Origin of the sequence: Metabacillus sp. B2-18 (genome assembly GCF_021117275.1) — a bacterium.
Lineage (GTDB): Bacteria > Bacillota > Bacilli > Bacillales > Bacillaceae > Metabacillus.
On record NZ_CP088245.1, the window covers coordinates 4,626,029 to 4,856,714 of the forward strand.

General features: G+C 37.4%; 226 protein-coding genes, 2 pseudogenes and 2 riboswitches (2 of these 230 cut by a window edge). Of the genes and pseudogenes, 59 read left to right on the plus strand and 169 right to left on the minus strand.

The window, feature by feature from the left end; all coding sequences use genetic code 11:
- Together istB and istA (LPC09_RS23170) are read right to left on the minus strand one after the other, a co-directional pair.
- Positions 1 to 245: the 5' portion of an IS21-like element helper ATPase IstB gene (gene istB, locus LPC09_RS23165; RefSeq protein ID WP_098799614.1), read on the minus strand. It extends 520 nt beyond the left edge of the window; 245 of the gene's 765 nt are visible here — the first part of the coding sequence; its start codon is at positions 243 to 245; the stop codon falls past the left edge of the window.
- Position 246: 1 nt separating this feature from the next.
- A complete protein-coding gene (istA, locus tag LPC09_RS23170) occupies positions 247 to 1,809 on the minus strand; it encodes an IS21 family transposase (protein WP_098799615.1) in 1,563 nt (520 codons plus the stop codon).
- A gap of 706 nt (positions 1,810 to 2,515) precedes the next feature.
- Here istA (LPC09_RS23170) and LPC09_RS23175 point away from each other — a divergent pair.
- Positions 2,516 to 3,334, plus strand: a complete 819-nt coding sequence (locus LPC09_RS23175) for an SDR family NAD(P)-dependent oxidoreductase (protein WP_231308519.1) — start codon at positions 2,516 to 2,518, stop codon at positions 3,332 to 3,334.
- 185 nt (positions 3,335 to 3,519) lie between these two features.
- On the opposite strand, the gene LPC09_RS23180 is transcribed toward LPC09_RS23175, so the two are convergent.
- From LPC09_RS23180 to LPC09_RS23250, 15 genes are all read right to left on the minus strand, one after another.
- Positions 3,520 to 4,371, minus strand: a complete 852-nt coding sequence (locus LPC09_RS23180) for a methyl-accepting chemotaxis protein (protein ID WP_231308520.1) — start codon at positions 4,369 to 4,371, stop codon at positions 3,520 to 3,522.
- A gap of 131 nt (positions 4,372 to 4,502) precedes the next feature.
- Positions 4,503 to 4,982, minus strand: coding sequence for a hypothetical protein (locus LPC09_RS23185; RefSeq protein ID WP_231308521.1), 480 nt, complete (start codon positions 4,980 to 4,982; stop codon positions 4,503 to 4,505).
- A 68-nt stretch (positions 4,983 to 5,050) separates the two neighbouring features.
- Entirely contained in the window at positions 5,051 to 5,281 is a 231-nt protein-coding gene (locus tag LPC09_RS23190) for a hypothetical protein (RefSeq protein ID WP_231308522.1), read from the minus strand.
- Between the two features lie 798 nt (positions 5,282 to 6,079).
- Positions 6,080 to 6,835 carry a hypothetical protein gene (locus LPC09_RS23195; RefSeq protein WP_231308523.1) on the minus strand — a complete coding sequence of 252 codons (756 nt, stop codon included), beginning with the start codon at positions 6,833 to 6,835 and terminating at the stop codon, positions 6,080 to 6,082.
- Between the two features lie 275 nt (positions 6,836 to 7,110).
- On the minus strand, positions 7,111 to 7,302 hold the full coding sequence (locus tag LPC09_RS23200; protein WP_231308524.1) for a hypothetical protein: 192 nt from the start codon (positions 7,300 to 7,302) through the stop codon (positions 7,111 to 7,113).
- Between the two features lie 53 nt (positions 7,303 to 7,355).
- Positions 7,356 to 8,288 carry a CAP domain-containing protein gene (locus LPC09_RS23205; protein ID WP_231309802.1) on the minus strand — a complete coding sequence of 311 codons (933 nt, stop codon included), beginning with the start codon at positions 8,286 to 8,288 and terminating at the stop codon, positions 7,356 to 7,358.
- 74 nt (positions 8,289 to 8,362) lie between these two features.
- A riboswitch (cyclic di-GMP riboswitch) is annotated at positions 8,363 to 8,448 on the minus strand.
- Positions 8,449 to 8,702: 254 nt separating this feature from the next.
- On the minus strand, positions 8,703 to 9,503 hold the full coding sequence (locus tag LPC09_RS23210) for a tyrosine-protein phosphatase (protein ID WP_231308525.1): 801 nt from the start codon (positions 9,501 to 9,503) through the stop codon (positions 8,703 to 8,705).
- 404 nt (positions 9,504 to 9,907) lie between these two features.
- Positions 9,908 to 10,300, minus strand: a complete 393-nt coding sequence (locus LPC09_RS23215) for a DUF6010 family protein (protein WP_231308526.1) — start codon at positions 10,298 to 10,300, stop codon at positions 9,908 to 9,910.
- Positions 10,301 to 10,444: 144 nt separating this feature from the next.
- Positions 10,445 to 11,251 carry a hypothetical protein gene (locus LPC09_RS23220; protein WP_231308527.1) on the minus strand — a complete coding sequence of 269 codons (807 nt, stop codon included), beginning with the start codon at positions 11,249 to 11,251 and terminating at the stop codon, positions 10,445 to 10,447.
- A complete protein-coding gene (locus LPC09_RS23225; RefSeq protein ID WP_231308528.1) occupies positions 11,244 to 13,730 on the minus strand; it encodes an FtsX-like permease family protein in 2,487 nt (828 codons plus the stop codon). Before LPC09_RS23225 ends, LPC09_RS23220 begins: the two co-directional genes overlap by 8 nt.
- On the minus strand, positions 13,702 to 14,418 hold the full coding sequence (locus tag LPC09_RS23230; protein WP_231308529.1) for an ABC transporter ATP-binding protein: 717 nt from the start codon (positions 14,416 to 14,418) through the stop codon (positions 13,702 to 13,704). Before LPC09_RS23230 ends, LPC09_RS23225 begins: the two co-directional genes overlap by 29 nt.
- Positions 14,419 to 14,420: 2 nt before the next feature.
- The gene (locus tag LPC09_RS23235; protein WP_121663772.1) at positions 14,421 to 14,939 is read right to left on the minus strand and encodes a hypothetical protein; all 519 of its coding nucleotides are present in this window, start codon (positions 14,937 to 14,939) and stop codon (positions 14,421 to 14,423) included.
- 137 nt (positions 14,940 to 15,076) lie between these two features.
- Entirely contained in the window at positions 15,077 to 15,325 is a 249-nt protein-coding gene (locus LPC09_RS23240; protein ID WP_231308530.1) for a hypothetical protein, read from the minus strand.
- Positions 15,326 to 15,642: 317 nt separating this feature from the next.
- Positions 15,643 to 16,902, minus strand: a complete 1,260-nt coding sequence (locus LPC09_RS23245) for a sensor histidine kinase (protein ID WP_231308531.1) — start codon at positions 16,900 to 16,902, stop codon at positions 15,643 to 15,645.
- Positions 16,903 to 16,984: 82 nt separating this feature from the next.
- Positions 16,985 to 17,665, minus strand: a complete 681-nt coding sequence (locus LPC09_RS23250; protein WP_121663775.1) for a response regulator transcription factor — start codon at positions 17,663 to 17,665, stop codon at positions 16,985 to 16,987.
- Positions 17,666 to 17,842: 177 nt separating this feature from the next.
- On the opposite strand from LPC09_RS23250, the gene istA (LPC09_RS23255) reads away from it, so the two are divergent.
- Positions 17,843 to 19,225: an IS21 family transposase gene (gene istA / locus LPC09_RS23255; RefSeq protein ID WP_231308532.1), complete on the plus strand. Its 1,383-nt coding sequence runs from the start codon at positions 17,843 to 17,845 to the stop codon at positions 19,223 to 19,225.
- Positions 19,226 to 19,320: 95 nt separating this feature from the next.
- On the opposite strand, the gene LPC09_RS23260 is transcribed toward istA (LPC09_RS23255), so the two are convergent.
- From LPC09_RS23260 to LPC09_RS23270, 3 genes are all read right to left on the minus strand, one after another.
- Positions 19,321 to 19,728: a hypothetical protein gene (locus LPC09_RS23260; RefSeq protein ID WP_231308533.1), complete on the minus strand. Its 408-nt coding sequence runs from the start codon at positions 19,726 to 19,728 to the stop codon at positions 19,321 to 19,323.
- Positions 19,729 to 20,052: 324 nt separating this feature from the next.
- Complete coding sequence (locus tag LPC09_RS23265; protein ID WP_231308534.1) at positions 20,053 to 22,113, minus strand: Ig-like domain-containing protein; 2,061 nt, start codon at positions 22,111 to 22,113, stop codon at positions 20,053 to 20,055.
- A gap of 247 nt (positions 22,114 to 22,360) precedes the next feature.
- Positions 22,361 to 22,855, minus strand: coding sequence for an arginine repressor (locus LPC09_RS23270; protein ID WP_231308535.1), 495 nt, complete (start codon positions 22,853 to 22,855; stop codon positions 22,361 to 22,363).
- A gap of 318 nt (positions 22,856 to 23,173) precedes the next feature.
- Between LPC09_RS23270 and LPC09_RS23275 the strand changes: the two genes are divergently transcribed.
- The 4 genes from LPC09_RS23275 (at position 23,174) to LPC09_RS23290 (ending at position 28,511) form a co-directional block, all read left to right on the plus strand.
- Positions 23,174 to 25,942, plus strand: a complete 2,769-nt coding sequence (locus LPC09_RS23275) for a bifunctional DNA primase/polymerase (protein ID WP_231308536.1) — start codon at positions 23,174 to 23,176, stop codon at positions 25,940 to 25,942.
- Between the two features lie 50 nt (positions 25,943 to 25,992).
- Entirely contained in the window at positions 25,993 to 26,703 is a 711-nt protein-coding gene (locus tag LPC09_RS23280; RefSeq protein ID WP_231308537.1) for a hypothetical protein, read from the plus strand.
- 137 nt (positions 26,704 to 26,840) lie between these two features.
- On the plus strand, positions 26,841 to 27,704 hold the full coding sequence (locus tag LPC09_RS23285) for a tyrosine-type recombinase/integrase (RefSeq protein WP_231308538.1): 864 nt from the start codon (positions 26,841 to 26,843) through the stop codon (positions 27,702 to 27,704).
- 30 nt (positions 27,705 to 27,734) lie between these two features.
- Complete coding sequence (locus tag LPC09_RS23290; RefSeq protein ID WP_231308539.1) at positions 27,735 to 28,511, plus strand: hypothetical protein; 777 nt, start codon at positions 27,735 to 27,737, stop codon at positions 28,509 to 28,511.
- A 173-nt stretch (positions 28,512 to 28,684) separates the two neighbouring features.
- Here the strand turns inward: LPC09_RS23290 and LPC09_RS23295 are convergent, their stop codons facing one another.
- The 15 genes from LPC09_RS23295 to LPC09_RS23365 all read right to left on the minus strand — a co-directional run bounded on the left by LPC09_RS23295 (position 28,685) and on the right by LPC09_RS23365 (position 44,172).
- Positions 28,685 to 29,122 carry a hypothetical protein gene (locus tag LPC09_RS23295; protein WP_231308540.1) on the minus strand — a complete coding sequence of 146 codons (438 nt, stop codon included), beginning with the start codon at positions 29,120 to 29,122 and terminating at the stop codon, positions 28,685 to 28,687.
- Between the two features lie 195 nt (positions 29,123 to 29,317).
- The gene (locus LPC09_RS23300) at positions 29,318 to 29,620 is read right to left on the minus strand and encodes a DUF960 family protein (protein ID WP_231308541.1); all 303 of its coding nucleotides are present in this window, start codon (positions 29,618 to 29,620) and stop codon (positions 29,318 to 29,320) included.
- The gene (locus LPC09_RS23305; protein ID WP_231308542.1) at positions 29,613 to 29,990 is read right to left on the minus strand and encodes a hypothetical protein; all 378 of its coding nucleotides are present in this window, start codon (positions 29,988 to 29,990) and stop codon (positions 29,613 to 29,615) included. The genes LPC09_RS23300 and LPC09_RS23305 overlap by 8 nt, the downstream gene beginning before the upstream one ends.
- Before the next feature lie 15 nt (positions 29,991 to 30,005).
- Positions 30,006 to 30,884 carry a tyrosine-type recombinase/integrase gene (locus LPC09_RS23310; RefSeq protein ID WP_231308543.1) on the minus strand — a complete coding sequence of 293 codons (879 nt, stop codon included), beginning with the start codon at positions 30,882 to 30,884 and terminating at the stop codon, positions 30,006 to 30,008.
- Positions 30,885 to 31,289: 405 nt separating this feature from the next.
- Entirely contained in the window at positions 31,290 to 31,550 is a 261-nt protein-coding gene (locus LPC09_RS23315; RefSeq protein ID WP_231308544.1) for a hypothetical protein, read from the minus strand.
- A complete protein-coding gene (locus tag LPC09_RS23320) occupies positions 31,547 to 31,870 on the minus strand; it encodes a hypothetical protein (RefSeq protein WP_231308545.1) in 324 nt (107 codons plus the stop codon). Before LPC09_RS23320 ends, LPC09_RS23315 begins: the two co-directional genes overlap by 4 nt.
- A gap of 196 nt (positions 31,871 to 32,066) precedes the next feature.
- A complete protein-coding gene (locus LPC09_RS23325; protein WP_231308546.1) occupies positions 32,067 to 35,513 on the minus strand; it encodes a hypothetical protein in 3,447 nt (1,148 codons plus the stop codon).
- A 433-nt stretch (positions 35,514 to 35,946) separates the two neighbouring features.
- Positions 35,947 to 37,260 (minus strand): UDP-glucose dehydrogenase family protein, encoded by a 1,314-nt coding sequence (locus LPC09_RS23330; RefSeq protein ID WP_231308547.1) that lies wholly within the window; start codon positions 37,258 to 37,260, stop codon positions 35,947 to 35,949.
- Position 37,261: 1 nt separating this feature from the next.
- Positions 37,262 to 38,149 carry a UTP--glucose-1-phosphate uridylyltransferase GalU gene (gene galU / locus LPC09_RS23335; RefSeq protein ID WP_231308548.1) on the minus strand — a complete coding sequence of 296 codons (888 nt, stop codon included), beginning with the start codon at positions 38,147 to 38,149 and terminating at the stop codon, positions 37,262 to 37,264.
- A gap of 13 nt (positions 38,150 to 38,162) precedes the next feature.
- Positions 38,163 to 38,921: a glycosyltransferase family 2 protein gene (locus LPC09_RS23340; protein ID WP_231308549.1), complete on the minus strand. Its 759-nt coding sequence runs from the start codon at positions 38,919 to 38,921 to the stop codon at positions 38,163 to 38,165.
- A 15-nt stretch (positions 38,922 to 38,936) separates the two neighbouring features.
- On the minus strand, positions 38,937 to 40,025 hold the full coding sequence (locus tag LPC09_RS23345; RefSeq protein ID WP_231308550.1) for a glycosyltransferase: 1,089 nt from the start codon (positions 40,023 to 40,025) through the stop codon (positions 38,937 to 38,939).
- A 3-nt stretch (positions 40,026 to 40,028) separates the two neighbouring features.
- Positions 40,029 to 41,165: a glycosyltransferase gene (locus LPC09_RS23350; protein WP_231308551.1), complete on the minus strand. Its 1,137-nt coding sequence runs from the start codon at positions 41,163 to 41,165 to the stop codon at positions 40,029 to 40,031.
- Positions 41,166 to 41,267: 102 nt separating this feature from the next.
- Positions 41,268 to 42,176 carry an NAD-dependent epimerase/dehydratase family protein gene (locus LPC09_RS23355; protein ID WP_231308552.1) on the minus strand — a complete coding sequence of 303 codons (909 nt, stop codon included), beginning with the start codon at positions 42,174 to 42,176 and terminating at the stop codon, positions 41,268 to 41,270.
- A 24-nt stretch (positions 42,177 to 42,200) separates the two neighbouring features.
- The gene (locus LPC09_RS23360; RefSeq protein WP_269217406.1) at positions 42,201 to 42,923 is read right to left on the minus strand and encodes a sugar transferase; all 723 of its coding nucleotides are present in this window, start codon (positions 42,921 to 42,923) and stop codon (positions 42,201 to 42,203) included.
- Between the two features lie 469 nt (positions 42,924 to 43,392).
- Positions 43,393 to 44,172 (minus strand): SGNH/GDSL hydrolase family protein, encoded by a 780-nt coding sequence (locus LPC09_RS23365; RefSeq protein ID WP_098795609.1) that lies wholly within the window; start codon positions 44,170 to 44,172, stop codon positions 43,393 to 43,395.
- A gap of 188 nt (positions 44,173 to 44,360) precedes the next feature.
- Here LPC09_RS23365 and tagU point away from each other — a divergent pair, with 188 nt between their 5' ends.
- Both tagU and LPC09_RS23375 read left to right on the plus strand, forming a co-directional pair.
- Entirely contained in the window at positions 44,361 to 45,308 is a 948-nt protein-coding gene (gene tagU / locus LPC09_RS23370; RefSeq protein WP_098795610.1) for a polyisoprenyl-teichoic acid--peptidoglycan teichoic acid transferase TagU, read from the plus strand.
- Between the two features lie 99 nt (positions 45,309 to 45,407).
- Positions 45,408 to 45,674, plus strand: a complete 267-nt coding sequence (locus tag LPC09_RS23375; protein ID WP_098795611.1) for a hypothetical protein — start codon at positions 45,408 to 45,410, stop codon at positions 45,672 to 45,674.
- Positions 45,675 to 45,701: 27 nt separating this feature from the next.
- On the opposite strand, the gene LPC09_RS23380 is transcribed toward LPC09_RS23375, so the two are convergent.
- Positions 45,702 to 46,163: a hypothetical protein gene (locus tag LPC09_RS23380; protein ID WP_231308554.1), complete on the minus strand. Its 462-nt coding sequence runs from the start codon at positions 46,161 to 46,163 to the stop codon at positions 45,702 to 45,704.
- 137 nt (positions 46,164 to 46,300) lie between these two features.
- On the opposite strand from LPC09_RS23380, the gene LPC09_RS23385 reads away from it, so the two are divergent.
- Together LPC09_RS23385 and LPC09_RS23390 are read left to right on the plus strand one after the other, a co-directional pair.
- Positions 46,301 to 46,486 (plus strand): hypothetical protein, encoded by a 186-nt coding sequence (locus LPC09_RS23385; protein ID WP_231308555.1) that lies wholly within the window; start codon positions 46,301 to 46,303, stop codon positions 46,484 to 46,486.
- Between the two features lie 83 nt (positions 46,487 to 46,569).
- Positions 46,570 to 46,995, plus strand: coding sequence for a hypothetical protein (locus tag LPC09_RS23390; RefSeq protein WP_098795614.1), 426 nt, complete (start codon positions 46,570 to 46,572; stop codon positions 46,993 to 46,995).
- Positions 46,996 to 47,544: 549 nt separating this feature from the next.
- Here the strand turns inward: LPC09_RS23390 and LPC09_RS23395 are convergent.
- Complete coding sequence (locus tag LPC09_RS23395) at positions 47,545 to 48,351, minus strand: histidinol-phosphatase (RefSeq protein WP_231308556.1); 807 nt, start codon at positions 48,349 to 48,351, stop codon at positions 47,545 to 47,547.
- A gap of 123 nt (positions 48,352 to 48,474) precedes the next feature.
- On the opposite strand from LPC09_RS23395, the gene LPC09_RS23400 reads away from it, so the two are divergent.
- Positions 48,475 to 49,023 carry a BAR domain-containing protein gene (locus LPC09_RS23400; RefSeq protein ID WP_231308557.1) on the plus strand — a complete coding sequence of 183 codons (549 nt, stop codon included), beginning with the start codon at positions 48,475 to 48,477 and terminating at the stop codon, positions 49,021 to 49,023.
- Positions 49,024 to 49,096: 73 nt separating this feature from the next.
- Here LPC09_RS23400 and LPC09_RS23405 read toward each other — a convergent pair whose 3' ends face one another.
- The 3 genes from LPC09_RS23405 to LPC09_RS23415 all read right to left on the minus strand — a co-directional run bounded on the left by LPC09_RS23405 (position 49,097) and on the right by LPC09_RS23415 (position 52,114).
- Positions 49,097 to 50,185: a hypothetical protein gene (locus LPC09_RS23405; protein WP_098795617.1), complete on the minus strand. Its 1,089-nt coding sequence runs from the start codon at positions 50,183 to 50,185 to the stop codon at positions 49,097 to 49,099.
- A 162-nt stretch (positions 50,186 to 50,347) separates the two neighbouring features.
- Positions 50,348 to 51,484: a toxic anion resistance protein gene (locus LPC09_RS23410; RefSeq protein ID WP_231308558.1), complete on the minus strand. Its 1,137-nt coding sequence runs from the start codon at positions 51,482 to 51,484 to the stop codon at positions 50,348 to 50,350.
- 15 nt (positions 51,485 to 51,499) lie between these two features.
- Entirely contained in the window at positions 51,500 to 52,114 is a 615-nt protein-coding gene (locus LPC09_RS23415) for a 5-bromo-4-chloroindolyl phosphate hydrolysis family protein (RefSeq protein ID WP_231308559.1), read from the minus strand.
- 239 nt (positions 52,115 to 52,353) lie between these two features.
- On the opposite strand from LPC09_RS23415, the gene LPC09_RS23420 reads away from it, so the two are divergent.
- Positions 52,354 to 54,183, plus strand: a complete 1,830-nt coding sequence (locus LPC09_RS23420) for an SEC-C metal-binding domain-containing protein (protein WP_269217407.1) — start codon at positions 52,354 to 52,356, stop codon at positions 54,181 to 54,183.
- A 391-nt stretch (positions 54,184 to 54,574) separates the two neighbouring features.
- Here the strand turns inward: LPC09_RS23420 and brnQ (LPC09_RS23425) are convergent, their stop codons facing one another.
- Positions 54,575 to 55,879 (minus strand): branched-chain amino acid transport system II carrier protein, encoded by a 1,305-nt coding sequence (gene brnQ, locus LPC09_RS23425; RefSeq protein WP_231308561.1) that lies wholly within the window; start codon positions 55,877 to 55,879, stop codon positions 54,575 to 54,577.
- Between the two features lie 271 nt (positions 55,880 to 56,150).
- Here brnQ (LPC09_RS23425) and brnQ (LPC09_RS23430) point away from each other — a divergent pair, with 271 nt between their 5' ends.
- Positions 56,151 to 57,494 carry a branched-chain amino acid transport system II carrier protein gene (gene brnQ, locus LPC09_RS23430; RefSeq protein ID WP_231308562.1) on the plus strand — a complete coding sequence of 448 codons (1,344 nt, stop codon included), beginning with the start codon at positions 56,151 to 56,153 and terminating at the stop codon, positions 57,492 to 57,494.
- 194 nt (positions 57,495 to 57,688) lie between these two features.
- On the opposite strand, the gene LPC09_RS23435 is transcribed toward brnQ (LPC09_RS23430), so the two are convergent.
- From LPC09_RS23435 to LPC09_RS23445, 3 genes are all read right to left on the minus strand, one after another.
- Positions 57,689 to 58,258, minus strand: a complete 570-nt coding sequence (locus LPC09_RS23435) for a transposase (protein WP_098795622.1) — start codon at positions 58,256 to 58,258, stop codon at positions 57,689 to 57,691.
- A gap of 233 nt (positions 58,259 to 58,491) precedes the next feature.
- On the minus strand, positions 58,492 to 60,714 hold the full coding sequence (locus LPC09_RS23440) for a sensor domain-containing protein (RefSeq protein WP_098795623.1): 2,223 nt from the start codon (positions 60,712 to 60,714) through the stop codon (positions 58,492 to 58,494).
- A gap of 684 nt (positions 60,715 to 61,398) precedes the next feature.
- The gene (locus LPC09_RS23445) at positions 61,399 to 62,205 is read right to left on the minus strand and encodes a helix-turn-helix domain-containing protein (RefSeq protein WP_098795624.1); all 807 of its coding nucleotides are present in this window, start codon (positions 62,203 to 62,205) and stop codon (positions 61,399 to 61,401) included.
- Between the two features lie 169 nt (positions 62,206 to 62,374).
- Between LPC09_RS23445 and LPC09_RS23450 the strand changes: the two genes are divergently transcribed.
- The 3 genes from LPC09_RS23450 to LPC09_RS23460 all read left to right on the plus strand — a co-directional run bounded on the left by LPC09_RS23450 (position 62,375) and on the right by LPC09_RS23460 (position 63,067).
- Positions 62,375 to 62,593: a DUF1659 domain-containing protein gene (locus tag LPC09_RS23450; protein WP_098795625.1), complete on the plus strand. Its 219-nt coding sequence runs from the start codon at positions 62,375 to 62,377 to the stop codon at positions 62,591 to 62,593.
- 34 nt (positions 62,594 to 62,627) lie between these two features.
- Positions 62,628 to 62,846: a DUF2922 domain-containing protein gene (locus LPC09_RS23455; RefSeq protein WP_098795626.1), complete on the plus strand. Its 219-nt coding sequence runs from the start codon at positions 62,628 to 62,630 to the stop codon at positions 62,844 to 62,846.
- Between the two features lie 77 nt (positions 62,847 to 62,923).
- Positions 62,924 to 63,067, plus strand: a complete 144-nt coding sequence (locus tag LPC09_RS23460; RefSeq protein ID WP_098795627.1) for a YvrJ family protein — start codon at positions 62,924 to 62,926, stop codon at positions 63,065 to 63,067.
- A 45-nt stretch (positions 63,068 to 63,112) separates the two neighbouring features.
- On the opposite strand, the gene LPC09_RS23465 is transcribed toward LPC09_RS23460, so the two are convergent.
- The 3 genes from LPC09_RS23465 to LPC09_RS23475 all read right to left on the minus strand — a co-directional run bounded on the left by LPC09_RS23465 (position 63,113) and on the right by LPC09_RS23475 (position 65,185).
- Entirely contained in the window at positions 63,113 to 63,631 is a 519-nt protein-coding gene (locus tag LPC09_RS23465) for a hypothetical protein (protein ID WP_098795628.1), read from the minus strand.
- Positions 63,632 to 63,734: 103 nt separating this feature from the next.
- Positions 63,735 to 64,844, minus strand: coding sequence for a type I restriction enzyme HsdR N-terminal domain-containing protein (locus tag LPC09_RS23470; RefSeq protein ID WP_098795629.1), 1,110 nt, complete (start codon positions 64,842 to 64,844; stop codon positions 63,735 to 63,737).
- Positions 64,841 to 65,185 (minus strand): hypothetical protein, encoded by a 345-nt coding sequence (locus LPC09_RS23475; protein ID WP_098795630.1) that lies wholly within the window; start codon positions 65,183 to 65,185, stop codon positions 64,841 to 64,843. The genes LPC09_RS23470 and LPC09_RS23475 overlap by 4 nt, the downstream gene beginning before the upstream one ends.
- 110 nt (positions 65,186 to 65,295) lie before the next feature.
- Between LPC09_RS23475 and LPC09_RS23480 the strand changes: the two genes are divergently transcribed.
- Positions 65,296 to 65,514: a DUF1659 domain-containing protein gene (locus LPC09_RS23480; RefSeq protein ID WP_098795631.1), complete on the plus strand. Its 219-nt coding sequence runs from the start codon at positions 65,296 to 65,298 to the stop codon at positions 65,512 to 65,514.
- 33 nt (positions 65,515 to 65,547) lie between these two features.
- On the plus strand, positions 65,548 to 65,766 hold the full coding sequence (locus LPC09_RS23485; RefSeq protein ID WP_098795632.1) for a DUF2922 domain-containing protein: 219 nt from the start codon (positions 65,548 to 65,550) through the stop codon (positions 65,764 to 65,766).
- Positions 65,767 to 66,251: 485 nt separating this feature from the next.
- Here the strand turns inward: LPC09_RS23485 and LPC09_RS23490 are convergent, their stop codons facing one another.
- Positions 66,252 to 67,652, minus strand: coding sequence for an IS110 family RNA-guided transposase (locus LPC09_RS23490; protein ID WP_231308479.1), 1,401 nt, complete (start codon positions 67,650 to 67,652; stop codon positions 66,252 to 66,254).
- Between the two features lie 275 nt (positions 67,653 to 67,927).
- On the opposite strand from LPC09_RS23490, the gene LPC09_RS23495 reads away from it, so the two are divergent.
- Positions 67,928 to 68,764 (plus strand): hypothetical protein, encoded by an 837-nt coding sequence (locus LPC09_RS23495; protein ID WP_098795633.1) that lies wholly within the window; start codon positions 67,928 to 67,930, stop codon positions 68,762 to 68,764.
- A 26-nt stretch (positions 68,765 to 68,790) separates the two neighbouring features.
- Entirely contained in the window at positions 68,791 to 69,576 is a 786-nt protein-coding gene (locus LPC09_RS23500) for an SH3 domain-containing protein (protein WP_098795634.1), read from the plus strand.
- Between the two features lie 235 nt (positions 69,577 to 69,811).
- Here LPC09_RS23500 and LPC09_RS23505 read toward each other — a convergent pair whose 3' ends face one another.
- On the minus strand, positions 69,812 to 70,576 hold the full coding sequence (locus LPC09_RS23505) for a tyrosine-protein phosphatase (RefSeq protein ID WP_098795635.1): 765 nt from the start codon (positions 70,574 to 70,576) through the stop codon (positions 69,812 to 69,814).
- 534 nt (positions 70,577 to 71,110) lie between these two features.
- Here LPC09_RS23505 and LPC09_RS23510 point away from each other — a divergent pair.
- Both LPC09_RS23510 and LPC09_RS23515 read left to right on the plus strand, forming a co-directional pair.
- A complete protein-coding gene (locus LPC09_RS23510) occupies positions 71,111 to 71,413 on the plus strand; it encodes a helix-turn-helix domain-containing protein (RefSeq protein ID WP_098797844.1) in 303 nt (100 codons plus the stop codon).
- Positions 71,414 to 71,457: 44 nt separating this feature from the next.
- Positions 71,458 to 72,327 carry an IS3 family transposase gene (locus LPC09_RS23515; protein ID WP_231308486.1) on the plus strand — a complete coding sequence of 290 codons (870 nt, stop codon included), beginning with the start codon at positions 71,458 to 71,460 and terminating at the stop codon, positions 72,325 to 72,327.
- A gap of 238 nt (positions 72,328 to 72,565) precedes the next feature.
- Here the strand turns inward: LPC09_RS23515 and LPC09_RS23520 are convergent, their stop codons facing one another.
- The 6 genes from LPC09_RS23520 to LPC09_RS23545 form a co-directional block, all read right to left on the minus strand.
- On the minus strand, positions 72,566 to 72,796 hold the full coding sequence (locus LPC09_RS23520; protein ID WP_098795636.1) for a hypothetical protein: 231 nt from the start codon (positions 72,794 to 72,796) through the stop codon (positions 72,566 to 72,568).
- Between the two features lie 2 nt (positions 72,797 to 72,798).
- Positions 72,799 to 74,343 (minus strand): sodium:solute symporter family protein, encoded by a 1,545-nt coding sequence (locus LPC09_RS23525; RefSeq protein WP_098795637.1) that lies wholly within the window; start codon positions 74,341 to 74,343, stop codon positions 72,799 to 72,801.
- 360 nt (positions 74,344 to 74,703) lie between these two features.
- Entirely contained in the window at positions 74,704 to 77,076 is a 2,373-nt protein-coding gene (locus tag LPC09_RS23530; RefSeq protein WP_231308563.1) for a M14 family metallopeptidase, read from the minus strand.
- 16 nt (positions 77,077 to 77,092) lie between these two features.
- Positions 77,093 to 77,509 (minus strand): hypothetical protein, encoded by a 417-nt coding sequence (locus LPC09_RS23535; RefSeq protein WP_231308564.1) that lies wholly within the window; start codon positions 77,507 to 77,509, stop codon positions 77,093 to 77,095.
- A 497-nt stretch (positions 77,510 to 78,006) separates the two neighbouring features.
- Positions 78,007 to 79,470, minus strand: a complete 1,464-nt coding sequence (nhaC, locus tag LPC09_RS23540) for a Na+/H+ antiporter NhaC (protein ID WP_098795639.1) — start codon at positions 79,468 to 79,470, stop codon at positions 78,007 to 78,009.
- Between the two features lie 24 nt (positions 79,471 to 79,494).
- A complete protein-coding gene (locus tag LPC09_RS23545; RefSeq protein WP_098795640.1) occupies positions 79,495 to 80,649 on the minus strand; it encodes a trans-sulfuration enzyme family protein in 1,155 nt (384 codons plus the stop codon).
- A 181-nt stretch (positions 80,650 to 80,830) separates the two neighbouring features.
- Here LPC09_RS23545 and LPC09_RS23550 point away from each other — a divergent pair, with 181 nt between their 5' ends.
- Positions 80,831 to 81,514, plus strand: a complete 684-nt coding sequence (locus tag LPC09_RS23550) for a FadR/GntR family transcriptional regulator (protein ID WP_098795641.1) — start codon at positions 80,831 to 80,833, stop codon at positions 81,512 to 81,514.
- 335 nt (positions 81,515 to 81,849) lie between these two features.
- Here the strand turns inward: LPC09_RS23550 and LPC09_RS23555 are convergent.
- From LPC09_RS23555 to LPC09_RS23575, 5 genes are all read right to left on the minus strand, one after another.
- Positions 81,850 to 83,195 (minus strand): IS3 family transposase gene (locus tag LPC09_RS23555; protein ID WP_098799740.1). Its coding sequence is split into 2 segments (ribosomal slippage): positions 81,850 to 82,739 and positions 82,739 to 83,195, totalling 1,347 coding nucleotides; the frame shifts between segments, so codons are not numbered across the junction.
- 717 nt (positions 83,196 to 83,912) lie between these two features.
- Entirely contained in the window at positions 83,913 to 85,358 is a 1,446-nt protein-coding gene (locus tag LPC09_RS23560) for a glycoside hydrolase family 32 protein (RefSeq protein WP_231308565.1), read from the minus strand.
- Positions 85,359 to 85,370: 12 nt separating this feature from the next.
- Positions 85,371 to 86,204: a carbohydrate ABC transporter permease gene (locus tag LPC09_RS23565; protein WP_098795645.1), complete on the minus strand. Its 834-nt coding sequence runs from the start codon at positions 86,202 to 86,204 to the stop codon at positions 85,371 to 85,373.
- On the minus strand, positions 86,201 to 87,139 hold the full coding sequence (locus LPC09_RS23570; protein WP_098795646.1) for a carbohydrate ABC transporter permease: 939 nt from the start codon (positions 87,137 to 87,139) through the stop codon (positions 86,201 to 86,203). The genes LPC09_RS23565 and LPC09_RS23570 overlap by 4 nt, the downstream gene beginning before the upstream one ends.
- 89 nt (positions 87,140 to 87,228) lie before the next feature.
- Positions 87,229 to 88,611, minus strand: a complete 1,383-nt coding sequence (locus tag LPC09_RS23575; protein WP_231308566.1) for an ABC transporter substrate-binding protein — start codon at positions 88,609 to 88,611, stop codon at positions 87,229 to 87,231.
- Positions 88,612 to 88,862: 251 nt separating this feature from the next.
- Between LPC09_RS23575 and LPC09_RS23580 the strand changes: the two genes are divergently transcribed.
- A complete protein-coding gene (locus LPC09_RS23580) occupies positions 88,863 to 89,846 on the plus strand; it encodes a LacI family DNA-binding transcriptional regulator (RefSeq protein ID WP_176550979.1) in 984 nt (327 codons plus the stop codon).
- Between the two features lie 164 nt (positions 89,847 to 90,010).
- Here LPC09_RS23580 and LPC09_RS23585 read toward each other — a convergent pair whose 3' ends face one another.
- A complete protein-coding gene (locus LPC09_RS23585) occupies positions 90,011 to 90,802 on the minus strand; it encodes an MORN repeat-containing protein (protein WP_218012729.1) in 792 nt (263 codons plus the stop codon).
- A 273-nt stretch (positions 90,803 to 91,075) separates the two neighbouring features.
- Here LPC09_RS23585 and LPC09_RS23590 point away from each other — a divergent pair, with 273 nt between their 5' ends.
- From LPC09_RS23590 to LPC09_RS23600, 3 genes are all read left to right on the plus strand, one after another.
- Positions 91,076 to 91,324: a hypothetical protein gene (locus tag LPC09_RS23590; protein WP_098795650.1), complete on the plus strand. Its 249-nt coding sequence runs from the start codon at positions 91,076 to 91,078 to the stop codon at positions 91,322 to 91,324.
- Between the two features lie 5 nt (positions 91,325 to 91,329).
- Positions 91,330 to 91,962: a hypothetical protein gene (locus LPC09_RS23595; protein ID WP_141549647.1), complete on the plus strand. Its 633-nt coding sequence runs from the start codon at positions 91,330 to 91,332 to the stop codon at positions 91,960 to 91,962.
- 219 nt (positions 91,963 to 92,181) lie between these two features.
- Complete coding sequence (locus LPC09_RS23600) at positions 92,182 to 92,712, plus strand: RDD family protein (RefSeq protein WP_098795652.1); 531 nt, start codon at positions 92,182 to 92,184, stop codon at positions 92,710 to 92,712.
- Positions 92,713 to 92,978: 266 nt separating this feature from the next.
- Here the strand turns inward: LPC09_RS23600 and LPC09_RS23605 are convergent, their stop codons facing one another.
- The 11 genes from LPC09_RS23605 to LPC09_RS23655 all read right to left on the minus strand — a co-directional run bounded on the left by LPC09_RS23605 (position 92,979) and on the right by LPC09_RS23655 (position 101,582).
- A complete protein-coding gene (locus LPC09_RS23605; RefSeq protein ID WP_098795653.1) occupies positions 92,979 to 93,230 on the minus strand; it encodes a hypothetical protein in 252 nt (83 codons plus the stop codon).
- The gene (locus tag LPC09_RS23610; RefSeq protein WP_098795654.1) at positions 93,227 to 93,790 is read right to left on the minus strand and encodes a hypothetical protein; all 564 of its coding nucleotides are present in this window, start codon (positions 93,788 to 93,790) and stop codon (positions 93,227 to 93,229) included. Before LPC09_RS23610 ends, LPC09_RS23605 begins: the two co-directional genes overlap by 4 nt.
- Positions 93,791 to 93,823: 33 nt before the next feature.
- On the minus strand, positions 93,824 to 94,246 hold the full coding sequence (locus tag LPC09_RS23615) for a hypothetical protein (protein WP_098795655.1): 423 nt from the start codon (positions 94,244 to 94,246) through the stop codon (positions 93,824 to 93,826).
- 441 nt (positions 94,247 to 94,687) lie between these two features.
- A complete protein-coding gene (locus tag LPC09_RS23620; protein WP_141549649.1) occupies positions 94,688 to 94,798 on the minus strand; it encodes a plasmid pRiA4b ORF-3 family protein in 111 nt (36 codons plus the stop codon).
- Positions 94,799 to 95,022: 224 nt separating this feature from the next.
- Positions 95,023 to 95,232, minus strand: a complete 210-nt coding sequence (locus LPC09_RS23625) for a hypothetical protein (RefSeq protein ID WP_098795658.1) — start codon at positions 95,230 to 95,232, stop codon at positions 95,023 to 95,025.
- 81 nt (positions 95,233 to 95,313) lie between these two features.
- The gene (locus tag LPC09_RS23630; protein WP_231308567.1) at positions 95,314 to 95,472 is read right to left on the minus strand and encodes a hypothetical protein; all 159 of its coding nucleotides are present in this window, start codon (positions 95,470 to 95,472) and stop codon (positions 95,314 to 95,316) included.
- A 1-nt stretch (position 95,473) separates the two neighbouring features.
- Positions 95,474 to 96,475, minus strand: a complete 1,002-nt coding sequence (locus LPC09_RS23635) for a hypothetical protein (protein WP_231308568.1) — start codon at positions 96,473 to 96,475, stop codon at positions 95,474 to 95,476.
- A gap of 676 nt (positions 96,476 to 97,151) precedes the next feature.
- Positions 97,152 to 97,700 carry a competence protein ComK gene (locus LPC09_RS23640; protein WP_231308569.1) on the minus strand — a complete coding sequence of 183 codons (549 nt, stop codon included), beginning with the start codon at positions 97,698 to 97,700 and terminating at the stop codon, positions 97,152 to 97,154.
- 166 nt (positions 97,701 to 97,866) lie between these two features.
- A complete protein-coding gene (locus LPC09_RS23645; RefSeq protein ID WP_231308570.1) occupies positions 97,867 to 98,862 on the minus strand; it encodes a DNA sulfur modification protein DndB in 996 nt (331 codons plus the stop codon).
- On the minus strand, positions 98,852 to 99,958 hold the full coding sequence (locus LPC09_RS23650; RefSeq protein WP_231308571.1) for a DNA sulfur modification protein DndB: 1,107 nt from the start codon (positions 99,956 to 99,958) through the stop codon (positions 98,852 to 98,854). Before LPC09_RS23650 ends, LPC09_RS23645 begins: the two co-directional genes overlap by 11 nt.
- A 502-nt stretch (positions 99,959 to 100,460) precedes the next feature.
- Positions 100,461 to 101,582, minus strand: a complete 1,122-nt coding sequence (locus LPC09_RS23655; protein ID WP_231308572.1) for a plasmid pRiA4b ORF-3 family protein — start codon at positions 101,580 to 101,582, stop codon at positions 100,461 to 100,463.
- 308 nt (positions 101,583 to 101,890) lie between these two features.
- Between LPC09_RS23655 and LPC09_RS23660 the strand changes: the two genes are divergently transcribed.
- Positions 101,891 to 102,631, plus strand: a complete 741-nt coding sequence (locus LPC09_RS23660) for a hypothetical protein (RefSeq protein WP_098795661.1) — start codon at positions 101,891 to 101,893, stop codon at positions 102,629 to 102,631.
- A gap of 268 nt (positions 102,632 to 102,899) precedes the next feature.
- Here LPC09_RS23660 and LPC09_RS23665 read toward each other — a convergent pair whose 3' ends face one another.
- The 9 genes from LPC09_RS23665 to LPC09_RS23705 all read right to left on the minus strand — a co-directional run bounded on the left by LPC09_RS23665 (position 102,900) and on the right by LPC09_RS23705 (position 108,899).
- Entirely contained in the window at positions 102,900 to 103,064 is a 165-nt protein-coding gene (locus LPC09_RS23665) for a hypothetical protein (protein WP_176550980.1), read from the minus strand.
- On the minus strand, positions 103,061 to 103,351 hold the full coding sequence (locus LPC09_RS23670) for a hypothetical protein (protein ID WP_098795662.1): 291 nt from the start codon (positions 103,349 to 103,351) through the stop codon (positions 103,061 to 103,063). Before LPC09_RS23670 ends, LPC09_RS23665 begins: the two co-directional genes overlap by 4 nt.
- A gap of 151 nt (positions 103,352 to 103,502) precedes the next feature.
- Positions 103,503 to 103,757: a magnesium chelatase domain-containing protein gene (locus LPC09_RS23675; protein WP_098795663.1), complete on the minus strand. Its 255-nt coding sequence runs from the start codon at positions 103,755 to 103,757 to the stop codon at positions 103,503 to 103,505.
- Positions 103,758 to 104,193: 436 nt separating this feature from the next.
- On the minus strand, positions 104,194 to 104,526 hold the full coding sequence (locus tag LPC09_RS23680; RefSeq protein WP_098795664.1) for a hypothetical protein: 333 nt from the start codon (positions 104,524 to 104,526) through the stop codon (positions 104,194 to 104,196).
- Positions 104,527 to 105,023: 497 nt separating this feature from the next.
- Entirely contained in the window at positions 105,024 to 105,731 is a 708-nt protein-coding gene (locus LPC09_RS23685; protein ID WP_231308573.1) for an abortive infection system toxin AbiGii family protein, read from the minus strand.
- 303 nt (positions 105,732 to 106,034) lie between these two features.
- A complete protein-coding gene (locus LPC09_RS23690; RefSeq protein WP_098799709.1) occupies positions 106,035 to 107,312 on the minus strand; it encodes an IS110 family RNA-guided transposase in 1,278 nt (425 codons plus the stop codon).
- Positions 107,313 to 107,398: 86 nt separating this feature from the next.
- Positions 107,399 to 108,094 (minus strand): hypothetical protein, encoded by a 696-nt coding sequence (locus LPC09_RS23695; protein WP_231308574.1) that lies wholly within the window; start codon positions 108,092 to 108,094, stop codon positions 107,399 to 107,401.
- Positions 108,095 to 108,109: 15 nt separating this feature from the next.
- Positions 108,110 to 108,286 carry a hypothetical protein gene (locus tag LPC09_RS23700; RefSeq protein ID WP_176550981.1) on the minus strand — a complete coding sequence of 59 codons (177 nt, stop codon included), beginning with the start codon at positions 108,284 to 108,286 and terminating at the stop codon, positions 108,110 to 108,112.
- A gap of 100 nt (positions 108,287 to 108,386) precedes the next feature.
- Positions 108,387 to 108,899 (minus strand): hypothetical protein, encoded by a 513-nt coding sequence (locus tag LPC09_RS23705; RefSeq protein ID WP_098795666.1) that lies wholly within the window; start codon positions 108,897 to 108,899, stop codon positions 108,387 to 108,389.
- A gap of 383 nt (positions 108,900 to 109,282) precedes the next feature.
- Here LPC09_RS23705 and LPC09_RS23710 point away from each other — a divergent pair, with 383 nt between their 5' ends.
- Positions 109,283 to 109,480, plus strand: coding sequence for a hypothetical protein (locus tag LPC09_RS23710; protein WP_231308575.1), 198 nt, complete (start codon positions 109,283 to 109,285; stop codon positions 109,478 to 109,480).
- A 300-nt stretch (positions 109,481 to 109,780) separates the two neighbouring features.
- Here LPC09_RS23710 and LPC09_RS23715 read toward each other — a convergent pair whose 3' ends face one another.
- The 5 genes from LPC09_RS23715 to LPC09_RS23730 form a co-directional block, all read right to left on the minus strand.
- On the minus strand, positions 109,781 to 110,560 hold the full coding sequence (locus LPC09_RS23715) for a transposase (RefSeq protein ID WP_231308576.1): 780 nt from the start codon (positions 110,558 to 110,560) through the stop codon (positions 109,781 to 109,783).
- Between the two features lie 22 nt (positions 110,561 to 110,582).
- A complete protein-coding gene (locus LPC09_RS27510; protein WP_331275816.1) occupies positions 110,583 to 110,759 on the minus strand; it encodes a magnesium chelatase subunit ChlI family protein in 177 nt (58 codons plus the stop codon).
- Positions 110,760 to 110,929: 170 nt separating this feature from the next.
- Positions 110,930 to 111,364, minus strand: a complete 435-nt coding sequence (locus LPC09_RS27515; RefSeq protein WP_331275788.1) for an ATP-binding protein — start codon at positions 111,362 to 111,364, stop codon at positions 110,930 to 110,932.
- 123 nt (positions 111,365 to 111,487) lie between these two features.
- On the minus strand, positions 111,488 to 112,003 hold the full coding sequence (locus LPC09_RS23725) for a hypothetical protein (RefSeq protein ID WP_098795669.1): 516 nt from the start codon (positions 112,001 to 112,003) through the stop codon (positions 111,488 to 111,490).
- 41 nt (positions 112,004 to 112,044) lie between these two features.
- On the minus strand, positions 112,045 to 113,658 hold the full coding sequence (locus LPC09_RS23730; protein ID WP_098795670.1) for a lipase chaperone: 1,614 nt from the start codon (positions 113,656 to 113,658) through the stop codon (positions 112,045 to 112,047).
- Positions 113,659 to 113,838: 180 nt separating this feature from the next.
- Here LPC09_RS23730 and LPC09_RS23735 point away from each other — a divergent pair, with 180 nt between their 5' ends.
- Positions 113,839 to 114,813, plus strand: coding sequence for an Abi family protein (locus LPC09_RS23735; protein ID WP_098795671.1), 975 nt, complete (start codon positions 113,839 to 113,841; stop codon positions 114,811 to 114,813).
- 494 nt (positions 114,814 to 115,307) lie between these two features.
- Here LPC09_RS23735 and LPC09_RS23740 read toward each other — a convergent pair whose 3' ends face one another.
- The 3 genes from LPC09_RS23740 to LPC09_RS23750 form a co-directional block, all read right to left on the minus strand.
- Positions 115,308 to 116,087: a transposase gene (locus LPC09_RS23740; protein WP_098795673.1), complete on the minus strand. Its 780-nt coding sequence runs from the start codon at positions 116,085 to 116,087 to the stop codon at positions 115,308 to 115,310.
- Between the two features lie 43 nt (positions 116,088 to 116,130).
- Positions 116,131 to 116,739 carry an ATP-binding protein gene (locus LPC09_RS23745; RefSeq protein WP_269217408.1) on the minus strand — a complete coding sequence of 203 codons (609 nt, stop codon included), beginning with the start codon at positions 116,737 to 116,739 and terminating at the stop codon, positions 116,131 to 116,133.
- Positions 116,740 to 116,868: 129 nt separating this feature from the next.
- Complete coding sequence (locus LPC09_RS23750) at positions 116,869 to 118,485, minus strand: hypothetical protein (protein ID WP_231308578.1); 1,617 nt, start codon at positions 118,483 to 118,485, stop codon at positions 116,869 to 116,871.
- 154 nt (positions 118,486 to 118,639) lie between these two features.
- Between LPC09_RS23750 and LPC09_RS23755 the strand changes: the two genes are divergently transcribed.
- A complete protein-coding gene (locus LPC09_RS23755) occupies positions 118,640 to 119,293 on the plus strand; it encodes a phospholipase D-like domain-containing protein (RefSeq protein WP_231308579.1) in 654 nt (217 codons plus the stop codon).
- 50 nt (positions 119,294 to 119,343) lie between these two features.
- On the opposite strand, the gene LPC09_RS23760 is transcribed toward LPC09_RS23755, so the two are convergent.
- From LPC09_RS23760 to LPC09_RS23775, 4 genes are all read right to left on the minus strand, one after another.
- Positions 119,344 to 122,406, minus strand: a complete 3,063-nt coding sequence (locus tag LPC09_RS23760) for a recombinase family protein (protein ID WP_231308580.1) — start codon at positions 122,404 to 122,406, stop codon at positions 119,344 to 119,346.
- Between the two features lie 438 nt (positions 122,407 to 122,844).
- Entirely contained in the window at positions 122,845 to 123,102 is a 258-nt protein-coding gene (locus tag LPC09_RS23765) for a hypothetical protein (protein WP_231308581.1), read from the minus strand.
- A gap of 117 nt (positions 123,103 to 123,219) precedes the next feature.
- Complete coding sequence (locus tag LPC09_RS23770) at positions 123,220 to 124,548, minus strand: site-specific integrase (protein WP_231308582.1); 1,329 nt, start codon at positions 124,546 to 124,548, stop codon at positions 123,220 to 123,222.
- Positions 124,549 to 124,653: 105 nt separating this feature from the next.
- Positions 124,654 to 125,229, minus strand: a complete 576-nt coding sequence (locus tag LPC09_RS23775) for a helix-turn-helix domain-containing protein (protein ID WP_231308583.1) — start codon at positions 125,227 to 125,229, stop codon at positions 124,654 to 124,656.
- 161 nt (positions 125,230 to 125,390) lie between these two features.
- Here LPC09_RS23775 and LPC09_RS23780 point away from each other — a divergent pair, with 161 nt between their 5' ends.
- The 7 genes from LPC09_RS23780 to LPC09_RS23810 all read left to right on the plus strand — a co-directional run bounded on the left by LPC09_RS23780 (position 125,391) and on the right by LPC09_RS23810 (position 129,698).
- Positions 125,391 to 125,591 (plus strand): phosphatase, encoded by a 201-nt coding sequence (locus LPC09_RS23780; protein ID WP_231308584.1) that lies wholly within the window; start codon positions 125,391 to 125,393, stop codon positions 125,589 to 125,591.
- Complete coding sequence (locus tag LPC09_RS23785) at positions 125,542 to 125,772, plus strand: hypothetical protein (RefSeq protein WP_231308585.1); 231 nt, start codon at positions 125,542 to 125,544, stop codon at positions 125,770 to 125,772. The genes LPC09_RS23780 and LPC09_RS23785 overlap by 50 nt, the downstream gene beginning before the upstream one ends.
- On the plus strand, positions 125,750 to 125,905 hold the full coding sequence (locus LPC09_RS23790) for a hypothetical protein (protein WP_231308586.1): 156 nt from the start codon (positions 125,750 to 125,752) through the stop codon (positions 125,903 to 125,905). The genes LPC09_RS23785 and LPC09_RS23790 overlap by 23 nt, the downstream gene beginning before the upstream one ends.
- A gap of 21 nt (positions 125,906 to 125,926) precedes the next feature.
- The gene (locus tag LPC09_RS23795; protein WP_231308587.1) at positions 125,927 to 126,292 is read left to right on the plus strand and encodes a hypothetical protein; all 366 of its coding nucleotides are present in this window, start codon (positions 125,927 to 125,929) and stop codon (positions 126,290 to 126,292) included.
- A 59-nt stretch (positions 126,293 to 126,351) separates the two neighbouring features.
- Positions 126,352 to 128,214, plus strand: a complete 1,863-nt coding sequence (locus LPC09_RS23800; protein ID WP_231308588.1) for a DNA primase family protein — start codon at positions 126,352 to 126,354, stop codon at positions 128,212 to 128,214.
- A 324-nt stretch (positions 128,215 to 128,538) separates the two neighbouring features.
- Positions 128,539 to 128,781 (plus strand): hypothetical protein, encoded by a 243-nt coding sequence (locus LPC09_RS23805; RefSeq protein WP_231308589.1) that lies wholly within the window; start codon positions 128,539 to 128,541, stop codon positions 128,779 to 128,781.
- An 11-nt stretch (positions 128,782 to 128,792) separates the two neighbouring features.
- Positions 128,793 to 129,698 carry a phage major capsid protein gene (locus LPC09_RS23810; RefSeq protein WP_231308590.1) on the plus strand — a complete coding sequence of 302 codons (906 nt, stop codon included), beginning with the start codon at positions 128,793 to 128,795 and terminating at the stop codon, positions 129,696 to 129,698.
- A 56-nt stretch (positions 129,699 to 129,754) separates the two neighbouring features.
- On the opposite strand, the gene LPC09_RS23815 is transcribed toward LPC09_RS23810, so the two are convergent.
- The 3 genes from LPC09_RS23815 to LPC09_RS23825 form a co-directional block, all read right to left on the minus strand.
- Positions 129,755 to 130,426: a virulence protein gene (locus LPC09_RS23815; RefSeq protein ID WP_231308591.1), complete on the minus strand. Its 672-nt coding sequence runs from the start codon at positions 130,424 to 130,426 to the stop codon at positions 129,755 to 129,757.
- 148 nt (positions 130,427 to 130,574) lie between these two features.
- Positions 130,575 to 131,591 (minus strand): hypothetical protein, encoded by a 1,017-nt coding sequence (locus tag LPC09_RS23820; protein WP_231308592.1) that lies wholly within the window; start codon positions 131,589 to 131,591, stop codon positions 130,575 to 130,577.
- A gap of 153 nt (positions 131,592 to 131,744) precedes the next feature.
- Positions 131,745 to 132,056, minus strand: coding sequence for a hypothetical protein (locus LPC09_RS23825; protein ID WP_231308593.1), 312 nt, complete (start codon positions 132,054 to 132,056; stop codon positions 131,745 to 131,747).
- A gap of 657 nt (positions 132,057 to 132,713) precedes the next feature.
- Between LPC09_RS23825 and LPC09_RS23830 the strand changes: the two genes are divergently transcribed.
- From LPC09_RS23830 to LPC09_RS23840, 3 genes are read left to right on the plus strand one after another with little or no spacing between them, the layout of a single operon-like run.
- Positions 132,714 to 134,177 (plus strand): Msr family ABC-F type ribosomal protection protein, encoded by a 1,464-nt coding sequence (locus LPC09_RS23830; protein ID WP_231308594.1) that lies wholly within the window; start codon positions 132,714 to 132,716, stop codon positions 134,175 to 134,177.
- Between the two features lie 24 nt (positions 134,178 to 134,201).
- On the plus strand, positions 134,202 to 135,098 hold the full coding sequence (locus tag LPC09_RS23835) for a macrolide 2'-phosphotransferase (protein WP_231308595.1): 897 nt from the start codon (positions 134,202 to 134,204) through the stop codon (positions 135,096 to 135,098).
- 58 nt (positions 135,099 to 135,156) lie between these two features.
- Entirely contained in the window at positions 135,157 to 135,924 is a 768-nt protein-coding gene (locus LPC09_RS23840; RefSeq protein ID WP_231308596.1) for an MATE family efflux transporter, read from the plus strand.
- A gap of 143 nt (positions 135,925 to 136,067) precedes the next feature.
- Here the strand turns inward: LPC09_RS23840 and LPC09_RS23845 are convergent, their stop codons facing one another.
- The 9 genes from LPC09_RS23845 to LPC09_RS23885 form a co-directional block, all read right to left on the minus strand.
- Complete coding sequence (locus tag LPC09_RS23845) at positions 136,068 to 137,081, minus strand: transcriptional regulator (RefSeq protein ID WP_231308597.1); 1,014 nt, start codon at positions 137,079 to 137,081, stop codon at positions 136,068 to 136,070.
- Positions 137,082 to 137,124: 43 nt separating this feature from the next.
- Positions 137,125 to 138,255, minus strand: a complete 1,131-nt coding sequence (gene wecB / locus LPC09_RS23850) for a non-hydrolyzing UDP-N-acetylglucosamine 2-epimerase (RefSeq protein ID WP_231308598.1) — start codon at positions 138,253 to 138,255, stop codon at positions 137,125 to 137,127.
- 24 nt (positions 138,256 to 138,279) lie between these two features.
- Positions 138,280 to 139,554: a glycosyltransferase family 2 protein gene (locus LPC09_RS23855; RefSeq protein ID WP_231308599.1), complete on the minus strand. Its 1,275-nt coding sequence runs from the start codon at positions 139,552 to 139,554 to the stop codon at positions 138,280 to 138,282.
- Positions 139,554 to 141,314 (minus strand): DUF2334 domain-containing protein, encoded by a 1,761-nt coding sequence (locus tag LPC09_RS23860; protein ID WP_231308600.1) that lies wholly within the window; start codon positions 141,312 to 141,314, stop codon positions 139,554 to 139,556. Before LPC09_RS23860 ends, LPC09_RS23855 begins: the two co-directional genes overlap by 1 nt.
- A 441-nt stretch (positions 141,315 to 141,755) precedes the next feature.
- Positions 141,756 to 142,910 carry a glycoside hydrolase family 113 gene (locus LPC09_RS23865; RefSeq protein ID WP_231308601.1) on the minus strand — a complete coding sequence of 385 codons (1,155 nt, stop codon included), beginning with the start codon at positions 142,908 to 142,910 and terminating at the stop codon, positions 141,756 to 141,758.
- Positions 142,911 to 143,140: 230 nt separating this feature from the next.
- Positions 143,141 to 144,559 (minus strand): polysaccharide deacetylase family protein, encoded by a 1,419-nt coding sequence (locus LPC09_RS23870; protein ID WP_098799512.1) that lies wholly within the window; start codon positions 144,557 to 144,559, stop codon positions 143,141 to 143,143.
- Between the two features lie 425 nt (positions 144,560 to 144,984).
- Complete coding sequence (locus tag LPC09_RS23875) at positions 144,985 to 145,338, minus strand: YxeA family protein (RefSeq protein WP_231308602.1); 354 nt, start codon at positions 145,336 to 145,338, stop codon at positions 144,985 to 144,987.
- Between the two features lie 20 nt (positions 145,339 to 145,358).
- A complete protein-coding gene (locus tag LPC09_RS23880; RefSeq protein ID WP_231308603.1) occupies positions 145,359 to 147,194 on the minus strand; it encodes an FtsX-like permease family protein in 1,836 nt (611 codons plus the stop codon).
- Positions 147,181 to 147,948: an ABC transporter ATP-binding protein gene (locus tag LPC09_RS23885; protein WP_231308604.1), complete on the minus strand. Its 768-nt coding sequence runs from the start codon at positions 147,946 to 147,948 to the stop codon at positions 147,181 to 147,183. The genes LPC09_RS23880 and LPC09_RS23885 overlap by 14 nt, the downstream gene beginning before the upstream one ends.
- 167 nt (positions 147,949 to 148,115) lie before the next feature.
- Between LPC09_RS23885 and LPC09_RS23890 the strand changes: the two genes are divergently transcribed.
- Positions 148,116 to 148,826 carry a response regulator transcription factor gene (locus LPC09_RS23890; RefSeq protein ID WP_231308605.1) on the plus strand — a complete coding sequence of 237 codons (711 nt, stop codon included), beginning with the start codon at positions 148,116 to 148,118 and terminating at the stop codon, positions 148,824 to 148,826.
- Between the two features lie 9 nt (positions 148,827 to 148,835).
- On the plus strand, positions 148,836 to 150,215 hold the full coding sequence (locus LPC09_RS23895; protein ID WP_231308606.1) for a sensor histidine kinase: 1,380 nt from the start codon (positions 148,836 to 148,838) through the stop codon (positions 150,213 to 150,215).
- Positions 150,216 to 150,574: 359 nt separating this feature from the next.
- On the opposite strand, the gene LPC09_RS23900 is transcribed toward LPC09_RS23895, so the two are convergent.
- From LPC09_RS23900 to LPC09_RS23920, 6 genes and pseudogenes are all read right to left on the minus strand, one after another.
- On the minus strand, positions 150,575 to 151,039 hold the full coding sequence (locus tag LPC09_RS23900; RefSeq protein ID WP_231308607.1) for a recombinase family protein: 465 nt from the start codon (positions 151,037 to 151,039) through the stop codon (positions 150,575 to 150,577).
- Between the two features lie 121 nt (positions 151,040 to 151,160).
- Positions 151,161 to 151,895 (minus strand): recombinase zinc beta ribbon domain-containing protein, encoded by a 735-nt coding sequence (locus tag LPC09_RS23905; protein WP_331275789.1) that lies wholly within the window; start codon positions 151,893 to 151,895, stop codon positions 151,161 to 151,163.
- Positions 151,896 to 151,985: pseudogene (locus LPC09_RS27700) on the minus strand (recombinase family protein); the annotation flags it as partial.
- Positions 151,986 to 152,274: 289 nt separating this feature from the next.
- Complete coding sequence (locus tag LPC09_RS23910) at positions 152,275 to 152,601, minus strand: hypothetical protein (RefSeq protein ID WP_231308609.1); 327 nt, start codon at positions 152,599 to 152,601, stop codon at positions 152,275 to 152,277.
- Positions 152,598 to 154,469 (minus strand): DEAD/DEAH box helicase, encoded by a 1,872-nt coding sequence (locus LPC09_RS23915; RefSeq protein ID WP_231308610.1) that lies wholly within the window; start codon positions 154,467 to 154,469, stop codon positions 152,598 to 152,600. Before LPC09_RS23915 ends, LPC09_RS23910 begins: the two co-directional genes overlap by 4 nt.
- A gap of 197 nt (positions 154,470 to 154,666) precedes the next feature.
- A complete protein-coding gene (locus tag LPC09_RS23920; RefSeq protein WP_231308611.1) occupies positions 154,667 to 155,434 on the minus strand; it encodes a DUF6710 family protein in 768 nt (255 codons plus the stop codon).
- 135 nt (positions 155,435 to 155,569) lie between these two features.
- Here LPC09_RS23920 and LPC09_RS23925 point away from each other — a divergent pair, with 135 nt between their 5' ends.
- Complete coding sequence (locus LPC09_RS23925; protein WP_231308612.1) at positions 155,570 to 156,160, plus strand: hypothetical protein; 591 nt, start codon at positions 155,570 to 155,572, stop codon at positions 156,158 to 156,160.
- A 125-nt stretch (positions 156,161 to 156,285) separates the two neighbouring features.
- On the opposite strand, the gene LPC09_RS23930 is transcribed toward LPC09_RS23925, so the two are convergent.
- The 8 genes from LPC09_RS23930 to LPC09_RS23965 all read right to left on the minus strand — a co-directional run bounded on the left by LPC09_RS23930 (position 156,286) and on the right by LPC09_RS23965 (position 168,429).
- Positions 156,286 to 159,348 carry a recombinase family protein gene (locus LPC09_RS23930; RefSeq protein ID WP_231308613.1) on the minus strand — a complete coding sequence of 1,021 codons (3,063 nt, stop codon included), beginning with the start codon at positions 159,346 to 159,348 and terminating at the stop codon, positions 156,286 to 156,288.
- Between the two features lie 428 nt (positions 159,349 to 159,776).
- Positions 159,777 to 160,634 (minus strand): DUF2726 domain-containing protein, encoded by an 858-nt coding sequence (locus LPC09_RS23935; protein ID WP_231308614.1) that lies wholly within the window; start codon positions 160,632 to 160,634, stop codon positions 159,777 to 159,779.
- A gap of 13 nt (positions 160,635 to 160,647) precedes the next feature.
- Complete coding sequence (locus LPC09_RS23940; RefSeq protein ID WP_231308615.1) at positions 160,648 to 161,364, minus strand: ParB/RepB/Spo0J family partition protein; 717 nt, start codon at positions 161,362 to 161,364, stop codon at positions 160,648 to 160,650.
- A 26-nt stretch (positions 161,365 to 161,390) separates the two neighbouring features.
- Positions 161,391 to 162,371, minus strand: a complete 981-nt coding sequence (locus LPC09_RS23945; protein ID WP_231308616.1) for a hypothetical protein — start codon at positions 162,369 to 162,371, stop codon at positions 161,391 to 161,393.
- Between the two features lie 148 nt (positions 162,372 to 162,519).
- Complete coding sequence (locus LPC09_RS23950; protein WP_231308617.1) at positions 162,520 to 165,834, minus strand: recombinase family protein; 3,315 nt, start codon at positions 165,832 to 165,834, stop codon at positions 162,520 to 162,522.
- Positions 165,835 to 165,954: 120 nt separating this feature from the next.
- Positions 165,955 to 166,938, minus strand: coding sequence for a recombinase zinc beta ribbon domain-containing protein (locus LPC09_RS23955; RefSeq protein ID WP_231308618.1), 984 nt, complete (start codon positions 166,936 to 166,938; stop codon positions 165,955 to 165,957).
- 65 nt (positions 166,939 to 167,003) lie between these two features.
- Positions 167,004 to 168,095, minus strand: a complete 1,092-nt coding sequence (locus LPC09_RS23960) for a HigA family addiction module antitoxin (RefSeq protein ID WP_231308619.1) — start codon at positions 168,093 to 168,095, stop codon at positions 167,004 to 167,006.
- The gene (locus LPC09_RS23965) at positions 168,085 to 168,429 is read right to left on the minus strand and encodes a type II toxin-antitoxin system RelE/ParE family toxin (protein WP_231308620.1); all 345 of its coding nucleotides are present in this window, start codon (positions 168,427 to 168,429) and stop codon (positions 168,085 to 168,087) included. The genes LPC09_RS23960 and LPC09_RS23965 overlap by 11 nt, the downstream gene beginning before the upstream one ends.
- Before the next feature lie 571 nt (positions 168,430 to 169,000).
- Between LPC09_RS23965 and LPC09_RS23970 the strand changes: the two genes are divergently transcribed.
- Positions 169,001 to 169,447, plus strand: coding sequence for a VanZ family protein (locus LPC09_RS23970; protein ID WP_176550982.1), 447 nt, complete (start codon positions 169,001 to 169,003; stop codon positions 169,445 to 169,447).
- A gap of 423 nt (positions 169,448 to 169,870) precedes the next feature.
- On the opposite strand, the gene LPC09_RS23975 is transcribed toward LPC09_RS23970, so the two are convergent.
- The 3 genes from LPC09_RS23975 to LPC09_RS23985 all read right to left on the minus strand — a co-directional run bounded on the left by LPC09_RS23975 (position 169,871) and on the right by LPC09_RS23985 (position 172,465).
- Positions 169,871 to 170,764 carry an ROK family protein gene (locus LPC09_RS23975; protein WP_098795695.1) on the minus strand — a complete coding sequence of 298 codons (894 nt, stop codon included), beginning with the start codon at positions 170,762 to 170,764 and terminating at the stop codon, positions 169,871 to 169,873.
- 202 nt (positions 170,765 to 170,966) lie between these two features.
- Positions 170,967 to 171,314: a hypothetical protein gene (locus LPC09_RS23980; protein WP_098795696.1), complete on the minus strand. Its 348-nt coding sequence runs from the start codon at positions 171,312 to 171,314 to the stop codon at positions 170,967 to 170,969.
- A 104-nt stretch (positions 171,315 to 171,418) separates the two neighbouring features.
- Positions 171,419 to 172,465 (minus strand): hypothetical protein, encoded by a 1,047-nt coding sequence (locus tag LPC09_RS23985; RefSeq protein WP_098795697.1) that lies wholly within the window; start codon positions 172,463 to 172,465, stop codon positions 171,419 to 171,421.
- A 217-nt stretch (positions 172,466 to 172,682) separates the two neighbouring features.
- On the opposite strand from LPC09_RS23985, the gene LPC09_RS23990 reads away from it, so the two are divergent.
- From LPC09_RS23990 to LPC09_RS24005, 4 genes are all read left to right on the plus strand, one after another.
- Complete coding sequence (locus LPC09_RS23990; RefSeq protein ID WP_098797844.1) at positions 172,683 to 172,985, plus strand: helix-turn-helix domain-containing protein; 303 nt, start codon at positions 172,683 to 172,685, stop codon at positions 172,983 to 172,985.
- A gap of 44 nt (positions 172,986 to 173,029) precedes the next feature.
- Positions 173,030 to 173,899 carry an IS3 family transposase gene (locus LPC09_RS23995; RefSeq protein ID WP_231308486.1) on the plus strand — a complete coding sequence of 290 codons (870 nt, stop codon included), beginning with the start codon at positions 173,030 to 173,032 and terminating at the stop codon, positions 173,897 to 173,899.
- A gap of 286 nt (positions 173,900 to 174,185) precedes the next feature.
- Positions 174,186 to 174,659, plus strand: a complete 474-nt coding sequence (locus LPC09_RS24000; RefSeq protein ID WP_231308621.1) for a hypothetical protein — start codon at positions 174,186 to 174,188, stop codon at positions 174,657 to 174,659.
- Positions 174,656 to 175,165, plus strand: a complete 510-nt coding sequence (locus LPC09_RS24005; RefSeq protein ID WP_231308622.1) for a hypothetical protein — start codon at positions 174,656 to 174,658, stop codon at positions 175,163 to 175,165. The genes LPC09_RS24000 and LPC09_RS24005 overlap by 4 nt, the downstream gene beginning before the upstream one ends.
- Before the next feature lie 175 nt (positions 175,166 to 175,340).
- Here the strand turns inward: LPC09_RS24005 and LPC09_RS24010 are convergent, their stop codons facing one another.
- Positions 175,341 to 175,661, minus strand: coding sequence for a hypothetical protein (locus LPC09_RS24010; RefSeq protein ID WP_231308623.1), 321 nt, complete (start codon positions 175,659 to 175,661; stop codon positions 175,341 to 175,343).
- Positions 175,662 to 176,487: 826 nt separating this feature from the next.
- Between LPC09_RS24010 and LPC09_RS24015 the strand changes: the two genes are divergently transcribed.
- Both LPC09_RS24015 and LPC09_RS24020 read left to right on the plus strand, forming a co-directional pair.
- Positions 176,488 to 178,119 (plus strand): SWIM zinc finger family protein, encoded by a 1,632-nt coding sequence (locus LPC09_RS24015; RefSeq protein ID WP_231308624.1) that lies wholly within the window; start codon positions 176,488 to 176,490, stop codon positions 178,117 to 178,119.
- Positions 178,112 to 180,871 (plus strand): DEAD/DEAH box helicase, encoded by a 2,760-nt coding sequence (locus LPC09_RS24020; RefSeq protein WP_098795701.1) that lies wholly within the window; start codon positions 178,112 to 178,114, stop codon positions 180,869 to 180,871. The genes LPC09_RS24015 and LPC09_RS24020 overlap by 8 nt, the downstream gene beginning before the upstream one ends.
- 203 nt (positions 180,872 to 181,074) lie before the next feature.
- Here the strand turns inward: LPC09_RS24020 and LPC09_RS24025 are convergent, their stop codons facing one another.
- The 3 genes from LPC09_RS24025 to LPC09_RS24035 all read right to left on the minus strand — a co-directional run bounded on the left by LPC09_RS24025 (position 181,075) and on the right by LPC09_RS24035 (position 183,150).
- On the minus strand, positions 181,075 to 181,947 hold the full coding sequence (locus LPC09_RS24025) for a DUF6612 family protein (protein ID WP_331275790.1): 873 nt from the start codon (positions 181,945 to 181,947) through the stop codon (positions 181,075 to 181,077).
- A gap of 264 nt (positions 181,948 to 182,211) precedes the next feature.
- Complete coding sequence (locus tag LPC09_RS24030) at positions 182,212 to 182,559, minus strand: single-stranded DNA-binding protein (protein WP_098798622.1); 348 nt, start codon at positions 182,557 to 182,559, stop codon at positions 182,212 to 182,214.
- 183 nt (positions 182,560 to 182,742) lie between these two features.
- Positions 182,743 to 183,150, minus strand: a complete 408-nt coding sequence (locus LPC09_RS24035; RefSeq protein ID WP_231308626.1) for a hypothetical protein — start codon at positions 183,148 to 183,150, stop codon at positions 182,743 to 182,745.
- 307 nt (positions 183,151 to 183,457) lie between these two features.
- Between LPC09_RS24035 and LPC09_RS24040 the strand changes: the two genes are divergently transcribed.
- On the plus strand, positions 183,458 to 183,844 hold the full coding sequence (locus LPC09_RS24040; RefSeq protein WP_176551162.1) for a helix-turn-helix domain-containing protein: 387 nt from the start codon (positions 183,458 to 183,460) through the stop codon (positions 183,842 to 183,844).
- A gap of 76 nt (positions 183,845 to 183,920) precedes the next feature.
- Complete coding sequence (locus tag LPC09_RS24045) at positions 183,921 to 184,244, plus strand: YwpF-like family protein (protein ID WP_231308627.1); 324 nt, start codon at positions 183,921 to 183,923, stop codon at positions 184,242 to 184,244.
- A gap of 198 nt (positions 184,245 to 184,442) precedes the next feature.
- Here LPC09_RS24045 and cotJC read toward each other — a convergent pair whose 3' ends face one another.
- The 8 genes from cotJC to LPC09_RS24085 all read right to left on the minus strand — a co-directional run bounded on the left by cotJC (position 184,443) and on the right by LPC09_RS24085 (position 189,194).
- Positions 184,443 to 185,012 carry a spore coat protein CotJC gene (cotJC, locus tag LPC09_RS24050; RefSeq protein WP_098798617.1) on the minus strand — a complete coding sequence of 190 codons (570 nt, stop codon included), beginning with the start codon at positions 185,010 to 185,012 and terminating at the stop codon, positions 184,443 to 184,445.
- A 453-nt stretch (positions 185,013 to 185,465) separates the two neighbouring features.
- The gene (locus LPC09_RS24055; RefSeq protein WP_098798616.1) at positions 185,466 to 185,732 is read right to left on the minus strand and encodes a spore coat protein CotJB; all 267 of its coding nucleotides are present in this window, start codon (positions 185,730 to 185,732) and stop codon (positions 185,466 to 185,468) included.
- The gene (locus LPC09_RS24060; protein WP_098798625.1) at positions 185,729 to 185,977 is read right to left on the minus strand and encodes a spore coat associated protein CotJA; all 249 of its coding nucleotides are present in this window, start codon (positions 185,975 to 185,977) and stop codon (positions 185,729 to 185,731) included. The genes LPC09_RS24055 and LPC09_RS24060 overlap by 4 nt, the downstream gene beginning before the upstream one ends.
- Before the next feature lie 167 nt (positions 185,978 to 186,144).
- Positions 186,145 to 186,468 carry a hypothetical protein gene (locus LPC09_RS24065; RefSeq protein ID WP_098798615.1) on the minus strand — a complete coding sequence of 108 codons (324 nt, stop codon included), beginning with the start codon at positions 186,466 to 186,468 and terminating at the stop codon, positions 186,145 to 186,147.
- Between the two features lie 205 nt (positions 186,469 to 186,673).
- Positions 186,674 to 187,114 (minus strand): 3-hydroxyacyl-ACP dehydratase FabZ, encoded by a 441-nt coding sequence (gene fabZ / locus LPC09_RS24070; RefSeq protein WP_098798614.1) that lies wholly within the window; start codon positions 187,112 to 187,114, stop codon positions 186,674 to 186,676.
- Positions 187,115 to 187,207: 93 nt separating this feature from the next.
- Positions 187,208 to 187,492, minus strand: coding sequence for a DNA-directed RNA polymerase subunit beta (locus LPC09_RS24075; RefSeq protein ID WP_176551161.1), 285 nt, complete (start codon positions 187,490 to 187,492; stop codon positions 187,208 to 187,210).
- 12 nt (positions 187,493 to 187,504) lie between these two features.
- Positions 187,505 to 188,344 carry a flagellar hook-basal body protein gene (locus LPC09_RS24080; protein ID WP_098798613.1) on the minus strand — a complete coding sequence of 280 codons (840 nt, stop codon included), beginning with the start codon at positions 188,342 to 188,344 and terminating at the stop codon, positions 187,505 to 187,507.
- Between the two features lie 16 nt (positions 188,345 to 188,360).
- Positions 188,361 to 189,194 (minus strand): flagellar hook-basal body protein, encoded by an 834-nt coding sequence (locus LPC09_RS24085; protein ID WP_098798612.1) that lies wholly within the window; start codon positions 189,192 to 189,194, stop codon positions 188,361 to 188,363.
- A 201-nt stretch (positions 189,195 to 189,395) separates the two neighbouring features.
- Positions 189,396 to 189,485: riboswitch (cyclic di-GMP riboswitch) on the plus strand.
- Between the two features lie 40 nt (positions 189,486 to 189,525).
- Between LPC09_RS24085 and LPC09_RS24090 the strand changes: the two genes are divergently transcribed.
- Positions 189,526 to 190,419 carry an amidase gene (locus tag LPC09_RS24090; protein ID WP_141549715.1) on the plus strand — a complete coding sequence of 298 codons (894 nt, stop codon included), beginning with the start codon at positions 189,526 to 189,528 and terminating at the stop codon, positions 190,417 to 190,419.
- Between the two features lie 205 nt (positions 190,420 to 190,624).
- Here LPC09_RS24090 and LPC09_RS24095 read toward each other — a convergent pair whose 3' ends face one another.
- From LPC09_RS24095 to LPC09_RS24120, 6 genes and pseudogenes are all read right to left on the minus strand, one after another.
- Positions 190,625 to 190,801, minus strand: coding sequence for a hypothetical protein (locus tag LPC09_RS24095; protein WP_176551160.1), 177 nt, complete (start codon positions 190,799 to 190,801; stop codon positions 190,625 to 190,627).
- 550 nt (positions 190,802 to 191,351) lie between these two features.
- Positions 191,352 to 192,353 carry a rod shape-determining protein gene (locus LPC09_RS24100; protein WP_098798610.1) on the minus strand — a complete coding sequence of 334 codons (1,002 nt, stop codon included), beginning with the start codon at positions 192,351 to 192,353 and terminating at the stop codon, positions 191,352 to 191,354.
- Between the two features lie 156 nt (positions 192,354 to 192,509).
- A complete protein-coding gene (gene spoIIID, locus LPC09_RS24105) occupies positions 192,510 to 192,785 on the minus strand; it encodes a sporulation transcriptional regulator SpoIIID (RefSeq protein ID WP_026563140.1) in 276 nt (91 codons plus the stop codon).
- A 780-nt stretch (positions 192,786 to 193,565) separates the two neighbouring features.
- Positions 193,566 to 195,215: pseudogene (locus LPC09_RS24110) on the minus strand (sodium:solute symporter family protein).
- Positions 195,216 to 195,304: 89 nt separating this feature from the next.
- Positions 195,305 to 195,607 (minus strand): DUF4212 domain-containing protein, encoded by a 303-nt coding sequence (locus LPC09_RS24115; RefSeq protein ID WP_098798608.1) that lies wholly within the window; start codon positions 195,605 to 195,607, stop codon positions 195,305 to 195,307.
- Positions 195,608 to 195,621: 14 nt separating this feature from the next.
- Positions 195,622 to 195,804, minus strand: a complete 183-nt coding sequence (locus tag LPC09_RS24120; protein ID WP_098798607.1) for a hypothetical protein — start codon at positions 195,802 to 195,804, stop codon at positions 195,622 to 195,624.
- Positions 195,805 to 195,990: 186 nt separating this feature from the next.
- Between LPC09_RS24120 and LPC09_RS24125 the strand changes: the two genes are divergently transcribed.
- Complete coding sequence (locus tag LPC09_RS24125) at positions 195,991 to 196,410, plus strand: VanZ family protein (RefSeq protein ID WP_098798606.1); 420 nt, start codon at positions 195,991 to 195,993, stop codon at positions 196,408 to 196,410.
- Between the two features lie 111 nt (positions 196,411 to 196,521).
- Here LPC09_RS24125 and LPC09_RS24130 read toward each other — a convergent pair whose 3' ends face one another.
- On the minus strand, positions 196,522 to 197,460 hold the full coding sequence (locus tag LPC09_RS24130; protein ID WP_098798605.1) for a stage II sporulation protein SpoIIQ: 939 nt from the start codon (positions 197,458 to 197,460) through the stop codon (positions 196,522 to 196,524).
- A 147-nt stretch (positions 197,461 to 197,607) separates the two neighbouring features.
- Between LPC09_RS24130 and LPC09_RS24135 the strand changes: the two genes are divergently transcribed.
- Positions 197,608 to 197,976 (plus strand): VanZ family protein, encoded by a 369-nt coding sequence (locus LPC09_RS24135; protein ID WP_098798604.1) that lies wholly within the window; start codon positions 197,608 to 197,610, stop codon positions 197,974 to 197,976.
- Positions 197,977 to 197,997: 21 nt separating this feature from the next.
- Here LPC09_RS24135 and spoIID read toward each other — a convergent pair whose 3' ends face one another.
- From spoIID to LPC09_RS24155, 4 genes are all read right to left on the minus strand, one after another.
- Positions 197,998 to 199,023: a stage II sporulation protein D gene (spoIID, locus tag LPC09_RS24140; RefSeq protein ID WP_098798603.1), complete on the minus strand. Its 1,026-nt coding sequence runs from the start codon at positions 199,021 to 199,023 to the stop codon at positions 197,998 to 198,000.
- A gap of 1,380 nt (positions 199,024 to 200,403) precedes the next feature.
- Positions 200,404 to 201,708 (minus strand): UDP-N-acetylglucosamine 1-carboxyvinyltransferase, encoded by a 1,305-nt coding sequence (murA, locus tag LPC09_RS24145; RefSeq protein ID WP_231308628.1) that lies wholly within the window; start codon positions 201,706 to 201,708, stop codon positions 200,404 to 200,406.
- 32 nt (positions 201,709 to 201,740) lie between these two features.
- Positions 201,741 to 202,469 carry a YwmB family TATA-box binding protein gene (locus LPC09_RS24150; protein ID WP_231308629.1) on the minus strand — a complete coding sequence of 243 codons (729 nt, stop codon included), beginning with the start codon at positions 202,467 to 202,469 and terminating at the stop codon, positions 201,741 to 201,743.
- A 146-nt stretch (positions 202,470 to 202,615) separates the two neighbouring features.
- On the minus strand, positions 202,616 to 202,846 hold the full coding sequence (locus LPC09_RS24155) for a DUF1146 family protein (RefSeq protein WP_098795469.1): 231 nt from the start codon (positions 202,844 to 202,846) through the stop codon (positions 202,616 to 202,618).
- A 447-nt stretch (positions 202,847 to 203,293) separates the two neighbouring features.
- Here LPC09_RS24155 and LPC09_RS24160 point away from each other — a divergent pair, with 447 nt between their 5' ends.
- The gene (locus tag LPC09_RS24160; protein ID WP_098795468.1) at positions 203,294 to 203,791 is read left to right on the plus strand and encodes a hypothetical protein; all 498 of its coding nucleotides are present in this window, start codon (positions 203,294 to 203,296) and stop codon (positions 203,789 to 203,791) included.
- 239 nt (positions 203,792 to 204,030) lie between these two features.
- Here the strand turns inward: LPC09_RS24160 and LPC09_RS24165 are convergent, their stop codons facing one another.
- From LPC09_RS24165 to upp, 12 genes are all read right to left on the minus strand, one after another.
- On the minus strand, positions 204,031 to 204,429 hold the full coding sequence (locus LPC09_RS24165) for a F0F1 ATP synthase subunit epsilon (protein WP_098795467.1): 399 nt from the start codon (positions 204,427 to 204,429) through the stop codon (positions 204,031 to 204,033).
- 25 nt (positions 204,430 to 204,454) lie between these two features.
- Positions 204,455 to 205,873, minus strand: a complete 1,419-nt coding sequence (gene atpD / locus LPC09_RS24170) for a F0F1 ATP synthase subunit beta (RefSeq protein WP_098795466.1) — start codon at positions 205,871 to 205,873, stop codon at positions 204,455 to 204,457.
- A 181-nt stretch (positions 205,874 to 206,054) separates the two neighbouring features.
- The gene (locus LPC09_RS24175; protein WP_231308630.1) at positions 206,055 to 206,912 is read right to left on the minus strand and encodes a F0F1 ATP synthase subunit gamma; all 858 of its coding nucleotides are present in this window, start codon (positions 206,910 to 206,912) and stop codon (positions 206,055 to 206,057) included.
- Positions 206,913 to 206,992: 80 nt separating this feature from the next.
- Positions 206,993 to 208,504 carry a F0F1 ATP synthase subunit alpha gene (gene atpA, locus LPC09_RS24180; RefSeq protein ID WP_098795464.1) on the minus strand — a complete coding sequence of 504 codons (1,512 nt, stop codon included), beginning with the start codon at positions 208,502 to 208,504 and terminating at the stop codon, positions 206,993 to 206,995.
- A gap of 15 nt (positions 208,505 to 208,519) precedes the next feature.
- The gene (locus LPC09_RS24185; RefSeq protein ID WP_098795463.1) at positions 208,520 to 209,065 is read right to left on the minus strand and encodes a F0F1 ATP synthase subunit delta; all 546 of its coding nucleotides are present in this window, start codon (positions 209,063 to 209,065) and stop codon (positions 208,520 to 208,522) included.
- Positions 209,062 to 209,583: a F0F1 ATP synthase subunit B gene (gene atpF / locus LPC09_RS24190; protein WP_098795462.1), complete on the minus strand. Its 522-nt coding sequence runs from the start codon at positions 209,581 to 209,583 to the stop codon at positions 209,062 to 209,064. Before atpF ends, LPC09_RS24185 begins: the two co-directional genes overlap by 4 nt.
- Before the next feature lie 294 nt (positions 209,584 to 209,877).
- A complete protein-coding gene (gene atpE, locus LPC09_RS24195) occupies positions 209,878 to 210,093 on the minus strand; it encodes a F0F1 ATP synthase subunit C (protein WP_098795461.1) in 216 nt (71 codons plus the stop codon).
- Between the two features lie 76 nt (positions 210,094 to 210,169).
- A complete protein-coding gene (gene atpB, locus LPC09_RS24200; protein ID WP_098795460.1) occupies positions 210,170 to 210,904 on the minus strand; it encodes a F0F1 ATP synthase subunit A in 735 nt (244 codons plus the stop codon).
- 21 nt (positions 210,905 to 210,925) lie between these two features.
- Entirely contained in the window at positions 210,926 to 211,294 is a 369-nt protein-coding gene (locus LPC09_RS24205) for an ATP synthase subunit I (RefSeq protein WP_231308631.1), read from the minus strand.
- 7 nt (positions 211,295 to 211,301) lie between these two features.
- Entirely contained in the window at positions 211,302 to 211,523 is a 222-nt protein-coding gene (locus LPC09_RS24210) for an AtpZ/AtpI family protein (protein ID WP_098795458.1), read from the minus strand.
- A 217-nt stretch (positions 211,524 to 211,740) separates the two neighbouring features.
- Positions 211,741 to 213,963: a S8 family serine peptidase gene (locus LPC09_RS24215; protein ID WP_269217409.1), complete on the minus strand. Its 2,223-nt coding sequence runs from the start codon at positions 213,961 to 213,963 to the stop codon at positions 211,741 to 211,743.
- A 100-nt stretch (positions 213,964 to 214,063) separates the two neighbouring features.
- On the minus strand, positions 214,064 to 214,693 hold the full coding sequence (gene upp / locus LPC09_RS24220; protein ID WP_231308632.1) for a uracil phosphoribosyltransferase: 630 nt from the start codon (positions 214,691 to 214,693) through the stop codon (positions 214,064 to 214,066).
- 184 nt (positions 214,694 to 214,877) lie between these two features.
- Here upp and LPC09_RS24225 point away from each other — a divergent pair, with 184 nt between their 5' ends.
- The gene (locus LPC09_RS24225) at positions 214,878 to 217,103 is read left to right on the plus strand and encodes an MASE3 domain-containing protein (protein ID WP_176550967.1); all 2,226 of its coding nucleotides are present in this window, start codon (positions 214,878 to 214,880) and stop codon (positions 217,101 to 217,103) included.
- Between the two features lie 43 nt (positions 217,104 to 217,146).
- On the opposite strand, the gene glyA is transcribed toward LPC09_RS24225, so the two are convergent.
- The 9 genes from glyA to LPC09_RS24270 all read right to left on the minus strand — a co-directional run bounded on the left by glyA (position 217,147) and on the right by LPC09_RS24270 (position 227,758).
- Complete coding sequence (gene glyA, locus LPC09_RS24230; protein ID WP_231308633.1) at positions 217,147 to 218,388, minus strand: serine hydroxymethyltransferase; 1,242 nt, start codon at positions 218,386 to 218,388, stop codon at positions 217,147 to 217,149.
- A 983-nt stretch (positions 218,389 to 219,371) separates the two neighbouring features.
- Positions 219,372 to 220,538, minus strand: coding sequence for an IS256 family transposase (locus tag LPC09_RS24235; RefSeq protein ID WP_098798984.1), 1,167 nt, complete (start codon positions 220,536 to 220,538; stop codon positions 219,372 to 219,374).
- 338 nt (positions 220,539 to 220,876) lie between these two features.
- A complete protein-coding gene (locus LPC09_RS24240) occupies positions 220,877 to 222,055 on the minus strand; it encodes an IS256 family transposase (protein ID WP_231308292.1) in 1,179 nt (392 codons plus the stop codon).
- 814 nt (positions 222,056 to 222,869) lie between these two features.
- Entirely contained in the window at positions 222,870 to 223,442 is a 573-nt protein-coding gene (locus LPC09_RS24245) for a TIGR01440 family protein (RefSeq protein ID WP_231308634.1), read from the minus strand.
- 17 nt (positions 223,443 to 223,459) lie between these two features.
- Positions 223,460 to 223,906: a ribose 5-phosphate isomerase B gene (rpiB, locus tag LPC09_RS24250; RefSeq protein WP_098795452.1), complete on the minus strand. Its 447-nt coding sequence runs from the start codon at positions 223,904 to 223,906 to the stop codon at positions 223,460 to 223,462.
- A 46-nt stretch (positions 223,907 to 223,952) separates the two neighbouring features.
- On the minus strand, positions 223,953 to 225,239 hold the full coding sequence (locus tag LPC09_RS24255) for a methyl-accepting chemotaxis protein (protein WP_231308635.1): 1,287 nt from the start codon (positions 225,237 to 225,239) through the stop codon (positions 223,953 to 223,955).
- 24 nt (positions 225,240 to 225,263) lie between these two features.
- Entirely contained in the window at positions 225,264 to 225,713 is a 450-nt protein-coding gene (locus LPC09_RS24260; RefSeq protein WP_269217410.1) for a low molecular weight protein arginine phosphatase, read from the minus strand.
- 138 nt (positions 225,714 to 225,851) lie between these two features.
- The gene (locus tag LPC09_RS24265; protein WP_231308636.1) at positions 225,852 to 226,727 is read right to left on the minus strand and encodes a TIGR03943 family putative permease subunit; all 876 of its coding nucleotides are present in this window, start codon (positions 226,725 to 226,727) and stop codon (positions 225,852 to 225,854) included.
- 14 nt (positions 226,728 to 226,741) lie between these two features.
- Positions 226,742 to 227,758: a permease gene (locus LPC09_RS24270; protein WP_231308637.1), complete on the minus strand. Its 1,017-nt coding sequence runs from the start codon at positions 227,756 to 227,758 to the stop codon at positions 226,742 to 226,744.
- Between the two features lie 236 nt (positions 227,759 to 227,994).
- Here LPC09_RS24270 and LPC09_RS24275 point away from each other — a divergent pair, with 236 nt between their 5' ends.
- The gene (locus LPC09_RS24275; protein WP_231308638.1) at positions 227,995 to 228,981 is read left to right on the plus strand and encodes a CobW family GTP-binding protein; all 987 of its coding nucleotides are present in this window, start codon (positions 227,995 to 227,997) and stop codon (positions 228,979 to 228,981) included.
- A 26-nt stretch (positions 228,982 to 229,007) separates the two neighbouring features.
- On the opposite strand, the gene LPC09_RS24280 is transcribed toward LPC09_RS24275, so the two are convergent.
- The 3 genes from LPC09_RS24280 to LPC09_RS24290 all read right to left on the minus strand — a co-directional run.
- Positions 229,008 to 229,766 carry an alpha/beta hydrolase gene (locus LPC09_RS24280; protein ID WP_231308639.1) on the minus strand — a complete coding sequence of 253 codons (759 nt, stop codon included), beginning with the start codon at positions 229,764 to 229,766 and terminating at the stop codon, positions 229,008 to 229,010.
- 78 nt (positions 229,767 to 229,844) lie between these two features.
- On the minus strand, positions 229,845 to 230,405 hold the full coding sequence (locus tag LPC09_RS24285; protein WP_231308640.1) for a manganese efflux pump MntP: 561 nt from the start codon (positions 230,403 to 230,405) through the stop codon (positions 229,845 to 229,847).
- 77 nt (positions 230,406 to 230,482) lie between these two features.
- Positions 230,483 to 230,686, minus strand: the 3' portion of a protein-coding gene (locus tag LPC09_RS24290; protein WP_231308641.1) for an L-threonylcarbamoyladenylate synthase. The gene runs 846 nt beyond the window's last position; the window shows 204 of its 1,050 coding nt (coding positions 847-1,050); the start codon falls outside the window, past its right edge; its stop codon occupies positions 230,483 to 230,485.

Below are 230,686 nucleotides of genomic sequence, written 5' to 3' on the forward strand. Positions count from 1 at the left end.
GACTTCTGTTCTTTCAAATTGAATTCCTCGAGTGTTTTACTAAAAGGAAAGGTAGCCCACTTTAAGCGATTATTTAATTGCTTTTCCTCTCTTCGAGCTTGCTCATAGGTTGTTACATCTAATAAAAATTGAGTGAATGATTGGTCCTTTTGCTCAGCTTCTCTGATCAAATGGGGTAGGTGTTTGGCAGTTTCAACGAGTCTTAATGCTTTCATTATGTCTTGTATTTGTTGAAGTTGACTCATCTTATTTTACCTCCATTAACACCGTGTAAGAATCTACTTTTCTTTTGTGTGCATCTGTTTCTAAAACCCATTCAGACAGCTTGTTCAAAGGTTTGATTTCTATTTTGTTTTCTATAACTGTTTCATTTATCTGGCGTTGACGTTTCACATATGCAACGATATCGCTAAAATCTGTTGCACTAAATAGTTTCCTTTTTACGCACTCTGCTAACGCCTTGGTTAGTACTTCGCTATTGCTTTCTTTTGCTTCACGCAAGATAATTTGCAGTTGGTCTTTAATGTAACGAGGATTTTTCTCTCTAACCTTCTCTAAATATTGATAGGCTCGTTCTTTATCTTCAAATTCCTCGGCCACTGTGCTAATATATGCTTCGACTCCTTTTGTACGGTCTCTACTATGTTTTCTATCTTTTACTAATTGGCCTTTGCCATTTGGAATCATATGTTTTGCAATGATTTCGCCAGTATCAGGGATATAAATAATCAGTTCTTTATTCTCCGTTTCCTTGATACATACTTTATCCAATTTGTTGTATGTGCCAAGTGGAAGAGAGTACCGATTTGAACCGAAACGAATTGTATTGTCCTTATGGACACACCTTGCTATACTTGTATCATAGTTATTTTGAATATCTATTTTTTTGGAGACCGGCTTTAAGTGTTGCTTTTCGAGGAGAAACACTTCAAACGGTCTTTTTTTTGTTGTGTTGTGTACCTTAAAGTTCCCAGTTCTGTTTAGCCATTCCCAACCTTGTTCGTTCCAGGAATCAATGTTATGGAATACTCTATGTTTGGCAAAGTTTTGTTTTATGAATCCTACAACATTTTCTATTCTTCCTTTACTTTCTGGGTCAGCTTTGCGACAAACACGAAGGTTCAAACCCCTAGATTCCCTATAATTTTGAAACTCTTTTGTTAAAATTAAATCTCCACCATTTTCACTAACTACAATTAAACTATCTTGATCATACACAATCTCATTGGTCATTCCACCGTACCACTTGAATGCATTCTCATGCGCTCTAATTACATCCTGTGTTGTAAAAGGTCTATCCAACCACTCTTTATATTTTTGTCTAGAGTGGGAGAGGACAAAGGCTATAAAGGTTAGCTTAATCTCCTTATTATCAGCTGTCTGTTGCCTTGTATGTCCGAAGTCTACCTGCATTTGTTCGCCCATCGGGGGATCGGGGATTGCCTCATACATTCGAGGAGACGTTTCTTTTTTTATCTGGTATTCTTCTCTAAGATCCTTTACATAACTTCTAACTGTACTCTCCCCAATATTTATATCTTCATATTTCTCCAGAAGCCAATCATACACTTGTGCAGCTGACATATCCGGATGCATCCTCAACCAAGATAGTATCAGCTCTTTATTGGGATCTAGTATTCTCTTTTTATTCTTAAGAGATTCTACCCAATCAGCCATCTCCGAAGGTGATTTCTTCAAATGTCTGTAAACTGTTGACCTTGAAATCCCTAACTTTTCAGCTATTTTAGTTTGACTAAATCCTTGTTTTAATAATTGTCTTATTTCCATGTACATTTCCCACTTATCCACCTTTTCTGACCCCCACTGTAAGTAATGAAACTATTATTCATTTTACAGGGGAGGAGTAATATTCATTGCTGGTATATTTGGGTAAATAAGTGTTTCATCAAATCAAGCAAAACTTGTATACTTTATTCTAGCAGTCACAGGAATGTCATCTCATTTAGTTTAATAGCCCCTATTGCAAAGGGAGTATGTTATTTTTTCGCAGTTTATTTATTCATAAACACAATCATGAATGCTTTTTCAAAAAGCAATAAGGAAAAGATTGTAATGACACCATTATCATTTATCACAGCTATTTGTTTTTTGATTACTGCGTTGAATGGTTAATTTGAACATTATTTATTCAGTTATTTGGGTTCTTAATTTAAGGAGCGATTATAAGCCAACATTGATTTGCTGGCTTTTTTTGTTGTTCATTCGGGATATTGCACGTATAAATAACATTTAAAACCTATTTCATTTTAAATCGTAAATTTAATGAGAACTAGTAATTATTCACAATGACTGGAATATTCATCCTCACTGACTACTCCTTCTTGTACTTCAATATCAGAGATAGTATCTTATCCTCCGTCTTTTTTTCATAAAATCGCCACATCCTTTTGGAAAATCAATAGGAAACCTTATGTCTAAATACGTATATATAAAGAGAAACACTCTTTAACACTCGGCTCATTAGTAGCTAAATTCATTTTATGGAGGTTTTGTCATGGAAGAAACGAGGAAAGTTGCCATCGTAACAGGTGGGGCATCTGGTATTGGAAAAGCCATTTGCTATGAACTTGTAGCTCAGCAAGTTTTCGTCATCATTTGTGATATTGATGATGAGAAGGGTAGTGCGCTTGAACAAGAAATCAATCAAAACGTCATTCATTCAAGATTTATCCATTTAAATGTAACCGATCACAAAGATGTTGAAGCGATTATAACGGGAACATACGAAGAATTCGGTAGACTAGATTACTTATTTAACAATGCAGGCATCGCCATGTACGGTGAACTATATGATATGTCAATGGAAGAGTGGCAGGATATCGTGAACGTCAATTTATGGGGAGTTATTCACGGAACTCAAGTTGGCTACAAAATCATGAAAGAGCAAGGCTTTGGCCATATCGTTAATACAGCCTCAGCTGCAGGTCTTGGTCCCTCCCCTATCTCAGCTGCCTATTCAACAACTAAACACGCTGTTGTTGGATTAACTACCTCCCTTCATTATGAAGCAGAAGAATTTGGAGTTAAGATAAGCACTTTATGTCCAGCCTTTGTTGACACCCCTATATTCGATTCAGCAAAAGCAATCAATATCGATAAATCAATCATCAGACAGCAAGTTAGCAAACAAAAAATGATGACCCCAGAACAACTAGCGAAAATTACGCTAAAAAGCATTCATAAAAATACCCCGATTATTTGCCCAATGCCGATGAGAAAGACAATGGATATTGTTTTTACGATCTTCCCTAAGTTACACAAACAATTGATGAGAATGGTATGCAAAGTAAGCAGAAATGCCCGAGTCAGCTAAAATGAAGTTTTTTGATTATGAATATCATAATCTCTTAAGTCAGCCAATAGTTAACTCGGAACATGAAATAGCGCTAAAAACAAAATAAAGACATTCGCCATATTCACATGGCGAATGTCTCGGTCGCGAAAAAGGGAGCCCAAATGAATTTCTATTGTTAATTGCATATTTTTCTCTGTCCCGTTTTAAAGTTTCGAAGCATAGATATTTAATTCTTTACTCATTTTTTCGATATCATCGATATATTTTGAGATTTCTTCTGTTGAAATTTCCTGTTCTTTCCCGACAGCTACTACCTTTTCTATAGATGAAGCCATATCCTGCATCGATTTCTGTATATCTTTTATCGTTTCTCGGATCTTCTCAGCAGATGAACTAGTTTCATTTGATAGCTTTCTAATTTCTTTCGCGACTACATCAAATCCTTTTCCCATTTCTCCTGCACGAGCTGCTTCAATTGAGGCGTTTAAGCCTAATAAGTTGCATTGATTTGCTATTTTCTTAATAAACGTGATAACATCATCTGTTTTTTTCATTTCTTCAGATGCTAGTTTAGATTGGTCAAGCAGGTGATGGCTAATAGTTGATAACCCCTCTGCTCCCTTCTCTACTGTTTCAATTCTCTCATTAGTTGAAACAATGGATGATACGATTTGATCCGATATCTTCCTTAATTCTCTTTCATTATGTTCCTGAAGTTGAATTGCAATAGCACCTATGACCTTCCCGCGATGAACTATAGGGTGTGCTAGTCCTGTAAAAGAAAAACCAAAGAACTCAGCGGGTACCTCTTCTTTAATGGATTTATTATTTCTAATACACTCCGCTAGCGGTTCGCGAGGATTAATTTTGGTTCCTTTCCTCGCTCCTAGATCAATTTTGGGACTTGGATAATACGCGAGCCATTCTTCAGTATTGCTTATTCCCATTGCAATATTGGGCAGCATTTTTGAGATAATAGATAATATTTGTATATAAGAATCTAACACACTAGAATTCTCATTAGTGTTGGTTTTGTTCATTATTGATGTTGCCATATGATAGCCCCTCTCTTTTCTTACATATTATTATAAGCGTTTATTACAGTTGATACATTTTTTAATGTGTTTTCCTAAAACACAATTAAAAGGAGAAGTGCCAAATAACACTTCTCCTTACAATATCTTCATCAAGAATGGCGGTATCCTGGAAACACAACTTCACTAGTATTCACTAGCTGCGTAATAGGCTTTTCATTCGTTCCTTTTTGGTACCATTTCACAGCTGCCTTACCCCATTCAATAAATAGCTTATTTTCATATGTCATTAATGGGTCATCTTCAATTTCAAATAGGGGATGCATAATTTCATCTTTATATGACTCTAGCAAAAATGGTGAACACTGTGGTGATATACTTGGAGTCTCTCCATGTCTCACTTCATATGACTTTAAATACTTTGCTGTTGTTCCTTCATCCGAAGAGAAAACTATTACTCTATCATATGCATCAAAAAAACCAGGAGATTGCTTTTGTGTATACTCTCGCAAGGATCCATCACGATATGCCGTTATAAATCGTTCATGCTTCATTGAATGACGGATAAGTAATGTTCTTGTTAAGTTGTATTGACAGCGTAGTAATATATCAGATAAATAGAAATGAATCATACGTTACTCCTTTAGGGACATAGGGTCTGGCCCCTTGGCCCACATTTTTTATCTAAGAAAAGTTAATTCTACAGCTTTTCATTTGTTTTTTTATATTCAACATAACGTTGTAGAGCAAGGAGGTAATGATTTTTAGATTTTGGAAATTCTTTCTCGATAGCTGCTTTTATCATCGGAGTTACCTCATTTTCTCCCTTATATAACCCTCTATTAACAATTCCATTAAAACGGCCGACATAATCATCAGCAGATCCTTCACCGATATGATATTCTTGCATTAGGAATTCTTTGAATTTCATTGTTCATCCCTCCTAGTTTCATAATATTATCCAACAAAACCTTAGCAATATATCTACAAAATTCTACATTCCTTTTTAAAGTCCTTTTCGATGTTAAAATCTTCGCAGAAATATTATTAATTCCTCATTGTGACTCGTTAATGAACATTATTTATTAGACCCCTTGCTTAAGGGAAGTTTATAGTTATGGAGTGTCACTATAACCTTCTTATTCAGTATAAGTACCTTTTAAAATATAAAAAAACTACTGATTTCTCAGTAGCTTTTAAACACTTTAATGATATAACATTCAAGAAAAAACCATATTTCTTAAGGATTCAAGAAAATTGAATAGGTAAAAAGCAACCCTACCTACGACACTTTTCGACATATATCGACAATGTTATTATTACATTGTGTGTTTTACCTTTCGAGATGCAATTTATGCATCTCTTTTTTTATATCCTATATATATTCACTCTCCACATCTTAACTGAACTATATTATATCTATCAATTCCTATTCAATTGAATACCGTTATATGGCCCTACATTAACTGTTCTAAGAATTTGCTTCCTCCTTCATAAAATTCTATAACCGAAAAAATTACTTCGTTATATCCCTTTTCCAAAACAAATAAGTTAATGTGGTGAGCATTATCTTAAGAATTAAATGGTTCACTCACCTCTCCAGTATCCCACCCGAGCCATATGCACTTCCTATATATCTACTTGTACCATCCTCAGATCGCTGAATATAAATAACCTTTATGTGATAGAACTTTCTTTAATGGAGAGATTAATTCCGAACAACAATATCCTAATATGTTTTTGGATTCTCTATAAACTCAATTCCTGCTGATTGATAACGATAAAATGGATTATGACCATCCCAGCCATCTTGCATTTGGGTTGAAGGTAACGATTCGTCTTCTTCCTTAGTCACAGTACAAGTGTAATAATATTTCATCAGCACTTTATAGATTTCTTCATAAGTTAAATTTCCTTGGTATGCTTTATCAACCAGCATTTTCAAATAAAGATTTTTAGGTACTATGTGTTCAAAGATTAATTTTTTCTTTTCCTTTTGCTGCAATACAAGTAATGCTTGCGGAGTAATAAAATCCGTCATGCTGTATTTTCCATTATATAGACCATTCTGCCGATGATAGCTTTCTGTCAAAAAGTACAAATCATCTCCCAAGCCTTTGGAACTTAAATGGTATTGCTTTAATCGCGGATCACTTATTTCGAGCTTTAATTGAAGGATCTCTTCTAAATGTTTACTTAAAAACTCAATAAATTCTAGTCTTGAAAACTCATTTGTTTTAGGAGATGAATATTGATTCTCCTTTGACGGCTCTCCATTAGGCCTTCCTAGCTTATTTATTTTAATAAAACTGTATACTATCCCATTTGTATGTGTATAAATTTCGTTATCATGTATTCCTTTATTGATTATTTTCCAAGGAAAACGCTCTCGACCTAGTTCCACCTTCATAAAATGAGCTGCCTTTTGAATTGAGGGAAACTCAGCAAGTAGTTCATTGTCTTTATATATGGTAACTCTTTTCATTTCTTTCACCTTATTTCTAGTAGAAAATTCTTTGCCACTATTTATTTATCCACCCCATCATAGAATTATGAGGTTAGTATAATAAGGAAATAGCCCTGTATAATTTTAAAAAATCATTAAGTAATCTTTTAATTCTATCTTTTCGTTTTCATTTATTTGAAAAATTTTCCTCAAAAATAGTAAAGTAGCGCCTATATCCTTTTCTCTTCGGAATAGACGCTAGTTTATTAGCACTCAATTAAATTTAATAGAATTTGGGACAAGGAACCAGACCCCTATTCAGAAAACTCCTTCAAAATCTCTTCTTTCATATTCAGCAAAGTTTCAGAGATTTCATTTGGTAAAGCTTCATAGCCACCGGCCTTTTTAATCTCAACCGCTCGTTTCTTTAATCGACCTAGTTTTTCATATGCTGATTGTGCTTTGTCATATTGTCCAGTTGATTGCAGGTCTTGAATAATTCTCATTAATCTAAGCTGTGAAACCTCATAAATAACACGTTCACACTTTCTCTACATTTTTATATATCAAGTATAAACATCTGAGTCCAGTATGTACTATACTTCGCCTTCTCAGCAGTTGCGAAGCCAATTCCAATTTCTTTATGAAGACCAAGGATATTCATTCTATGTCCAGGACTATTCATCCAACCGCTAACTACTGCTTCTGGTGATTGATAGCCGGCAGCGATATTTTCAGCTGCTATTTGATAAGTGATACCAAACTGCTTCATCATTTCAGTGGGGGAACCGTATGTTGGAGATTGATGACTAAAATAGTTGTTTAAACCCATGTCATTGGCTTTTTCTCTGGCAACAGAACTTAATTTAAAGTTTAAGATTAGTGGGTTATCTTTACCACTTATTAACCTTTCGATATTTGTCATTAAAAAAACATCGTATTCAAACTCGTTAATCTTAAACGTATTGCCCTTTTCGATCTTTACGAAATTATTAGTTCTTAATGAGTTTTCAATCATTTCGAGTGAAGAATCAATATAAGATGGTACATCTTCATAATTACCCGCTTCTTTAATTGCTACTGCCCTCTTTTTTAATCGAGTTAACTTATTTAAATCGCTAGTAATATCTGTGTTACCATCAATAACTTGTAATCCGATATTTTTCAACAAACGGTATTGTGATACCTCATAGATCACTCTTTCTTTCGCAATTTTAGCTGGTCGCACATATGTCTCATTAAGCTTGTCTCTATTGGACTTTCCTCTTATCTTACCAACCTCTATTTCAACTATCTTAATATAGGTTGATAATAGATCATAATAACTATCAATGATTCCTATATTTCCATAGTCAATCCTATCGTTGAATACCTGTAAGATTGCCTCTAAATTTTGAGCTTCGAAATCGACTTTTCTAAATTCAGCTGCATATGTTTTGTTTATCCCTATGTTCATAGTTATTAATAAGGTTGTTATTAACAAAACAGCCATTCTTTTCAATTAGATCTCCCCCTTATCCAAAATAAAAAACACTACAGTTATCCCATAGTGTTTCTTCCAACATCAATGGCAACCTGACAATCATAGCATTTTATGCCTTAGACTCATGGCTTTGCGTCCTTACTTTTCAGCAAGTTTGCCTTTTTCAATTTGTGAATATGTTCGATGATATATCATATATTATATCAATATTTTTGATTGTGTTTTATAAAAATTTAAGAATAACCACTTACCTCTCAAGTATCTTCTTGTAGGAGAAGCAAAAAAAATTTCATATTTTTTAAGAATCTACTTTAATTGCTAGCTACATTTGAGTTTATGACATCTACAACTTCCGTGCTAATCATAAACTCTAATGGATTCGCTTTACATATACACTTTGAATCCATCAGTTATTACTTATTTCTACTCCTTACTTTTCAGGACTAGATTCTGCTTCAGTCTATCTAGAATCTCTACTTCTAGTTGGCAAGCTTCCATAAGATAGGTTTCTACGGTTCCAAACCGCTCCTTAATATTGGTATATAATTGCTCGAGCACTTCAGGATGAGCCTTTAATATGAATTCAGTACGCTCTGGGGAGACTTGAAAAAGAGTCATCCATCTCATGACTTTTATAAATATATCTAATCGATGTTTGTAATAATCGTTGGTTAAGAGATATTCTTCCAATACCCTTTGGTAGGGTACCTGAACTAAGGACTGAATGATTGATACAATAATCCCTGTTCTATCCTTTCCAGCTGAACAATTGATGAGCACCGGCCAATTTTTATCATCAGAGATTAAGGTAAGTATTTTTTTTATCTGTGGAGTTTGATAGAATGCAATACTGTGATAATACTCCCTAGTAAAGTTTTTAAAATCTTCTGCTCCTGTCTTTCGAAACAAAAAGCTAAGAAACTTTCGGAAATTAGCATCTTGAGTCTCTATGGGAAGTAGAGGAATGTTCACAGAATTTATCTCCTCAGCAGAAAGTAATAAGGGCTTATTCTTGTTATATTCTTTTTCTGATCGAAGGTCTAAAATTGTTTTAATCTTAAATTTCTTTAATTTTTCCAGATCACGTGGAGTCATGTTAGATAACTTATCTGAGCGATAGAGCACACCTTTTTTTATGGTAGATCCTTGCTCTGTTTTTACCCCTCCGATGTCACGAAAATTATATATTTTTTCAAAGTGTTGTATTAATTGATTGTTTCTCATATTTCTCTCCCACTTATTATTACTATTTTAAATGGTATTTATCGTAGTTATCCAGTGTCAACTAATCCTGCATGCCCTTTTATATCCCAGAAAAAACCGGGTGAACAAGAATAAGATCTGTTTATTCTAATACTAAAAATTAGAGTGCTATTTCTCCTTCATGTTTGCATACATCTTGAATTTGGCTTAAATACTTCAACTGTTAACGGATTACGATTAATGTCTTGAGACTCTCCTATTCCTTCTAAGGCAAATCTAAAATTTCCTTTAATGGTTTCGATTCTTCTTCAAATGTAAATGTGTCTACATTTACATAGGATATCCTTGTTCACTGGTATTTAAGTGCGAGGTTCTTATCCTTCATAACTTCAATCATTAGCTCTAATTCTTTTGATTCTGGCATTTTAATAAAATTGAATAATAAAGATAGCAACGACTAAGTCAAAGACAGCACATAATGGTGGAAACCATTTTACTACTTTAGTTTGAATGATTTTTGGATGATGGAGAAGATCCCATACCCCATGTAATAGGTAGCCAACAGCTATCCATAGAGGTGAGAATATAAGACCTAAGAATGCTAGATTAAAGAATAAACACGATAAGCCAAATTCAATCGAAATCCATTTTACACGTGAGTCTGACAATGCAGCTCCGAGATAAACACAAGCAGTATATGCTAAGAATAATGCAAACAATTGATAAGAAAACGGAGATGAAAAGGAAAAGAATAGTTTACAAACCAATAATGCTAATAGAATACCTACAACAACACTTTTGAACTCTATTTTTTTCATTATTCACCTCGTAAGTTATTTTTTGTTGATTTTATCAAAATAGGTGTTCCTGATGTTATTTACACAACCCCACCGTTACCTCCCAAAAAAATATGCGGGATATTCGTAACTCATTATTGTGCCTCCACCGTTGCCATTGGTGCTCTATGGAACGTCAACGACTAAAGGCACTGTCACGATATTCCCGTTTCTTTGAAATTGGGCCCAAATTTTATAGACTCCAGGTTGTGGGAATGTTGTTTCAAAGAGGGCAACAGGGCCGCTCCCTTGATTTTCTAATGCATGAACATGTAAATATCGTTCACTGTCTTCAGATAAAACAACAACGTGACCAATAGATCCTAGATAGGGTTCAAGGTCAGTTATTGGATCCTTGAGATCACCTTCCGTTAACCTAAATTCTAATGTAAGCTCCTTCCCAGCCTCTAGCCCAGATTTTACAGTTAACGATACATTTATTCCTTCAATAATTTTCTCGAGACGATGATCAACAGATACAGGACTTAGTTGAGCAGCTTCTCCTTCAACTGTTACCCATTCCATTTTACTCATTGAATCACCATCTTTTGGTTTGAAGTCCGCTATCATCCGATACTCGCCGCCAGCTGGGAAATGATTCTCCACCTCAAATACTCCATTCCCCTTATACTCTGGATGAATATGGTTAAAATAGGATAAATCTTTACTAACTACGATCAAATGTAGTAGCTTTTCATGAGTAACCTCAAATTCTTCAATGGGGTTACCGTTGTTAGCAACCGTCATTCTTATTAAATGGTCATCACCAGGAGCTTGACGTTCATCAAGCTCCCACTCCACCTTCACATCATCCGTCATGATTCTTTTACTCTCAACCACGTTCTCTTCATCCCACGATGAATCTGAATTACAGGCTGTCAGTAACAATACAGCCGAAAAACATAGAAATAAGATCAGGCTTTTTTTACTCATATCGCAACGCCTCATTTAATGGAATTTTTGCAGCTCTTCTTGAAGGGGCAAAACTTGAAACCAAGCTTATGAGTATTCCAAACGAGAAAATCAACGTAATGATCAGTGGGGACACGCCAAACTCAAACGTTAGGTTATTATACTCCATAAAGCCAGATGTCATATAGATTAATAGGATACCGAATAGAATACCGATGACAGTTGCTGCTAAGCCTATTCCGAACCCTTCAAGAATAACCATTCGGACGACTTGTTTTCGTGTGACCCCTACTGCACGCATCATTCCGATTTCACGAACACGTTCCATGATATTGATTAGCAATGTATTCGTGATTCCGATCCCTGATATAATAATTGCCAAAATGACTAATGCATTAATAATGCTAAACGAGCTTGTCACCATGGAGCCTATGACGGTTACCCAATCCTCTGGGCCCCACATTTCTTCCACGCGTTCTCCAAATTGCCCATAGATATTTTCTCTTAACTGAAGTGAACTTGTTTCATCATCCTTCAACACTAATGCATTTTTTTCAAATTTCACTCCGAAGCTCTCTTTAAAATGAGCCTCGTTCATAAACGCACCATATCCTCTATTTTTCATTGTATTAACGACAGCAATAACCTTAAATGACTTTGCTCCATCTAGGGTATCTAGCGTGATGCTTTCTCCAATTCTTCCACCCCATACTTCGTAGGAAATTTCATCAAGAATGATTTCATCGTCATGTAAACGTTTAATTAAGTCACCATGTGTTTCATTTTGTCCGGTAAACAGCGGAAAACGATCAATCCAATCTTCTCCAACTCCAAATATAGGGAGCATTCGTTTTTCTCCATCTAGAGTCCAAATGATTGATTGTAAAGAATATGTCGTTGCATCGGCAACACCTTCTGTATTTTTGATTTTTTCTAGATCTCCTTCTTCAATGTGGTGAAACATAATATCAAGATTCCCACCATATGTTGAATGAACCATTTTTTCATAGGTCTGTAATAGTGCTGAATTCAAAGAACTCATTAACACAATCATGGCAATTCCCAGGCAAAGTATGACAGAGGTCATCGAAGAGCGACTAAGATTGCGATGTAAATTCCTCATTGCCATATCTCCTGAAAATCTGAATATAAGACCATAAAACCCTTTCATAACGAGTACAAACAGTCTAAATAAATATGGGAAGATGCATGCAATCCCCACCATTAGTGGCAAAACTAATAGTAAATGTTCAATAAAAAAACTTGAAATAATTAGAACGATACCGAGGATCCCCACCCATTTATTCGTAGGTTTCGCTTTTGATTTGTGCTCCTTTAATACTTTTATCACGCTAATTTTTCCTACATCTCTAATCGGATACCAAGCTGCAATGACTGGAACAACCAATCCTGCGAGTAACGATAATAAAATCCCTGGTAAAAGAACAATACTATTTCCTTCTTGAATACCGATCAGCATAAAGACGAGATTTGTTAATCCTAATGCCATTCCATATCCAACGACCAACCCAATTACAGTTCCAATCAACGCTAACAGGATCACCTCTGATAACACCATGGCCTGAAGTTGTCCTGGGGTATATCCAATCGTTTTTAGAACGGCAAATTCATTTTTTCTTTCCTTTATGCTCACGTATAGTGAATTAAAGATGATGAAAGCACTTAATATGATCCCTAGGAAACCAGCGATATACAATGCCATGAAAAAGGAATCCATTTTTTGAAATTCTTCATTAATATTGATAACGACTGGTTGCATAAAGATGTCTGAATTCATTTTTGCAACTTGATCAGCGGCTTGCTTAACTGATGCAACACTTTCCCGATCATTTGCTTTTCCTTGAATTCCTTGAATTTGACCCTCTAACCCAAACCATTCTTGAACAACTGGTAGTGGAAGAGCGACTGCCCAATGATGATACTTTGCCATATTCCAACTGGATGGTCCCATTAACTCTTGTGTGTACTTGATAATAGCGGAAACCTCGATGTTTTTTATTCCTTGATCTGTATTAAACGAGATAGAATCACCAATCCTTGAACCCCATATCTTAGCTGTTCTATCAGTTATAACAGCACCTCCACCGTTTAGATCGCCTTCGATTAGCTCAAATCCAGTAACAGCTGTATCGAGCTTACTGTAACCTGTCACAACCATCCTTTTTTGGATAGAAGATATCTCTTCCTCCTCTACGACAAGCTTTGTATTTTCTTTTAATAGTGCAACAGATGTCGCACCATCAATCGTTTCCATTTGCTTATACACGTCTTCTGAAAAATACGCATCGGTGCCTGCAAGAATGAAATCCGCTTTTGCGAAGGCTTTTTGTACAAAGATTGGAAATGACTTCTCTGCTGAATCCACTGCAGCAATAACCGAAAAAGTGGACGCGACACCGATGACAATCGATAAAATTGTCAGGAAGGTTCTCAACTTTCGACGCATTAAGTTACGCCATGCGATTTGCCATTGTTTCATTATGATGACCTCCTTTTACACCGTCCTCTATAATTAATCCATCTCGGACTGTGATGATCCGATTGGCAACTTGTGCCGCTTGTAAATCATGGGTTACCATCACGATGGTTATTTGGTCCTCTAGATTAAGCTTTGAAAGTAAGTTCAAAATCCCTTCCCCATTTATCTGATCAAGATTTCCTGTTGGTTCATCCGCTAAAATTAACTTTGGTTTCATAGCCAATGCTCTGGCAATTGCTACCCTTTGTTGCTGCCCTCCACTTAACTGAGAAGGAAATTGAGATTCTTTTCCTTCAAGTTTCACATCAGATAAAAGCTGGCTAACTGTCGATTTAATTTTCTCTTTAGAAGCATTGTTTGCTGATAGTGACAAGGCAATGTTTTCTCCCACTGTCATCATCGGTAAAAGCTGATAGTTTTGAAAGACGAAGCCGACTTTTGTACGTCGGAATTGAGTCAGTTCTTTCTCACTTAATCCATTTAATTGAACATCATCCACCACAATGTTTCCTGTGCTTGGTAGATCTAGACCCCCGAGCAATTGCAGTAAAGTACTTTTCCCTGATCCACTTGGGCCCATTATCGCTACAAATTCGCCCTTTTTAATGTGGATATTATTATCTTTTAATGCGTAAAAATCTCCTGATTCTAAAGAATACACCTTTGATACATTTGACACTTTTATCATTTTTATTTCCCTCCACTATTGATTTTTTTTGTGTTTGAAACTATTTTTTTGTGTTGTTTGTTATACGTTAAAGATGCAATGGCTAGCAGTAAAATGAAGCCAAGTAGTAGCCACAAAATGTAAGTTGGTAAAAACGTAAATGCAAGAACAAACCAAGCAAAAAATAATGCCGATGGGCTAAGGCCTTTTAAGATTTGATAGAGGATTTTCACAAAGCCCCTATTATATAAAGGTGTGGCCTCAAGAAGAAAAATAAATGGATTACAAAATGTTCCAAATGCGAGTGGAATCACAGCAAACACCGGAAGCTGATGGTTCGTTCCTAGCTCTAATAGAAACACCAGACCAATTGAAAAAGCCTGCATGATAAAATCTAAATGAGCGGATTTTAATTTTCTAGGATTCGTAAAAAACTGCTTTAGCTCGGAATGATGCAGATAATATACCGCTCCAAGTGGCAGTGATAATAATAGTCCCACCAAAAAGATAAAACCTGCCCAGTGTAATAGAAATATATTCAATTAATTACCTCCTTCTTTTTCAGTAATGAAATAAATTCTGGCTAACAATTTTCCATCTTCTATATGACCTCACCAATTTCTGTTGTTAATGTAAACCACCAATATGAACTGGATATGAACTACTGAAAAAACTCTTCTTACCACCCTGTTTCAAATAAAGTCCATACGACTAACAGAAAAGCAAACGTTGAAAAAACAAAAATAACAATGACAAGTTGCACTGATACAACAGGCTCTTTTAACTGTTCGTAAACGAACCATAGTATCGAACCTAAAGTTAGAACAATAAGCCCCCTTCTCACGGAAATAGCCATTTCAATAAACACGTTACATGCAACAATCATTGAAAGTATTAATGGTAGTAACATGAGCTTGTGAAGGTTCACAAAAGGTTGCTCCCTCCTATTCTTTTAATAAACGCTTTATAAGATTGACTATGAACATACTATAAAACCTCAATATGAACTGAATATGAACTTGAAATAAAATGAAGAAGAAAGGATCATCGTTATTCCGAAAGGATGAATATATAAAAAAATGCCCAGATTTTTCTGAGCGTTTGATCAGTTTATAATGTTGGATTTATTGTTATCCAACGATTTTTTGTTGAAGTATTTCCAAAACGTATAATTGATAAAGAAACCCGAAATCAATAGCTGATTTCGGCCTCTTAACATATAATGATTTATATCATTCCAGCTTTTTATCCTTTAAATTCCATAGGTATTGTAACAGTGAATGTTGCCCCTCCTTCAGGGCCTTCTCCTACTTCAATCGTTCCATGATGAAGATGGATGATTTGTTGAACAATGGATAAGCCAAGACCGTTTCCTTTAATAGAAGGATCTCGGGACTTATCCACTTTATGAAATGGTTTGAAAATATCTTTTCGTTCCTCTTCTGGAATGCCTTCACCATTATCTGTGATTGATACTGTGAATACAGTATTCTTTACCTTAGCTGTTATTCGAATTTCCCCTTGTCTAGGGGTAAATTTAATACTGTTATTAATAATATTTGTCCACACCTGTTTCAGCTGGTCTTTATCTGCTTCAACTTTCAACGGCTCAAGCTTAATATCAAAGGTAATTTCCTTAGTGCTCCATTGCGGCTCCAATCCAATAACCACATCTCGCAGTTGTTCATCTAAACGGAAAGAAGTGATTACATGCTGATGCTGGTCATGCTGAAGATGAGATAATCGTAACAAATTCCTTCCTAGACGAGATAAACGCTCACTTTCCTGTTCAATAATTGTCAAGTACTGGTTTCGCTTTTCCTCACTCATTTGCTTTTGTCTTAGAGCTTTTGAAAAACCTGAAATCGATGTTAAGGGTGATTGAATTTCATGTGAGACATTGGCCACAAATTCTTGACGCATTTGATCAAGCTTTCCAAGTTCCCGAGCCATCTCATTAAAGCTTGCACTTAAGACACCAATCTCATCTTTTCGTTTCGTAGGAAGTTCGATATTAAAATGACCCTGGGACATCTTTTTTGTTGCATCTGTTAAGCGAATAAGAGGTTTCACAACATAACGTGCTGCAATAATAATTAATAGGCTTCCTAAAAATAAAATGATGACATACATGAGATGAATAGAATTCATAATCTCAACTTCGACTTTATTCCTGTCAACCGTTAAAAATAATGCATAAGACTCTCCGTTATCTTCAAATGGTATTCCCACTATCGGAAGATGATTCATTCCTGCATATATATAATCTTCTCTCCCTCCCGATAAAACGCTCTCTATGTAGTTCCTATCCACTTCCATTTCTTCTCCAAGAAGTGGAACACCTTCTTGGTTGTATAGCTGAAGACGAGTTTGGGCTGTACCAGTAAATGCCTCTAAAAAAGGTAGTAGATTATCAGATTCTGTAGATTTATAGATTTCAATGACCTTTTCTCCATTGCTAACTAGGATATCTCGAATCTCAGAATGGATTCTCCCTTGGTACATTAGATTGGTCCCAATATAAGCAATCACTAAACTCAACATGACCGTACTAACAAAAATAACGACAATTCGAGTGTATAATGACTTAATCTCTGTACACCTCCAAACGGTACCCAAGGCCACGAATGGTTACGATCTTAAAGTCATTTTCGAACTCTGCGAAACGTTCTCTAAGTCGTTTGATATGGACATCAACTGTCCGTTCATCCCCCTCATAATCAATGCCCCAAATTTCCTCAATAAGATTGTCACGAGTGAACAACTGCCCAATATAGCTACCAAGCTTGTATAATAGTTCAAATTCCTTCATTGGAATCGTTACCCTTCTACCATCCTGATATATTACTTGATATGTTTTGCGATCTAACTCAACTTCTCCAAGATTTATCATATTAGAAGCAGCAATCCGGTATCGTTTAAGAAGTGCACGTACTCGTAGAACTAGCTCAACTGGGTCAAAAGGCTTTACCAAATAATCATCTGTACCAAGCTTAAACCCCTTAATTTTATCTTGAGCCTCTCCTTTTGAGGTAATCATCAAGATTGGGATATCGCCTAATTCACGAAGTTCCTTACATAGCTCCCAACCATCTAATTTAGGCATCATAATATCTAAGATCACTAGGTCCAACTTATGATTCTCTGCATAATCCAATGCCTCTGCCCCATTTGACATCTCAACAATCTCAAAGCCCTCATCATCCAAATACAGACGAACAAGTTCACGAATATGAGCTTCATCATCAACAATCATAATCTTCGCCAATTAACAAGTCCCCCATCTATTTGATCATAAAGTTCATATTCTATTATATTCTGAGAAGTTATTATATGGAATAGATATCCATTTCCCGTCTTGCTAAATTATCATCATCGACTTAATTCTTCTTTTTCAATACCGATAAAGAATATGTATTTCTTTCATTTAAAAAGGAGAATCAATATGACATTATCCAGAACCCAAGAATCACAAATCCTAGATTTACACCTAATCGGTACTGCTCAGCGGGCAATTGCTAAAGAAGTTGCTGTTTGTTTAGATAGTGTAAATAAACGTATTCAGCACTTTAAACAAACCGGTACCACACATATGCCTTATAAAAAGAGAACTTCCCAGTATGACCCCCAAGAAGAAATGATCAGACAAAGAATTCGGTATTATCTATCATTAGAGAAACGTAAAAGTAGATTCACAGTAAATCAATTACATCTGAGTCTACTAAATGACGGTTATATTGTTAAAAAATCTAAAGTAGGACAATGGGTAAGATTTGAGCGAAATCGTTTGAAGGAAAGCTATCTAGATATTTATCATGAACCAGGTGTAGCTGTACAATTCGACTGGGGATCAAAAACAATTAGAGTAAATCAGCGTAACAAACTTATCCATTTTGCAGTGTTTGCTCTACCTTACAGTAATTTTCGCTATGTACATGTTACTGAGAAAATGGATTCAAAGTCTTTCGTAGATGCATTTATCTCTTTTACAAAGCATATCAAATGCGTATTTTCCATTCTACTTATAGATAATATGAAAATTGCTGTAAAAAATCGTTCATTTAGGGAAAACCAAATACAATTAACAGACCTATTCAAACAGCTAGAGAATCATTATGGAATGACGGTACGCCCGTGTACTCCTTATAAACCAAATCAAAAGGGAACTGTTGAAAATGCTGTAGCTACATTAAAACAAGAACTTCATGGTCTGAACCAAGACTATAAATCTATTAAGCATTTACAAAATGAAATAAACGTGATCTTTAAAAGATTGAATGATAAAAAACACCCAACAAAAAATAATACATGTCAGAAACTAATGAAATATGAGTGTTCACTGGCAGGCCAAGTTCCTTCAAAGCATTTCGTTTACTTTCATGAGATTACTAGAAAGGTTAGAAATGATACATTAGTTTCATTAGATGGTAATTATTATTCTGCACCTGAAGAATATAAAGGAGAAAAGGTGAAGATAAAATATAATGACCGAACTGTTAAGATCCTGTCTAGTGATGGGAAAACTTTAGCTAAATATAGCCGTTGCTACGGAAAGGGATACAGGAAATACAGAGTATGGAATATGTTACGTATGCATCAGCATAAATCAGATGGTTTTGATCAATCCAACCAGAAAAGACAACTACCTCGCTGGCTTAAAAAACTATATGATCAGCATTTTAACCAATACGCAGAAGACTACTTTATATTTCTTGAATTAATTAAGAATGCTTCGAGGGATAATGTAAAGAGGTTATTAAAATATCACAGCGTACACGATATAAAGTTAACATCTATTTCAGCTTTTGACTTTATATCTAGATGTTAGAAAAACAATTGTTCTTTGATAATTAAATAACTTAAAAAAGTTCATACTAAAAACAATATGCCCCCTTTTTTACCCTCTTTAGATATCTGAATAGTCTAATATTTTGCTCGAGATAAAAGTAATATCTGTCTATATATATAAGAATAACTTGTTATTACTGTTCTACTTTTATTAGTTAATCTGTTCTGTTTTTGGTGAAAAAGATCCACATACATTTCATATGCAAGTTGTTCTCCATTTTTTATCCATACTTCGTACAATTTCCTTCTAGTCCCATCCTCTTCAACTACTCCTAATATCCACTCATATCCCTCTTCATCAATGTACATTATTGCTTCCAAATTTAGTGGGTTTGGAAGTTTTTTCAGATGGTCAGCAGGGATTAACAAGTCATCAATATCTTCATGATAGAAATCATATGATTCAAAACTTACTTCATCCCTTACGACTTCTTTGTTGAACGTTCTTTTCATAGTTTTTACAAACCAATCAATATCTGCCATTATCTCTGCTCTCCTCTGACATTTCCCTTTTCTTCACTGATGAATATGGTGTTTTGATTGGAATGTTTCACCTGTTTTTGATTACATACATTGCTAAGGTACATTTGAATTCCTCCTCAAATAGAAATAGCCCTAATTCTTTAAGTGAATTAGGGCATTATATATCATCTTCATCAAAATAATATATATTTGTCATTCTATTTAATTCGGTTTCTAATAAAAGAAAAGCTCTGCAGAGATTTTCTCCACAGAGCTTCCTTTAATGTCCTCGACATTTCTCGATTAGTGACAGGCACTGTTCCAGTTTTTAAAGAGCAATTAAAATTACTTAACTGTAATTTCAGTTCCAGTTTTAACAGTATTAGAAGCAGCATCAGCACCTTTAGTTGATGCAGCAGTTTTAACTTTAATACTAGTTAAATCAGTAAGTTTAACAGTAGTTGCACCATACGCAGCAGTTGCAGCAGCAGAATCAGCATATGTTCCTTGAACTACTAAGATATCACCTGCAGTGTAACCAGCTAAACCATCAACTTCAATAAATAGTTTTTCATCTCCATTTGAAGGAGTAGTATCTGTATCTTCGAAAGCATAAACTACTTTAAGTAAAGATGCACCAGCATCAGAACCAGATGTAACGTCAGCAATAGTATAAGAAGCAACTGGAAGTTTAGTTGTTTTTCCATTTAAGTAAACTTCAAAATCAGCTTCTAATGCACCTGTTACATTTTCTGTGTAGCTTAAAGTAATTGAGTTATCTGCATTAGTTTTACTTGAAGTTAAAACTGGTTTAATATCATCACGAAGACTTACAGTGTTAACTGCATGTGTATTCATAACATTTCCAGCTTTATCAGAAATATTAATTACGTTAAATGCATAATTTTTTGTTTCTTTTACAGTCCCTGCTGGAAGGTTAATAGTTACTGTATCTGCAGCTGTTTTTGTAATGTAAGTTCCTGCTGGAAGTGCAGTACCATCTAAACGATAGTTAGCAACATCTAAATAACCATTTAGTCCAGTAAGGGCTTCACCAAATTGTACTGTGATTGTATTTGGTGAACCTGGGATTCCTGTTACTGTGCTTACAGTTGGCTTAGAAGTATCTGTACCAGCAATACCTTTTTCTAAGTCAATTGTTTGAACAGAAGCTTCATTTTTATTTGCACCAATAGAATCATCAGTGAATAAATCGGCATTTAAACGAAGTGTTTCTGTTTTATCTCCAGCTAATGCTGTTGCAGGAGTTAAAATAACAACATTTTTAGTATTTGATTTAAATGAACCAGTTAATGCGCCTACTGTAGTTGTTTCATCTGTACCATCATCTTTAATAGCTTTATAATCGCTTGTTGTAAGAGATGGAGCTGAAGCTAAGTCTTCACTGAATGTTAATACGATAGCCCCAGTTGTTCTTGCTGAACCATCATAAGTTACACCAGGTTTTACATATTCAACTTTTGTAATAGTTGGTTTAGTTTCATCAAGTGTAAATGTTACATTTTGTGTTGCTGATGTAACTTTGTTACCAACAGAATCTTTAACACTATCAGTTAAAACTAATGACAATGATAATTGTTTGTTAGAATTAAATAGTGATTTTGAACCTGTAACCTTAACATCAAATTTCTTACCAGTTGTATCACCAGATGTTGCAGAAATAACTACTGATGCTCCTCTTGAAACGATATCAGTACCATTTGCATCTAATAATTTAATGTTTGAAGTACCAGTTAAAGTTGTAGCATCCATTTTTTCATCAAAAGAAACACGAAGTGTATCATCACCTAGTACCTCAACATTGCTAATTCCTTGAGCTGTTGTATCAGATAAAACAGTGAAGTTTTGTGTTACAGGTGTTTCTGCAAATAGGTTGCCTTCAGTATCTTTCTCATTAGTTACTTCTAAAGAATAACTTTGACCAGCTGTTAAAGTATCAGTTGTAGTTAATGTTACTTCAGACTTATCAGTACCTTGTGAAACTGAAGCATTTTTACCATTTACTTTATATACACCAATTCCTTGTACTGGCTCATCAAATTTAACAGTTACTGAACGAGTAGTAGTAGCTGCTTTTGCTTCAACACTTACAAGAGTTGGTACAACAGTATCATTGTATACAAATGATTTCACAGTTTTCTCTACAGTTTTCGTACCTTGTTCATTTTTAACATCATTTACTGTTAAAGAATATCCTAAATCTTTAGTGAATGATGAAGTTGTAAATCCTCCAGTAGTACCAGCAGTAATAATTACAGTTTTTCCATCATCTTGTAATTTTGCTACAGCATCAGTTGCAGGAGTTGCATATAGAGAAACATCATTTAATAAAAAGTTCTTTTCATCTTCTGCAGTAGTTTTATCTACTTTAGTATTAAATTCCACTTTGATTTGTGTTTTGTTAATCGCACAAAACTCACGTCAGTTCTGTAGGACTTGCCGTGAGTTTTTTTACATATTTACCATAACAAGTAGCTGAATGAATTAACTCACTATAGTTGATCATTAGGAAAATGTAACAACAAGTTACTGTTCATTGGAAAGGTTTGAGTTTTAGAAACAAGCTAAACTACAGGCATCACATATACCGTTGGGGAAAACGGGGCAAGTTGAATGCTGCCCCGTTAGTCCCTCATTCTGAAATATGAGTAAAAATTTGGTCGAGTACCTTATCGACTGATTTCAGGTTTTCTTTAGGGAATAATAAAAGTAATGAACCATTCTGTCCAATAAAAGTAGATATAGAAATATTATTAATTGCAAATAAGGATTCAATTTGACTCGCTATTATTGGTAAAAACTCCGGTTTACCTTTTACCAAATAAGTACTTAATTCACCTTCTACTCTTTCAGCGTTAGCCTGTCGAAGTGTTTTTGAAAGGTTACTTGCTTCCTTATTTCTTCTTACCTTTGAACCTAAGACGTAGAAATTTTGGGAATCTCTAGTGATTTGTAATTCTTCTATATCTCTTGATACCGTGGATTGTGCTATTTCAATCTTATAATCCTTCTTTAAGATCTTGACTATTTCCTCCTGTTTTTTCAATGAATAATTTTGTACTATCTCCGTTATTCTCTTATGTCTTTCCTTTTTTTTAAACTTCATTTCTTCCATTTGTTGATCCATTATTATTCCTCCAAAAAAAATTTTAAAAAAATGCTTGACATGGTGTTATACAAGAAACAGATACTCTTTTCATTGAATATGGTCTTAATCTCAGTCATATCAACGTTTTTTAGCCGCCATAGATCTATTCGAAAGCAACCCCTCCCCTTTAGGTCTGAAGTGTCACAGACTTTCTCCAAAAACGCAATACTTATGCATTTATCATAGCATAAAACTACAATAACACCATAATTTATGCAATATTTTTATGAATATCCAATTTGATATACTCATAAACGTAGCAGACAAACAAAAAACTTATTGGAGGGAGAAACCACTTTGTACAACAAAGACCAAATGAAAAAGTCTATTCAATACTACGCAAATAAACTTAATCTACCTGTTATTCCTTGTAACGGAAAAATACCTAAGTTACAAGGTTGGCAAAAGAGAAATAAAGCACCTACATCAATAGAGATAGAGAAATGGCTAGACACTTATCATGAGATGAATATCGGTCTTGTTCTTGGACAAGCCTCTGAACTTGTTGGAATTGATGTAGATGGGGAAAAGGCTCAAGATCTCCTTAAAGAGTGGAGTAACGGGGATTTACCTGAGACATGGACATATCGAACTCCTAGCGGTGGACTTCGCTTACTCTACCGCTCACCAGAAGGAACTCCACTAAAGAAGGTGGTAAAAACACTCGATGGTGAACACAGTGAACTAGCCCTCATGGGCGAGGGACAACAAACAATCCTTCCACCTTCAATTTATCAGGGAAATCAATATAAATGGCTAAAGAATCGAAATCCTGCAAAACAAGAACTTGCTGATGCCCCTAAATGGATGGTAGACCGAATGTTAGGAGCTGTAAAAGATAACAATACTGACACTTCTAAAGACAAACAGAAACAAGTGGCAAGTATTGAAGAAGAAAGAAAAGTATTAAAAAGGTTAGCTGGACAATGCGAATCTTTCAAACAAGCTTGGAAAGATCAACAACAAAAAGGTATCTCGGAAGATGACTGGCATTTATGGACAAGACTATTCGTTCAAGCTGGACAAACAGACACTGCTCAATCTTTTTCGGAACTATCTTCAAAACACGATATAAGAAGTGAAGAACGACTTGAAGAGCTTATTGGAAAAACCAAACCTAATTCCCCTATGGTCAGATGTTCATCATTCGGTTGTAGTAAGGAACAGATAGAAAAATGTCATGGTCGTTTGAATCTAAACGATGACGATGAAGCGACAAACTCTCCTGGAACGTTTATCAGAGATATGAAAGATGAACCGTTGCTTCCTACAAATCCAATCTATAAACCTTATATTGATGCATTAGAAGATATTGAGGACTACACGTTGGATGAACATGGGAGACTCATTTCCTTTGATAAAAAAGGTAATCCTTTTGAAGTTTCTAATTTTGTTGCAAGACCTACTCTTGAAGTCATACGAGACGATGGACAAGAAGAAAGAAGGACGTTCCGCATTGAAGGTGTTTTGAACGGTGGAAAACCACTTAGTCCCATTGACATTACATCAAAAGATTTTCTATCTATGAATTGGTATATAGACAATTGGGGTATTCAGACTTCTATTAGGCCTGGACAAGGTAGGAAAGATATCTTTCGAGATGCAACTCAACATATGGGCATTTCAATAGAGAAACAACATATTTTTACTCATATCGGTTGGAGACAACTCGAAAACGGTAAATGGGTTTACCTTCATGCCAATGGTTGCATCGGGGCTGAACATATTAGTATTGAAGTAGAGAAAGAGCTTGATAGATATGTACTTCCTAACGAAGTTAGAAATCCCATTAATGCAGCTAAAGCTAGTTTACGTTTGCTAAAAGTTGCTCCAAAACATATCACAATTCCCTTACTAGCTGTTGTTTATCTTTCCCCACTAGTTGAAGCTTTCAAACAAGGGGGAAATGAGCCTAATTTTGTGGTGTGGTTGCATGGAACAACCGGGTCTCGAAAAACGACTCTCGGACAGTTATTTCTCTCCCATTTCGGGAAGTTTGTAAGCAAGAACCCACCTGCTAGTTTCAAAGATACAGCCAATGCCATTGAACGTAAAGCCTTTTCAACAAAGGATACATTGATCCTTATTGATGACTTCCATCCAGAGGCAAGTCGTTACGAATCACAGAAAATGGCACAAATCGCTCAACGAGTATTACGCATGTACGGAGATCGTATTGGACGAGGACGTCTTACATCTTCTATTCAATTTCAAAAAAACTATGCTCCTCGAGGGATGGCTATTGTTACAGGTGAAGATGTTCCTAAAGGGGAATCATCTGTGGCACGATTCATTGAGGCGGAACTTCAAAAAAACGATGTAAACCTAGAAGAGTTAACAAAAATGCAAAAGTTCGCTCCTTATCTCGCTGAAGCTATGGTCGGATACATCAAATGGCTTACTCCTCAAATGGATGACCTCCCTGCCTTATTAGAAGAGCGATTTCATAATAAAAGGGAGACTTTCCAGAAAAGTGCTGCACATGGAAGACTTGGTGAATCAGCAGCATGGCTTATAGTAGCCTTTGATATGATGCTGTCCTATATGGAATCTATTGATGCAATTAAAGAGGATATGGCTTATCAACTTTTAGATGCAGCAGAAAAGGTGCTTATTCAAACAATACAGAAGCAAAATTCATTGGTAAACCAAGAAAAGCCTGAAGAAATCTTTATAAATGCATTAAACGAACTATTTGCATCTAATAAAGTAAGGCTAACACCATTAGATAAGGGACTAGCTATTGAAGACTCATTGGTAGAGACTAGTGGTGAAAAAATTGGTTGGTACGATAATCATTTTTTCTATCTACTGCCTGAAGCAACATACAACGCTGTCTCTAAGTTTCTTTCAAAACGTGGTGAGAGCTTTCCCGTATCAGAGCGTACACTTTGGAAGCATTTAGATTTAGCTAACATGATAAAGACCGAAGTAACAGATGATGGAAAAACTCATCGTTGTGTGAAAAAGACTATTCCAAAAGGACGAATGAGAAAAGAAGAGAAGCCCTATCGTCCGAGACTCGTCCATCTTTTTTCTCATGTATTTGATAACGATAATTCCTAAAGAAGCAATATCACGTAATACTATTCAAAAAAATGGAGGATGATTTAAAAATGACTATGAAAAATGAAATATTTGATACTAATAATTTGGATGAAATAACTGATAGAGAATTAGATTTGCTAGAGCAAGACCCTTTTGAAAGACAAGACTTCAGTACTCCTGAAGATGAAGATTATCATGACGAATATGATGATAATCTCTACGATGAAGAAGATGATGATATTCCCCTTCTTGATCTTGAAGAGGATCTTGAAGAGCAAGAATATATATTTGATGAGGATATTGACGATTTTAATGAAGACTCCCTTAACAATGAAGACAATGATGAGAATAACGATGAAGACCCATTTGAGGATGACAACATTGATGATGACGATGAAGATCTTTTTGCAATGGTAAAACCAAAGAGAAAAGCAAAACTTCCAGAGAATGTATATTCCGCACAAGTTGGTGACGTGAATGCAGAAAAAATGGACAGAGGTAAATTTGGAAAGCCCTGGATTCGAGTCACCATTCCATTTAATATTAAGCACCCGAAAACAGGGGAAATCGTTACTGTCCCCTTCTTTGCCAATAAAAGTACTGGGAAAAATAGTCGTCTATATCCAATAATCAAGGGGATTTTAGGACGAGTACCTGATGAAGAGTATTCGCTTAAGCACCTTATAGGTAAAAAGGTTCAAGTCGTAATTGAACACAATGAAGATGATGATGGTAACATCTGGGAAAATATTGTCCTAGTTCGTCCAGTCAAAAGATAGCATCTTCTACAGGGGAAATTGGGGCAGAAACAGCCCCTTTTGCCCCAATCCCTATGATATTATGCCATAAATTGTAAGAGCACAAAATATAAACAGATATTATCACTATGATACAAGAAAATTAGGAGGTTAAAGATATGTTATTAAACAAATCAATTGAACTACTAAAACAAAATCTATTAGACAAAGGTAGAAGTAAAGAAACAATTCGTGGCTACATTATGGATATTACCCTGCTCGATCGTTTTCTAACTGAAAAGTACAACTGTCCAACTTACTTAGAAGAACTCACCGAAGATGATATTGAATCGTATCTTAGAATGCTCCGAGAAGAAAAAGGTTACCAACCAGCTAGTATCAACCGTCACCTTAATTCAATACGTGTTCTCTGTAAATTCGCATACAAGAAAGACCTAATTGAGAAAAATCCTAGCCGTAATGTAGAGCAACTAAAATGCCAGCGAAAAGAACGAGTTTTCTTAAGTGCAGATGAGTTAGATACTCTGCTAGAATCGATTGACCATAGACTTGTTCAACTTGCTGTGCGAACAATGGCCTATACAGGCTTGCGAGTTTCTGAATGTACCAAGCTAACTATCGATGACATTGATTTAGAAAATGATCTTATCCATGTTATTGCTGGTAAGGGAAATAAAGACCGTGTTGTTCCAATTAGCGGAACTTTGAAACCTTACCTATTAGATTATATAAATGGATGGCGTGTAAATGTTGGATCTAATAAATTCTTCGCTACCAAAAAGACAGGTGAATTGTCACATCAAACAATTAATCGTGTTCTTCAAGAAACAACGTATAAATTAGAGTGGAAAAAGAAAGTAACATGCCATATTTTACGACACAGCTTTGCTAGCTTCTTAGTTGCAAAAAATGTGAACGTGACGAAAATCAGCAAGCTCTTAGGACATGCAGATGTTCGAACTACGTCTGTCTACATGCATACCAATACCCAAGAATTGAAAGAGGCAGTAAATTTACTCTAATTACAATCAAGAAAAGAAAGGAAGATAAACATGGTAGATTCAGAACAAAATAAACCAATTTATGATGATAGAGTGCAAGGGATTCTTCGTTCCCTTGCACAAGGTAAAACACGAGATGAGATTGCACTCGAAGATGGAAACAAGAATTGGAAAACCATTGATATGTATATGAGACGACGTAACTTCCAGTGGGATCACCACAAACAAACTTACATTCCAAAAGTCTCTCTGACAAATGAATGGCAACCGATTGATGCTTCCAAAGCTGGTCAAGTAGTAGCCATACTAGCTAAAGATGGAGCTGATTTGAGATCTGCTGCTGAACGTCTTGGATTTAAGGATCACAAAGAGCTAGCTACCTATATGAATACAAGAGGGTACGCTTGGGATTCGGATACAAATAATTATGTTAAGCAAGTTGGAAAAATTCAGAGTATAGAAAAAGCAACAGAAAAAGAAGATAATCCACTTCAGTCTGAGGAACAAAATATACCTAACATTAATGAAAGTCAAATTAGTGATGACATAAAAGACTTTTTACCTCTGTTGGAGTTATTGAATAAAAACAAGGAACGATTAATAGATTTGATTGTTCCTGGTACTAAAGTTGGGATTGTACCAAGATATATTGTTCCCGGTATTGCTACAACTAAAACGATACACATGATGAATACCATCGTGCAACTTGTACTTGATTTTAGTCGTGAAAAGAACATTACCCAAAGAGAAATCTTTGAGGTAGCCCTTATTGAATTTTTTCAAAAATACGGATATGAGAGAGAAGTTGAAAGACTTCTTAAATCATGATGACAAAATCCCTCTTTATTCATAAAAAATACACCTGTAACGCTTTTTTGATCGGAACAATACAGGTGTTATTTTTTGGGGGGCAATTGGGGTATACAAATCCTGCCCCGTTTGCCCGCATTTGTATAGTAGAATGTTGGAGTTGATTTATTTATATTGATTTACATCAATTACTATTGATTGTTAGAATCATGAAATTCATTAAGCAAGTAGGCTTTGATACTGTCATTTACAAATTTGGTGATGGATTCAATTTGTCCTTGCTTCTGCAACATTCTTACGATTTGATGCACATTTTTTTCTAAATATGTGGTTATCCTCACATGCGTATCATCGAATGTTTGTTTTTTCTGTTGTTGTTTTGGAATGAATGGTCTTCCATCTATGAACATTTGTTTACCTTCAGATTCAACTCTATTAATTGCTTCATTATAATCATGTTGTGTTACCATTTCTTCCTCTACTAACTCCCCCTCAATCTCCTCATATTCATATTCATATCCTTCTTCAAGTTCTGCTTCTTCCTCCGCTTTTGTTTGAATTGGATTCAGGTGTGGCCGATGTTTACTTAAATCAATATTCCTCTTTCTTCTTGCTCCATAGTAATCCATGTCCTTGGGCTCCTTTTTCTTGATTATCTATAACTACATATAGATATACTTTTACATCTACGTAAACCTATTATTTTAATGTTTTTATATCTGTGTAGATATGAAAATAAAAAAAAAGAAAGTCATTTATGAGCTATTAATGTTTAGCTCCTACTTGCTTACGGCCTATACAGCAAACAAGCAGGAATCCATTCATTAGTAATCTTCTGGAAATAGAACCATAATTCCCTCCTGTCCTTGATCTATTACCCAAACCTTCCTTTCAATAAGTTCGCTTTCTTTTATTGGTACAAATATTGTTGTTTCTCGATTTGGTACTTCTTGTCTTTGTATTAGCCATTGCTCATTGTCTTCTACATAAAAGTCGAACACCTGGAGATAATCAGTTAATTGTGGTTGCTGCTCGTATATGTACTGGAGAATGAAGTCCAAGTGTTCTTTACTTAGTTGCTCATAAACAACTCTAGTCATATACATAGGCTTGTTTACTTCAAACATGATTATCACCCCCTAATCGAAGTAACCATTGTTCATTCTTGAAACTAAGTGTTCCTTCTACAAAGAAAAATAGACTCATTTGATGGTCATTCATCATCCCAATTCGATAATATGAACAATCACTTGTAACTTCCTTTTCTATGAATTCGATGTTTATAATCTGATCCTCTATGAAATTACCATCCTTATCATCCTCTAAATGATAGATACATGAATAGCTTGGCAATCGAAAAGAAGTAAGCAATTCACATTCCCCTTCAGCCTCAAACCAATTTATGAGTTCATTTTCAATGACTTTTAGGTATCCAAGAGGAATTGAATTCATAGCCTTCAATTCCTTTATATCTGCGATAGTTTGGATCATTTTCATCATTATCTCTCCCTTTTACAATCTTTCAACAGCATCCTGTTTTTCTTGCCTTGTAGTTTGTATGTAGAATTTAGCTGTCATATTGACAGTTGAGTGTCCAGCTAACTTACTTACAGTTGTAAGATCAACACCCTTCTTAAGCAGTCTCGTACAGAAGGTATGCCTAAACAAATGTGGGTGTAATTTGAACCCTAATCTCTCTGACACGATTGCTAACCAATCTCTAACTGCATCTCGATGTACTTTTGGGGCACGCTGACTGACAAGAAGATGTACACTATCTCCAAATTTACTTTGTTTCCTTTCTTCCTGCATATATTGACGGATGAGATTGACCACGTCCTGTCTTAGACTAATCTCCCTCACTTTGCCCCCTTTGCCCCGAATGGTAAGGATAGAGGTGAGAAAATCAATGTCAGCAATCTTACAATTGACTAGTTCGCTTATTCTCAGCCCCGTATACAAAAGGAGATAGGCTATTAACTTGTTTCTCTGACTCACTTTCTTGTGATCCTCTAAGTAAAAGAGAAGCAGCTCCACTTGTTCTTCCGTAAGGGCTGTTACCACTTGTTCACTACCAGAGGCTATTTTGACTCGATCACGTTTCAGTTGGATGTAATTTCCATCTACGATTCCTTTAATTTGTAAAAAATCGTTGTATACCTTCAGACTATTGATCTTCTTATTAACTGTCGAAACAGCATAATTGCGATCTATCAAGTATTGCTTGTAACGCACAAAAGCAAAACGAGAAAGTGGCTGATCTATGTCAACCGCCTTCTCGTTAATAAAACGATGGTAAGACTTTATATCACCAACATAAGATTCAATCGTTTTTGGGGATCTCCCTTCTTCAAAGAGCCATAGTTCAAACCCCTTTACTAACTCATTCATCAATTTCCCTCCAAATAAAAAAGAGTCATGAATGCGTTAGTTTTGCATTCATGACTCTTAAGTCTTCACGATATCGATAATATCTTTTATTTTACAGAATGGACATGTACAACCACACAGACAAGGAATGACTTTCATCTGGTTCTCCTCCTAGTTATCTATCTTTTGCAATCTCCCTTACTACTTCTGTTGCTACTGCAATAACAACAGGTACAATGATTTTCTCCAACATACATTTTCACCTCCTTTTTAGGTAGCTCACGACAGTAATATAATAATGCCGTTAGTTTCCCTAGACAAAACACTATCAATTCCCTTTATCTCCAACATTTTTCCATTTATTCAAATCAGTGAATGAGAAATGTCGCCAGTTTTCAAGTTACTTCGGTAAGTTTTGTCGCGAGATTATTCAAATGACTCCACGATGGATTCAAGATAGGCAATATAGTTTTGAACCATTTCTCTCTGAAAAGGACTTGGGATATAGTTAATGGCTCTTTCTATTTCTGTTTCATCAATATCAATTTCTGAATCCACTGCTTCCTCCAGGAGTTGTTCAATTAAATCTTCCTCCGACAACATTTCGCTTTCATAGTAGCCTGTTGTTGGGTCGAACTCTCTGTACATTACCTTTCCATTCAACGTAATTTTATGATACTTTGTCATCTCTCGTTCTCCTTTCCATCTTCAATGTACAATTCGTAAGCGATTGCCTCTCCGTTTTTTATCCACACTTCGTACAAAATCCTTCTCGTCTCCTCTTCCAGTATAAATCCAGATATCCATTCAATTCCCTTCCCATCAACGTAGCTGAGCGTCTCAAAGAGAAGCGGGTTCGGCAGCTTTTCCAGATGCTCCGCAGGTACTAGCAGGTCATCCAGTTCTTCATGATAGAAATCATAGGCTTCATAGCTCACTTCCTCTTGAGAGACTACGGTATTAAACGTTTTTTTCATTCTCTCTACGAACCAATTTACATATACCATTTTCTTTCCTCCTCAAATAGAAATAGCCTTAACTCCTCGGAAGGAATTAGGGCTTAAGATATCTTCATCAAGAAAATAATATATGTTTATCATTCTATTTGATTCGGTTTTTTAGCAAAAAGGAAAAGCTCCGCAGAGATTTCTCTCCACAGAGCTTTTCGACAAGCTTTGGATGGTGACAAGCACCATTCCTAAATTAGTTAGAAGTCCACTTAGTACCAGTAGCAGCATAAGTAAATACTTTTGCAGCAAACTTGTTACCAGCAGCATCTGTTAGAGCTGTTGCATTTGTGTTATGAGTTATTGTATCAGCGTCATCTGCATTAGCTACAGTGAATGTTACTGTTTTTGTAGAAGCATTGTAGATTGCACTAGAGATTGCAGTCGTTCCAACAGTTGTTCCACCTAGTGTAAATGCTGATTTAACATCCGCTCCATCAGTCACTGCAACTCCACTTACGTAAAGAGCACTGTCAAAAGTAGCAACTAGTTTAGTAGCGCTGTTGGTAGCACCCGTTGCAGTAGGAAGGGCAGCAGTTGGAGCAACACCATCAGCTACAGTAACAGTTAGGTAGTCAGAGAAACCACCAACATTTGCAACTACACGGAACTTGCTATCATTTTTAGTGAATGCTGTATCTCCAGATACATCGCTAACTGTAACTGCTCCTGCAGCAAGCGTAACAGTATCATCTGAGAAGTTGCTAACACCATCAACAGCTACAAGAGCTGAACCAATAGTTCCACTGCTTAAGCTGTAACCACCGAATTGGTCTTTTACCCAAACAAATGCATTTCCTGCACCAGTAATATCACCAGTGTAAGCAGCTTTGTTAGCTAAAGATAATTCAGTAACATCCTCGGCAGTATCTTCATTAGCAACAGAAGCAGCTAGGTCTTTGAATGATACAGAAGCAGCTTTTAGTCCATCTTTAGAAATCGTTACATCTTTAGTAATTGTTTTAACAGTATCGTCTGCATTGATTGTGATAGATAGAGTAGCAGTAACATCTTTATCTGTTGCAGTAACAGAGTCAGTAGTTACATAATACTTTCCATCAGTTCCTTTTGCTGCAATTACATCATTGTTATTAGAAGTAACAGCTACAATTGAATCAGTTGGAACTGTGTAAGAGTTACCAGCAGCATCAGTTGCTACAACTTTAAGTGCTTTACCATAACCAGCAGCTACGGCAGCATCGATTTCAGCACTAGTTGCACCTACTGCATCTGTAGCACTAGCATCAACATCAGCATCTTTATAAAGCGGTGCGATATCAGCTACTGAATAAGTTACTTTTGATGAGTCATTTTGAGCAACAGTTAAGTTGTAAGCTTTTTCTGCCACAGCTACACCATTTTTCTTAAGAGTAGCCTTTACAGTTGCAGAACCAGATTTAACAGCCTTAACAGTCACTGAAGCAGAATTAACTTCATCAGCAGTTGTTTCATTTGATGTTATAGCAAGTACATTAGCATCACTAGTTGTATATTCTACTGTGTAACCAGTTTGAGGCGTTGTATAAACAGTATCATATTGGTTTTTAACATCAAATTGTAATGTTTGTGAAGCACCTGTTAGCATACCAGTTGTAACAGTTGTATCTTTCTTTGTATCAACAGAAGCAGGAAGTGCAGCATCACTAGCTGAAAGATTTAAAGTAGCTTTTTGTCCAGTACCATTTACAGTTACTGTAATAACCGCATTGCTACCTTTTTGCGCTCCCGCTTGTGGAGTAATTTTAAGCTTACCTTGGTTTGCTCCTGCAGCTGTTTCGATTGTAACATTTCCTGAAACAGCTACAGTTCCGTTATCAGAAGTAAATGTATAATCACCAACACTTAAGTCTTTAGCAGCAATAGCTGTGCCATATTTATCAGCAACTGTTAGGTCAACATAGATTGGGCTAGTTGAACCTGCAGCGAATTGAGCAGAAGTTTTACCAAGCGTTACAGCGTAAGGTGCACCTGCATCTTCTTTAACTTCAATTGTTGTTTTAGAAGTAGCACCAGTAGCAGGAGTGAAAGCAGTTAATGTAACAACACCTGCTTTACCAAACTTAGCAATCTTAATTTTCCCGTTAGCATCTACACTGATATCACTAGGATTTAGGACGCTATTATCAGATGATAAGAATTGCACAGCCCCACTAGAAAGGTCAGAAGAAGCAAGCTTATATTCTTCATCAAGTGTGTTTTTAGCAGTATATTTTAATTCAATATCTTTTGTTCCAGATGGAGTGAACATTGTTTTTCCAGTTGGAAGAACTGCTTCTCCAAGGCTTACAGAACCTACAGTCGCTGCGTTTACAACTGTTAAAGTTTTAGATTTGCTGATTCCGTTGTACATAACTGTTAATACAACTTCATCTTTAAGAGTTGCAGAGTTTGCATTCAATTGGAACTGGCCAGCCACTTGGTTCACAGTTGAACCAGCAGTCTTATTGTAAGCTGCAACAGTTAATTTGCTATCATTTGCAGAGATAGTTGCTTTCTGTCCATATTGATTAATGAAATCAACTGAGATTGGAGCAGTTGATGACTTTTGAAGTGATGAAGTATTAATTACAACATCTTTAATTTCTTCAGCTTCAACTTTTACAGTGTTAGAAGCATTTTCTAAACCTTCAACACCAGTTACAGCAACTGTGTAGTCTCCAGCTAAGAAGCTACCAGCAGTTTTTTCTAGTGTAGCGATTGTTTTAGCTTCATTCCAAGTTACTTTAACATCTTCAGTTACAGTTCCACGTTTAACTTCAAATTTAGCACCTTCAACTGCTTTGCTGAATGTTACTTGAAGTTTATTAACGTTAATCGCACTTACAGATTTAACTGCAGGAGCTAAAGTCTCTTCGTAAGCTACAACAGTTGCAGCTTCAGTTGTGCGTAATTGTGCTTCGATTTCTGGAAGAGCTGGGTATACGTCAGTGCGGTCTGGGTAAAGAGCTTTACCAGCTTCTTTGATTTCAACAGCACGCTCTTTTAAACGATCTAATTTAGCTAAATCAGCTTCAACATTAGCAGTGTTTCCAGCTGCGATGTTAGCGTTGATTTGAGTTAATAGGTTGAATTGAGAAACTTCATAGATTACTGACTCACGAGCAAGTTTAGCATCTAATAAGAAATCTGCTTTGAATGCTTCACGAACAGCTTCTCCACGAACTTTACCGATTGTTCTTTCTGCTTTTTTGATTGCAGCAGATAGAGTGTTGTAGTTTTCAACAACTTCAGCAGTGATTTCGCCAGCTTCAACGTCAGCTTGTAAAGCTTCAGTAGCATCAGCAAGTTCACCAGATAAGATGTTTACTGCATCGATGTAACGAGCAGCGTAAGTTTGTAATTCAGTTGCTTGTGCAAGAGTTGCTTCATAGTAAGCTTTCTCTTTACCAGAGAATGCAGCTACTTGAGCTTTTGCATTAGCGATAGATTTTTTAGCTGAATTGAATGCTGCTGTGAATTCAGCAGATACAGTAAGATCAGTGTTACCGTAGAATTTTGTTAATGCTTTTGCATTTGTGCTTGCTTGTACTACTGCTTGTTCTACTGAAGATGCAGCAGCAGCTCCAGCTGGGTTAGCAGCAACAACAGTTGTTACAGCTGCAGCAGCTGTTAAACCAAACTTTGCGACTTTCTTTTTAGACATTGTGTGTGTTCCCCTTTCGAGTTTTGAAAAATTATTGTTTTTATCAATAGGAGATATAGGTGTATAGCTAAATCCCTATTAATCTACTAACTATTCTAGCTATATTCTCCTGTACATTTAGAAATTATTTCATATTCTAGTAGAAAATTCAACTATTTTTTTAGTTAATTTCTTCTAATTTATGAAACTCTTTCTCCCAGATGAATACATTACCAATAATATAACATAACTCGGAAAAATTCTAGTACTTTCGACTATTTTTATTTTCCAAATAATTGTAATTTAATATTTCATTAAAATATTAAACTATGTTAACTATGGTAAGTGCTAGGTAAGATGTATCACTACTCAAAATATATTTTATTTGAATAGCATGTATAAAACAACCTTACACCAATATTATCGACATAAGGTTGCAATTATTTAGGCTTTTTTAAGATAAATTATTAATGGATTTTCTTCCAATTGAGTGATATTCTACCTTATATTTTGCCGCTTCTTCTAAATCATAGCAGTTTCGTCCATCAAAAATAACCGGAACCTCTAACCAGTTCACATAATCGACAAATTTGATGTTTTTGATTTCATCCCACTCGGTCACGATGAAAACAACATCTGCCATCTTCACAGCTTCTTCTGCTGAATTTGTGTAGATCGTTTCTGCTGGTAGTAGGTTCTTCGCATTATCCATGGCGATTGGATCGTAGCCTACGACTTTAGCCCCTTCCTGCACTAGTTCATGAGCTAAAGTGATTGAAGCTGCTTCACGCATATCATCTGTGTTTGGTTTAAATGCAAGACCAAGTAATGCAACTGTTTTGCCTTCCAGTGAACCAAAACGTTCCTTTGCTTTCTTAAGGAGTAAACGCTGTTGTTCGTTGTTAACCTGGATTACAGATTTTAATAAATTAAACTCATGCTCAACGAAGCTTGCGATTTGGACAAGCGCGTTTGTATCCTTCGGAAAACATGACCCTCCATAGCCTATTCCTGCCTGCAAGAATTTATTCCCAATTCTATCGTCCATTCCCATACCTTTTGCAACATCACTTACATTTGCGCCTAATTTTTCACAAAGGTTTGAAATTTCGTTAATGAAACTGATCTTTGTAGCAAGGAATGCGTTTGATGCATACTTGATCATTTCAGCACTGCGGATATCTGTTTTATAGATAGGAATACCAAATGGCTTGTTTACTTCTTCTATAATAGCTGCTGCTTGCTCTGAGTCTGCTCCAATAACAATACGGTCACCATTAAACGTATCCGACACGGCAGAGCCCTCACGAAGGAATTCTGGGTTAGAGACTACCTCAACGTTTACGTCTTTCGTTAAGTACTCAAGGATAATTCTCTTCACCTTTTCATTAGTTCCAACTGGTACTGTGCTCTTTGTAACAACAACTGCATCATTTTGTAGGTTCTGGGCAATATCTTTTGCCACCTGCTCAATGAAGCGCAGATCTGCCGTACCATCTTCACGCTGAGGAGTTCCTACCGCAATATAAACTACTTGTGCGTCATTGAAAGCTTCCGCGTGCTTTGTTGTAAAGTTCAGACGGCCCGCTTCATAGTTTTTTACCATAAGCTCTTCTAAGCCTGGTTCAAAAATTGGCGAGATGCCTTGTTTCATTCGTTCTACTTTTGATTCGTCAATGTCTACACATGTGACGTTATGGCCGATATCGGATAGGCATACGCCGGTAACAAGCCCTACATAGCCTGTTCCTACTACCGCAATTTGCATTTTATTGACCTCCATTATCTTTGCTGACTACCTCTTTTAAGTACTCATATACTTGATCCTTTAAATCATCGCGTTGTAGAGCGAAGTCAACAGATGCTTTAATAAAGCCGAATTTATCTCCTACATCATAGCGAACACCTGTGAATGGGTACGCTACAACTGATTGAATGTCGTTTAAGATTTTTAATGCGTCTGTTAATTGAATTTCTCCGCCAGCTCCTGCTGGTAGATCATCTAAAATGTTAAAGATGTCTGGAGTTAAGATGTAACGACCCATGATGGCATAGTTTGATGGTGCATCTTCCTTAGCAGGCTTTTCTACTAAAGAGTCGACTGTAATCACTCCTGGCTTTTGCTGGTCCTGCTTAGGAGCGATGATCCCGTATTTCGATACATCTTCATCAGGTACAGGCTGTACACCCACAACAGAGCACTCATATTTTTCGTACATATCAATTAATTGCTTTGTACAAGGAACATCTGATTTTACAATATCATCCCCTAAAAGCACGGCAAAAGGCTCGTTTCCGATAAAACGGCTTGCACAGTTGATTGCATGACCAAGACCTTTTGGCTCTTTTTGACGGATGTAGTGGATGTTTGCAAGGTTTGAAATCTCTTGAACTTCCGCAAGAACCTTGTCTTTACCCTTTTTAGCTAGTGTTTCCTCTAACTCATATGATTTATCAAAATGATCTTCGATTGCGCGCTTACCACGGCCGCTAACGATCATGATGTCTTCAATACCTGATGCAACTGCTTCTTCAATAATATATTGAATTGTTGGCTTATCTACGATTGGTAGCATTTCCTTTGGTTGTGCTTTTGTTGCTGGTAAAAATCTTGTTCCTAACCCTGCTGCAGGGATAATCGCCTTACGTACTTTCATGGTATTTCCTCCCCTATTTCAAATACGTTTTTTTAACTGCATTCAACGCATAGCCGGTAAAACTAAACATTGAGCGAAGTAGCCCGAGCTTTTCAACCTCTCGATATACTTTCCATGTTTGTTTTGCAGCTTTTACTTTGTTACTAGAAATTGAGCCCGGTACCAATCGGTAATAGGCTAATACCTCTTGAAGGCCATGTGCTTTGATGCCTCGTTTTAAAATCGAAAGCCATAGAGCGAAGTCTTGTCTTGTTCGAATGTTCGGCATTTCGATTGGACCTGTTTTTTCTATATTCACAACGGCTGTTAAGCAACCGATGATCGTATTGCTTAGTAGACCGTTATAATCGATACTCCTTGGGACATCAATCACGCGGTCGAGCTTATTGCCGTCAACGTCCATTAACTGATACTTCGAATATGTAAACGTGTAATCATTGATTTCCATGAACTCGATTTGTTTTTCGAGCTTTGTAGGCACCCATAAATCATCACTGTCTAAGAAAGCAACGTACTTTCCTTTAGCTGCTTTAATCGCCGTATTACGTGCAACAGCAGCACCGCTGTTCTCTGTTAACTCTATTAACTTGATTCTGTCATCTTTTTCTGTGTACTCTCGGATGACTTTTCTTGATTCATCCTTTGAACAGTCATCCACAATCAGCATTTCCCAGTTTTGATAGGTTTGCGAGAGGACAGACTCAATCGTTGCCGGGATAAACTTTGTACTATTGTAAGAAGGTGTGATGATTGATACTAATGGCTTGTCCACGCTTTTCCCTTCCTTCTATAATAAATTCTTTTGATAGAGGGAAACCATATAAGCAGCGTTTTCCTCCCATTGATAATGCTTTGACACATGCTCGCGCCCAAGCTTCCCCATCTTTTTGCCTTCTTCAGGGTTGTTATTGAAATAAATCATTTTGTCTGCGATCGCTTGTGCATCCTTTGTTGGGATGACGAAGCCAGTTTGCTTATCTAAAACAACCTCAGGCAGGCCCCCAACATTTGCAACAACAACCGGAACCTCACAGGCTTGAGCTTCAACAGCCGCAACTCCAAAGCTTTCACTATCAAGAGTGGATGGCACAAAGAACACATCGAACTCGTTGATTTTGTTCGGGACTTGGTCATGCGGAATTTTTCCTGTGAAGGTTGTTTGGTCGGCGATGTTTAACTCTTGAGCCAAATTCTGATATTCCTCAAGCTTTGGACCTCCCCCAACAATGGTGAGGTGGGTGTTCTTATACGTTGCCTCGTCCACTTGCTCCTTAAAAAGAGCATACCCTTGTAACAGGTAACGAATACCGTACTTTTCTGTCATCGTTTTCACAATACCGAAGTTGACCTTGTCCGATTCGGTACGTACTTCATTCGGCTTAAACACATCAAGGTTCACACCAAATGGAGTCACTTCAATACTCTTGTCTGTATACTTAGCAGTTTCCACCTTCATGACTTCACTGGTTGAGCCAATCATGTCTGCTCTTTTCAATGCATATTTTACCATATATGTATTTAAAGCACCTTCTTTTGGGAAGTCAAAAATATCCATTCCCCAAACTGATATCACATACGGGTGATAATTCGCCAGTGCCCCGATTACTCCATAGCTCGATACATAGTGAGCATGAAGAATATCCGGTTTTTCCTCTTTTAATATTTTCTTAAGAGTTGATACCGTTAAAAAGTACGTTAATTTATTTGAACCTACATTAAGGTAGCGCGTTTTGACGTTTTTCCAATGTGAACGATCTTGATCATCCTTGTGGCTGTCAAAGCTAATGTTGATGATGTCAAAGCCTTGTTTGTTGTAGTAATCAAGGAACTTTTTTGTGTGTACATTGCTTGCTGGTCCTAAGACGGCAATCTTCATCTCTTAGCTCCTCCCTTCTTTTATGCGCAACATATCGTTTGCCACTTTGCGAACTCTTGCATACCAGCTATGGTTTTCCCAAGCTTTTAGCTCGATGTTTTGCTTTGTTTGATTGTATGTGTCAGGCTGCAAAAGGTCGAGAATTGCCTTTCCGTATTCAGCCGCATCCACTGTTGACACAACGCCGAAGCCTTCTTCCTTTAAAAGCCTTGCTTGAGCATCACAATCTGTTGCCGCAACAGGCAGGTGGTGTGAAAGGTATTCGAACAATTTAACAGGAACCGCGAAATCATGGTAGGCATTTTTCTCCCTTGGAATTAACGCCAAGTGGGACCGGTCGTATATTTCGATTAGTTGGTCTCCTGATAAATGACTCACCTTTAACCAATTATATTGTTCGTACTTATGCATTTCTTGATATTTAGTGTACTCATTTTCACGGCAGACTAATTCAAGATTAATCACATGATCATTTTCGTTTAGCACTTTAAATGCTTCAAGAAGCATTAGCATCCCAACTTGATCACTAATTCCACCGACGAAAACTGCTTGGTATGGCTTTTCTAGCTTTAATGGAATGTTGTTTCTTTTTTCTACTTTCTCCATTCCAGGAGGCAGCTCACTTACTTCACCCTGCCAGCCCACATATTTGTTCATTTCTAATGAAGGGAGATATAAAAGGTCAACGTATTTCTGATATGTTTTTAACTCCTGCTTATAAACTTGTCTCATTAAGTAGCGTAGAAACTTAATTCCTTTTGGCGGTACATACATATCATCGAACTTCCAATACACATCTCGGTAAAACAAGCTGATCGGAATATTGTGCTGCTTCAATGTATTCCAGAAACCGCTGTCTAGCTTTACGTTCTTAGGCTTACGATCCGGATCCGTGAACCAGTATGGCATTGTGCTGTTTTCCATGTAACAGAAAAGGGCATTATGGTAATCGTTACGCGCATGATAATGTTCGATTGCAGCTTGTCTTTCTGACGTTGTCCCTGAGATCACAACTAACTCATGGTTTTCTTCTTCACAATATTGCTTAAATGCTTCAACAATTCGTTTTGGCCTTACACCTGATCCGCTTTTCGGATTTTTTTGCAGTTCATATGGAAAGTACACGAGAATGTGCTTCATCTATTTCGTCCCTCAATTCAACTAGTTTCGTTTTTTCGAACTACGACAAAAACTCCCGCCACTCCTATCTATGGATAGGTTCGTCAAGACGGGAGATATAGTTTACTTATAAAAATTTAATGTATTTTGTAGTCCTTGAAGTAGTGATGTTTTTGGATTCCAGTTTAACTGTTCCTTCGTCACCTTGTTGCAAAGGACACTCTTACGGATATCTCCGCTTCGTTCTTCTTTATAATTGACTTCCAAAGAAGTTCCTGCCGCTTCTTGCATTGTTTCAAAAAGCTTGTTCACAGTAATTTCCTCTCCAGAAGATACATTCAATGTTTGATTATGACCCATTGTTAATGCACGAACATTTGCAGAAGCAACGTCTTCTACATAAACAAAGTCTCTTGTTTGCTCACCGTCACCAAAGATTGTTGGAGCTATTCCATTTGCTAAGCAATCAGAAAAAATCGCAATAACTCCACCTTCACCGTGTGCATCCTGGCGAGGCCCATATACGTTAGCATAACGCAAAATGGTGTAATCTAGTCCAAATGTTTGACTAGCCATTTTTAAATAATATTCAACCGACAGCTTTGAAACCCCATATGGAGATAATGGGTTAGTCGGATGAGTAAGATCGACTGGAAGCGAAACAGGATTTCCGTAAACAGCTGCAGATGATGCAAACACCATTTTCTTCACTCCATACTTTCTAGCCAGATCGATTAAATTTACTGTGCCACGTATATTTACGTTTTCATCGTACAATATATCATTTATTGAATGAGCCACACTCACCTGTGCAGCTTGATGAATAATTGCTTCAGGTTGAAAATCTTGGATTACTTTTTCCATCAAATCGCTGTTGATGTCACAATCCATCATTTGCACTTTTGAATCAAGATTTTTCTTGTGCCCTGACACTAGGTTATCAACCACATATACATCATGTTTTTCTTTGATTAACTTATCGACGATATGTGAACCGATAAATCCACATCCGCCAGTTACAAGAACCTTCATACGAGAGATGTCCTCCTAAATCTACTACCTTGCACCTTCACCTGTAAAGATAACTCTTATTGTTTTAATCGCCGTGTTTAAATCTAATAATAAACCCATGTTTTTTATATAAATTAAATCATATTCCAATTTTTCTTTTGGTGTAATGTCGTACCCGCCATTCACCTGTGCCCAGCCAGTTAAGCCCGGCTTGACTAATAAACGCATTTTAAAGCCTGGAATGTCACGCTCAAATTCCTCTGTGAATTCAGGTCTTTCTGGACGAGGACCGATTAAGCTCATGTCCCCTTTAATCACGTTGAACAATTGCGGTAACTCGTCAATACGTGTTTTACGAATAAATGCTCCCACTTTTGTAACGCGGGGGTCATTTTTACTTGCCCACTGAGCACCATTCTTCTCAGCATCTGATCTCATCGAGCGCAGTTTAATAACATGGAAGTTTTCCCCTTTGTAACCAACACGCTCTTGAAAGAACAATGCCTTCCCCGGTGATTCCAGTTTAATCAACAACATTGTGATTAAAATAATAGGGGTAGCGAAGATTAAGCCAATGCTAGCAACTAGAATGTCAAATATACGTTTTAAATATAAGTTATATACTGTTTCCTTCGGTATTACGGCTACTCGTTGATATGAACTTGTTTGAAATATTGTTGACTCTGCTCGATTTATTGCCATCCTTATCACCTCAAATACTAAAAACATGGCTATCAAAAAAATAGAGAACCTTCTAGTGGTACTCATATAGTTCAAACACTTTTATTAACAAATCATCATAAAAAAAAATATCACTTGGAACGCAAAAGGTCAACAAGAACATTTAGAATTACTGGATAAATAATCCTCAATTTGTCTTCTCTTTTGTCATAGCAGATCAGAGACAGAAGTCCTACAATTACTTATTAATGTAGGTAACCTGAGCTCTTTTCATTCACTTATTGTTAAAAAAGTGCTTAACACATAAAGGTAATGAAAAATTGTTCTTTAGATCTCAAGAATATTTTTTCACCGGCTGGTTAAGCTAGGTTCGTCATCATACACTTCGAACCTGCTCTTCTTTTTGTAGCCGTTCCCCTAAGAAACTATACAACATTCCTATCCATCCTACTATTGGAATCTGTAAATTCGAAAAGAAAATATGATAAATTTGTGAAACTTATTTTAACTAGTCGCGTCTAACAACTATATAGTCAAACACGAGAAAAAAATAACCTTAATTTGTTGCAATAAAATAATTGATTAGATAGTCTGCCCAAACTTTGTTTCCATTATCATTAGGACTTCCATTTGCTGTTATGTACTCTTTCATTTTGATGTCATTTAAGTCAGGCCAGTTTTCCCAATGATTTAAATAAACAATGTCTTTACTTTCAATATAATCTTTCAGCTGCGTAACCTCTTGCGGATAATACGTTGCCCCGTATATAGGGTTTGGAGGTTGCACCATTAGAATTAGCTCATTGTTTGCTTCTTTCCATGAATCAATGATCGTTTGAACATTTTCTAACGTGTTATCAATACCAACAACTCCATTATCCTTTAACATCGGAGGTTCAAATAGGATAACGTCAGCTTTAGAGTTCAGTTCTTCATATGTCTTATCATTTATTATATCTAAAGTCGTTTTATCACCAGTTGAAACGATCGAGATATTAAAGACCTTTTCACCATAATGTTCCAAAATTTCATTTTTAATTTTTTCAGACCATGTATCATCTGATTCAACTGAACCAAAAATAATAAGGTTGATTGCTTCATTAGAAGCAGTTGATTTCTTTATTTTTTCTTGTAATTCCTTTGGTAGATGCTTAGAGGCTTCGAGAAACTCAGGTTCCTCCTCCTCAACTGGTTTTTTTTCAACCACTTCTACCTCCGTTTTTTGATTTGTGAATTTTCCTGTTTTAGCGGAGATTTTATTATTCCAATGTAGGTTTCCTACAATGATTCCAGCAACACAAATTAAAAGCGTAAGAACAACTGTGAATCGTTTCAATTTCTTTACCCCCATTTTACAAAAATTACTTAGTAAAATTATACACAATTTGATAGATTTCTACAAAGAACTTCCAAAAATCTAGGTAATTGGAAACAATTTTTGACAAAAAAAGATTGTCTAAATCCTTAATCAGCCATATAATTTCGTTAGTATTAAATTTTAAAATAAAAAGGATGAACATAGATATGCGTGAAACAAAGAAAAAGAAACGAAAATGGCTTTGGATTTCACTTAGCATCATTGGCTTATTAGCAATTAGCATTGGAGGCTATGCCTACTATATTTTCCAATCAGCTGCCGATACTGTTGCAAGCATCCATGAAGACATAGATCGAAAAGTATCTAAAAAAAGAACGGAAGAAGTTGTCTTCACTGAAAAAGATCCAATCTCAATCCTACTAATGGGTGTTGATGAACGAGAAGGAGATAGAGGCCGATCTGACTCTTTAATTTTAATGACCGTTAACCCAAATACAAATTCAACTCAAATGGTCAGCATTCCACGTGATACTAGAACGGAAATTATCGGTAAAGGTACTCAAGATAAAATTAACCACGCTTATGCGTTTGGTGGTACAGAAATGGCACTAAATACGGTTGAGAACTTCCTTGATGTTCCTGTAGATTATTTCGTTAAAATTAACATGGAAAGCTTTAAGGATACTGTTGATGCTGTGGGCGGTGTTGAGGTTAACAACACATTAGATTTTTCATACGATGGCTTTGATTTCCCTAAAGGAACAATAACTTTAAGCGGAGAAAAAGCATTAGCTTATACACGTATGCGCTATGAAGATCCTCGCGGAGACTTTGGTCGTCAAGATCGACAAAGACAGGTAATCGAAGGTGTTATGAAAAAAGGAGCGAATATCACGTCCATCACAAAATTCGGAGACATGTTCAATGTTGTCCGTAATAATGTCACAACCAACTTAACTTTCGATCAAATGTGGGACATCCAAGCAAATTATAAAGCAGCAAGCAAAAACCTAACTCAATATCAGGTGAAGGGATCAGGCGATAAAATTAATGGCGTATATTATTATATCGTCCCTGAAGAAGAACGCCTGGCTTTATCTCAGCAACTAAAGGATCATCTTGAGATCTCAAGTAATACAGCAAGTACAAACTAACGAAAGGTCAGCCTTTTAACGGGCTGCCTTTTGCCATGCATAATTTTGGTTTAATTCCATATTCTTTAAGGATATAGTATGTAAAGGGGGAATTTAAAAATGGAATTTTCATTTGGATTTATACTTTCTATAGCAATCGCGATTTACTTAGCAATCGATGCACCAAAGCATAACCGCAACCCTTGGCTTTGGGGGATTTTAGGATTTATCTTCGGGCCGATCGTGCTTGGTATTTATTTAATTAAGACTGGACGTAAAGTGGCAGGCTGGATTATTTTAATTATCTCGATCATCTTAATCATTCTCGTGATTCTGCTGTTTGCTGTCGGTATTTTCTTTGTCCTGAATGGTTTTAGCGGTTATTAAAAAAGTCCTTCACCCGAAGGACTTTTTTTATTTATACTCCCACACGACTTTCCACACTTCCTCATGTAAAACGGCATACACATCCTGCTTCACCGTAAACGTCCCGAATTTACTTTTAAACGTTTGACTCACCGTCATCTTGAAAGCAGTTGGAAACGTCTCAGCATCCTTAGCCATTTTAAAATTCTCGACCTCTTCTTCCCCGTCTACATCATATGAAAAAGTCGTCACCCCATAATGGCTCATATAAATATGCGAACGTTCCGTCACATAGCTGTTTTTCGTAAACCGCGCCTGCATGCTCGGATGAAAAAGCTCCCATGCACTACCAAAGTCACCCTCTTGCTCATACTCATAAAAAGCCTTCACGACATCTTCAGGATCATTCGCTCCAAAGCCTGAGATCAAGCGAACTAGGAAAAACCCACCTACGACTACCACAAGACCGATCAAAATAATCGGCAGCTTACTTGAAGAACGTCTACGCATTTTGGACACCTCTCTGCCTGTCTAATACAGAGTATGATGAGGGGTGGTGAGATATTCTTTATGTCTTTGGATGGAGGGATTTTTATGGATAATTATGGTATTATGGGTGGTGAACTGATTTAAAAGGGGGAAAACCGATGGAGTTAACGTTTGGAGACTTCCTGACCATTGTTTGTATCCTTATTGTGCTATATGTCATATACAGACTCTCAAAAATAAACTATCAATTAAATATGATCATCAAACACCTTGGCGCTGATAAAAAAGAAGTTGTACCTAATGATGAGATTGAAAAAGAATTGCAACGGGAATTTAAAAAATAAGGTACGAGGCTTATTGCAATTTTCATCTGGATCTAACATAGTATAAGACGGATTTGAATTTTTTAAGGAAGTAGTGTGACGGAATGAAGGATGCTATTTTATTTCTCGTTGACATCGTTAATTCCATTCATGACATATTAATTGTTTTGATTAACGATATGCTCGGACTTCAGATGACCGATAAAGATATGCATTTTTGGATTATGGGCTTTATTGGGATTGGCACGTTTGCCGTTGTTTATCTTTTCACAAAATGGCTGGCAAAGCTTCCATTCGGCCTGCATCTTGTTGCGTTTATTTATACATTAACCTTTATGTTCGTGCTTGTCTTCGCCATTGAAATTCAGCAGGCTATTACAAGTCGGGGAAATATGGAATTTATAGATGCGGTTGTTGGTTTATGGGGCTATATTGCGTTGTTCCTCGTGTATGCTGCCATTGCTGCGGTGTTTTTGATTGTGAAGAGGTTTTTTAGTAAAGATAAAAAGAAACGTGATTTGACACTATAAATTCGAAAATGGCCATCAACTGCACAATTTTTGATGGTCATTTTTTGTATGTAGGGCAGTTCCTACGATTAACATCCTATAATAACATTTACGCTTAAACTCACTTTTAAGATCATTTTTCCCTTTTTGGATCTTTCGAATGGAATAGTCCTGCCCACTCATGCAAAAGCATACGCATTCCTTTTTTGCGTATGCTTTTAGCTCCTTTTCACTGAAAAATGATACACAAATGGACATTTTTTACAATATTATCCACTTAAGAACTCACTTTTCCCTTTTTTTTGGATCTTCCGAATGGTTTAGTCCTGCCCATCCACGTAAAAGCATACGCATTCCTTTTTTGCGTATGTTTTTAGCTCCTTTTCACTCAAAAACGATTCACAAACGGACATTTTTTACAATATTATCCACTTAAGAACTCACTTTTTCCTTTTTTTGGATCTTCCGAATGGTTTAATCCTGCCCATCCACCCAAAAGCATTCGCATCCCTTTTTCACGTATGCTTTTAGCTCCTTTTCACTGAAAAATGATACACAAATGGATAATCATTATAAGCTTGTTAAAAATCGCTTTTTCCCCACAAAATAAGCCCACTCTTTAAAGCCAATTTCTTTCAGTCTTTTTTGAACAAGCTCAAACTCATCGCAAATTCGCTCAGGCTTGTGAGCGTCGGAACCGAATGTTACTTTCACATTATAATGTAGGGCTCTTTCTAAAATTTCATCAGACGGATACCAGCCACCACAATACTTTGTTTTCCCCGACGTGTTGATTTCAATCGCCACATCCTCTTGACCGATAACTTCTAAAGTTGAATCAATCATCTTTGTTTCGATCGCAGAAAACTCAGGATAATAGCCTTTCATCGCGTCAATATGACCTAAAACCTGAAAGAAGCCGCTTTTAGCTGACTGCTGAATGAGTCGATAATACTCATCCTTTACCTCAACCTGCTCCTGCGACGTTAACCCTTCCCAGCGACCTTTTTTAAAAATATTCACATCGTGTACATAGTGAATGGAACCGATTATGTAATCAAACGGATGCTTAAGGAGCTGTTCACGATAAATGTTGAAATGATCCGGAAAAAAATCACTTTCCATCCCTAGTAGCACATGAATTTTATCTTGATATTTTTCTTTTAAATGAAGAACTTCCTCTACATAATTGACAAGATCACTTTTCGCCATTGCAATACCTGGGTACAGCTGATCCTCGTCACTGTGAAAATACGGAGTGTGATCAGAAATCCCAATATAATTCAAGCCATAATCAATCGCCTGCTTCACATAATCCTCTATTGTTCCAAGTGCATGTCCGCAGCGCTCGTGATGTGTATGTAAATCAAATTTCATGTTTCCAGCCTCCTCTATTTAACGCCTCTTCCGTTATCTTAGCGTATCCTGTTAATTTTATCCATGATGTGTTTATAAGTTTTGAAAAGTGACCAAGATGGAGAAATGGAAGGAGGCTTGATGATGATTGATATGAGAAGGATTACGATTTTTGCATTTATTCTTTTGGTTATTTTATATCTGGGTAGTAAATATGTGTTGGATGATGGAAAGGAGTCACCAACGAGTCACACACCTCAAAGGCAAATTGTGAAGGAATTAGACGTTCCTGGTCAGACTGTTTTTAACCCTACAAGAATTGGTCATGTTGAGGTTAGCTCTGTTGAAGAAATTAAAGCTCGTTATCAGCAGAAGTTCGAGGATTTGGAAGCAAAAACGAATGAGAAAATTGATGCTTTGTTCAATGAAGTAAAAAATGATTACCAAGATTTTTCAGAAGCTGGCGATGTCTCCCTTAAAGACCTTTATAAAAAATACGCCGATGAAGGTCAAAAGATTGAGAATGAAACAGAAGCTGCATTTAAGGCTCTTTATGAAGAGATGTCTAAGGAGCTCGTCTCAAACGGCTATAACTTGGCTGAGGCTGAAGAGTTCAAAGATAAATACATGGAGCAGAAAGAATTGCGAAAGTCAGAAATCTTGGAGAAAGCACTGTCGATTGTGCGGAATTAGAAAAGCCCTGTGTTTGGTAGTGACACAGGGCTTTTTGTTCGACAAATTTCGAGGAGTGACAGGCACCACAAACCTATCTAAACTTCCCCCACAACCACCTACTAAACATATATAGGTAACTGCCCGCCAAAAAGAAGATGGTGACCATTAAGTTGTAACTTAAAACAGCTTCACTGAATTCTTCTGTTTGATTTGTTGAAAGTAATGTTCCAATGTTTATAGCCAGAACCACTAAAAATCCATCCAATAGCGGTTTATACCATTTACGATTCCCTGCGTTTACAATGAATAATGCTATTAGTGTTAATAACCATGGAAGCATGTCAATTGAACTAAAAAATCCATCTTCAATTGGAAAGTGTGGAAACCACAGACTAACCATTGGTATTTGAACGAGAGCTATAAAAACACTGTAGGAATGTCTCCTTTTCCTGCTTTTCTCCAATCTCATTTTAATTTCTTCTGTTAAATACACATCATCTTTAGCAAAATCACTAATAATATCGCCTATGGTAAACGATAATGTGCCTTCATATTCTTGCTTAGGAATTCCCGCAATGGCCTCTGATGTATTTGGAGTCTTATTTAATGATAATTCAGTATGATAAAGAGGCACCTGATTTTCTCTAAAAACACGAACCCATTCATCAAACATTTCGTTATGGCCAATTTTAAACGTTAATACTTCTTCCTTTTCTAAGGTACTGCTTCCTTTAATATATAATTTTGCTTGCGCGACCTTTTTCAATCTTGGTTTAATTCCATCTAAAGTTTGTTCATTCTTCGGCAATAAAATATAGCTTTTTCCAATAAGAACATAATCGATTTTTTGATAAGGTAATAGGATTTCCTCTGTTTTTCTTGTTTTTTTATTATGAAAACTATAATAATAGCCATCATCACGAAGTTCTACTTTTATTGCATAATCCAGGTATTTTCTTAAATTTTTATATCCAAATAGAGCTAAAAATAAAATAATTAGAGCGGCAAACAATAATAAGAGAAAAGAGCCAAGACTGCTTCCCAACGCTACTGTAAACGCAAGGTAGGTAATCCCTAGACCTAAAAGCAGTAAAAATAAAATAAGCGTTACATGAGCACCAACTGCCCAATTTGGGAGTTTATTCGAAAAAAATCGGTGATCCTTAGAAAACATTTCCATTCTTTATTCACCTCACTTGTTCATTTGAGGATACACTCCCCGGAGAGTGTTCACATGTGAAATTACGAGATTTCTATACGAATCTATTGCTTTTTATCTGCTTGTTATGCACCTAAAAAAATAGGGCTTGGTTAGGCCAGCCCTATCTGTTTATAAACAATCTTACATCCCCGCCAGCTTTTTCTTCAAATCCGTCTCCATCAGCGCAAGGTCCTGCTCTGCCTGCAGTCGCTTCGCACGCCCTTCCGCTTGGATACGGAGTGTTTCTTCTAGAGTAGACACTAAGTGGTCTTGAACCTTTTTCAATGTATCCACATCTACTAGTCCTCGTTCGTTTTCTTTGGCTGTTTCAATTGTGTTCACTTTCAGCATTTCAGCATTTTTCAGAAGTAAATCATTTGTTGTTTTAGACACAAGCTTCTGCGCTTCTACCGCATCTTTTTGGCGCAGTAGAGTTAAGGCAATGGCCACTTGGTTTTTCCACAACGGTATAGCCGTTGTAATGGATGATTGAATTTTTTCAACCAACGCTTGGTTTGCACTTTGAATTAAGCGAATTTGCGGGGCGCTTTGCATCGTGATTTGTCTGCTTAACACAAGGTCATGTGTACGTTTTTCTAATCTGTCGGCAAATTGCATGAGGTCGTTTACCTCTTGAAACGCCATTTGGTCTTGTGTGGCTTCTGCTTTTTTCTTCAGTTCTGGGATTAGTTTTGTTTCGAGCTCTTCTATTTTTAATTCGCCCGCTGCGATGTAGACGTTCAGCGCATGAAAGTATTCTTTGTTTTGTTCGTAAAGCTGCTCAAGAACCGTGATGTCCTTTAACAAACCCGTTTTTGCATGATCCAGTTTCACACTAATGCGATCGATTTGCACACCTGTTTTTTGGTATTTTGTTAATACTTCCTGGACGGAGTTTGATAGTTTTCCAAACACCTTAGAAATCAGTCCACGTTTTTCTGGTTTTAGAGCATCAGGGCTTACTTGCTCTAATTTCTTCATTAAGTCACCGATAATTTCGCCAATTTCACCGGTGTCTTTTTTCTGAACATGATCCAACATCGAGTGTGAAAAGTTTAATAGCTTTGATTGTGCCTGTGATCCATATAATGAAATCGCTTGTTGGTTTTTTGGATCAATTTGCTCAGCAAGCTGAATTGCCTTTTGGCGGTTTTCTTCAGGTAAAACGTCAATAAGCTTCACCTGCTTTGGTTCTCCTTGCTCTGTTTTTACTTCATTTATTTGTAGCTCTTCTTCGCCAAATGGATTGGCAAGCAGCTGATCTAATTCGCTTTTCATTGGGATGGCCTCCTACTATTTTTTAATTGAAAGTTTTGCAACATCTAGTTCGAAGTTCAACTGAGATATATCTTTAGACAAAACATCGTGTAAATCCTTCTCCAGTTTTTCTGAAAGCTTGGAAATCGTGTCACGCGTTTCATCTAGAGAGTGAGATAATTCACGGTTCTTTTTCGGCTGTGAAACTAAGAATGCATATTTTTCGCTTAACTCAACGAGCGAGTCTAAGTGAGAATAGTAAAACTGCTCGGCTAGGTAAAAACGCTTCGGCTCTTTTTTTGTAATCGAATAAATACGATTCACAACACGATACAGTTCGATATTTTGTTTAATGGAAGAAACTGATCGGATCGTAAAAAATGTTTTGCGAAGACGTTTTATTTTTTTATCTGCTTCCTTTAAATGATGATGAATATATTTGTACTCTTTTCTTGAAAGTTGGTTTTGTTTTAAAAAGCGTTGAGTTGTTAGTGCTTTTGTTCCGGCAAAGGCAATGGCCCCTCCCCCCAACGCATAGGCACTCGACATAAGGTACGTTTGATCCAGTGGAAAAAAGCTGACCATCCAGATCGCACCCGTTGATACAAACGCAGTGGTGGACTGTATGAAAAAATTGACAAATTGATTCATGTTAATCGTCTCCTATAGTTTATGATTCCTACTATTTAGTACGTATCGCCATTCTTGAAAGTTTCATTGTTCTATTAAAAAGTTTTCAGTTCAAGACACTTGATCCTATCCCATCTTTCCACTAAAATCACACTTGGTATACATACGAACGTCGCAGAAGGTAGATAGAATCACAAATTTGTTATAAGATTGTTACTAGGACATCCACAGAAGATACATTTAGAAAAGAATGATAGGTGATGAAATTGGAATTAAGACGTAACGATCCGTGTTCTTGTGGGAGCGGAAAAAAATATAAAAAGTGCTGCATGAAGAAAGAAAATGTGATTCAGCTTCATGCCGTAAAGGAAGAACGCTTTTATCAGCAAAAGCATGCACTAGTTGTAAAGGTGAAGGACTTTGTTTCTAAGAAGCTTCCTTTAAGTAAACAATACCAATTACATACGGAATTTAAAAGAAGAACGGATCATACTTTGAACGAACAGGCAGAAAAACAGTTCTTCGATTTTTGGCTGATCTTTTTTAACCGTTTTGAAAATGGTCTGCGTGGAATTGAGTTGTTTGTACATGAAAATGGGTCTCGCCTTTCAGAAGATGAGCGCGAAATGGCGAACACTTGGTCATCTCTTAAGCCAAGGCTTATACAGGCGATCGATTCAGGAGAGAAAAGTGTTCTTTTCGAAGATGCTTTCACTCATGAGAGATTCCCTGTTGCCCGTATGCAGGAAAACCTGCCAAGTGTTGCACCATGGTACGGAACGATTGCTTTATTAGAGCCTTTTGATACACTGTTCTATTTTAATGGTGTACGAAAATTCGAAAGCCCACAAAACTTCCACTATGCTGTGAAAAAAGTGGACCAGCTTCGTGAGGAAAAAGAGCTTAATCATGAGCAAATACTTATGGATTACTTCCCTGAGATTTTAGCTGCGATTGCTAAGGGCGAAGAACGTGAATTAGGGACAAAAGAAATTCATCAATACAATTCCTACTATACAATTGAAGATTTCGAAGCTGTTGATTCTTTCTTTCAAAACGAGGGAATTTTCGTAATGGATAAATGGGAGCCAGCTCAAAAGCTTTGTAACTGGGTGGAAAACTGGCACCAATACTCAGATAGCGAAATTTCTGGCCCAATCCGCATGGGTTCGGTATACGGCTCGATCCGAATTGAAGGAAATCAGCTTACATTTGTTACATTAGATGAAGCAAGAGCGGAAGAATTCAAAGGTATGATGGAGCGCGTTGGTGCTGTTTCATTTGTGAACGAGGAAACACATACACAAACCGTTCCTTTCCAGGTTGAAATCATCAACACCATTTCTTCGATGAATGAAGATACGCCACAGTACTTTGCTTTCTATGCAAAGCATGATCTTCGTTTTGATTTAGATAAATCTCTTCCATTGTTTAATGGTCAATCAATTAATGAGTTGGTTAAAGCAGGACGCAAGGACGAGGTTGAGGCATACTTGCAGCAAAGAGAATACAGCTTATATGTTCAAGCTCATTATGAGTTTAAGGATATCGCTGTTACACCAGACTTTAATTCAGTACGTAGAGAATTGTGCCTTCCTCTATCACCGTTTGTTACGGGTGGAAAAAGTCGAGCATCTTCAATCGAGAAAATCGATTCACCTTTAGCTAAGAAAAAATCAATCGTAAAAGAAGAAGATATCCCGAACTATGAACTGTTGGGTTTCACACCAGCAACGGTTGATAATTTCTTTGCTGGAGATTTCGTGACATTCTTCAAGGAAAAAACAGAAGGTAAATCAGATCTTACTCTAAGAAAATATCGAAACTGCTTATTTGATCTAAGAGAAATCTTCCTAGAACACCCTGTTTCAAGCTGGGAAGAATGCGACGAAACATTCTGGCACAACGTATTCCTGGCAGATTTCCCGAACCTCTACAAACCACTAACCAAGACTGTTGTTAAGGACTTTGCCAGCACAACAAAAGCACTGGCTAAATGGATTGAGAAAGAAAAAGGTGTTAAAGGACTTTCTAAGGTTGTTAATAAGATTGCGAAGGACGCGGAAGAGCCGTTGTTGGAGTTGGTTTAAATTCTATATAAGCAGCTACTAATTATAAAATTAGTAGCTGCTTTTTGTTGGTTGCAACCTACTTTTGGCTTGAGGCAAGCACTGTGAACCCAGAATCTAAACTTAAATGGATATTTCAGCTGAATTTTGTTGAATTTTGTAGAATCGGAGATAAACCTATTAAAATCGAAGATAAAACACCAATAATCAAAGATAAAAGGGGTAATACCTAAAACTAGTCTGTTTATTATCATACGTAATACAGAGGGAAAAACTGTTTAAAAGTTACCTACTTCAAAGTAATACCCTTAAAAAAGCTAAATTTTAAATATGTCACATGAATTTGACGTTATTACAATTAAAAAAGTAGTAATCTTCCCTAATTTGTAAGGTTGATTACTACTTTTTAAGTCTATTTTCTTATAACTCCACCAATTAACGCACCAATAACTGCTGGTACCAACCATCCCAGTCCGATCTCAAAGAGCGGAACGTAGTCTACTAAAAGGCTCATCCCTGGAATCGCGATACTTGCCGCAGTTAACCCGTCAATTATACTGAAAACTGCTGTAGCAATTAAGCTGAAAACATAGACTCTCGATTTGATCCCAACTGCATAGTCTACAAACGATAATACAATAAGCACAATCGCTAACGGATATAGCGCAACCAACAATGGAACTGAAACAGAAATAAGCTGTGATAATCCAAAGTTCGCGATGCATGTACTAAAAACAGATAAAACGAAGATAACCTGTTTATATGAGAATCTCCGAAACACTTTTGATAGGTAATTTCCACAAGCAGATACTAGTCCAACACTTGTTGTTAAACAAGCAAATGTGATTGCTAGTGCTAAGATTCCCTTCCCAAACGAACCAAACAATGCACTTGCTGTTGCAGAGAGAATAGCCCCGCCGTTGTCTAGGTAGCCAATTTGAGAAACACTTGTTGCTCCGATAAACGAAAGAGAAACATAGACAAAGATTAACCCTGCACATGCGATCAATCCAGCCTTGATACAAACCTTCATCACTTCTACTCGTTCTTGAATCCCTCTTTCTTTTATTGCCGAAACAATGACAATTCCAAAAACAAGTGCACTTAGTGTGTCCATTGTTAAGTAACCTTCTAGGAAGCCTTTGAAAAATGCACCTTCTATATAGTCATTCTGTGGTGCTTGTAGTGATCCCATTGGAGTTAAAACAGCTTTTGCTGTTAAGATCACTAAAATAATCAAGAGAGCTGGAGTTAGCATTTTACCAATACGATCTACTAATTTGCTTGGATTCAACGCCAACCAAAATGTTACCGCAAAAAACAATATCGTGTAAATGAAAAGCGGAAATCCTTGTGCTGAAAGATCAACAGGTAGAAATGGAGTTACTCCAATCTCAAAAGCCACTGTTGCTGTTCGTGGTATTCCAAAAAATGGTCCAATTGTTAAATACAAAATAATCGGAAAAATCAGACCGAACTTTGGATGAACTTTGTTTCCGATTGTTTGAATGTCACTACCAGACAAAGCAATTGCTAGTATACCTAAAAAGGGAAGTCCAACACCTGTTATAAGAAACCCTAGAGTTGCTGCCCATACATGCTCACCTGCCTGCTGACCCATGGCGGGTGGAAAAATCATATTACCTGCACCTAAAAACAAAGCAAACAACATTAAGCCGATAACAATTGTTTCCTTACCGGATAATTTTTTTACCATAATATCCTCCTGCACGAATAAGTTATATCAATATATGAAAGTTTGTCGAAAAAAAGCACAAAAGATAGTTTAACATAAAATATTGTCGATGTTGTAGGAAAAAAGTAAATTTTATAAAAATTTCAAACATGCAATTTTTTTTATCTCAAGATATCTTTTTAATCAGAATATAAACAATAATTTTAAAAGTTGCACTTTTTAGAGTTTACTAGATTTTATGTTCTCTCCTTGTTATAATTATGCCTATTATCTTTTAAGGAGTCATTATTATATGCTTAAGAAAAAAGAACTTATTCTTATTAGTTTTATGTTATTTTCTATGTTCTTCGGAGCCGGAAACCTAATTTTCCCGGCATTTTTAGGTAGATCGGCAGGAGAGGATGTGTGGCTTTCACTTGCTGGATTTATCTTAACTGCAGTTGGACTACCGATTTTAGGGGTTTTAGCTGTTGCAAAGGCAGGTAGCCTTGATACATTAGTAAACAGAGTACATCCTGTTTTCGCGTTTCTTTTTCCGTTTTTAATTTATGTATCAATTGGTCCTGGTCTAGCGATCCCTCGCGCAGGCTCTACTGCTTACGAAATGGGATTAAAGCCATTCCTACCAGCTGAAGGAGTAAGCCAACCGATGGTTTTATTCTTCTACACAGTCGTCTTTTTTGCGATTACATTATGGTTGAGCTTAAATCCTTCAAAATTAGTGGACCGATTCGGTAAGCTGTTAACGCCACTATTACTAATCATGATTTTGATCATTTTTGTAAAAAGCTTAATTACACCTATTGGTTCATTTTCTGAAGCAACTGGTGCTTATGCTCAGAACGGATTCTTCCAAGGCTTTATGGACGGATATTTAACAATGGATGCCCTTGCGGCGTTGGTGTTTGGGATTGTTGTGGCAAACACCATTCGCACAAAAGGTGTAGCAGACTCGAAATTAGTATCAAAGTACATGGGCTATGCTGGGATTGTAGCCGGCGTTTTACTAGCTTCTATCTATGGAATTCTCGCGTTCTTTGGGGCATCAAGCACATCACATGGTGAAGCAGAAAATGGTGCGCAAGTGTTAACGATTGTTATGAATCAATTGTTTGGTGGAGTGGGCATCGTGATGCTCGGTTTGTTGTTTACACTAGCTTGCTTATGCGTTTGTATCGGACTTGTTATTTCTTGTAGTCAGTATTTCTCTACGATTTTCCCAAAACTTTCTTATGCGAAGTGGGCGGTTGTTTTAACGGTTATAAGTCTACTATTAGCGAACATGGGATTAACGCAAATCCTTTCAATCTCCGTTCCGATTTTAGGGGCGATCTACCCTGTAGCGGTTGTGCTGATTGTTTTAGGTTTATGTCAGGATTGGATTCATAACCAAGTTTACTTGGTGGCAACACTGTTCACAGCTGCCTTCAGCGTAATAGAAACGATTAACAGCACTTTCCTAGGCAGGTCATTAGATTCTGTATTGAGCTACGTACCTCTTTACGACAAAGGTGTAGGCTGGATTTTGCCTGCAGTTGTTGGAGTTGTTATTGGAATCTTAATCAGTGGACGAGCTGGAGGTTCCGGTGCAAAAGATGCTAGTTTAGGAGAATCAAGACCTGAACCTAGTTTGTAGGGTTTGTGTGGTGCCTGTCACTTCCCGCATTTTGTCGACAGGATACACTTGACTGTCACATTTGTAGAAATAGAAAAAGTAGCTACCAAACCTCTAATCAGGTAAGATAGCTACTTTTTTTGTCAATGTTAAATAGGTAAAAAACTTACTAAACTTTTTATAATAGCAGGTAGACTACTCTTTTTAACATCCTGCTACTTATTACTAATTGTTTCTACAAGGTGATACATCTGATACTGTTCCTTTTGTTCCTCTAATGTACCAGGAAATTCGTTCAACAGTATTACTGGATCAAAAAACGGAAGATTCCGCTTGTCATGTTCTGTATCCACAAAGTACTGATAACTACTCCATGGATATTCTTCCGGCTTCTCCACCATACCCGCCACCACTGGGTTAAGATGTATATACCGACTTACTTCTAGCATCCCCTTCTTCGAAAGAATGACCTCATCAAAAAATCGTTTTTCATAGACATGCCCAGTAAGATTATGCCGATTGTTATAGTAATCCGCATATTTTTTGTTTATCAACGCCATTATGGATGATAGAGAATGGTATTGTGATCTGAGTTGCAAGTGGTAGTGGTTTGTCATTAAGCAATAAGAAGCTATTTCAAAATGGTATTTTTCATGGAGCTTTTTGAGGAGATAAAGAAAAGTTGCAAAATCGCCATCATGCATAAAAAGAGGATCTCTGCGGTTTCCGCGGCATACAATATGATAGAAGCAATAGGGGATCGAGACTCGAGGTTTTCTGCCCATTATCGTGTCACTCCGAGGACTCTGCTTTGGATGCAAGCTTTATGTGCGTGCCATCTACCCTAGATTTGTTTGCCCACTTTAAAGCACACTTTAATAGAATCATATATCTACCTCCAATATTTATTTTCTTTTTCCAGAACAAGAGTATTCTACTTACTAACAGAGATCAAGTGGTTTCGTTCGACAAATTGCGGGAAGTGACAGGCACCACAAAAACCCCCGTCCCCCCGCACTTACTTTTTACCAAGCACCCCTGTAAGCACCTCAGTGACCCCATGCATGTCCAATGGTCGACTTAACAGATAGCCTTGCCCCAGTTTACAGGAGTTTTCTAGTAGAAAAATAAGTTGCCTTTCTTCTTCTATCCCTTCTGCTATGACTGAGAAGTTCATGGTGTGGCTCATTTCGATGATTGCTTTGGCAATCGAGCCGTTTAGGCCTGAATCTAGGATGTCATCTACAAAAGATTTATCAATTTTAATCTTATCAATCGGAAGATACTTTAAGTAGCTTAGTGAAGAATAGCCTTTTCCAAAGTCATCAATCGCAATCTTAACTCCAAGCTCCTTCAACTTCTTTAACACTATTCTTGAGAATTCTATATTTTGCATAATGCTCTCGGTAATTTCCAGCTCTAGGTCAGCAGGGTCTAGTTTAAAGTCCTCCAGTGCCTGTTTAACATCGTCAACAAATCCCAAGTCCTGTATTTGTCTAACTGAAACGTTAACCGCAACCGGTACAGCTCCCAGACCAGCGTCCTTCCATAGCTTATGCTGCTCACAAACTTTGCGAAGCACCCATCTGCCTATCGGGACAATGAGACCAGTTTCCTCTGCCAGCGAAATGAATTCAACGGGTGAAATCATTCCGAGCTTTGAGTGCTTCCACCTTAACAAGGCTTCAACACCACAAACCTCTCGTGTATCCAGCTTGTATTGTGGTTGATAGTACACTTCAAAATGATCCTCTGCCAATGCCTTTCTTAATCCAACTTCCAGCTCCATTTTTCTTGTAGATACATTTTGAAGAGAAGAGGTATAGTACTGATAATTATTTTTCCCTCGCTCTTTCGCAAGGTACATCGCAGTGTCAGCATTCTTAATCAGTGTTTCCTGGTCTTTTCCATCTACTGGATATAGACTAATCCCCACACTAGGTGTGACAAAAAACTCATCGCCATTAAGGTCGAACGGCTGAGAGAATACCTGAAGAATTCGATCAGCAACTTCTTCGATTTCCTTATTTGAAGTGGACTCCAACAAAATGATAAACTCATCGCCACCTTGTCGGGAAACCATGCCTTGATCACTAACAGCCTCTAACAATCGTTTCGCCGCTTTCTGCAGTAAAAGATCTCCAGTGGAATGACCTTTTGTATCATTGACGATCTTAAAACGATCTAAATCTATAAATAAAACAGCGACCATGTTGTTGTCGTCCGCTTTACTCAAACATTCATTTAAATAATCTTTAAACATGTTTCGGTTTGGTAGTCCTGTTAGCGAATCATAATAGGCCATTTGATGGATGATCTCATGTGCTTTTTTACGTTCAGTGATATCTCTTCCAACAATTAACCTTGCTTCGCGTCCTTCATACAGGATATTCATGACTGAAATCTCAATATCAATTGTGTTGCCATCAAAACGAACAATTTCAGTTTCAAAGCGCTTTTTTTCAAGTTCAGAGGAAATCATGTCTGATAATGCCTCTTTAATCACCAGTACACTTTTTGTTGGCATGTAACGTAGAATCGATTTCCCAATTAAGTCACAAGGATTTTCTTCCCCCAATAATTTACTACCTGCCTCGTTAATATAATCAAATTTCCAATTCCGAATGACTGCAATAATATCAGGAGACATCTCAACTAATCCGCGATAACGCTCTTCTCGTTCCTTGTTATCCGTTACATCAAATAACACGCTAGTGAAGTCAACAAAGTTCCCCTTTTCGTCAAACACAGGAATCCCACGATCTCGAATCCATCTTACTTCACCATCAGGCTTTACGATCCGATAGAAGTTTGTTACAGGCTTTCCACCCTTTAACTCTTCCTGTCGCTGTTCTATAACCTGTAAATCCTCTGGATAAATAACTTTTTTCCACAAAAGCTGATCTCGGTAAAACTCATCAAGGGAATAGCCATATAACTTCTCCATTCCAGGAGTAATCATAAGATTATCCTCTTTTAAATCATGAGACCAAATCGCAACATCCAATGAATCAAAAATACTATTCAACCTTTGATTGCTCTTCTGCAAATCCTTAGTTGTCTTATTTACAGTTGCAAGCAAATAGATAAGTAAGGCAATCATTGAGAAATTCAATGTAATAAAAACAATGTGATATAACATACTGTCATGGTGAAAAAAGAAGTATAGAGTTCCCACTAAGATATTACAGATAATTATTAACGATATATACGACATCCATTTATGCTTAAAAATATTCATTAAAAACTCCCCTAGTGTCTAACCTAATACTTCTATTTTACATAGCGATGACAGTCCCTGTATAGGTCAAAAGCAATATACTTTGACCAATTTAGACAAAAGACGACAAATCCCCTACACTAAACAGGTGCTCTCTCCTAATGCTTAATCTTTGAATTTTTTAGGATCAACCATATACAAATTCGTTTCCTCTACAACAAAAGATTGGCGAGTGGTATCCGTTATTCGTTCATGCCTGTATTCATATGTATTAACAAGACGGGCGGCAATGCTGAGCTTTGCCTGTAAAGTTCACCATTATCTGAGTAATAAGGTAAAATGCCATTTTATACTCGTGGATCATGTAATCATTTAACATTTGAATGCTCTCCATATCATCATCCTCTAATTAAATTTAATTCTTTAAATTTACAAAAGAGTTGGATATAATACGAATATAGTTGGAATGATATCCAGCTCACATCAGGCCTTAAGCACTCGCCGACCAAAGTTTATGCTTAGGGTTTTTTCGTTCCCCTCATATTTACCCCTTCCATTTCCCTACAAAATTTACTATATCCTCCAATATTATAAGTTAATTTTCCAGAATATTATGTAATTTTATTGTAAATCTTGTAAACTTTTGATGTTATTTGTTGCAGATTGTAGCAAACTGTTATATGGATTAAATGATTCGTGTAAGGTTTAACTAAACCTCATCTCACCTTCAATAAAATCATACATCCCAACCCTAGCTCTATACTCTCTCCTGGATTCTTCCACAAATTGCTGATAAAGAATTGTATAAAAATATCCTTCAAAACTCTTATGTATTTTTCCTAGCTTTTGTGCAAATAGTGTTTGTTTAAAGGCTTCAATGACATGATCTACAAGAGACTCAATGTCTTGATGAAAATTCAGTTTATTGTATGCAACCATTACTGAATTCCATAGCTTATAAATGTCAATTGCTTTGAAGTAAGGTTTTACAACTTGTACAAATTCTTTAGGAATTGAGCCTGGTAGTTCTTCTATTTCTTCTTGAGCTGATTTCTCTTGTTTTTGTATTATATTTTTATTCTCACAGAGTGAACTTAATTTATTCTCTGTTTTATTAGGGGTGACAGGTGCCGTGACATCATGGGGTGACATCTTCGCTTGCAATGACCTGACAGAAGCAAAGGATTGTATGATGAGAAGGTTAACACCCTGTGACCCATTCATTCGTTTTGTTGCGATTTTCTTAACAATCCCCTTTCCCTCTAATGCATTCACCGCGCGAATCACCGTCCGACGACTTACACCAACCATTTCAGCAATATAGTCATACTTTGCAAATGACACCCCAATCACCTTAACCGAATGCCTCCATATCACACGTAGAACCTCAAGTGTTCCCTCTGATAACTCACTTTTATGCTTATATAAAAAACCTCGCACAGCCTGGTCCATCTCCTCGATCGTTTGGAACGATTGGTACTTCCTGATTGTCTCATAATTTAACTTTTCCACAGCTTGTCACTCCTTATTTAATAGAAAATAAGTCATCTTCACTGCTTATATAGGGATTTTTTGTGATTGAGTAGCGTCTCATTTAAAAAAATTTTTTTAAAAAAATTAAATTCAGACGCTACCCAATGACAGTTTTTCTCTATATATAGGGCGAAAGGAGGTGATCAGCATGGCAGATCAAGTTATTTTAGATAGCAACCTAAGCTTAATTTACGACATGGGGATGGACATCAATGGCAAGCCAATCTCTAAACGAAAAAGCTACAACAATGTAAAAACTTCTGCAACACCAGACCAATTGCTTCAAGTAGCACAAGCAATCGCTAGCTTACAAACTGAAACCTTAACACTTGTTGAGCGAAGCGACACACACCAGCTTACAGTTTAAGTTCCGCTAGATTATTAGGAAAGGAGGTGACATCATGGCCAAAACGTTAGAACTTCAATTTTTAAACACAGAAGGAAAAACAGTTAAGATCAACATTGATTCACCTATTGAACCTGTTGATACTGTTGCTTTAAACACAGTAATGGACACAATCGTCTCTACGAACATTTTCTTCTCAACTGGAGGGGACTTTGTTTCTAAAAAGGGAGCTAGAATTGTAGAGCGTAACGTAGAGGATGTTGTGCTTTCATAATAAGGTTTTGGGCTGACAATGGTTTTTTGTCAGCCTACCTTTATATAAAAAAAGAACCAGAAAGTGAGGTGCAAAACATGGAGCAATGGATATCATTCATCAGCGAGGTCGGCTTTCCTATTATTGTTACGCTGTATTTACTAAATAGGATTGAGAGCAAGCTTGATGCATTGAATCAGTCAATCCAGATGCTGCCTTCGCAGTTGGGGAAGGTTAATTAAATAAGACTATTTAAGGAGTGACGCATGAGCTCACTCTTTTTCTTTTTATTCAAAAGGAACTTTCGTTTCATAACCACTTTCAGCAATCACTACATTCTCTATTTTTTCAGAAGTTTCTTTATCTACTTGAATGACAAATGTTCTAGGTGTTGCATCAGATGTGCAATTCCCCTCTGGTTCAGACAATGGCAGTGTCATTGTTTTGTTGTCAGAGCTTACTTCAATATTTTCTATCTTGTGAGGACAACTACCCGATTCGTGAACCCCAATGAAAAAAACATCTTTTTCTTTAAAGTTAATACTCGGTAGTTTTTTCTCAAACCCATACAACTCCCATGTTTGTTCAAATTCTGATGAATTAACAGATTTCTTCACCATGTATTCAAACATTGGTCCTGTTTCTCTCACAAAGGCAATTTCGTGAAAATTTTCTGGCAATGTCTTTTCACTTGCTACCACATCTTTGTCATTTGGCTTACTTTCGGTAGTAGGCTCATTGCTACAGCCGAATAATAATAACGGTATAAATACAGCCAGTGCGAGTAATGATTTGTGAATTTTCATTTCATCCTTCTCCCCTTTCTCTATTCGATTAGACGACTATTTTATGTGAAAGTTTCATATTACAGGTGAATGCATTAGTGCTTTTTAGAAAATTAACCCTCTCCTATTTCCGCTTTCTCTTTTTAGTTAAACTCGCTCGAACACACGCATACTCTATTAACCTCTCAATAAAATCAGAGCCATCACCACTCGTAATGGCTCGATTGCCTGGAATTGAACCTAAATAAACTTGTCCATCAACAATCAAATCAGGCGCGTGTTTTTCCACACGAGCAATTACCTCACTGTTTTTAAACCCATTTCTTCTTCCGTTATGGAAAACATGATCAACATTAAGCTGCAAAACATTTGATGAATCACCAGATCTATCTCTTGCAACAGCTAGATACGTATTTCCTGCGCGATTACCATAGACAGGATCATTCTCGAAAGCCGGTGTTCCAAAGACGGCAATTCTATAGATTTCATGTTTCCCCTTTAAATTTTTCACGATAAAACTACGATAGTACCCGGGAAAAGCACCTCCACTTGCATTACCGAATGAAAAATATCCGTAGGACAAGTCTTCTTCTATTTGTGACTGATATTTCCCACTAATCATAATATCTCCACATAAAATATAATTTTGCAACTCCGAGAGAAATGGGTGCATATCAGCTTGCGTCCCCTCACCAATATACCCAGCATCAAGTAAAAATTGAACATATCGATTATATGTGGTCAAGTCATATGTTAACCGCCGCAAAGGACGAAATGAGGTATATTCCACTTTTCCTTTGATTAGCTCTGAATATGTATAAAGTTCCTTCGTTAGAGGTATAGTTTTCTTACCTTGAACTTCATATAGTTCTATATTTTGACCGTTTGCAATGCCAATATATTTGGCTTGAAGGACCTTATTATAGGCTTTTACCTGTTCCAGTGTATGATCTGTTAATTCTATATGCTTAGCTTTTAACTCTAATACTAGTAAGGCATGCTCTTTACCTTCCCTATCTTTATGCCAAACCACAATATCCGCTCGTTGCTTCGATGTGTGATCTATTTGTTTGAGGGCAAATTCAGTACTTATCGAATCTCTAGGTATCTTCATTTCTTCGATTAAAACCTGTAGTAACTGCTGTCTAACCTCTTCTTCAGGGGTATACTGCAGGAAAATTTGTCTACAAGGATCATATAACAGCTTCTGTCGTCCACTTTTATAGGTCTTCATCTCGCTTCTTCCCTTTTGTACAACTTCACAGGAAGGCGATCAACCATCCCCACATCAATAAATTCTATATATCCTTTTGAGAGAAATAAGATCTCGGTTGTAATCGTCGTGTGTGTTTGTCTTGAAATATCGTAAAGTATGACTCTATTATCAAATTCTGCTGAATGCAGCACTAGAAAGGTTGTGAACATTTCTTCCTCTGATTGGTCATGACTTTCGTTTATTACTGCGAAAATATCATATGGATTTGATAAGAGTAATTGCTTTATTTGTGATTGAGATAAGCTTGTGTTTATTAGATGAAAATCTTGACCTCGTTGCGTAATGACTGAAGGGAACATGAACTAGTACTCCTTTTTATGGAAATTTACTTTATTATAAAAAAATTTCAAATCAGACGCTACCCAAGTCTCCTTTTTCTATATATAAGGGGTGAAAGGAGGTGATCAGCATGGCAGATCAAGTTATCTTAGATTCTAACCTAAGCCTAATTTACGACATGGGGATGGACATCAACGGCAAGCCAATCACTAAACGTAAAAGCTACAACAATGTAAAAACAGCTGCAACACCGGACCAATTGCTTCAAGTAGCACAGGCAATCGCTAGCTTACAAACTGAAACATTAACACTTGTAGAGCGTAGCGACACACATCAGCTTACAGTTTAATTTCACTAGACTATTAGGAAGGGAGGTGACATCATGGCGAAAACTTTAGAACTTCAATTTTTAAACACAGAAGGAAAAACAGTTAAGATCAACATCGATTCACCAATTGAACCTGTTGATACTGCTGCCTTGAATACAGTAATGGACACAATCGTCTCTACGAACATTTTCTTCTCAACTGGAGGGGACTTTGTTTCTAAGAAGGGAGCTAGGATTGTGGAGCGTAACGTTGCTGACGTTGTGCTTTCATAATGGAATGGGGGTTGGGGCTGACAGGGGGGTTTCTGTCAGCCTCTTCTTCATTTCGACAAAATTCGGGTGGTGCCAGGCACCACTAAAACCCCCTTCCCGCACCACCCTCATACTGTGCTCCCCTTCTTGCGTGTACTATTCGAGGTTCATTCGACAAAAACCGGGAAGTGACAGCGTACTATGTCAATAAGAATTTTAAAGTTTTTGAACAACTTAAATACACTAAACGTATTTTTGTAAAAAAAATACAGTAAACAACTGACAGAAAACACTATATAGGAATCTCACTCTTTTAAGATCTGAATAATAACCTTACTTCGCTTCAATTCTGTAGGGATGCAACCTGGTTAGTACAAGTCATAGTTAACGTACAATTCGCATTTACAGGACGAAGTAAATCATGCTGTCACTCGAGGTCTTGTTGCCTCCGGCACCAAAGTCGATTTTACTTCGATCCTAGAAGAGGAGACTCCATTTTTTATAATTTAAGCTGCTAATACTATTCTTAAAAATTCTTCCGTTTTTGTGTAGTTGAGCTTCTTCTTAATTTCAGATAAATAACTATATTGTGGTTGTTTTGATTGATAAGGCTTTTTGTGTTGTAACATAGAAAAGGCTATTCTTATAAATTTATTTCCTAAAGCTATATAGGCTTTTCTTGCATGTTTTCCTCGTTCCCTCAATCTATCAAAGAAAGGTCGTAAGTCTTTATTGTGTTGTGCCAACGATTTACCTACGGTATACACGATGAATCGTAAGTGCTTGTTTCCCTGCTTAGAGATCTTGCCGTAGAAGCCTTGTGTTCCTCCAGACTGAATAATAATTGGATTTGTACCAGCTTTTTTTATAAGTTGGCCGGCATTCTCGTAATGAGAAACTTCACCTAATTCGCTAAAGAACTCTGCCGCAGTAATTACTCCTATTCCTGGAACTGTTAATAGAAGTCTACCTTCTGTTTGGAGTAATACCCGTTCTATTTCTTTCTCGAGAATGATGATTGTTTCGTTTAGTTGCCTTAAATCCTTAAGTGCTAGATGAAGTAAAAGTAATTCTGCAGACAGATCTTCCTTTGGTTTAACAATTGAATTCTCGGCTACGGAAAGTAGGGTATTCATGGTATCTTCTCTCATTCTTAATTTTTGTAATCGCGAGATTTCCCTAATGCCTGTAAGTCCAAGAGATAAAACATCTGAAGGATGGGGGTAATGCTCCATGAAAATCAACGAGGACTTTCCCCAGAAATCACTAAAAATAAGTTTTTTCCTTGGTATATTACCTTTTACTTCAATATATCCTTGAAACTCTCTCCAGATATGATCCATCAAAGTCCGTATTTTCACACGAGTTTTTGAGCGCTTTTGAACCTCAGTTCTTCTTGCACGAGTAAGTGTCATTAATTTACGAAAATTACCTTCTGGTAATTTGTTTTCCATACCTTTATTTTGCATTAAGGCATGAGCGATAGCGTAAAGGTCGAGGTCATCTGTTTTACTCCAATTTAGAGCGCTAGCTCTTTCCTCATGAGTTGTCGCTGCATTTATTAAAGTCACATGATATCCAAACTTACTTAATTCTTTTACAATGTCCTCATAATAATGACCAGTAACTTCCACTCCAATCAACAGTTTTTCTGCCTGGAGTTCTTTTTCTGCCTTTTTAATCCTCGAGCATATATCCTTTATTCCTACCTCGTTTATCCCAAAGAAAAATGGTTTTTCTATAACATCACCAAAGTAATTACAGATAAGAGCCTTTTGAAAATACTTTGCCGCATCGATCGCTACAATTAAAACTTTTTCTAAATTTAGTCCTCTAAGTTGTGAACTGAATTGACTACCTTTTCTTCCTTGTATATTATTAATATAGTTTTTGTTTTTTAACCCCATGTGTTTCTCCTCCGTGTTGGTTGATAGAATGAGGTTCCCTGTCAGGTACTTTAATCTTACAACATGGAGAACACTGGGGTCTTTTTTTATTTAAAGACTATTCGACATTATTATCTAATACACCAGGCACCATCTTGGAACTTCCCCTCCGTTTCTGTATAATACTTCTATATTAATTCTGTTTAAGGGACAACTTTAAGTCATAACTCTCGAACAAGCATCATACATCTTTTCAAGGTAGTTTTTCTAACTTTCAATGAACACAGGAGGTTACTATGAATCTAATTGAAGTACAGCCCGTTAAATTTAGTTTTTTTGAAAAACCGCCCGCTTCCTCTATGAATCAAGCATTTGTTTATGAAAATGCTGAGCATAACTATGAGGTTGTTAAGAACGGAGACCGCCTTTCTCGAAGTGATTTACGCGCAGGTAAATACACGAAAGTTTATATTGTTGATATGAGCATCCAAAACTTCAAAGATGTAAGTGAGTACCCGTCACTTGACCGCGGCCGTAGCTTTCAGATTGATTTATCGATAGATTACAAGGTTATTGACCCTATTTCTCTCGTGCAGCAAGGAGCTGGAGAGATTGTTACGTTTATTAAGAAAAAGCTCCCATATTGGCTTGAAGAAATCACTGTTGACTATTCAATTGAAGATATTAAACGTGTGAAAAAGCATATTGAAGATCTTCACGAGCACTCATCAATGGTGACTGGACTTAAGCAGGTTGGCATTGTTGTTTCTGACATCAATGTTCTCGTAAAGCAAAGCAGCAGTGATCAGGAGCACGATAAAATGTTCAGAGAAGTGGACAAAGATCGTGAGCTTCGAAGATATATGCAGGAATACGAGCTTGAGGATGCCCGTTTTATCGCATCCCAAATTCAGGATGAAATTAAATCTGGTAATCTTTTTAACGCCCTGCTTATTGCTGAGAAAAATGAAGCAGCTGCTGACATTATTAAAAATCGGATTGCTAATGAAGAAAGATTTCGAATGGAAGTCCAAGAACAAGTCAGAACAATGCTGTTAGATCCTACTGTAGATGAGGTTGAAGCAAGAAGACAGCTAACGAAAATGAACATGTATTTTCCTGTCGAGAGGTAGAGATTCACAAAAGGAGAGTCATATAAGTGGAATCGATTATTAATCAAGTATTCTGGCTATGGGTCCCTCTAGCTCTTTTGCCCATATGGCTGCGAATTGGTCTTACTGTTTTTCTAGTCATACTTGTTGCGCGACCGATCATCATTCGACTATCACCGAAACTTATTCAATGGACGGCACTTCTTTTAACAAAGGGAGTCGAGCTGCTCTCCTATCCGGTGATGCTCGGATTTCACCGCTATCTAGCAAAACAAAGAAAAAATGGATACTATCATATTCCGGTTTGGCTTGAAGGTAGTGAAGAGGTTTTTGCGCTGCTCATAAAAGGGCTAACAAAGATACAAGACCTTTCAAGAAAACGAAAGAGAAACAGCATTCTAGCCAATCGAATCGTACGAACTTTTGCCATCATGTCGGCCATTTTACTGCCTCTTGCAGTCGTTAACAATCCAACAGCGTCGTATTCAGAAACATGGCATCGCTTTGACAACTGGGTCTCAACGGAAAAAGTAGAAAAAGAGCTCGGATTTCAATTAAGTAATACACAAAACAAAATCCTTGGTCGAGTAAACCAAGCCACAGCTAAAATAAATCCAGTTGAATTTGTTTTAACAAAGGACTTCAAAGAAGGCGGAAACATCCGCTCCACACCGTCTCTAAAAGGAAAAATTGTTGGTAATTTCTCAACCGGAGAGGTTGTTACCTACCTTGGTGAGGAAGAATATGATGATAGTGGGATACGATGGTTGAAGGTTGAAGCAGAGTCAGGAGAGGTTGGTTGGGTTTCTTCGAGGATTGTGGTGAAGAAGTAGGTTGGTTGGTGCCTGTGCGTGGCTCGGGGTGGTGCCTGTGGCTCGGGCGTGCCTGTCACTTCCCGAAGTTTGTCGAATGCGGTTGGGGGGCCATGGATCGAGGTGGATCGGGGTGGTGCCTGTCACCACCCGAATTTTGTCGATTAGAACCTTATACTTTCCGCATATGACCAAGCCCCATCCAAAGAAATAAACACAAAAGGACCGCATGAACATGACGGTCCTTTTCTACTCATCAAAATATACCTAAGAACTTCTTCTTCTTAATTTCTAGTGGAGGCTGCCTATAAATCGTATTTCCTTCCACGACAAGCTGAGCATTTTCTTGGAACATATAAGTAAGCTCACTACCAAATTCCTTTTCAATTTCATCATAAGCTTCTCGTAAACGAAACGTTCGACCTGAGAGATTATGTGCGTCAGATGCAATAAAATGAGCCTGACCTGCTTCAATTAACTGTAGTGAAAATTTCTTTATTTTCTTCCCAAAATGCCCGGTAACACTAGAAGCAGTTACTTGTGTAGCTGCACCTTTTTCAATTAATTTATAGAGAATACTTGGATGTTCAATAATCTCTGAATTCCGTTCAGGGTGGACAATAATAGGTAAAAGGCCAGCTAATTGAATATCAAATAGCAATTGCTTCGTATATCTTGGCACATGGTTTGAAGGCAATTCAATAAAAAGGTATTTTGAGTAATTAAGTGTTAAAATCTCACCCTTCTCATAATCCGCTAAAAGATCACCGTATATTCGTGTCTCTTGACCAGGCAAAATCTCGATAGATAGATCTTGTTCTTTAATCCGTTCATTTAACTCGATCACTTTATCCTTAATATCCGAAGCCTTATTGACGTATTTTCCGTTGTTATGGTGTGGTGTTGCAATGATTTTCGTAATACCCTCATTAGCAGCATGCCTTAACATATTCAATGTATCTCCGAAATCCTTTGCACCATCATCGATCCCTGCCAGAATGTGGCTATGAATATCAATCATGTAACCCCCTACCTTTCTATTAAGACTATACAAAATTTCAATATTACTATTATCGTATACTTAATACTAGAAGTCTATATTCTAAATTAAGCCAACATATATATCTATCATTTGGTATCGGTCGTATGATTGATCTACAAAAGAGTAATAAAATAGGGCCGTGATGATCCTTTACCTTCAACTAACAAAAAAGAGAAGTGTGTGAACACCTCTCTTTGCTCAACCTATGATTCGACAATCTTCGGGAAGTGACAGGCACCAGCGGAGGCCCTTTACCTTCAACTAACAAAAAAGAGAAGTGCATGAACACTTCTCTTTACTCAACCATGTGTCGACAATCTTCGGGAAGTGACAGGCACCAGCGAAGGCCCTGTACCTTCAACTAACAAAAAAGAGAAGTGCATGAACACTTCTCTTTACTCAACCTATGATTCGACAATCTTCGGGAAGTGACAGTGCTCGACCCCCTTATAATGGACATATGAATTATAATTAAAGTACGACATATATACATTTTTATTGGGGGGATAAGAGATGGCAAAACAACATAATACTGTCGAAACTAAGTTAAAAGCTGTTCGTAGAGTATTGGAAGATCTTACACCAGTGGCAATTGTGGCTAAAGATTTAGACCTTCATCGTGATACGGTTAATCGATGGGTTAATGCATATAAGAAAAATGGAGAAAAAGGATTAATTAATCCTAAATCTGTTGCCCATTCTTCAACTCAAAAACAAGATGAAAAGATAAGAGAGTTAGAAAAGAAACTTAAAGAAAAAGAACTAGAGAATGAAATCCTAAAAAAGTTCCAGGCCTTTCTCAAGGAGAAAAAATAAACACAAAATATGAGGCAATTACCCACTTGAGAGAGGAATATTCTGTGGTGTTGTTATGTAAGGTTTTAGGGGTATCTAAAAGTGGATATTACGCTTATATTAAACGTCCTAGTAGAAAAATTGGTAAAGGGGATCGTGAAATTTTAAGCCTTATTAAACGTATCTATAATCGTCATCAGGGCACCTATGGTGCTAAACGAATTTCGAAAGTATTGAAGAATAAAGGAATAGTAGTGAATCACAAAAGAGTAGCTCGCTTAATGAAAGTAACAAACTTAAAAGCCAAAGTAAGACGGCCAAAAACAACCAAAGAGTCTAAAGTTCAAGCAGCTGGTTTTGTATATGAAAATATTTTAAAAAGAAATTTCAAAGCAGTTCACCCTAATCAAAAATGGGTAACAGATATGACTGAGGTATGGATTGGGTCACATAAAAGATGTATCTCAGCTATTCTAGACTTATTTAACAGTGAAATTATTGCTTTTGAGATTAGCACAAGTCCAAACACTGAATTAATTGAAGCTACTGTAAAAAAGGCGATGAAAAATAGAAATCTGAAAGATTTAAAAGGCGTAGTCATTCATAGTGATCAAGGAAGTGTCTATAGATCCCTTAGTTACAATGAATTAAGCAAGAATCTACACTTTACTCCGAGTATGTCACGTAAAGCAAATTGTTGGGACAATGCGGTAATAGAGAGCTTTTTTTCCCAACTAAAATCTGAGTTTCCATGTTTTTATCCCACAAATAACATAAAAACAAGTGATACAAACTTTAAAAAATATGTACATTATTACAACGAGGAACGAATTCATACAAGAACCGGTTTTGTTTCTCCAAGTGAATATTATAAGGATTATATCCAAACTAAGAAGCTGGGGCTTTGCGTATCAAACTTCAAAGCAGCAACTTGATATGAAGTGGTGGGCATGATTGCCTTGTTTGGTATGCCAACCATTAACTAAATGGCTGGCTTTTTGGTGGCAGAATAATGCCCACAGAGGCTCCATGTCAAGTATTAAATAAATCTCAGTTTAAAATTCAAAGGACAATTACATTTCATTTATTTTCCAATTTTGTCGTTTTGTTTTTTGTCTATTTATTGGGGGTTTGACCACAGGCACCATCCCCACAGGCACCATCCCCACCCCCTCACTGTCTTCTTTCCAGATAAACCTCCACCCACGGCCGAATCGAAATATAAAGCCCTGCTATAATTAACCAGCCAAAAGCAAGATACGTCCAGCCTTTGAAAAACTGTAGCGTATAATTATAGCCCGTCAAAAACATGATTCCTGGGAAAGCAAAGATCAGGATAAATGTTAACCAAAGGGCCCAACGCGTGCACATCTTGGCATCTTTCATCAATTGCTTATCTTCCATGATTAGATAACCTCTCTTTCTGTTGCAAGCTGAAGTTCCTTCTCTTCTTCATCAAAGCTCTTGAATTGATCCTTCATTGCTTCAAAATCAAATTCCTGCTTGGAAATTAAGGCATGACCTATTGAAATAACTCCACTCACCACAAACACTGTTACATTTCCATACAGCATCGCATGTAGTTGACCTAGTGATTCGACTGTAATTGCTCCGGATAGCATATTAGCAGAAAGTAACCAAACAGTAATTCCCGATACCATTCCAGCTAACGCCCCATAAAAACAGCCATTGTTCGTTGCTCGTTTCCAAAGGAGACCAATTGTTAAAGGAATAACCGCACCACTGACGAAAATACCCATTGCCATGTAAACAAAACCTAGACCAATTCCAATATTAAAAAGTAAAACTGACAGAATACCCATTGCAAGGCCGAAACTTAATGTAACAATACGTGACACCTTTAATGTTTGCTTACTACTTGCTTTTGGATTAATGGATTTACGATAAATATCCGTTACAATAATATTCGTAATAGCTGTTAGCTCTGCTGCACCTGTTGACATAACCGCCATGAACAACATCACCAAAAACAGAATAGAACCCACACTACCTAGTAACTCAGCTGCCATTAAAGGAGCAGAGGCATCCGGGTCGGTAATATTTAACCCAAGTCCCGCTGCCGTTACCCCTAAGAATGTAGCAATCGCAAACGGAATCGAAAACCATGCAATCCCACCGTAGATATATGCTTTCGATGCTGCACTATCTTTACTCGCAATCGCTCGTTGCCAATACGACTGATCCACAAACACAGTACCAAAGTTACCAATAATATTAATCATTCCAAAAAGAAGTCCTGGTACTGAAGCCATTGTTAGCATTTGTTGTGATTCTGGTAAAGCGCGCAACCCATCATAAATTGTATTTACACCAAATTTCATATACACAACTGTTGCAAAAATCGTTAAAATAACAAAAATCATGACCGTATTTAAATAATCTGCAATAAATGATGCTTTTAAGCCGCCAATCATCGTATAAATCGTAAACGTCAGTGGAATGAGAAGTGCCGCCACATAAACATTCATTCCTGTTAATGAATTTAGAGCGATTGCGCCGCCTAAAATAACCATCGCTGTTACAATAATATTTGTCATAAGAGCAAAGAACATCATTAGCTTATGATTTTTTTGATCAAATCTTTTCCCAATAAACTCTAAAAACGTATGTGCCTTAGGCGCCTTTCGTTTTAAATGAATCGCAACAATGGCAAATAATAATACTTGAATACAGGCCCCTGCCGCATACCAGTACGGCCCACTAATACCATACTGAAATCCTGTTGATGAAGACATCATCAACGTTGCTGCCCATGTCCAAGCTGCAATGATCGATGCACTCGCTAGCCCAATCCCCACACTTCGCCCAGCCGTACTAAATTCCTCAGCTGTCATCTTTGTCTTCGAACGACGCTGCATAATGATTGTTAAACCAGTGAAAAACACACCGAAAATAAGTAAAATCATATATCCCGTAGTTGATGTTAACATGAACCTACCTCCTATTTATAAAAGCTAACAAAGCAATTACTCCCAGATAAAATAAATGTGATTAAATCTAACATGTCTAAGTATAGTGAATTTTCTAATTACTAATCAAATGACTTGTTAGATTTTCTAACATTGTAATTTTATGGGCAGGGGCCTTTGGTTTTAAAAAGGGGCAAGATATGTAGGTTTTAACGTCCATTACAGGACCTTTACTCTCTTCTTAGATTTATTCAGTTGTAGGTTCTATCTAGCAACGTTCGACAAAATTCGGGGAGTGACAGGCACCAGCTCCCACTCCCGATACAAACAGCAGAAAACGACAAAAATCGGGTGGTGACAGGCACCACCCGATTTTCTATTCTACTCTCTATCTCTACCTTGTTCTAACAGCGAACGGCCTACTTCACTTAGTTGTTTTTTGTTTTCGTTTTTCACTGAGCCTTGACCTTGTTTTGCTGTTTCAGAGCTGACTGATGCAAAAATGCTGTTGGCTAGTAGGCGGTAGCTTGCTTGTGTGTGTGCTCTAAAGGCAAGGTCGTTTGCAAATAGAGTGATGTTTGAGTCTTCAAGATTTTGCGTGAATGCTAGTGTTTGACCTTTTGCAGCGTCATGTCCTGGCCACCAGCCCGCAACGTAGAAGTCGTTACTGTTACTTACAGTTGCTAATACTTCAGCTTCCTTAGGAACAGATGTAATCCACGCACCATTTGTTGTGTATAGCAGTTCGTTTGCTTCGTATCCAGAAGTTAGGATATGATCTGTTACATTAGCTTTTAATAAGCCTTCATGACCTGGGCTTGTGTAGTTGAAGTCGTAGCCTTTTAAGACTCCGCTCTCTTTGACAGCATTAAGAGCATAAACTCCAATTCCAACATATGCCTTTCCTACTAAACTATCGGCATTAAAATCATCTCTGTCACTAACAACAACGTCAGCTTCTTCAGCATTATCAACTACCTCAAAACCAAGTTCTTTCACTGAGAACTTTAGTTGCGCTGATCCCGACACTGCCACTTTAGGAAGAGTTAATTTTTCAGTTTTTACTTTTTGAGCTGTCCCAGCTGATGTAGCTTCGAAGTAATAACCTTTATACTTAGCTAAATCAGTTGTATTAACGATATAGTCACCTTTATTCACATTACCCTTCGTTTCCAATGCCTTTTCAACAGTTTTTCCGTCTTTTAAAAGCTTGTTGACTAGCTTTACAGTGTCATTATTCGTGTTCGATAGGATTTGCTTTGGTGAATTACCAGTGATTTTTCCTGTTGGTAACTTAACACTTTTCACTTCTTTCGTAAGCTTATCAAAAGCATCCTCGTCACGAACTTCTTCCAAGTCAAATCCTCTTAAGTCAGAGAAATTAACAACGATTGGATCGTACATTGCACCCCAGTCTGAAACATCGTCACCTTCGTAAAGCATGGCGTTTGCTAAGCCACGTTTTGCTTGATCCATTGGGACGATATATGTTCCCTTCGGATATACGGTTCCATCCACTCTTGCTGTAATTAACATTTGCTCTACTTCTACTCCATTGCGAAGCAAGTAATCAACCATTTTCGCTGCTTCTAATGGGTTCTTTTGTACTTTTTCATCGACTGGAATGACGTAATATTCAGGGAAGAAATTCGCATTTCCTTCTCTTGTACGCCCGATTGATTGTCCAGCTGCATTCACAAAATACTCATCTACCGCACGATCGTCTTCACCATTTACTCCACGTTCAAAAATTTCAAGCTGATTTTTATACAATTTATCCTTATTTTCTGTTACATAAAGGGCTGCCCCAAGTCCAGCACCATACATAGCATCATACCCATTTTGGCTTAGTGCAGGTGTTTCAACTGTATGACCTAATGAACCATGTAGCATCGCATACATTGCCGTATAAGCAGGCGTCATATCATCCCAGCCATCGCCATAATCAAGAGCTGGAATTTCATAGGAATCATAAGCTGAATTACTAATTCCTGCATCTCCCATTGAATGAGCTTGCTCAATCATGTTTCCATAAAGTAAATCGTATTCAAAGTTCGGATTATGTGGTGGTGTTGTTGGCTCAATTAAGAACCCACTCACATAGCCGTGCAGATCAATAAATGATAGTGGTGTCCACTTTGCAATTTCTTGTGTTACTTCTTGTGTTTCAATTTGTGTTTGATAGTGGTTATCACGATTTAAGTCAAAGCCATTGGCATTTGCTCTCGTGTTTGCCACTCTTCCATCAGGATTGTTCGTGAACATATAAAGGAAAATCACGTCATCAAGAACATCATCAACATTTAACGTGACAGCTTTTTCTTGTTTATTTTCACCTGTATTAAAAGTAATTTCGTCTTCTAGTGCAAACTTCTTGAATAACTCAACCTGTGCATCCACACCTTCTACTTCATCAGGGTGAATATTGTTAATCCAAACGGGAACCTGGTAATCGCCCATTTCTCCGTCTTCTAACTTTTCTAGTAAACTCTCAGGATCTTCTAATGCAGTTGGTAGAGTTTCATTTAAATACTTGTCTACCGCTTCTTTATCTCTAGCTAAAACAACAAAATGCAGGTCACGACCTTCTACTGATTTCCCAAAGTTTTGGTATTCAAGGTAGCGATCATTAGTTTCTTCTGCTTTTTCAAAAACTGAATCAATCGTTGGCTTCAATTCATCATAAAAATGAAATTGGTCATATACATTTAGTTCGACCGTCTGTGCTGCCTTCTTATTACTAGCTTTGTCCACTAATGCTAGTTCGTAATCACCAATAAATTTGCTGATATTGAGTACGAATTGTTCGGTTTGATAGATTGTCTGTGTCGTAAAGAAGACCGAACTCTAAAGTTGCTTCGATTTTTGTTCCACTTACGAAATGTGGCTCCTCAATCACCTTAATGAAAGGGTCTCCTGTGTATGTATTGTCCTTCTTAACCCACTTTTTCCACTCTGAAAGCTTTTTGCCTTCAAATTGAAATTCTAATTGACTTAAATCTACTTTCTTTCCAAAATCCGCTTGAACTTCAACTGTTCTCGCTTCAGTTAACGAGAATAAAGTCCTATTACTCTCTAACTCTATTACATTGTCCGCTGTTTCAGCAGCTGAAACCGGAAGAACTGGTTGTGCGAATAGAGTTAATACTAATAAAAATGCTAATAAACCTGAAAACCTCTTCTTCAATAAACTCATCCCTTCTTATATGTTTGCTTAATAGAATACATAATAATAGTAATGGAAAATTCTGAATCTTAAAAGAAAAAATGTTCGGGATACGAAAGAAATATTTCGACAAACTCCCCATATACAATCTACTCTTCTACTTAGCTCCCTTTACACTCCAACAGTCACTCTATCTTTTAGCCAATAGTAGTATCAATAGCCCACAAATGTTAACAAAAATCTTCACATCCACCCCAAAGTTCTAGCATTCTATTAATACTGATATATTTGAAGTTTAGTATGTAATTTTACCTATTTCCATTTTTACGTAAGATCCTTTAACAGGCTTTCTATATGTTAAACACAAATTATCTTTTCCTACTGCACAAAAACATTTAGAACAAGTAGTTAGATGAGTTTTAGAAGAGAAGACCCTTGATTTAAAAAAACGTGATCATCCCTCCCATCAAAAAGAAGCAAAGGAGCCCACCCTTTGCTTCTTTACTTTTTAAATACAGCTATTGTTGTAGATTCTTAGAATTCCCTACAGCAGCTGTATTAAAATCATCTTCCTCTAGCTTCCGAATAGCATATCCCTTTGTATATGGCGCAAGGAATCCATATAATGCTGAGAACATGAATCCGCCTAGGTTAAAGATTGCCCATGGTAGGAATTCAAAGTTACCTACACCTAAAGTGGTTGCCATGAATACGCCGGAAACAGTCCAAGGCATTAATACTTCTGTTATGGTGATCGAATCTTCCATATTTCTTGATAGATTAACTGGATGTAGCTTCTTTTCTTTATATACTTTTCCATAAATATCTTGAACTAGGAAAAACGATACAAGGGCGTTTGATGTACAGTTAATCACTGCAAAGCCAGTGACAAGTGCGGAGAACGTGATGCTGCCGATTGTTTTTAGGTGAACGATGATACGCTCTAGAATGACGTTTAGGGCTTGAGAAACTTCTAGGGCTGAAGCAAAGAAAAAGGCAACAAAGACAAAGAAGGTAGCGTTATACATAGAATAAAGGCCGCCGCGGTTTAGTAATGATTGCATTTCTTCACTAATCGTATTTTCGCCAAGCATGTCAACATGAAAACCAGAAACAGCTGAAGCAAATAGATTTGATACAGATGCGCCTTGTGTGATCCATGCAAGAACTAAAGCAGTAATCGCTGAGGTGAATAAAACTATAAGTGGTGGCTTTTTCATTAAGGAACCTGCAATAACAACGATTGCTGGGATCAATAAGAATATGTTTAAGTTAAATAATTGATCAAGGCCAGTCATCATTTCCTGAATACTAGCTAGCTGTGTAGAATCTTTTTCAATCCCAAAACCTACAAATGTAAAAACAATAATGGCAATAAGAGAGGATGGAATGGTTGTATATAACATGTGCTTAATATGTTCATAAAGGTTAGATCCTGCAGCAAGGGAGCTCATATTTGTTGTATCTGATAGAGGAGATAACTTATCACCAAAATAAGCCCCTGAGACAACCGCACCTGCAGTGATCGCTAATGATAAATCCATTGTTTGAGCTATACTCATAATGGCAACACCAATCGTTCCCGCTGACCCCCAAGAGGTACCAACACAGGTTGATACAATGGCTGTCACCAAGAAGGCTAATAAGTATAAGTAGCTTGGATCAATAATCGCAAGACCATAATACACAAATAAAGGAATTGTTCCTGAGATCATCCAGGTTCCTATTAAAAGCCCGATGCTAAATAAAATAAGGATAGCTGGTAGCGCCTTTTTTATTTTTTCTCCCATTACGCTGATGATCGTATCCCATTTGTGCCCGTTCACAACAGCGAAAATTGTGAAGACAACTCCTGCAAATAATAGCATTAATTCTGCTGGATACTTTAATATACCGATACCACCAATAAAAATGACTAACGAAATAATAATAGGAAGTAATGCCATCCCTAATGAAGGGCGTTTCATCGTAGCCTCACTCATATATCAACTCTCCTCTACATTTTTTTATAGTTGTTGAAATCCATGTTCTAAGTCACTAATTTGAAGGTCTGAACCTTCTAACCCTACTGATAATCGAATTAATCCTGGTGAAATTCCTTGTTGCTTTAAAATCTCTTCATTGTTTACCTTCACTGGTGCGTTCACAAGGCTCTCAAACCCTCCCCAGCTAACACCAATTTTGAATAGTGACAGGCCATCAATGAATTTGCATACACTAGAGAAGTTAGCCTCTTTAAGTTCAAAGCTCAAAAGACCTGTAAACCCTTTCATTTGTTGTTCTAGAAATGGCTTACCCTTCTCAAGGCTAGGGTGATAAATGCGCTCAACTTCTTGCTTTGACTGTAGATAATCAATAATTTTCAAGGCATTTTCATGATGTTGCTTTAAACGAATGGGTAATGTTCGCAAGCCACGAATAATTAAAAATGCATCATTTGCTCCTAACACAGAACCATTTAGCTGGTACCCATATTTAAAAATTTTATCAACTAACTCAAAACTACCGATTACCGCTCCGCCAACCACATCACTATGACCACCGATATATTTCGTTAGTGAATGAATCGATAAATCAAAGCCTAATGTTAGTGGTTTTTGAAAAATCGGTGTTGACCAAGTATTGTCAATCGCTGTGATAATCCCCCTTTCTTTAGCTATAGTTGCGACAGCTTGAAGATCGACTATATTCATAAGCATTGTCCCTGGACTCTCTACATAGATCATTTTTGTGTTGTCCTGGATTGCATCATTTATGTTGTTTAGTTCATGATCAACATAACTACAGGAAATGTTGAATTTCTTGAGGTGTGTCAGCAATTGAGTTGTAGGTCCGTATATATTATTGATAAACAATACATGATCTCCGCTTTCTAGAAGCGAGAAAAAAACGGCACTAATGGCCCCCATTCCAGAACCAAAGCATTTACACTTATCCCCCCTTTCAAGTGCAGCTAGCTTTTTTTCGAGAACTTCAACTGTTGGATTCACCCCTCTGGAATAAACGTAATGCTCCCTTTCCAAGTTTTGAGCCTCGGTAAATTCCTTGAAGTTTTCAAAAGCAAAAAGACTCGTTTGATAAATTGGTGGAGAAATAGATCCGTGATGTTGTGAAGGATCTTCGCCAAAGTGGGTGCATATTTTTTCATCGATGTGAAGCATAAGTAAGTCAACCTTCTTTCCTTTAACTAAATTCCAGCATCCTTTCACCACCTATACTATCATACTATCAACCTGTATGAAAGCTCTAAATATTCTGATTTATATTTCCTTTTTTAAATTGGATAAATAAAAGGGATTATTATACACTTAAAGCAAGATACATTAGAGGTGAATTGTATACATGAAAACTTTTAAAAAAAGGAGACTATCTGAATTAGTCGCTGATGAAATAAAGGAATATATAAAGCAAGAGGACCTCAAAGAAGGAGATCGCCTACCTCCTATTTCTACATTAGTTGAAACACTAGGTATCGGCAGATCATCACTACGAGAAGCTCTACAGTTATTAGAATCACAGGGTTTTTTAGAAATTTTGAATGGAAAAGGAACCTTCGTCAGAAACAGTAAGCCATTCCAAATTCAAACTTCCTTCGATATTGACAATGAGAAACAATTTTTATTGGAAGCATTAGAGGTAAGAACTGCCCTTGAAGGAAAAGCAGTTGATTTGGCTGCAAAAAGAGCAACACGTGAAGAAATAGAGAAAATGGAATATCATTTAAAGGTTTATGTACAATGTATCGAAAATAACGAACGAGATGAGGCCAACATGGCTGACTCCTTATTTCACCAAACCATCTATGAGGCAGCCAATAATGAATTATTAAAAACCATCATCGACTCTGTATGGGATACCTTTCATGAATTTTGGAACGAGCCGTTTGGAATTCAAGACATCTTCGATAAAAGCTATCCGTACCACGAAGAGCTGCTTCAAGCTATAAAAGAGAAAGACCCAGAACGAGCTTCAGCTGCTTTCTTGAAGATCATGGACTTTGTTAGAAGGGCTATTGAAAAGATATAACTTTGTGGGTTAAGGAGCCCCCCTCTACTAGAGTGTGGGGGGTTTGAACATATCTTTTTAAAAACCACTCATTGCTTTCGTAACGAGGAGTGTTATTTGCTAGCAATCGACAAACTTCGGGAAGTGACAGGCACCAAATAAAAGCCGTTGCTTTCCTCTTCTCCATTAGAATATTTTTTTGTATAATAGACATATACTAAAAAGAGAAGTGCGCTAACACTTCTCCCTGCAACCTCTACCGTCAGGGTGGCGGTTGTCAACATTATTTATGTTTTTGAGAACCACCCTTTAGCTTCCTACGGCTGAACTGAACCCAAAAAGTTAGACATAGAAGCTTAGGCTGCTACTTGGGCATGAATTCGGTACTGTACCGGACTCATGCCTTTTAATTTTGCCTTAATCCGTTTGTGGTTATAGTAATATATATAATTCTCTAATTCTAGTTTGAAATGCTCCATACTCTCAAATTCTTTTAAGTACAGTAATTCAGACTTTAATAAGCCAAAGAAATTCTCCATGACTGCGTTATCTAGGCAATTCCCTTTTCGGGACATACTCTGTATGATTCCTTTTTCTTTTAAGGCGTGTTGATAATGCTTCATGCGATAATGCCAGCCTTGGTCGGAATGCAAAATAGGAGTGTCTCCCTCATTTAGTCGGCTAAAAGCTTTATCCAACATCTCTGATACCAGGCGATAAACAGGACGTTTTTCTATGTTATAAGCGATGATTTCCCCGTTGTATAAATCTAAAATGGGGGATAAATATAACTTCTCTCCATGAAGGTGGAATTCTGTCACATCTGTTACCAACTTCTCATTTGGCTTTGATGCTTTAAAATCACGTTCTAAAATATTAGGAGCTACTTTCCCAATATTTCCGCGGTAAGATTGATATTTTTTCATACGCACGAGACATTTTAATCCCATTTTATTCATCAATCGTCTCACTGTCTTATGATTTATTTTTAATCCCCGATTACGTAATTCCAATGTAATGCGGCGGTATCCATATCGTCCTTGATGTTCATCAAAAATCCCCTGAATCAACTCTTTAGTTTCCTTATACTTATCTGGACGATCCATTTGTTTTACCCAATAGTAATACGTACTACGCGCAATTCCAGCGACCTTTACTAGATCAATTACTTTAAATTCATGCCTTAATTCATATATTATTTGCGCTTTGTTTTCTTCTGTAATTTTTCCTTTTCTTGAATTAAGGCTTGTAACTTTTTTAAATATGCATTTTCCATACGTAAACGCTCATTTTCAGCTCGTAACGCTTCAGACTCTTCGACTGACTTAGGTTTCTTTGTTTCTTTTTTCATGGATGGACGCCCCTTTTGTGTTGGTTTTAGGGCATCTATTCCAAGTGATTCGAAACTTTTTAGCCAATTTTGAATGGTACTATGTGTTGCGATGTTAAAAATTGCAGCCGTTTCCCTTATAGACGTCCCTGTCTCTTTTATATAATTTAGTACGTCTAGTTTAAACTCTGTTGTGTAGGATGTATAGGGTTTTTTAAAGGCACTTTCACCATGATATTCATATTGTTTAATCCAATTTAATAAGACAGTATGATCTACTCCTATGGATTTCGCAATTGTTTTTACCCCCTCGAATCCTTGTTGATAACGTATAATTGCTTCTATTTTTTCCTCTATATTAAATTTAGACATATAAAAACTGCACCTCCAATTGTTAGATGTGTGTCTAACAATTGGGGTGCAGTTCAGGCGCGGGGTGGTTTTCTTGTTTTCTAAAACGTTCTTTCGAAAGAAATATGCACTAATTTCCCGTACAATTCCCTTCAAAACTTCCCGTAGAACTTCAAGAAATGTTTCCATGGTTATCACCCCCTTTCCTCTAAAGGAAAGAAGACCAACAACCAACCACCCTCACAATATTCAGTTGCAACCTTATATTACCATAATCTACCTAGTGTAATAACTATCAATCTTCGACAAATTTTGAGTAGCCCCTGTGAGGAGAAAAAACCTATATTTTGTGTAGAAAACTAATGGTTATATGTGAGGAACCCTTCAAGGTTGATGCAGTAAATGTAAAGGTTGTCATTAAGTATATTGGAATATATTCAAACCATACAACTAAGAGTGTGATGTAATCATTCTAAGAGCAATACTCATACTTGCCCAACATGTGGTCCTGGACTGATAAAAGAAACTGAAGTCGGTGTATGTACGATTGTGGTGATAAAATTTTTAGTGATGGTTCATTCTTTTATATAAATTGATCGCTTAAAACGGATAGATGAAATTTGTTAAAAACTTAATAATCCTAGCAGTTCAAAACCTTCTTTATTCATGTACACAAAAAAGAAAAGTGCGCTAACACTTTTCTTTTTTCAAGTCTGCATACTTCACCTTAGTCCTAGCCTACCTTCCTCCATAAACAATCCTCTTCAACTCCGCCTTCTCTCCACCAACCAACATAATATCCTTTCCTTTATCCCGGTCATAAGCCGTGAAACTGACTACTTTTTCACCCGAGTTGATAAATAGCTCAATAGAATGTAAGTCAATGTAGAGAGATAGCTTGATATTTTCATCGCTGTTTGTCGATAGGTCCTCCACCTTGATGTTACCTTCATCACCATAATCTGAAGATAAGAGTAATACATTGTTTTCAACATCTACTTTGATATTTGTTGACTTTTCCCCTTCCTTATTCAGCTTAATGGTGAATTCGCCACTAGTTTTAGGCACAACCACTTCCAAAAAGCCGGTTGTTTTCCCTTCAATATGCATTTCTTCTCCTTCAGTCAACTGAACAATCTCACCAATAACAGATGGAGAAAAATAGTTCTGTGTATCAATAAACGGTTGTTGAACAAGCCGTTCGTTGATTACGTTTAATTTCCTCGGTAATGACATCATTCCATTAAATCCATATTCTTTCGGTGGATTTGTTTGGTTCCACCTGTGCATCCATCCAATTAACAAACGTTCTCCATCCTTCCCCTCTGTTGATTGGGGCGCGTAGAAGGTTTGACCATAATCTAGTAAGCCCTTATCGTCCGGAGTGAATTTCCCTCTTTCAAAATCCATCTTGCCAATCAGATATGCTGTTGTATTTGGAACATCCTTTGTATATTCAGGATCACATGGCATTTCAGAGAATAAAAGAACATCTTTTTCATCAACTTTAAACAAATCTGGGCATTCTAATAATTTATTTTCTTCGAAGGTAGATTGAAAGATTGATGAATGATAGGTCCATTGAACTAAATCCAGAGACTTAAACATAATAATCTCGCCACGCCTCTGAGCATTTCTAACAGATAATACACAATAATACACACCATTAACCTCAATAACCTTAGGATCTCTAAAGTCACATATTAAATAGCCTTCTGGTAACTGTTTTTCACCGATTACAGGGTTTAGCTTATGTTTTTCAAAAGTAATTCCATCTTCAGATGATGCAATACACTGGCGTTCCGCAATCTCAGATTCTACTTTGTCAAAGCCTAAGTTCGGATCAACATGACCCGTGTACATGACATATAGCTTTCCATCCTTTTCAATCGCACTTCCTGAGAAACAGCCATTCGCATCATAGGCTTTGTCATTTGCCATTGCCACAGGGAGGTATTCCCAGTCAATGAAATTCTCAGTTACGGCATGCCCCCAATGCATATCACTCCAGACAATATCGTAAGGGTAGTATTGGTAAAACAAATGGTATTTTCCTTGATAAAAAGTAAAGCCATTCGGGTCGTTCATCCATCCAATTTCAGGTGAAAAATGATAGATTGGACGGTTATTTACGTTGTTTTTGTTTTGTTGAATATATTCGTTTGCTTTTTGTAATTTATTCATTTTGCACCTCGCTTATTTAATTCCACTCTGCATTGAGCCTTCCACAATATACTTTTGGAAAATGATATATAAAACAACAATCGGGATCGTCACGATCGTTAACGCAGCCATGATATGACTTGTGTAAATATTGTACGTATCACTGAAAATTGCATTTAACGCCACTTGAATTGGCATTAAGTCTGCATTTGATAGAGCCATAACCGGCCATAAGAAATCATTCCAAGATGCTAAGAAGGTTAGTATTCCTACGGTGATATACATGTTTAAGCTTGAAGGAATCACAATTCGGAAAAAGCAGCCAATCTCACTTAATCCATCAATTTTTCCAGATTCAATCAACTCACCAGGGAAAGATAAAAAGTGCTGTCTAAATAGGAAGATGTTCATCACATTCACGATAAATGGCAATAAATATCCTGGAACACTGTTGATTAATCCCATTTCATTAACAACTAAAAACAACGGAAGAATGGTTGCTTCAATCGGAACAATCATCAGCGCAATAATAAAAATCAAAATCCAATCTTTAAACGGAAAGACAAATCGTGCTAGAGCATATCCAGCTAAGGAATTAATTGTTAATCCAAACACGACTGTTAAGGACGCGTAGATTAAACTATTTCCAACGTTTTTAAAGATATTATAAAATCCTAGTAATTCTGTATAAGATTTTAACGATAGATCAGAAAACCTTGGCAAGATCGCATAAATTGATCCAATATCTCTGTAAATCACTTCGTCAATTTTGAAGGATGATAGCACCATCCATAGCAGAGGAATTAAGAATTGCAGGGCAATTAAGGTTGCTAGGATATAAAATAATAGTTTTTTGATGATCTTCATGCTGCCCGCTCCTCTCTAAATAATTTTTTAATCACCATCGAAACAAATACTAGGAAAATTGTAAACACAAGAGTAACAGCACTGGCATATCCGATGTTTCTATGTCTAAATCCATATTCATAGATATATTGAAGAATGGTCATTGTTGAATAATCTGGTCCACCACCGGTCATGACCATCGGTTGGACAATTAGCTTGAAGGCTTGAATCGTTGTTGTTATGACTAAAAACATTAATATGGGTTTTAATGAAGGAATGGTAATATATAAAAACTTCTGAAACGCATTTGCCCCATCAATGTCAGCTGCTTCATATAAGCTTCCATCAATATTTTTTAATCCTGCCAAGAAGATCATCATTTGATATCCACAACCTGACCATGCGGAAATCACCACAATGGTATACATCGCTTGATCTGCGCTTGATAAAAAGGGTTGCTTCGGAATTCCTATATTCACCAAAATTTCATTGATTAATCCAGAGGTTGGGTTTAACATGACCGTCCAAAGAATGGAAATAACAACGAGGGACAACACAGCTGGTGAAAAGTACGCTGTTCGAAAAAAGCCTACGCCCTTCACTTTTCTATTAATGATTAATGCTAGGCCAAGCGCCATAGCAAGCTGAAGTGGAACAACAAACACCACAAATTTAATCGTGTTTAAAAAGCTTTGAATTAACACTTCATCTGTTAGCATTCGTTTAAAGTTTTCCAAGCCAATAAATTGCTTATCATTAGGTTTTAATAAATAGTAATCTGTAAATCCATACGTAAAAGCTAGAATGATAGGTAAAACAATAAATAAAATGGCAAGTACCATTGCAGGAGTCAGAAAACCAAATGCTGAAACTACTTCACCCTTTTTGTAATGCTCACTATTTCGATAGTGCTCTGTTGTATTTCTTATCTTCACGAAATTTTTTACTGGTTTCATCACATCACACCCTTTTTCGCTTGGTCCTTTACCAAGGTCTTTATGGTATGGAAGAGGCGAGGTCAGCACCTCACCTCATTTCCAGCTAGTTATTTTTTATATTTCTCAAACTCTATATCAATCTTTTTCACTGCTTCATCTAAGTATTCTTTAATTGTTGCTGAGTCTGTTGTTTTATTTTGACCGATTTTTAAAATAACATCTTTGGCAAATGTTTCAGATAAGTATGGATATCCTGGTGAAACAGGACGAGATTTATTTGTATTTTCAACTTGATATTTCAACACCGACCAAGCTTCATTATGATAAGGATTGTCAGTATTCGTATCAATGACATCAATAGAATTTACACGAGTAGGGATCGATCCATTTGCGTGATAATATTCCTCTGATGCTTCATCATTGTTTAGCCATTCCATCACTTCAACAACCTGCTTAATACGTTCTTCATCTTCCTCTTGCCCGTTTCTCACAAATGCCCAGCTTCCTGATGGAGTGTATAAGCCATCATAGCCCTCATTCATCTTAGGATAACGAACTGTTTTAAATTTTAGATTAGGATAGTTACTTGTTAATTCACTAACATACCAGAAACCACTTACAGATAAAGCTGTTTTCCCAGAATGAAAGGCTTTTTCTGATTCAGATGCACTTGCAAGCTGTGGTTCCTCAAATAACTTGGCAAATTTCGTTAAAGCTTCAACACTTTTCTCACTGTTTAAAACACCATCGACTGTCACACCGTCTTCATCAACAATGTTTGTATCGTTGCCCCAAAGCACTGGTGTAAAGTAATACGTTCCTGTTTCATATGCACCTGCTGTAATATCTGGCAATAACAAGCTTACTGCACTTTCATACTCTTTAAAGGCAGGATCATCTGAACTTTTTGCAAAATCATCTACCTTTCTAGCAAGTTCCGTGAATTGGTCCCATGTCCAATCCTCATCAGCTGCAGGTACTAATTCTTTTATATCTTCAGGCAATGCATTCATCATATCTTCGTTATACATAATCGCTACCCCTGAATCTGAATAACCCATTCCGTAAAACTTTCCGTCAACTGTACCTTGAGCAATGATTGATTCAGTAAATCCTTCTTTAAACCCATCGCTCATATAATCGTCTAATTCACCAAGAAGTCCAGAATCTACGTACGCAGCAATATCAGGACCATCTAATGTAAAAATATCAGGCATATCATTCGCTGTAATGGCTGCATTCAGCTTATCAATATAACCAGATCCTGCCCCCGCACGTGTAATGTTTTGAATTTCAACTTGAGGCTTGTCAGGATGCTCCTCGTTGTACTGTTTTACTCGTTCAGCAAACATTTTTCCCTCAGGATGATCAGCAGCAGCCTGTGTCCAAATCACAATATTCTCATCACTACCACCTGTTTCACTTGAACTACACGCAACTAACGAGAAAGATAAAACCAACATAGAAACATACAAAAATAGCTTTTTCATACTTTCATAGACCCCCCAGTCTGAATATTCGGTGAAAACGTATTCACGTTTCCTGGTTTTCATGTTACGCTAGGTGTATATAAAAGTCAATACGTAATTTAAAGCGTTTTCAGTGATCTCTATGTTATAAGCTGATATCTCTTACACTTGATTTTTATATGGTATAATAACAATATATTATACTCAAAAAGCAAATGAATGACTTCATTCTATTCATATATCAGAATACGTATTCAAGACGGAGGAACCTTATGAATAAGTTAACAATGAAAGAAATCGCTAAACTTGCAAACGTTTCCCAATCAACTGTATCAAGAGTGATAAACGGTAATACAGGAGTAAATGAAGACGCCATGAAACGGGTGCTTTCAGTTATAGAAGAAGTAGGTTATGTGCCAAACAAAGCGGCCCAAACACTAAAAAAGAGTCAATCAAATATTATCGGAGTATGTTTAACAGAAACCTATAATCCATATTTCGTCGAGTTAGTTGATGCACTCGAATCAGAAGCTCGAAAAATCGGATACAGCATTTTACTGCACAATTCCAGGCATAATCCCATCACAGAATGGGAAAGCATCCAAAACTTTATCGCTCGTCAGGTTGACGGAATAATTCTTGTCCCGACTGGTGAATATAACATCCAGCGAATTAGTAAGCTCGCCATTCCGACAATCGTCATGACACAAAACCACAAACCACTTGATAGTATAGGACTTGATCACATGAAAGCAGGTAAAATTGTTGGTGAAAAATTCATTCACGCTGGACATAAAACCTTTGGATATGTCGGAACCACCCCTGATGATGATAAATTCCTCGGCTACAAAAGTGCTCTATATGAAAACGGATTCAGCTTCGACCAAAAAAATTACATTCAGCTTGAAGAAACATCAACAAACAATTTCTTAATGAGACGTGACATCGAAGATTATTTAAACAGAGTTGAATCCCTTGATTTCACCTGTCTTTTTACATCAAATGACATTATGGCACTAGAATTTATGAAAGCTGCTAGAGAAAGAAATATAAAGGTACCTGAGGATATTAGTGTGATCGGATTTGACGATACGTACCTTGCTAAAATTATGGGTATTTCCAGTATTCATCAGCCGATTGAAGAGATGGTGAAAACAACCATTGATATCCTGTTAGACAGGATGGAGAATGAGGTTTCATCAGAGTCTGTACAGATTAAGTTGGATCCAACGTTGATTGAGAGAATGAGTAGTTGATGGGGTTCGCATTCTAAACAATTAGGAGCGTCGCTGAGTTGTATAAATAGTCTTGAATGATCTGAGATACTTGAATTTTGGACTAAATTGATCTTTCAATCAAGGAAATTCCGCACGAAGAAGCCAAGGGACCTGTCCCCTTGGCTTTTTTAACCTTTGATCCCCTATTCCAGCTCCCCATTCACCCACATACCTGAATAAGTAGACCCATCTGCATATCTCATGGTTCCTTCACCATGTGGCTTTCCATCCAAAAGGTTCCCTTCATAGATAGCTCCATTCGCAAACACTAACTTACCGCGACCTGTTAACTGACCATTTAGAAATTCTCCTATATAAGTATCTCCATTCACCCATTCTAAGGTTCCTTTACCATGAGGCTGTCCATTTTTAAATTCACCTGTATATTTAGATCCGTCTGGCCATTCGTATGTACTGATTTGTTTTGATGTTGAAGTTGTGCTTTCAAAGGTAGCTTTTTCTTTTGCACTTTGTAGTAGGTTTGTTAGGTTCGTGTCGTTCTTGTTTAAAATATAGATAGCTATAAGGACGATCCCAATCATAATGATGATGCCCTTTGGGAACATGATAGTTCTTTTTCTACTTAGTGTACTAGTAGGAACTCTCTTCGTTTCATATTCTGTGCTGAATAGAATGCGCGAACACTTTTTACAGGTATTGCGAAGGGGCTCATTTGCGGTATGGCAAAAAGGACAAATATAATGATTTTTTATCTTTCTAGGATCTTTTTTATTTTTAGACGAAGGTCTAGGGGAAGTGTTTCGTACTTGTGGCATTTTGGTTGATTGATTACTAACGGTTTCATAGCACATCCCACAAACGACCATTCTTTTAAAGCTTGCCTTCTGATCTTCCGGGTGAAGAACCTTAAAAGCTGTTAACTGACCTTCAGTGAAGAAGTTATTATTTTTATCTACATACATGTATTTCGCCATACTATCAAAACTTTTGCAACAGCTACACTTCATAATCAAGTATCCTCTTCTTATCTATCATTTATTTCTATAACAGTATTTTACAATTTTCGATAAAATTTTACTAGGTATTCGCTGTGCTATTTCACCTAGTGCTAATAATTGGCAAAAAATTGAGTATATTTATCTCGCACCTCGAAAAATGATAGATTTTGACTAATCCTTCCTATAAAATTAATTTTGGAAAACATTTCTATACGATTGATCAAAATATCCTTTATTAGGAGGTTATTTATGAAATCAACAAAGCTAAGAAGTTCTCTACTAAAAGCTTCTACCTTATTACTAGTTACATCCTCACTTCTCGTAACACCAACTATCAGTGAAGCAGCAATTTCTAAAAAACCACAACTTACTAATATTGAGATGACGAAGTATCCAGCAGTAATAATCAAAGGGATAAGTTTAACACTCAGAAAAGAAAAGCACCGAAAATTAACACCTACTGAAATAACAGACAGATCGAGAATATGTCGAAAGTAGCTGCTATGGATACATATATGAGAAGCTTTCCAAAGGATTTAACAGGTTCTAGGGTCAGAGAAATCGTTTATCAAATTTATAAAATTGACCTTGATGCGATTTCTGACTTAGGAGCTGGCACAAAACAGAGTGTTTATCCTGATCAGATCACAAATAGCATAAAACATATAGTGGATGTGGATGATATAGATTCCTATATTAGCAACCTCTCTAAATCAGAAATTATGGACTTGTATTTGGAATCTTATCATTATGAGTTAGCTCCGAGTGAGATAAGGGTTGCCATTAATTTAATATTTGGCACGAATTTAGATGGTATTTCTACATTAGAGAATTCGGGCATAGGGTTATTGTCGAAGGGACAATGGATTAATCAGTCGAGTGAAGATTTGTTTGTGGTGCATACGAGTAATGATGATGTTGACGTGAAGATTTATCCTACAGATTATTTTAAGAAACAAACTGGATTAGAGGAACTTCCAATTGAATTACAAGAGTCATTAAAAAAGCTTGGTTATTCTTTTAATGAAGAGATAGGTGCTTATTATTACGCTGATCCTCATGGACAATCGGTGCCAGATTTCTTTAAAGGACAGACATTGGGGATACTAACAAGATTTATTTCTACTAACTATTAATATCTATTAGTTTACAACTCAGATTTATCAGCTTATATTTTTCGCCGTCTTATTGCTAAATAAGAATAGGATGTTAATAAATTTCTTTGATTAATAAAGTATATAATCTGGTTTCTATAAATATCCCAAGGATTAACTTGGGTGTGGTTAAGCTGAAAACATTAAAATAAGTGAGTCGGGGGCTGTCCCCTTGGCATTAGAAGGGAAGATGTTAAATAAATGTCTGAAAATCCACGGTTGGATAATTGGTTAAAGCAATATGAAGAAAGCAAATATGACAAAGACGATGTTGTTGTTTCAAAACGGAATGAAGTTGGTAAACCAACACAAGTCAATGCGGTAAACTATGTCTCAATTAATAATGTCCATTACTCACCTTCAAGTACAAAATCATATGAATATGTAGGCTTTTGGAGGAGATTTTTTGCCCTTTTTATTGATAGCATCATTCTATCATTATTGTATTTTATTACTGATAATTTCGCTGTCCATCTTGCTGTGAGTCTTTTATATTACAGTGGCTTATCTTCTTCTCCTATGCAAGCAACGATTGGCAAAGCAGCAATCGGAGCAATTGTTGTTGATGAAAAAGGAAAAAGAATTTCATTTCTTCATGCACTCGGAAGATATTTCGCTTACCTAATCTCAGGAGTCTTATTCTTTATAGGTTTTATTATGATTGGTTTTCATGGTAAGAAAAAAGGGTTACATGATTTAGTCTGTGGAACGATGGTTGTAAATAGGAAATAAGCTCTAAGAGGAAGGGGTTTGGCTTATATTTGTAACCTAAGTAGCCTTAGGTATATATAATGGTATTATAAAAAAAGAAGTATACCTCCTTCACATATTCTTATTGATGTAAAGTAAAATATTCTAGCATTTGAAAAACCCCTCCTACTACAAGGAAGGGTTTTATTATTTAATTATTCTCTCTGTGTACTACTACTTTCTTCACCTATATAAATCACCCTCTCAAACAGGTAAGATACATAAAAGCAACGGGCAATTTTCCAGGCTTATTTACAATAACTAAGATAAATTTCATTCATTATTCGACTGATTTCTTTCTTGGATTCTAAAGTGAGTTGAGTTTCTGATCTTTCATATAGACTCGCAACGATATGTGATAAATCTGTAATTGTCTCAACGATTATATCAGGATCAATATCCTGAATGGTTTCATTTGTAACGATTGCTTGAATGTTTTGGTTGGCTTCAGAAACTGTCAGTGTTTTGTGGTGTCCTTGCATGCTATTTTCTCCTTTCATAACCAACTCCAAGTAGATCGGATAGAAGCTGCTATTTGATTTGCTGGCTTACTACTCACTGTATGTTTTGTTTGGAATGTGTCTGCAATGGTGATGACTTTAGTTGGGTGGATGTAGGGTAGGGAGGTAATTTGTTTGTAGATTTTACTGTTTTGTGTTTGATTTAAGATTGAGATACCTTCAATTGACCATCCGTGTTGATGAAGTGTTTGAATATAGTCTACACCATCGGGCAAATGATAATTTCGATTATTTGTGCCGTGTATCCACACTGGAATCAAAAGGGAATAGTTATTAGTTTTTGCAGACATAACTTCTGGTTGCTTGATAAAGTTTGTATTCCAATATGTTGTTTGATTCGGTCTAATGCTGCTTCTTTTCGCTTCATTTATGGCGGCTTCTTGTAAAGAGGAAATGTACACTTGGACTGTTTCTGTTTTAGAAATTCCTCCTCCCATCGCTACTTGCCAAAGCCCCTTTACCTGTACTCCTGTTAGCGCTCGTATTGTAGAAGACTTTTTGGTGTTTGGGTCTCCCATTACAACAAATGCTTTTGACATTTTGTTTTCCTCCTCTTGGTGTTTTGTGTTGATTTAGCTGTCATGCACAATTCTTTTGATTACCTTAATTGCTTGATAGGCAGCCTCAGGTTTTAGATGATTAAGATCAAGATTACTCAACAGAAACTCTATTTCTTTCAACTGTTCAATTTCCTCTGAAACATCCTTTTCTCTTATCATGTTAGTTGTTTCTGCAGGCTTGATTGATGTAGTGAAAAAATCAGTGCCTTGTTCCTGCTCGATTTGTTTTAAAGACCAGGCTTCGAGACTGTCCTTGCTTACCTGATTCATCCGTTTATTGAGTGGTTTTACTTCTAACTTTTGTTGATTGATGGCATGGTGAATTTTTTTATAGATGTTTCTTGGTGTTATCCCATTTTCGATAAACATTGCTTCAACCCATCTGGCTGCCTGCGGGATCGTTAAGTATCCATTTGAATTGTTATAGTCCTTCATTTAATCTCACCTTCCGAGCAATTACTTCATCCTTACACAATCATTACTATGCCAAATCAAACACAGGTATGACTGAAAGAAGAGTAAATGCAAAGAAAAGATAACAAGGAGAAGAACACATTAGATCCGTACTCAAAGGTCATAGGCGTCCATATTGAACGAAAAATTTCTGAATTCGATTCACAAGATTGTTAATACTATGATCTCTGACAATTTGCTGAAAGTTAATCATCTTTATTGGAGGGAGCACAGAAATTATCCCTGAAGCTTCCCTCTTCTCTAATGGAATGATCTTTTTTATAATAGACATATAATAAAAGGAGAAGTGCACTTACACTTCTCCTTTCAACTTCTACCGCCAGGGTAACGGTTGTCAAAATAATAGGTTATTTTTGAGAACCTCATTTGCAGTTCATTCACGCTGGGTGGTTTACTTATTTTCTAGTCGATCACCTTCTCTAACACAATTCGATGCTCCCAGTTATCTACGAAATCATAGGCGTAGATCATATCAGCAGGAAGATAATCTACAGGCTTTTCTCCTGTTTCCATTTCTGGAGGGATGTCACTAACATAATGTAAGGACTCTTCATGAAAGATTCCCTTCTAATTTAAAACACTGTATCTAGTATGGATTTTACGAATTTTATCTTTCCATCATCAAAATACATCTTTTATTACTATGTGGTGGAGATTAATCTCAAAAAGGACAAAAAAATAAGCACACCACCTTTTAAAGATGATAAGTGCTCATTAGTTTTAAATTTAAAATTTATTTATCCATGTTCATTTGGTTTATAATATTCGTAAATACTAGGTAAATTTACATTTAGAACTTTTCTTTTATCTCCAACGACACCTGAATAATTCCCATTTTTAGGAACTCTCTTTCCAATAGATACTCTAATTCCAGCATCTTCTAATCGTTTTATGATTTTTTGTTGTTCTTGCCGAAATGTTTCATCTTGCTTTTCATTATTATACATTGTTAGAACACCTCTTTAAATTGTATTCCCAATGTATAATTATGTTATTCTAAATAAAAAAAGACCGAATTTTTGGCCTCTTTATACGTTTAACACTCGCTTTTTTCTTTCACTTCCAACAATTCCAGAATACTTTCCGTCCCTAGGCGATTTTTTTCCTGGCAACACTTTTATACCGGCACTCTGTAAACGACTCATTATTTCAGTTTGTTCACTTTGTTTATGTTTCTTAGTTCCCATTCTAACCACCTACCCTCTCTATAGTTCTATTATATACATTTTCTAGATCAATTAAAAGACATTCAAAGCCATCCCCTATATCAACCATTATATCATCATACCCTTCATCATCTAGGACACTCGCATCCAAGGCTATTAAAAATAAGGTATCTTCGTTTCGGACTTTAACTAACCTAGTCAAATATTGTCTATTTAATTTTTCATTTTCCCTTGTATGTGTAAATGTATAAAAAACATCGTTCATTAACGCACCTCTTAAAAGTCCAGTCCGATAATCATTTAACAGAGAATCAAATTTTTCCTCTCCATTTCCTAATGATTCAACTCCTATTTGGTAATCCTTCTCTAGCATTTCAAGTCCTAGAACCATTAACGAACATAAAAATGCATCTTCCTCATCCATGGAGGATTTAGGTTTATCACTTAACAAACTATATGTATCTAATACGAAATCCAAAAGTAAATTAGGATTATCTTCTTTTACTAACATCCTTTTTGCATTTCTAAATTCTCTTATGTACTTACTTTTCGACTTATAGTATAACTGGTGGATTGCATTTATATTAACATTTTCTACTACTGTTCCTTCAATAAAATTCACTTTAAAAATAGTATTGCGATTCAAGTTTTGTTCAGATAAGTGATATAGCTGGACAGCAATAACATATGGGTATTTTTTTACAAATTGATCTAACAACTTTGAAAGGTTATCTTGTAGACGATAACTGCTTAATTCTGTATTAGCATGGACCAAAATTTCCATTTCCGATTCTAATCTTGTTCTTAAGTTATCAATCTCCTCATCTTTTCTATTCAACCAAACCCTAAATAATATGATAAAAACTACTCCAAGTAACAACAACCAGACAATTGATATTTTACGTTCATCTATAAATGGCTTTAACCAATTTTCATAGAATAATTTAGCTTGATCTGAATTTTCTACCCATAAATCAAAAATCAAAATAAAAGCTAAGCTCAATACTATGTAAACATATTTCATTATCTCTCACCTTCCACTACTATAATAGCAGATAACATAGTTTACCTAACAAAAAATTCCCAGCAACTTGCAACTTCATCTAAAATAGGTATAGAAATACGGAGGCTATCATATCTATGAATTGATAGCGATGGATTATATATATATCAGTTACATGACAATCAGAACTTTAGGTTTTCTATTACAGTACATCTAGCAAATCATAATAAAGATAAAGAGCTTGCTGCAATACTTACAAATATTCAAAGAATTACATTTATTGAATCTGGTCAATATTATGATAGATGGAATGTTTACTAGATAGTGTTCATATACATATCCAACAAGATTTAATCAAAGAGCCTATTAATAGAAAAAGGATACGGGAAAGGAACATATAAAATACTATGTTCCCTTGTTCCTCTCATCACTTTTAACTTGTCGTTCCCTTCCAAAGTCGAGGTTTGATTGTGGCATCTAATAAATCATTGCTTCATACTCTATTTTTCAATATTTTAGACACTTTATCTTCTACTCTCTTTCTGAAATCTTCGTTTTCACATAGAATTGTTTTAATTTCTTCTTTATTCCTTTCAAATACAGGATTAAGGATTTCATTAATTACTTACTTTAAATTTTCAAGTTCATCCTTATTCAATTTCATATCATTCCCTCCACTCTACTTTCGGTTGGTGTATCACCCATAAACCTTCCCTTCCTCTGCCACCATATCTTTTTTAGTCAAATCAGCCATCTCTTTCTTACGAAGCTCATATGTATTCACAAGTAGTGCGGCAGTTCCTAGTTTTGCCTCTAAGGCCATTCTTGATAGTTCAACCTTTATCTTTTTATGATTATTCAGGTGAATTATGGTTTTGTTTTGTACTACCGATATTTTCAATACATGCTGATTAGCAACCCATATGCAATTAGGAGATTCCGGTGAGCATAATGGCACCATACATAAACTGTCCATTCGGCTAATTAGAATTGGAATCATTTTTTTGCCTTTTAAGATGGTTAAAGCTGATTGTTTTCTTCCGGACATGCTGCAACCATAATAATCACAGCTTTCTTCAATAATCTTCTTAGGACTTCTTGGAACCCTAACTACTCGATACCTTTCAATAACAAGACTATGAAGATCAGCCGTTTCTGTATAAATCGGTAGAATTGCCATTGTATTTTCATAAATAATATATGTATCTTGTGTTAACTCTAACAAATTGTTTTGAATCTTTTCCATGACCTGTCATCTCCTTTTAATAGGTTACATCTTTTCTTTTCAAAAGGAGTTGGATATAATACCAATATAGTTGGATTCTATCCAACTTCTTTCCGCCCTTAAGTACTTTTCTCGTCCAAAGAATCTAGTACTTAAGGGTTTTTCTATGTCCTTTTATCCCATCCCATCACATCACCTCCTTAATCTCAATTCGACTATACCATTGCAAAAGCTGCTTAATGGTTGCTGGCTCATTACTTAAGAAATATAAATTAGCTGCATGTCGATAGGATCCCTTAAATTGTCGCCAATCTGCATGATGTGAGGACCAGTCAATTTCTGCTAAAGTCTTCATTCTTGCTTTCATAAAAGATAATCGTGTTTCAAGTGGTTTGTGAATCATATCTTCGTTTACAAAATAAGCAATGCTGATCATAACTGGAAAGCTTGCTAGCATAGTATGTTGGTAGTTTCCAATCTCTTTAGGCTTTTCCCATAAAAAGATTTCGTTGATCCAGCTATTGACCAACTCGACATAGTCTTGTTCTTTTAATAGATATTTCTGAGTGTTTTCTTGATTTGATAGTATATGCTTTCCAGTTGTAAAGATATTTACAAGCTGCCTTAATTGTGAAAGTGATAGGAAGTTTTTATTTGTTGGTCTAATCACTGCGCGTTTCTCCGTTTCAATTCCCGCTTCTTTCATTTGGCTATTTGTCTCTAGTATTCTATTTGTAATGATATTATCTAAATGTCTTGAGTCATACTCTATTAGTTTAGAAAGGGCAACTTTCTTTCCTCTTGTATTAAAATCAATATATAACTGATTGCATTGCTCTTCTGTTAGATCATGGAATACTTGAATGCCAAGCGATGAATTTTCAAAATAAACTTTTGCCTTTGTATGTTTTTCATCATCTTCTTTGTTTTGAAGAGATTGATAAAGCGAATAGATCGCTCGCACTCTTGTTGATCCGTCAATGATCTGCAGTTTTCCTTCGCTTGTTTTATTTGCGACAATCATCGGCAAAAACACTCGTTTCTTATCCATCCCATTTATCATATATTTGCGTAGAGCCTGAACATGCTCCTTCATCGAAGTCCTTAAAATGATATGATCTTCTTCAAATTGCTTAGCTAAATAAGGAAGAGTCATATATTCAATCGTTTGTTTAGCATTCAAGTTTTTTCTCTCCCTTCTCAGCTAAGCTCGCCAAAAATGTATTCGTCAGTTTGATAATGGTTTGTTGTGTTGAATGGTTATTTAACCTCTTTTTACGCTGATCATAAAAAGGGGCAAATAAAGAATCATCATGCTTCCATGTGGTAACATTTTTTAGTTTTTTCAGCTCATCTATTGCCTGAAAATAGGTATAGCCATGTGATGAAACTAATTGATAAATCACAAATGCTAGTGCAATTTGTACACCAGATAGCCCACACGCATATCGGAATCGATTACCTCCTTGCTTCGGAAACAGCTCAGCCCATACTTTAAAGAACTTATATGCGATCGGCTCCATTTCCTCCTCATTACAATATGAAAGCTTAGGCTGTCCCTCCTTATGAGTAAGAATTCCTTCAAATAAGGCAAGTAAGCAGCGTCTCATAATTACTAGTGAAGTAATGCTACTGTTTTGTGCCGATAAACGGGAAAGCTCTGTTTCAATATCGAGTAAATGGTGTAGTTTATTTGCTATGTTTCTTACCAAGATGACATATTGTTCTCGTTGATCATATTTCATAATCAAGCCGCTATGTGCATTTTTTCGCTCGGTGTTAATGTCGGTGAAAAGCTGTCTCTCGTCCTGGGTGGTTAAATTCAAATAAATTTGCATGGTAACAGTGAAGTTTTCGAGCTTTTGTATCGCTCGATCAATAGAGGAAATTTCTTCTTGTTTTCCTTGAGGCATTTCTTCAAGTGCTTCTTTTTTAACATATAAATGTCTAAGTGCAGAAGTTAGTGCTGAGCTTCTGTGTTGTCCTTCTAGGATCATCAATTTCGACCCTGGCTTGATCTCCCAGCCATCTCCTTCTCTCACTAAGCATCTCCTTGCCGAGTAAACAAAGGGCGAAAAGTAGAAGGTCTCTTCATGTACTGTATTTAAGATATATTCCTTAATTGCATTTCGTCGTCTATGATCCAATTCACGCTGCACATGTGAATCCACTTCAAAAATACTTTGCAAATACTTAAAAGGCATTTCCGTTACCAACAGTTCATGACCAAACTGTTCAAAATAGATTCCCTTCAGCTTTGTTCTTAACTCCTCATTCATTGTTTTATCACTCCTTGTCCTATTTCTATTATAAGATATACATTAATTTTAATTTGTAAAATATTTGTAAAACTTTACATTATTTTGTGTTTATTTGTAAACAGGTCTCATTCCAGGTTGAGTAGATTCCTGGTTCATATCTATAACCTTGACACAATCATAAATATATGCTTTTTCATCTAATAAAAAGAATGAGTGACTCAATTAAGCTGTTTTGGATCGGTTTATAGTACATCGTTTTTACTTGTTTAAAAGTACTAGATCCCTTTCATTTAGAACTGGTTTTCTACGATATTCTATTTGAGAGACAAGTCTGCGTTGTTGCTTGCTATGATCACAGTAAGTGGTTGTTCTTTTTACTCACACTCAACTATACTGTTTTAATTGTTTTAATTCATATGTATTTGCTTTGTAAATAACAAAAGGAGAAGTGCACCAACACTTCTCCCGTCAGAATGGTTTAATATAAATACAATTCTTAGTCTATATTCATTATATTTATTTACACCTTATCGCTACGCTTACCCAACCTCCAATTAACCCTATCAATATCAAAATCCTCATAAAGCTGACTTCTACTCCAACGTTTCATATGCTCATGTTCCGGGTGAGCTGGATTCGCCATAATGTCAAGATACTCATCATATCCTAATTCTCCACCAACATCCTCCGGTGGTGCATTTCCCTCCCCAGCAAGGCAAATGGGATGGTTAACTTCATAGTCGTCGATCACCTTCTCTAACACAATTCGATGCTCCCAGTTATCTCCGAAATCATAGGTGTATATCATCTCAGCAGGAAGATAATCTGCAGGCTTTTCCCCTGATTCCATTTTTGTAGGGATGTCACTACTATAATGAAGAGTCTCTTCATGACAGACTAGTTTTACAATTGGAGTAGCCTTGTCTATTCCCTGCTTTTGATCAAGAGAAAATGGCTTTCCCTCAAAAATAGTAAACTCATGAAGATGGTAATCCTGCCAGCCAAATGCAATTTGTAGCGTATGATGCAATTCCGGAAACGTGATATGTTTTGGGACACTAATTCTACGCCAAACTTGATGATTTTCAAGTTGTAATTTTACGTGGAAAATAAATGCTTCTGTTTGAAAAATAGGTCCCTCTACAAGATTCCCCAAATCGCTATATAAATCTTCATTTGGTCTTGTATACTTATTGTTTCCCTCACCAACTATTAAACGACTCGTTTGTTTGTTTACAAAAGGCTGGTTAAGCAACTGCAGATTAAAATCTCCTTCATAAAAATAAACATGTTCACAAGCTTTATTTAACCTAGCTATAAATGACCGATTTTTCGTGGTGCTATAGGAGATATCCTTCGCCTGAATTAGATACTGCTCAATAACAGAATCATGAACACCCTCTGCCTGAAATGTTTCCTTTACAGCTCCTAAAATCAATTCATTAATCTTCTTAAAATCAGTTGCCTTTAGACCATGAAGCACAATCGTATATCGGTTACTATCATTCATTAGTACTAGTGTTTTTCTTCTGTTTACCGTAATTAAATTAGCATGCCAGGAGAAAAGGGTATTTTCTTCTACAGATAATGTTGGTTTTACCTTTAGTTCGGTTAAAAGTTTCTTGGTACCTTGAATTAGCATGATTTACCGCTCCTTGGAAACAGATGGACATTCTCGTCAGAGTTTCCTGTTTCCTTTATATGTTTTGTTCCTTCCAAGGTATATTAAATAGATAAAATGTACAAGTAGCTAATACAATTAAGTCTCATTTGAAGAAGGCTGTCAAATACTCTTCGACCTGTCCAAGAATGGTAACTGTATATTATTAGTGGAAGTACGAGGACAGTCACTGCGCTTCTGCAATAGTACCAATATATTTTTACATAATAACTTCTTCGAATAATAGGACAAATTACACACGTCATAGGATGTTCTAAGGGGGAACAAATATGACAACAAAAATTCATAACATATCCCTTTCTAAAATCAAGCCAATTGAAAACCTGCATGTATCTAAAGCATTTATAGATCGGATGAAAAAAAACGATAAAGACTTAGATGAATATGACTTACTTCTTGCTGTCGAGAAAGATCAGAATTTTGATTTTTATCACCTTGTAGGGGGGTTAGACCGGTATTATTTTTTGGTTAATTACACAAATCGAAAAGAAGCTCCCTGTATTATTGAAGAGGAGAGTGCTACTATTGGTAGCCGTAATTTGAAGTTGTTGAGAAGACTCTTTAATAGAGGGGATACTGGAAAGGAAAATAAACAAATTTTATTAAATCGTTTAAGTAAGGCAAATATAAAATTAGCTGAAATTATAAAGAAAACAGGGTTTACAGCCAGTAAGATTAGAAATGAATATGAATTTCATGAAAATGTAGTTACACAATTGATAACTGACCATACTGCGATTAAAACGGCCAATTGGATTATTGGACTAAAGCTAAAAAAAGAAACAGAAAAATTCCTATTAAAACGAGCTGGATTACCTCAAGAGGACCCACAGCGTCTTACCTATGAAAGCATGAAACTAATAAACCGATACCTCAAAGAAGATCGATATCGATTTGAACATTTATCACCACACCAGCAAGAGAAGGTTTTAAACCAAGCGATTAATTTTAAAGGTGTAATGGTAAAGTGGTTAAAGGGAATTGTTGATGATTATTACAAGGATGATTAATGAGATAAGCACGGGGACGGTTCCTACGATTCTGTGTTAAATTCCATATATGAGGATATTGGGTGTTTTGGGGCGGAATTAAAAATTATAAGTTTGAATCAATCATCAGATAAATATTTATGTGATGCAATATCACTAAAAATAGGATCATACTTTAAACTCAAAGAAAAACCTCTTTTCTATAGCCTTTGTATACGACTAAAAAAGAGGTTATTGATTATATATTTTTGTATGGGACCAATTCTTAAACATCATAGACATTCAGGTTTTACTTTTTACGTAATTCATTCTTCCCAAAAGCTTCTCTTAAGCGACGATTGGTTTCATCAAAGCGTTTTGCTTTTGCTTCAATGTACTTCTTATCAGCATTTTCAGAACCGGAGGCAACATGAATAATTTTGTCATCTTCATAACGTAATACCTTTGTGCTCATTGTTTAATCCCTCCTAGTAATTGTATTGCAAAATCACGGAAAAGTGCTGGTTCTGCCTCCATTATATCACGCATTATATCGTCTTTAAAGAGTTGCACGTTCTCTTCAGTCCAAAAAGAATCTACCGGGTAGTGAAAACAAATCACATAATTACCTGATTTTATGGCAAGATAAAATTGTCTTTTTTCTTGGCTATAGAATAATTCAGGAGTTATACTATTAAAAGCTTTCACAACATATGATGACATATCATCCAGTGTATAGAATTCATTATCTTCACTTGCCATTCCAGAAGCAACAATGAGTCGGAGCTTGAAGCACAGGGACGGTTCCAGTGCTTCTTTCCAACCTCCTACACCTTAAACAAAAGATTAGGAGAAACACCCAAAATCCTTGCTGCTTGTCTCAGGGATAGTCCTTCAATTTTCTTCACTTTTCTTATATCGCAAGATCAAATAACGGACCATTTTTCTTCTGCTCAGCTGGTGAAAGATTAATCGTTACCTTCATATCAACTAACGAAAAACCTAAACTATGAAGAGCTGCAGCAACACGTTCCTTCGATTCCTTTACCGATGCATCTGGTAATCCTACTATGATCATCGTTTCGAGTCCTTCCTTTACCTGCACTTCGACTTGAATACGATACCCCTCAAGCCCTTTCAAACCAATACTAGTTACTTTTGAAGACACGACAATTCCCTCCAGTATGTAGGATAACTTGCTTAATTCCACAATGATTTATAGTTATTCTATTGAGGCTTATGAATTTTATTTTCATTACATTAATCATAGGACTAGAATTCAGATATGTAGATTACTAAAAGTAATGACACATTATTTTCCAATTCTATGTTTGCTAATTTAATTGAAAGATTGGTTGAGATAACAGATCAGAAAATTTCTAGTTAAGTAGTTTTAGTATTCGAAGAAGAGTATAAAGCAGCAGTTTTAGATGAGTAAGCCTTATCTTGTGAGGTAAATAATATAAGGCCCTTTTACAAATCCATCATATACCACTCTTCCATTTTCACAACAATCAAAAATAAAATTTTAGGGCCAATTTTATTCAAGTTTTTGTGAGGAAGCGTGCCTGTGCTTCCGGGTGTTTCCACTAACTATATCCATCTCATATAACCATATTTTTAAATACTAGTTTATGATCAATAAAATCTGCGTATCCTTCATGAACAAGAATGGCTGCAGCATAAGATGTAATGACTGGACCACTTACATATATATTCAGCCAGTGACCTAGACTTCCCTCCATTAAATCATCGACTGTCCTAGTTGCATTAATTACCGTGGTTTTACCACTAAAATGTGTAACTAATTCTTTTAAAATATCAGGTGAGACCTTTATAGGGTACCTGGAACTGCCTACTTTAATAGATAATCCACTCTCAATAGAGCCTGTATATTCAAAAGGCATCCCTTTTGCTAATGTTTTCAACTCAACCATTTTATAGCCTCCACATATCTTCAACTTGTTATTACTAGATTAGATTTAATAGAGATATTCAACACAATATGTAATAATCCTTCAATAATGCAAGGGGGGCAGAAAGGGACAGTCTTGTCCTTCCCTTTACGAAAAAAGAAATTAAGAAAACCATTCCAATCCAAAAAGGGGCAATAGGGTTTGTTTACTTTCTTGTTTCACCTACATCATAGTATAAAAAATAGGAGCTAATCCCTTTGTCCAGTCATATCATAAACACTTTTATATTTACACAACAATCCGAATTAGAATTTGAAATCGATTCTTATAAAGTTTTATTGGAGGAAGCGCGAGAACCGTCCCCGTGCTTCTCTCACAATATGCGAATATGCGTAATAGATGTATTCAAAATTGAAGGCAAACAAAAAAGCCCACCATCTATCAAGTGGTGAGCAAAGGCGCAATAAATATGGATGAATAAGTTCTCTTTAAAAATAAATCAATACATACAATAATTTTTATTTGTTGAATACAAACCTCTCAGTTATGTTATTTCTTTTACCCGATTCAAAATCTATCTTGACTGTTTCACCATCATTCATAAACCTAGCCTTACTTTTTAACCTTTCAAAATCCCTAATCTTAACAGTATCGTAGGTAGCAACAGATTTCTCAAATTTAATTGTAGCACCAAAAAGAGTGATAAATGGCTCCACCATCTCAACAGACATTTTACTTCCTTTCGGGTTATTTTCCATTACTTCAATAAATTCATTAACTTCATTAACTTTATCAAGCATAATTGATGTGCTTTTAAATGTACCTTTAATATCTTTATTATTAATGACGCTCTCAAGAATATATAGAGCTTCTTCATCTTTTATTGTAATATTTTCTGGTAATGTAAATTTAACATCAAAAAATTCTTCTACCTTATTTAATCTTTCCAAAAATTCTATAGTTTTTTTGAATTCTTCCTCATCCCCTATATCTACATTCCAATTTTTAGCAACAAATAAATCACTATCTGTTTTCAGTACCTTTAAGGAGAAAGGAGTCTTTTTTGCTTCATAAAGAAATTTCATAAATATAAGTTCAGGTTTAATTTTATTGTGCTGCTCCTTATTAAGAGTGATATTTAAATCAATTCCTCCCTCTATAAATGTTGATTTATCAACGGTTTGACCCGTTGGCGGAGTGTCAAAAAAATATTTTTCGACACGCATCCTAATAAATTTTTCATATTTTGTGAAACTATTCCAATGTATGGGTACGCTACGCGGTCACTACTGGATAATGATGGTAAGTAGTGCTCTGGAATTATGCGATGCACAATGGATCTCTGCGTAGCTTATGATGACGTACCCTCCCATGTCTCTGGGCATCTATGTGCCTACATTCCTTCGTTCGGTCTAGTCATAAGGCAGAGGCTAGCGAAGCTCCTTTAGGGACTCGAGGTCGGATGGGAAAAATAGTGCCAGCTTCTCCGTGTCATCCTGTTGTCTAGGTCTATTAGGGGATGTAGAACTTTACATAGCCTCTGCGAGACTAGGAATATCCTTCATCATTCGCTGTGCGTCAAAAGCTTTGTGCTTTGTACTTATTCCATGTAAGACTTTTATTAGTTTTCCGCATAGAACCACAATAGATTGCTTCTTCCGTAACGGGTTAACCTTACGGTTAGTGTAATATTCATGCAGCTTTCGAAAGGCTTCATTATGGCGAACCATTGGCATCATCACTCGGAAAAGGAGGGCACGAAGCTTTCTTCTTCCCCGTTTGGAGATATGTTTTTGCCCTTTGTGCTGGCCGGAAGAGTTTTCACGTAAAGTTAATCCCGCAAGTTTAATGATTTGGCGTGGATCTTCATAGTGTGAAAAGCTACCGATTTCGGCCAACAAATCAACGATTGTGGTATCGCCGAGTCCTTGAACCGTTGAGAGCCATTCGTACTCTACAGACGTTTGTACAAGCGTAACTAATTGCTGTGTAATGCTTTCAATTTCTTGTTCCAACTGGTTGTAACGGCGAACGAGCGTGGCAATTTCAATACGGGCCATCTCACGTCCTTCTGTTACTCCGATGGAGTTAGAACTGACTTCAATAAGTTGTATTGCTTTTGGTCGTTGGGGAGATTTTAGCCCCTCAACCTGTCGGTAAAGCGATAAGACTTCATCTGGCTGCTTTTGAAATAGATCACTTGGAAATGGAGTACATTCAAGTACTGCCAGAGCCATTTTCCCGAATGACGGAAACACCTGAGTGAATTCTGGAAAATATCGATCTAACCAGCGAATCATCATATTTTTGACAGCACCAAATTCCTCTGTCAACTTACCTCTAAATGTTGACCCAACACGAAGTTCCGCCTCAATGTCTTTCAAAATACGTGGATAACTAAAGCGTCCATCTTTTATGAGACGAGCGATCACCAGTGCATCCTTGCGGTCATGTTTGGTTGGTAAATTGTCGTCCAACTCTTTTGAACGCTTGACGTGCAAAGGATTAGCCATTGCGAGGGGAATGCCTCGTTCATCAAGGAAATAGGCTAAATTAAGCCAGTAATGGCCAGTAGGTTCAATCCCTACGATGACTTCTGTTTTTTCGTGTTCTTTCATCGCAGTTAGAATACGATGATAAAAATGCTGGAAACCATCATTAGACTGTAATACAGAAAATGATTTTTGGAGCACTCTCCCACGATCATCTACAAAGCAGGCGAAATGTTTTCGCTTCGCAATGTCGATTCCGACAACGAGTGTTTTTTCAGTGACTTGATTTATTTTATGGTTTTGTTTAAAATCCATTATGGAGTCCTCCTTGGTTAACAAATTAGGGGTCAATTTCTGCAGATTTTGACACCCCGTATCATACCAAGAGGGCTCTTTTTTGTTCAAGTCCCCGAAAATCCTTCTAACAGGAATGCTCCTTTTTGTAAATTAATCATTAATTGAACCGCAACTATATTGTTTTCTTGTTGAGCATTGTCCATATAAATGATATTATTTTCTATTTTGCTGACCCCGATTTCAAGATAGTCAAATGATACAGAGCCATTTGTTGTGTATAAACGCATTGGAGATGGAGGCGGAAAACTATGAGGAATTAACTTTAATTTAATTTCTCCCTTTTGCTTGTCAATTAACTTCTTGCCAATCCACGTTTCAAATGAGGTTGCATCAAATTCTAAAGTAGTCTGGGTGTTATATGAATACCTTATTAATTCTCCCCAATTTTTAAAGTTTGCTTTAATTTCATCTGGCAAATTAACATCTACACTGCCCTTCAGAGGATGGGATTTTAAAGCTTCCTTTGAGCTAGGTACATGACTAAGTGTTACCGATCCATTCTCAGGATTAAAATCTATACCATATCTCCAGTGAGGAAAAGCTGGGTGTTGAGCTGCTGCTCCCTTTACTAATCCAGAGAATAAATCAGCTGCTTCACTAGTTTTACCTTCGCGAATTAATTTTTGAATTTCATTAAATGAATCTTGGGTATTCACTACTGAATTAACGTAAAAAGTATTATTGTTTCCTTTATTTTTAACTATAGCTTTAGCTATAGACTTTTTAATTCTCCTGAACATCTATATCACCGACCTTCAATCTTTATTTACGTTAAATGTATTTTGATCACCTTTGTTTTTTATATTAGATTTTTTGCTGGTTTTTTTTCCTGTAAAAAACCCCAAAATAAATCCAGAGATTAAACCGGCTAATACTCCAGCAAAAACAGCTCCCTCGAATGTTGATACATCTGTTAAATTACTAAAATCCATGAAAATTCCTCCTAAAATATTAGATAGTATTACAACAACGGCAAGACTTTCCGTTTTTAACTTACAAAATTTAAGTATCATAAATTTGCTACGTTCTCAGCTAATAACTCACTAATCTATAAAGATGTAATGTCTGCATCTCATTTCCAAAAGCTTGCAGCAGACTTAAATTAAATAATTCTTCCTTTTTTATTTGTACACTGTCTAATTTCAAGCTTTGATGGTTCTCTATTTGTTTTATCGCATTTAAGTTTAAACTGTCAGGAACCCCATCTTCGTCCATTATTTGATAGTAAGCGGTTAAAGCCTGAGCAAATACTTGCTCAATATCATCATTGGCCAGCTCCAAAGCCTCTTCTAACAAAATAGAAATAAATAGTCCAAACCAATTCACTAAATTTTGACCATCATAATGAACTCTATTAATCACCCGAAGTTCATGCTCTTTTTCTTTATTTTTCGGCAAACGAATTTTATATGTTTCTCCGCTTTTCAACAGTAGCATATATGGTATTGATAACCTTATTCCAGTCTTTATATCTTTCCTTTCCCTTACGTCAATATTATTAGGATTAACCCTTTTACTATAAGGTCTAAATTCTCTCGGTTCCAAAACAACACCACCTCAAAAGCACCAAATATTGTATATTTATTCTGGGTCTACACCAAAACATGGTCTTGACCCCAATGTTACCCGATTAGTTCTGAATTACATTCTAGTAAAATTCTTTGTTTGCAACATTTGGTATTTCTTGTAAAGTAATGTCGACCTTCAAGAACAGATTTTAGTGTAGAGCCTTTATTCTATTTTATATTTTATCAAACTTCTAATCTCTTTGGTGCTTTTATATGAACTTCCTACCCTTTTTGACACTGATTGGTAACAGAAGTATTAACATTGTAGATCCGATTTAATCTTTTTTAATGGTTTAGTTCTATTAGCCAATATTTAGTCATTTAATAGAAATAGGGATAAAACATGTGAGGTGACTACTCATGAAAAAACGAGAGTTAATAGAAGCTATTGTTGAGACTCTATACCCAGTAAAAGATTATGATCTCGAAGGAGTATGCTATTCGCTTGGTATGAAACCTTTCGATAGCAATATTGAACCAGCCCCAAAGAAACCTTATTTTAGGAACTGCCTTAATCATTTAGAGTTAAGTAGAGGAGCAATTGTGGAAACCGCTTAAATCATAGAACAAACTATTCGCTGGAGTATACACTAGAACCTTCTCCGTGCTTCACCCATCTTTACAGTCGCATGGTTTTTTAAAAAGTTTTTAGAAACCGATAAATTAATTATTGTTGTTAATTACGAAAAAAACTTTAATATGATATTGAAGAGACCACCATTGTCCCTTCCAGCTAATTTATATGTAATGCTTATTGAACTTGTGTTGGAAAAAATACAAAAGGAGAAATGCTGTGCAAATATAGGAAAAATTGAATATGTGATGAATGGGGACGGTTCCCGTGCTGCTTGTAACCTCCTACACCTTAAACAAAAGATTAGGAGAAACACCCAAAATCCTTGCTGCTTGTCTCAGGGAGAGTCCTTCAATTTTCTTTACCTTTCTTAAAATTTGATTTCTTTGTTCACTAGGCAAGCTCTTTACTTGTGGTATTTCATAGCTCCCAAGGCATTTTTTAATTTCGATTCTTGCTTCATCATCTGTTAGTCTTCTCCTTATGTCGTCGTAGTCCTCTAGACATTTATCTGTATTTTGTAGCTCATTAAACTCTTTAAACCTCGATTGTGCAATTGACCAATTAGGTGAAAACATATGTAGAATATAGTTACATTCGAGTAAATCAGTAGGATATACGCTCTCTCCATAATAACCAAGGCAGCTACTCCACTTCCATTTCTCGGGACTTGTAACGATACCTGCTTTTACTGGATTTTGATGGATGTATCTTGTGACCGTGATCAAATATTCATGTGTCTCTACATTTTCACTTTTAAAACGATCTTGAACAAGGTGACCAGTCGTATGGTATTTCCAGTTGTAATAGCTAGCATAGCTTACACCGATTTTTTTCATAACCAGAGATATCTCCTCATTGCTTTCTTTTACAAGCAAATGAACATGATTTCCCATCAAGCACCAGGCATATACTTTCATAGCTGTCCTTATTTTGTATCTTTTCAAGGTATCAAGAAATTTAATTTTGTCATCATCGTCGTGAAAGATTTCCTGCCTATTTGCTCCTCTATTAATAATATGATAGATCCCTGTACTGCTTTTCAATCTAGCGCTACGAGGCAAACGATCGACCACCTTTCTTTAATTAATGACACTTAAAATTGATTATCGATATAATGGTTTCGTCGCTTCTCCTGTCAAGGAAAAATGAGTACGGTGGTGCTAATTTTCTCAAAAGCATCGCTTCCTTTAGATCTTCATCGGATATCAAGACTTCTCCCTTTATGTCCGCAATTGTTCTCGCTAAACGAATGATTTTAATTTGAACTCGATTACTTAGACCCTTCTTAGTAGAAACTTGTTGTAAAACGTATTGTTACTTTGGTGTCAGGGGGCTGCTTTGAATCAATTGTTCAAAGGGGACCGTACCATTACAAATTTCCTTCCCATATCGGTTGTACTGGTTTTTTCTTGCTGAGACTACGCGTTTTTTTATGTTTCAGAAGAATCAATTCCTTTAAAATCATGTCCTTTAAGGTTCACTGCTTGTAAGGTTAGAAGAATATCAAAGCGATCTAAGATAGGACCAGACACCCGATTTTTGTAGGCTTTTATCTGCTTTTCTGAACAGGTACAATAGTGATCATTTGAGCCGAAGTATCCACATGGACATGGATTCATTGCAGCGATAAAAATAAAGTTTGCAGGGTACGTTACAGTTGAATGAACTCGACTTATCGTCACCGTTTTACTTTCTAAGGGTTGCCTGAGCATATCTAATGTTTTTTTGGAGAATTCCCCTAATTCATCTAGGAAAAGAACTCCAAGATGAGCTAATGACGCCGTGAGGACGAGTGGATAAAAATACGCAAAATATAGATTGATATTTTCTATACCTTCTATATGAATTACGTCGTACTTTAACACTAAACCTCATATATGGTGCTTTTGCAGAAACGATAAATCCCTCCTCTCTCTTTAATTACAAAATAAATAGCCCATCACCTTTAACTTATGTGATGAGCTATCATTACCTTGTTTATATTCTTACTAATTCAGCTTTTCGTATAAACCCGGAAGCATACCGAGAAGTGTGGTTATGATACCTAGTAACGTAAGAGAATTAGCTATTTCAGATGCACTATATATCGACGAGTCATAGCCAGAGATATTAAAAAATATTAAAAATAAAAATGAAAGTAAAATAAAGAAGTAGATTGAAAGTATAGTAATTCTTAAAGTTATTTGTTTAAAGTTTTGTTTAAACCATTCTTGAAATTTCTTTTCTCCAAACAATTCTTTCTTATTAGCAGAAAATGCAAGACCTAAACAAATCAAAGCAAATATTATTGGTAATAGAAATGCTAATAAGATACCAAGCCAACTAGATCCAACCCAAGTAGTAATCAGATCAACTACAAATACTACAGATAAAAGCGCCACAAAGATAATTATATTAAAAATAATAAAAGCATTATCATATTTATTTGTTTCTTTTTTCAAATGCCAGACTAACCCACCTAAAATCATTGTTAGTATAAACAGAAATATTAAATTAAGATTCATATTAATCCCCTTTTCCTAAACCGTGAAATACTGTCACCTATTTACTCTTTGATACTTAATTGTACCTTTTTCTTTAATTCTGCTTTTAAAGTTTTTACATAAAATTCAAGGAAATCCTTTATTGGATATTTAACAAGTTTATCATTTTGAGTAAAGGAGACTCCAGAACTCTTCATATAGCCGATAATTTTCTCCAACGATACAACAAGGGTATCACTTGTTTGATTTTCGTTTATCCACTTTAAGATCACCTTTCTCCAATACTGCGTATCTCCACTAATGTAAAGTTCTCCTGGAATAGGTTGAGACAACAGCAAATCTCGAACCTTCTCTTTTCTCCTCTTCTCTATTTTATCTTCTGTACTTTCATAGTTTGCTACAGTAGAATTCTGTTGATAAGTGTAGTTGCTATAACCGTTATGTCTTATAGAGCCGCGGTCCCAACCATCCGGATGAACCTCGATTGGCCTTAAAGCCGCTCTTCTCATCGTTTCTTGCATTTGTCTTTCGATTTCTTCATCTTCTAGCTCTTTGGCTTTTTGTCTTTGTTTTTGCCATTCCACTTCTCGAGCCCTTAATCGTGCCCTTTGCTTTTCTTCCTCTAGTTTAACTCTTTCTTCCTCTGCTCTGATTCTTTCTTGTTCTTCTCTCAACCTTTGTTGTTCTAACTCAAATTGTTGTTTCCTTTCAGTTAGTTCCTTTAGAAAACCATTTCTCCTCTCATCCTCATTTTCCTTTGAAAGTACAAAATGATTTTGATCGGCATTCACTGACAACGCTCGTGCCAGGGGTACTTCAGAAGATGATAGTTTATAAAAAGTTATATTCCGATCATGTTGTGATATGGGGACGAACCGAAAGATTGTACATAACCGATTAAATACGTCTACATAAGCAATATTTCTAGTGTTAAATTCGTCTGCGCTTGATCCTGTATCTTTCCTAAAAAAGTCTAATAAATCACCTTGTAAATTTCCCTCTAGAAATGTATCCCACAGACTATCTTCATGAGTTTTACTAGTTACATAAGTTTCAGCAGTAAGTAAGGTTCCTTTATTTGTCTCTTCTAAAAAAGAGAGCCAACTATAGTCCACAAATGAAAAGGGCTTAAAACCTTCTTCTTTATAGGTTTTCATTCGTTTGGACAAATGACGAGCATAGCTACCTGAAGTTAACCCCTGATCGATTGCAGTAAAATAATCAATCGCCCATCGTTCACCAGAGTTCGGAAACTTAATGATAAAATCCGGAATAAATGATAGTTTCATTTTGTAATGATACCCTCGATCAATCTCAACGTCGTAGGGTTTCATCTCACCTTCTAATATCTCTTTAAAGATGGTGAGACCAATATCTTTCTTAGATTTAACCTCATGCTTAGAAACATGTTTATCATACGTTGTGGTATTTTCTGAGTAAGAACATTCACTTTCATCATTATGGCGAAAATAAAACGGTCTTCCCTCGTCTTTGGTTAAATTCATATTTACTGGTTTGTTACAGCATAAACAAGTAAACGCACTCTTCTTCGAAAAAACTCGATAATTATCTTCGAACCAACGCTTTACTTCAGGCCGTGTTAAGTTTTGTTGTTCTAGCTCTCTTCTTTTCAGTTCTATGTTAAAGACGGAATTATGTAGGTAGGCCGAATCCAAGCAATACACATCCCTTCTAATCTAATATTTTCTAAGACTATTATATCATTATGTGAAATTATGGAAATGTAATATTCAGAAAAATCAACCTTTAAATGATCATTGAATACTAGGTTTGTAGTTTTTTTGGTAGTTAGCCTTTATAATTAGGATATTAGTTATAAATGGGAGCGATTCATTTTGGTAAAAGGGAAAACAACTAACGGGTTAATGCGCCACCTTAGAGATAAGCATGCCATAGAAATTAGCGGTAGCAAACAGAAAAAAGATTTATTAAATATCGGTTATTATCATGGATATAAAGGATATCGTTTTATCGGACAGGCAAACCACCAAATTCCCTATACCAACTTTGATGAGGTTGTTGGGGTGTATGAGTTTGATACAAACCTTAAAACACTCTTGTATCCAAGAATTATGTTCATTGAAACAGCGATTAAGAACTATACACTTAATACCTTAATTGGAATAGGGCCGGTGGACTTCGATTTTGTTTTTTCACACCTATTAAATGATTATAAGAAAGAAAATACAGGTAATAGTAAGTATAGGGATAAAATGAAGAAACGGCTTGAATTACGGAACAAAATCAACCAACAGATTAGTTACAACTATTCTGAACAAAAGGCCGTGATTTCACACTTCTTCCATAAGAATGAACCGATTCCACTGTGGGCTATATTTGAGGTCATTAATCTAGGAGAATTTGGATTCTTCCTACAGTGTTTAAATCAAAACACTCGAATAGCTATTGCTGAAGATTTAAATATGCACACTACAAATCATAATCAGAATGGAAGAATAGTGGAAGATATTATATTCCTTATTAAAGAGCTTCGTAATGCAGTAGCTCATAACTCTGTAGTCTTTGATTGCAGGTTTAAAAAGACGAATCCGCCTTCTAGGCTGAAGGAATACTTACAAAGTGAAACAGGAATCAACAACATCACTTTTGACACCATTGTTGATTATTTTATCGTTGTAATCTTCCTACTGAAAAAGCTCGGTGTTACCAAAACCGAGTTAAAACAGATTGTCAGGAAGTTCTACGCTGAATCTGAAAAGCTAAGAAGTACAGTACCGATACCTGTTCACACCTCTATTATGGGTTCTGATTTTAGAAATAAGGTGAATAATTTAACAAGCTACATATAGGCTTGTACTTTACGAATAGGATAAACTGTAGTATCATATTATATAACTAATAGCGGTGTATAGCTTCGGCTTACACTTAAGGGGACTGGATGCGTCTGGTCCTCTTTTAATTTTGTCCGGAATCGACAACAACAAAAAGGTCCCCCAAGCGGCTGCATCAGCCAACTCAGTGGGTTTCTCAAATAGTTCTTGAAGATGTAAAGTTGTCATTTTACTCGATAATGAAATACCTCTCTGGTTCCGCCCTTTTCCGGTGCTTTGAATCTTTCCATTTTTCCCTGCTTCATTAATGGTCTCAAAATAACTTGGAAGGTGTGCGTATTATAACTGTCCATCCTCTCATTCATACAATATACAATCTCTTTAACTGCTTTTGGCAGCAGCTCCTCTACCTCAGGCCCTTTGAGTAACGCCTCATGTTTCCCCTTCGTTTTCAGCTTCTTTTGCTTACTTTTTCGAAGCACAGGGACGGTTCCCGTGCTTCTTGCAACCTCCTACACCTTAAACAAAAGATTAGGAGAAACACCCAAAATCCTTGCTGCTTGTCTCAGGGAGAGTCCTTCAATATTCTTTACCTTTCTTAAAATTTGATTTCTTTGTTCACTAGGCAAGCTCTTTACTTGTGGTACTTCATAGCTCGCAAGGCATTTTTTAATTTCGATTCTTGCTTCTTCATCTGTTAGTCTTCTCTTAATGTCGTCGTAGTCCTCTAGACATTTATCTGTATTTTGTAGCTCATTAAACTCTTTAAATCTCGATTGTGCAATTGAACAATTAGGTGAAAACATACGTAGAATATAGTTACATTCGAGTAAATCAGTAGGGTATACATTCTCTCCATAATAACCAAGGCAGCTACTCCACTTCCATTTCTCGGGACCTGTAACGATACCTGCTTTTACCGGATTTTGATGAATGTATCTTGTGACCGTGATCAAATATTCTTGTGTCTCTACATTTTCACTTTTGAATCGATCTTGAAAAAGGTGACCATTCGTATGGTATTTCCAGTTGTAATAGCTAGCATAGCTTACACCGATTCGCTTCATGACCAGAGATATCTCTTCATTGCCTTCTTTTACAAGCAAATGAACATGATTATCCATCAAGCACCAGGCATATACTTTCATAGCTGTCCTTATTTTGTATCTTTTCAAGGTTTCAAGAAATTTAATTTTGTCATCATCGTCGTGAAAGATTTCCTGCCTATTTGCTCCTCTATTAATGATATGATAAACACCTGTACTACTTTTCAATCTAGCACTACGAGGCAAACGATCGACCACCTTTCAATTAATTAATAACACTTAAAATTGATTATCGATATAATGGTTTATTCGCTTCTCCTGTCAAGGAAAAATGAGTAGGTGGTGCTAATTTTCTCAAAAACATCGCTTCCTTTAGATCTTCATCAGATATCAAGACTTCTCCCTTTATGTCCGCAATTGTTCTCGCTAAACGAATGATTTTTATTTGGACTCGATTACTTAGACCCTGTTTACTAGAAACTTGTTGTAAATCGTATTGTTGCTTCGGTGTCAGGGGGCTGCTTTGAATCAATTGTTCAAAGGGAACCGTACCATTACAAATTTCCTTCCCATATCGGTTGTACTGGTTTTCTCTTGCTGAGGCTACGCGTTTTTTTATGTCTTCAGAAGAATCAATTCCTTTAAAATCATGTCCTTTAAGGTTCACTGCTTGTAAGGTTAGGAGAATATCAAAGCGATCTAAGATAGGACCAGACACCCGATTTTTGTAGGCTTTTATCTGCTTTTCTGAACAGGTACAATAGTGATCATTTGAGCCGAAGTATCCACATGGACATGGATTCATTGCAGCGATAAAAATAAAGTTTGCAGGGTACGTTACAGTTGAATGAACTCGACTTATCGTCACCGTTTTACTTTCTAAGGGTTGCCTGAGCATCGCCGTGAGGACGTATGGATAAAAATACGCGAAATATATCCCCCCTAAACAATAAAAAATGCCCACCACGTATTGTGATGAGCAAAATTTGCCGAGTTCTTACTATTATATATAAATAATTTTGAAGGTCTATTCCTGAATGGTTAGCTCAATTTTTTTCTTTAGTTCTGCTTTTATCGTCTTCCTATAAAACTCAAGAAATTCTTTTATTGGATACTTAACCAGTTTATCATTTTTTTGATTAAAGGAAATCCCTGAACTTCTCATATGACCTATAACCTTCTCTAATGAAACAACTAGCGAATCACCTGATTGATTTTCGTTTATCCACTTCAATATTATAATCCGCCAAGCTCTTTTATCCCCATCAATATAGAGTTCACCTTTAATAGGTTGCGATAGCAGTATATCTCTAACCTTCTCTTTTTTCTTTTTATCTGCAGAATCCTCTGTTTTCGTATAACTAGATTCTGGTGGACTTTGTTGGTAGGTATAGATTCCATATCGGTTTTGTCTCTGGGACCTTTGATCCCAACCATCCGGATGAACCTCGATTGGCCTTAAAGCCGCTCTTCTCATTCTTTCTTGCATTTCTCTTTCGATTTCTTCATCTTCTAGCTCTTTGGCTTTTTGTCTTTGCTTTTGCCATTCCACTTCTCGAGCCCTTGATCGTGCCCTTTGCTTTTCTTCCTCTTGTTTAATTCTTTCTTCCTCTGCCCTAATCCTTTCTTGTTCTTCTCTTAACCTTTGTTGTTCTAACTCAAATTGTTGTTTTCTTTCAATTAGTTCCTTTAGAAAACCATTTCTCCTCTCATCCTCATTTTCCTTTGAAAGTACAAAATGATTTTGATCGGCATTCACTGACAACGCTTGTGCCAGGGGTACTTCAGAAGATGATAATTTATAAAAAGTTATATTCCGATCTTGTTGTGATATTGGTATGAAACGAAAGATTGTACATAGCCGATTAAATACATCTACATACGCGATGTTTCTAGTATTAAATTCGTCTATGGTCGCTCCTGTATCTTTCATAAAAAAGTCTAATAAATCACCTTGTATATTTTCCTCAAGAAATGTATCCCACAGACTATCTTCAGGAGTTTTACTAGTTACATAAGTTTCAGCAGTAAGTAAGGTTCCTTTATTCGTCTCTTCTAAAAAAGAAAGCCAACTATAGTCTACGAATGAAAAGGGCTTAAAACCTTCTTCTTTATAGGTTTTCATTCGTTTGGATAAATGACGAGCGTAGCTACCTGAGGTTAACCCCTGATCGATTGCTGTAAAATAATCAATCGCCCATCGTTCCTCGGAGTTCGGAAACTTAATGATAAAATCCGGAATAAATGAAAGTTTCTTTTTGTAATGATACCCTCGCTCAATCTCAACGTCGTAGGGTTTCAGCTCACCTTCTAATATCTCTTTAAAAATGGTGAGACCAATATCTTTCTTTGATTTAACCTCATGCTTAGAAACATGCTTATCATACGTTGTGGTATTTTCAGAGTAAGAACATTCACTTTCATCATTATGGCGAAAATAAAATGGTCTTCCCTCATCTTTGGTTAAATTCATATTTACTGGTTTGTTGCAGCATAAACAAGTAAATGCACTCTTTTTTGAAAAAACACGATAATTATCTTCGAACCAACGCTTAACTTCAGACCGTGTTAAATTTTGTTGTTCTAGCTCTCTTCTTTTCAGTTCAATGTTAAAAACAGAATTATGTAGGTAGGCTGAATCCAAGCTGTACACCATCCCTTCTAATCCAAAAGTCTCTAAGACTATTATATCATCATGTGAAATTATGGAAATGTAAGAATATAAAAGAGTTCTTCTCAATTATACGATTTTATAGATGCTATAATTGATTTAAAAGGTGTTAGTAGGAGGAACGCAAATGGGGATTGCAATTCTATTTAGAAAGAATCTAGAAGGTACTAGCCCTTTCTATCGTGAATTAAACAAATTAGTCTTATGTCCTGGAGAGGGGCTAATACTAAGTAGCGGCTTTACTGGAGTCCAGGATTTTAGTCTGCGTAATAATATTAACCTAGGATTTAGAGGATATAATAATTCGCAATTAATTACACTTTCAGGAAACTTTGGATCCCAATGCACTTGTAAGAGCGATAACCCTAATCCTAGTAATAAATGTCACTACGACCGGTATATAGATTTTGTTCATTATATGAATCAAGGTTGTCATTGTAATCAAAAACGTTTCCTAATCGATACTTACGGAAAGTGGCATGCAAAAATTTCTATGAAAACACGTGATAATGTTCCATTTGCAATGATTGTTGGTAGTAGTAATTTAAGTAAATCAGCACTAGGTTTGAACGGTTCTGGAAACTATGAATCTGACGTTCTAATATGGAGAGATGATTATTTTCCGAACCCAAACTTTCTTGAAGGATTAAATAAGCATGAATACTGGAGGCTTTCACCATATTATCAAGGACAGGAAGCTGATCTTTTAAACAGTCAACACAATGATTTACTAGAATACATAAACAACAATAATAAAGTACATTATGCTCCTTTACAATAAAAAAGGAACCCACCAAGAGGCTCATACACAGCCTACTCAGTGGGTTCTCATTACTTCTTCACCATATAATATTTTCTCTTACTTTGACTGCCTGGTATAAAATCCTTGTGCAACATTCCTTCCTCTATCAATGGTAGTACAATGCTCTTCCTGAAATAGGATTCTGAGATCGTCATCTTCGTGTTCATAAAGGCTAGGATTTCTCCCCATCTCCGAGGTTCCTCACAATATTCCAGTAAGGCAATTACTTCTGGTCCTTTCAAAAACTCTGCCTGTTTTTCTTTTCGTCTTGCATGCCTTTCCGCTTTTCTTTTCAATGAAATCATTTTTTGATAATCTTCATATCTTTCATCCGTCGACCATTCTAGGCCTAGACTTAAATGGTACACAATCTTACCATCCTTATAGACGGTGGCTTGCTCGACAAATCGTTCAAACAGATCTGCAGGGAATGATTGGCTGGTTTCATCGTTCAATTTTTTGATTTCCTTCTTCAGCTCTTTGAATTCATTTCTATAATGCTCTGCTAGCTTTTTACGGTCAGAGAAGTCTTTCAACTGCTGGTGCAGTTTTACTATCTTTTCACTTAGGGCATCCACCCTTTGGTGATCTTGTCCGTCTTTATGCAACTCTTCATCTACTGCCTCATAAAGCTCTTGATTCAACTGTTCCATCCTTCTTTGAGCCTCTACTTCTTGTTTCAGCTCTTGAGCACTTAACACTGTTTGAGCAATGACTCTTTCTACTTCTTGCTGAAATGTCTCGTCTTGTTCAAGCCTTTTTAATAGATTAATAAAGTGCTTTTCAAGATAGTCTTGATGAAAACGTTGAGATGAACAGCCGTTCACAGCGTAATATTTCTCCGCCAGCCTACAAACCCAACGATTGATTTCTTTGGTTCCGTTGGAGCCTCGTCTCTCCAAGCTTCGTTCATACCCTAGTACATTACCGCATTCTCCGCAATACAAGTTCTCTGTAAAAGAAGAATTTTTATGCTGGTCTTTAGAATACTTTTGGTAGTTCAGCTGCTTGAAGGCTTCGCTGCGTTTTTGGATAATGCTTTGTACCTTCTCCCATTCTTCCGGAGCAATAATAGGCTCATGGTGGCCCTCAATATAATACTGGGGTAACTCCCCTTCATTAGGAGCAGTCTTTTCTTCTAATGTATCCACGGTGATATATTTTTGATAAAGATAATCTCCTTTGTAGACCACATTCTGCAGGATACCCTTCACCGTGCTAAGACTCCAGACATCTTTTCCCTTTGGGCTTGGAATGCGATCTTTAGTTAATCCGGTTATGATTTGGGTGTAATTTTTTCCTGCTTGCAATTCCGCATAAATACGACGAACAACTTTAGCTTCTTCTTCATGGATAATCCATTGATGCTTCTCTCCAATCCGATAACCATAGTTGGCGTTTCCTACTTTAATTATGCCGCGCTTGGCCATACTTCTTTTTCCCCATGCGATGGAGTTTCCGATATTTATACTTTCCTCCTGAGCAATGCTACCGAAAATTGTAATCAGCAATTCGCTATCAGCATCTTCTGTATGGATGTTCTCTTTCTCGAAATATATGTGCACCGGTCGAGGGAGAGACTTCAATAACCGGACAGCTTTTAACGTTTCTAATGTATTCCGACTAAATCTTGAAATGCTCTTACAAAGGATTAAATCGATATTCCCACGTGTACATTCATCCATCAGCTTTTTGAAATCCGTTCGATTTTTAAGGGATTTTCCTGATATCCCCTCATCCGCAAATATCCCAGCAAATTCGTATCGAGGATCCTTGAGGATTAAATACGTATAGTAAGCTACCTGTGTTTTATAACTGGTTAGCTGCTCTTCACGATCCGTAGATACCCTACAATAGGCAGCAGTTCTAAGTGGTTTTGTAACCGGCTGGTTTGTTGTTGAGGAGGGATGGTCACGCAAGTTCTTTTCTATTGTCTTCAACATGCTTTGCCCTTTTTTAGGTTCAATTTTGATGACTTCTCTATCCATAAGTGCTTGCATGCTTTCCTCACTCCTTTCTTTCAAATGTCCTTCTGCATCAATGATCTGATATAGTGGTTCATGCTCTTGTTGTTTTTGAAACTTCTTGTTTGATTGACTTTCAAGAATCTCTTCTTTCTGTAGATTATTAGGCATCTCCCCTACGATGGTTTCTGTCCCATCGACCCACTCAATGCGATAATCATCGGGAGAATAAATGACCGCTCCCATCAACCAAGCCCTAAGCTGTTCAATCGTAATGGTTTCTAGAAACTCCTCTATATTTAGGACCGTCTCAAGCCAGCTCAATGTTTGGTTCCGAAAGATTCGATCATCTTCAATCCTGGCGATGTGTTGTTCAAACTCTTTATAGGCTTGTTCTACTTTAGCCAGCTCACCCTTCCCTTCTTTTGCTAACTCCAGTTCAGCCATCCACCTTAATCGGTGAAACTCGAAATGGTCCTTCTGATTAATCTTTTGAAGCACCTTCTTGGCCGTATCGAAAACGGAATTACTCGTCATATCAAATTTCTGTTTGAAGCCCTCCAGCAAAATCTCTCTCAAACGATCTTCTCTAATCGATGTAAAATCACAGGCGCCGATATCACTCGCTTGGCACTTCCAATAGTTCACCCTTCTCGTTGGATAGTTGTTCAACCGATAGCCACAGCGGTGACAGGTCATTCTTCCTGAAAGAGAATGTTTATTCCCTTTTGGTCCTGTGGACTTCCTCTTAGGTTTAATTTCTTCTAAGCGTTTCTGTGTTTGTTCAAATACTTGCATACTAATGATTGGAGGGTGGCAATTTTCAATCGCAATTTCATCTCTCATATGTTTGGTTGTTTTATTGGTGAAAAGGTCTTTTGTTCGAACCCTCGTCAGTTTGTTACCGGTATAGGTCACGTTCGTTAGAATATGTTTTACAGTTGATCCTCTCCACAGGTCTTTGCCTACTGATGTCTTTATCCCTTGGTTTATTAATTCTCGTGCTATTTCAGCCATGGTCATCCCCTGTAAAAACCAGTCAAAGATACGGCGAACAATTACTGCCCCTTCTTCGCTAATTTGAAGGGTATTTCGTCCATCTACTTTCACCACATCATAACCAAGCATCTTATTGTACCGAGGGATGCCTTTCTTGAAGTTCTTTTCAAATCCCCACCTGGTTGATGTTGAAATGGTCTCGATTTCTTCTTGAGCAAGGGCTGCATACGTACTTAGAAGAAATTTATTATATTGGACGGATGTATCAATATGCTCTTTCTCAAACCGTAAAAAGTAGTTTCGTAGTGTTTAAGAACGTGCCTGAAACCCGCATAAAATCGGGGTTTGTTGAAAGCTGATTGTGTATCGTACATTTTCGTTTAGGCTTTTCTCGCAAATTAAAACACCGGATAAACACCAACTATTTCTCTAAAAGTACACTTTTTAAGAAAAAATGTGCTGCAAGGCTTCTTTCCCCTTACAGCACACTCGAATTTGCCTAGTGTACCCGCTTGGAGCACACTTTTTTTTGCATATTTTCGTTCATTGTTTCACCACAAGTATGATTTACTTCTCTTGAACTCGCCTTTCGTGTTGCAAAAATTCCTCGGCTTCACTAAGACGCAAATCCCAATATTTTTGCAATAGGGATATGATTTTCTCATCTTCAACTTCTGCTTCACAAAGAGCCGCAACTGCTTTTTCAATTCCAATTACTCTTTCTTCAAAGGCAGCTTGATCTAACCTTGCGTAGTTATCCTCCCTTATACGTTCCAAAACTTCCCTACCAAATCCTGAAATAGAATCTTTAAAAGTACGTGCCATATCTGTTCCTCCTTAACCATGGTTTTTGTATTAAATTGATTTTATCACATAGTCCTAATCCCAAATTTGAAAAATAATTTCATATCACCCCATCCAAGGCATCGCTGATGGCTGTTGCTACCTTCTCGGCTGTGGAGTTATAAACATGGGCGTAAATATCCTCGGTAGTTTTTGTTTCGAATGCCCTAGGTGCTCTGAGATGAACTTGACCGGCACCCCCGCATTGATGAGTAGTGAAGCATTGGCATGGCGCAAGTCGTGAACGTGTATGTCTGGCAAGTCATGCTTATTCAACAGCTTCTTCAATGTTGAGTTGAGATAAACCCCACTAATGTATTCTCCTTCCATGCCAGTTACCACCGCTCCTCGTTCAATCCATTTTGACCCTAGCGACTCTTTGTATTTTTCTTGCCACTTTTTATGCTCTTTTAAAATGGTAATGAGTTCAGCGGGTATCGCAATCATCCTTAAACTTGATTTGGTCTTTGGTGTTGACAGCTTGTACTGCCCGTCAGCCCGGTAAAGGGTGTAGCGAACATGAAGGGTTCCCTTTTCTAGATCAACATCTTTCCAGTGAAGCCCACAAAGTTCGCCCGACCGCATACCGGTGTACATTAGCGTAGTCAGTGCTACTCTCGCATTGTTGTTGGGTATTTCCTCAAGATATTTTAGAAGCTGCTTGCATTGTTTATCATCAAGGAACAGTTTTTCTTTTTCTGTCCCCCTTGGCGAAGTGGCATGTACCACCGGGTTCTTCCATATAATATCCTTCTTAAGTGCGGTGCTAAAAATCGATGATGTGGCGGTTCTGACTCTGGCAATGGAAGTGCTGTCAATTCCTTTTTCTTCATCGGGTCTTTCTTCCTCGACAAATAGATCGTTCAGCTTTTTGCCAAATGCTCCTGCAATCTTCTCTGCGGTTGGCTTGCTCACACGACCGCCTCTTGCCGCTGTTTTGATGGTATTCAGATTAAGACCAGCCTTTCTTGCGGTGGGCCTTCTTGTCCCGTCACCAAGCAATGATGGGTCTTTCATAATATAGAACCTGCTGATTTTCCCCCTCTTGTGCAGGTGGTTCAGCATTTCATCAATTCTAGCTGTTGTGATGTCCTTGAGTTTCAAATGCCCAATGTATGGTAATACATAAGCCTTCATCAATTCCTTATTGGTATATAGGGTTCTTTCCTTTAACTTGTGTGGTGCAATCTGTTCAAAGTACCATTCGCACAACTCGGAAAACCTCATGTTCTCATTGAAGTTTGTCATTCCCATGCATTTCTTTTCGAATTCATAGGCAAAGGCTGTCGCTAATTTTTCCGCTTTTTTCTCCGTGACGTTTGGCGGTGGTGTAAATGTGGTGGTCTTTCTGATTTGCTTGCCTTCCATATTATAGCCAAGAGAAACCATGATTCTGTAGGTATCCCCCCGCTTTTTGATACTTGGCATTTCGTTTCCTCCTTCCTAGAGAGAATTCATTTCTCTTATGGTATCTATCACTCTAACGGTGTTATAAAGCAAGTATATAAACACCAAAATGTGCGGTAATTTTCTCTAGTCTTCACGCCGTATTCCCCGTTTTTCGAGCTCATTAATAATGAATTCCTGTACATAAGTGATCAAATCCCATGCCCAGTAGCCTTCAACATTTAAACCCGGCATCATCTTTTCCTTCTCGTCTGGTGACATCTGGGCCAGCTTTTTTAAATTCTCCATCTTTAGCGACAAGTCTTCTAGAAAACGATAAAAGTCCACATCTGATAAAAGCTCATCTAACACCGGTACGACTTGTGAACAAGATCCAAATTTATCTGTATCATGTGCCCTTTTAATAAGATTGACCGCTCCTTCTGATAAACCAAGGATTTTATGTACCTCCTTGTTCTCAGAACTAACCCCTGTCAGTAGATAGTCCACAGACACATCAAAATATTTCGCAATCTTATAAAGGTTTTCTGCTGTTGGCTGCGTAGACCCATCCATATACAAACTAACGGTCTGTGGTCGGATACCAATAGTTTTAGCCAGTGCCTTTTGTGTGGTCTTCTCACCTGTGTGAGGATGTTCTTCCATCATGCTTCGTAAGGTTACGGCGAAAATATTATCGTACCCTTTAAATTGAATTTCCACTGAACTTACCTCCGTTTTTACGTTTTACTTGAACTTTATTATTCTAGTTCTATTCTACTTGTTATTTCGTTTTATCTGAATTACCATAATAATAACAAGTAAATCGCAATACTTCAAGCGAAAGTAAAGCGAAACAGAATTTTAAGAAGGAGGTATGTTTCATGGACAAACAGTCACTTGAAGCCGCTGCGAGGGAAGAACGATTGAAATACTTCCGGGAGTGGCGCCGTAATAACGCTGACAAGGTGAAAAAGCACAACAAGAACTACTGGCTTAAAAAGGCAGAGAAAAAACTCAAGGAGGAGAAAGCCCGTGTCGGAAAACAAGAAACCAACCATGCTGACCGTAAGGGAAACGGCTAAAACAGGCATCCTCCCTGAACACGCCTTAAGGCTTCTACTGAAAGCAGGCAAGCTTCCCGCTATCTTCGTGGGCAAGAAGGCATACATCAATTATGAAAAATTATGCGAACAACTCAGCCAACTTGATGGCTCAGATAAACCGGAAGGAGATGATATTTATGGATATCAAAATCGAATGTAAGAACTGCGATCATGTTGCCACAGTTGATGTAAACGGATTGATTAAATCCATGCATGACAGCATCGACAATGATTCCATCTATGCTGGATTTCTTTGCAAGACATGTGCAGATGAACTTTTTGATGAAGACTAAACAAAGAGGAGGTCGGCGGCTATGGAAATCAACGAATTAAAACAACAAAAGATTTGGGTATGTTGGCGTTATGAAATGCAAAAAGGCCGCCGTACCAAAGTCTCATACAACACCAAAGGCTATAAAACTGGCACTACAGAGGAGTATCAGTCTCAATGGACAACCTTTGATAAAGCTAGTGAAGCTGTAGAGCTTCATCAATTTGATGGTGTAGGTCTTGTCCTTCCATCTGGTATTGCTGGAATTGATATTGACAATATCGGTGCTGATAGTGAATTAGCTCAAGAAGTTAGAGTGCTGATGAACACCTATGAAAAACTTCTCCAAGTGGCCAAGGCACCCATCACCTTTTTGAGGTGGATATCAATCAGATACCAGTTTCAATAAATAGTAACTTCATTAAGAAGCTGTCCAAAGATTACTACAGCAAGAACCCACACAACCAGATGGAAATTTACATCGGCGGACTAACTAGTCGCTACCTTACTTTTACAGGAAATGCGATTAGCGATCAGCCTTTAATGAATAGAACCAATGAAGCGCTCACCTTCTTGAACAGATACATGAAAAAAAGTAGTTTCATAGAATCTGAGAATGTTGGTTTCACAGTTAATAACAATTTCGATATTATCGTCACCGCCAGAAAAGCCAAGAATAGCGAGAAATTTATAGCTCTTTTTGACAAAGGTGACATTTCTGGTTATGGCAGCCCTTCAGAAGCTGACCAAGCACTTTGTAATATCCTAGCTTTCTACACCGGCGGAGATATCGAACAAATAGACAGTCTGTTTAGACAATCCAAGCTATACCGGGAGAAATGGGATCGTGATGATTACCGCACATCGACTATGGAAAAAGCCATTGAAGGCTGTCATGACCAGTTCTATACAGGCAGCAAAGACAGACCCTCTTACATCTATTACGATGAGCGCTCCAAACGCATGAAGGTCAACTGTCCTTTGCTGGCAAGTTACGTCCGGGAGAACCTTCATTACATCTTCGTTCGTGATAGTGCCAAAGGCGGAGTTTTACGATATGTCTACGAGGATGGATGTTACCGACTTTATGCGGATGAAATGCTAAAAGGCATCATCAAGAATTACATTACTGCCTTTGATGAAAGTATCTTGCAGATGCGAGATGTGAACGAGGTCTTTGGACAGATCACCACAGATTTGAAATTCAAAACCCATGAGGAGCTGAATGCCGATGAGGATATCATCAATTTCCAAAATGGCATTCTTAGGCTTTCTGATATGAAGCTACTACCCCACAGCCCTAATGTGTTAAGTACCATTCAGATTCCTTGTGATTGGCTGGGAGCACCTAAACCCACACCGGTCTTTGATCAGTTCATGACTGATCTCACCAACAGTGATGCGGAAGTGGAGAATCTGCTTCTGGAGTTTATGGGAGCGACTCTCTCCAATGTAAAAGGCCATCGCATGAAGAAATCACTCTTCATGGTCGGCAAAGGCGATACTGGGAAGTCACAGCTAAAGATCCTGACAGAACGGTTACTTGGAAGTGGCAACTTCATCGGGATTGATCTAAAAGAGATAGAGTCCCGGTTTGGCACCGGTAATCTCTACAATAAGCGACTTGCAGGTAGCTCCGATATGAGTTTCTTGACCGTTGGTGAACTTCGCATCTTCAAACAATGTACCGGTGGGGATAGCATCTTTGCAGAGTTCAAAGGACAAAACGGATTTGAGTTCATCTACAAAGGACTCTTCTGGTTCTGTATGAATCGCCTACCTAAATTTGGTGGCGATGATGGGAAGTGGGTGTATGACCGCATCATGCAGGTCAACTGCAACAATGTCATTCCAAAGGACAAACAGGATAAGCGCCTGCTAGATAAAATGTATGCTGAGCGTGATGGCATTGTTTATAAAACCATCATGGCACTCAAGCAAGTCATAAAGAATGGATACACTTTCACAGAACCACAGTGTGTGGAAAATGCCAGAGCTATGTATATGGCAGATAACAATACAATCATTGCTTTCTTTAATGAATGTATGCAGACACGACCCTTTGAAAAAATCAAAGACAGTTGCACTACCGGTCGAGTCTACAAGGTGTATAAGGCTTGGTGCGTTGATAACAATCATGGCTATGCCAAGACCGCAAAAGAGTTCCGTGATGAATTGGCAGAGTATCTTGACACTACTTTTGCAGATATGACCGTTCGCAGGGGCAAAGGCGGTACTTTCTACCGTAGCTATACCTTAACGGATGAGGCAAAAATCACTTATCAAAGCGCCTATGGCTACGATGAGTTGCCGCTTCTCTCATCTAATTAGTGACAAAGATGAATGTTAGATGACAGTTTTAATGACAGTAATTCCACAATATTATTCTGACAAAACCAAGTAATATCAACACTTTAAGAAAGGTTAGTGACAGAGTGACAGTTCTTTTTAACTTCTAAGGATACAAATAAAAATAAATTAAAAAACAGTATATATAAGAAGAGAGTTAAGAAAACTGTCACTTTTGTCACCAAAACCCATAAACCCCTTGGTATGAAAGGGTTTCAGAGAGTACAGTTCATTCACACAACTGTACCTAACAGTCACTAAATTTATAAAACTGTCACCAAATTTATGGAATGGGAGGTGAAGACTATGGAAGAAATCGATAAACTACCAAAACATCTACTGAAAAATCTGGACTTAGAAAACTTTGAAGTGTTTCACATCATCCCACTGGGCAACTCGCATCCCGTTGTGGTGATGAGAGATAAACGGTCAGATGCTAAAGCTCATTGGTGCATCCAATACCAAGGCTCCGGCTATTATTTTCAAACACTGAATGAAGTGATCCATTATTGCATTTCCCGTAACTGGCTTAAAAATCATAAAAATTAGGAGGAAACAAAATGACAAATCAAACTACTTATAACAAAGCATTCTGGAACACAATGAGAGGTCAAGAGGCCTATCCGACTGTAAGGGACATGGCTGATAGCACAGGTAGCTATCCTGCCCCAGATGAATTCATTGACAGCTACACGACAGCCCTTGAAAAGGAAAATCTGTTTAGAAGAATTGCAACTGTGGTTAAGACCACATCAACAGAAGGGAAGATTCATGCGGTTACTTTTACCGGAATAGCTGCATGGGTAGGTGAAAACATCGCTATCCCAGAAAGTGCCGACACGGTTACACAGTTCGCTTTAGAGTCTTATAAACTAGCAAGTTTGACAAGGCTAAAACAATCCTTTGTCAGCGACAACAAGTTCGATTTGGAGAACTATTTGAAGAACGAATTTGCCCGCAGGTTTGGTAGAGAGGAAGAAAACGCCTTTATTAACGGGGATGGCATGGATGCTCCTACTGGCATTTTGCACCCCACAGAAGGCGCACAAGTCGGCGTAACGGCGGCAGGTACCGATGCCATCACCTATGATGAAGTGATCAAGTTGTACTTCTCACTTGATAAACACTACCGTAAAAGTGCGGTATGGGTTATGAACGATGAAACCGCTCTTTACCTTCGAACGCTGAAAGATACAAACGGAAACTATCTGTGGAATCATGCAGATAACACCATTCTAGGAAAGCCGGTCGTCTATTCACCTTATATGCCGGGCATCGAGAGCGGCGAAAAAGCCATTGCCTTCGGTGATTTCAACTACTATTGGGTTATTGAGCGTCAGCCGCTTACGGTGAAGGTGTTAAATGAGAAATACATTTTGGAAGGCCAGATTGGCTTTGCGGCATTTGAGAGATTGGATGCCAAACTAATCATTCCAGATTCTATTAAACTACTTCAGCTGGGATAATAGAAATAAAGCGGGCAGGAGAAGACGTTAATGTCCACACTCCTACCCGCTTCTTTTTAGTTTTCATCCTTTTTAGGTCTTCCATGCTTAAAGGCAGCATTACCCGTTAAGTTTCGTAGCAGGAACTTTCTAAGCGCCTTGTATTCATCCCCGATAAACCCTAGCCTTAATAGGAAGCATCTGAAATCATACTTCTCATTCTCACTTTTCCTCGGCGTGGATGCCACTCGGTTTCTCTCGATGGCCATTTTGCATAAGGCGTCGGTGAACTGTGTGTAATGGGCCACTTCCTCGCTGTCCTCTGTTCTAGGAAACCATGGAAACTTTACTTTTACATCGTTTTCGATGATTCTCAAGTCCATGGTGCCGACGGCCTTGCTGATGAGTTCTCCTTTGGCATTTACGATCTTGTGCAGGTTCTCGATTGCCTTGTCTGTGAACATTTCTCTTGGCATGGCTACCTCAATGCCGTCAAAGGCACTTTCACCGTAATTTGTGGGCTGAAACCCTTGTCCCTCAAGTACCGCTACCATGCGGTCAACCTCTGCGGGGGTCATGCTGTCATTCAGAATTACCGCCCCTTCCCGGTCAACCACCAAGCCTCCGATTTCATAAGCACATGTCGGAACACCCTTATATTTAGGTATGGTGTTTAAGAACTCACTGATTGCCTGCACCAGTTCCTTTCTTCGCTGTCCTTTGACTTCATAAGTGATTTTGAATTCCATTCCTTATCATCCTTTCGTTTTTTGGTTACACCATATATCACTCTGAAGCCACAGAATAGCAAGTTATTTGTGTACGAAAAAAGAGACCATCAAAAGATGATCCCTTCTTGCACTAACGCCCCTTGCAGTCTATTTAACTAATTTCCCATCATTGGCTTATCTTTTTATTCTCTATTTCTTTGAAGTATTTCTGTATATCAATTTGTGTAGCATTTGTTAATTCGATATCTTCATTAAAATAATTTTTCCATAATCTTTTAATAGTAGTGATTTGTTTTTCAGTAGCCGGTTTTAAGTTATAAGCTTTTTGAGAGTAATCTGCGAGTTTTTTTGACAGAAGTAAGTAATTATCTGGAATACTTTCATCAATTGATAATTGTTCACATAATTTCAAGAAAAGACCAATCTGTTTTTCGCTTGGCTTCTTTCTCTGTAGTTTTTTCATTTCGCTCTCTATACTTTTTTTCAACTCGATAGGTGTGGGATCGTAATTGCTTTTAACCCATATTGTGTCTTCAGATTTGCTTACTTTTTTTATTACATCATGTAGCATTTTAAAGAAATCATCTGTCATTTCTTCAAATGTGATAAAGGGATAGTGATTTTCCTGCAAATACCGATAAAGATTTCCATTCAACCATCGGTTAAAACTTTGTTTGATTTTCTTTGAATTGCTTATTTGTTCCTTTTCTATTAGCTTTAAATGTTCAGCAATCTTGCTTGATATTGTAAAACGGTCTTCTTCTTCAGTTATATCAAGTTCCTTCCCGTAGACCTTTTTGTGTAACTGCTGAAGATACTTTATTTGCTCTTCCGAAGCCGCCCATTTTGTCTTTTCAGATTTTGGATTAAATTTATCGAAATGGGGTCTTTCCTTAATAATCTTTTTTCTCTCTTCTTCGCTAGTAGCAGTAATTAAATTATAAAGAAAATCTGTTTCATCTGTTCTCCCACCGAATTCATCTCGATAACCAGTGACAGCTGCAATTCTTAAAAAATTACTCCCCTGTTCAAGCACTTCTAGTCCAGCATTAGTTAAATATTCAGCAATCCCTTCAAAATCTTCCTCGCAAACAAAACAATTTTTATCAGTATGTATAACGTTTCTATGCCAATATGCTAATTTTGTTGCTGTTAAGTTAAACGTACCATTTGAATAAGTCATTTATTTTCCCCTTTATTCGTTGGTTCTTAGTATGAAAACTGGTTTAATTATTGTTTTACTACCTTCACTAATTCCTATTGTACTAACCAAACCTCGGTAGTTGAAGAAGAAATTTTAAAAGGCGAGCCCTTAGACCCGCCATATCAATGACTTTTATTCTTCTATGGCAGTGTAACGTGGATATTCATACCCTTCTGTGTTGACTAATATCCGCTCACCAGTTTCCACATTTCTAACTCTGATGCAGCGAAGTTCCCCGGCTACATTGCTCCCGCCATCGTTTTTTTCTATCCAAGGCTGCTCCTCTAGAAAATCACTGCAAAACTTCTGAAACTCTTGGTCACTTAATTCTACTTCCCGAATGACCGTATAGTCTGATCCAACCACCCCTCTTTTCCTCGCATCTTCCGTAGCTTCCCTCAATTCCTTGATATCAGTAAACTTTCGACCAAATAATAGCCACATAACCCGTAAACCCTTTACTATCAAGGTTTACAAGGCTATGTGGCTTTATTTTGGCGGTTTAGGGGTACCCCCCCTATCGAATTATGCGATTTTTCGCGTGTGACTGGGGCGCGGTCGTTATATTAAAAGGTGTAGGGATTTGACTCCCCCTAGGGGGGTTCTTCGCCATCAAAGTCACCACTCCCCCCATGGAATCGCATTCGTGTAAATAATAATAATTTTAATGCATAGTATCCTTGTACTACACAGTAAAAAGAGCTGTTTTCTCAGGTTTTATTGACAATAATCAAAAGTAAATGTATAGTATACGTTATATTAAGAAAAGGAGGTTTATTAAAAATGATGCCATCAGGAAGATTACGCCAGCAAACTTTGAACAATAGGTAACTTAATATGTTCAAAGGCTCTGTTTTCATAAAACAGAGTAAACGGGAGTAGTCTGCACATTTTTAATAATCTTCGACGGAGAAGTATACACTTTTGACGTGAAGAAAGGCAGATATTCATCTGTCTTTTTTTCGTATGTTTTTTTTCGCTCTTACGAAGGAAGACGTCAATTTTGCTATACCTCGTTTACTCTTTACCACAGACAGTAGCCTGTCTGTGGTTTTTTTATGATTACATCCCTTTAAATTCCATAAAAAAGGGAGTGTAATAATGCAAAAACTAGTTTTGGAATTGAAAGATATAGAAGTTTCATTTTTGGACCGAACCATTCTCACGATTCATAACCTGAAAGTCCATCAATTTGATCGAATTGGTGTCGTTGGGAAAAACGGCAGTGGAAAAAGCACATTATTACAGCTTTTACACCAAGATCTCCAACCTAATAAAGGACATGTAAACCGTTTGATTGATTTTGGGTATTTTAAACAAACCGAGTCCCCTAATTATCAAGCATCCGATTTTAAATTACTTGGCCAATTAAACGTACCAGATCGTCATGCCACACAAATGAGTGGTGGAGAACAAACTCGGTTGAAGCTAGCTCAGCTATTTTCTACTTATCATGAAGGGCTGCTTATTGACGAACCGACTACTCACCTTGATACAAAGGGCGTTGATTTTTTGATCGAGGAATTAATGTACTACTATGGAGCTCTCATTTTGGTTAGTCACGACCGTTTCCTACTTGATCAGCTCGTGACTAAGATCTGGGAAGTAAATGAGGGCGAAATCATTGAATATACAGGTAACTATTCTGATTATGAACGTCAAAAAGAACTTGAACGTATCCAACAACAAGAACGACATGAAAAATATGTAAAGGAAAAACAAAGGCTGTTATCTGCTGCAGATGAAAAAATGAAAAAAGCAAAGAAAATCACCCAAGCAAACCAGTCTATGTCAAAAAAAGAAGTAAATACACCTGCAAACCGCATGTTTATGACTAAACAAAAAGATACTAGTCAAAAGTCGGTTCAGCGAGCGGCAAAAGCATTAGAAAAACGAGTAGAACAATTAGATGAGGTAAAAGCGATAGAAACGGAAAAGACGATTCGCTTTCATCAACCCAAACTGCTTCAATTGCATAATAAGTTTCCGATCATGGCAGACCGACTAACCATTAAAATGAAGGATACACTACTGTTTGACCATGCAAGCTTTCAGTTCCCGTTGGGCAAAACCATTGCGATTACTGGCTCAAATGGGTCTGGAAAATCAACGTTATTAAACCATATCCTTCATGACGGAGAAGGCATTACACTCTCTCCTAAAGTCGTTTTTGGTGTGTATCAACAACTTGATTATCAATTTAGTAAGGATAAAACAGTTCTAGAATTTATGAAAGAAAACAGCCACTACGAACCAAGCAAAATCCTTGCTGTTTTGCATGCGATGAACTTTACAGGAAACGATCTAAAAAAAGAAACCTCTCAGTTAAGTGGCGGTGAGGCTATAAGATTAAAACTTTGCCAACTGTTTCTTGGCTCTTATAATGTACTCATATTAGACGAACCAACAAACTTTTTAGATATTCATAGCATGAAAGCACTCGAGACGTTTCTGCTCAATTATGAAGGAACCGTTTTATTGGTTAGCCATGACCGTGAGTTTGTCAAACGTTTGGCAGATCATAGATATGAAATACAAGAAAAAAGAATCAAACAAATTTATTAGAATGAACATTTGGAGGAAATAAACATGAATACACTTAAACTTAAACAATTAGCAACGAATAAAGGATTGGATATTGTAGAAAACAGCATCAAAATCAATGAGTCTGGTGTTGACTTTCAAGTAGCCTACGCCAAAGATCCACATGATGATAAATGGATCCTAAGAATTCCACGGAGACCAGAGTCCATGAGACATGCACGCCAAGAGAAAAAAGCATTAGATATCATTCACCACCATGCAAGCTTTCAAGTTCCAGATTGGTCTATCTTCTCTGAAGATTTAATTGCTTATAAGCAACTAAGTGGCATTCCTGCAGCGACGATTGACGTGGAGCAACAGAACTATGTATGGAGTTTTGATGAATCCAATGTCCCACCTGCGTATTATCAATCATTAGGAAAAGCCCTAGCAGATTTACACTCATTGCCTCACGTAGAATTCAAACATATTGGCGTTGAAATTCTTCCTGCCAGTGAGTTAAGAACTTCCATGAAACAGCGAATGGAACGGGTAAAGAAACAATACGAGATTAATCCAACTTTATGGGACCGCTGGCAAGCATGGCTTGCCGAAGACTCGCTTTGGCCCTCCCATGTAGGGGTAAAACACGGCGACTTACATCCAGGTCATATCCTCATTAATAAAAAACATCAAGTAACTGGCTTAATTGACTGGACAGAAGTTGGAGTTGCAGATGTATCTGTCGATTTCATGGCCCATCACCTCCTTTTTGGGAGTGATGGACTAACAAAGTTAATCGACGCTTATGACAACGCCGGTGGAAAAACATGGTCAAGAATGGATGAGCATATTGTAGAACTTCTAACAACAAGCGGCATCACTATAGCTGAATTTGCTGAAATCTCAGGCCTTCAAGAGATGCACGAAACAGCTGCTCATATGCTTGCTAGCGAAATGTAATGAAACGGACTGGTCGTTAGGCAAAGCTTGACGACCAGTCTGATAAGGAGAATAAAAATTGAAACGTAATAACCAAACTTTAAATTCGAGTGAGAAACTTAGGACAGAAAAGCCATCGAAGTTGTTATGGAATTTATCGATTCCCACGATGGTCGGCCTATTTGTTATGGCATTATTTAATGTCGTTGATATCTTCTTCATCTCATATGCAGAAGGTGTAGATGCGGTTGCAGGATTGACTGTAGCATTTCCAGTCATGATGATTGTCATGACATTATCAAGTGCTGTTGGTATCGGTACAGCTTCTATCATATCAAGACGGTTAGGAGAAAAAAGAGATGAAGATGCAAATATGGTTTTTGGAACATTCATTTTTCTAATCCTGATCATCAGTTTTATTAGCTTGATCTTAGGTATTTTCCTCTTAGAAGACATCCTCTTATTATTTGGAGCCACAGAAAATATAATGGATTACGCCTATGACTATATGCTTCCTATTCTATTAGGGTTTCTATTTATCGGATTCTCAATGGCAACAAATAGCCTTTTACGTTCAGAAGGAAATTCAACGTTTGCTATGAAAGCAACCATTATCCCTGCCATAATAAACTTGATTTTAGACCCCATTTTCATCTTTGATTTTGGATTAGGACTTGGCGTTTTAGGTGTAGGAATTGCAACTATTGTATATCAAGGGATTGTGAGTGTGTTTATTTTCCTCTATTACTACAAAGGCAAAAGCACACTATCATTCCAGTTTCGCAATGTACGGTTTAGGGTTTCTGTAGCGAAAGAAATTACGACAATTGGATTCCCTGCCTTATAAAAACTTGCATATTTTCAGCTTATTATTAAGTTGTGATATTGAACAATCGCGCCCAATTGTTGCATAATTCAAAAACTACTTTTGGTACGGTTCTCCCCGGTTAATCTGGATTTTCACTCTTCAGGCATTAAAACACTCATTGCTTATCCTTCTAAGATACCAGAATGATATAATTTTTGTTCTGCAAGCATTGGGACTATGTTATCAAAAATGTGTGTATCGCCCTGATAAACACAATAACCTCCTTTATATTGAGAATGAGTCAATCGAAATTCTTTCATCTTTCTATAAAAGATTTCCGCACATTCCTCTTCATCCATTTCCAGACAATAAAGTATCAGCCATCCGTAGATTGCTGGGGACTGGTAGTCAACAACAGGCTTTCTGCTCTGACGATCATACTTTCCATAGATGACTCCCTTCTCCTCTATTTCTTGCTTAATATAGTCAAGAAATGTGTGAGTTGTCATATTGCTCTGTGCCCGATATAAGGCCACCAATGATTGGTCAATTAAATTAACCTGTTCCTCGTAATTATATTGTTTCGTTTCGACATCATATGATTTCGGATAAAATGACCCATCTAAAGGAGCTGCATTCAATATGTTCATCGTATCTTGGTACATTCCGTGTTGTATGCACTTGGACTGTCTCATTATTTGCAAAGCAATGGGATCGATATACGATAATGTAATTGTAGTTGTTGCATATTGATAATGCCGATCATAATAATCGGTTAATACATTTTTAAACTGATTATATTTCGTAACGTATTTACTGATACGGCCGGCAACCCTTTTATATTTCGGCTCATTCCATATATCACTTGCCTGAACCAAGGTACGAATAATTCGCAGATCATCAACTAACGCATTGGTAGATTCCATACTCCTTCCCGCTTCGTTTAACTTCCAGTGAACAAAACCATCCCTCAATAAAAAGTATTGATTTAACTGCTGATAGGCATCTTCAAAAAGTTTTTGGCTTCCCTTTAGCAGTACATACTCCATCCACAACCCTAATGTTTCTGAAAGAGTCTCTCTTCCTTTCACCTCATCTTCATCCATCACATCTGAATCCTTTATATTGGTAGCAAACATCCCATTCTTATTCTTTAGCCACTTATAAATAAATGCTTCTGTGAAAGATGGCCCCAAATTACTTCTCACTTCCTCACCATGGACTTAACCCTGATTTGTTCTATAAACAGTCCTTATTCATTTTCTCAGGGAATATCTTACTTATTATCTCTATTATTTTGTTTGAGCTATTGCCTTCTCCAAATGGGTATCTTATCTCCTTCATTCTTTGATATTCGAAAGGATTGAGAATCAACTTGCTGCATTCATTATAAATGGCATCAGCCGAAGTACCGACTAATCGTAAAGTCCCTACTTCCACGCCTTCAGGACGTTCCGTTGTATTTCTTGCCACTAACACTGGTTTCCCTAATGATGGAGCCTCCTCCTGAATACCTCCAGAATCCGTGATAACTAAATATGAATGCTTAATTACATGAACAAAAGTTTCATAATCCAGCGGTTCAATCAAATGAACACGGTCCGTTTGTTGAAAGTGATCATACACCTTTTCACGTACTTTTGGATTTTTATGGATAGGAAAGACGACTTGTATGTTTGGATGATCCTTAATAAGACGATTAACAGCCAGGTAAATATTTTGCAGTTCATGTAGATTTTCCCTTCTGTGCGTTGTCAGAAGAATAGTCTGCAGGGAATTTGAAAAAATTGAGCGTAATTCCTGATTAAAATGATTGGTTCTGGATGCTACCTCGAGAAGTGCATCGATAACGGTATTTCCCACCACATAGATGGTATCATCCTCTATATTTTCCTTTAAGAGATGCGCTTTATTTCTTTCCGTAGGTGCGAAATGGTAACTAGCTAGGCGGCTTACCATTTGACGGTTCATCTCTTCAGGAAAAGGGGAATACTTATTATTTGTACGTAAACCTGCCTCTATATGACCAATGGGTACTTGTTTCAGGAAGGCAGTATAAGCACCAACGAATGTTGTCGTTGTATCCCCATGTACAAGGACTAAATCAGGCCTTTCCGTCTCTATAATAGCGGATAATTCCGATATCATTATACCTGTTAAGTCTTCGACGCTTCTTCCTGCCTGCATGACATCAAGATCATAATCAGGTGAGATTTTAAATAGTTTCAGAACTTGATCAAGCATTTCTCTGTGCTGTGCCGTGTTAACGAAAACGCATTGAATCTCTTTTTCTTCCTTAAGTGCTCTTATAAGGGGAGCCATTTTAATTCCTTCGGGTCTTGTTCCTATAATAGGCATAACTTTAAGCATCGGACCGCCTCCTTCTTCACACAATTATGCAGAATCATCCCTGCCTTCCGACTGTTTAAACCGCTGTGTCTTATCCCATTTAATTTCCTGCTTGAGCAACAGCCGTTTCAATTCGAGGAATGAGGCATGAACTACTAGAAAAATCCACATTTGAGAATACGTAAAGTACATCAATAACACAATAAGGAAGTTTTTCAATGTAAGCTGGTTCTGTTCCATACTTAAAGCCAAACAAATCTCTGTAACAAAAAGCAGAAAGCCGGTAATCCATAATGCATAGGATATCATTCCAATGGATAATTCTAGATCATGTACAAGGTTAACTACAAAAATAATGTGGGAAATGAAGACCCCCGTAAAGAATAGGAAGTACGTAAACAAAAAATAAAAGATATCAATCACTACTTTTTTATTCTTCAGTTTGTGAAGCTGAAATAAATATTTCAAGATAACATATTCATTTCCTCTTGCCCACCTCGTCCTTTGTCTCCACCATACACGGATATTCTCTGGCTCCTGTTCCCACGTAATTGCTTCAGGGAAAAAGCGAATGTAATATCCTAGATTGTAAACCCTGATACTTAATTCCGTATCCTCAGATAACGCCTTTTCATCCCAACCTCCAAGCTCCTCCAATATCGACCGCCGAATCGCAAAGTTGGTTCCAGGGATGGTGGTCATTTTGAACCAAAACCAGCGCCCAGCCTGAGCAAGCCATTGAAACGTCAATGTTTCTATATTAATTAAACGGGTCAGTATATTTTTATTTGCATTCACGACACGGAACTTGCCAACGATAGCACCTGCTTTTTCATCTGCCATTAATCCCAAAGCCAGGTTACGTAATGCTTCAGGTTCTGGAGTATTATCAGCATCATATACAGCAATAATTTCCCCTGTCGAATTCTTGAACCCTTGATTTAATGCTCCTGATTTTCCTTTACCCGCATGTGGGGGTTTCGTATGGACAGCTCGGATAAAAGAGTATTCCTTTGCGTACCTGTCAATGATGGTACCGGTTTGGTCACTGGAATTATCGTTGATCAAAAGCAATTCAAGTTTTTCTTTTGGATAATCAAGTCGGATCATGGATTTAATCGTCTCTTCAATGACGATTTCTTCATTATGCGCAGGAATGAGAATACTGACCTTTGGATAATTTGCCGGTGAAAGATGAAGCTTCTCTTTAAATTCTCGGTATCTTAATAAGTGGAAGTATCCCCCTAACATCAGGAAAGCATGATAAAACAGCATGAGCCATATCCAGAAAAGGGAAATATATATTAATAAATCTGCCATCATACTCCCCCTTCTGTTTGTTTATTTCTTCTCTTTAAGCGGATAGTGAACACTATAAACATACAAACTGCAACGGATCCTACAAAAACAATCCCAAAAGATATATAACCAACAAATCGACCTAAATAATAAAGAGGAGCATCTAGAGAAGAAAAGATGACTTTTAAGTAATTAACTTCTGTAATGATTTCACCATTCTCCGTCTGAATAGAGACATTTTCTCCTTTAACCCATATATCCCTCTCTCTTAGATCGATCCATGAAACGTTAGGCAATTCTTCAAGTTCTGCTATTAGTTCTTGAAATCTCTCGACTCCCAAGTAGGGATGATAGAAAGCAGCAAACATCCCGTCACGTATGAGTCCCATTCTGTCCGTATTTTCCATCATCTTATGAACAGACTCCGGATCATCTGGTCGAACGTATCCCATGGTCTCGGGCAGCAATTCCATTCCATGTAAAAAAGACGGGGATGTAATGTATGGAGATGTGTCTATGATTCTCCAATCCTTGTCACTGAGCTGGACTTGCCCTACATAGGTGGAAAAATACTCCGATAAAATCTGATAACCATGTTGGGACATCGTATAGTGAGGTGCTTCAAAAGCTAAGGGATACAACCCATATTTAACCAACTCATCAATACCTTTATTTATTTTTGTTTCGGTATATTCTCTTTCATATGCTTTTAACTCGCTGATATATTTTTTATATTCCTTCTTGGATGAAAAGTCTTGTTCATCTTTCAACGTAAGTTTCTGATCTTCCGGTGCATAGATAGGCCTGTTATTCTCTGCATCACAAAATTCAAAACCTTCCCCTGTTTCTGAGGTTCTGAACTGATGTGTATAACCGTGAAGGACGATGCTTCCTCCATCCTTCTGTATCTGTTTCAATACTTTCAAAAGTTGCGGAGAATCGGCAAAGGTCATTCGCCTTCCTGTACTTTGATTAGTATAAATCGGTATCACCGCAACCATATAGGGTATATTTTTTTCTTTCAAAATTTCTGCAATTTCTCTAAGCGGTTTCGGATCGACTAAGGGATGAACATCTTCCAACCGAATATAACCAGAGTATTTCTCCTCGTGATCCACTTCGAAAACAACATGAAGCATTTCAGCAAACAGGATTGCTTGTGTCGAATCGAATGAATCGAATGCATAATAATAATTTCTTTCTGCTTTTACCATCACAGGATAATCGACACCTTCATCCTTCATGCGCCCGTTAATTAAAATTTCTGATTCGTCATCTGTATCAAAATGGACTACATTCGATAAGCTAATATCCAAACTGCCATTAGAGCTTGTTAAAGAAATTTGATCGATGAGAACCTCATGTTTTGGCATCAAAAAATCAAATTGATCTCCGAGCATATCTGAGTTGTAACCAATTGCAACAAAGGCCCCATCATAATCATCCAATATCGTTAGAAACTTAGGTGGTAGCTTGGTAGAAAATTGACCATAGTAAAATAGGTGGGTCACCGATATTAAGTCATTTTGTTCTACTTCATCGCTGCTTATGAAACGTATATCTGATGCAAAGTGACCGATTAACATATCTAAATAACGGTGCTGCTCATTTATTTCCCCATCCTTGGTTGTATAAATAACTAATACCTTTGGCTCATCCTCACCTTTTGCAACTGCTGTTGAAATTAATGGTTGTAGGGTAAAGAGAGTTACGCAAATAAGGAAGAATAATTTTTTCCACCATTTTGAAATTCGTGTTTGTTTACCCATGCTGCTTTTCAATAACCTCCCCCATAAGCTGAACAAAGCAATGGTTTTTTGCTAATAATTAAGCCCTGCTTCAACCACATAATCGTCTTATTCATCTACTCATTACCTATGTAAAGATTATTCAAATTTCCTCCGTACATTAAGCGAAGCTATGATGGTTACCTCCTTTCTAGATAAACTGGTAATCTAGATAAAAAGTAGCGTTTAAGACAAATTGCAATTCGTTATATGTTGAGCGGGAAGAAAATCACTACTAAAAGAATCTTATGAGGCAAAGATAAGGAAATTCCATTTTTTACGAAAAAAAAAAAAGGCTGAGCCATTTTTCGGTAATGGTCTCAGCCTGTTTTCATATGTTAAGTTGGTTAAGATGATAGAATCGGATGTTTTTGTAAATTTACCAAGAAAATAAATTGTTATTAATAGAAAGCCATTGTTCCTTTTATTATCATTTTAATCATGTGGAGCATCTCTAATAAAAAACTTCTTAATTACTTCTTCCGTTGGTTTTCCTAGAGGAGAGAAACTAACTTTATTAGAATCTTCGCCTAATGTTACAACCCACCAATAAATTCCATAAGACCGTGGCTTCCAAGTATGGTATGTCGCTTCATAATAATCTACTTGTACCTGAGGATCATAAGTCCCATCAGGTATACTCCATGCATAAGGAGTTCGGTATGCACCACCAATAGGAAGAACCCCTACTTCGGTTACGATAATGGAAAATTGCGATAAAGTTTTGTCCAAATGATTTATCCGCTTCGTCCATTCCTCCTGCAACATGTCTGCCGATGCATTATCTGGTAAATCTAATGTAAAATATGCATCTACACCAATATGATCGAGCAATCTAACAAACTCAATAGAAGAAATTTCCTGAATGACATCATAGTTAAATGAATACAGTAACTCCCCCTTATAAATATGTCGCACATTTTCAATGAGTTCTATCCATTTATCCTGATTATTATGTTGCATTGAAGTCAACTCTGTGCCAATATTTAATGCTTTTGCATTGGTCGATTCAGCCAAAACTGCGTACTCGAGTAATAATGCCTGGTAGCTTTCAAACCAACTATCAGGATCGCTTGGTTTTATCTGTCCTCTCCATCTGCCGGATGGTATAAAAACTTGTTCATCCATAATTGGTCTGATTGTGACACTCAACCCGCTATCATGAGCTATATTTATAATCTGTCGAAGTTCTGTATTAGTTGGTGTATGTTCGGGACTGGTGAAGACCTCGTTTGCCTGCCAATCTGATTGGTAGAAAGGGAAGTTAATTGCCACACTATTGATGCCCAAACTTCGCAAGTGTTCAAATACATTCCTTGCTTCCAACATATCGGGGTGTCCATAGATGAGTATATTCATTCCAGCTTGAAATTCATCACTCGAAAATTTTAAAGGTGGCATTTTTTCCTTTCTCTCCATATCTCCTAAATGGAAAGCTTCCGCCAGGGGACCCTCTGTTACAGGGAGGGGTGATTTTAGCCCTCTGTTTAAGTTCACTCCTTTACACCATAATATGGAAAGTAGAAGCAGTACAGCAAATATTGTTGAACTGATAAGCACTTTCTTGTTTAACATGCCCTTCACCTTCACACCTTTCCCATCCTATATGCCTGTTTACTTAGATTAGATAATTATACCCACCCCTCTTATGTTTTATTCTATGTTTTTAACGCACTAGATAAATTGTGGTTTAAATATACATACATTAGACTTTCGAAAACTTTTCACAGTATGAGGTAGAATGATAACTGAATGGGGTACATTGATTAAATCCTCATTTACTTATGGTACGGTTCACCAATTATAGGTAGTAAGTATTTCTAATGTAAATTTATTTCAGAAACTGTCACAAATTCATACCCTTCTTCATCTAAAAATTTCAATACCAATTCTACTGCTTCGACAGTCGATTTATGAATATCGTGCATTAAAATTACAGATCCATCTTTGACGTTCTCCTTAACTATGCTTAAAACCTCATTAGGATCGTGTGATTTCCAATCCAATGTGTCAATTGTCCATAAAGCCGGAGGTATGCCGATTGCCTCCCGTACTAGATCATTAAAGGCGCCATATGGAGGCCGGAAAACAGTAGGTTGTTTCCCAGTTGCATTTTGTATTACCTCATTCGTTGCTTGGACTTCCTCTTTAATTTCTTCTAGTCCAAGGGAAGTTAAATTCTTGTGACTCCACGTATGATTCCCTAATTCATGACCTTTTTCTGCAATCATTTTGGCAATATCAGGATAGAAATCAACCCTGTTTCCTAGCATAAAAAAGGTGGCTTTAGCATTATACTCATCTAGTAGTTGGAGAATCTCTAATGTATTAGTAGGGTGTGGTCCATCATCGAACGTTAGAGCAACGTGCTTACCACTTGCTGGAGTGTCCTTATCCGAATCTTTATCTAAATCATTTTCATCACTCGGTTCCGGCTTTTCCGGTAGTTCCGGTACTTCATTGTCCTCAAGGTCCATTCTTTTTTTCCATTCATCTGTTATTAAATCTCTCATTTTATTAAGTGGTATGGAGATTTCTGGTGAACCTGCAGCACCTGCTGTAACTACGTATTTATCAAATTTAAAGACAACAGACTTATTGGTGAGAAACATATTTTGAAATTTATTGTTCTCATCTTCAACCCACTTCTTTAATTGATCCTTAAAAAAATATAAACTATATTCCTCTGATTGTTCAAACTCATTAAGTAATAAATGGTAAATTTTATTCCTATTCTGCTCATTGTCAATTAATATTTCTGTTTGTTGTATAAAGTTATTGTTATTAATATCTACTAGAAACACTTTTGAACTTTGAATCCCATTTGCTCCGGAAACAAAACTTTCCTTATTGAAGACAATGGAATAAGTATCTTTAGCAATTCGATGGATATCAAAAAAAATATACAATGTGGCAGGATATTCCTTAAGAAATTCCGTGTTTTTCTTTACCTCGCTTATAAATTCCTTTTCGGATTTCATTACATACTCACTAATTTTTTTATTCAAAGTTTGATCATAAAATTTCGGGTAATGAATGGCTATATTGTGTGTCATTTCATCTGTTATTTCGGTAATAATATCAACACCGGGATACACAGAGTGGTCCGTTTCCTTGCTACTTTCGTTATTTTTATTTAAAAGGTCATCATCACCCTTTAAAAGAAAATAGGATAATAGAATAACGCCTAAAATACCAAAGATAATGAGAATATAAATAGTTGATTTTGTTGGTGTCATAAAACTACTCCTAGTTGATTTACTTGATGTTAACTTATTATATGCCTAAAATCACCCATTTACAATGAATGGCACTATTGATAAAGATAACAATTCATTTGGTCGTACAACATGTGGTAAGCAAATCGTTAACTATCAATGAGATAGATTAATTCCTAAATTAAATCTAACCACTCCTTATTTATTATTACATATACCCTTTGTTTTACCACTATTTGTGATACGGTTCTCCGTGACGTATCCAAATGTGGTCCCTGCGTTATAATAGATAAAAGCTTCTTCATAGGAAGTTAGGCGGGCCTGCGTTCTTTTACTCGCTCTCAAATTAAAACTTTAATCTTTTTATTTAGCTTTCCGATGGCATACTCAATGAAGTTTTGAATCTAAGCCCCTTTGCGCACGAATGGCTGCTCAGCGCTTTTCGCTTATCCTTCCAACTTCTCTTTTGCTTTTTGCGGAATTTCATTTAGCTGCACTTCATCATAAGAAGTGACTTCATTACCGTCCTTTATATACATCATTAAATAGGCATCTTTGCGCAGTTCTTTTGCTGCAGAAAATTCAACTTCTGTCATATCGCCATTTTCTCTATATGCAGGAAGCTTATACCAGTACCGCTTCAAAATTTCGCCAGAATCTAATTTTTCTTCTTTCACTGAAGCCGCTTCCGTAATGTGCACATATGCTTTGTCTTTCCCAAATCTATTAAAGTCCACTGTTGCAAAAATAACAATGACACCCACTAATAACACGCCTAGTAACCCTAAAGCTTTTTTCATATTTAACCCTCCATATCACCTTATTGAACTGTTTTGTTAAAGCTTCGTACTGTGATGAAATAATAAATGGTGTAAATTAACGTATAAGCAAGCATCCATATAAGCACTGGCATGAGCAAATTCATCATCAATAAATGCGAGAAGGCTGTTAATGCCACTGCTCCATGAAGAAGGCCCAATCCTAGCGGCGCCGCAAATATCATCCCTACTTGACTGCGGATTGTCTGCTTCATTTCTCGTTTTGATACGCCAATTTTATATAGCACGGCGTATTTGCCCTTATCTTCTTCTGCTTCTGTCATCATTTTAAAGAAAATGATGCTGCCGGTTGCTACGAGAAAAACGAGTCCTAAAAAGCTGCCGACGAATAACAGCGCACCTGATGCTTCAATGGAAGCCTGATAGTCTTCTGTTGCACTCGAGAAATTTTCGGTTTTAGCTGCTAATTCCTTTGATAATGCCAATTGGTTTTTATAATCCTTTACTTGCACAGCTTGGTATATTTTTTCATCTGCAGTGATTTCACTGTATAGCTGATCTGTGACAACGAGGGCACTTGAACCAACCGTGGATGTATTGAATACAGCTTTGTCATATAATTTTGCCACCGCGTATTCTGCACCCTCAATCATAACTGAGTCTATTTTTTGCGACCAGCGTTCATCATAAAATGCATCGATCAATAAAACTTCCCCGTCTTGTGCTACTTGTATATTTGACCAATCGAGGTTTCTTGCCAATTTTTCAAATGTTGATTGATTAATGACTGCATATTCCCTTTCATACGTGCCTTGTTCCATTCGAACCGTCTTGCTATGGACAGCTTCAGCGTTCTCAACTATAGTTGGATTCATTTCCTGCGGAGCGCCTTCCCACATAAATGTATATGGTGTATAGGCTTGTACATTTTTATCTGCATTATAGTAAAGCCCAAATACGGCTCCGCCTGCTGTAATAGTCGTCGCACTCAAAGTGGCAATGATCGTTAAGGTTTTCGCATTGCCCCTAATGCGGTACAGCAGTTGCGAGGAAATCATTAAGTTAAGCCCTTTCCAAGCCCAGCGCTTATTTTTTTTCATGACTGATAACACATAGACGAGCACGCTATTAAATATGAGTGCAGAGCCAATGACTGTTAAGGCAATAATGACGATTGGCGTCGCCAAACTGAGCATGCGCCAAATGACTGAAGTCGTTAAATCCTGCAATGCCATCCAGTAAGCCGCTACCAAAGTGACCAAACCTAAAATAGCTGAAATGATGCGTGCCTTTGGCAATTCCTCTCCTTTTTTCTCGGCATGAAATAAATCGATTAGCTTAAATTGATAAATGACGCGATATCCTTGGATGGAGGTAAATAAGAAAATGATGACAAATACAATAAATGTATGGATAACCGCATCCATTGAAAATGCGAATCCTATCACGATATCTAGCCCCATCAATTTCATTAAAATAGTCAGCAATACGCGCGACAATAAAAAACCAAGCGCAACGCCAACTACTAGTGAAAACAGCCCGATCACCATGTTTTCAAAAAACAGCATAAAGCCGATCGACCGTTTGCGCACACCTAGAAGCGAATAAAGTGCGACTTCCTTTTTCCTTTTTTTCATAAAGAAAGAATTAGAATAAGCAATGAAAATCGCCACAAATATCATTAATACGAAGGAGGAAGCGCTCATGATGCCGCTGATACGTTTTGATGTTTCTGCTAATGCACTAATGTCTTCACTATATTTCAAAGTCACAAAAGTGAAGTAAATAATAATTGAAAAAATGGTCGAACCGATGTAAAGCGAATAGTTTTTCATGTTGCGGCGAATATTCTTCAGCGCTAAATCAAATAACGTCATGCACATCACCGCCTATTCGTGCCAGTTCATCTAATATCATTTGGAAAAATTCCTTGCGTGTGTTTGTTCCGCGGAATATTTCCTGCGACAATTGGCCATCCTTAATAAATAAAATTCGACGGCAGAAGCTGGCAGCGTATGCATCATGCGTCACCATCATGATTGTTGTTTCATGCTCAACATTCAATTTGCTTAGACTCTCCAGCAAGTCGGTGGCTGATTTCGAATCCAATGCCCCTGTAGGTTCATCAGCAAAAATAAGCTTTGGATTAGAGACGAGCGCACGGCTCGCAGCTGTGCGCTGCTTTTGACCGCCAGAGATCTGATATGGGTATTTTTCGAGTAAATTTGAAATACCGAATGTACGGGCAATTGTGTCTACACGTTCTTGAATCTCAGCAGCCGGTTTCTTTGAAATTGCTAGCGGAAGAAGAATATTTTCACGTACAGTTAATGAATCCAACAGGTTATAATCCTGGAAGATAAATCCAAGGTGATCCCTACGAAAATCTGAAAGCGCCTCTTCCTTCATCTTGGCAATATTGTCATTACTGATTAAAATATCTCCATTTGTCGGTGAATCGATGGTTGCAAGCACATTAAGCAATGTTGATTTACCTGCTCCTGAAGGCCCCATGACACCTACAAATTCTCCATGATCAATCTCAAATGATATATTTTCAAGCGCCTTAAAGGTATTTGCGCTATTTCCATAAATTTTTTCTACATTTCGTACGACTAGTAATGGTTCCATCCTTATGCACCTCTTTCTTATGTCTTAACTATACCGGGCAAACCTTACGCAAAATTCACGGCTACCTTACATAATCCTTAAATGTTAAAATATCATTAACTCAATGTGACTTGTTTATACTGTAAAAGATAGACAGGCTCCATTTTTAAAGGAAGGATGTGCCATCGTTGGAAAAGCCGCGTATTTTGATCGTGGATGATGAGAGCGACTTATGTCATTTAATAAAAACTGCGCTTGCGAAGGAAGGACTTTCAGAGGTTGAAATGGCGGGTTCTGTTCAAGAAGGCTGGGAGAAATTTAATTCGTTCAACCCGAATATCGCCATATTAGATGTCATGCTGCCAGATGGCGAGGGCTATGATTTATGCAATAAAATCCGTGAGGTTTCTCGAATTCCTGTGTTATTTTTGTCTGCAAAATCAGATGAAATCGATAAAATTTTGGGACTGGCGATTGGCGGCGATGATTATATTACAAAACCATTCAGTCCAAAGGAAGTGGCTTTCCGTGTAAAGGCTCAGCTTAGGCGCGCAGGCGTATATACAATGGAAATGTCTGTACAAACAAATGCGAGCAAATCGATGACAGTCGGTCCGTTTACAATCAATCATGACGAAACGGAGGTTGTAAAAAATGGTGAGCTTCTTGAACTAACGGCAAAAGAAGTCGGTTTATTGTCGTGCTTTATGCACAATCAAAACAGGATTATCAGCAAAGAAAGACTGTTTGAAAAAGTTTGGGGAGAGGATTTTTATGGGGCAGACAATACATTGATGGTTCATATTAGAAGGCTCCGTGAAAAGATTGAAGAGACCCCCTCAAAGCCAGCCTTCATTACAACAGTCAAGGGTCTCGGCTATAGATTTATCGTGAAATAGGTGATTGAGGTGAAATGGAAATTAACAATCCGCTACTTGATTTCGGTGCTGAGCATTGTCTTTATCGTTATCATCCTTAATACATTTATTTTAATGGGCATGCTTTTTTATCAGCAGAAATACGGAATCGATGAAGCGACTGAGAACTCAGGCGAATCCTTTACACGCGGATTTGACAAATATATATCACTTGAAAATGGAGAGCCTATAGTTTCCAAAGAAGGCATTGAAGCACTACGGGTATTCGGAGGATGGATACAGATTTTAGATCAGAACGGGCAGGTTCAATCTTCTTATCTTGCACCAGAAGATCTTTCAATTGACTATAGCCCAATGGAACTCATCCACAAATATAAATATATGGACGATGAATTAAATACTTATTTTATTGGAGAATTTGAATCATACAGCTATTTGATTGGTGTCCCTGATTCGAAAGAAAAACGCATTGTATTCATGCTAGATCCTAAAACTATTTTTTCCTTTGCGATCAAGTCTTTGTTAGCGATTGTAATCGTCGATTTATTCATTGCCATGCTCGTTGGTTTATTATTTAGTACCGTTCTAACCAAGCCGGTCTCCAATCTCATTGACCGGATTTCGCAGCTCAAAAAAAGGAATTTTAACGTTCAAGAAACGAAAAAGCCCGGTATTTACAAGCCTGTTTTTTCAAATTTAAATGATGTATCACAATCACTGCAAGCACATGAAGAAGAACGTCTAAAACTGGAAAAAATGCGTGTCGAATGGATCAGCAATGTCCCCCATGATTTAAAAACGCCGCTCGCTTCCATACAAGGATATGCAGAATTGCTTCGTGATTTAGATGTATCGCAATTGGAACGTTTGGAGTACTCCGAAGTCATTGAACGTCAATCGATTTATATGAAAAACCTGCTTGATGATTTTAATTTAACGATGCGTCTCCGCAATCAGGAAATGCCCCTCACCTTGCAGGAAACACGACTGGAAAGCTTTGTGCGCGAAATTGTCATTGATTTATTAAATGATCCGCAATTTGGGCAATACGAGATTTCCTTCATTAGTGACTCACCGGATTTGAAGTGGAATATCGACCGTCATCTCATGAAACGCGCGATATTAAATTTCGTATACAATGCGCTTATCCACAATGACGAAAACATTGCCGTAACGATTCGCATCAATACAGACAAACTAACGATTGAAGATAACGGAAAAGGCATACCAGTAGATGACCTGGAACAAATCTTCGAACGCTACTATCGGGGGACAAATACCAGCAACATTCGCGGTACAGGTCTTGGCATGGCCATTTCAAGGGATATTATCGAAGCGCATGGCGGGAAAGTAAGCTTAACCAGCAAGATTGGCATTGGGACAACTGTGAAGATTCGGTTGAATGAATAAACTTCTCTTAAAGGGCTCTATCTGCAGCTAGTTTATCAGCAGGCTGAATACACTTTATGCATAGGACCATGTAATTTATCACAAAGTCATTTTCTATGTTAGCTATAGATAGGGGTATGTAATGATGTGATACGATTAAAAGGAATTTTAATGATTATTGTTGGTTCAATATTATGATTATGAATAAAATAGTATCTATTCAGCTTTGTGTTGAGAAACATTTCAAAATGATACTATCTAAGCTACAAAAAAAATTAGCTCTTTCAAACACTAACAGAAAGTGTAGAAAGAGCCGTTTTGTTTGGTATTATTAAGTTTCGTTTACTATCTTTAAACACCAAACAAACACCAACACGAAATCAAAATCGCTTATAATAGCGTGTTTTCGCCTTTTGTTCCGTATCAGTGTTAATGTTTTCAAAGAAGATCCCAACTTTCATTGCATTTAGCTTTTCAACGATCGTCAGCAATTCTTCTGCATTTCGTGACAGACGAGATACATTTTTGGTCAAGATAAAATCGACTCTTCCTTCCTCGCAGTGGCGAAGCAGCCGTTGTAGTCCCCGCTGTCCCTTGGCGCTGGTTCCACTCGTTCCGTTATCGACATACACTCCAACAAACTTCCAATTTGGCTTTTCGCGAATCAGATAGGTATAGTGGCTCACCTGATTTTCAAGAGAGCGCAATTGTACGTCTAAAGAAGAACTGACCCGGCAATAAGCAGCGACTTTTACTTGTTTTTCTCCTATTAACGGACTTTCTTCCCTCGCTTTGACTGGGTTCCAAAGTGTGCGGACCCACAATCCTTTCTGTAATTCATCCAATACAAAAACCCCTTTCCTATAAGTGATAATGGTTCGTGTCCATCTATCACTCACATCCCGAGAACATTCAAGTTCTTTTTCCGGGTGGAAAGAGGTTTATGTTTATTCAATTAGTTTTAGCTTATTTTTTCTTAGGAGTCTTACGTTCTCTTACACAGAGGGTCCGTTTCACCCCGCATTTAAATTGAAATTCAACTATTCGTTCCTTATAAATAATGCCCCGTTCGATTGTCTTTTTGAAAAGCGTTAAATCAAAATCATCTAGTTTCTCTGTTTCTTCTAATAAGACTAGGAGCGATTGGAATTGCTTTTCTAAATAAAGTTGCTCTTGCATGTTTTCCTCTAGGCTGTCCCGCTCCTGTTGAAGGATTTCTTGTTCATAAATCAAGTGCCTTAATGTCGCATCGTAGATAGCATCTCTTGTAGCCGATTCCTTGGCAGCCAAGTCACTGATGCGATCTGTTATGGTTTCAATTTGCTTGTTTAACTCTTCCAGTCGCTGTTGTTCCGGTGGTGAGAGGGATGCCTTTTCGATAGCTTGGTTAGCTTCTTCTATTACTTCATCGGGGTTTTCTTTCATTTCCCTCATAATTTTCATAAAGGCATTTTCAAGGTCTGTCTCATGAACATAGCTTGTTTTACAATCTTTATAGTCTGGATCTCGTCCTGCGGTCACTCTGCATTGCCAAGCAGAAATGTAATACTTCTCACCCTTCCTGCTTGAAGTCATCCGCCTTCGTATAACGGGCCTTCCGCATTCTCCACAAAAGTATTGGTTAGAAAATGGACTGTGTCCACTAAAGTGTTGTCGATATTTTTTATCCGGGTCCCTCATCATCAAGCTTCGCCTTTTCATTTCTTTTTGAACAGCCTCAAAGGTTTCTTCGCTAATAATTGCTGGATGGGTGTTCTTCACATAATATTGTGGCTGAATATCATGGTTGCGAACGCGTTTATGAGTTAAAAACGCCGTGAGGACGAGTGGATAAAAATACGCAAAATATAGATTAAAATATCCGAGTTTCTATTATTATATAGACCGATAATTCTTAGTCCTTTCACATTTCAGCACTCACTCTGCTCTGAGTTAAATGACTCCCCTATAAAACGAAGAAAATGGCCCATCTCCTAGACGCTTACTAAGACTATGACTGTTAGATAAATGAAAAATGATCAAAACAAAAAGCCCACCACCTTATTAAAGGTAATGAGCTCATATTGTAAAAATACAAAAATTAAACCGCTTGTTCTCTGAATTGCATATGCTTTTTTATCTCTTTATACTTACTGGCTACCTCTTTACTACGATCGTATATTTCATCAATTTCTCCATTAATGTTGCCACTCAATGTAAGTAATCGTTTCTCCTTATCAAATTGATACTTGTACTCAGCCTCTTCACCATTTGCCAGAGTACATTTTGTTGTAACAAATAAGCCAGTTGGATTAGACTCAAAGTTTACAGAAGTATAATTAGGTAATGTAGCATTGTTAATCAATTCTTCTGGATTCACTTTAGGCGAATAAAGTTCGTCATATAATCGTTCTATCATCTCATTCATTTATTTTCCTCCTCATATTTATCAATTACCTCACGAATATATCTATCAAGAGACTTTGCTAATTCCACAGCTTCTTCATATTGATCAAGTGTCCATTCGTCACGCGGAGCTTTCAATTCATTCTTTAAGTATGCATTAAAATAATTCCCTAATAAAGCCCCATTTGTCTTAACAGTACCGTATATCCAGCCATAACTTTTTCTAGGTAAAATATACCTTCCTTTTACTAACTCGTCACCTTCCAGGTCTAGGTTATAATCGGCTACTAACTCAGGTATCAATTCTTCACGAATCAGTGTATCAAAATCTTTTCTTCTCTGAAAATAAAATTTATCTGGACGAAGCAATCTTTCTGTATCAGTGCTCTTTTTAGACTGCCTAATAAAATCCTTGGCTTTGCCTTCATCGATGCCTAACAGGTCTTGAAGTTCACGGATTTTTTTATTTTCTTCTTCTAATTTTTCTTTTCGCTTCCTTATTAATTCAGTTTCCACAAAGGTATCCTTTTCAATCCTAAAATCATCTGATTCATTAGCTTCTCCCTTTGTTAAATCTTTTGACCCGGATCCACCTAAATCTAAGTTTTTATCTTCCTTAATCTTTTTTATAGCATCTCGCTTAACTTTTTCTTTTTTATAATACTCCCACAATGGTTCTAAGCCTAACTCTTTGTGGTGAATAAGTACAGCTGTATTATCCTCTTCTGTGAAAGTTCCATCTTCCGATTCAATGGACCTTAATGTACGACCAATAAATTGAGCATAAGGAAGTAACGTTTTAAATGGGCGGAAAATAGCAGCTATTGATAAAAATTTGTGGTCATATCCCTCACCCAACATGGCAACGTTAATAACTACATCAACTTTATCCTCATTTATCTTTTTAAGCTCCTTTTCCTGCTCAAACTTCTCTAGTTTACTATGGACGATCGATGACTCATAACCTTTTTCTTTATAAATTTTTTGTATATCCTCAGCATGATTGATACTACATGCAACGGCTATGATTTTATGTGGATTATTTGTTAAATCTTTCTTTTCTTTCAGATGTTTTATGGAAAGGTCCACTATCTTTTCATTACTTTCTCTTGATAATGCAACGGATCGCTGAATCCAGTTTTCTTCTCTAATATTACCTTCCCTTAGTTCATCAAGCGTATATGTCTTACTTGTATCGTTATCAAGCGTAAAGAACATTTGGTCAGGGATATGATCAATTTTTTCTAAACTCTTAACATACCCTTTTGCCATTGCTTGAGCCAGACTATATTTGTAAATTTCTTTTCCTTCAATGGATCTACCATCACTTCTAAAAGGTGTTCCAGTAACCTTAAGTACTTTACTTCCTTCAAAATATTCAATTGCCCTTTTCCACGTTTTTGCTTCAGCATGATGCGCCTCATCAATTATTATCATATCGAAAAAGTCAGGGTTAACTCTTTTTATCAATGATGAATGCAAACGTTCTTGTAATTTATGAACATTCAACACTACGATATCTGCTTGATGAATTATTTCATCTGTCAAATTTTTCTCATATTCTATTAATGTAGGTAAGTGATGAACCTCATCAAATACCCTTGAGAACATCCAGAAATTCTTCGGATGCGTAGGGTCTAATGATCCTAGAACAGAATCTCTTATTACAGTCTGTGGAGTAATAATTAGTACTCTTCCTTCCGAAATGTTAAAAGGAGCTATCCCCATCAAACCAGTTTTTCCGGTTCCGGTTGGAAGTGTAACTAATGCATGTTCTTCACTTTTTTTATTTATAAAATGATCATATATTGCTCTGTATGCATCTTCTTGAGGTTCTCTCAAAAAGCTATTACCTACAATGTTAGCTGGTGCATCTAGAAAGTAGCTCATTTTTCAAACCGCCTCTCAAGTATAAATTACTTCTATTATCTATTATACTTGAATATTTTCCCATACATTCGACAAAATCAGTCATTATTTTTACTAGAATATCACACCACTTACATTAGGAAAGGTTGTCCTAACACTGCAAGTTAACCCATCAAGTAAGCTGTATAAAATCTTATACGCTAACTCGATGGGTTGCTCTAATAACTTATTGAGTTTTCCTTCATCAAACGACCTATTTCAAAGATGGCTGCAATTTCAGCATTTTTAACTGGGGATATTTTAAAACCATCCTCCTTCCGATAATAATTAACTCCATCACAATGTACATAGTCATACACAGCGCTTATATCATAAATGACTTCTGGCGTAATACTACCTTTCCCTTGAATTATTCCAGTGGATATTGAATGATTACCTCCCCCAACCCATGCAATACCCATTGGTAACCATAAGTCTACACAATGATTATAGTCTTGCCGCCAAGGTCCATCTGCTCTGCCTTCACCTATTCGAGCAATACAATTAACCAATCGCGAGGTTCTCCATGACCACGGCAAAACTAAATCATGACTTAATAAAACTGTTTTTTCTTCCTTTAATTCATTTATTATATCCTCAAATTCCTTACCATCCAGCGAAAGTGAGGCTCGCAGATCAAAAAGCACTTCTTCAGGAAATAAGCTAGGTAATTCTGATTCAGTTTTTTTATAAAGCAAATTAGTTAAATATTGAGTTTGAAGTTTTCTTCCTACTAACCGAACAACATCAATAAGTGGATGTTCTACTTCATCACTTAAAGGTCCTCTTACTTCTTCTAACTTTTTTGTTTGCTCCAGCACAGAATTAGCAAACTCCATGATACTATCAAAATCTTCCTTATTCTTCTTTGCATTGATTTTTCTATGGATTTCATCTATACGTTGATTTGCACTTTTCTCCTTTTTCTTCTTTATTTTAAAGAACAAATTACCGTCCCCCCTTCAAATAATCCTTATGAATGGGGGGTAAAAAAAATTCTACAAGTTCTCTATAATAAAGAATACTCCTAATTCTTGGGCAATATATTTTATTATTGTACAAAGAATGAGGGGGATTACTACATGTTTAATATTTTCCGCAAAAGAACGACGGTTGTGAAAAAATTAAATGAAGAGAGTAATAAAACCAAGGTGGATTACAAGGACAAACAGAAAGAGGATTTGCCTAAAATCAAACTTGTTACATTATTAGACCTAATAAAAAACGGGGATGAAATTAGCCTTAACATTGAAAACGAAGATGCCTATGAAGGAGATGCACTATTAGCTAAAAGAAGATCTCTTATATTAGACGGTTTAAGTATTGAATTTTCAGAATGGGCAGAATGGACTGTAACCATTAATGTTCACCATGACGATAAGGCTTTCGCTGTCTATAGCAATGATGAATTAAAAATTGATTGGGATAATGAAACTGTTGAGCATGCCCGAAAACATTCATATCAGGATATAGAAGTGGAATGGACACATGAAGGTGAATGGTGTGAATATATTACTTCGACAGTCCATGATTTAAAAAAGAAGTTGGATAAACACCGAGAAGATACAATACGACAAGCCAAACTTGAAAAAGAACGACAATATCAATTAAAAGTAAAAAAAGATAATGAGCAAAAAGAGTACTTCAATCAAGTTTATAAAAATAAGAAATAGTATCTGCCATAACATAGCCCACCAAGTATCCATCTAAATCTAGAAGCATACTCGGTGGGTTGCTTCTTTCTTTATTTTCTTTTCTTCCAATGATGAGCCAGTTAATCTATTACTCTATTAAGTTATTAACTTCGCAAACCAGAATGCTTGATAACCTGATAATGAAACACCTCTCTAGTTCCACCCTTTTCCGGTGCTTTGAATCTTTCCATTTTTCCTTGCTTCATTAAAGGTCTCAAAATAATTTGGAAGGTGTGCGTATCAGAAATGTCCATCCTCTCATTCAAAAAATCCACAATCTCTCTAACTGATTTTGGCTCCTCACAAAATACTAGAAGCTCCGCCACCTCAGGCCCTTCTAAAAGTTCCTCATGTTTTTCCTTTGTTTTCTGCTTCTTTTGCTGTCTTTTCATCTCAACATAATCATCATAAGTCTCTGGAATTTCTTGTTCCTGTTCAAATATAAGATGGTAGGTGACCGTTCCATCTTTACACACTTCTGCACGGCTAATAAATTCTTGAAACAAATCTTCTGGAAAGTCCTCACTTTCACCTTCCACATACTTTCTCACTTTTTTCATGATTTCCTTAAACATCTTTCTTTCTTGTTCCACACGTCTTTCGCGTTCACTAAATTGCTTCAGTCGTTCATGCAATTCCACCAATTCTTCTGTCAATTGATCCACCAGCTGAGTGTTTTGGCCATTGTCATGAATCCCATCTTCAACTGCACTATACAAAGTTTGGTTTTGTATTTCTACTCTTTCTTGCAGATCCGCTCTTTCTTTTTCCTCTTCCACTGTTAATTCTAATCTCTTAATCCAATGCAAGACGTCAGTTGTACAATTAGGATTGGTATGAATTTGATTTAAAAAGCGAATAAAGTGCCATTCCAAATAATCCTGGCGAATACGCTTTGTATCGCATCGTTCAGTTCTATATCTCTGATCATGGCGGCAGCACACCCAGAAGTGCGTTTCATGAGGTTTTTTCCATCGTCTCTCTACATGACGTCTATGCCCCATCAAATATCCACATTCACCACAATACAGTTTTTCAATATACGCTTTATTTTTCATTTCGTCTTTTTCATACTTCCGATGTCCATCTTTGACAAATCCTTTATTTCGTTTTCGTTCTTCTAAAATATCTTGGACCCGGTCCCAGTCCTTTGGCTTAATAATCGCCTCATGGTGATTTTCAACATAATACTGTGGTTCCTCTCCTTGATTACGAATAACCTTAGATTGCAGAGTATCGACAGTGACATGTTTTTGAAATAGATAATCGCCTTTATAGACTTCATTCGTTAACATTGCCATCACTGATTTAGGATTCCAATAATCCTTTCCTGTCACTGTTTTAATTCCGTCCTGTGCCAATTCTTCACAGATTTTATTTACGGTCTTCCCTTTTAACACATCAGAGTAAATACGTTTGATGATTTTAGCTTGCTCTGGTTGGATATGCCAGCGATACTCATCATCTACCCAATATCCATACGTAGCTTTTTTCCACCGGATAATTCCTCGTTTGGCCTGACTCCGATGTCCCCAAGCAATGCTTCTCCCTACATTCATCGCCTCTTCTTGTGCAATAGCACCGTAGATGGACATCATCAGTTCTGATTGAGGATCCGACGTCCAAATATTCTCCTTCTCAAAATAGATATACACAGGGGATGGAAGTTGTTTCAGTTGTCGGGCAATGGAAAGGGTATCTAATGCGTTCCTGCTAAAGCGAGAAATTGATTTTGTAATGATCACATTTACAAGGCCTCGTTCACAATCCTTCAAGAGTTGGTTTAATTGAGCTCGTTTTTCCAAGGATCGTCCCGTAATCCCTTCATCTGCATAGATACCCGCAAACTCGTAGGATGGGTCTTTTAAAATGAGATACGTATAGTATGCTACCTGTGTTTTCATGCTTGTTTTCTGTTCTAGGCGGTCGGTTGAAATCCTGCAGTAAGCAGCTGTCTTGAGTGCCTTTTGGGTCTTCTGTAAATGACCAGGCTTTTCGGTTTCTAATCGTGCCTTCTCAATCGTTTGAAGAATAGTCTTCCCCTCACCTGGTTCTATCTTTTGCACTTCTCTTTCAACTGTAGCAATCATTTCTTCTTCCCTCTTCTCTTTTAACGCCCCATGTTCATCGAGAAGGTTCAGTTCTTGATTCACCTCCTTCTTGGGACTCTCTTTTTTCGTTTCTTCTTTCTGAACTGAATGAATCGGTTTTCTTTCAGATAGTTGACCAACCGTCAGCCTTGTCCCATCAAACCATTCCACTTGATAGTTCTCTTCATTTTCAATCGTCATTTGATGAATCCATGCACGTAAGTATTCCGTCGTTACTTTTTGGTGAAACTCCTCCATAGTCTGCAGTGTTCCTAACCATTCCAATGTCTTCACTCGAAAAGGACGATCATCTTCTATTTGAGCAACTTGTTTTTCAAATGCATGGTATTCTTTTTCTAATGCCTGTATCTTTTCTGGATCTTCATTACTTTCCTTTGCTATCTCCAATTCCGTTAACCATCTCAACCGATGAAATTCAAAATGATCCTGTTGGTTGGTTGCTTTTAGGTCTTTTTGCAAATGGGCAAGGCTATCTGATTGTTCCAACTCATATCTTGAACTCATCGCATGTAATGCCATTTGTTTTAACTGCTCTTCATTGATGTTTGGAGCATCGCATGTTTTTGTACTACTTGAGACACACTTCCAATAATCAATCCGTGGGCTAGGATAAAATTTATATCGATAGCCACAGGCATGACAAAAGAGCTTTTTGGAGAATGCCGGTTGATTTCTCTTCGTAGGTGTTCCTGTATTTCTCTTGTTGCTCTCTATCCGCCGCTGCACTTCATCGAATACTTCCCGACTAATGATTGCAGGGTGGGTGTTTTCTATCTCAATCTCCTCTCGATCGTGATAAGTCTTTTTGTGAGTGAAAAGGTCTCTGCTCTCGGTCCTCGCCATCCTATTTCCTGTGTAGGTGTAAGCCTTCAGCAATTTTTTGATATTGGAAGGCGACCATCTTTCTTTTCCGGTAGCTGTTTTAACCCCTTGCCGATATAATTCTCTAGCAATTTCAGTCTTTGGCCACCCTTGGAGAAACCAATCAAAAATGTTCCGAACAACGGCCGCTTCTTGTTCATTGATTTCAAGCGTACTTCCTGCTTCATTTTTCACTAGGTTATATCCATACAATCTTGAGAATTTAGCTTCTCCTTTTTTGAACTTCTTTTCGTAACCCCATTTCGTTGTAGAAGAGAGGGTCTCGATTTCTTCTTGGGCAAGGGCTGCATAAGTGGTGAGTAGGAATTGATTAAACGTAATGGAGGTATCAATTTGTTCCTTTTCAAAATAGACCCCATGATACTAGTTAGATAAGAAAACTAAATATAGAATTATATATAACCTAAAACACTATATATTGTATCTAAGTCGCCTTTTTTATCTTTATATAATGATGTTTTTGTAAGAATAGATAGTATGACTGTTAGATGTATTTGTAATGAAGGCAAACAAAAAAGCCCACCACCGTTTTATGGTGATGAGCTTAATAAGTCGTCTTTCTTCTATATATAAGGAACATGCACTTTTCTTTTATTGGTATCCTAATTAAGACCATGTTGTTTAGCAATTTTTCTTAACAACTGCAATTGTGCAATCTCTTCTACTAATGAACTACTTTCAAAGCCCCTGCAATTCACCTCTCTTATCTGAGCCTTCTCCGACAACTGAATTCCATTATGTAAATTAGCAAAATATTCACAGGATATGTAAAATCCATCCTTTGAAAAAGAATATCCCCAAGTATTTAATATTTTATTTTTAATTAACAAATTACGTAGACGATTACTTTCAAAAGCTATTGGGTTGTTTTTTATTTGTTCTTCTACTTCTCTTTCAATTCCGTACATTTCTATATAATGCTGTCTGAGTTCGGGATCTTGGATATCTTTTAATTGTTTATTCAGTACATGTATTTCATTATTAAAACGCTCAGTAAAATTCCTGTCAGCGAGAACTTCACCAACAATTCCATCAATTACTGTAAACTTATCATCGATAAGTTCAGTTTCAGGGTAAGAAACAATAACAAGTGGAACTCCTGATTCTTCGCATATTTGACTTTTAAAGTTTAGTTTCCAATCACGGTTAGGATCTTCTGTTTCCCGGAGTTGTTTGTACTCGCCATCAAGAGAATAGCCTTCACCAAGTCCATCAAACTCAATAATTAATAATGGTTCACCAAAATTTTTATCCTCTTCTGAGGCAATAACATAATCGAAATTTGTTTTCCATAAATACTCTATTTGACTCTTTTTATATCCACTAAGATTAGGAATATTAACTACATTCGCAACTGGAACATGATTATATATTCCAACCTTTCCTGTCCATGTTGAACGCAACTGTTTGAGCACTTTTATCTCGCTTTTACTGTCAAAAATACTATTCTTTAGAGTCATACCAATCCCCGCCTTATTTATCAAAAAACTTCTTTAACCCGTCCCAAATCGATTGCTTACTATTATTCACCTCGGATTTTTCTATTTCGTTTAAATCTATCAGCTCTATATTTAATTGTTTAAAACGTTTTACCTCTTCTTCCTTTAATCTTTTCAAAGGGCTAAATTCTCGATTAAAAACTTTTCGGGCATCATGTTTAACTATTTTGTCATTGCCTATCAGAAGGTAATCATCACCTTGTTTCACTAAAGTGTGGTTTGAAAGGAAATCTGAATAATTATACTCCTTAACCTCGGCAAGTATTTTGTTTTTCCCTAATAGAATATGAGCATAAAATCTGTGTTTCCCATCACTTATGTAGTAATCTTCCCCAATCTTATGTACATCTATTGGTTTTTTGTTTCCTTCAATGATAAATGGGACTGCCTTTTGAACACGACTAATATTTGAATATATTCTTTCTCTACTACTCGAGACATTATGACCTATTATAATATTCAAATCTAGCATTTCATTATAGGTTTCTGTCTTATCTATTAGTTCATATTTAGGATAAATCTCTTTTAACTCTTTATTAGGCTGTAATACAACCTCCGGTATTTCTTTCTCGAATAATTGATTTAGTTGGCGTTCAAACTGGACAGAATCTAATGATTTCCTTTTTTCTACTAAATCCCTAAGCTCTTTATTGAATAAACTAAAATGGCTCTGATCTCTATAAACAAGCACCTTTTCCTCTCCCTATCATCTTAATATTAAACACTGTCTTGCTGCTCCTTCTCCATATATTCCTCACGAATTTGGGAAAGTGTCTTACCAGTTTCCTTTTGAACAGCAAACACATAAGTCTGTATACTAGACCAGCCAAAAAGCTCCTTTAACCATTTCTGCATTGAGATTTCTTCGCCATTAACCTCTACGTTTCCATTAGCCAAAAGTGTGCCTTCGTCTTCCCGGCCTTTTGCAACAATTATATCACCGGCTTTAACTACGCCCCATTCCAGCATTTCATTAATTTTAGGCAGTGTTCTCCGTGTGAAGCCTTTTTTCTGTGCACTACTTTTTATTGGACTTTCCAAGAAATTAACGTAATAATCTCTATACGTATTAACAGGCAAAATCTTTTCAATATTTATGTACACTTCATCCTGTATCTTGTAAGGAATCATTTTAAAACATGTAATATCAACATTATTACTATTTAGCCACGCAACCGCCGATAAAGTTTGCTCATCATAATCGGATGCCACAAGTATGATTTTTTGATTCTTATTAAAGTTGCTTTCCGCTACATTTTCCCGCAAAAACTCCATTAACTTTCTATTCCCAAGTTCTGCGCTCGTTAAAGGGCCGCTTTCAAATTCATCCCGATATTTCTCGATGTAGGGGGCATATATTTTATTCACTAAATCCTCTGGATCCTCTATTGTTGCATAGCTGGCTGCATATCGAATGGCCTGAAATTCAAAGGCTTCTTTTCTTCCCTCAATGTCTTTCCGGTCTCTTTTAATCTCAACTAAAACAATATTCCCCTTATTATCAACTGCAGTAAGATCACTAATACCGTGCTGGGCGTTTCGTACTTGTTTACCAACAATCAGCATCGATTCTTCTTCGTCACATATCATATCGATATTCTTCCGTAATAATTCCTCTATATCGCTTTCCTTATAATTAAGCTCTGAAAAAGTCGTAGCACCTATTTTTACTGCCTTATCATTGGATACATTGTGCATACTAATTGCCTCCCAATTCGGACTAGTTATTAGATACTTTTACCATATCACAATTTCATAAAATTTAGCTAACAACGCAAACAAAAAACACCCCACCAAGTAGCCGTAAAAATACGATTACCCAGTGGGGTGCTATTATTGCAGATATTTATTTTTTCTTCCGTTTGCGAGGCTTACCTTTCTTTCTCAACCGCCAAGCCATCATATCATTTTGTTCGGTAGTGACTTGCATCCCAAACTTTAAATCATAAACGATTCGGCCATCGGGATAGACAGTTCCTTTCTCAACAATCCTACTGAAAATATCTGCCCGGAATTCAATCCGCTCCTTTTCAGGTTTAAATTCCTGAATCCCTTTCAATTCTTCAAGAAGCCATTCAAGATCTTTTTCCGCTTCCAGGCACTGTTGTTCTCTATCTTCAAAGTCATAGACTTGATTTTGCAGTTCCACAATTTGATCTGTTATTTCTTTTATTTTGTTGGGGTCGCCTCCATGCCGCTCTCCTTCATCCACTTCATCATAAAGCTGTTGGTAAAGTTGCTGCATATCATCCTTGACTTGTTCTATCCGTTTTCGTTCGTTTTCATCAGGAACAGTATTTCTAAACGCTTGTTTCATTTTATCCCGATAGCCATCTGTCATTTTCATTTCCTGCAGTAATGTCATGAACCTATGTTCAATCGATTCTTCTCGGAACCCACGTACATCACAAGTTACTTCTGTGTACTTTTTCTCCGCTGTTCTACACCGCCAATAATGAGACCCATCACTCGAGCATCTTATATGAATGATAGGAGCGCCGCATTCGGAACACGTAAATAGGTTAAAAAATTCCTGTCGGGTGTGGGGCTTCGTTGATTTTCCCTTTTTATTACTCCGGCTATCCATGATACGTTGGGCCGCTTCCCAATCCTCCCTACTGACGATTGCTGGGTGGTGATTTTGGGTTACATATTGCGGGAGCTCTCCATTATTTTTAAGATTTTTTCCAGTTAAAGTATCCTCTACATAAAACCGTTGAAAGACTAAATCACCGGCATAAATTGGATTGGTAATCATGCAATCAATGCTGCGATGGTGCCACTTGTTTTTTCCTCTAGCTGTTACAATACCATCTTCAGATAATTCCTTTGCAATTTGATTTGTGCTTTTGCCAGTCAAAAACTCCTTGTAAATTCGGCGTATAACATCCCCCTCTTTCGGGTGAATTAGCCAGTTCCCATCCTCATCATACTCATAACCGTAGCGTTCGTATTTGGTATTGAACTTCCCTCGCTCAGCCAATCTACGTTTTCCCCAAGCAACGCTTTCTGCTAAGTTTCTGCTTTCCTCTTGAGCCAGTCCAATATAAATCGTAAGCATCACCTCGCCATCTTCATCAAGTGTTCGAATATTTTCCTTTTGAAACACAACTTCCACCGGTGGCTTCAGTGCCTTAAGCATTCGAACAGTCTCAAGTACGTCAACGGTATTTCTGCCAAATCTGGAGATTGACTTTGTAATAATGCGATCAATTTTTCCTTTTTTGCAATCCTCTATTAACCGTTGGAATTCTTTTCGATGGTCTGTATTTGTTCCCGATACCCCCTTTTCAGCATACACTTTGACCAATGATTGATTAGGGTCTTTCAAAATATAGTAAGTGTAATAGGCAATTTGTGTTTCCAAACTTCCAAGTTGGTGTGGTACTTCGGTGCTAATTCTTGCATAGGCCGCAGTTCTAATTTTCGGTTGATCTGGTTTCCGTTCAGATGGGCGTTGATTTGCATATAACTCAAATTCCTTTTTTACTGTTGTTACTATTTTTGAAGGATTTTTTTCTATTACAGTAACTTGTCCGTTCAATTTTGGTTCCCCCTTTTCTACCGGAACTTCAGGGGCCTTATTAGGAGTGGTTGGAAGAACCTGTTCATGATCCACTTTATTTTCCACAGGCTTTTCAGGTACCACACAATTTCCTATTTGTGTTTCTTCCTGATTTAGCCATCGAATTATAAATGCATCTTGTGAAAATACCTTAATATTAATAATCCAGGCACGCATATAGTCAATGGTAAGCCCCTTTATAAACTTTTCTGTACCCGTAACCCTTGATATCCATTCAATTGCTTGATTACGATATTTTCTGTCTTCTTCAATTTTGGTTGCCCACTCTTCAAATGCCTTCAGTTCCTGTTCTATTTCTTCTCTCCCTCTACTTGTTAAGTATTTTTCTTTACTAAGCTCTACTTCCCTAGCCATCTCCAATTCAGAAAAATAAAGCAAACGACGATATTCAAAGTGATCGTTTTTATTCATGTGTTTAATATCAAATAACATCTGATTTAGCACTTTTGGGTTGCTAAAATCATAACGCTGTTGAAAACCCCTGATTGTCATCTTAAGAAGTTCTTTTTCGGTTATCTTTTCCGAATTGCACAGATGTTGGCTTGCTTTTCTTCTTCTGCAGATCCATGTAGCTTTTGAATGCTGATAATTATTGTCACACAACCCACATGTAATTCTTTTGGACAAAGGGGTTTCCCTATTCTTCGGCGAATACTTTCGTGCCTGAAACTTGCTATTATATTTTTCCAGAAGAGATTGCGCTTGATTAAAGGTTTCTCTGCTAATAATGGCTGGGTGACTATTCTCAATGAGGTACTGTTTCTCGGTTCCACTATTTCTCTTATAACCATCTTGTAGGTAGTCCCTCACTTTCTCATGAGTAAGTTTGTCCCCGGTGTAATTTCGATTAGTAAGAATCCGATGTACAGCTGTATTTGTCCATACATCATATCCTTTGGTTGTTTTTACTCCCCGTTCAATTAACATATGGGCAATATCACTCTTTTTCATTCCATTGTTAAATCGTTCAAATATTTCTCGAACAATCGCTGCTTCTGCCTCAATTATCCTTACAATAGATACTTGTTTGTTTTCCACCACCTGATAACCTAACTGTGGTTGGAAATGAGGAACCCCTCTTTGAAATCTTTTTTCAAACCCCCATTTTGTAATTTCCGAAATGGTTCTGCTTTCTTCTTGAGCGATTGCTGCTAATGCAGTAAGGTAGAACTTATTTTTTAATTCCGATGTGTTTATTTTCTCACGTTCAAAATAAACTGTCGTACCCAGTTCCTTTAGACGGTCAACTATTTCGAGTAAATCCTTTGAATTCCTAGAAAAACGTGAAACGCTCTTTGTCAAAATTAAATCTATTTTTTGTTCCTCACAATGCCTCAGAAGTCGTTGGAAACCTGGCCGCTTCTCGATTGTCATTCCTGATTTTCCTCTATCATAGTAGATTCCTATCAATTTATAATTCTCTTGTCCTTGAATAAATCTTGTATAATGCCGCACCTGATTCTCAAGAGACTTTGTCATTTCATCATGACTAGTACTTGTTCGACAGTAGGCTGCAACACGAATCATCTCATTTTCCTTACTCCCCGAAATCGAAGGAGCATTTATTTTCCCCAACACAAAAACCCCTCTCTTTTATCGTAAGTGATTTCCTTTCGCCGCAATGTAAAAGGCTTAAGGTATGCTATCTATCACTCAAATGCGATAAAAGTTCAAGGGGTTTATCCTATAATTCTGTCATTCTTCTTCCTTAACTCTTGTAGCTCTAACCTGTCTTGCAATTCCACATTTAAATTCAATGGTTACATCGTAATTTCTGTAAATGATGCCCCGGTGAACCGTTTGCTTGAAAATGTCAGCCCTGAAAGGTTGGTTCTCGGCGCGTTCTTCCAATTCATCCAGATACATCAGTAATTTGCTAAGTTGCTTGGCTAAATGGCGGCTTTCCTGCTGTTTCTCGTTAAGCTCTTCAAGTTCTGCTTGAAGCATTTCTTGTTCATAATATAGATGCCTTATGGTTGCCTCATAAGCCCCACTTACTGAGGAGGTGCTATTATCGGTTAGTTCAACCAAACGTTCATTTATGGTTTCCAGTTTCTCTTCTAGAATTCCAAGCCGCTCTTTTTCTTTAATATTTAGGTCGTACTCGGCTATGACCTCATTTGCTTCTTCTATCACCTGACTTCTGTTCTCTTTCAGTTCATAAATCAAATCCATAAATTCTCTTTCCAATGCTTCTTCCCAAACATGTCGTCCAGAACATTTAATATTGTATTTTTTGGGGTGAATCTTCGCTCTGCATTGCCATGCTGTGTATAGATATTTTTCCCCATTTCTTTCCGAGGTAAGCCTCCGCCTTACAACCGGGCTTCCGCATTCCCCGCAGTAAAAGCTGTTGGAAAAATACGATGTGTTCGAATACACTTGTGCATATTTGCCATCTGGATCCCTCAGCATCTTGCTTCTTCGTTTCATCTCCTGCTGGGCTGCATTCCAATCTTCGTCTGAAATGATAGCTGGGTGATGGTCCTTAATAAAATACTGTCGTTCCGAGCCATCATTACGGATTCTCTTATGGGTAAGAAACGCCGTGAGGCTGAATGGATAAAAATACGCAAAATATATCCCCCCTATAACAATAAAAAAATGCCCACCACGTATTGTGATGAGCAAAATTTGACGAGTTTCTTCTATATTAATAAGAAGTTTTATTTTCTCCATTTAATAGAACTGAATTGAATAATAAAAAATAACCCCTTCCACTTCTATATGGAAAAGGGTTACTTTCAATTGGCCCATTTATAAGATCTTTTTAAACGATTTAACCTTGTTGGATAAGGTATATGTCCATCGTGCTGCAACCTTCCAAGAACAACACCAGGTGCAATATTGACTTCTTCCGCAAATGCTATAATGGCTTGTTCCTTAAAGTCTCTTTTTTTAATAAACTCACTATATTTCTTTGCAGGTATTAAAGTAGTGGATGCAAATAGATCTGCTTCTTCTTCATATTCATCAATGTTGTCTTTAAATTCCAAAAAGGTAATTTTCTTGCTATGCTTTAAAATATGGCCAGCTTCATGAAAAAAGGTAAACCATAAATGGTCGTTTGATTTATATCTAAAACTTAAAATAATTATTGGTTTTTTTCCATTCCATGTTGTAGCCCCACTTACCCTACTACCAGGTGTCTCAGGGACAAATACAACTGCAACTCCAGCCTTGGCGCATATTTCAGTTAACTTAGGAATAAAGCTTTCTGGATCTTCATCTGTTAATAATCTTATCTCTTTTAATGATTCTTTAAACTTTTTCTCATCATAAGGAGCACAATTAATGTTCCTTGCTTCTAGTTCTCCCTTTCGTAACCATACTGCGATTGACTCGGAATTGCTTGGAAAAGCCTCTGTTTTCCTAAATGCAGCCTCTGGTTGGTTAAATACTTCGCCCCATACTTCTTTCCAAGCACTAAAGGACGCGACTCCGAAAAAAGATAGAAGTTCTTTTAATTGTTTCGTTTTATCTTTCTCAGCTTTAACCCAACCATTCTTTACCATGAACTTAACTGGAAACTGGTTCAAGAAATCTAATTGTTCCTTGAGTTGGTCTTCATTCTTTTTTCTAGCTAACATTTGCCGATAGTTGCTCTCTAAATTATTCCAAAAGTCAGCTTCTACTCCAAAAACATGCTCAAATTGTAAAGCTGTTTCTGGAGTCAGTGCAGCCTTTCCTTTTATGATCTCATTAATTAACTTTGGTGTTCTGCCAGTACGTTCTGCAAGTTCAGCCTGAGTCATATCGTAGTGTTCTAATAATTCCTCTAAAGTATCTCCAGGCGGAACAATATAATCCGGATTAAATTGATTTTTATTTGCCATGATAATCAACCCCAACTTCAATAATTTTTATAGCGCTGATGAGCGTACGATCAATACCGCCATCAGATTTCCTAGGAACAGGATCATGATCAGGCACAAAAATAAGACGAAAGGGATGTTTTAAATCAACTGCAAATTGACCAGTTCTATCCTGATCTAGTTCATGTAGCCTAGGAGGGGGTAAATGACTTATCTTGTCAAGACTGCTTGCAGCCCTTAGCTCAAATAGTCTTTGTTGTAGTTTTTTCACAACTTGCTTTTCAAAGTGTTTAGACATTTCTTTTTCATTGTTACATACTTTTTCTATACGTTTGTTCTTGAAAGATATATCCATCTATTTCCCCTGATTAATATTATTAACGTATTACGTTAATTAAAACCTCATTTCTTAATTTTATTATACATTCTTTCAGGATATCTGTAAATGGATATTCGTTTAGCCACTACAGCAACAAAAAAAGCCCACCAAGCGGCATAAGCCAACTCAGTGGGTTCCTTAAATAGTCCTTCAAGATATAAAGTTTTCATTTTCTTCGGTAATGAAACACTTCTCTGGTTCCACCCTTTTCCGGTGCTTTGAATCTTTCCATTTTTCCTTCCTTCATTAATGGTCTTAAAATAACCTGGAAGATGTGCGAATCAGAAATGACCATCCTCTCATTCATAAAACTTACAATCTCTTTAAGATCCTTTGGCTCTTCACAATATACTAACAGCTCCTCCACCTCAGTCGTTCACAGCAGGACGGAAAGCTCTATATAGAGTATAGAAAGAAAGCTATTAAAAGAATATCTTCATAAAATCTATCATTCTTTCACTCTGTGGCATCCAAATTTGGGTGTTTTTTTTCTTTCCTAAGAATAGATAGATCTATTTATGACCATCATCTAGAAGAGGTGATTGGATTGAAAGGTTTACTTGTTTGTTTTGCTATTTTGTTATTATGCTTATTCACTTTTACAGAAAGCTTAAGTCTACTTTTGTCTCAACAAAAGGTTTCGTTTCATTATGAGCCGCATCCTGCTTTTAGCAGTTTTCTTCATAATGATTTGATGAATCTACAGGATCTTACCTATCGTCGGCAGAAGCTTGGGCATTTTAGCTATTTCTTCTTTCTGGCTATCCTTATTTATTGGGCTTGGAGACGTCATTCCTTCGTTTTCATTATGACGTTAGGTGCAGCTTTTCTGACTGAAATTGGACAGCTGTTTTTCTCAAGAAGCGGACGATTGTTGGATGTTGGATATGATATGGCTGGCGTTTGTTTGTTTTATTTATTGTATGGATGCTATCGTGGTGGAAGCTGGTTGTATACGAAAGTGAATGATGAAGTATCGGTGAACAGACAGTGATTGTGGCTGTCTTTTTTGTTTTATTTAAATTTATAGATAAAAATTTAATTATTGATGATGGACTTTGTAAGCGTTTTCATTTATACTATAGGTAATCAGTACTTATACTTATTTTATAAGGAGTGGTCTTAATGGAGCATCAAGAGAATGTGTTTATCGGTATGTTTTGGGGAGCGTTGTTAAGTTTTCCATTATGGGCTGCGTTTTTTCTGTTTTTGAAGGTTCTTTTATAAAAGTTTTACAACTAAATAAATGATACCGATCCAAATAGGAATGGAAATGAGGATTCCCCATAAGCAACCTTTGTAAAAGCGATTTTTTTCATGAATCTTTTCCATTCCGATCACCTTTGTCTATTATTGTCGAATCCTCTTTGTATTATACCATTTTATCTAAGAAAGCCACTCGCTGGAGTGACTTCCTTTACTTCGGTAACAGCCCCGCTCCGATTAAACCTGCTTTTTGATCTAACAGTGCAGGGATTATTATTAAGGTTTCCTTTAAACTCGGATACACATATTCCTTTGTTTTATTGATTAATGGCTCTAAAATTAGTTCCTTCGATTTCATCACACCACCGCCGATGACGATGATCTCTGGATTCACCGTATGAACAATGTTTGCCAAGCCAATTGCTAGGTAGTTGATTGCTTCGTCGAGGATACTCTGTGCTTCTTTGTTGCCCTGCTCTGCCAGTTGGAAAACTCCTTGCGCGCCGTTTGTGATGTTTAGGCGTTCTTGACCGATTCTGCCGATGGCGGTTCCGCTTGCTAGACCTTCGAGCGCACCTTTGTTCAGGCCTGGTCCTTGATAGGCGTCTGGGCTTGGGTTCACAATCATATTGCCAATCTCGCCGCAGCTTCCTTGGGCACCTGAGACGAGCTCGCCGTTTAACACATATCCACCACCGATTCCCGTACTAACTGTGATGAAGAACACACTGCTTGCACCTTTTCCTGCACCAAGTGTGGCTTCGGCAAGGGCAGCTGCGTTTGCGTCGTTTTCTAGTTTTACTGGTAGGTTGGTTTTTTCTTCGAGTAGTTGGACGATCGGGATGTTTACCCAGCCTGGTAGGTTAGGTGGTTCGATAATGATTCCGTCGTGTGGGTTGAGTGGGCCTGGTGAGCCGATGCCGACGGCTTTGATTTTATATGTAGATTTTAGTTTGTTGATGATCTCTGCCATTTGGTTTATGACGTACTCGGGTCCTTTTGCTGCTTCTGTTGATTGACTTTGTTCGTTGATGATTTCTCCTTGCTCATTGAAGACGCCGATGCGCAGGTTTGTGCCGCCGAGGTCGATTCCGATTGTGTGCATGGTTGTGCCTCCTTTTTTCGATATGTTCTATATTTAGTTTACCTGAATGGAAGGTGTATGAAAAGGATTACAAAAAGAAGTAACTACTCTTTAGATGAAGAATAATTACTTCTTTAAAGGTTTTTTTATGTTATGGAGATACTAAGGTGAGGTTATATTCTGTCTTTTACTCAGCTTTATGTATGGTTAGGCTCGTTTGGAGTTATTTCTGTGAAGTTATTTCTTCGAGTTGTTTCTTGATTCTTGACATTTTCTTCTCATCTTCTTCATTTATTGAGGGTGAAGAATTAAATTCAATTTCTTTCATCGTAAAAAAGTTGCTTTTTCTATCATTAACATATTTTTTACGTATTTGGGTCAGGTCTTCCTGTATAGCTGTTTGCTCATCTAAGATGATCGTTACTTTTCTGCCCATTGTTGTTTGGTGTTGCTTTAATCCTGCTAGATCATGTTTCATATCTGATCGTTCTTTCTTCATACCACTTACCTTATCTAATAATGAGGATAGCAAGATATCCATTTTTCTTATTATTCCTTCAACTTGGTCCACTTTTGTTCACCTCCTCTACAATATTTTACAATTTTTCAAGATATTAACTATTATTTTTTTCTTTTTTAACGAAAAAAGCACCCGATATGGATGCTTTTCTCACCTTAATACAGTTGAGAAGGATCAATTTGCTCATATAGTGACGGATCGAAGTTTCCATCGATATTCATTAGTCGATATAGAGCATAATAATTGCCTTCGCCGTAAGAGTAATCTTCATAGAATTGTGCATTTAGAATTTGTCCAGTCGGACTTACAAAGATGATTTCATCAAGAGCATCATCTGTTGGATATGGATTGTAGTAAACATCTCCGTCAAATGCGTCTAGGAATTCAACCGGGAAGCCGTAGCCACCTGCGATATATGTGTGAGCAATAAAGTTCACTGTGTCGTTGCCGCCGTAGTAAACATAAAGATCTTCATCATAATCTGAGTATGGATAAGGATATACATAGGCTAGATATGTGCCACCTTCAAATTCATCAAGATCTTTATAAGTTGGTTGACCGAGTGTAGCGAATGTTTCATTTCTTGTTTGTGAAAGAGTTGCCCCGTTCAGGAGGATGTCTCCTGTTGCTGGGTTGTACGTTAATTTAACTGCTTCTCCATCACCTGCTGTTGATTGGTTAAGCTTGTCACTGAACCAGTTGATGTAAGCTGTTAATTCTTGATTCACTGCAGCCGGAAGAGCTTTGTAGCCTCCTGCTTGTTTAATCGCTACTGCACGTTTTTTCAGCCTGTCTAGCTTTGCATAATCACTTTTCATTTTTGTGAATTCACTATTATAGTAGGAATCCGTGATCACAGCGATTAATCGGTATTGAGAAACCTCATAGATGACGCGCTCTCTCGCTACTTTTGCGACTTTTACATATGTGTCATTTAAGTACTTACGATTTTTAGAGCCAGAAACTTTTCCGATTGCGCGTTCAACCTTTTTGATTTCGGCACTGAATGCATCATATTGCTCATCGATATAGTAAAGATCGCCTTTACTGATTGTTTGGTTGAAAGCATTTGTTTTTTGTAATAGCTTTTTCCCTGCACCTACAGCGTTTGCATAGTTGGTGTCTGTAGCAGCGCTTGAAGTTGTTGGCAGGATTGATGCGGTGAATAAAGTAAGTAAAATTGCCAGAAGTATTTTCTTCATGTTCGGCCTCCGAAGTAGTAGTAAAAACCTACTATAAATGTACTATTCTAGGAGGTTATTAGTCAATTTAAACTTTAATGGTAGATTGTGGGTGGTGGATTGTTGTGTGAACTATTCGACAAAATTCGGGTGGTGCCTGTGCTCGACCCCCTTATAATGGACATATGAATTATAATTAAAGTACGACATATATACATTTTTATTGGGGGGATAAGAGATGGCAAAACAACATAATACTGTCGAAACTAAGTTAAAAGCTGTTCGTAGAGTATTGGAAGATCTTACACCAGTGGCAATTGTGGCTAAAGATTTAGACCTTCATCGTGATACGGTTAATCGATGGGTTAATGCATATAAGAAAAATGGAGAAAAAGGATTAATTAATCCTAAATCTGTTGCCCATTCTTCAACTCAAAAACAAGATGAAAAGATAAGAGAGTTAGAAAAGAAACTTAAAGAAAAAGAACTAGAGAATGAAATCCTAAAAAAGTTCCAGGCCTTTCTCAAGGAGAAAAAATAAACACAAAATATGAGGCAATTACCCACTTGAGAGAGGAATATTCTGTGGTGTTGTTATGTAAGGTTTTAGGGGTATCTAAAAGTGGATATTACGCTTATATTAAACGTCCTAGTAGAAAAATTGGTAAAGGGGATCGTGAAATTTTAAGCCTTATTAAACGTATCTATAATCGTCATCAGGGCACCTATGGTGCTAAACGAATTTCGAAAGTATTGAAGAATAAAGGAATAGTAGTGAATCACAAAAGAGTAGCTCGCTTAATGAAAGTAACAAACTTAAAAGCCAAAGTAAGACGGCCAAAAACAACCAAAGAGTCTAAAGTTCAAGCAGCTGGTTTTGTATATGAAAATATTTTAAAAAGAAATTTCAAAGCAGTTCACCCTAATCAAAAATGGGTAACAGATATGACTGAGGTATGGATTGGGTCACATAAAAGATGTATCTCAGCTATTCTAGACTTATTTAACAGTGAAATTATTGCTTTTGAGATTAGCACAAGTCCAAACACTGAATTAATTGAAGCTACTGTAAAAAAGGCGATGAAAAATAGAAATCTGAAAGATTTAAAAGGCGTAGTCATTCATAGTGATCAAGGAAGTGTCTATAGATCCCTTAGTTACAATGAATTAAGCAAGAATCTACACTTTACTCCGAGTATGTCACGTAAAGCAAATTGTTGGGATAATGCGGTAATAGAGAGCTTTTTTTCCCAACTAAAATCTGAGTTTCCATGTTTTTATCCCACAAATAACATAAAAACAAGTGATACAAACTTTAAAAAATATGTACATTATTACAACGAGGAACGAATTCATACAAGAACCGGTTTTGTTTCTCCAAGTGAATATTATAAGGATTATATCCAAACTAAGAAGCTGGGGCTTTGCGTATCAAACTTCAAAGCAGCAACTTGATATGGAGTGGTGCATGATTGCCTTGTTTGGTATGCCAACCATTAACTAAATGGCTGGCTTTTTGGTGGCAGAATAATGCCCACAGAGGCTCCATGTCAAGTATTAAATAAATCTCAGTTTAAAATTCAAAGGACAATTACATTTCATTTATTTTCCAATTTTGTCGTTTTGTTTTTTGTCTATTTATTGGGGGTTTGACCACTGGCACCACCCTCTATGTATAACCTAACAAATACTGCAAAGAATAAAAAAATACTTTCAAAAATCAAATGCGAGTTGACTACAAATGGAGTTGTTACTGTTATTCAATCTTTCTGTTGTTATGATTCTTACTTTCACGGTCATGAAAAAAGGCTTAAATCCGCTTGAGAACATATTTATGTTTATGGTATTAGAGTTTTTCATTACGAGCTATTTTTCAATTTTATATGTTAATACTAAAGTGTGGGAACTAACGAATGATGTAAGTGGTTTTATTGCTTTTCGACTATTTGAGGTGATTTTACTTCCTTTTGCTTATTTAATTTATTTTAATTTACGATCTGCTATTAGTAAAAAGCTTGGGAGGATAGTATTACTCTTCGTGACTGTTTTCATCACTCTTATTTTAGAGAAAGTACTGGTAATATTGGGCATTATTAAGTATAAAAATTGGGAGTATTACCTTTCATTTCTGCTAATTATTGTATTAATGCTAGTTATTCAGCTATTGCAGGTAACATATAAAAAGCTACTGAAAAAAGAAGGGATATGGACATGAACATTCTTCCACTCCCTAAAGCATTTGATGAAAATGAGTGGTTTATCCTACTTGGGTTAATTATTACCATAGCGATTATTGTTTTCTTACCGAAGAGAATGCCAATAAGTCTGAGTATTATTATGCTTATGTTCGGCTCGATTATTGCAAGGATATTAGATCATCTACTGTCTTCACCTACATTCAACTTATACGATGTGATGGATACAGGGAAATATGATTTTTTCGATATTTTAACGTATCTATTTTACGCACCCTTTTCCTATCTCTTTGTCTATTGTTATGAAAGGTTTCACATTAGGGGATTTGGTGTTCTTTTTTACATTATTGCTTGTTCACTAGCAGGCACCCTATTTGAAGGAATAAGTGTTTATTTCGATGTATTTACTTATAAAGGCTGGGAATTGAAATATTCGTTTAGTGTCTATTTAGTCGTACAGTCACTTACGATCTTGTTATATCGGTACATTACGTTTATCTATTTAAATTTATCTGGAAATAATTGAGAAGATGATGGATGATTGATGTTGTTCTTTCGACAAAATTCGGGTGGTGCCAGGCACCACCCAGCTTATTTTTGGAGTCTCTGTGTGTGCTATTGGATTGTTCTTTGACGTTTTTAACGAGTGTTGTATTTGCTCTTGTGGTTGTTAAGTTCGAAGGTGATTTTGTGGTTACATTTCACGTGAAGTCTATTAATTCAAACTGCTTTTTTAATTTTGCGATTTCCCTTTCATTTTGCACAGTCTTTTCCCAAGTGTGCTCATGATCCAACTCGTTTGAAGAAATTCGACTGCTGATTTCAGTGTGGTGCTTTTCATTTTCCAGTCGTAATCGAGCTATATCTTCCCGTGTTGCTTTTTGGTCCTGTTTCAATTCTGAGATGTCTTGTTTCATTTCCTTAATCTCTTGTCTCGTTTCTAGTTGTTCTCTTTTCATATCACCAACCATCCTAATCAAATTGGCCAGCATGTCTTCCATTCGCTCTAATCGTTCTTCCATTGAATCCACCTCCTTCTCTACAGTATTTTACAATCTTTTTAAGCAGTACGCCATTGGTTGATCGATTTTTACAAAACATTAACAATGACAGTCCTGTATAGACTGCCCACAAGCTTAGCCATTCACCGATCTGCTAGTTGTCTTTTTATATAATATTTCCCGAGTAATATATAAACTAATCATCTTAGCAACACCGTCAAAAGTGTAACCGTCATTTGCCAGCAAAATATTTGAGGTTTGTTTTTCTATTTTGAGAATTCCTCTGCAGATAGACACGTTTCGACATAATCCGGGAAGTGACAGGCACCTCCTCATCCTATTCCGACAAAATCCGGGAAGTGACAGGCACCACCCAACACAAAAAACGAGCACCCTCACCAGGTGCCCGTTTTCTTTATGATGCATATACTTTTCTTATTTGAGAGATTAAGTCTTCTATCATTTCGTTAGTTGTGATATCGGCTTTTGCTTCGCCTTTGTCGTAGGCGCTTAATAGAATTTGTAACAGCTCTTCTTGTTTCAGCTGATTATCCTTCATATTGTATAAGTTTCCTTTCTTTTTTTACAAATTCAGACAATACCAAATCATTATACTTTGATTCTGTGGTGCTGACAAGATGTAATTTATTTGGTTTGCCCGGAGCAAATAAAAGTTTCGAAAGCTGCTTTTCTTTTATGTCCCCGATTCTTTCTCGTACTAAACCTTTTTGATCAATTCATTATGCGTTATAATAGAAGAATTAGGTTTATTTCAATCATTTATCTGTTTAATGTAGTGCAGCTGTGCTTGGGCGCAGTTCTGCTTTAAATGAAAGGAGTCCTCTCTATGCTTGGTCGGGAACTTAGTAAAGAATTTGTACTTGGTGCCGGTGAACAGATTAAACAGTTGCTTTCTCCTCAGGATGAGCATGATCGTAATGTCGTGAAAAAAGGACTCATTTTATATCGTCAAGGTAGTATTTATAATGTGAGCACAACAAGTCACACTGTTTCCGCAAAAGTCCAGGATGTCACGAGTGTTCAGGTTGAGCTTGATTTGGATGATTTTGTGATGAGCACGTGCACTTGTCCGGCTCCTTCAATATGTCGGCACCGTATTGCAGCCTTTCTATATGTATATGCAAGTGTGGACCGAGTCGGTACCTTCGTTGATTTTTGGAAAGAAGAAAAACCGAGCGATGATGTGTTAAAGCATGTACGTAAAGCGAGCTCACTTTTAAAGCCTGAAAAGGAGTATGAAGATTCCTCCCTTGCAAGCTGGATTGCGTTTTTTGATCGTGAGTTTGAGAGCTGGTATGATCAGCTTTCTTCACCAAATCAGCTTTTTCAAAGTCTTTTTCATCATTATTATTCAGCCCTGAAAAAGAAGGCACCGAAGTCTCCTGAGATGAAGCAGTTTTTTATCGTTCAGGCATCTGTGACAGTTTTTATAAAAATCTTGCAGCTAATTAATGAGACGAAGCCAACAGACTATATGTTACAACATATTATTTACCCTTATATTGATCAGCTTTCAGATAATGTGGCGATCGCGATTTCTGAGATGAAACGCTATGCCTTACCGTTTGCCCTTGATCCGCTTTTAGTGGACAGTGTTGAGCGCTTCCGTGAGCTGTTGTTTACGAGCAAGCAATATCAATACGAGCGCTCGAATTTGTATCAACTGCTATGGATTGAACTATTGCGTCGCGATAAGTTTATTAATATCGAACGAGAATGGCTTGAGGAGCATCTTGAAGATGAAAAAAATCACGAGCCTTCGTTTGCGGTGGAAATGGAAACAGCGCTCATGCATATGGATTTTCTTCAATCGCGTGATGAGCACATTTTTGAAACGATGAAAAAGCTTTCACCTTCTGCACTTCCTTTTACCTTTCATTGGGTTGAGGACATCATGAAAAAGAAAAATTGGAAGCGCATGTCTGGGTGGATGTCTTATATGATGGACAATTCAACCGAATACATAAACAGTGATCTTCCTTTTGAGGAAAAACGACAAGTTATCCGTTATATGATGCAGCTTATTAAGCAATATTCAAAAGCTACAAATGATGAAAAGCTGTTTGAACGGGCGTGCCGTAATATGCTTCCGTTGAGTTATGCGGAATATCATGATTTTCTTTTAGATAAAGAGCAGTATCGTACGTGGATTGAACTGCAGACGTTATTAGGTTTTTCAATTGAAGAAATGGATACTTATGTGTTAAGAGATATTGAAAAAAGTGAGCCGGGTGTCCTTTTGCCTCTTTATGTTAAAACGGTTAAGCATGAAATCAGTATGAAGACCCGTGAAAATTATAAAATGGCTGTGCGCTATTTGAAGAGAATGAAATCTCAGTACAAAAAGCTGAAGCGCGAAGAAGTATGGGAAAATTATATTTTGCAGCTATCGGATGAACATAAACGACTACGTGCATTTCAGGAAGAATTGAAGAAAGGGAAGCTGATCCATGATTAATACGATCAATATTGTACTGCATGCAGAGCAAATTGAGAACAATTCGTTTTATGTGTATTGTACATCTGCACACGACGAAAGCCCGCTTACAGTTGAAGAGTTTTCCCGTTATCTTTTCACCTGGCACGAGTCTTCTTTTTTCGGAACAAAATTAGAGGACATTAGCTATATCGGCTTGCCAGCTGTTCAGCTCTCAGCATGGATGATGGTCGAGCTGCTCGGAAAAGAAACGTACAATTCACTTGCGACGATTTCGTTGTCAGAAGATGCAGAGCGCCTTGCCCATGTGGCCCATACGATTTATGACATCATCGCAAATGGTGAGTATGTGCCTGATTTTGAAGGCTGGAAGCAAGGTGTGACACGCTTTAAAGATGCCCGAAATGAGCTCGAAGGCTTTGCTTTGGAATGGTTTTCTGCGGCTATGAACGATCTGATCGAAAATGATTTGATTCTTCATGATGCATGGGCAGATATTGTGAATGCTTATCCTGTATTAACAACGTTTCAAGGACATTTCATCGATGAAGCAGATTTTCTTGAAAAAATCGGTTGGCATCACGATGATACACCATTTACAGTTGGCCTTCGATTAAATGAACCAGAAACGGACACTGATGATTGGCAGCTTGAGATTCTTTTGCGTAGTAAAACGGATGAAGATGATTTGATTCATTATCAAGGCGAGCTGCCGAGAAAGTGGAAGCCTTTCTTAAGCAAGATTGAGCGTGAGCAGGAGCGCTTTTCAGAGGTTGTGCCTTGGTTAAGCTTTCAAACTGGAACCACGTATGTGACTGAAGATGAAGCTTGGTTGTTTTTAACCGATGCGAGTGAGACGCTCATTAATATGGGCGTGGAAATTTTGCTTCCATCATGGTGGCAGGTTGTGAAGGATTCGCAGCTTATGCTCAAGGCCAAGGTATCATCGTCCCCTCGTGGGCAGTCATTTGTTGGCATGAACTCATTGATTGATTTTAACTGGCGCTTTTCAACAAACGGCGTGGAGATGAGTGAAGAGGAATTTCTGCAGCTCGTTTCGCAGCAGCGCCGCCTTGTAAATTTTAGAGGACAGTGGATTAAGCTTGATCCTGCCTTCATTAAACAGGTTCAGGCCATTTTGAAAAAAGCTGATCGAGATGGTTTACATTTGTCTGATATTCTTCATCAGGAGCTGAACGCAAAAGATCTTGACGAAGATCATGATGATGTCGTTGATGCACGTGCATTTGCTAATATTCAAATTGAATTGAATCAGCAGATGAGAGGATTGCTTAGAAAGCTGACCGATACGGAGGAGCTGCCTACACACCAGATACCTGAGGAGTTTCAAGGAACACTTCGCCCTTATCAGCAAAATGGTGTGGATTGGTTGTTGTTTTTACGTAGTGTTGGCTTTGGCGCTTGTCTTGCAGATGATATGGGTCTTGGAAAAACGATTCAGATGATTGCTTATTTTTCTTATGTAAAAGCTACGGAAAAGCCTGAGCATCCTGCGCTCATCATTGCGCCAACCTCAGTGCTTGGTAACTGGCAGAAGGAATTTGAAAAGTTTGCTCCGCACTTGAATGTGAAGCTTCATTACGGACCGAACCGCCCTAAGGAAGAGGGGTTTGCTCCTTCATTACAGGGCTATGATGTGATTATTACTTCATATGGACTGTCACATGCTGATTTCGAGGAAGTTTCAGCTGTTAAGTGGAGTACGATTTGTTTAGATGAGGCGCAAAATATTAAAAATGCGCATACAAAGCAATCGCGGGCAATCCGCAAGCTACGCGGGCAGCATCATATTGCCTTAACAGGAACGCCAATGGAAAACCGCTTAACAGAGCTTTGGTCCATTTACGATTTTCTGAATCATGGTTACTTAGGCAGCTTGCATAGCTTTCATAAACGCTATGTTCTTCCAATTGAAAAAGATCGTGATGTGGAGCAAATTGAACAGCTGCAGCGTTATATTAAGCCGTTTTTATTAAGACGTACAAAACGAGATGAACAGGTTGCGTTGAATTTACCTGAAAAGCAGGAGCAGAAAGAGTATATTCCGCTCTCTATTGAGCAGGCCTCATTGTATGAGCAGCTTGTGAAGGATACATTTGAGCAGGTGAATTCATTGGCTGGTATGCAGCGTAAAGCATTGATTTTGAAGATGCTTGGGAAACTGAAGCAAATTTGTAATCACCCTGCCCTGTATTTAAAGGAACAACAGCCAAAGCAGTTAGTTTCTCGTTCACATAAAATTGAGAAGCTTTTAGAACTTACCACCTCCATCCGTGAGCAACAGGAAAGCTGCTTAATTTTCACGCAATATATCGGCATGGGTGAAATGATGAAAGGGCTGCTGGAAAAGGAATTTGGTGAAAAGGTGTTGTTTTTGAACGGAAGTGTGATGAAATCAGAGCGTGACCGAATGGTTGAATCGTTTCAAAACAAGGACTTTCCGTTTTTAATTCTTTCATTGAAGGCTGGTGGAACAGGACTGAATTTAACAGCCGCCAACCATGTAATCCACTATGATCGCTGGTGGAATCCTGCCGTTGAAAACCAGGCAACAGACCGCGCCTACCGAATTGGTCAGGACCGCTTCGTTCATGTTCATAAACTCATTACAACCGGAACGATTGAGGAAAAAATTGATGAGATGCTCGAGAAAAAGCAATCATTAAATGATGAAATTATCCAGAGTGAGAATTGGATTACAGAGCTTTCTTCTGATGAGCTTGAAGAGCTCTTTACGTTATCGATGAGCTAGGAAGGGGTTTTTTCAGATGGCAACAAAGCAAAAAAGCAAGAAGAAAAATGAAGAAAAAAAGGCCCCACAGTGGCAAAAGCTAGTTACATTAATTGAAAAGAAGGTTTCGAAGTAGAGCGACAGTTTTTTAGCTGTCGTTTTTTTGTTTTTCCGTTACATTCTTTAAATAAAAATGGCTGATCGCTAAGCAATCAGCCATTTTATTACATTTCCATTTCAACCGCGTTATCAATAACCTCTTGAGGAACTTTTACTTCTTCAATTTCATTATAATCAGTGTACGTTCCTTCCATATTTTGCTTCAGTTTAACAGTTTCACCTTCAGCGGTAATTTCCATATCCATTACCGTATTTAGGCTTGTTGGGTAGTATGTTTCTTTGTTGATGTGGATTTCATACTTAATTTCATTGATCTTCATATTATTAAAAACATCTCCACCTGCGTAAAGATCTTGTGGAAGTGTTTGTTCGACTGTTTCTTTAATAAAGTCTGTGAATTTTTCACCTGATGCATTTAATTTTAAAATGAAGTTTTTATCATCTTGCTCAAATGTAAAGTCATCAACAAATTGTTGAAGCTTTTTTAGCTCTTCTGCTGGATTTGTTTCTTGTGTTGATGTTTGCATCAGTTGATCTGACATTTCCTTCGGGAACGTCATCCATTGATTTGTTGATGAGTCAAATACAAAAATTCCATCAGGGGAGAAATATGTTTCAGTTGTATAAGTATTTTCCGCTCCAGCTTCGTTCATGTTCATATCCATTTTTTGATATAGTGTCATTGGATTTGTTACAACCTTCATATCAATGGTTGAATCCATATCAATTTCTTCTGTTTGCTCAGAAGCAGACATTTCTTGAGTCATATCCATTTTAACAGCGAAGCTTTTCACTGATTCTGAAGCTTCCATTGATTTTGTCATTACTTCTTCAAGAGTTAGTTCTGATGTGTTTTCCTTTTTTGTGCTTTCTTCTGTTGGCTCTGCTTCTTCGTTAGTTGTTTTTGCTGTTTGATCACATGCTGCAAGCATAAACATTAATAAAGCGGCAAAAACAACCGATAGTGTTTTTTTCAATTTGTACACTCCTTCTTCCCTTTTATATGTTATACGAATAAGTTCCCAGGAAGTTTCATATTTCTCCCAGAAACTATGGACTATGTGTAATGATAATAGAGATAGAGGGAAAATTCATGGTACAAATTAACGAGTTTTGGACAAAAGATTCCTATCATCAAATTTGCAAAAAAATCGGCTGATCACCTCACAGCAATCAGCCTTAAAAAATGTGGAATTAAGGGGATACCATTGATTCTTTCTCATGAAGAGAACGAGGGAAAATTAAGCTTCTTGCTCGACTAGTTCACGTGGCTTACCACTCATAAAGCGAACAGAATCAGCAACAACTTCTGTAACATAAACACGGGTTTTTTCAGCATTTTCATAGCTTCGTGTTTGGATACGACCTGTGACACCTACGATTGAACCTTTGCGGCAGTAGTTAGCCGTATTCTCAGCAGTTCGTCTCCACACCGTACAATTCACAAAATCTGTTTCAATTTCTCCGGCTGCATTTCGGAAGCTTCGGCTAACAGCAAGTGTGATGTTCGCCACCGGTGCTCCATCAGCTGTGTAGCGAATTTCGGGGTCTTTTGTTAATCTTCCAACCAAAATGATTTGATTGATCACTTCATTCCTCCTTTCCTTTTTTGTACAAGCTTATTGTATTCGATTCCTAAGGATTGGAAAAATGAGTGAAATTGTTTTTTTATTTGCTTCTGTGCTATGAAACTAAATTTTTCTTATAAGGAAATAAATTTTTTAATTTGGTTTTATCTTGATACAACAAAATTCAACAATTTTCTAGTTTTTTTAATAATGTTGGTCTGTTAGTCGTTGTAGGGAATTCGTTACATATGAAAAATTGTTTTCACCAGTGAAGCTTACACTTTGAAGAATGTGTTGAAAGGATTGAGATTGAATGATTTCTTCATGAAGAGGTGTGTCAATATAGTGTTTTTCATCCTCATTCCAGGTAAAATACTGAATGGATAAGTCACTTTTTTCTAATTGAAAAATGATACGTAGAATACTATTCAAATTTGGCTCTAAATATCGGATATCGACTGTGGCGTGTACAGGAACCCGAAAATGATGATAGTTTGTTGTACCTACTTCTTGATCTCCTACTCTCAGAATAACTAAGTTTCCATCGGTATGTTCTCTAACTCGTTGTGGATTTTTTTCTAAGTAAATTGATTTCAGCCTAAATTCAACCATTTCATGACCTCTCTTCAATTATTTGTCAATGTAAGTATATTCCAATTTATCCTATTTCAAAATTTAACTATTTTTCATTTTTGGCTAAATTTGACGAAATATCGGGAAAAAGATAGTTTCATCTCTTTCTTTCGTTGTATTTTACGTATTTTCTTAAATTAGGACGAATTATCTATTTTTGTACAGTATTAGAACATCACTCCATATGTTCTGTATTAGAACATACCTTGTCCCTATTCTCCTTTACGATAACAGTAAGCTTGGAGAAGGGAAATGTTGTTACATGAGAGAATTAGAGAAATTCCAAATGAATCTAAGATTTTATCGTGAACAAAATGGTTGGTCACAGGAGCAGTTGGCCGAAACAATCAGCGTATCCCGACCAGTTATTACCCGCCTTGAAACAGGTGAGCAAGCTCCAGATCTTTCTTATTTAATATCGCTTAGCAATGCGTTTCAAGTAAGCATCGATCATCTGCTTGGACGCGATGAACAAACAAATGAATATCTTTATGAAATGTATGGAAAATATCAAGCTGAAGGCTCCGTTTCTCAGTTGATTGATTATTTAATAAAAAACCCTAAGTTCACGCAAAGCCTGCAAGAGCTTTTATTAGTAAAAACGAAAGACCGAAAAGAAATTGAAGCCATCATTATGACCGTCATTGAACGGGTATCAAATGTTTCGAAATAGACCGTCGATTGGCTCATTCTGTAGTTTGTGATCTCTATGGTATACTAAAAGAAAACGAGCTAGCGAGGATGATATCATGAAAACGTTCAAGCTTGTCGGTCTACAAATTGATGATACAGCAGTAATTGAAAACAAAGTTATTTCTTTGAAAGATGGTCTTGTGATTAACAAAGAAGATGGCGAAAACTCCTGGTTAATCGAAGCTTTAATTTCAAAAGAATGGTTACCTTTTTTTAAAGAGCACGTGGAACAACCAGACACTCACCTGAAGGTCCTTGTTACAATCTCCAAAACAACCAACACACCTGCACAAATATCCGCTAGTGTGAAAAACATTACAGAATTGGAGGAATCTATTTCTGTTTTGTTGGATGGACGGTTGTTGGCGAGGTCGGTTTAGGGCGGAGGTTGTGGTGCCTGTGCGGGGGATGTGGTCCGGAGCGGGGTGCTTGGTGCCTGTCACTTCCCGAATTTTGTCGAATGGCTGCACATGGTTGTGTGGCTTTTTTGTGTTTTTTCAAAGTGTATTTCACAGCCAAGAACATCTTTTTTCACAGCAAAAGGCCCAGAACTACATCGGGTTCTGGGCTAAAGCTTCTTAAAATATTTTTTTCCGATCTCTTTCGTCTTTTAGAATCTCAACCGCTTCTCTGAAACGTTGAGAATGGACAATTTCGCGTTCACGTAGGAAGGCTAAACTGTCATTCAAATCAGGGTCATCGGACATGTTTATGATCCACTGGTATGTAGCACGCGCTTTTTCTTCTGCAGCGATATCTTCGTAAAGGTCAGCGATTGGGTCGCCTTTTGCTTGGATGTAAGTTGCCGTGAATGGTGCGCCTGCTGCGTTGTGATAGAAAAGTGCTGAGTCGTGATTTACATAATGGGGGTCAAGGCCCGCTGCTTTTAGCTGCTCTGGTGTGGCGTCTTTTGTGAGCTTGTAAATCATTGTTGCGATCATTTCGAGGTGGGCAAATTCCTCTGTGCCGATATCGTTTAATAAGCCCACTACTTTATCAGGAATTGTGTAGCGTTGATTTAAATAGCGAAGTGCAGCTGCGAGTTCACCGTCGGCACCGCCGTATTGTTCAATAAGATATTTTGCAAGTGTCGGGTTACATGTGCTTACTTTTACAGGGTATTGAAGTTTTTTTTCATAAACCCACATGCTGTTATTCTCCTCTCCTGTTTATGTCGCTTTTTGTCTAATCGCGGATAAATCTTCAGAATCGCAGATAAAATGCGAATAATCGCGGATAAATCTCGAAAATCGCAGATAAAATCCCGATAATCGCGGATAAACCTCTTGATAGAATTGAAAATCCTGCTAGATTGCTGATATATGCACTAATTTAGAACAAGTCCAGGCTAATTTGCCGATATACCTCCTAATTTAGTAGCTAATCCCTGCTATATGGTCGATACACCTCTTAATTTAGTATCTAATCCCTGCTATTTTACCGATATATCCCCTAATTTAGTGCAAATCCCTGTTGAACCTCCGATACGCCTCTAATTTAGTAGCAAATCCCTGTTAAATCGTACGAAGTTAAGCCTCTATTTTTGAAGATAAATCCAGGTCAGTTCCTCTTAAACTCTGTTCACCTCAATTACCGCCCCACTACACCTGCCAAGGCCATGGAGCAGTTCCCCAGCTCCAATTTGCATCGGCAAAGCTGCCACCGTATTGTGTGAGCATGCCGAATTTGGCTTCAAATGTCTGTCTTAACTGTTTGGAATAGGCAGCGTATTGGTTAAATTGTTGCAGGGCTTGCATGTCATTTGGATGTGTATCTAAATATAGAGTTAGTTCGACAAGTACAAAGTCTACAGCTTGAAGCTCCTCTAGCAGTTTGTAGTACTCATCTGGTAATTGCTTGTGACTCATGGCTTTGGACCTCCTTTTGCCTCATATGGATTTACGTAATCATCATATAATGCAGGCCAAAGTGTTCCCTTTTTCAGTGCAACTCTTGGGGGAAACTGTTGTAGGTTTGGTGGTTGAAAACCCATATATAAATGAGGAGGTGTTGAATAAAATTTCACACCAATTGGACGACAAGGATCAAAACGACTATGGAACGGATGATAGGTTTTCATATACGTTAGATGCTGTTGGTATGGAGCATTCATGTCTTTCATCTCTAACACACCTCTTTTTTCCTATGGAACCATCATTCCATATTAATCTAGAAAACTCTGTTCATTTCATCCTATTCGGTGTGAGATCATAAATATGATTAATATTTTTAGATTAAAACATAAAAAAGGCCAACATCGTTATGTTAGCCTTTCACATCTTATTTATTCTCGTCTTCGTTGTTGTTACCTTCTTGTGTACCTTCGTTGTTGCCTTCCATCATATCGTTAGCTTCGTCAGTACCTTCTTCTAACATGTTCTCGCCTTCGTTAGCGCCTTCTTCCATCATATCGCCGCCTTCTTCAAGGCCTTCTTCTACGTTTTCACCTGCATCTTCAAGTGGTTGTTCTGTATCCATTTCACCGTTTTCTTCTGTTGGTGTATTTTCTGGTGGTGCTGGATCTTCGTCATCTGCAGTACAACCTGTTACGATCATTGCTGCTAGTAATGATCCTGATAAAGTTAATAGCCATTTTTTTCTCATCATAATTGCTCCTTTCTATTTTGACCTTTTTTAGCTTTTGAATCCGGTCTTTGATTATGCTTCCCATTTCGTCTATTTTCATTCTTACTTTTCATGAAAATTGATCGGCCGATATGCTTTATATAGACAAGTTTCCAGTGAATGAAACCTTCCTCATGCAAAAAGAGTCAAACGACCTATCTGGTCATTTGACTCTTATGACTTCTTACTCTTCTGATTTTTTCTCACCTAAAGCAAACATGATTTCTGTTTCACATGCTACTTCGCCGTCAACTGTTGCGATGGCCTTTCCTTTACCAAGTGAACCACGTAAACGTGTGATCTCAACTTCAAGTCTTAGCTGATCACCAGGTACAACTTGTTTTTTGAAACGACAGTTATCAATACCAGCAAAAAATGCTAGTCTACCGCGGTTTTCTTCCTTTTTTAAAATTGCCACTGCGCCAACTTGTGCAAGTGCTTCTACAATTAATACGCCGGGCATTACCGGGTAATCTGGGAAATGACCGTTAAAAAATTCTTCATTCGCTGATACGTTTTTGATTCCAACTGCACGTGTTCCTTCTTCGACCTCGAGCACGCGGTCCACAAGTAAAAATGGGTAACGGTGTGGAATGATGCTCTTGATTTCATTACTATCTAGCATATGTATAAGCTCCTTTTTAAGAAAATCATCACTATGTATATGTACGACAAAAGGAAGGCTTTCACCTTCCTTTTAACAAGTATATCCCGAGCTTTATTCTTTTTCAACCAAGTCAATGATGTGCTGCCAAGTGGACTTTTCAAGGGCATCCTTTGGTTCGCCACTACCAATGACTCCGTAGCCGACGATAAGTCCAGCGATTGTGCTTACAACCATAAGAATTAAAACAAGCAGAACCCTCACCCAAATAGGGAGTAATCGAACTCGAACAATCACCTTTTGACGACCTTCTTCATGAATCTCTTGTTCTTTTTTAGACTTTTTAGCCTTTTTCACTTCTTCTCGACTGATCGGTTTCGTCGTTTCTTTAGCTACCAATAGACTAAACTCCTATCTTACGCCGTTTATTAATCCCAGCATTTGGTCACCAAGTGTAACCGATTTTGCATTCATCTGATAGGAACGCTGTGAGATTAATAAATCGGTCATTTCCTTGGATAAGTCAACATTGGACATTTCAAGTGCCCCTTGCTCCATTGCAACATCACCGCGCAGCTCACCTTCTAGAAACGTTAACACTTCATTTAACGGAATGTCACCTAAATCCTTTAATCCATAACGGTTGTTTCCGTTTTGAATTAACATTTGCGGGCGATCTACTTGGACAACACCGAGCTGAAATTCTTGTGGTGCTTCTGTTTGGTCATTTTGAACGGTTGAAATCGTACCATCATTAGAAATAACGATTTTTTGAAAATCATCATTAAAACGAATCGGATTTTGATTTTCATCAAGAACAGGACTTCCATCAGAAGCTGTTAACAATAATTGATTTGTTCCATCATTTGTTGGTGATAAGTATAATGCACCATCTCTTGTATAATTAATCTCCCCGTTTACGTCAATTTGTAGAAATTGATTTGGAAGAGTAAAGGCAATATCAAGCTCTCTGCTTGTCTGTTTAATGTTTCCTTGTGTAAAAACAAGGCTGCTGTTAAGCATAGCTCCTGTTCCCTGTCTAATTCCTAATTCCCTGCCAAAACGTTGCTCTGCAATTTCCTCAGCAGCGTTGGGCTGGTTATTGAATTGTTGACGTACCAGCTCAGAGAAAGAAGTTTCTGTTCTTTTATAGCTTTGTGTATCAATATTAGCCATGTTGTGGCCGATTTGATCAAGCTGCTTTTGAAGCTGACTCATCGTATTCGTCGCTGTTATCATTGAGCGTAGCATTTACTAGTACCCCCTATTATATGCGGCCAATTTCGTTCGCGGCCTTGTCCATACTTTTATCATAAGCTTGTAATACCTTTTGATTCGCTTCAAACGAACGGTACGCTGTCATCATATCTGTATACGTACGTCCAACATCTACTGTTGAAGTTTCTAAATAATTTTGTCTTAGATTATATTGAATGTTATCGTTGTTTACTGCAGTTGGCAGTTCTTCATTATTGAAAGTACGGAATAAACCATTACCTTCTTTTACAAGGTTACGAACATCCGCTTCAAAACGAACATCAATTTGTGCTACGAACTCTCCATCCGCAATTACTTCTCCATCAGGCGTTACTTGGAATTCGCTAGATTGAATGGAGATTGGCTGGCCTGTTGTAGATAGTACTGGATTTCCTCCAGAAGTTAGGATCCCGTTATTATCTAGTGTAAAGTGACCGTTACGAGTATAACGCTCTTCACCTGCTTGGTTTTGAACGGCAAAAAACAAAGCACCTTTTACATTCGTTTCTGCGTTTAAGGGAATAATTTCTTCTAAAAGCGCTACATCCGTGTACAAGCCAGTTTCTTTAAGACCGCCTTGTGAAAAAGTGCTTTGTAATTCTTGAACGTAAGCACCTGTGTTAATCGAACCAATCGGTGTGATTTGACCAAAACTTGAACCATTTGTTGTTGGTACTGATTTATTTTCCATTCTATTTAAAAGCATTTCGGGAAATGCGCGGACACTTGCTTGATCCGCTTTATAACCAGCTGTATTGGCATTTGCCATATTATTTGAAAGCATTTCAGTACGTCTTTGCTGTGCAAGCATTCCTGCTGTTGCTGTATATAAACCTCTTAACATCTGTACACCCACCTTAGTCACATAGTTGTTACCGTACAAATGAATTCTTTTCGACAGAATTCCCTATCATTTATTATAAAGGACATTGGCAGTTTTCTCATTACATTTTTTCATAAATTACCTGTTATATTTTAGGGGAAAATAATGATAGGAACCCACTCCTATATTTTTTTACCGGACAAGCCCTTATACTTAAGAAAAATCTGAAAAAGGCAAACTTGTTGAAAAACAAGGACGCAAAGCTATGGGCCTACCCAATGTTCAACATTGCAAGGCTGCCAAGCTGCCAGGCTCCTTTTTGAGCCATGGGGCTATTGAAAAGGAGAGGCTAATGATGAAAATAAAGGTTGTAGTTCTGACATTACTATTCTTACTAGGATCTCAACTAGGAGGTCTAGCTTTGAATCATAAAGCACAAGCTGAGGGTCTGTCGCCGGGCTATTCAACATGGCTCTGGGATACGAGTAAAATTGTAAATGACCGCGAAGTTACATTACAGTTTTTAGAAGCAAAGCAAGTATCACACGTGTTTTTGCAGATTGACCGTAGTATTGATGTTACCTATTATCACACTTTTATTAGCGAAGCTGCGAAGCTAGGTATGGATGTTTACGCGTTAGATGGTGCACCTAACTGGGGTGCTAACAATAAAGCATTTTTGAACTTTTTAAATTGGGTAAGTGGTTATCAAAATGGGGCAGCTACTGGTCAGAAGTTCGCCGGAATTCACCTTGATATTGAGCCTTATTTAACAGAGCAATGGACAACAAACTATGGGGCTGCTGTTCTTAAATACCAAGGAGCGATTTTAGCTGCCGCTAATACTGCATCTGGTTTAGGCATCAGTCTTGCAGTTGACATTCCGTTTTGGTTTGATGAAATGAACTTCCGTAACAAACACGGAAAAGGCAATCTAGCCGAATGGGCGTTAAAAAATACAGACGAAGTGACCATTATGGCCTACCGTGACAAAGCCGTTGGCCCAAATGGCATTATTGAATTAGTGAAATATGAGATGGATCTCGCTGTGTTGCTTAATAAAGATGTAACGATCGCAGTTGAGACGATGAATCTCGGTATTAGTGACGGATTTTTAACGTTTTTCGAAGAAGGTCAGGCGGAAATGAATAATCAGCTGGGGCTTGTTTTAGAGCAATATCAGGGTTATTCCAGTTTTGGTGGGTTTGCTGTGCATCATGTTGGTAGTTGGATGGAGTTGAAGTAGGGGATTGGATTGGAGTTGGGTTTTGGCGTGAATTTACTTGGTGAATTCATGCTTTTTTTATGGAGTTTTTTGGGGGGCGTGGATTTTTGGGGTGGGTTTTCTTAATAGGTATGATTAAGACTAATTTGCTCATATTTTGCTCTTGGTTTCGTCTTCGTGGCGCGATGATGACCATCTTCCTCTTGTTTTGCTCTTGGATTGGTCTTCATGGCCACGATGATGACCATCTTTCTCTTGTTTTACTCTTAGATTGGTCTTCATGGCCACGATGATACCATCTTCTTCTTGTTTTACTCTTGGATTGGTCTTCATGGCCACGATGATGACCATCTTCCTCTTGTTTTACTCTTGGATTTGTCTTCATGGACGCGATGATGACCATCTTCCTCTTTTCTTACTCTTGGTTTGGTCTTCATGACCGCGATGATGACCATCTTCCTCTTGTTTTACTCTTGGTTTGGTCTTCATGGACGCGATGATGACCATCTTCCTCTTGTCTTACTCTTGGTTTGGTCTTCATGACCAAAATGATGACCATCTTCCTCTAATTCCACTCCCTAATTGGTCTTCATAACTTGGATGAAAACCATCTTCTTCTTTTTTAGCTCTTGGATTGGTCTTCATAACTAATGAACGACATTTCTCTCTTCCTCAGATCTTTTTTGTCGTTCTCTCCACGATGAACGACACTACTCTCTTCACCGCTCCTGTTTTGTCGTTCATACCCCGATGAACGACACTACTCTCTTCCACCGCTCCTGTTTTGTCGTTCATAATCCCGATGAACGACACTACACTCTCCCCTGCTCCTAACCAATCATCATCCCAATATAAATATTTCTACCTAACCTACCCCAGCAAAAAAGCCTCATAAAACTAACAATATAAACAAGACAAAAAAAGAGCCTGTACACACAGGCTCAAAAGCTTACTTATCCGAATTTTTTGCGTGGAAGTTTGTCCATGTTGTCAAGCATAATTCCTGTTCCGATTGCTACACAATCCATTGGTGATTCCGCAACTAGTACAGGGACTTTTAGTTCTTCTGCTAGTAGCTGATCAAGGCCGTTTAGAAGGGCTCCGCCACCTGTTAAGATCACGCCGCGGTCGATAATGTCGGCTGATAGTTCTGGAGGAGTGCGTTCTAATACACTCTTAGCAGCTTGTACAATCGCAGCAACTGGTTCACGAAGTGCTGATTCTACTTCGGTTGAATTTACTGTAATTGTGCGAGGTAATCCTGTCACCATATCACGTCCACGAATATTAATTTCTTCATAACGTGCGCCTGGGAATACCGTTGCAACATTGATTTTAATATCTTCAGCTGTACGTTCACCGATTAGAAGCTTGTACTCTCTTTTAATATATTGCAGGATTTCATTATCAAACTTGTCCCCTGCCATTTTAATAGAAGAGGCGGTGACAATATCGCCCATTGATAACACAGCGACATCAGTTGTACCACCGCCTATATCTACTACCATGTTTCCATAAGGTTGGAAGATGTCCATACCGGCACCAATGGCCGCTACTTTTGGTTCTTCCTCTAGGAATACATTTTTTCCACCGCTTTTTTCAGCAGCTTCTTTAATGGCTTTTTGCTCAACAGATGTAATATTCGTTGGGCAGCAAATTAACATGCGTGGTTTTGAAAATAATCCTTTTACATTTAACTTATTGATAAAATGCTTTAACATTGCTTCTGTTACTTCAAAGTCTGCGATGACGCCATCTTTTAATGGGCGAATGGCAACAATATTCCCAGGAGTACGTCCTACCATACGTCTTGCTTCTTCACCAACGGCAAGAACCTTTCCGGAATTCTTGTCTAACGCAACAACGGAAGGTTCATTTAGAACAATTCCTTTACCCTTAACATGAATCAGTACATTTGCCGTACCAAGATCTATACCAATATCCCTCGCGAACATTCTATCTATATCCTCCTTGCAAATCTCATTCCCGTGATTAGTTTAACCTAATTAAATATTGTATCATAAAATCGCAAAAATAGTATGATTTTGTAAAATAATTTCAAGTATTTATGTAGGAATATGTCGATTATGAAAGATGTAGATAGAATGTGCTTATTTCACTGGTTCTTCTTCTAAAATCTCGTCCTTCTTGTACTTAAGCTTTGTTGCTTCTCCACCACGCAAATGTCTAATTGATTTATGGTAATCTAGTATCTCCTTTACCTCATTCGCAAGATCAGGGTTAATTTCAGGTAACCTTTCTGTTAAATCCTTATGGACGGTACTTTTGGAAACTCCAAACTCCTTCGCAATAACGCGAACTGTTTTCTTTGTCTCCACGATATACTTCCCAATCTTGATTGTGCGTTCTTTGATGTAATCGTGCACACCACTCTACCTCCCTAATATGGATGTGAGAAGTGTGAAATGAGACTCGCATACAAAAGTCACTTTGGCTGAATTTCTCTTAGATGATCGTATGATGTCTCTATTACAGCGATTATAAATTACACTCACGATCCCTCACCTCAAACACTCTCTTTGAATAGGTTTGTAAACATTTTATTAGCTTGGATTAAGATATATGCAAGAAAACTCAAGTGGGACAAGGGATTCTTTGAATTTTTTTCAAAAACACCCGTTTAGGACAGGAAATCTGAGGGTTTGGAGGTTGTTTTTTTGAATCTGATTTTTTTCCGGGGTGAAAGGAAATAGTAGCTGGGTGAATTATTTCCCGAGAAATTTGTCGATGTTTGAGAGCGATCGCGAGGTATAAGAAAAACACACTCTAATAGTGTATTAGGGAGGTTGAGAAATTATTTCTATTTTTGAAGATTTTTTTGATTTTCTGGATGTAAAATTGGGAGTACGTGGCGGTGGGTTTTTAATGCCTTTTAGGGGCCCTGTTACATTATTGTTTATGTGACTACCCTCTATATCCTATATATCACTCCACCACTCCTCTAAAGCTCTTGAGTGATGCCTAGCAGCATCAAATTCGATCAACAAGTTATGCATATGTGAAACATTGTGAAACAAGAAATTTCGGGGAGTGACAGGCACCAAAAAACCCGAACCAACTTCTGATTCGGGCGTGTGAAACATTATGTGAAACAAGAAAACTCGGGAAGTGACAGGCACCACCAAAACTCCGCGGACCGGCCCCCTCTAGTCCATCCAGACCTCCCCATCTTTGTAAGTCATCTGCTCAGGGTAGCGCAGGTTGAGTACTTCTTCTTGTGTTTTGATGGATGGTGCTTTTGTTGAGAGTGATACGATTACGTTTGTTAGGATGGCTGCTGTGGCGCCGAAGATTCCTGCGCCGGTGTCGATGATGCCTGCGATGGTGAAGCCGCCGTATTTGCTGGCGAAGATGTAGATAAGTGTGACGGCAAGACCGACGAGCATTCCAGAGATGACTCCTGGTGTGTTAGAGCGTTTCCACCATACTCCGATTAAGAGAGCTGGGAAGAAGGTTCCTGATGCGAGAGCGAAGGCCCAGGCAACGATTTGCGTGATAGCTCCTGGTGGGTTTAAGGCGATAAGACCCGCGAATAAAGTTGCAATAACAATGGACCAACGTGCTACTGATAGACGGTTCTTTTCTGATGCGTTTGGCTTCATAACTCGATAGTAAATGTCGTGTGCAAATGAAGATGAGATCGCAATCATTAGTCCACCTGCAGTTGAAAGGGCAGCAGCCATTGCACCAGCTGCAACTAAGCCGATAACGAACATCCCTAGGTTCGCAATTTCAGGTGTTGCCATAACGACGATATCATTTGAAATGATTAGTTCACTCCATTGAAGAACTCCATCTCAATTGCCGTCTGCAAGCTGGAGCTTTCCAGTGTTGACCCATGATGTTGTCCATGCTGGTAATTCAGATAGCTTTTGTCCTGCTACTTGTGTCATTAAAATGAAGCGAGAAAATGCTGCGTATGCCGGAGCAGATAAATATAAAAGTCCGATAAACAAAATCGCCCATGCTCCTGACCATCTTGCTGCTTTCATCGTTGAAACGGTATAGAAACGAACGATTACGTGTGGAAGACCAGCTGTTCCTGCCATTAATGTGAACATAAGGGCTAAGAACTGCCATTTCGTTCCGTTTGTAAATGGTGCGAAATATTCAGAGATTCCTAGCTGACGATCAAGCTCACCCATTTCCTCTACAATTTTTCCGTAGGATAACCATGGTGCTGGGTTTCCAGTGATTTGCAGTGACATGAAAATAACCGGGATTAAGTAAGCAATAATCAAGATGATATACTGTGCAACCTGTGTCCATGTGATTCCTTTCATCCCACCAAATGCAGCATAAAAGGCAATAAGCACAACCCCAATCATCGTTCCTAGCTTTGCATCAATTTCAAACAGCCGCCCGATAACAACCCCTGAACCTGAAAGCTGACCGATTGAGTATGTGAAGCTGATGATGATCGTACAAATCGCGGCAATCACACGTGCAGTGTGGGAATTGTAACGGTCACCGATGAACTCTGGTACTGTGTAACGACCGTATTTTCTTAATTGAGGTGCTAGTAAGAATGTAAGAAGTAAATATCCTCCTGTCCATCCCATAATATATGCAAGTCCATCATACCCAAGGAGCATGATTGTTCCGGCCATCCCGATGAAGGATGCTACACTCATCCAGTCGGCACCGATGGCCATTCCGTTAAAAATCGGTGGAACCCCGCGCCCTGCTACATAGAAATCAGATGTTTGCTTTGCTGTGTTGTAAACAGCAATTCCGATATACAAAGCAAATGTTAATAGAATAATTGTGAGAGATACTAAAAATTGAGCGTCCAACCTCTTTCCCCCTTTGTGAATGAGCATTCCCCTTGCTGCTCATTTCTCAGTGCATAATTTATATGATCCCCTTTTATATATGTTTGTGTTTAATGATCTAACGTCTTACCAGCACTAAGCTGTTCATTTTTACTTTCATCAATTCCATATTTTCGATCGATTGAGTCACTAACTTTTGCGTTAATAAACAATAAAAGAATAAAGACGACAACTGCCCCTTGTGCACCCATAAAATAGTGAAACGGGAAGCCGTTAATGGAAAAACCGCTAAAGAACTCAGCAAATAGCACAACACCAAACGATGAAAGTGCTCCGATAATTAAATAAATCACAATATTTCTTGTGCGCTCCTTGAAATAAGCATCAGCTACTTTTTTATCAATCTTTTTCATGCAGCCACCTCCGATTAAGATAAGCTAAAAATAAATTTGATTGTATCTATAAACGATGCAGGTACCAATGCAATTTGAACAATGAAGTAGAGTAGTAGTGTTAAGACCGGGATGAGTAAAAACTGAGGTTTCCGTTTACGTAAACATAAGACCAAGCTGAATCCTGTTAGAGCAAGAATAAATAATAAAGTGAACACTATAAGCAACCCTCCTATTTGTAAGCGTTATCATTCAACATTTATTATTATGAATGTTTTCATACTAACCGGTCAATATAAAATCAGAAATTTGAGATATCTTTCTCTCGACATATTTCGTAATCTTTCGAATCATTAAACTGGGGTCCCCTTCAAATTACCTATAAAATTTGTTACCTTTAAAATATGAAAAAAATAATGATTTATCTTTGTTTTGTAATGTATATAGGAATATTATTTTATCTGTTGTTTTTTTCCGCTTATCGGAAGTCTGTTGGTGGCCTGATTTCCTATAACCTCATTCCACTTCAAACAATTGGGCAGTATTTTTATTCTTTTGACGGACTAGGTTTGACAGATCAGTTTCTAGGAAACCTCTTAGCTTTTGCTCCGTTTGGCTTTTTGTTGCCTTTTATTCTAATAGTTACGTTCACCAGGGTTTTGGGGTATTCTTTTTTACTTTCTTTATCAGTGGAGATTGCTCAGTTTATTTTTCGGGTCGGGGCGTTTGATGTGGATGATCTTATCTTAAATGTTGCAGGTGGCGGATTTGGTTTTTTAGGCTATCTAATCATTAGAAGAGCTTGGCTTGTCGCCAAGTCCTAATGGCGCTTTTCTTATACTATCATCCAAAAAATTTTATACTTCCTGATAGGATAAAAAAATCGAGGTTGATCTCTAGTTAGTTTGAGTTCAACCCCGTATAGACGGCTATCCTTATGAATTTACTGTGCTATTTGAAGCTTCAGGTTGAGTTGATTCCTCGCTACCTTCAGTTTCTCCTTTTTCAGCGTCTTTTTTATCTGATTCTGGAGCTTTTTCTTCTGCAGACTTTTCATCGTCTTTTGCTGGTGCTTCTTCACCTTCACCTGCTGGAGCTTCTTCGCTTACTTCTTCTTCAGTTGTTGGAGCTTCTTCACTCACTTCTTCTTCTGTTGCAGGTTCTTCAGTTGCTTCTTCTTCAACAGCTTCTACAGACGTTACCGGCTTGTCCATATAAGTTAGAGGGTTAACAGCTTTTCCAGCTTTACGAACCTCGAAGTGTACGTGGTTGCCATCTTCTTCATTGTAAAGATTTGTACCAGACTTACCAAGTAGTTCGTTTTGCTCAACTTTGTCACCAGCTTGAACACTTACTTCTGCTAATGATTGATAAACTGTTACCACATCATTTTCATGCTCAATTTCTACTACATAACCTAGAATTGGATCTTTTTCAGCTTTTGTTACTGTACCACTTAGTGATGCAACAACATCAAATTGCTTCTGATCTTCTCTTGCTAGGTCAATTCCTTTGTTCATTCTATACGTATTGTTATAGAATACAAGTGCTGCTTCTTGATCTTCTGTTGAAGCATTTTCATCATAAAACTTTTTCACAACTGTTACAGCATCTGGATCAATAGCTGGCATTGCAAAGTTTTCTTTCGTTGCGTTAACTTCAACTGCCTCAGGCTGATTGTCTGTTAATGCAAGGTCTTCTGTATTGTTACCATTTAAATCTTCTGCTACATCATTGCTGATGCTTTGATACCATAATACTGCCGTAAGGATAACTGCTGCACTCATTAGGTAAATTGCCGGAAATACCCAACGTTTTCTGAAAAATTGTTGAACTTTGTTTTGAGAAGTACGTTTCTTTTCTTCCTCTCTCATTCTATCATCACCTCAGAAATCAGTTTGAACAGATTTTCTGAATTATATACACACCTTCAAAAAAATTTTTTTAAACTTTAGTATGTGTCTTGTTTATAATTATATGTATGGAATGTGAAAGTTTTTTAACTAAAGGAGTTTATGTATATGAAGAAAGTCATCTTCACCCTATTACCTCTACTATATATGGCGCTGATCTGGACGCTCTCAAGCTTCCCAGCGGATGCGATTGTGAACACACCATTTTCGTTTGATTCACTTTTAAAAGAATCGTTGCATCTTATAGAATTTGCGATTCTCTATTGGTTGATTGCCTTTGCATTCATGGCTCATGGACGTTGGACAGAGCGTACGAGCTGGATTGCAGCCGCTATCGCTATTTTATATGGACTAACAGATGAGATTCATCAGTCGTTTGTTCCAGCAAGGTCAGCTACGGTGATTGATTTTGTGAAGGATACAATTGGAGTGCTAGTTTCCTATTATATTGCGAAGAGAAAGTTTTTTAAAAAGTAAAAAGGAGCAGAATCTGCTCCTTTACTGTTTTGCTGTATATTTATTTAAGAATGGCTCGGCTTCCGATACCTTTGTTCCATTATAATAATAAGCAACGATGTCTTGATACGTTTTGCCTGATTCAGCCATGAAGTTCGCTCCGTATTGACTCATCCCAACACCGTGACCATAGCCTTTAGTCTCAATTACAACGGAGTCACCTTTAATTTCCCACGTAAAGTCTGCTGATTTTAATTCAAGCTTATCTCTTACATCTGTACCAGTAAATTCTTTCCCATCTATTTCAACTTTAGCTACGCGTTTCCCAGGCGTTAGCTCGGTTACTTTTCCAATTGTTCCGCTTGATGTATCAAGATTTACCCCTAATAGCTTTTCAAACTGAGAGATCGCAATAATTTTTTTCTCATAAAACTTCGGTGATTTTTCATCCCATGTGCTTTCTACGCTTTTTAAATAAGGAATCGGCTCTTGCCATACAGCTTCCGAGTTTTCTGTATATCCATTACTAGTAGAGAAAAAGCTTGCATCAATCGGCTGATTATCATATGTAAGTATTTGACCTTGAGTTGCTGCTACAGCCTCTGTAATTTTCTCCATTTTTTGTGTGTAATCATCTCCCCAAGCTGCTTTTAGCTCTTGAGGGGTTTTATAAACCTGGTGCATGATCGTATCTGTTACAACAGCATTCCCCTCTGGAACACCCAATGTTTTGCCACTCATCAATTGCTTCGTAATATATGTTCTTGCGGCAAGTGCTTGTGCTTTTAACGCCTCTGTTTCAAATTCAGCTGGCATCTCAGAAGCCACAACACCTATCACATACTCCTCTAACGGAATGTTTTCCACGACCTTTGCTTGACTTCTATATACAGGCACATCCAACGGTGATTCACCTAAAACGGGCACTTCGCTTTTGCTGACCGTTATTTCCTCACCTAATTTGCCTTTTGATTGCTCCATAAACGGTGTAACGAGAAGAGTTGGAATCAGAAGAATAATAAAAAATAACCCTCCAAGTGCAAAGAGAACTGGTTTAACTGGTTTCATGTTTACCTCCAATGATTAGGTTGAGTAGAATGTCTATAGTTCATCTTATGGTCATGGACAAGCAATTATGACTGGAAAAAGTGGGGACAACTAATATTTTGTAGGGGTGGACGAGGGTTGGGGATTTCGAGTTTTAGATGGTTATTTAGATATGTTTATTGAAGATGTTATTAGGTTTGCTGTGATTGTAGGTTCGCGAGAGGTGTGGGTGGGTATTGGGGCAGAAGTTTTTTTCAATGCTGGTTTTGTCTTGATTCTCACGGTATCGGGACAGAATCTTTTCTTCAATATCGGGTTTTGTCCCGATTCTCGCGGTATCGAGACAGAACCTTTCTTAATATACTGGGTTTTGTCTCGATTCTCGCAGTATCGAGACAGAACCTTTCTTTCTTTACCGGTTTTTGTCCCGATTCTCGGGGTATCGGGACAGAATCTTTCCTTCAATATCGGTTTTTGTCCCGATTCTCGCAGTATCGAGACAGAACCTTTCTTTCTTTACCGGGTTTTGTCCCGATTCTCGTGGTATCGGGACAGAATCTTTCCTTCAATATCGGTTTTTGTCCCGATTCTCGTAGTATCGAGACAGAACCTTTCTTTCTTTACCGGGTTGTGTCCCGATTCTCGGGGTATCAGGACACAACCTTTCTTAATATACTGGGTTTTGTCCCGATTCTCGCAGTATCGAGACAGAACCTTTCTTTCTTTACCGGGTTTTGTCCCGATTCTCGCGGTATCGAGACAGAACCTTTCTTTCTTTACTGGGTTTTGTCCCGATTCTCGCAGTATCGAGACAGAACCTTTCTTTCTTTACCGGGTTTTGTCCCGATTCTCGCGGTATCGAGACAGAACCTTTCTTAATATACTGGGTTTTGTCTCGATTCTCGCAGTATCGAGACAGAACCTTTCTTTCTTTACCGAGTTTTGTCCCAATTCTCGCAGTATCGAGACAGAACATTCTTTCTATGCTGGTTTTTGTCTCGATTCTCGCGTATCGGGCACCCATTTGCCTCATACATCAATTCTTCTTCTAATTATCAACGGAAGGAACCGGAGTAAGAGCTGCTTCAACCTTATGTACGACATTTCTCTTTCAACTGACCTCTCTTTTGTCGTTCATCACCCTTATGAACGACACTCTCCCCCCTACTGACCTCTGTTTTGTCGTTCAAACACCACTGGCTAATCCCTATAAAATCTCATTCACTTACTTTTCACCAAAGTTTTATAAAATTCCATGTATAATCTTCAACAAATAAAGGTATTCTAGTAAAGTCGTAAAAAGAATTAATTTCTTTACATATTTGTGAATAATACGCGTACTTATAAAAATAAAAGGAGCAGGGCGCCATTGCTGACTCCTGCTCCTTTTATGAAGGCATATTAATCTGATGATACAGCTGCTTGCTGATCAGATTTTGTTGTGATTTCTTCTTTAACACGTTCGATATCTGCGCCGATAGATGCAAGCTTATCGTGGAAGTTTACATAGCCACGATCTAGATGTTTTAGTTCAGTGACACGTGTATGGCCTTCTGCACATAATCCAGCTAGGATTAGTGCGGCACCAGCACGTAGGTCAGTTGCTGCTACTTCTGCACCTTGTAGCTTTACAGGTCCATTGATGATAACGGAACGTCCCTCAATTTTGATATCTCCATTCATACGACGGAATTCTTCAACATGCATGAAACGATTTTCGAAAACTGTTTCTGTGATCATGCTAGTTCCGTTAGCACATAGTAACAATGCCATCATTTGCGATTGCATATCTGTTGGGAAACCAGGGTGTGGCATTGTTTTTAAGTCTACAGATTTTAATTTCTCAGGTCCGATGACACGTAAACCTTCTTGTTCTTCAATGATTTTAACGCCCATCTCTTCCATTTTTGCAACAAGAGATGTTAAATGCTCTGGAATTGCTCCTTTTACAAGAACGTCTCCGCCTGTGATTGCTGCAGCTACCATAAACGTACCTGCTTCAATACGGTCAGGGATGATTGAGTGGTTAATACCTTTTAAGGTTTCCACACCTTCAATACGGATTGTTCCTGTACCGGCGCCGCGGATTTTACCACCCATAGCATTGATATAGTTCGCTAAGTCAACGATTTCAGGTTCTTTTGCTACGTTTTCTAGTACCGTTGTTCCCTCTGCTAAAGCAGCTGCCATGATGATGTTTTCTGTTGCACCAACACTTGGGAAATCAAGGTAAACTTTAGCACCTTTTAGTCTTCCATTTACTTCTGCTTCAATAAAGCCGTTTCCAACTTTAATTGATGCTCCCATTGCTTCAAAGCCTTTTAAATGCTGATCAATTGGACGTGAGCCAATTGCACAACCACCTGGTAATGCAACACGTGCATGACCATTACGAGCTAAAAGTGCTCCCATGACAAGTACAGACGCACGCATTTTTCTTACATATTCAAATGGTGCTTCTGTTGATAGCTCTTTTGATGCATCTACAATCACTTGATTATTTTCAAAATGGACATCTGCGCCTAAGTGGCGAAGAACTTCATTAATTGTATACACATCGGAGAGCGTAGGTACATTACTTATGATACTTTTATCTTCACTTGCTAATAATGATGCAGCGATAACTGGTAGAACGGCATTTTTTGCTCCTTCAACTTGCACAGTACCGTTTAACCTACGACCGCCACGGACGATGATTTTTTCCAAAGTATTCCCCTCCGCGTCCCAATTTCTCTATATTAATATTCAGACGTAATGATTGGTGTTCCTATAACGACCGTAGTTTTACCGCCCAATCCGTCAGTTCTTAATGCAATTTGTATGTTCATGTTGTTTTCATCTGTTGGAATGAAATCTTCCCATATAGGGGTTTTAGCCGATACCGAAAGAAAATCTGGTTCCTGCAGTTGTTCTACCGGTTTCGCCTCAAATTCTTTTAACAAGTTTTCTGATTTTTGATTCAAAACACCTTCCATATTATCATTAATGATTCCTGCCATACAAGCAAAAATTGTAGGTTTTTCATGAAAGATGTCGAAAGCATTAGTTTGGAAGTAGTCGTTGATGTTGTTCCAATTTTTTTGTGAGTTTACACCCTTAACCTCATAAAGGATATACGATTGTGATTGATTGTTTGTGAGGGTGTTTAAAATCTGAAGCTTTTCTGTTACATTTTTCTCTCTATTGTTAAAAACACCAATCGCTTTATAAACGTTATCGTCCTCTGAGAACGTCCAATTAAATTGACGGTATTGGTCTGTTATTTGTTTCACTTCATCGATTGATTGATTGCTGACAACCTGTTTAGCATATAAAGACCATTCTTTGATGTCAATATCTTGATGTTCCATACCTTTAGCAATTTGAAATAATTTCGATTGACGTTCAGTTGCTCCAATGTGATTTGCCACGAAACTAAAAAGTATTGACAACATTAAAACCATAATTCCTATCCCTTTATATCTCATACACGGCCACTTCCTCTCCTTAGTAACATTGTTACCGGATAAAAAGTGTCCATACGTGGAAAAAGTCGTCAATAATAGACAATTCTGTAAAACGATCAATATGTACCTATTTCCCGTTTAAGATCCGCTATAAACCAACGTTTTTTCTAAAAAAGTGATGGAAGTTGTTGTGACCATAATAAATAATCAAGGAAAAAATTACTTACTAATGATCCAATGGCAATGGTTAATAATATAAGAAGTACCTTCGCTTGAATGACTTTGCCCGCTTTAATCCATTTTTCAATGTTTAATGCTTGTAAGGCCCACCAAGTTACTGCGATGAAAGCAAGGTGTACAACCATACTTATTAAGGCCAGTTGTCCATAGTCGGGCATGCTTCACCCCTCCAATAATCCAAGTTTTAAGGATTATTTTTTTATTTTGCAAAAAACACAGAGCAATTTAAATCATACCTGTTTTTTTTCTAAAAACAACCTCAAAATGACCTATATTAGCGAAAAAAATGAATCTTTTTTTCTTGATGTGATATATACCCTTGAATAGTATATTGAGCTTTCCATGTAACATGATTGATTTTTACTTTTAATAAAAATTTAACGTATACTGTCTTTACTTTTACAAAAAACATGCTAAGGCCGATTAAGAAACTGCAGGCCAAAAAAGGCTCACCTTTCTATTTTACTACCTTTTATCATCCACTTACTTCCTCATTTATGAAAAAATTGTTACAGATTTTCCAAGCCATTTTCTGTGTTATACTTCAGAAGCAGCAGATCCTGCTGAGACATATATAGGTTTTAACAGGGAGAAGGGGGCAGAACATGCAATTAAATTTTGAAAACAACCACGATTCAATTCAAGAGTATGCTTCAACATTACCTTTCTTTGATAATATTTACGCAGCAAAGGCTTTTTATTACGAACATCGCCAGGAACATCTTAAGCTATTAGAAGAAATTTCAAAAGAGTTTAATGTACTTCTTGATTATTCCCCTAAAAGTCTCATTTCTTTAGAGGAATTTTATTTTCATTTAGTTCGAAACAACTATTTTTTTGACATACAAATAACGATTGAAGAGTTTGAAACATGTATGAGTCTGTATTTATGTGAAGTATTAGTTATGCATCATGATGATGCTGCTGAGTGGATTGTCGAAGAATATCCATATGCGGATCAGAAGTTCGTGATGGGCATACGATACGGACGTTTTCATCAATACTTTGAAAATCTGTTTCCACAATTCTATCTTTCACAAAAAGATGGAAGTCAACAAGCGCTGTTTAAGCGCTATATGAGAATGAGTATGAAAAGTAAGTGATTTGATTGCGGGTAGGACCTGGGATCGTTGAGACTGTGTATCGCGGATATACTCCCGAGAATCGCGGATAAAACCCGAGAATCGCGGATAAAACCCGAGAATCGCGGATAAAACCCGAGAATCGCGGATAGCCATCTTAAATCGAAAATAAATGCTTCTTTATTAGGATTAATACTCTTTAATCCACTCAAAATACCCCATACAAACCAAAAAGGATGGTGCCCGAGGCACCATCCTTTTTAAAATTTCGTTACGTTTAAACGGTTGATTGCACGTTGTAGTGCTAGCTCAGCGCGTTTAAAATCGATATTGTCTGTTTTTTGATTTAGACGTTCTTCAGCACGTTTTTTAGCTGCTTGTGCACGAGCTTCATCAATATGCTCTGCTGTTTCAGCTGCTTGAGCTAAAATTGTTACCTTGTCAGGTCGTACTTCGATAAAGCCGCCAGTCACAGCAACTAATTCAGTGCTGCTCCCTTTCTTTAGGCGAACTGCTCCAATTTGTAATGGAGCAACCATAGGAATATGTCCTGGTAAAATACCAAGTTCACCACTTTGAGCTTTTACACTCACCATCTCTACGTCTGCATCGTAAACTGGGCCATCGGGAGTAACGACATTGACTAATACTGTCTTCATACTCATACCCTCCTAGGTCCCAAAATTAGGCTTCTACACCCATTTGTTTTGCATTTTCAATAACTTCTTCAATACGTCCAACTAGACGGAACGCATCCTCTGGAAGGTGATCGTACTTACCTTCTAGAATCTCTTTGAACCCGTGAACTGTTTCTTTAACAGGAACATATGAACCAGGTTGGCCAGTGAACTGCTCGGCAACGTGGAAGTTTTGAGATAAGAAGAATTGAACACGACGAGCACGTGCAACTGTTAATTTATCTTCTTCAGAAAGCTCATCCATACCCAGGATTGCAATGATATCTTGAAGCTCTTTGTAACGTTGTAACGTTTGTTGTACCTGACGAGCTACAGCGTAATGCTCTTCTCCAACGATTTCAGGTGATAATGCACGTGAAGTTGAAGCAAGAGGATCCACCGCTGGATAGATACCCATCTCAGATAATTTACGCTCTAAGTTCGTTGTTGCATCTAAGTGAGCGAAAGTTGTTGCCGGAGCCGGATCCGTGTAGTCATCGGCTGGAACGTAAATCGCTTGGATTGATGTAACAGAACCTACGTTAGTAGATGTGATACGCTCTTGTAATTGACCCATTTCTGTAGCCAATGTTGGTTGGTAACCAACGGCAGATGGCATACGTCCAAGTAGGGCAGAAACCTCTGAACCTGCTTGAGTGAAACGGAAGATGTTATCCATGAAGAATAGAACGTCTTGTCCTTGATCATCACGGAAGAATTCAGCCATAGTAAGACCAGTTAAGGCAACACGCATACGTGCACCAGGTGGCTCATTCATTTGACCGAATACCATTGCTGTTTTCTTGATAACGCCTGAGTCAGTCATCTCGTGGTAAAGGTCATTTCCTTCACGAGTACGCTCACCTACACCAGCGAATACAGAGATACCGCCGTGCTCTTGAGCGATGTTATTGATTAACTCCTGGATTAAAACAGTTTTCCCTACACCGGCACCACCGAATAGACCGATTTTACCACCCTTGATGTAAGGTGCTAATAAGTCTACTACTTTAATTCCAGTTTCAAGAATTTCAACCTCAGTTGAAAGTTGATCAAACTTAGGAGCAGCTCTGTGAATAGGATCACGACGTGCTTCTGCAGCGATCGGCTCATCTAAGTCAATGTTTTGACCTAATACGTTGAATACACGACCTAATGTAACATCACCAACAGGAACAGAAATTGGTGCACCAGTGTCTGTAACCTCCACTCCACGTACAAGACCGTCAGTTGTAGACATCGCAACTGTACGAACTGTATCGTCACCTAAATGTAGGGCAACTTCTAATGTAAGGTCGATAGCGACTTCGTTATCATTCGCTTCTGTTTTAATTGTAAGGGCATTATAAATGTCTGGTAGTTGACCGCTCTGGAACTTTACGTCAACAACCGGACCCAAAATTTGAGTAATGCGTCCTTTATTCATCGTTTTCCCTCCTAACTATGAAATGCGTAAGCGCCTCGTTCAGGCCCGACAAGCATAAGACGATTATGAAATGAAGGCGTTCTTTGCCTTCAATTCATGATTGGCTTATGACTCGAGGGACTAGGCGCTGGAGCTAGACACCGAAACTAAGTAAGATGTCACTATTTTTAAATTGAATTTACTATTCCAACGCCGCCGCTCCACCAACGATCTCGGTAATTTCTTGTGTGATCGCAGCTTGACGTGCACGGTTGTATGTTAAAGTAAGTCCATTGATAAGTTCTTTTGCATTATCAGTCGCATTCTTCATTGCTGTCATACGAGCTGCGTGCTCAGAAGCCTTACTATCAAGCAGTGCTCCGTAGATGAGACTTTCAGCATATTGTGGTAACAGCACTTCAAGAATTTCTTCTTGATTTGGTTCGAATTCATAAGAAGTTAAACCTTTGCTTGAAGAAATGTCGGATAGTGGAAGAAGCTTCTTTTCCGTAACATCTTGTTGAATGGCACTAACAAAGTGGTTGTAATACATGTATAGTTCGTCATATGACCCGTCTGCGAACATGTTTACTGCTCCACTTGCAATGTCTTTAATACTAGCAAAAGATGTTTCATCACCAATACCAGTAATTTCAGAAATAACGTTCATACCACGCTTTTTAAAGAAATCACGACCCATTTTACCGATTGCAATAATGACGAATTCATCATTTGACTTGTGACGTTTTTGAATAGATTGGTATACAGCACGTAGTACACTACTGTTAAAAGCACCTGCTAAGCCACGGTCTGATGTGATCACCAGGTAACCTGTTTTCTTAACTGCTCTTTTTTCTAGCATTGGATGACTTACGTCTGTGCTACCGTTTGCGATGCTTGCAACAACCTCCTGGATTTTCTCCATATAAGGTCCAAATGCCTTTGCATTGTTTTCTGCACGGTTAAGCTTTGCAGCTGAAACCATCTCCATCGCTTTTGTAATCTGACTCGTCTTTTTAGTAGACGTAATTCTTGATTTTATGTCGCGTAATGATGCCAAAGGTTCTCACCACCTTTATTTAAAAATCATCTATTAACAGTCTGAGTGAAAGCCCTAGACGAGCCTTCACTCACAAATTATTATTGTTCAGAAGGAGCAAAAGTCTTTTTGAATCCTTCGATAGCTGCTTTTAGAGCGTCATCTTTTGGAAGTCCGCCAGTTGTACGGATTTCGTCAAGAAGATCTTTATGATTTTGTTCTGTGTATGCATGGAACTCATCTTCAAAACGAGTAATATCTACTACTGGGATATCATCAAGGAATCCACGAGTTAATGCATAAAGAATCATAACTTGCTTTTCAACTTTTAATGGTTTGTTTAAACCTTGTTTTAGTACTTCAACAGTACGCGCACCACGGTTTAATTTTGCTTGTGTTGCTTTATCAAGGTCAGAACCGAATTGAGCGAATGCTTCAAGCTCACGGTATGAAGCAAGGTCAAGACGTAATGTACCAGCAACCTTCTTCATCGCTTTAATTTGTGCTGAACCACCAACACGAGATACAGATAAACCTGCGTTAATCGCTGGACGTACGCCAGAGAAGAACAGGTCAGACTGAAGGAAGATTTGTCCGTCAGTGATTGAGATAACGTTTGTTGGGATATAAGCAGAAACGTCACCAGCTTGTGTCTCGATGAATGGTAATGCAGTTAAAGAACCTGCGCCTTTTGCATCACTTAATTTTGCTGCACGCTCTAACAAACGTGAATGTAGGTAGAAAACGTCACCAGGATATGCTTCACGGCCCGGAGGACGACGTAGTAATAACGAAAGCTCACGGTATGCCGAAGCTTGTTTTGTAAGGTCATCATATACTACAAGAACGTGCTTGCCATTGTACATGAATTCCTCACCCATTGTAACCCCAGCATAAGGTGCTAAGAATAACATTGGAGCTGGTTGTGATGCAGAAGCTGTTACAACGATTGTGTAATCTAATGCACCGTGTTTACGTAAAGTTTCAACAACTCCACGAACAGTTGATTCTTTTTGACCAATTGCAACGTAGATACATACCATATCTTGATCTTTTTGGTTCAAGATTGTATCGATTGCTACAGCCGTTTTACCTGTTTGACGGTCACCGATAATTAACTCACGTTGACCACGACCGATTGGTACAAGAGCGTCAATCGCTTTGATACCAGTTTGAAGTGGTTCATGAACTGATTTACGATCCATAACACCAGGTGCTGGACTTTCGATTGGTCTTGTTTTAGTTGTTTCAATTGGACCTAGACCATCTACAGGCTGTCCTAATGAGTTAACAACACGACCGATTAATGCTTCACCTACAGGAACCTCCATGATGCGTCCTGTACGACGAACTTCGTCACCTTCACGGATATCTGTGTAAGGTCCTAAAATAATAATACCAACGTTATTTTCCTCAAGGTTCTGAGCCATACCCATAACGCCGTTTGCGAATTCTACAAGCTCTCCAGCCATGACATTGTCGAGGCCATGAGCACGAGCGATACCGTCCCCAACTTGGATTACAGTACCAACATCGCTTACTTTAATATCAGACTGATAGTTTTCGATTTGCTTTTTTATAAGCGCACTAATTTCTTCAGCTTTGATGCTCATGAGTTTCACCCCTATCTACAATCTGTTTGCGACCAATTGTCGCTCTATACGTTCAAGCTTACCGCTAACACTTCCATCATAAATACGATTGCCGATTCGTAGCTTAACGCCACCAATTAGTTTAGCATCCACAACGTTTTGTAAACGAAGTGAACTCTTGCCAATCTTTTTCGCAAAAGAAGTTGAAATAGCAGATAGTTCAGTATCTGATAATGGGCGAACAGAGTATACGATTGCATCCTCTGTACCGCGCACTTCATTTGCACTTTGTACGAAGTGGTTAACAATTTCTGTTACAACATCTACACGATGACGATCAACTAGTAAGTAAAGCGTATTAACAACCTGTTGTGAAAGGCTTCCAAATGCTTCTTTTACGATTGATTTTTTCGCTTCATTTGTAACTTTTGGATGGTTTAGTACATCTATAAGTTCTTGATTCGTTGTAAATACTTCTTTTACAACGAGCAATTCGTTTTCGATTTGATCAATAACATTTTGTTCTTTTGCAAGTTGAAAAAGAGCTACCGCATAACGTTTTGCAACGATTCCATTACTCATCGACCTTCGCCTACCTCATTGATGTAGTCGTTAATCAATTTTTCTTGTTCTTGTTCGTTCAACTCTTTTTCGATTACTTTAGAAGCAATAAGTACTGATAATGATGCAACCTGTTCGCGTAACGCAGCAACAGCATTTTCTTTTTCTTGCTCGATTTCTTTTAAAGCAGAGTCTTTCAGACGTCCAGCTTCAGAACGAGCTGCTTGGATAATCTCTTCTTTTTGTTGCTCACCAAGCTTTTTCGCATTTTCCACTAGAGCTTGAGCTTCTTGACGCGCTTGTTTTAATAACTCACGTTGCTCTTCAACTAGTTTCTGTGCTTCTTTATTTCTATCTTCAGAACTATTAATTTCATTTGCAATATGTTCTTCACGTTGCTTCATAATGCCCATAACTGGTCCGAATGCATACTTACCAAGTAATCCAAGAAGGATTAAGAACATTACTAGCTGAAATATGATATCACCTGTGTTAAGGCCGCCTGTAGACGCACCTAAAGCAAGATCAAAAGTTAACATTGCTCGGTTTCACTCCCTTCAAGAGTTCCATGATGGGTTAGTAAGTTCACGGCTTCCGATGAACTTCGTATTTCTGCGTCAGCTTCTTCGTCGGCATCCTCACGTACGGTTGTACGCTCCGGTACCTCCTCAGTCGCTTCCTTGAACTACTCGTTCCTCGAAACCCTTTTATTCTTTACATAGTTTTAAAGTAAACTAAGTTAATCTATAACCAGTTTAAATATCTGTGCATAAAGGAATGGCGAAGGTTCGCTTTGAATGATCTTCGCCATATTTCCTACTATAACTATCGAATTATTCTCCACCCATTACGATGAATGCGATAACTACGGCGATGATCGGAATCGCCTCTACTAACGCTACCCCGATGAACATTGTAGTTTGTAATTTACCTTGCGCTTCAGGTTGACGCGCAATACCCTCTACTGTACGAGATACGATAAGACCGTTACCAATACCAGCACCTAGTGCCGCTAAACCAATTGCAATTGCAGCTGCTAATAAACCCATTGTTAAATTTCCTCCTTTAAATGTATGAAAAATAATATTACTTTTGTTTTAGTCCAATAAATTGAACATATATTGATTAATGGTCATGACTCACTTTGTGTGCCAAATAAACCATCGTTAACATAGTGAAAATAAATGCTTGGATTGCTCCAACAAAGATACTAAATCCTTGCCATGCTAACATAGGAATTGCAGCAACGATAGTGCCAATTATTCCACTTCCAAAACTTTCTGCATACCCGCTTGTTGCTAGACTAACAAGCAAGCCTAAAAGAATCTCACCCGCAAAAATATTTCCGTAAAGACGAAGACCAAGCGTTAATGTGTTCGCAAATTCTTCAATAATCTTTAATGGAAACATAAATGGCATTGGCTTGAAAAAGTCCTTACCATATTCAGATGCACCCTTCATCTTAATACCGTAGTAATGTGATAACGCTACTACAAGAACAGCAAGGGTTAAGGTGATGGCAGGATCTGCAGTTGGTGATTTCCACCACAATTCATGTCCTACAACAATGGCGAAAGGTAACCCTAACATATTTGATACAAATACATACATTAATAGTGTGATCCCTAACGTTAAGAAACGTCCGCCTGTTTGCCAATCCATCGTACTGCCGATAATATTTTTCACAAAATCGACTACCCATTCGATGAAGTTTTGCATACCTGTTGGTTTCATTGCTAAACTGCGGGTTGCAGCAATTGCAATGATAAAAACGATTAAACTAGCAATCGTAATCATTAATACGTTTGATAAATTAAAATTTAGACCTAAAAACTCTACCACAGGAGCTTCGTGACCCAATAGATTCACCTCTCTTCCCAGCTAAGCGCGTGAATGTTGAATTACATAATCTATCATAATAACGATATACATCGTCATTAATCCAAAAACAACACTAATCAAATCAAAATACTCGGGAAACTTTATCGCAAAAAAAACTGCGACTCCGGCTGCTGCCATTCTTGATGTTGTCCCTAACGAACCCGCTTTCCTTCCTTTAGTTAATGCGTCATCAAACTGCTTATGCTTTCTCACCATGATCCAGAGGTTGTACAAAGTGATGCATGTTCCCAAAATTAATCCTAGGAAAACAGACTGATATTCCGTGAATCCCCAACCTATAACATAAACGGCTAGTAGATAAAATATGTATTTTCGATATCTGCGAAACATCAGATGCATATCAAACATGAATTCTTTATTCTCCTGAGAAATAGTGGTTGACTAACTTTAGCATGGCATAAACACCTGCGGCTAGTCCTAGCAGAAGGCCTATGATTAAAAACAACGGTTCTGTTTTAAAATAATCATCTACCCACTTCCCAGCAAAAATACCAATTAAAATGGAGCCAACTAGTTGGGAAAGGATAGCTGACATGAGGCCCATCGCGTGTAACGGATGGCGTTTTTTTTGTCGCATTTTATAAATCCTCACTGTAGATTTATAACGGAATAAGGGGTTATTTACGGGTTTTTGTCAGAATTGTAAACCTTATCATTATACCCTCGTTTAGCATACAATAGCGTATATGTGATGTCAATGTGTTTAAAGTTAAAATGTTCACAATCTTATCGAATCCTCACAAATCGTTCACAATTACCCTCAATAACCCCCTTGACTAGGTACATTCACTTAATTATTCACCAAGTAAAATATCTGTTTCTATCAAGTCCTCTTTCCCACTTTTATTTGCAAAGATGACTCCTTTATAGTTTCCTTCAGGTATATCAAGTTCTTCTAGCTTCACTTCCTTCTCAACTAACCCACGGGGAGCATCGTGCAGCCAGTCTAAATAGCCGACAAATGCCAAAGTATCCTGATCGTACAAGGCAATCCCCACTTCATCCGCCCCACCTGGTAAGTACATCCGGTATTTATAAACCCCAGGCTCATCACTATAAGCAAATTCAAAGCCCATAATTCTCGGATAATTCGGCTCATCTACAACATACGCATAAGGAACTTCAATATCATTTCCATCTTGCTGTAATTTTAACCACCCTTGATGAATACCTGGCGTTAACTGACTTGGAGTAAGATCTAGGCTTATTTCAACCTGCTTTTTCTCACCTGGCTTGATGTTTATATTTTTTGGCAGTTCCCACCTAACCCCAGGTTTATTTTTCGGCATATCAAAATAGATATGTTCTTCTTTATTTGATTGATTATCTATTGTAATTTTTACTGTTTTTTTCGTTCGTGGATGATTTGTTTCATACTGTCCAAATGTTAATGAACCTGGATATACAAGAACTTTTGCCTCAACAGCTTCTTTAATATTAATTCTTCCAGCACCTTGTTCATTTGGCTTTAACACTTTTTCATTATCATTTGTTAATTTTGTTGCCGTGTTCATTAAGGACGCTTTTATTTGCTCCGGATTCCAATCTGGGTGGGCCTGCTTGATTAGTGCGCATGCTCCTGCCACATGTGGCGCTGCCATGCTCGTTCCATGTAATGCTAAATAACCATCAGGAACAGTGCTTTCAATTGCTACACCCGGCGCGACAACATCTGGCTTTATCGCCCATGTACTTGTAACAGGACCTCGCGAGCTAAAATCAGCAAGCTGGTCTTCTTCTTTCTTATACTCTGTTCGTATACTAGGATGCTGCTTCAGCTGCTTTCTAATCGCCGCCCCATCTTCTTTCGATATGGAGGCAACCGGTATATCAAGCGGTATCTCCAATGCCCCCGCAAAATTTCCTTTTACATTATTAGAAATGAGCACTGCTTTAGCTCCTTGTTCTTTTGCATTTAGCACTTTTTCGGTAAAAGAGATTTTCCCTCTTTCCACTAAAACTATTTTTCCTCTCACGGAATCTTTCATATCTTCTTTATAACCTAAAGCTGCATCAACAATCTCGTCTAACCCTTTTAATTGCCATGACTCCGCTCCTTGCAATGAGTGAATGGTGATCCCTTCTTTTATTCCGCCCACTTTTAGATAAGGCATATGTAGCGGAGGTGAAGACGCACCAACAGAGATCGCTTTTGAAGATGTTCCTGGAGAACCTACTGTCCAAAGGCCAGGACCTGAATTTCCGCTAGAAGTAACGGCAACAATTCCTGCTTCAACAGCTCGATCAAGCGCCAAACTTGTCGGCCAATCCGGACCATTCACATTGTTACCTAGCGATAAGTTGATAATATCTACTTTATCTTTTATCGCTCGATCAATTGCAGCAATCACTTGATCAGATGTTCCCATACCACCGGGTCCGAGCGCGCGATAAGCCACAATTTCTGCTTCCGGTGCCACACCTTTCAGTTTTCCATTAGCGGCAATAATTCCGGCTACATGTGTCCCATGAATTGTTTCACTTCCGTCCTGAGCCATTGTTTCCATCGGATCTTGGTCACCATCTATAACATCAAAGCCACCAAGATAACTTCTTCTTAAATCAGGATGATGATAATCAACACCCGTATCAATCACAGCAACCTTTATTCCCTCACCAGTTAAGCGATGATCACTTCGATCAAATAAGCCTCTCACATCCTCACCACCGATGAACGGAACACTTTCATCAATCTGTGATGCATAAGAAACGACAGAACTGGAATGAATAACGGCCGGATCTTTTTTCAAAGTCATGATGTCATCGGTTCTACCTTCAATTGAAAAGCCATAAAAAACATGCTGATAGGTTTGGTTGATCGTTAGTCGAGAGAAGCCTTCTATCTTTTTTTGGAAAGAATGAAAATCCTCTTTTTTGACGATTACCATAACTTTTTGAATTTCTTCTTGTGTTTTATTTGGAAGTGGAGGCCTGTTTGGAAAGGTTTCTCCAATTGCCATGTTAGGAAAACAAATTGTTGTCACAAGCATGATGTAAAGTACTTTTTTTATTCCCATCTTGTTCCACCTCCTTTATAGTTTGTTCGCTCATGGAAAAAACATGTACAAAAAAAGGCCAGAATCTAACAACTGTGTTAGATCTGACCTTATCTTTCTTCTATTTTGTTCCGTATAGACGGTCTCCAGCATCACCTAAGCCTGGAACGATATACCCGTGATCGTTTAACTTTTCATCTAAAGCCGCAATAAAAATATCAACATCAGGATGAGCTTTTTTTACAACTTCTACACCTTCTGGAGCAGCAATTAAGCACATGAATTTGATATTTTTTGCACCGCGTTTTTTCAAGCTGTTAATGGCTTCCACTGCTGAACCACCTGTTGCAAGCATAGGATCGACAACGATAAAATCACGCTCTTCTACATCAGAAGGAAGCTTTGCATAGTATTCGACAGGCTGTAATGTTTCAGGATCACGATACAACCCGATATGACCTACCTTTGCAGCAGGAATCAATTTTAAAATTCCATCAACCATACCTAATCCTGCACGAAGGATCGGAATGATTCCAAGCTTTTTCCCAGCAAGTACTTTTGACTTTGCTGTTGTAACAGGAGTTTCAACATCCACCTCCGTTAGTGGAAGATCTCTTGTAATTTCAAACGCCATTAAGCTTGCTACTTCATCAACAAGCTCACGAAATTCTTTTGTTCCAGTTTTCACATCACGAATATATGTAAGTTTATGTTGAATTAATGGATGATCAAATACGTATACTTTCCCCATCAAATCATCTCCTTTTCTTTGACACTTCAATAGATTTTACAGAAAAAAATGCATAGTTTCAAGCGAGTTCGTCTTATTTCTACATATATTGAAAAAACATGCCAGAACTTAGAGGAAAACCCTCTGTCTTTGTCGAAAATTTCAATATATAAGGTTTATCGTTAGTTAAGAAAGGCTGATCATCATGAAAGCATACCAGGACCACCATAAGGCCTATACGATCTCATTTATTTATACTTTCGTACCGTTACTCTTGTTATACCTCATTCAATTTCAATTTCAATCTTTTTATGATCCTAAAAATCATTTAAGTATACACTTAATTCTTGAAACGTATAGTGTGTTTATCTCGTTCATTATTTTTGTTTTTGGATGGAAGGCCTTTGGTCATAACCCACCAACTACCTTGCTATTTGTGCCCTTTGTATTTTTAGCTGTCGGCTATTTTGATTTTATGCACACAATAACCTATTCGGGTATGCCTCCGTTATTTGTTGAGAGTTCAATCAATAAGACTGCTTGGTTTTGGGTCGTTGCACGAGCAATCGAAGCCATTTCCTTGGCAATATTATTTTTTTATGATGAGAAAACTGTAAGGAATCTTAACAGAAAATTGATCCTATTAGGTACGCTTATTTTTCTTGCATTACTAACTGTTTTGATTTATACCTTCGGACCTCAAGCTCCCCAATTAATCATTGAAGGAACCGGACCAACACCTTTTAAAAATGTACTTGAATATGTTTTTAATGGCTTGCATTTCCTCTCATTTATTTTAGTTTTACGCAAATTAAACCATGTGAAAACAGATTCAAACATCTATTTAATATTTGCTTTTGTTCTTTTAATAATAGGCGGATTTCAAATTACGTTATATCAAAGCGTACATGATTTAGTAAATATTATTGGACATGTTTACAAAGCGATTGCCTACACCTTTATTTACCGGGCGTTTTTCTATTCTAATCTTCACTTAACGTTTGTACATAAAGAAAAGGCGGAGAAGAACCTAGCCGCTACACAAGGAATATTAGAATCATTTTTCACACACACACCTGATAGTATTGCTCTTTGTGATCAAAACGGGAATGTTGTTAAAGTTAACAAAGGCTTTGAAAAGCTTACTAAATTAAAATCTGAACAAGTTCTAGGAACACCACTTTCAAAAACGTTTCCACTATTTGAAAAGGAATTGAATGTTCTAATTAAGGAAGTATTAAAAGGGAACAGAATGATTGATTATGAAATTGGAGCAAAACCTCCTAGTTCAATTAGAGTAAACTTTACGATATACCCTATTTATTTCGATGAGTATATTCAATTTGCTGCTATAGCAAGGGATATAACTGAGGAAAGAGTCGCTAAAGAAAAGCTTAAGCAAGTTGAAGAAGAGTTAAAAGAAATGATACAAGAGCATCAAGGAGTTTTTGCTAAATTTAAAAAGATTGATGATTATTTTACGATTACTCTTTGCCACGGAGAGCTTCTAAATGATATGGGAATCTCCAGTGATATTGTTGGCTTTACCTTATATCCCGGCAGTTGTGGTCATCTCGGCACAACAATCTATTCAAATTTACAAAAAGCATGGGAAGGAAACGAAAGAACCTTTGAGTTTGAAAGACATACAGGCATTTATGCCGTAACTCTGAAACCGATTCTTCGTAATTTTGAAGTACAGGAAATTATCGGCTCCTGTATAGACATTACAAAATTAAAGAAAACCGAAGATCTCCTAAGAAAATCAGAAAAGCTCGCTGTAGTTGGAGAGATGGCAGCTGGTATTGCCCATGAAATTAGAAATCCGTTAACTACCTTAAAAGGTTTTACCCAAATCTTAGGTAAGGATGCCCAAGAGAGAGAGAAGCAATTTGTTGATCTTATGCTCTCAGAGTTAAGCCGGATCGAACTAATTACTAATGATTTTATGATTCTTGCAAAGCCACAAGCAATTAAATATCAAGAACATGATTTAAGAAAGATAGTTAATCACGTCTTAACCATCATTGAACCCCAAGCTATACTCAACAATATAGAGATTATTAGTAGAAATACGTCTGTGGAAGAAATTCCTATCATATGTGATGAAAACCAGTTAAAACAAGTCTTTATTAATTTAATAAAAAATGCAATAGAATCAATGCCAGCCGGCGGTCAGCTCGATGTGTCAGTGGAACTATCTCACAACGGATATGTTACCATCAACATAAAAGATACTGGCTGTGGCATTCCAGAACATGTGATCACCCGACTAGGGGAACCTTTTTACACATTAAAAGAAAAAGGCACAGGATTAGGTCTAATGGTAAGCTTCCGTATTATCGAGGCACATAAAGGGAAAATTGAATTTAGTAGTAAAGAAAATGCCGGTACAAAGGTTGAAATTAAGTTACCGCTGAAATCAGTATAAAAAGAGAGACCAACTTCATCATTCGAAGTTGGTCTCTTTCTTTTTATAAGTTACGGTATAAAGGGAACTTGCTTGTTAAGTTTTCAACGCGTTGTTTCGCTTCAGCAAGCTTCGCTTCATCTTCGTGATTTTTTAATGCAAACGCAATAATGCTTCCGATCTCATCCATTTCTTCTAAACCAAAGCCACGGCTTGTTACAGCAGCAGTTCCGATACGGATTCCACTTGTTACGAATGGGCTTTCTGTTTCAAATGGAATTGTGTTTTTATTAACAGTAACTCCGATTTCATCTAATACGTGCTCAGCCACTTTACCAGTTAACTGAAGAGAACGAACATCTACTAATAATAAGTGGTTATCAGTACCACCAGATACAAGTGTTAAACCTTCTGATTGAAGCTTTTCTGCTAAACGTTTTGCATTATCAATGATGTTTTGAGCATATGTTTTAAAGCTATCTTGAAGAGTTTCACCAAATGATACAGCTTTTGCTGCGATAACATGCATAAGCGGTCCACCTTGGATACCAGGGAAGATTGATTTATCAATTTTCTTACCGAACTCTTCTTTACAAAGAATCATCCCACCACGTGGTCCACGAAGTGTTTTGTGTGTAGTCGTTGTTACGAAATCTGCGTATGGCACTGGGTTTTCATGAAGTCCTGCAGCAACAAGACCAGCGATATGTGCCATATCCACCATGAAGTAAGCACCCACTTCATCAGCGATTTCACGGAATTTTTTGAAGTCGATTGCTCTTGGGTATGCACTTGCACCAGCAACGATTAACTTTGGCTTGTGAAGTCTAGCTTTTTCTAACACATCTTCATAGTTGATGCGGTGAGTTTCTTCGTCAACACCATACTCAACGAAATTGTATTGAACACCACTGAAGTTAACAGGGCTACCATGTGTTAAGTGACCACCGTGAGATAAGTTCATTCCAAGAACTGTATCACCATGCTCTAAAATTGTGAAATAAACACCCATGTTTGCTTGTGCACCAGAGTGAGGCTGAACGTTCACATACTCAGCTCCGAAGATTTCCTTCGCACGGTCTCTTGCGATATCTTCAACAACGTCCACATGCTCACAACCACCATAATAACGACGACCTGGATAACCTTCTGCATATTTGTTTGTAAGAACAGATCCTTGAGCTTCCATTACTGCTTCACTAACAAAGTTTTCAGAGGCAATAAGTTCAATCTTAGTTTCTTGACGAGTACGTTCTAACTGAATGGCTTCAAATACTTTTGCATCTTGTTCTGGTAAATGTTTCATTCGTTCGTATCTCCCTTCATTTAAAAAACAGTTGGTATTGGTTTTTCATCGAACTCTTTCACAACGTATAATTCCATCTATATTTTACACGCTAATGCGTTGGAATGTAAAAGATTTTCTGAAATAATTGTGAAGTTTTTCGGGTTTCGTGTCAAACTTTGTGTTAAAAGCGAATATTATATGTAGTTGATAATGCAAACATTCGGTTGAATAACACCCTCATGTTTATAATATACAACCTATTGTCGTTACTTTTTCTCACAATGTCAACCATAATAATAGAATATTTTGAGACTTCTTAAAAAATGTTTTGAGGTAACCGTTTGCAGGTGTTGTGACGGTTTTAGTATGGCTTAGGGTGGGAAGATTACGCTGGTGAATTCACAAAAATGTTTTATAACTTAAGGTAGTATGATTGAGATCTATAGTATGTTACAGGAGGGGGATTAGATTTGGATTGGATTGGGAAGTTGTGGACTTGGTAGTTACGTGTATTGGAGTGTTGTGTGAGTGTATGATATTGATATAGAAAATTGTGGCGAAGAAACTATAGTGAGATGAATTCTGCTTGGTGGATCAGGGCTTGTCCTAGTTCTCGTTGGATCGAGACATGATTTTACTTGTCTGACCTGTTTTTGTCCCGATTCTCGCGCTATCGGGACACCACTTGACTTTCCATACCCGTTCTTGTCCCGATTCTCGTGTTATCGGGACACCACTTGACTTTCCATACCCGTTCTTGTCCCGATTCTCGTGTTATCGGGACAAAACTTAACTCTCCATAGTCAAGTCCAGAATATTGTGTAAATTTAATACAATGTTTTCAACTACTACATTTGGATATGTGTATTATCCCCTACATTTTTTTTTGCGTAAATTCCATGGGCTTTCACTTACATATCCAGGGAAGGCTGTCAAAGGTTCCTCACTTTGACAGTCTTTCCTGGATATGTGATCATTCCATAATGGAAGCTACGAAAAAATTAGCATCTTCTTATAGATTTTGTAGAGTAAACAGATTCTTGGTATTCCATTAAAACAGCTCCTACTAAACGAAAAGCAGATTGTGTGTTTGGGAAGATACGAATAACTCTTTCTCTTCTTCGTACTTCTTGATTTAATCGTTCAAGAGAGTTCGTACTTCGTATATGAGGGCGCATATTCACTGGATGATTCATATATTGAATGGTATCTTCGAACCCTTCATCGAAAATAGTAAGAGCCTTTTCGTACTTTGGATTATTTCCAAATTGAGTCATCAGTTCATTCTTAAAGGTTCTGATATCTTCAACAGTGATTGCCTCAAACACACGCTTGATCATCATACGAATATCAGCTGAATCCTTTTTGGGCAACTTTTCAATAATGTTCCTTTTAAAATGAACATTACACCTTTGCCAGCTAGTACCTAAAAATTCACGTTGTATGGCTTTTTGTAAGCCTTGGTGAGCATCTGATATCACTAGTTTCGGAGACTGAAGTCCTCGTGATTTTAGCTGTTGAAGGAAGCGACTCCAACTCTCGTAATTCTCTGCATGATCAATACTTAGACCAAGTATTTCACGCTGGCCCTTATCTGTAATAGCTGTGGCAATATAAACAGCCTTTGAGACCACCTTATGGTGTTCTCTCACTTTGATATACATGGCATCTACAAAAAGATAGGGATAATATTTGACGTTTAAAGGACGCTTTGCCCAATCATTTACGATTGGATCTAATTTCAAGGTCAATGAAGAAACAAACGATTTTGAGACAGATTTACCACATAGCTGTTCAACTATTTGTGTTACCTTGCGTGTTGAGACCCCATTAATAACCATTTCCAACATGGAGATCACTAAAGCTTGATCACATCTAGCATATTTTTCAAAAACTGTAGTCGAAAACTCACCATCACGAGTTCTCGGCACCTTGAGTTGTATCTTGCCGATACTCATAATTAATTCACGTTCATAGTAGCCGTTGCGATAGTCACGACGGGCTGCAGAGCGTTCATAAGAAGCAGCATGTAGATAATCATCTCTCTCTTTTTCCATAAACTCATTTAAGACCAAAACAATTGCTGATTTAACTACTGCATCAATATCAGAATTTAATACAGAATCTTTTAAAACTTCCAAATCTAGGTTAAACTGTAACTGGGTCATCTTATTCCTCTTTTCATGTTTATCGTAGCTGAAAACATTGTAGCCAAGAGTGAATAAAATGAACCCTTTTTCTTTTTACACAATTATACGGACTTAATCTCCATTAGTCAAGTCCATATTCTTGTGTAAAAGTGTCAACAATGGTTTTCAACTTATTTAAAACGTGTATAGTAAGCAAGAATTATTTCGAATTTACATTGAGGGGCGGGCATGATAGCCTGGAGGGCAAGCCAGGGGTTGTAAAACTCCTGGCTTCCTGGCTTAACATCATGCCCGCTGGAGGCTCAATGTCAATTCGAAATTAGGAATTACCACTAGATTTTGATAGTGGTTTTGGCCTACATTTTTCTTGGTTTCCCTCTTGTAATTTGCTTCTTTGCTTGTTCCTCATTGACTTGCATAAGAACAGCTCCTATCAATCTAAATGCAGATTGAGTATTCGGAAATATACGGATAACTTGTTCTCTTCTTCGAACCTCTTGATTGAGGCGTTCCAATGAATTAGTACTTCTTATAAATTGTTGAAACCTAACTGGTTCATTTAAGTATTGAACGGCATCTTCGAAGCCATCCTCTAATGTTTGAATGGCTTTCTCGATCTTAGGATTTTCTCCAAAACGTTCAATAAATTCATCTTTAAATTGTCGTGCATCTTCAACACTGACAGCCTCAAAGATTCTCTTTAACCCTAGTTTTTCTTCTTCAATCCCTTTCTTTGGCATCACATTAAAGATGTTTCGCTTTAGATGGACTGTACAGCGTTGCCAAACAGTTCCAACAAACACCTCTTTTAGAGCCTTCTTTAGGCCAGCGTGTGCATCGGTTATGAATAGTTTAGGGGATTGAACACCTCGTGATTGAAGGTGTAGAAGAAATGCCTTCCATGCATCATAACTTTCCACATGATCTACTCTTATACCTAGTACTTCTCGTTGGTTATCTCCCGTTATGGCAGTCGCGATATAAACAGCTTTAGGCACAACACGATTATGTTCACGAACTTTGATATACATGGCGTCCGCGAAGATATAAGGATAATAGATTGTATTTAACGGGCGATTTGCCCATGCCTGTACGATTGGATCTAGCTTTTCTGTGAGGGAAGATACAAACGATTTTGAAACACTTTCTCCACAAAGCTGCTGAACAACATTCTTTACTTTTCGAGTAGAAACTCCATTTACAACCATTTCAAGCATAGAAAGGACAAACGCCTGGTCACACCGTGCATATTTTTCAAAGACGGATGGTGAAAAGTCTCCTTTACGTGTACGAGGAACTTTTAAACTTACTCTACCAATACTTAGAATAAGGTCACGATCATAGTAGCCATTTCGAGAATCAAAACGTTCAGAAGAACGTTCATAAGCTCCAACCTGTAAGTGGTCATCTCGTTCTTTCTCCATCACAGAATTTAACACAAGGACGATTGAAGCTTTGATGACAGCATCAATATCAGAATTCATTACAGATTCTTTTAAATTGTCAAGATTTAGGTTAAACTGAAATTGAGTCAAAATTAATTCCTCCACAAGGTTTTTCGTCGCTGATAACCATTGTGACCAAAAGGAATTAATTTGACTCTTTTTGTTTTTACACAATTATACGGACTTAATCTTTCCATTCCCGTTCTTGTCCCGATTCTCGCGCTATCGGGACAACACTTGACTTTCCATTCCCGTTCTTGTCCCGATTCTCGCGCTATCGGGACAAAACTTAACTCTCCATACCGGTTCTTGTCCCGATTCTCGTTCTATCGGGACACCACTTGACTTTCCATACCGGTTCTTGTCCCGATTCTCGTGTTATCGGGACACCACTTGACCTTCCATACCCGTTCTTGTCCCGATTCTCGTGGTATCGGGACACCACTTGACTTTCCATACCGGTTCTTGTCCCGATTCTCGCGCTATCGGGACAAAACTTAACTCTCCATACCGGTTATTGTCCCGATTCTCGCGCTATCGGGACAAAACTTAACTCTCCATACCGGTTCTTGTCCCGATTCTCGTGGTATCGGGACACCACTTGACTTTCCATACCCGTTCTTGTCCCGATTCTCGTGTTATCGGGACACCACTTGACCTTCCATACCGGTTCTTGTCCCGATTCCCCCTTATTCAAACATAGTTTTGCTTTTAAGGGTTTATGTTCGTATCCTAATTCACACTTCAGCCAAGACCTATCCAAATACCGCGACTGACCCAATACACGAGTCATTGAGTGCCCCTAGCCCTGTTCGTATGCGTATGATCGATAATTCAAAGTTCCGCTCATCTCCTCTCCTAATTTTGCGCAAAAAGAAAAGAACCAACCAAAGTTAGTTCCTTTTTAACGACAAGATTGATTTTCTGTAGTGCTTTCATAGACGGCCCGTGCGCCGCCGATTAGTTTTGGACGAGTTTTTGCCATTGTGACATGGGCAGAGCCTATTTCCGTTATCTTGCTACGGAGCGGGACGGCAACATGCTTTAAGTGCATTCCGATAAAGGTGTCGCCGATGTCGACTCCAGCATCAGCTTTAATAAATTCCACCACAACTGGGTTCTGCATGTGCTGATAGGCATAGGTGGCCATTGCGCCACCTGCTTTTCTCACAGGAACAACAGTTACTTCTTCAAAGCCCTTTGTTCTGGCAATCTCTTTTTCCACAACAAGTGCGCGGTTAAGGTGCTCACAGCATTGAAAGGCTAGTTGCACACCTGTTGTTTGGTGGATGGAATGGAATGTTTCATAAATCATTTCAGCTACTTCTTCTGTGCCGGCCGTACCGATTTTTTCACCGATTACTTCACTTGTGCTACAGCCTACAACAAGAAGATCACCTTCGTTAAGCTCGGCTTGATTTGTTAAGTCTTTTAATAACTCAGATAAATCTTGCTTCCATTTTTGAAGATTTGTCATGAATTTACGACTTCCTTTTAGTTTTGATTCTCTTCGTATTGAGTGATCTTTCCTACGCGTGTTGCGTGTCGCCCACCTTGGTAGTCTGTTGTTAGCCAGATTTTAGCGATATCTCGTGCTAAACCAGGACCGATTACGCGCTCACCCATTGCGAGCATGTTTGTATCATTGTGCTCACGAGTTGCTTGGGCACTGAATGTATCATGAACAAGTGCGCAGCGGATGCCTTTTACTTTGTTTGCAGCGATGCTCATGCCAATACCAGTTCCACAAATTAAGATACCACGATCAAATTCACCGTTTGCTACTTTTTCCGCTACAGGTAGAGCATAATCAGGATAATCAACGGATGTTTCACACTCACATCCCATATCCTCAAATTCGATATTTAATTCTTCAAGTAATCCAATGATTTCTTTTCTAATATTGATTCCACCGTGATCTGATGCAATTGCTACTCTCATCTTGCCCTCCTATGGTTACGTATTTCTTCCATTTTTATTCTATCTCTTAAATAATAAAACGATCAATTGTTTTCCTTAATTCTTCTGAACTTTCTGCTAGTCTCTTTCCTAAATCATTCATGTGATTAATTTGTTCAGACTGCTCATTAATGGACGATGCGACCTCATGCGCACCTGCTGATGTTTCCTGGGCAATAGCCGCAACTTCCTCAGATTGTGCACCCGTTCTTTGTAAGGAGTCCATTTGTTGGTGAATGAGCTCACTAATTTGCTTAACTGCAGTGGCCACATCTAAGATAGCTTGACTTGACTCGCTTAGGATTTCAGCTGATACTTGTCCATTTTTTGCTTGATTTCTAGCTGTTTCTACTTGTTCCCCAATTTGGCCAACAACATTTTGAACTTCTTGTTGAATGTTTTGAATTAGACCTGTTATTCCTTGAACGGCTTTTGCACTTTCATCCGCTAGCTTACGAACCTCATCAGCTACAACAGCAAAGCCTTTACCATGCTCACCTGCTCTAGCTGCTTCAATTGAAGCATTTAGTGCGAGTAAATTTGTTTGATTTGCAATTTCCCCAACAAGAGATACGATCGATGATACTTCATTTGCGTTCTCTTCTAAACGGCGCACAGCTGTCATTGATTTTTCATTTTCTTCTGCTAGTGTTTGAATTCCACCGATTAGTGACGAATAAACTTCTTTCGTTTCATTTAATGAGGACACCATATCATTTGATAGCTTTTCTGATGTTGTTGCTTTCTCTTCAACCTGTGTAGCAAATTCAATCATGTCTTCAACAGATGTCGCAGTTTCCTGAATAGCCGTTGCCGATTGGTCTGCACCACGGGCAATTTCTTGAACAGTAACTAATATTTCATCCGCCTGGTTTGAAGCACTACTAGATGCTGTTGCCATTTGACTAACTTGTTCATTAGTAGAGTGAAAGTTTGACTCAATGCTTTGAACCATATTTCTCATATTGTGAAGCATTTCGTTAAAAGCTACACTAAGTCCTCTAATTTCATCATCACTATTTGAAACAGGTACGTCTTCATGAATATTTCCCTGTGCAGCTTTGTATGCGGCAACTTCAAGCTTTTTTAATGCTCTTGTCAAAAATCCTGATCCGAAGTAAGCTAAGACCCCTGACCAGAAAACTCCCATTAATAAAGTAATGAGCGTAAATAAAGCTGGTGACACAAGGTGGTCAACATATTTAACTATAAATGAAATAAAGATCGCACTTGTTGAATACGTAATAATCGCAAGTACTGTTGTAAAAATGACAAGCTTTAATCTTAAGCTAAACTTATACTTTTTCTGTTTCATGATGGTTTCTCCTCTGCATGTCGATCATTTGTCGAGCTTTTCCACTAACTTTGTAATAAGTTCTTCGAGATCTGCTAAAGTTTGACGATACATCGGCAGGGGTCCTCCGAATGGATCTGAAATATCTCGTTTTTCTTCATCCTGATCTGCTACATATTCTGACAGGGTAAATGTTTTACGCCCTGCATAAGGGTGTTGATCAATGACCGATTGTTTATGTTGATTTGTCATCGTTAAAATAATAGTTGCCCATTCAACTAGGTCTTTTGTTAAGCTTGAGGATTGATGTTCACATGTAATTCCTTTTTCCTTTAAGGCTTCAATTGCGTTTGGAGATGCTGTACTGCCATCAAAAGCAAAAACTCCTGCAGATTTCACACTTATGTTATCTGAGTTTTTCAAGTGATTGAAAAGAGCCTCGGCCATAGGGCTTCTGCATGTATTTCCCGTACAAACAAATAGGACATTTATCATATAAAACACTCCTTTCTCTTATTATAATAGAAAAATGGAGCTGAAAGTAGTCATGAAGATCATTGAATTCGACAAAAGTGTGATTAGGCTTTTCGAAATAATAAAAAAGTGTAGAACAAAAGTCTACACTTCTCCATTTTAATAAATATAGATATATGGATCGGAAGGTGCTTCAACTTTTTCTAACGAACTAATTCCGATAGATGGGATTGTTACTCCATTTCGATCTGTTTTCTCAATGACTCCTGATACCTTTACCCATTCATCATTTTTTAAATTTTTTACTTCGTCACCAGTTGCGAGAGTTCCCATTACTTGAAGATCTGCAACACAGCAAGATACGGTGAATCTGGAAACTGCCATTTGATCTTGAGTAAAATCAGGCTCACGGTATACAAAGCCGGTTAGTTCAATTTCTTTACCGACAAACTCATCAAGATGTGTTTCAAGATATCCAGATATTTTTTGATACTCTACATCTGTGACAACTATTTTCTCACTATTTAAAAGTCCCTCGATGTATAAATCATCAACACTTTTAGGCTGATTATCAGTATCAGCAACTGCAGTTGTAGTACTTTCTTCAGTTGATTCATCTTGTGTGCTAGTGTTTTGATTTTGTTCCGCAGCAACAGAAGATGTTCCTAAGTTAATTCCTCTTTTCGCCACGATAGAGCTGTCCAAAATGACTTCAGGAAACATAAATCCAGTTAAGATCGGAAACAAAAAGATTGAATAGATTAATAGAGACTTTATTGGTGAGCTTTTTGCAGTATGATCTAATCCACAATCACAAAAAAGGTCTATATCCTTTTTTGAATCACTGCGAAAAATTTGAATTGTTCCAAGTATTAAAAATGTACCGGTAGCAAAGTAAATAAACGGCAGCATTTTAGGTGCAATAAAGTTAGTAATATTTCCTGAAATAATCAGTTTAAACAATAACATTGTAAAGCCAACTAAGATAATACCACGAATAAACTTCTGAAATCCTAAGTGATCTGACTGCTCCATCTAGATTCCTCCTATTAAAATAGTAATGCTTGATAGATAAGAACACCTACGTATACAACAACTGTCACAACAAGCATAAATACAAGGACAAACTTTGTTTTAAAATAAGCAAATAGCATGACCGTGTTTTTCAAATCCAGCATAGGCCCGTAAACTAGGAAAGCAAGTAGAGCACCTGGTGCAAACGCACTTCCGAATGAAGCAGCAACAAACGCATCCGCTTCTGAGCATAGAGATAAAAGAAAAGCAAAAGCCATCATAACAATAGGTGAAGAAAATTCATTTGAGCCTAAACTCACAAGAATGCTTCGATCTAAGAAAGTCTGAAACACACTAGCAATAAGAGCACCTATGATTAAGTATTTACCCATATCAAAAAATTCATCACTTGCATGGTAGATCGTTGCTTTTAATCGGTTCACTTTTATAGGTGTTTCTGATGAGTCCGCTCCTCTACCAATTAACTCTTCAGATGTTACTTTAAATTGATTACTTTGTTTAAATAGAAAATATAGAATTAATCCGATGACCATTGATAATAAAAACGCCAAAGCCATACGCCCAATTAAGATATCCGTATTGTTTCGAAATGCAAAGTAAGTTGAGGCAGCAACAACAGGATTTAAAATAGGGGCACAAGCTAAAAAGACGAACGCAACATGCAATGGCATCCCTTTTTTTATAAGTCTTCTAACAACAGGGACAATTGCACATTCACAGACTGGAAATATCGCTCCTAATAATGCCGCTGGTAAAACAGCAACGATCATATTCTTGGGGATATATTTTTGAACTGTTTCTTCTGAGACAAAGACTTGAATGAGAGATGAAACAAAAACACCTAGCAATATAAATGGTATAGCCTCGATCACAATACTTAAAAAGATTGTATTTAGGTTTAATAGATTCTGAGGAATGGTAAATTGCCTTTGTAATGTTTCGTAATCCCAAAAGAGAAAAAAATAGATAAAAACGGCAACTAAAGCTAATCCTATTATCTCTTTTGACTGATTTAATAGTGATGTTTTCATTCTAAAACCCCTTTGATTTCATGATTTTCATCCAAATGCCTAAAAATCTAGGTATCTTTTTATATTTTTCTGCATATATCCTTATGATAGAGCTCAAATGTTAAGGAATCTTTTACAGAATTTGTAGATTTCGTAAAGTTTTTGTAAATTTCTGCTATAACGTTGTCGAAGGTACTAGAATAAAATATGATGAAAGAAATTGAATCGTTATGTTTCCTACTAAATGGAGGGATTTGATGAACAAGCCTGTTGAAGTCTATATACTAAGCGGTTTTTTAGGAAGCGGAAAAACTACTGTTCTGAAGAGAATTGTAGATGAATGTAAAAAACGTGACCAAAAGCTCGGCATTATTTTAAACGAGCTTGGCGATACAAATGTAGAAAATCATCTTTTTGAAGATGAAAAAATGTACGAGCTTCTTAACGGCTGTATTTGCTGTTCGATTCAGGATGACTTAAAGATGACCTTGAATCAATTTGTGGAAAATCCTGTTGATGTGTTACTTATTGAAGGAACTGGTGTAGCAAATCCGAATGAAATTGTGGAGGCTTTAGCCACTCCGGAATATATTGATAGATTCTCTCTACTTTCGATTATTAGTTTAGTTGATGCTAGCAATTACCTTGACTATCAAAGTATTTTTTCTAGCTCAAAGAAAATTCGTACGTTATTAAAAGAACAAATTACAAGTGCTTCACTCATTATTTTAAATAAAACAGATCTTGTTTCAGATAAAAAGCTGGAAAAAATCAATTTACAAATAAACAAGCTAATCACCCATGATGTTCCTGTTGTGCAATCTAGCTTTGGTGAGGTTCCAGCAGATGTGCTTCTTCAAACAAGAATTAGAACATTGAAGTTATCCCAAGAACCTAAAACATGTGGCTGTTCTTCTAACTGCGATCATGACCATTCTCACGATCATGTAAATCATGCTGCCATTAAGGCGATTAAGCTGGAAGATTTGCCTATTGTGGAGAAAAAGGAATTCGAGAAGTGGCTAAAAGAACTGCCTAACGACGTGTTACGTGGGAAAGGGATCATTCAATTTAAAGGTGACTCTGCTCTTTACTCGTTCCAATTTGCTTCAAAAAAGCTTGCGGTGGATAAAGTAGAGGGAACAACTAGTCAAAAACCAATTATGATTTTAATTGGGAACCATTTGAACATTGAAGAAATTAGATCTTCGTACGAAAAAACATTTTTGCAAGTTTCAAGTTAAAACAAAGAGGTGTGCTCACCTCTTTGTTACTTTATAAATTCAAGTAAAGACGGCACCCTTTTTTTAAAATCCTCATAGTGATGACGCCCTTCAGGAATAATATTAAATTTCACATTCGGCACTTTGTTATTCAGTAATTGATAAACCCTTTTGTTTGATGATACAAATTCTTTATTTTTCATTTCATCATTTGTTTCACTGTCTCCACAATCCATATAAATGCCTTTTACATCTGATATACTTGAATGCTGAATGTATTTTTCGATTTCTTCCTGATTTCGTAAAAAAGCTGAGGAGATTGCAGCAACTTTGTGGAAAACCTGTGGATAACTACATGCTGCGTAAACTGATATTAATCCTCCAAGCGAAATACCAGCTATTGAGTTTTGATCGCTTAACGTCCGGTATTTTTCATTAATAAACGGCATAAGGTCATTGATAATAAAATCAACATAATCCTTCCCCTTACCTCCTGGTAAATCAACCTGTCCAAAATGCTTCCTGCTATATTCACCAATTTCCCAAGGGCAATATTCATTCATGCGCTCCTCAGGGTTTTGATCAATCGCCACCACGATTAACTCATAATCCTTTTTATTAAGATAATGTTCGAGCCCTAATGAAACGCCACCAATCGCTTCGTCATCACGAAATACATTCTGACCGTCATGCATGTACAACACAGGATAACGTTTTTCACCCTTATCATAATGCTTTGGTACATATACTCGAATTGTTCGATGTTGTTTAAGAGTTGTCATATAAAGAGAGAAAAATTCAACCATATTTGTTCACCATTCACTTTCAGGTTTTATGTATTTTAAAAAAGGATCAAACCATAAATGATTTGAACCTTTGAGAAATTAAAAAGGAAATAAAAGCTTTAAACCAAACGCAAGCAGAATACTTCCACCAAGCGCTTCACTATAGGCACCTAACCAATTTTGGACACGCTTGCCAACCAATAACCCAATCCACGTTAACACCATACTAACAACTCCGAACATCATGACTGTTAGAAAGGTTTTGGCCCCGTAGATTCCTAAGCTTAAACCAACTGAAAAGCTATCTAAACTGACACTTAAGGCAAAAACAATTAAACCGAATCCTACGGGTGTAATGAGCGGCTCATCATCTTTTTTAAACGATGCAAATATCATCTGAATACCTAATAAAATAAGTAGAGTAACGCCTAATAAAGTAGCAATTGTTCCAAACGTATCACTTAGTAGACGGCCAATTAACATCCCGACAAGTGGCATCCATATATGAAAAACGCCGATTGTGATTCCTATGTAAAAAATCTGCCGCATTCGCAGCCTAATTAAGCCCATGCCAAGGCCGACCGAAAAAGCGTCCATACCTAGTGCCAGTGCCATAATAAATAATGTAACGAGTTCTCCCAATATTGATTCTATGTTCATTTTCCCCCTCCTCGGACACGCCTAATTAACCTTATGCGCACCCGATTCTGATTAGAACATAGTATTAAGGAGCTTGATTATTCTTCTACAATAACTTGGTTTCCAGCTGCTTTTAAAAGCCTATTCATAATGGCTTCACCAACACCGGCCTGTGGAAAACTTTCACTTAAAATAAGATCAACATCTTCTTCTTGGTCAAATTTTCTTAACACATCATAAAGATTAGCTGCTACAGTTTGGAGGTCTTCCCGTGTTCCGCATGCTATTACCTTTGCAGCCTG

What these genes read in the sequence shown, in the direction of transcription:
- LPC09_RS23810 (WP_231308590.1), top strand. Translation starts at nt 128,793, where the DNA reads ATGACAAATCAAACTACTTATAACAAAGCATTCTGGAACACAATGAGA.
- LPC09_RS24080 (WP_098798613.1), bottom strand. Translation starts at nt 188,344, where the DNA reads ATGCTACGCTCAATGATAACAGCGACGAATACGATGAGTCAGCTTCAA.
- LPC09_RS23305 (WP_231308542.1), bottom strand. Translation starts at nt 29,990, where the DNA reads ATGAAAATGATCCAAACTATCGCAGATATAAAGGAATTGAAGGCTATG.
- LPC09_RS23270 (WP_231308535.1), bottom strand. Translation starts at nt 22,855, where the DNA reads ATGGATCAACAAATGGAAGAAATGAAGTTTAAAAAAAAGGAAAGACAT.
- LPC09_RS23320 (WP_231308545.1), bottom strand. Translation starts at nt 31,870, where the DNA reads ATGGTATATGTAAATTGGTTCGTAGAGAGAATGAAAAAAACGTTTAAT.
- brnQ (WP_231308561.1), bottom strand. Translation starts at nt 55,879, where the DNA reads ATGGTAAAAAAATTATCCGGTAAGGAAACAATTGTTATCGGCTTAATG.
- LPC09_RS23680 (WP_098795664.1), bottom strand. Translation starts at nt 104,526, where the DNA reads ATGGTTGAGTTGAAAACATTAGCAAAAGGGATGCCTTTTGAATATACA.
- LPC09_RS23360 (WP_269217406.1), bottom strand. Translation starts at nt 42,923, where the DNA reads ATGAGTACCACTAGAAGGTTCTCTATTTTTTTGATAGCCATGTTTTTA.
- LPC09_RS23330 (WP_231308547.1), bottom strand. Translation starts at nt 37,260, where the DNA reads ATGCAAATTGCGGTAGTAGGAACAGGCTATGTAGGGCTTGTTACCGGC.
- LPC09_RS23915 (WP_231308610.1), bottom strand. Translation starts at nt 154,469, where the DNA reads ATGAGCTACTTTCTAGATGCACCAGCTAACATTGTAGGTAATAGCTTT.
- LPC09_RS23565 (WP_098795645.1), bottom strand. Translation starts at nt 86,204, where the DNA reads ATGAAGATCATCAAAAAACTATTATTTTATATCCTAGCAACCTTAATT.
- LPC09_RS23655 (WP_231308572.1), bottom strand. Translation starts at nt 101,582, where the DNA reads ATGCTAATTCAAGGTACCAAGAAACTTTTAACCGAACTAAAGGTAAAA.
- LPC09_RS23575 (WP_231308566.1), bottom strand. Translation starts at nt 88,611, where the DNA reads ATGAAAAAGCTATTTTTGTATGTTTCTATGTTGGTTTTATCTTTCTCG.
- LPC09_RS23390 (WP_098795614.1), top strand. Translation starts at nt 46,570, where the DNA reads ATGAAGGATGCTATTTTATTTCTCGTTGACATCGTTAATTCCATTCAT.
- LPC09_RS23210 (WP_231308525.1), bottom strand. Translation starts at nt 9,503, where the DNA reads ATGAGAAACAATCAATTAATACAACACTTTGAAAAAATATATAATTTT.
- LPC09_RS23780 (WP_231308584.1), top strand. Translation starts at nt 125,391, where the DNA reads ATGGACAAACAGTCACTTGAAGCCGCTGCGAGGGAAGAACGATTGAAA.
- LPC09_RS23230 (WP_231308529.1), bottom strand. Translation starts at nt 14,418, where the DNA reads ATGATAAAAGTGTCAAATGTATCAAAGGTGTATTCTTTAGAATCAGGA.
- LPC09_RS23420 (WP_269217407.1), top strand. Translation starts at nt 52,354, where the DNA reads ATGAAATTGGAATTAAGACGTAACGATCCGTGTTCTTGTGGGAGCGGA.
- LPC09_RS24235 (WP_098798984.1), bottom strand. Translation starts at nt 220,538, where the DNA reads ATGACCCAGTTACAGTTTAACCTAGATTTGGAAGTTTTAAAAGATTCT.
- LPC09_RS23910 (WP_231308609.1), bottom strand. Translation starts at nt 152,601, where the DNA reads ATGAATGAGATGATAGAACGATTATATGACGAACTTTATTCGCCTAAA.
- LPC09_RS24125 (WP_098798606.1), top strand. Translation starts at nt 195,991, where the DNA reads ATGAAAAAAATAATGATTTATCTTTGTTTTGTAATGTATATAGGAATA.
- LPC09_RS23985 (WP_098795697.1), bottom strand. Translation starts at nt 172,465, where the DNA reads ATGAAGAAAATACTTCTGGCAATTTTACTTACTTTATTCACCGCATCA.
- LPC09_RS23855 (WP_231308599.1), bottom strand. Translation starts at nt 139,554, where the DNA reads ATGGCAGATTTATTAATATATATTTCCCTTTTCTGGATATGGCTCATG.
- LPC09_RS24065 (WP_098798615.1), bottom strand. Translation starts at nt 186,468, where the DNA reads ATGAGAAAAAAATGGCTATTAACTTTATCAGGATCATTACTAGCAGCA.
- LPC09_RS23545 (WP_098795640.1), bottom strand. Translation starts at nt 80,649, where the DNA reads ATGCTTCACATCGATGAAAAAATATGCACCCACTTTGGCGAAGATCCT.
- LPC09_RS24040 (WP_176551162.1), top strand. Translation starts at nt 183,458, where the DNA reads ATGAATCTAAGATTTTATCGTGAACAAAATGGTTGGTCACAGGAGCAG.
- LPC09_RS23830 (WP_231308594.1), top strand. Translation starts at nt 132,714, where the DNA reads ATGCAAAAACTAGTTTTGGAATTGAAAGATATAGAAGTTTCATTTTTG.
- rpiB (WP_098795452.1), bottom strand. Translation starts at nt 223,906, where the DNA reads ATGAGAGTAGCAATTGCATCAGATCACGGTGGAATCAATATTAGAAAA.
- atpD (WP_098795466.1), bottom strand. Translation starts at nt 205,873, where the DNA reads ATGAATAAAGGACGCATTACTCAAATTTTGGGTCCGGTTGTTGACGTA.
- LPC09_RS23825 (WP_231308593.1), bottom strand. Translation starts at nt 132,056, where the DNA reads ATGTGGCTATTATTTGGTCGAAAGTTTACTGATATCAAGGAATTGAGG.
- LPC09_RS24275 (WP_231308638.1), top strand. Translation starts at nt 227,995, where the DNA reads ATGAACAAGCCTGTTGAAGTCTATATACTAAGCGGTTTTTTAGGAAGC.
- LPC09_RS23185 (WP_231308521.1), bottom strand. Translation starts at nt 4,982, where the DNA reads ATGATTCATTTCTATTTATCTGATATATTACTACGCTGTCAATACAAC.
- LPC09_RS24160 (WP_098795468.1), top strand. Translation starts at nt 203,294, where the DNA reads ATGCAATTAAATTTTGAAAACAACCACGATTCAATTCAAGAGTATGCT.
- LPC09_RS23310 (WP_231308543.1), bottom strand. Translation starts at nt 30,884, where the DNA reads ATGAATGAGTTAGTAAAGGGGTTTGAACTATGGCTCTTTGAAGAAGGG.
- LPC09_RS23560 (WP_231308565.1), bottom strand. Translation starts at nt 85,358, where the DNA reads ATGAATAAATTACAAAAAGCAAACGAATATATTCAACAAAACAAAAAC.
- LPC09_RS23520 (WP_098795636.1), bottom strand. Translation starts at nt 72,796, where the DNA reads ATGGAAGATAAGCAATTGATGAAAGATGCCAAGATGTGCACGCGTTGG.
- LPC09_RS23955 (WP_231308618.1), bottom strand. Translation starts at nt 166,938, where the DNA reads ATGGAGAAAATAAAACTTCTTATTAATATAGAAGAAACTCGTCAAATT.
- spoIID (WP_098798603.1), bottom strand. Translation starts at nt 199,023, where the DNA reads ATGAAACCAGTTAAACCAGTTCTCTTTGCACTTGGAGGGTTATTTTTT.
- LPC09_RS23885 (WP_231308604.1), bottom strand. Translation starts at nt 147,948, where the DNA reads ATGGAACCATTACTAGTCGTACGAAATGTAGAAAAAATTTATGGAAAT.
- LPC09_RS23990 (WP_098797844.1), top strand. Translation starts at nt 172,683, where the DNA reads ATGGCAAAACAACATAATACTGTCGAAACTAAGTTAAAAGCTGTTCGT.
- LPC09_RS23610 (WP_098795654.1), bottom strand. Translation starts at nt 93,790, where the DNA reads ATGTCAAAAGCATTTGTTGTAATGGGAGACCCAAACACCAAAAAGTCT.
- LPC09_RS24280 (WP_231308639.1), bottom strand. Translation starts at nt 229,766, where the DNA reads ATGGTTGAATTTTTCTCTCTTTATATGACAACTCTTAAACAACATCGA.
- LPC09_RS23505 (WP_098795635.1), bottom strand. Translation starts at nt 70,576, where the DNA reads ATGATTGATATTCATAGCCACATTCTGGCAGGGATCGATGATGGTGCA.
- LPC09_RS23260 (WP_231308533.1), bottom strand. Translation starts at nt 19,728, where the DNA reads ATGGCAGATATTGATTGGTTTGTAAAAACTATGAAAAGAACGTTCAAC.
- LPC09_RS24165 (WP_098795467.1), bottom strand. Translation starts at nt 204,429, where the DNA reads ATGAAGACAGTATTAGTCAATGTCGTTACTCCCGATGGCCCAGTTTAC.
- LPC09_RS23455 (WP_098795626.1), top strand. Translation starts at nt 62,628, where the DNA reads ATGGCCAAAACGTTAGAACTTCAATTTTTAAACACAGAAGGAAAAACA.
- LPC09_RS23635 (WP_231308568.1), bottom strand. Translation starts at nt 96,475, where the DNA reads ATGAAATATGTTTACATAGTATTGAGCTTAGCTTTTATTTTGATTTTT.
- LPC09_RS23325 (WP_231308546.1), bottom strand. Translation starts at nt 35,513, where the DNA reads ATGTCTAAAAAGAAAGTCGCAAAGTTTGGTTTAACAGCTGCTGCAGCT.
- LPC09_RS23450 (WP_098795625.1), top strand. Translation starts at nt 62,375, where the DNA reads ATGGCAGATCAAGTTATTTTAGATAGCAACCTAAGCTTAATTTACGAC.
- LPC09_RS23625 (WP_098795658.1), bottom strand. Translation starts at nt 95,232, where the DNA reads ATGTATAATAATGAAAAGCAAGATGAAACATTTCGGCAAGAACAACAA.
- LPC09_RS23290 (WP_231308539.1), top strand. Translation starts at nt 27,735, where the DNA reads ATGGTAGATTCAGAACAAAATAAACCAATTTATGATGATAGAGTGCAA.
- LPC09_RS23525 (WP_098795637.1), bottom strand. Translation starts at nt 74,343, where the DNA reads ATGTTAACATCAACTACGGGATATATGATTTTACTTATTTTCGGTGTG.
- atpA (WP_098795464.1), bottom strand. Translation starts at nt 208,504, where the DNA reads ATGAGCATCAAAGCTGAAGAAATTAGTGCGCTTATAAAAAAGCAAATC.
- LPC09_RS23615 (WP_098795655.1), bottom strand. Translation starts at nt 94,246, where the DNA reads ATGAAGGACTATAACAATTCAAATGGATACTTAACGATCCCGCAGGCA.
- LPC09_RS23590 (WP_098795650.1), top strand. Translation starts at nt 91,076, where the DNA reads ATGAAATCAACAAAGCTAAGAAGTTCTCTACTAAAAGCTTCTACCTTA.
- LPC09_RS23410 (WP_231308558.1), bottom strand. Translation starts at nt 51,484, where the DNA reads ATGAAAAGCGAATTAGATCAGCTGCTTGCCAATCCATTTGGCGAAGAA.
- LPC09_RS24205 (WP_231308631.1), bottom strand. Translation starts at nt 211,294, where the DNA reads ATGTTTGATATGCATCTGATGTTTCGCAGATATCGAAAATACATATTT.
- brnQ (WP_231308562.1), top strand. Translation starts at nt 56,151, where the DNA reads ATGCTTAAGAAAAAAGAACTTATTCTTATTAGTTTTATGTTATTTTCT.
- wecB (WP_231308598.1), bottom strand. Translation starts at nt 138,255, where the DNA reads ATGCTTAAAGTTATGCCTATTATAGGAACAAGACCCGAAGGAATTAAA.
- LPC09_RS23815 (WP_231308591.1), bottom strand. Translation starts at nt 130,426, where the DNA reads ATGGAATTCAAAATCACTTATGAAGTCAAAGGACAGCGAAGAAAGGAA.
- LPC09_RS23480 (WP_098795631.1), top strand. Translation starts at nt 65,296, where the DNA reads ATGGCAGATCAAGTTATCTTAGATTCTAACCTAAGCCTAATTTACGAC.
- LPC09_RS23215 (WP_231308526.1), bottom strand. Translation starts at nt 10,300, where the DNA reads ATGAAAAAAATAGAGTTCAAAAGTGTTGTTGTAGGTATTCTATTAGCA.
- LPC09_RS23760 (WP_231308580.1), bottom strand. Translation starts at nt 122,406, where the DNA reads ATGCTTGGTTATGATGTGGTGAAAGTAGATGGACGAAATACCCTTCAA.
- LPC09_RS23495 (WP_098795633.1), top strand. Translation starts at nt 67,928, where the DNA reads ATGAATCTAATTGAAGTACAGCCCGTTAAATTTAGTTTTTTTGAAAAA.
- LPC09_RS24245 (WP_231308634.1), bottom strand. Translation starts at nt 223,442, where the DNA reads ATGACAAATCTTCAAAAATGGAAGCAAGATTTATCTGAGTTATTAAAA.
- LPC09_RS23465 (WP_098795628.1), bottom strand. Translation starts at nt 63,631, where the DNA reads ATGAAAATTCACAAATCATTACTCGCACTGGCTGTATTTATACCGTTA.
- LPC09_RS23710 (WP_231308575.1), top strand. Translation starts at nt 109,283, where the DNA reads ATGAAAAAACGAGAGTTAATAGAAGCTATTGTTGAGACTCTATACCCA.
- LPC09_RS24260 (WP_269217410.1), bottom strand. Translation starts at nt 225,713, where the DNA reads ATGATAAATGTCCTATTTGTTTGTACGGGAAATACATGCAGAAGCCCT.
- LPC09_RS23670 (WP_098795662.1), bottom strand. Translation starts at nt 103,351, where the DNA reads ATGGCAAGTGAAGATAATGAATTCTATACACTGGATGATATGTCATCA.
- LPC09_RS23595 (WP_141549647.1), top strand. Translation starts at nt 91,330, where the DNA reads ATGGATACATATATGAGAAGCTTTCCAAAGGATTTAACAGGTTCTAGG.
- LPC09_RS24055 (WP_098798616.1), bottom strand. Translation starts at nt 185,732, where the DNA reads ATGAGTCACAAGCAATTACCAGATGAGTACTACAAACTGCTAGAGGAG.
- LPC09_RS23180 (WP_231308520.1), bottom strand. Translation starts at nt 4,371, where the DNA reads ATGGCAACATCAATAATGAACAAAACCAACACTAATGAGAATTCTAGT.
- upp (WP_231308632.1), bottom strand. Translation starts at nt 214,693, where the DNA reads ATGGGGAAAGTATACGTATTTGATCATCCATTAATTCAACATAAACTT.
- LPC09_RS24085 (WP_098798612.1), bottom strand. Translation starts at nt 189,194, where the DNA reads ATGTTAAGAGGTTTATATACAGCAACAGCAGGAATGCTTGCACAGCAA.
- LPC09_RS23690 (WP_098799709.1), bottom strand. Translation starts at nt 107,312, where the DNA reads ATGGATTTTAAACAAAACCATAAAATAAATCAAGTCACTGAAAAAACA.
- LPC09_RS24000 (WP_231308621.1), top strand. Translation starts at nt 174,186, where the DNA reads ATGGAGTTGTTACTGTTATTCAATCTTTCTGTTGTTATGATTCTTACT.
- LPC09_RS24060 (WP_098798625.1), bottom strand. Translation starts at nt 185,977, where the DNA reads ATGAATGCTCCATACCAACAGCATCTAACGTATATGAAAACCTATCAT.
- LPC09_RS23225 (WP_231308528.1), bottom strand. Translation starts at nt 13,730, where the DNA reads ATGAAACAATGGCAAATCGCATGGCGTAACTTAATGCGTCGAAAGTTG.
- LPC09_RS23315 (WP_231308544.1), bottom strand. Translation starts at nt 31,550, where the DNA reads ATGACAAAGTATCATAAAATTACGTTGAATGGAAAGGTAATGTACAGA.
- atpF (WP_098795462.1), bottom strand. Translation starts at nt 209,583, where the DNA reads ATGTTAACTTTTGATCTTGCTTTAGGTGCGTCTACAGGCGGCCTTAAC.
- LPC09_RS23550 (WP_098795641.1), top strand. Translation starts at nt 80,831, where the DNA reads ATGAAAACTTTTAAAAAAAGGAGACTATCTGAATTAGTCGCTGATGAA.
- LPC09_RS23905 (WP_331275789.1), bottom strand. Translation starts at nt 151,895, where the DNA reads ATGAAAAGGCGAAGCTTGATGATGAGGGACCCGGATAAAAAATATCGA.
- LPC09_RS23770 (WP_231308582.1), bottom strand. Translation starts at nt 124,548, where the DNA reads ATGCCAAGTATCAAAAAGCGGGGGGATACCTACAGAATCATGGTTTCT.
- LPC09_RS23630 (WP_231308567.1), bottom strand. Translation starts at nt 95,472, where the DNA reads ATGGGAACTAAGAAACATAAACAAAGTGAACAAACTGAAATAATGAGT.
- LPC09_RS24010 (WP_231308623.1), bottom strand. Translation starts at nt 175,661, where the DNA reads ATGGAAGAACGATTAGAGCGAATGGAAGACATGCTGGCCAATTTGATT.
- LPC09_RS24130 (WP_098798605.1), bottom strand. Translation starts at nt 197,460, where the DNA reads ATGAGAGAGGAAGAAAAGAAACGTACTTCTCAAAACAAAGTTCAACAA.
- LPC09_RS23200 (WP_231308524.1), bottom strand. Translation starts at nt 7,302, where the DNA reads ATGAGAATTATTCAAGACCTGCAATCAACTGGACAATATGACAAAGCA.
- LPC09_RS23280 (WP_231308537.1), top strand. Translation starts at nt 25,993, where the DNA reads ATGACTATGAAAAATGAAATATTTGATACTAATAATTTGGATGAAATA.
- LPC09_RS23875 (WP_231308602.1), bottom strand. Translation starts at nt 145,338, where the DNA reads ATGAAAAAAGCTTTAGGGTTACTAGGCGTGTTATTAGTGGGTGTCATT.
- LPC09_RS24115 (WP_098798608.1), bottom strand. Translation starts at nt 195,607, where the DNA reads ATGAAAAAGATTGATAAAAAAGTAGCTGATGCTTATTTCAAGGAGCGC.
- LPC09_RS23355 (WP_231308552.1), bottom strand. Translation starts at nt 42,176, where the DNA reads ATGAAGGTTCTTGTAACTGGCGGATGTGGATTTATCGGTTCACATATC.
- LPC09_RS23790 (WP_231308586.1), top strand. Translation starts at nt 125,750, where the DNA reads ATGGATATCAAAATCGAATGTAAGAACTGCGATCATGTTGCCACAGTT.
- LPC09_RS24135 (WP_098798604.1), top strand. Translation starts at nt 197,608, where the DNA reads ATGAAGAAAGTCATCTTCACCCTATTACCTCTACTATATATGGCGCTG.
- LPC09_RS23295 (WP_231308540.1), bottom strand. Translation starts at nt 29,122, where the DNA reads ATGGATTACTATGGAGCAAGAAGAAAGAGGAATATTGATTTAAGTAAA.
- LPC09_RS23350 (WP_231308551.1), bottom strand. Translation starts at nt 41,165, where the DNA reads ATGAAGCACATTCTCGTGTACTTTCCATATGAACTGCAAAAAAATCCG.
- LPC09_RS24225 (WP_176550967.1), top strand. Translation starts at nt 214,878, where the DNA reads ATGAAAGCATACCAGGACCACCATAAGGCCTATACGATCTCATTTATT.
- LPC09_RS23975 (WP_098795695.1), bottom strand. Translation starts at nt 170,764, where the DNA reads ATGCACACAATCGGAATCGACCTCGGCGGCACAAACCTGCGCATCGGC.
- LPC09_RS23660 (WP_098795661.1), top strand. Translation starts at nt 101,891, where the DNA reads ATGACAACAAAAATTCATAACATATCCCTTTCTAAAATCAAGCCAATT.
- LPC09_RS23640 (WP_231308569.1), bottom strand. Translation starts at nt 97,700, where the DNA reads ATGGAAAAGATTCAAAACAATTTGTTAGAGTTAACACAAGATACATAT.
- galU (WP_231308548.1), bottom strand. Translation starts at nt 38,149, where the DNA reads ATGAAAGTACGTAAGGCGATTATCCCTGCAGCAGGGTTAGGAACAAGA.
- LPC09_RS23800 (WP_231308588.1), top strand. Translation starts at nt 126,352, where the DNA reads ATGGAAATTTACATCGGCGGACTAACTAGTCGCTACCTTACTTTTACA.
- LPC09_RS23435 (WP_098795622.1), bottom strand. Translation starts at nt 58,258, where the DNA reads ATGGGCAGAAAACCTCGAGTCTCGATCCCCTATTGCTTCTATCATATT.
- LPC09_RS23395 (WP_231308556.1), bottom strand. Translation starts at nt 48,351, where the DNA reads ATGAAATTTGATTTACATACACATCACGAGCGCTGCGGACATGCACTT.
- glyA (WP_231308633.1), bottom strand. Translation starts at nt 218,388, where the DNA reads ATGAAACATTTACCAGAACAAGATGCAAAAGTATTTGAAGCCATTCAG.
- LPC09_RS23470 (WP_098795629.1), bottom strand. Translation starts at nt 64,844, where the DNA reads ATGAAGACCTATAAAAGTGGACGACAGAAGCTGTTATATGATCCTTGT.
- LPC09_RS23570 (WP_098795646.1), bottom strand. Translation starts at nt 87,139, where the DNA reads ATGAAACCAGTAAAAAATTTCGTGAAGATAAGAAATACAACAGAGCAC.
- LPC09_RS23585 (WP_218012729.1), bottom strand. Translation starts at nt 90,802, where the DNA reads ATGGCGAAATACATGTATGTAGATAAAAATAATAACTTCTTCACTGAA.
- LPC09_RS24015 (WP_231308624.1), top strand. Translation starts at nt 176,488, where the DNA reads ATGCTTGGTCGGGAACTTAGTAAAGAATTTGTACTTGGTGCCGGTGAA.
- LPC09_RS23700 (WP_176550981.1), bottom strand. Translation starts at nt 108,286, where the DNA reads ATGGATTTTAGTAATTTAACAGATGTATCAACATTCGAGGGAGCTGTT.
- LPC09_RS24265 (WP_231308636.1), bottom strand. Translation starts at nt 226,727, where the DNA reads ATGGAGCAGTCAGATCACTTAGGATTTCAGAAGTTTATTCGTGGTATT.
- LPC09_RS23245 (WP_231308531.1), bottom strand. Translation starts at nt 16,902, where the DNA reads ATGTACCAAGGGAGAATCCATTCTGAGATTCGAGATATCCTAGTTAGC.
- LPC09_RS23795 (WP_231308587.1), top strand. Translation starts at nt 125,927, where the DNA reads ATGGAAATCAACGAATTAAAACAACAAAAGATTTGGGTATGTTGGCGT.
- LPC09_RS23440 (WP_098795623.1), bottom strand. Translation starts at nt 60,714, where the DNA reads ATGAATATTTTTAAGCATAAATGGATGTCGTATATATCGTTAATAATT.
- LPC09_RS23620 (WP_141549649.1), bottom strand. Translation starts at nt 94,798, where the DNA reads ATGGAAACAGGAGAAAAGCCTGTAGATTATCTTCCTGCTGATATGATC.
- LPC09_RS23415 (WP_231308559.1), bottom strand. Translation starts at nt 52,114, where the DNA reads ATGAATCAATTTGTCAATTTTTTCATACAGTCCACCACTGCGTTTGTA.
- LPC09_RS23945 (WP_231308616.1), bottom strand. Translation starts at nt 162,371, where the DNA reads ATGCACAATGTATCCAATGATAAGGCAGTAAAAATAGGTGCTACGACT.
- nhaC (WP_098795639.1), bottom strand. Translation starts at nt 79,470, where the DNA reads ATGAGTGAGGCTACGATGAAACGCCCTTCATTAGGGATGGCATTACTT.
- LPC09_RS23600 (WP_098795652.1), top strand. Translation starts at nt 92,182, where the DNA reads ATGTCTGAAAATCCACGGTTGGATAATTGGTTAAAGCAATATGAAGAA.
- LPC09_RS23220 (WP_231308527.1), bottom strand. Translation starts at nt 11,251, where the DNA reads ATGAGTAAAAAAAGCCTGATCTTATTTCTATGTTTTTCGGCTGTATTG.
- LPC09_RS23935 (WP_231308614.1), bottom strand. Translation starts at nt 160,634, where the DNA reads ATGACTCTAAAGAATAGTATTTTTGACAGTAAAAGCGAGATAAAAGTG.
- LPC09_RS23745 (WP_269217408.1), bottom strand. Translation starts at nt 116,739, where the DNA reads ATGCTCAGGCAACCCTTAGAAAGTAAAACGGTGACGATAAGTCGAGTT.
- LPC09_RS23960 (WP_231308619.1), bottom strand. Translation starts at nt 168,095, where the DNA reads ATGGCAAATAAAAATCAATTTAATCCGGATTATATTGTTCCGCCTGGA.
- LPC09_RS23300 (WP_231308541.1), bottom strand. Translation starts at nt 29,620, where the DNA reads ATGTTTGAAGTAAACAAGCCTATGTATATGACTAGAGTTGTTTATGAG.
- LPC09_RS24210 (WP_098795458.1), bottom strand. Translation starts at nt 211,523, where the DNA reads ATGCGACAAAAAAAACGCCATCCGTTACACGCGATGGGCCTCATGTCA.
- LPC09_RS23175 (WP_231308519.1), top strand. Translation starts at nt 2,516, where the DNA reads ATGGAAGAAACGAGGAAAGTTGCCATCGTAACAGGTGGGGCATCTGGT.
- LPC09_RS23485 (WP_098795632.1), top strand. Translation starts at nt 65,548, where the DNA reads ATGGCGAAAACTTTAGAACTTCAATTTTTAAACACAGAAGGAAAAACA.
- LPC09_RS24155 (WP_098795469.1), bottom strand. Translation starts at nt 202,846, where the DNA reads ATGCCCGACTATGGACAACTGGCCTTAATAAGTATGGTTGTACACCTT.
- LPC09_RS23765 (WP_231308581.1), bottom strand. Translation starts at nt 123,102, where the DNA reads ATGGCACGTACTTTTAAAGATTCTATTTCAGGATTTGGTAGGGAAGTT.
- tagU (WP_098795610.1), top strand. Translation starts at nt 44,361, where the DNA reads ATGCGTGAAACAAAGAAAAAGAAACGAAAATGGCTTTGGATTTCACTT.
- LPC09_RS24150 (WP_231308629.1), bottom strand. Translation starts at nt 202,469, where the DNA reads ATGAGATATAAAGGGATAGGAATTATGGTTTTAATGTTGTCAATACTT.
- LPC09_RS24095 (WP_176551160.1), bottom strand. Translation starts at nt 190,801, where the DNA reads ATGGTCATCATCGCGTCCATGAAGACAAATCCAAGAGTAAAACAAGAG.
- LPC09_RS23400 (WP_231308557.1), top strand. Translation starts at nt 48,475, where the DNA reads ATGATTGATATGAGAAGGATTACGATTTTTGCATTTATTCTTTTGGTT.
- LPC09_RS23195 (WP_231308523.1), bottom strand. Translation starts at nt 6,835, where the DNA reads ATGAAAAGAGTTACCATATATAAAGACAATGAACTACTTGCTGAGTTT.
- LPC09_RS24255 (WP_231308635.1), bottom strand. Translation starts at nt 225,239, where the DNA reads ATGAAACAGAAAAAGTATAAGTTTAGCTTAAGATTAAAGCTTGTCATT.
- LPC09_RS23925 (WP_231308612.1), top strand. Translation starts at nt 155,570, where the DNA reads ATGTTTAATATTTTCCGCAAAAGAACGACGGTTGTGAAAAAATTAAAT.
- LPC09_RS23805 (WP_231308589.1), top strand. Translation starts at nt 128,539, where the DNA reads ATGGAAGAAATCGATAAACTACCAAAACATCTACTGAAAAATCTGGAC.
- LPC09_RS24045 (WP_231308627.1), top strand. Translation starts at nt 183,921, where the DNA reads ATGAAAACGTTCAAGCTTGTCGGTCTACAAATTGATGATACAGCAGTA.
- LPC09_RS24100 (WP_098798610.1), bottom strand. Translation starts at nt 192,353, where the DNA reads ATGTTCGCGAGGGATATTGGTATAGATCTTGGTACGGCAAATGTACTG.
- LPC09_RS23755 (WP_231308579.1), top strand. Translation starts at nt 118,640, where the DNA reads ATGGGGATTGCAATTCTATTTAGAAAGAATCTAGAAGGTACTAGCCCT.
- LPC09_RS24285 (WP_231308640.1), bottom strand. Translation starts at nt 230,405, where the DNA reads ATGAACATAGAATCAATATTGGGAGAACTCGTTACATTATTTATTATG.
- LPC09_RS24020 (WP_098795701.1), top strand. Translation starts at nt 178,112, where the DNA reads ATGATTAATACGATCAATATTGTACTGCATGCAGAGCAAATTGAGAAC.
- LPC09_RS23685 (WP_231308573.1), bottom strand. Translation starts at nt 105,731, where the DNA reads ATGCGTGTCGAAAAATATTTTTTTGACACTCCGCCAACGGGTCAAACC.
- LPC09_RS23405 (WP_098795617.1), bottom strand. Translation starts at nt 50,185, where the DNA reads ATGGAAATGTTTTCTAAGGATCACCGATTTTTTTCGAATAAACTCCCA.
- LPC09_RS23665 (WP_176550980.1), bottom strand. Translation starts at nt 103,064, where the DNA reads ATGAGCACAAAGGTATTACGTTATGAAGATGACAAAATTATTCATGTT.
- LPC09_RS23475 (WP_098795630.1), bottom strand. Translation starts at nt 65,185, where the DNA reads ATGTTCCCTTCAGTCATTACGCAACGAGGTCAAGATTTTCATCTAATA.
- LPC09_RS24035 (WP_231308626.1), bottom strand. Translation starts at nt 183,150, where the DNA reads ATGGTTGAATTTAGGCTGAAATCAATTTACTTAGAAAAAAATCCACAA.
- LPC09_RS23965 (WP_231308620.1), bottom strand. Translation starts at nt 168,429, where the DNA reads ATGGATATATCTTTCAAGAACAAACGTATAGAAAAAGTATGTAACAAT.
- LPC09_RS24005 (WP_231308622.1), top strand. Translation starts at nt 174,656, where the DNA reads ATGAACATTCTTCCACTCCCTAAAGCATTTGATGAAAATGAGTGGTTT.
- LPC09_RS23835 (WP_231308595.1), top strand. Translation starts at nt 134,202, where the DNA reads ATGAATACACTTAAACTTAAACAATTAGCAACGAATAAAGGATTGGAT.
- LPC09_RS23345 (WP_231308550.1), bottom strand. Translation starts at nt 40,025, where the DNA reads ATGAAGATTGCCGTCTTAGGACCAGCAAGCAATGTACACACAAAAAAG.
- LPC09_RS23490 (WP_231308479.1), bottom strand. Translation starts at nt 67,652, where the DNA reads ATGGGGTTAAAAAACAAAAACTATATTAATAATATACAAGGAAGAAAA.
- istA (WP_231308532.1), top strand. Translation starts at nt 17,843, where the DNA reads ATGACATTATCCAGAACCCAAGAATCACAAATCCTAGATTTACACCTA.
- LPC09_RS23580 (WP_176550979.1), top strand. Translation starts at nt 88,863, where the DNA reads ATGAATAAGTTAACAATGAAAGAAATCGCTAAACTTGCAAACGTTTCC.
- LPC09_RS23650 (WP_231308571.1), bottom strand. Translation starts at nt 99,958, where the DNA reads ATGAATGAGGAGTTAAGAACAAAGCTGAAGGGAATCTATTTTGAACAG.
- LPC09_RS24090 (WP_141549715.1), top strand. Translation starts at nt 189,526, where the DNA reads ATGATGAAAATAAAGGTTGTAGTTCTGACATTACTATTCTTACTAGGA.
- LPC09_RS23380 (WP_231308554.1), bottom strand. Translation starts at nt 46,163, where the DNA reads ATGCGTAGACGTTCTTCAAGTAAGCTGCCGATTATTTTGATCGGTCTT.
- LPC09_RS23870 (WP_098799512.1), bottom strand. Translation starts at nt 144,559, where the DNA reads ATGACACCAACAAAATCAACTATTTATATTCTCATTATCTTTGGTATT.
- LPC09_RS24185 (WP_098795463.1), bottom strand. Translation starts at nt 209,065, where the DNA reads ATGAGTAATGGAATCGTTGCAAAACGTTATGCGGTAGCTCTTTTTCAA.
- LPC09_RS23725 (WP_098795669.1), bottom strand. Translation starts at nt 112,003, where the DNA reads ATGAATCTTAATTTAATATTTCTGTTTATACTAACAATGATTTTAGGT.
- LPC09_RS23385 (WP_231308555.1), top strand. Translation starts at nt 46,301, where the DNA reads ATGGAGTTAACGTTTGGAGACTTCCTGACCATTGTTTGTATCCTTATT.
- LPC09_RS24270 (WP_231308637.1), bottom strand. Translation starts at nt 227,758, where the DNA reads ATGAAAACATCACTATTAAATCAGTCAAAAGAGATAATAGGATTAGCT.
- LPC09_RS23605 (WP_098795653.1), bottom strand. Translation starts at nt 93,230, where the DNA reads ATGAAAGGAGAAAATAGCATGCAAGGACACCACAAAACACTGACAGTT.
- LPC09_RS23285 (WP_231308538.1), top strand. Translation starts at nt 26,841, where the DNA reads ATGTTATTAAACAAATCAATTGAACTACTAAAACAAAATCTATTAGAC.
- LPC09_RS23695 (WP_231308574.1), bottom strand. Translation starts at nt 108,094, where the DNA reads ATGTTCAGGAGAATTAAAAAGTCTATAGCTAAAGCTATAGTTAAAAAT.
- LPC09_RS23880 (WP_231308603.1), bottom strand. Translation starts at nt 147,194, where the DNA reads ATGACGTTATTTGATTTAGCGCTGAAGAATATTCGCCGCAACATGAAA.
- LPC09_RS23190 (WP_231308522.1), bottom strand. Translation starts at nt 5,281, where the DNA reads ATGAAATTCAAAGAATTCCTAATGCAAGAATATCATATCGGTGAAGGA.
- LPC09_RS23375 (WP_098795611.1), top strand. Translation starts at nt 45,408, where the DNA reads ATGGAATTTTCATTTGGATTTATACTTTCTATAGCAATCGCGATTTAC.
- LPC09_RS24215 (WP_269217409.1), bottom strand. Translation starts at nt 213,963, where the DNA reads ATGGGAATAAAAAAAGTACTTTACATCATGCTTGTGACAACAATTTGT.
- LPC09_RS23820 (WP_231308592.1), bottom strand. Translation starts at nt 131,591, where the DNA reads ATGACTTATTCAAATGGTACGTTTAACTTAACAGCAACAAAATTAGCA.
- cotJC (WP_098798617.1), bottom strand. Translation starts at nt 185,012, where the DNA reads ATGTGGGTTTATGAAAAAAAACTTCAATACCCTGTAAAAGTAAGCACA.
- LPC09_RS23510 (WP_098797844.1), top strand. Translation starts at nt 71,111, where the DNA reads ATGGCAAAACAACATAATACTGTCGAAACTAAGTTAAAAGCTGTTCGT.
- LPC09_RS23460 (WP_098795627.1), top strand. Translation starts at nt 62,924, where the DNA reads ATGGAGCAATGGATATCATTCATCAGCGAGGTCGGCTTTCCTATTATT.
- fabZ (WP_098798614.1), bottom strand. Translation starts at nt 187,114, where the DNA reads ATGCTAGATAGTAATGAAATCAAGAGCATCATTCCACACCGTTACCCA.
- atpE (WP_098795461.1), bottom strand. Translation starts at nt 210,093, where the DNA reads ATGGGTTTATTAGCAGCTGCAATTGCAATTGGTTTAGCGGCACTAGGT.
- LPC09_RS23205 (WP_231309802.1), bottom strand. Translation starts at nt 8,288, where the DNA reads ATGGCTGTTTTGTTAATAACAACCTTATTAATAACTATGAACATAGGG.